This is a genomic window from Micromonospora sp. DT53 (assembly GCF_049841535.1).
Lineage (GTDB): Bacteria > Actinomycetota > Actinomycetes > Mycobacteriales > Micromonosporaceae > Micromonospora.
In genome coordinates, this window is the sequence record NZ_JBNCKM010000011.1 from 1 (window position 1) to 229,114 (window position 229,114).

Annotated in this window: 194 protein-coding genes, 3 pseudogenes and 2 riboswitches (1 of these 199 cut by a window edge); of the genes and pseudogenes, 112 read left to right on the forward strand and 85 right to left on the reverse strand. The window is 70.8% G+C overall.

Annotation, left to right across the window (positions count from 1 at the left end):
* Positions 1-90: 90 nt before the first annotated feature.
* Positions 91-576: pseudogene (locus ACLQ3B_RS28500) on the forward strand (RICIN domain-containing protein); the annotation flags it as partial.
* Between the two features lie 432 nt (positions 577-1,008).
* Positions 1,009-2,403 (forward strand): RICIN domain-containing protein, encoded by a 1,395-nt coding sequence (locus ACLQ3B_RS28505; protein ID WP_425783782.1) that lies wholly within the window; start codon positions 1,009-1,011, stop codon positions 2,401-2,403.
* Positions 2,404-2,476: 73 nt separating this feature from the next.
* Here ACLQ3B_RS28505 and ACLQ3B_RS28510 read toward each other — a convergent pair whose 3' ends face one another.
* Positions 2,477-3,247, reverse strand: coding sequence for a FadR/GntR family transcriptional regulator (locus tag ACLQ3B_RS28510; RefSeq protein WP_425783783.1), 771 nt, complete (start codon positions 3,245-3,247; stop codon positions 2,477-2,479).
* 147 nt (positions 3,248-3,394) lie between these two features.
* Between ACLQ3B_RS28510 and ACLQ3B_RS28515 the strand changes: the two genes are divergently transcribed.
* From ACLQ3B_RS28515 to ACLQ3B_RS28550, 8 genes are all read left to right on the forward strand, one after another.
* A complete protein-coding gene (locus ACLQ3B_RS28515) occupies positions 3,395-4,657 on the forward strand; it encodes an ABC transporter substrate-binding protein (RefSeq protein WP_425783784.1) in 1,263 nt (420 codons plus the stop codon).
* 10 nt (positions 4,658-4,667) lie between these two features.
* Positions 4,668-5,642 carry a carbohydrate ABC transporter permease gene (locus ACLQ3B_RS28520; RefSeq protein WP_425783785.1) on the forward strand — a complete coding sequence of 325 codons (975 nt, stop codon included), beginning with the start codon at positions 4,668-4,670 and terminating at the stop codon, positions 5,640-5,642.
* Positions 5,642-6,469 (forward strand): carbohydrate ABC transporter permease, encoded by an 828-nt coding sequence (locus tag ACLQ3B_RS28525; protein ID WP_425783786.1) that lies wholly within the window; start codon positions 5,642-5,644, stop codon positions 6,467-6,469. The genes ACLQ3B_RS28520 and ACLQ3B_RS28525 overlap by 1 nt, the downstream gene beginning before the upstream one ends.
* 1 nt (position 6,470) lies before the next feature.
* Entirely contained in the window at positions 6,471-7,694 is a 1,224-nt protein-coding gene (locus ACLQ3B_RS28530) for a mandelate racemase/muconate lactonizing enzyme family protein (RefSeq protein ID WP_425783787.1), read from the forward strand.
* 107 nt (positions 7,695-7,801) lie between these two features.
* Positions 7,802-8,827 (forward strand): zinc-dependent alcohol dehydrogenase, encoded by a 1,026-nt coding sequence (locus ACLQ3B_RS28535; protein ID WP_425783788.1) that lies wholly within the window; start codon positions 7,802-7,804, stop codon positions 8,825-8,827.
* Positions 8,824-9,585, forward strand: a complete 762-nt coding sequence (kduD, locus tag ACLQ3B_RS28540; protein WP_425783789.1) for a 2-dehydro-3-deoxy-D-gluconate 5-dehydrogenase KduD — start codon at positions 8,824-8,826, stop codon at positions 9,583-9,585. Before ACLQ3B_RS28535 ends, kduD begins: the two co-directional genes overlap by 4 nt.
* Positions 9,582-10,460: an amidohydrolase family protein gene (locus ACLQ3B_RS28545; protein ID WP_425783790.1), complete on the forward strand. Its 879-nt coding sequence runs from the start codon at positions 9,582-9,584 to the stop codon at positions 10,458-10,460. The genes kduD and ACLQ3B_RS28545 overlap by 4 nt, the downstream gene beginning before the upstream one ends.
* Positions 10,457-11,449, forward strand: coding sequence for an aldo/keto reductase (locus ACLQ3B_RS28550; RefSeq protein ID WP_425783791.1), 993 nt, complete (start codon positions 10,457-10,459; stop codon positions 11,447-11,449). Before ACLQ3B_RS28545 ends, ACLQ3B_RS28550 begins: the two co-directional genes overlap by 4 nt.
* Positions 11,450-11,538: 89 nt before the next feature.
* Here the strand turns inward: ACLQ3B_RS28550 and ACLQ3B_RS28555 are convergent, their stop codons facing one another.
* Positions 11,539-15,087 carry a ThuA domain-containing protein gene (locus tag ACLQ3B_RS28555; RefSeq protein WP_425783792.1) on the reverse strand — a complete coding sequence of 1,183 codons (3,549 nt, stop codon included), beginning with the start codon at positions 15,085-15,087 and terminating at the stop codon, positions 11,539-11,541.
* 525 nt (positions 15,088-15,612) lie between these two features.
* Here ACLQ3B_RS28555 and ACLQ3B_RS28560 point away from each other — a divergent pair.
* The 6 genes from ACLQ3B_RS28560 (at position 15,613) to ACLQ3B_RS28585 (ending at position 23,609) form a co-directional block, all read left to right on the forward strand.
* Entirely contained in the window at positions 15,613-17,124 is a 1,512-nt protein-coding gene (locus tag ACLQ3B_RS28560) for a sugar ABC transporter ATP-binding protein (protein WP_425783793.1), read from the forward strand.
* Entirely contained in the window at positions 17,121-18,092 is a 972-nt protein-coding gene (locus tag ACLQ3B_RS28565; protein WP_425783794.1) for an ABC transporter permease, read from the forward strand. Before ACLQ3B_RS28560 ends, ACLQ3B_RS28565 begins: the two co-directional genes overlap by 4 nt.
* Before the next feature lie 2 nt (positions 18,093-18,094).
* Complete coding sequence (locus tag ACLQ3B_RS28570; RefSeq protein ID WP_425783795.1) at positions 18,095-19,078, forward strand: ABC transporter permease; 984 nt, start codon at positions 18,095-18,097, stop codon at positions 19,076-19,078.
* Positions 19,079-19,091: 13 nt separating this feature from the next.
* Positions 19,092-20,276 (forward strand): substrate-binding domain-containing protein, encoded by a 1,185-nt coding sequence (locus ACLQ3B_RS28575; protein ID WP_425783796.1) that lies wholly within the window; start codon positions 19,092-19,094, stop codon positions 20,274-20,276.
* Positions 20,277-20,283: 7 nt separating this feature from the next.
* Positions 20,284-21,135: a sugar phosphate isomerase/epimerase family protein gene (locus tag ACLQ3B_RS28580; protein WP_425783797.1), complete on the forward strand. Its 852-nt coding sequence runs from the start codon at positions 20,284-20,286 to the stop codon at positions 21,133-21,135.
* A gap of 80 nt (positions 21,136-21,215) precedes the next feature.
* Entirely contained in the window at positions 21,216-23,609 is a 2,394-nt protein-coding gene (locus ACLQ3B_RS28585; protein WP_425783798.1) for an RICIN domain-containing protein, read from the forward strand.
* A 66-nt stretch (positions 23,610-23,675) separates the two neighbouring features.
* Here the strand turns inward: ACLQ3B_RS28585 and ACLQ3B_RS28590 are convergent, their stop codons facing one another.
* Positions 23,676-24,629, reverse strand: a complete 954-nt coding sequence (locus tag ACLQ3B_RS28590; protein ID WP_425783799.1) for a family 43 glycosylhydrolase — start codon at positions 24,627-24,629, stop codon at positions 23,676-23,678.
* Between the two features lie 74 nt (positions 24,630-24,703).
* A complete protein-coding gene (locus tag ACLQ3B_RS28595) occupies positions 24,704-25,729 on the reverse strand; it encodes a LacI family DNA-binding transcriptional regulator (protein ID WP_425783800.1) in 1,026 nt (341 codons plus the stop codon).
* 372 nt (positions 25,730-26,101) lie between these two features.
* Between ACLQ3B_RS28595 and ACLQ3B_RS28600 the strand changes: the two genes are divergently transcribed.
* From ACLQ3B_RS28600 to ACLQ3B_RS28635, 8 genes are all read left to right on the forward strand, one after another.
* Positions 26,102-27,457: an ABC transporter substrate-binding protein gene (locus ACLQ3B_RS28600; RefSeq protein ID WP_425783801.1), complete on the forward strand. Its 1,356-nt coding sequence runs from the start codon at positions 26,102-26,104 to the stop codon at positions 27,455-27,457.
* The gene (locus ACLQ3B_RS28605) at positions 27,454-28,407 is read left to right on the forward strand and encodes a carbohydrate ABC transporter permease (RefSeq protein WP_425783802.1); all 954 of its coding nucleotides are present in this window, start codon (positions 27,454-27,456) and stop codon (positions 28,405-28,407) included. The genes ACLQ3B_RS28600 and ACLQ3B_RS28605 overlap by 4 nt, the downstream gene beginning before the upstream one ends.
* Positions 28,404-29,228 (forward strand): carbohydrate ABC transporter permease, encoded by an 825-nt coding sequence (locus ACLQ3B_RS28610; RefSeq protein ID WP_425783803.1) that lies wholly within the window; start codon positions 28,404-28,406, stop codon positions 29,226-29,228. The genes ACLQ3B_RS28605 and ACLQ3B_RS28610 overlap by 4 nt, the downstream gene beginning before the upstream one ends.
* Before the next feature lie 3 nt (positions 29,229-29,231).
* The gene (locus ACLQ3B_RS28615) at positions 29,232-30,386 is read left to right on the forward strand and encodes a serine hydrolase domain-containing protein (RefSeq protein WP_425783804.1); all 1,155 of its coding nucleotides are present in this window, start codon (positions 29,232-29,234) and stop codon (positions 30,384-30,386) included.
* Between the two features lie 388 nt (positions 30,387-30,774).
* A complete protein-coding gene (locus tag ACLQ3B_RS28620) occupies positions 30,775-33,135 on the forward strand; it encodes a glycoside hydrolase family 43 protein (RefSeq protein WP_425783805.1) in 2,361 nt (786 codons plus the stop codon).
* 203 nt (positions 33,136-33,338) lie between these two features.
* On the forward strand, positions 33,339-35,759 hold the full coding sequence (locus ACLQ3B_RS28625; protein ID WP_425783806.1) for a family 43 glycosylhydrolase: 2,421 nt from the start codon (positions 33,339-33,341) through the stop codon (positions 35,757-35,759).
* A gap of 27 nt (positions 35,760-35,786) precedes the next feature.
* Positions 35,787-36,419 carry a hypothetical protein gene (locus ACLQ3B_RS28630; protein WP_425783807.1) on the forward strand — a complete coding sequence of 211 codons (633 nt, stop codon included), beginning with the start codon at positions 35,787-35,789 and terminating at the stop codon, positions 36,417-36,419.
* 59 nt (positions 36,420-36,478) lie between these two features.
* A complete protein-coding gene (locus ACLQ3B_RS28635) occupies positions 36,479-37,546 on the forward strand; it encodes a hypothetical protein (protein WP_425783808.1) in 1,068 nt (355 codons plus the stop codon).
* 60 nt (positions 37,547-37,606) lie between these two features.
* On the opposite strand, the gene ACLQ3B_RS28640 is transcribed toward ACLQ3B_RS28635, so the two are convergent.
* A complete protein-coding gene (locus tag ACLQ3B_RS28640; protein WP_425783809.1) occupies positions 37,607-38,920 on the reverse strand; it encodes a hypothetical protein in 1,314 nt (437 codons plus the stop codon).
* A 415-nt stretch (positions 38,921-39,335) separates the two neighbouring features.
* Here ACLQ3B_RS28640 and ACLQ3B_RS28645 point away from each other — a divergent pair, with 415 nt between their 5' ends.
* Positions 39,336-40,859 carry a pectate lyase family protein gene (locus ACLQ3B_RS28645; protein ID WP_425783810.1) on the forward strand — a complete coding sequence of 508 codons (1,524 nt, stop codon included), beginning with the start codon at positions 39,336-39,338 and terminating at the stop codon, positions 40,857-40,859.
* A 55-nt stretch (positions 40,860-40,914) separates the two neighbouring features.
* Here the strand turns inward: ACLQ3B_RS28645 and ACLQ3B_RS28650 are convergent, their stop codons facing one another.
* The 3 genes from ACLQ3B_RS28650 to ACLQ3B_RS28660 form a co-directional block, all read right to left on the reverse strand.
* The gene (locus tag ACLQ3B_RS28650; protein WP_425783811.1) at positions 40,915-41,154 is read right to left on the reverse strand and encodes a hypothetical protein; all 240 of its coding nucleotides are present in this window, start codon (positions 41,152-41,154) and stop codon (positions 40,915-40,917) included.
* Positions 41,155-41,231: 77 nt separating this feature from the next.
* A complete protein-coding gene (locus ACLQ3B_RS28655; protein ID WP_425783812.1) occupies positions 41,232-42,029 on the reverse strand; it encodes an inositol monophosphatase family protein in 798 nt (265 codons plus the stop codon).
* A 46-nt stretch (positions 42,030-42,075) separates the two neighbouring features.
* The gene (locus ACLQ3B_RS28660) at positions 42,076-42,522 is read right to left on the reverse strand and encodes an iron chaperone (protein ID WP_425783813.1); all 447 of its coding nucleotides are present in this window, start codon (positions 42,520-42,522) and stop codon (positions 42,076-42,078) included.
* 206 nt (positions 42,523-42,728) lie between these two features.
* Between ACLQ3B_RS28660 and ACLQ3B_RS28665 the strand changes: the two genes are divergently transcribed.
* A complete protein-coding gene (locus ACLQ3B_RS28665) occupies positions 42,729-43,490 on the forward strand; it encodes a GNAT family N-acetyltransferase (protein WP_425783814.1) in 762 nt (253 codons plus the stop codon).
* Between the two features lie 38 nt (positions 43,491-43,528).
* A complete protein-coding gene (locus ACLQ3B_RS28670) occupies positions 43,529-44,257 on the forward strand; it encodes a tetratricopeptide repeat protein (RefSeq protein ID WP_425783815.1) in 729 nt (242 codons plus the stop codon).
* On the opposite strand, the gene ACLQ3B_RS28675 is transcribed toward ACLQ3B_RS28670, so the two are convergent.
* The 3 genes from ACLQ3B_RS28675 to ACLQ3B_RS28685 are packed head-to-tail and all read right to left on the reverse strand — an operon-like array spanning position 44,254 to position 47,067.
* Positions 44,254-44,970 carry an NADPH-dependent F420 reductase gene (locus ACLQ3B_RS28675; protein ID WP_425783816.1) on the reverse strand — a complete coding sequence of 239 codons (717 nt, stop codon included), beginning with the start codon at positions 44,968-44,970 and terminating at the stop codon, positions 44,254-44,256. The two genes, ACLQ3B_RS28670 and ACLQ3B_RS28675, sit on opposite strands and share 4 nt — an antisense overlap.
* 26 nt (positions 44,971-44,996) lie before the next feature.
* Positions 44,997-46,025 (reverse strand): LLM class flavin-dependent oxidoreductase, encoded by a 1,029-nt coding sequence (locus ACLQ3B_RS28680; RefSeq protein WP_425783817.1) that lies wholly within the window; start codon positions 46,023-46,025, stop codon positions 44,997-44,999.
* Entirely contained in the window at positions 46,018-47,067 is a 1,050-nt protein-coding gene (locus tag ACLQ3B_RS28685; protein ID WP_425783818.1) for an LLM class flavin-dependent oxidoreductase, read from the reverse strand. Before ACLQ3B_RS28685 ends, ACLQ3B_RS28680 begins: the two co-directional genes overlap by 8 nt.
* A gap of 108 nt (positions 47,068-47,175) precedes the next feature.
* On the opposite strand from ACLQ3B_RS28685, the gene ACLQ3B_RS28690 reads away from it, so the two are divergent.
* Positions 47,176-47,667 carry a MarR family winged helix-turn-helix transcriptional regulator gene (locus ACLQ3B_RS28690; RefSeq protein WP_425783819.1) on the forward strand — a complete coding sequence of 164 codons (492 nt, stop codon included), beginning with the start codon at positions 47,176-47,178 and terminating at the stop codon, positions 47,665-47,667.
* Between the two features lie 16 nt (positions 47,668-47,683).
* Here the strand turns inward: ACLQ3B_RS28690 and ACLQ3B_RS28695 are convergent, their stop codons facing one another.
* Positions 47,684-50,116 (reverse strand): DUF4132 domain-containing protein, encoded by a 2,433-nt coding sequence (locus ACLQ3B_RS28695; RefSeq protein ID WP_425783820.1) that lies wholly within the window; start codon positions 50,114-50,116, stop codon positions 47,684-47,686.
* A gap of 1 nt (position 50,117) precedes the next feature.
* A complete protein-coding gene (locus ACLQ3B_RS28700; RefSeq protein ID WP_425783821.1) occupies positions 50,118-50,510 on the reverse strand; it encodes a hypothetical protein in 393 nt (130 codons plus the stop codon).
* A 348-nt stretch (positions 50,511-50,858) separates the two neighbouring features.
* Between ACLQ3B_RS28700 and ACLQ3B_RS28705 the strand changes: the two genes are divergently transcribed.
* On the forward strand, positions 50,859-51,242 hold the full coding sequence (locus tag ACLQ3B_RS28705; RefSeq protein WP_425783822.1) for a hypothetical protein: 384 nt from the start codon (positions 50,859-50,861) through the stop codon (positions 51,240-51,242).
* Here ACLQ3B_RS28705 and ACLQ3B_RS28710 read toward each other — a convergent pair.
* Both ACLQ3B_RS28710 and ACLQ3B_RS28715 read right to left on the reverse strand, forming a co-directional pair.
* Positions 51,221-51,730, reverse strand: coding sequence for a nitroreductase/quinone reductase family protein (locus ACLQ3B_RS28710; RefSeq protein ID WP_425783823.1), 510 nt, complete (start codon positions 51,728-51,730; stop codon positions 51,221-51,223). The two genes, ACLQ3B_RS28705 and ACLQ3B_RS28710, sit on opposite strands and share 22 nt — an antisense overlap.
* A 182-nt stretch (positions 51,731-51,912) precedes the next feature.
* A complete protein-coding gene (locus ACLQ3B_RS28715) occupies positions 51,913-52,677 on the reverse strand; it encodes a hypothetical protein (RefSeq protein WP_425783824.1) in 765 nt (254 codons plus the stop codon).
* A 347-nt stretch (positions 52,678-53,024) separates the two neighbouring features.
* Between ACLQ3B_RS28715 and argS the strand changes: the two genes are divergently transcribed.
* A complete protein-coding gene (gene argS / locus ACLQ3B_RS28720) occupies positions 53,025-54,743 on the forward strand; it encodes an arginine--tRNA ligase (protein WP_425783825.1) in 1,719 nt (572 codons plus the stop codon).
* 21 nt (positions 54,744-54,764) lie between these two features.
* On the opposite strand, the gene ACLQ3B_RS28725 is transcribed toward argS, so the two are convergent.
* The 3 genes from ACLQ3B_RS28725 to ACLQ3B_RS28735 all read right to left on the reverse strand — a co-directional run bounded on the left by ACLQ3B_RS28725 (position 54,765) and on the right by ACLQ3B_RS28735 (position 57,691).
* Positions 54,765-55,106, reverse strand: a complete 342-nt coding sequence (locus ACLQ3B_RS28725; RefSeq protein ID WP_030333934.1) for an ArsR/SmtB family transcription factor — start codon at positions 55,104-55,106, stop codon at positions 54,765-54,767.
* Positions 55,107-55,307: 201 nt separating this feature from the next.
* Positions 55,308-56,501: an endo-1,4-beta-xylanase gene (locus ACLQ3B_RS28730; RefSeq protein WP_425783826.1), complete on the reverse strand. Its 1,194-nt coding sequence runs from the start codon at positions 56,499-56,501 to the stop codon at positions 55,308-55,310.
* A gap of 359 nt (positions 56,502-56,860) precedes the next feature.
* Positions 56,861-57,691: a PIG-L family deacetylase gene (locus ACLQ3B_RS28735; RefSeq protein WP_425783827.1), complete on the reverse strand. Its 831-nt coding sequence runs from the start codon at positions 57,689-57,691 to the stop codon at positions 56,861-56,863.
* A gap of 190 nt (positions 57,692-57,881) precedes the next feature.
* Between ACLQ3B_RS28735 and ACLQ3B_RS28740 the strand changes: the two genes are divergently transcribed.
* On the forward strand, positions 57,882-58,787 hold the full coding sequence (locus tag ACLQ3B_RS28740) for an alpha/beta fold hydrolase (RefSeq protein ID WP_425783828.1): 906 nt from the start codon (positions 57,882-57,884) through the stop codon (positions 58,785-58,787).
* Between the two features lie 5 nt (positions 58,788-58,792).
* Here ACLQ3B_RS28740 and prfH read toward each other — a convergent pair whose 3' ends face one another.
* Positions 58,793-59,422, reverse strand: coding sequence for a peptide chain release factor H (gene prfH, locus ACLQ3B_RS28745; protein ID WP_425783829.1), 630 nt, complete (start codon positions 59,420-59,422; stop codon positions 58,793-58,795).
* Positions 59,419-60,606, reverse strand: a complete 1,188-nt coding sequence (locus ACLQ3B_RS28750; RefSeq protein ID WP_425783830.1) for an RNA ligase RtcB family protein — start codon at positions 60,604-60,606, stop codon at positions 59,419-59,421. The genes prfH and ACLQ3B_RS28750 overlap by 4 nt, the downstream gene beginning before the upstream one ends.
* 172 nt (positions 60,607-60,778) lie before the next feature.
* Between ACLQ3B_RS28750 and ACLQ3B_RS28755 the strand changes: the two genes are divergently transcribed.
* Positions 60,779-61,309 carry an adenylate kinase gene (locus ACLQ3B_RS28755; RefSeq protein WP_425783831.1) on the forward strand — a complete coding sequence of 177 codons (531 nt, stop codon included), beginning with the start codon at positions 60,779-60,781 and terminating at the stop codon, positions 61,307-61,309.
* A gap of 81 nt (positions 61,310-61,390) precedes the next feature.
* Here the strand turns inward: ACLQ3B_RS28755 and ACLQ3B_RS28760 are convergent, their stop codons facing one another.
* Complete coding sequence (locus tag ACLQ3B_RS28760) at positions 61,391-62,551, reverse strand: ice-binding family protein (protein ID WP_425783832.1); 1,161 nt, start codon at positions 62,549-62,551, stop codon at positions 61,391-61,393.
* 277 nt (positions 62,552-62,828) lie between these two features.
* The gene (locus tag ACLQ3B_RS28765; protein WP_425783833.1) at positions 62,829-63,482 is read right to left on the reverse strand and encodes a methyltransferase domain-containing protein; all 654 of its coding nucleotides are present in this window, start codon (positions 63,480-63,482) and stop codon (positions 62,829-62,831) included.
* Between the two features lie 119 nt (positions 63,483-63,601).
* On the opposite strand from ACLQ3B_RS28765, the gene ACLQ3B_RS28770 reads away from it, so the two are divergent.
* Positions 63,602-64,357: an SDR family oxidoreductase gene (locus ACLQ3B_RS28770; protein ID WP_425783834.1), complete on the forward strand. Its 756-nt coding sequence runs from the start codon at positions 63,602-63,604 to the stop codon at positions 64,355-64,357.
* Between the two features lie 9 nt (positions 64,358-64,366).
* Here the strand turns inward: ACLQ3B_RS28770 and ACLQ3B_RS28775 are convergent, their stop codons facing one another.
* Positions 64,367-66,589 (reverse strand): hypothetical protein, encoded by a 2,223-nt coding sequence (locus tag ACLQ3B_RS28775; protein WP_425783835.1) that lies wholly within the window; start codon positions 66,587-66,589, stop codon positions 64,367-64,369.
* A gap of 316 nt (positions 66,590-66,905) precedes the next feature.
* Between ACLQ3B_RS28775 and ACLQ3B_RS28780 the strand changes: the two genes are divergently transcribed.
* From ACLQ3B_RS28780 to mmsB (ACLQ3B_RS28865), 18 genes are all read left to right on the forward strand, one after another.
* Positions 66,906-68,051 (forward strand): FUSC family protein, encoded by a 1,146-nt coding sequence (locus ACLQ3B_RS28780; protein ID WP_425783836.1) that lies wholly within the window; start codon positions 66,906-66,908, stop codon positions 68,049-68,051.
* A gap of 91 nt (positions 68,052-68,142) precedes the next feature.
* A complete protein-coding gene (locus tag ACLQ3B_RS28785) occupies positions 68,143-68,667 on the forward strand; it encodes a hypothetical protein (protein ID WP_425783837.1) in 525 nt (174 codons plus the stop codon).
* A gap of 70 nt (positions 68,668-68,737) precedes the next feature.
* Entirely contained in the window at positions 68,738-69,580 is an 843-nt protein-coding gene (locus ACLQ3B_RS28790) for a DUF4097 family beta strand repeat-containing protein (RefSeq protein WP_425783838.1), read from the forward strand.
* A gap of 50 nt (positions 69,581-69,630) precedes the next feature.
* Positions 69,631-70,608 (forward strand): ATP-binding cassette domain-containing protein, encoded by a 978-nt coding sequence (locus ACLQ3B_RS28795; protein WP_425783839.1) that lies wholly within the window; start codon positions 69,631-69,633, stop codon positions 70,606-70,608.
* Positions 70,605-71,393, forward strand: coding sequence for an ABC transporter permease (locus ACLQ3B_RS28800; protein ID WP_425783840.1), 789 nt, complete (start codon positions 70,605-70,607; stop codon positions 71,391-71,393). Before ACLQ3B_RS28795 ends, ACLQ3B_RS28800 begins: the two co-directional genes overlap by 4 nt.
* Before the next feature lie 744 nt (positions 71,394-72,137).
* Positions 72,138-73,820: a ribulokinase gene (gene araB, locus ACLQ3B_RS28805; protein ID WP_425783841.1), complete on the forward strand. Its 1,683-nt coding sequence runs from the start codon at positions 72,138-72,140 to the stop codon at positions 73,818-73,820.
* On the forward strand, positions 73,817-74,509 hold the full coding sequence (locus ACLQ3B_RS28810) for an L-ribulose-5-phosphate 4-epimerase (protein WP_425783842.1): 693 nt from the start codon (positions 73,817-73,819) through the stop codon (positions 74,507-74,509). Before araB ends, ACLQ3B_RS28810 begins: the two co-directional genes overlap by 4 nt.
* Positions 74,510-74,637: 128 nt before the next feature.
* A complete protein-coding gene (locus ACLQ3B_RS28815; protein WP_425783843.1) occupies positions 74,638-75,642 on the forward strand; it encodes an ABC transporter substrate-binding protein in 1,005 nt (334 codons plus the stop codon).
* A gap of 189 nt (positions 75,643-75,831) precedes the next feature.
* Positions 75,832-77,373: a sugar ABC transporter ATP-binding protein gene (locus ACLQ3B_RS28820; RefSeq protein ID WP_425783844.1), complete on the forward strand. Its 1,542-nt coding sequence runs from the start codon at positions 75,832-75,834 to the stop codon at positions 77,371-77,373.
* Positions 77,370-78,440, forward strand: coding sequence for an ABC transporter permease (locus ACLQ3B_RS28825; protein WP_425783845.1), 1,071 nt, complete (start codon positions 77,370-77,372; stop codon positions 78,438-78,440). Before ACLQ3B_RS28820 ends, ACLQ3B_RS28825 begins: the two co-directional genes overlap by 4 nt.
* Positions 78,437-79,426 (forward strand): galactofuranose ABC transporter, permease protein YjfF, encoded by a 990-nt coding sequence (gene yjfF / locus ACLQ3B_RS28830; protein WP_425783846.1) that lies wholly within the window; start codon positions 78,437-78,439, stop codon positions 79,424-79,426. Before ACLQ3B_RS28825 ends, yjfF begins: the two co-directional genes overlap by 4 nt.
* 49 nt (positions 79,427-79,475) lie before the next feature.
* Positions 79,476-80,954, forward strand: coding sequence for an L-arabinose isomerase (gene araA / locus ACLQ3B_RS28835; protein ID WP_425784001.1), 1,479 nt, complete (start codon positions 79,476-79,478; stop codon positions 80,952-80,954).
* A gap of 339 nt (positions 80,955-81,293) precedes the next feature.
* Positions 81,294-83,402, forward strand: a complete 2,109-nt coding sequence (locus tag ACLQ3B_RS28840) for a family 43 glycosylhydrolase (RefSeq protein ID WP_425783847.1) — start codon at positions 81,294-81,296, stop codon at positions 83,400-83,402.
* A 412-nt stretch (positions 83,403-83,814) separates the two neighbouring features.
* A complete protein-coding gene (locus ACLQ3B_RS28845; protein ID WP_425783848.1) occupies positions 83,815-84,801 on the forward strand; it encodes a LacI family DNA-binding transcriptional regulator in 987 nt (328 codons plus the stop codon).
* Between the two features lie 316 nt (positions 84,802-85,117).
* Positions 85,118-86,773, forward strand: coding sequence for a glycoside hydrolase family 27 protein (locus tag ACLQ3B_RS28850; protein WP_425783849.1), 1,656 nt, complete (start codon positions 85,118-85,120; stop codon positions 86,771-86,773).
* Between the two features lie 312 nt (positions 86,774-87,085).
* On the forward strand, positions 87,086-88,228 hold the full coding sequence (gene chvE / locus ACLQ3B_RS28855) for a multiple monosaccharide ABC transporter substrate-binding protein (RefSeq protein WP_425783850.1): 1,143 nt from the start codon (positions 87,086-87,088) through the stop codon (positions 88,226-88,228).
* Between the two features lie 83 nt (positions 88,229-88,311).
* Positions 88,312-89,850: a multiple monosaccharide ABC transporter ATP-binding protein gene (gene mmsA, locus ACLQ3B_RS28860; protein ID WP_425783851.1), complete on the forward strand. Its 1,539-nt coding sequence runs from the start codon at positions 88,312-88,314 to the stop codon at positions 89,848-89,850.
* Positions 89,847-91,097: a multiple monosaccharide ABC transporter permease gene (gene mmsB, locus ACLQ3B_RS28865; RefSeq protein WP_425783852.1), complete on the forward strand. Its 1,251-nt coding sequence runs from the start codon at positions 89,847-89,849 to the stop codon at positions 91,095-91,097. The genes mmsA (ACLQ3B_RS28860) and mmsB (ACLQ3B_RS28865) overlap by 4 nt, the downstream gene beginning before the upstream one ends.
* 463 nt (positions 91,098-91,560) lie before the next feature.
* Here mmsB (ACLQ3B_RS28865) and ACLQ3B_RS28870 read toward each other — a convergent pair whose 3' ends face one another.
* The gene (locus ACLQ3B_RS28870) at positions 91,561-92,940 is read right to left on the reverse strand and encodes a DUF7594 domain-containing protein (protein WP_425783853.1); all 1,380 of its coding nucleotides are present in this window, start codon (positions 92,938-92,940) and stop codon (positions 91,561-91,563) included.
* A gap of 214 nt (positions 92,941-93,154) precedes the next feature.
* Between ACLQ3B_RS28870 and ACLQ3B_RS28875 the strand changes: the two genes are divergently transcribed.
* Both ACLQ3B_RS28875 and ACLQ3B_RS28880 read left to right on the forward strand, forming a co-directional pair.
* A complete protein-coding gene (locus ACLQ3B_RS28875; RefSeq protein ID WP_425783854.1) occupies positions 93,155-94,456 on the forward strand; it encodes an MFS transporter in 1,302 nt (433 codons plus the stop codon).
* On the forward strand, positions 94,453-95,436 hold the full coding sequence (locus ACLQ3B_RS28880) for a TolB family protein (protein WP_425783855.1): 984 nt from the start codon (positions 94,453-94,455) through the stop codon (positions 95,434-95,436). Before ACLQ3B_RS28875 ends, ACLQ3B_RS28880 begins: the two co-directional genes overlap by 4 nt.
* 59 nt (positions 95,437-95,495) lie before the next feature.
* On the opposite strand, the gene ACLQ3B_RS28885 is transcribed toward ACLQ3B_RS28880, so the two are convergent.
* The 4 genes from ACLQ3B_RS28885 to ACLQ3B_RS28900 all read right to left on the reverse strand — a co-directional run bounded on the left by ACLQ3B_RS28885 (position 95,496) and on the right by ACLQ3B_RS28900 (position 99,038).
* Positions 95,496-95,705, reverse strand: coding sequence for a hypothetical protein (locus ACLQ3B_RS28885; protein WP_425784012.1), 210 nt, complete (start codon positions 95,703-95,705; stop codon positions 95,496-95,498).
* Entirely contained in the window at positions 95,651-95,935 is a 285-nt protein-coding gene (locus ACLQ3B_RS28890) for a low temperature requirement protein A (RefSeq protein ID WP_425783856.1), read from the reverse strand. Before ACLQ3B_RS28890 ends, ACLQ3B_RS28885 begins: the two co-directional genes overlap by 55 nt.
* Positions 95,936-96,043: 108 nt before the next feature.
* Positions 96,044-96,610: a TetR/AcrR family transcriptional regulator gene (locus tag ACLQ3B_RS28895; protein ID WP_425783857.1), complete on the reverse strand. Its 567-nt coding sequence runs from the start codon at positions 96,608-96,610 to the stop codon at positions 96,044-96,046.
* Positions 96,611-96,623: 13 nt separating this feature from the next.
* On the reverse strand, positions 96,624-99,038 hold the full coding sequence (locus tag ACLQ3B_RS28900) for a PEP/pyruvate-binding domain-containing protein (protein WP_425783858.1): 2,415 nt from the start codon (positions 99,036-99,038) through the stop codon (positions 96,624-96,626).
* 121 nt (positions 99,039-99,159) lie between these two features.
* On the opposite strand from ACLQ3B_RS28900, the gene ACLQ3B_RS28905 reads away from it, so the two are divergent.
* Together ACLQ3B_RS28905 and ACLQ3B_RS28910 are read left to right on the forward strand one after the other, a co-directional pair.
* Positions 99,160-99,819 (forward strand): M23 family metallopeptidase, encoded by a 660-nt coding sequence (locus ACLQ3B_RS28905; protein WP_425783859.1) that lies wholly within the window; start codon positions 99,160-99,162, stop codon positions 99,817-99,819.
* Between the two features lie 72 nt (positions 99,820-99,891).
* Positions 99,892-100,122, forward strand: a complete 231-nt coding sequence (locus tag ACLQ3B_RS28910; RefSeq protein ID WP_425783860.1) for a DUF2188 domain-containing protein — start codon at positions 99,892-99,894, stop codon at positions 100,120-100,122.
* A 111-nt stretch (positions 100,123-100,233) separates the two neighbouring features.
* Here ACLQ3B_RS28910 and ACLQ3B_RS28915 read toward each other — a convergent pair whose 3' ends face one another.
* Together ACLQ3B_RS28915 and ACLQ3B_RS28920 are read right to left on the reverse strand one after the other, a co-directional pair.
* A complete protein-coding gene (locus tag ACLQ3B_RS28915; RefSeq protein WP_425783861.1) occupies positions 100,234-101,256 on the reverse strand; it encodes a DUF4331 family protein in 1,023 nt (340 codons plus the stop codon).
* A gap of 159 nt (positions 101,257-101,415) precedes the next feature.
* Positions 101,416-102,675 (reverse strand): family 16 glycosylhydrolase, encoded by a 1,260-nt coding sequence (locus ACLQ3B_RS28920; protein WP_425783862.1) that lies wholly within the window; start codon positions 102,673-102,675, stop codon positions 101,416-101,418.
* A 375-nt stretch (positions 102,676-103,050) separates the two neighbouring features.
* On the opposite strand from ACLQ3B_RS28920, the gene ACLQ3B_RS28925 reads away from it, so the two are divergent.
* Positions 103,051-103,449 (forward strand): hypothetical protein, encoded by a 399-nt coding sequence (locus ACLQ3B_RS28925; protein WP_425783863.1) that lies wholly within the window; start codon positions 103,051-103,053, stop codon positions 103,447-103,449.
* Between the two features lie 21 nt (positions 103,450-103,470).
* Here the strand turns inward: ACLQ3B_RS28925 and ACLQ3B_RS28930 are convergent, their stop codons facing one another.
* From ACLQ3B_RS28930 to ACLQ3B_RS28940, 3 genes are all read right to left on the reverse strand, one after another.
* Entirely contained in the window at positions 103,471-104,937 is a 1,467-nt protein-coding gene (locus ACLQ3B_RS28930) for an aminotransferase class V-fold PLP-dependent enzyme (RefSeq protein WP_425783864.1), read from the reverse strand.
* Complete coding sequence (locus ACLQ3B_RS28935; protein WP_425783865.1) at positions 104,927-106,621, reverse strand: ATP-binding cassette domain-containing protein; 1,695 nt, start codon at positions 106,619-106,621, stop codon at positions 104,927-104,929. The genes ACLQ3B_RS28930 and ACLQ3B_RS28935 overlap by 11 nt, the downstream gene beginning before the upstream one ends.
* A 110-nt stretch (positions 106,622-106,731) precedes the next feature.
* Complete coding sequence (locus ACLQ3B_RS28940; protein WP_425783866.1) at positions 106,732-107,352, reverse strand: TetR family transcriptional regulator C-terminal domain-containing protein; 621 nt, start codon at positions 107,350-107,352, stop codon at positions 106,732-106,734.
* A 68-nt stretch (positions 107,353-107,420) separates the two neighbouring features.
* Here ACLQ3B_RS28940 and ACLQ3B_RS28945 point away from each other — a divergent pair, with 68 nt between their 5' ends.
* Positions 107,421-108,137: an SDR family NAD(P)-dependent oxidoreductase gene (locus ACLQ3B_RS28945; RefSeq protein ID WP_425783867.1), complete on the forward strand. Its 717-nt coding sequence runs from the start codon at positions 107,421-107,423 to the stop codon at positions 108,135-108,137.
* 30 nt (positions 108,138-108,167) lie between these two features.
* On the forward strand, positions 108,168-108,398 hold the full coding sequence (locus ACLQ3B_RS28950; protein ID WP_425783868.1) for a tautomerase family protein: 231 nt from the start codon (positions 108,168-108,170) through the stop codon (positions 108,396-108,398).
* 223 nt (positions 108,399-108,621) lie between these two features.
* Here ACLQ3B_RS28950 and ACLQ3B_RS28955 read toward each other — a convergent pair whose 3' ends face one another.
* Both ACLQ3B_RS28955 and ACLQ3B_RS28960 read right to left on the reverse strand, forming a co-directional pair.
* The gene (locus tag ACLQ3B_RS28955) at positions 108,622-109,449 is read right to left on the reverse strand and encodes an alpha/beta fold hydrolase (protein WP_425783869.1); all 828 of its coding nucleotides are present in this window, start codon (positions 109,447-109,449) and stop codon (positions 108,622-108,624) included.
* A complete protein-coding gene (locus ACLQ3B_RS28960; protein ID WP_425783870.1) occupies positions 109,446-110,030 on the reverse strand; it encodes a TetR/AcrR family transcriptional regulator in 585 nt (194 codons plus the stop codon). Before ACLQ3B_RS28960 ends, ACLQ3B_RS28955 begins: the two co-directional genes overlap by 4 nt.
* A gap of 753 nt (positions 110,031-110,783) precedes the next feature.
* Here ACLQ3B_RS28960 and mmsA (ACLQ3B_RS28965) point away from each other — a divergent pair.
* The 7 genes from mmsA (ACLQ3B_RS28965) (at position 110,784) to ACLQ3B_RS28995 (ending at position 119,263) form a co-directional block, all read left to right on the forward strand.
* A complete protein-coding gene (gene mmsA, locus ACLQ3B_RS28965; protein WP_425783871.1) occupies positions 110,784-112,331 on the forward strand; it encodes a multiple monosaccharide ABC transporter ATP-binding protein in 1,548 nt (515 codons plus the stop codon).
* On the forward strand, positions 112,328-113,626 hold the full coding sequence (gene mmsB / locus ACLQ3B_RS28970) for a multiple monosaccharide ABC transporter permease (protein ID WP_425783872.1): 1,299 nt from the start codon (positions 112,328-112,330) through the stop codon (positions 113,624-113,626). The genes mmsA (ACLQ3B_RS28965) and mmsB (ACLQ3B_RS28970) overlap by 4 nt, the downstream gene beginning before the upstream one ends.
* A 52-nt stretch (positions 113,627-113,678) precedes the next feature.
* The gene (locus ACLQ3B_RS28975; protein WP_425783873.1) at positions 113,679-114,782 is read left to right on the forward strand and encodes a substrate-binding domain-containing protein; all 1,104 of its coding nucleotides are present in this window, start codon (positions 113,679-113,681) and stop codon (positions 114,780-114,782) included.
* 112 nt (positions 114,783-114,894) lie between these two features.
* Positions 114,895-116,157 carry an ROK family transcriptional regulator gene (locus ACLQ3B_RS28980; protein ID WP_425783874.1) on the forward strand — a complete coding sequence of 421 codons (1,263 nt, stop codon included), beginning with the start codon at positions 114,895-114,897 and terminating at the stop codon, positions 116,155-116,157.
* A gap of 150 nt (positions 116,158-116,307) precedes the next feature.
* The gene (locus ACLQ3B_RS28985) at positions 116,308-117,276 is read left to right on the forward strand and encodes an ATP-binding cassette domain-containing protein (protein WP_425783875.1); all 969 of its coding nucleotides are present in this window, start codon (positions 116,308-116,310) and stop codon (positions 117,274-117,276) included.
* Between the two features lie 11 nt (positions 117,277-117,287).
* Positions 117,288-118,103: an ABC transporter permease gene (locus ACLQ3B_RS28990; protein WP_425784002.1), complete on the forward strand. Its 816-nt coding sequence runs from the start codon at positions 117,288-117,290 to the stop codon at positions 118,101-118,103.
* 71 nt (positions 118,104-118,174) lie between these two features.
* Positions 118,175-119,263: a DNA glycosylase AlkZ-like family protein gene (locus ACLQ3B_RS28995; protein WP_425783876.1), complete on the forward strand. Its 1,089-nt coding sequence runs from the start codon at positions 118,175-118,177 to the stop codon at positions 119,261-119,263.
* Between the two features lie 48 nt (positions 119,264-119,311).
* Here the strand turns inward: ACLQ3B_RS28995 and ACLQ3B_RS29000 are convergent, their stop codons facing one another.
* From ACLQ3B_RS29000 to ACLQ3B_RS29010, 3 genes are read right to left on the reverse strand one after another with little or no spacing between them, the layout of a single operon-like run.
* Positions 119,312-120,301: an ABC transporter permease gene (locus ACLQ3B_RS29000; protein ID WP_425783877.1), complete on the reverse strand. Its 990-nt coding sequence runs from the start codon at positions 120,299-120,301 to the stop codon at positions 119,312-119,314.
* Positions 120,298-121,188, reverse strand: coding sequence for an ABC transporter ATP-binding protein (locus ACLQ3B_RS29005; RefSeq protein WP_425784003.1), 891 nt, complete (start codon positions 121,186-121,188; stop codon positions 120,298-120,300). Before ACLQ3B_RS29005 ends, ACLQ3B_RS29000 begins: the two co-directional genes overlap by 4 nt.
* Positions 121,189-121,208: 20 nt before the next feature.
* The gene (locus tag ACLQ3B_RS29010) at positions 121,209-121,616 is read right to left on the reverse strand and encodes a GntR family transcriptional regulator (RefSeq protein ID WP_091401257.1); all 408 of its coding nucleotides are present in this window, start codon (positions 121,614-121,616) and stop codon (positions 121,209-121,211) included.
* A gap of 214 nt (positions 121,617-121,830) precedes the next feature.
* Here ACLQ3B_RS29010 and ACLQ3B_RS29015 point away from each other — a divergent pair, with 214 nt between their 5' ends.
* Positions 121,831-123,099 carry an Nramp family divalent metal transporter gene (locus ACLQ3B_RS29015; protein WP_425783878.1) on the forward strand — a complete coding sequence of 423 codons (1,269 nt, stop codon included), beginning with the start codon at positions 121,831-121,833 and terminating at the stop codon, positions 123,097-123,099.
* Between the two features lie 98 nt (positions 123,100-123,197).
* Here ACLQ3B_RS29015 and ACLQ3B_RS29020 read toward each other — a convergent pair whose 3' ends face one another.
* Both ACLQ3B_RS29020 and ACLQ3B_RS29025 read right to left on the reverse strand, forming a co-directional pair.
* Positions 123,198-123,470 carry a hypothetical protein gene (locus ACLQ3B_RS29020; protein WP_124822412.1) on the reverse strand — a complete coding sequence of 91 codons (273 nt, stop codon included), beginning with the start codon at positions 123,468-123,470 and terminating at the stop codon, positions 123,198-123,200.
* Positions 123,471-123,877: 407 nt separating this feature from the next.
* Positions 123,878-124,504 (reverse strand): hypothetical protein, encoded by a 627-nt coding sequence (locus ACLQ3B_RS29025; RefSeq protein WP_425783879.1) that lies wholly within the window; start codon positions 124,502-124,504, stop codon positions 123,878-123,880.
* A gap of 458 nt (positions 124,505-124,962) precedes the next feature.
* On the opposite strand from ACLQ3B_RS29025, the gene ACLQ3B_RS29030 reads away from it, so the two are divergent.
* The 4 genes from ACLQ3B_RS29030 to ACLQ3B_RS29045 all read left to right on the forward strand — a co-directional run bounded on the left by ACLQ3B_RS29030 (position 124,963) and on the right by ACLQ3B_RS29045 (position 128,962).
* On the forward strand, positions 124,963-126,075 hold the full coding sequence (locus tag ACLQ3B_RS29030) for a hypothetical protein (RefSeq protein ID WP_425783880.1): 1,113 nt from the start codon (positions 124,963-124,965) through the stop codon (positions 126,073-126,075).
* A gap of 29 nt (positions 126,076-126,104) precedes the next feature.
* Complete coding sequence (locus ACLQ3B_RS29035; protein WP_425783881.1) at positions 126,105-127,154, forward strand: NAD(P)H-dependent flavin oxidoreductase; 1,050 nt, start codon at positions 126,105-126,107, stop codon at positions 127,152-127,154.
* Positions 127,155-127,221: 67 nt separating this feature from the next.
* Positions 127,222-128,313, forward strand: a complete 1,092-nt coding sequence (locus tag ACLQ3B_RS29040) for an SRPBCC domain-containing protein (RefSeq protein ID WP_425783882.1) — start codon at positions 127,222-127,224, stop codon at positions 128,311-128,313.
* Between the two features lie 13 nt (positions 128,314-128,326).
* Entirely contained in the window at positions 128,327-128,962 is a 636-nt protein-coding gene (locus ACLQ3B_RS29045) for a CG0192-related protein (RefSeq protein WP_425783883.1), read from the forward strand.
* A gap of 45 nt (positions 128,963-129,007) precedes the next feature.
* On the opposite strand, the gene ACLQ3B_RS29050 is transcribed toward ACLQ3B_RS29045, so the two are convergent.
* The gene (locus ACLQ3B_RS29050) at positions 129,008-131,035 is read right to left on the reverse strand and encodes a glycosyl hydrolase family 28-related protein (protein ID WP_425783884.1); all 2,028 of its coding nucleotides are present in this window, start codon (positions 131,033-131,035) and stop codon (positions 129,008-129,010) included.
* Between the two features lie 219 nt (positions 131,036-131,254).
* Here ACLQ3B_RS29050 and ACLQ3B_RS29055 point away from each other — a divergent pair, with 219 nt between their 5' ends.
* The 4 genes from ACLQ3B_RS29055 to ACLQ3B_RS29070 all read left to right on the forward strand — a co-directional run bounded on the left by ACLQ3B_RS29055 (position 131,255) and on the right by ACLQ3B_RS29070 (position 133,668).
* On the forward strand, positions 131,255-132,355 hold the full coding sequence (locus ACLQ3B_RS29055) for an NYN domain-containing protein (protein WP_425783885.1): 1,101 nt from the start codon (positions 131,255-131,257) through the stop codon (positions 132,353-132,355).
* Positions 132,356-132,610: 255 nt separating this feature from the next.
* On the forward strand, positions 132,611-132,832 hold the full coding sequence (locus ACLQ3B_RS29060) for a hypothetical protein (RefSeq protein ID WP_030335934.1): 222 nt from the start codon (positions 132,611-132,613) through the stop codon (positions 132,830-132,832).
* A gap of 272 nt (positions 132,833-133,104) precedes the next feature.
* Complete coding sequence (locus tag ACLQ3B_RS29065; RefSeq protein WP_425783886.1) at positions 133,105-133,329, forward strand: winged helix-turn-helix domain-containing protein; 225 nt, start codon at positions 133,105-133,107, stop codon at positions 133,327-133,329.
* Between the two features lie 180 nt (positions 133,330-133,509).
* Complete coding sequence (locus ACLQ3B_RS29070; RefSeq protein ID WP_425783887.1) at positions 133,510-133,668, forward strand: hypothetical protein; 159 nt, start codon at positions 133,510-133,512, stop codon at positions 133,666-133,668.
* A gap of 41 nt (positions 133,669-133,709) precedes the next feature.
* Here ACLQ3B_RS29070 and ACLQ3B_RS29075 read toward each other — a convergent pair whose 3' ends face one another.
* The 4 genes from ACLQ3B_RS29075 to ACLQ3B_RS29090 all read right to left on the reverse strand — a co-directional run bounded on the left by ACLQ3B_RS29075 (position 133,710) and on the right by ACLQ3B_RS29090 (position 137,597).
* Complete coding sequence (locus ACLQ3B_RS29075) at positions 133,710-134,258, reverse strand: DUF1062 domain-containing protein (protein WP_425783888.1); 549 nt, start codon at positions 134,256-134,258, stop codon at positions 133,710-133,712.
* Between the two features lie 239 nt (positions 134,259-134,497).
* The gene (locus ACLQ3B_RS29080; protein ID WP_425783889.1) at positions 134,498-135,559 is read right to left on the reverse strand and encodes a Gfo/Idh/MocA family oxidoreductase; all 1,062 of its coding nucleotides are present in this window, start codon (positions 135,557-135,559) and stop codon (positions 134,498-134,500) included.
* A gap of 95 nt (positions 135,560-135,654) precedes the next feature.
* On the reverse strand, positions 135,655-136,320 hold the full coding sequence (locus tag ACLQ3B_RS29085; RefSeq protein ID WP_425783890.1) for a response regulator transcription factor: 666 nt from the start codon (positions 136,318-136,320) through the stop codon (positions 135,655-135,657).
* Positions 136,308-137,597, reverse strand: coding sequence for a sensor domain-containing protein (locus ACLQ3B_RS29090; RefSeq protein ID WP_425783891.1), 1,290 nt, complete (start codon positions 137,595-137,597; stop codon positions 136,308-136,310). Before ACLQ3B_RS29090 ends, ACLQ3B_RS29085 begins: the two co-directional genes overlap by 13 nt.
* A gap of 164 nt (positions 137,598-137,761) precedes the next feature.
* Here ACLQ3B_RS29090 and ACLQ3B_RS29095 point away from each other — a divergent pair, with 164 nt between their 5' ends.
* From ACLQ3B_RS29095 to ACLQ3B_RS29105, 3 genes are all read left to right on the forward strand, one after another.
* A complete protein-coding gene (locus ACLQ3B_RS29095; RefSeq protein ID WP_425783892.1) occupies positions 137,762-138,457 on the forward strand; it encodes an SDR family NAD(P)-dependent oxidoreductase in 696 nt (231 codons plus the stop codon).
* Positions 138,451-140,085: an MFS transporter gene (locus tag ACLQ3B_RS29100; protein ID WP_425783893.1), complete on the forward strand. Its 1,635-nt coding sequence runs from the start codon at positions 138,451-138,453 to the stop codon at positions 140,083-140,085. The genes ACLQ3B_RS29095 and ACLQ3B_RS29100 overlap by 7 nt, the downstream gene beginning before the upstream one ends.
* 84 nt (positions 140,086-140,169) lie before the next feature.
* Positions 140,170-140,937 carry a TetR/AcrR family transcriptional regulator gene (locus ACLQ3B_RS29105; protein WP_425783894.1) on the forward strand — a complete coding sequence of 256 codons (768 nt, stop codon included), beginning with the start codon at positions 140,170-140,172 and terminating at the stop codon, positions 140,935-140,937.
* Here ACLQ3B_RS29105 and ACLQ3B_RS29110 read toward each other — a convergent pair.
* Together ACLQ3B_RS29110 and ACLQ3B_RS29115 are read right to left on the reverse strand one after the other, a co-directional pair.
* A complete protein-coding gene (locus ACLQ3B_RS29110) occupies positions 140,934-141,227 on the reverse strand; it encodes a hypothetical protein (RefSeq protein ID WP_425783895.1) in 294 nt (97 codons plus the stop codon). The two genes, ACLQ3B_RS29105 and ACLQ3B_RS29110, sit on opposite strands and share 4 nt — an antisense overlap.
* Entirely contained in the window at positions 141,185-141,568 is a 384-nt protein-coding gene (locus tag ACLQ3B_RS29115) for a helix-turn-helix domain-containing protein (protein WP_425783896.1), read from the reverse strand. Before ACLQ3B_RS29115 ends, ACLQ3B_RS29110 begins: the two co-directional genes overlap by 43 nt.
* A 131-nt stretch (positions 141,569-141,699) precedes the next feature.
* On the opposite strand from ACLQ3B_RS29115, the gene ACLQ3B_RS29120 reads away from it, so the two are divergent.
* From ACLQ3B_RS29120 to ACLQ3B_RS29130, 3 genes are all read left to right on the forward strand, one after another.
* On the forward strand, positions 141,700-142,641 hold the full coding sequence (locus ACLQ3B_RS29120) for an SDR family NAD(P)-dependent oxidoreductase (RefSeq protein ID WP_425783897.1): 942 nt from the start codon (positions 141,700-141,702) through the stop codon (positions 142,639-142,641).
* A gap of 97 nt (positions 142,642-142,738) precedes the next feature.
* Positions 142,739-143,941: a low temperature requirement protein A gene (locus ACLQ3B_RS29125; protein ID WP_425783898.1), complete on the forward strand. Its 1,203-nt coding sequence runs from the start codon at positions 142,739-142,741 to the stop codon at positions 143,939-143,941.
* 8 nt (positions 143,942-143,949) lie between these two features.
* Positions 143,950-146,118 carry a hypothetical protein gene (locus ACLQ3B_RS29130; protein ID WP_425783899.1) on the forward strand — a complete coding sequence of 723 codons (2,169 nt, stop codon included), beginning with the start codon at positions 143,950-143,952 and terminating at the stop codon, positions 146,116-146,118.
* A 14-nt stretch (positions 146,119-146,132) separates the two neighbouring features.
* On the opposite strand, the gene ACLQ3B_RS29135 is transcribed toward ACLQ3B_RS29130, so the two are convergent.
* From ACLQ3B_RS29135 to ACLQ3B_RS29145, 3 genes are all read right to left on the reverse strand, one after another.
* Positions 146,133-146,528, reverse strand: coding sequence for a hypothetical protein (locus tag ACLQ3B_RS29135; RefSeq protein WP_425783900.1), 396 nt, complete (start codon positions 146,526-146,528; stop codon positions 146,133-146,135).
* The gene (locus tag ACLQ3B_RS29140; protein WP_425783901.1) at positions 146,525-146,974 is read right to left on the reverse strand and encodes a hypothetical protein; all 450 of its coding nucleotides are present in this window, start codon (positions 146,972-146,974) and stop codon (positions 146,525-146,527) included. The genes ACLQ3B_RS29135 and ACLQ3B_RS29140 overlap by 4 nt, the downstream gene beginning before the upstream one ends.
* 372 nt (positions 146,975-147,346) lie before the next feature.
* Positions 147,347-148,225, reverse strand: coding sequence for an alpha/beta fold hydrolase (locus ACLQ3B_RS29145; RefSeq protein WP_425783902.1), 879 nt, complete (start codon positions 148,223-148,225; stop codon positions 147,347-147,349).
* Between the two features lie 138 nt (positions 148,226-148,363).
* Here ACLQ3B_RS29145 and ACLQ3B_RS29150 point away from each other — a divergent pair, with 138 nt between their 5' ends.
* Both ACLQ3B_RS29150 and ACLQ3B_RS29155 read left to right on the forward strand, forming a co-directional pair.
* Positions 148,364-151,714 carry a BTAD domain-containing putative transcriptional regulator gene (locus tag ACLQ3B_RS29150; protein WP_425783903.1) on the forward strand — a complete coding sequence of 1,117 codons (3,351 nt, stop codon included), beginning with the start codon at positions 148,364-148,366 and terminating at the stop codon, positions 151,712-151,714.
* 129 nt (positions 151,715-151,843) lie between these two features.
* Entirely contained in the window at positions 151,844-153,418 is a 1,575-nt protein-coding gene (locus ACLQ3B_RS29155) for a Na+/H+ antiporter (protein ID WP_425783904.1), read from the forward strand.
* 59 nt (positions 153,419-153,477) lie between these two features.
* On the opposite strand, the gene ACLQ3B_RS29160 is transcribed toward ACLQ3B_RS29155, so the two are convergent.
* The 4 genes from ACLQ3B_RS29160 to ACLQ3B_RS29175 all read right to left on the reverse strand — a co-directional run bounded on the left by ACLQ3B_RS29160 (position 153,478) and on the right by ACLQ3B_RS29175 (position 158,357).
* Positions 153,478-154,221 (reverse strand): amino acid ABC transporter ATP-binding protein, encoded by a 744-nt coding sequence (locus tag ACLQ3B_RS29160; protein WP_425783905.1) that lies wholly within the window; start codon positions 154,219-154,221, stop codon positions 153,478-153,480.
* Positions 154,218-154,988 carry an amino acid ABC transporter permease gene (locus ACLQ3B_RS29165; RefSeq protein ID WP_425783906.1) on the reverse strand — a complete coding sequence of 257 codons (771 nt, stop codon included), beginning with the start codon at positions 154,986-154,988 and terminating at the stop codon, positions 154,218-154,220. The genes ACLQ3B_RS29160 and ACLQ3B_RS29165 overlap by 4 nt, the downstream gene beginning before the upstream one ends.
* A 39-nt stretch (positions 154,989-155,027) precedes the next feature.
* The gene (locus tag ACLQ3B_RS29170; protein ID WP_425783907.1) at positions 155,028-155,927 is read right to left on the reverse strand and encodes an ABC transporter substrate-binding protein; all 900 of its coding nucleotides are present in this window, start codon (positions 155,925-155,927) and stop codon (positions 155,028-155,030) included.
* Positions 155,928-156,200: 273 nt separating this feature from the next.
* Positions 156,201-156,312, reverse strand: a riboswitch (SAM riboswitch).
* A gap of 86 nt (positions 156,313-156,398) precedes the next feature.
* Complete coding sequence (locus tag ACLQ3B_RS29175) at positions 156,399-158,357, reverse strand: amino acid transporter (RefSeq protein WP_425783908.1); 1,959 nt, start codon at positions 158,355-158,357, stop codon at positions 156,399-156,401.
* Positions 158,358-158,511: 154 nt separating this feature from the next.
* Between ACLQ3B_RS29175 and corA the strand changes: the two genes are divergently transcribed.
* Positions 158,512-159,636: a magnesium/cobalt transporter CorA gene (gene corA / locus ACLQ3B_RS29180; protein WP_425783909.1), complete on the forward strand. Its 1,125-nt coding sequence runs from the start codon at positions 158,512-158,514 to the stop codon at positions 159,634-159,636.
* A gap of 16 nt (positions 159,637-159,652) precedes the next feature.
* On the opposite strand, the gene ACLQ3B_RS29185 is transcribed toward corA, so the two are convergent.
* Positions 159,653-159,838, reverse strand: coding sequence for a hypothetical protein (locus ACLQ3B_RS29185; protein WP_124821494.1), 186 nt, complete (start codon positions 159,836-159,838; stop codon positions 159,653-159,655).
* A 429-nt stretch (positions 159,839-160,267) separates the two neighbouring features.
* Here ACLQ3B_RS29185 and ACLQ3B_RS29190 point away from each other — a divergent pair, with 429 nt between their 5' ends.
* The 3 genes from ACLQ3B_RS29190 to ACLQ3B_RS29200 all read left to right on the forward strand — a co-directional run bounded on the left by ACLQ3B_RS29190 (position 160,268) and on the right by ACLQ3B_RS29200 (position 163,319).
* Entirely contained in the window at positions 160,268-160,777 is a 510-nt protein-coding gene (locus tag ACLQ3B_RS29190; protein WP_425783910.1) for a mycothiol transferase, read from the forward strand.
* An 80-nt stretch (positions 160,778-160,857) separates the two neighbouring features.
* Positions 160,858-161,265, forward strand: a complete 408-nt coding sequence (locus ACLQ3B_RS29195; RefSeq protein ID WP_425783911.1) for an SCP2 sterol-binding domain-containing protein — start codon at positions 160,858-160,860, stop codon at positions 161,263-161,265.
* Positions 161,262-163,319 carry a glycogen debranching N-terminal domain-containing protein gene (locus tag ACLQ3B_RS29200; protein WP_425783912.1) on the forward strand — a complete coding sequence of 686 codons (2,058 nt, stop codon included), beginning with the start codon at positions 161,262-161,264 and terminating at the stop codon, positions 163,317-163,319. Before ACLQ3B_RS29195 ends, ACLQ3B_RS29200 begins: the two co-directional genes overlap by 4 nt.
* A gap of 48 nt (positions 163,320-163,367) precedes the next feature.
* On the opposite strand, the gene ACLQ3B_RS29205 is transcribed toward ACLQ3B_RS29200, so the two are convergent.
* Positions 163,368-163,871 (reverse strand): DinB family protein, encoded by a 504-nt coding sequence (locus ACLQ3B_RS29205; RefSeq protein WP_425783913.1) that lies wholly within the window; start codon positions 163,869-163,871, stop codon positions 163,368-163,370.
* Positions 163,872-164,005: 134 nt separating this feature from the next.
* Here ACLQ3B_RS29205 and ACLQ3B_RS29210 point away from each other — a divergent pair, with 134 nt between their 5' ends.
* Entirely contained in the window at positions 164,006-164,911 is a 906-nt protein-coding gene (locus ACLQ3B_RS29210) for a DUF72 domain-containing protein (RefSeq protein ID WP_425783914.1), read from the forward strand.
* Positions 164,912-164,947: 36 nt separating this feature from the next.
* On the opposite strand, the gene ACLQ3B_RS29215 is transcribed toward ACLQ3B_RS29210, so the two are convergent.
* Positions 164,948-165,319: a hypothetical protein gene (locus ACLQ3B_RS29215; RefSeq protein WP_425783915.1), complete on the reverse strand. Its 372-nt coding sequence runs from the start codon at positions 165,317-165,319 to the stop codon at positions 164,948-164,950.
* 157 nt (positions 165,320-165,476) lie between these two features.
* Positions 165,477-166,106, reverse strand: coding sequence for a hypothetical protein (locus tag ACLQ3B_RS29220; protein WP_425783916.1), 630 nt, complete (start codon positions 166,104-166,106; stop codon positions 165,477-165,479).
* Positions 166,107-166,303: 197 nt separating this feature from the next.
* Between ACLQ3B_RS29220 and ACLQ3B_RS29225 the strand changes: the two genes are divergently transcribed.
* Entirely contained in the window at positions 166,304-166,474 is a 171-nt protein-coding gene (locus ACLQ3B_RS29225; RefSeq protein ID WP_158629581.1) for a hypothetical protein, read from the forward strand.
* A 27-nt stretch (positions 166,475-166,501) separates the two neighbouring features.
* On the opposite strand, the gene ACLQ3B_RS29230 is transcribed toward ACLQ3B_RS29225, so the two are convergent.
* The 3 genes from ACLQ3B_RS29230 to ACLQ3B_RS29240 all read right to left on the reverse strand — a co-directional run bounded on the left by ACLQ3B_RS29230 (position 166,502) and on the right by ACLQ3B_RS29240 (position 169,661).
* Positions 166,502-167,365, reverse strand: a complete 864-nt coding sequence (locus ACLQ3B_RS29230; protein WP_425783917.1) for an alpha/beta fold hydrolase — start codon at positions 167,363-167,365, stop codon at positions 166,502-166,504.
* 142 nt (positions 167,366-167,507) lie between these two features.
* On the reverse strand, positions 167,508-168,764 hold the full coding sequence (locus tag ACLQ3B_RS29235) for a hypothetical protein (protein WP_425783918.1): 1,257 nt from the start codon (positions 168,762-168,764) through the stop codon (positions 167,508-167,510).
* A gap of 198 nt (positions 168,765-168,962) precedes the next feature.
* On the reverse strand, positions 168,963-169,661 hold the full coding sequence (locus ACLQ3B_RS29240) for a hypothetical protein (RefSeq protein WP_425783919.1): 699 nt from the start codon (positions 169,659-169,661) through the stop codon (positions 168,963-168,965).
* A gap of 276 nt (positions 169,662-169,937) precedes the next feature.
* On the opposite strand from ACLQ3B_RS29240, the gene ACLQ3B_RS29245 reads away from it, so the two are divergent.
* The 4 genes and pseudogenes from ACLQ3B_RS29245 to ACLQ3B_RS29260 all read left to right on the forward strand — a co-directional run bounded on the left by ACLQ3B_RS29245 (position 169,938) and on the right by ACLQ3B_RS29260 (position 175,816).
* On the forward strand, positions 169,938-171,995 hold the full coding sequence (locus ACLQ3B_RS29245) for a DNA gyrase/topoisomerase IV subunit B (RefSeq protein WP_425783920.1): 2,058 nt from the start codon (positions 169,938-169,940) through the stop codon (positions 171,993-171,995).
* Between the two features lie 32 nt (positions 171,996-172,027).
* Positions 172,028-172,285, forward strand: a pseudogene (locus ACLQ3B_RS29250) (DNA gyrase subunit A); the annotation flags it as partial.
* Positions 172,274-173,056 (forward strand): annotated as a pseudogene (locus tag ACLQ3B_RS29255) (LAGLIDADG family homing endonuclease); the annotation flags it as partial. The pseudogenes ACLQ3B_RS29250 and ACLQ3B_RS29255, both read left to right, overlap by 12 nt.
* A 276-nt stretch (positions 173,057-173,332) precedes the next feature.
* On the forward strand, positions 173,333-175,816 hold the full coding sequence (locus tag ACLQ3B_RS29260) for a DNA topoisomerase (ATP-hydrolyzing) (protein WP_425784004.1): 2,484 nt from the start codon (positions 173,333-173,335) through the stop codon (positions 175,814-175,816).
* A gap of 326 nt (positions 175,817-176,142) precedes the next feature.
* On the opposite strand, the gene ACLQ3B_RS29265 is transcribed toward ACLQ3B_RS29260, so the two are convergent.
* From ACLQ3B_RS29265 to pseB, 7 genes are read right to left on the reverse strand one after another with little or no spacing between them, the layout of a single operon-like run.
* A complete protein-coding gene (locus ACLQ3B_RS29265; protein WP_425783921.1) occupies positions 176,143-176,778 on the reverse strand; it encodes an alpha-ketoglutarate-dependent dioxygenase AlkB in 636 nt (211 codons plus the stop codon).
* A 41-nt stretch (positions 176,779-176,819) separates the two neighbouring features.
* Positions 176,820-177,905: a PseG/SpsG family protein gene (locus tag ACLQ3B_RS29270; protein WP_425784005.1), complete on the reverse strand. Its 1,086-nt coding sequence runs from the start codon at positions 177,903-177,905 to the stop codon at positions 176,820-176,822.
* The gene (locus ACLQ3B_RS29275) at positions 177,902-178,675 is read right to left on the reverse strand and encodes a cytidylyltransferase domain-containing protein (RefSeq protein WP_425783922.1); all 774 of its coding nucleotides are present in this window, start codon (positions 178,673-178,675) and stop codon (positions 177,902-177,904) included. Before ACLQ3B_RS29275 ends, ACLQ3B_RS29270 begins: the two co-directional genes overlap by 4 nt.
* Complete coding sequence (locus ACLQ3B_RS29280; protein WP_425783923.1) at positions 178,672-180,498, reverse strand: class I SAM-dependent methyltransferase; 1,827 nt, start codon at positions 180,496-180,498, stop codon at positions 178,672-178,674. The genes ACLQ3B_RS29275 and ACLQ3B_RS29280 overlap by 4 nt, the downstream gene beginning before the upstream one ends.
* Positions 180,488-181,336, reverse strand: a complete 849-nt coding sequence (locus ACLQ3B_RS29285; protein WP_425783924.1) for a hypothetical protein — start codon at positions 181,334-181,336, stop codon at positions 180,488-180,490. Before ACLQ3B_RS29285 ends, ACLQ3B_RS29280 begins: the two co-directional genes overlap by 11 nt.
* A gap of 10 nt (positions 181,337-181,346) precedes the next feature.
* On the reverse strand, positions 181,347-182,504 hold the full coding sequence (locus tag ACLQ3B_RS29290) for a DegT/DnrJ/EryC1/StrS family aminotransferase (RefSeq protein WP_425783925.1): 1,158 nt from the start codon (positions 182,502-182,504) through the stop codon (positions 181,347-181,349).
* On the reverse strand, positions 182,501-183,484 hold the full coding sequence (gene pseB, locus ACLQ3B_RS29295) for a UDP-N-acetylglucosamine 4,6-dehydratase (inverting) (protein ID WP_425783926.1): 984 nt from the start codon (positions 183,482-183,484) through the stop codon (positions 182,501-182,503). The genes ACLQ3B_RS29290 and pseB overlap by 4 nt, the downstream gene beginning before the upstream one ends.
* A gap of 365 nt (positions 183,485-183,849) precedes the next feature.
* Between pseB and ACLQ3B_RS29300 the strand changes: the two genes are divergently transcribed.
* Complete coding sequence (locus tag ACLQ3B_RS29300; protein ID WP_425783927.1) at positions 183,850-185,586, forward strand: ArnT family glycosyltransferase; 1,737 nt, start codon at positions 183,850-183,852, stop codon at positions 185,584-185,586.
* A 102-nt stretch (positions 185,587-185,688) separates the two neighbouring features.
* Here the strand turns inward: ACLQ3B_RS29300 and ACLQ3B_RS29305 are convergent, their stop codons facing one another.
* Complete coding sequence (locus tag ACLQ3B_RS29305) at positions 185,689-186,225, reverse strand: GNAT family N-acetyltransferase (protein WP_425783928.1); 537 nt, start codon at positions 186,223-186,225, stop codon at positions 185,689-185,691.
* Positions 186,226-186,298: 73 nt separating this feature from the next.
* On the opposite strand from ACLQ3B_RS29305, the gene ACLQ3B_RS29310 reads away from it, so the two are divergent.
* From ACLQ3B_RS29310 to ACLQ3B_RS29325, 4 genes are read left to right on the forward strand one after another with little or no spacing between them, the layout of a single operon-like run.
* The gene (locus tag ACLQ3B_RS29310; protein WP_091401397.1) at positions 186,299-186,550 is read left to right on the forward strand and encodes an acyl carrier protein; all 252 of its coding nucleotides are present in this window, start codon (positions 186,299-186,301) and stop codon (positions 186,548-186,550) included.
* Positions 186,547-187,827 carry an AMP-binding protein gene (locus ACLQ3B_RS29315; protein WP_425783929.1) on the forward strand — a complete coding sequence of 427 codons (1,281 nt, stop codon included), beginning with the start codon at positions 186,547-186,549 and terminating at the stop codon, positions 187,825-187,827. The genes ACLQ3B_RS29310 and ACLQ3B_RS29315 overlap by 4 nt, the downstream gene beginning before the upstream one ends.
* On the forward strand, positions 187,820-188,575 hold the full coding sequence (locus tag ACLQ3B_RS29320) for an SDR family NAD(P)-dependent oxidoreductase (protein ID WP_425783930.1): 756 nt from the start codon (positions 187,820-187,822) through the stop codon (positions 188,573-188,575). Before ACLQ3B_RS29315 ends, ACLQ3B_RS29320 begins: the two co-directional genes overlap by 8 nt.
* Positions 188,559-189,026, forward strand: coding sequence for a hypothetical protein (locus ACLQ3B_RS29325; RefSeq protein ID WP_425783931.1), 468 nt, complete (start codon positions 188,559-188,561; stop codon positions 189,024-189,026). The genes ACLQ3B_RS29320 and ACLQ3B_RS29325 overlap by 17 nt, the downstream gene beginning before the upstream one ends.
* Positions 189,027-189,378: 352 nt before the next feature.
* On the opposite strand, the gene pseI is transcribed toward ACLQ3B_RS29325, so the two are convergent.
* On the reverse strand, positions 189,379-190,431 hold the full coding sequence (gene pseI / locus ACLQ3B_RS29330; RefSeq protein ID WP_425783932.1) for a pseudaminic acid synthase: 1,053 nt from the start codon (positions 190,429-190,431) through the stop codon (positions 189,379-189,381).
* A 133-nt stretch (positions 190,432-190,564) separates the two neighbouring features.
* Positions 190,565-191,728 (reverse strand): glycosyltransferase family 2 protein, encoded by a 1,164-nt coding sequence (locus tag ACLQ3B_RS29335; RefSeq protein WP_425783933.1) that lies wholly within the window; start codon positions 191,726-191,728, stop codon positions 190,565-190,567.
* 279 nt (positions 191,729-192,007) lie between these two features.
* Between ACLQ3B_RS29335 and ACLQ3B_RS29340 the strand changes: the two genes are divergently transcribed.
* The 5 genes from ACLQ3B_RS29340 to ACLQ3B_RS29360 all read left to right on the forward strand — a co-directional run bounded on the left by ACLQ3B_RS29340 (position 192,008) and on the right by ACLQ3B_RS29360 (position 197,146).
* Complete coding sequence (locus ACLQ3B_RS29340) at positions 192,008-192,772, forward strand: S1 family peptidase (RefSeq protein WP_425783934.1); 765 nt, start codon at positions 192,008-192,010, stop codon at positions 192,770-192,772.
* A gap of 219 nt (positions 192,773-192,991) precedes the next feature.
* Positions 192,992-194,227 carry an acyltransferase family protein gene (locus ACLQ3B_RS29345; protein ID WP_425783935.1) on the forward strand — a complete coding sequence of 412 codons (1,236 nt, stop codon included), beginning with the start codon at positions 192,992-192,994 and terminating at the stop codon, positions 194,225-194,227.
* A 92-nt stretch (positions 194,228-194,319) separates the two neighbouring features.
* A complete protein-coding gene (locus tag ACLQ3B_RS29350) occupies positions 194,320-194,736 on the forward strand; it encodes a hypothetical protein (RefSeq protein WP_425783936.1) in 417 nt (138 codons plus the stop codon).
* 131 nt (positions 194,737-194,867) lie between these two features.
* The gene (locus ACLQ3B_RS29355; protein ID WP_425783937.1) at positions 194,868-195,638 is read left to right on the forward strand and encodes a hypothetical protein; all 771 of its coding nucleotides are present in this window, start codon (positions 194,868-194,870) and stop codon (positions 195,636-195,638) included.
* A 284-nt stretch (positions 195,639-195,922) separates the two neighbouring features.
* Positions 195,923-196,064: riboswitch (cyclic di-AMP (ydaO/yuaA leader) on the forward strand.
* A gap of 233 nt (positions 196,065-196,297) precedes the next feature.
* Positions 196,298-197,146, forward strand: coding sequence for a C39 family peptidase (locus tag ACLQ3B_RS29360; protein WP_425783938.1), 849 nt, complete (start codon positions 196,298-196,300; stop codon positions 197,144-197,146).
* A gap of 73 nt (positions 197,147-197,219) precedes the next feature.
* Here the strand turns inward: ACLQ3B_RS29360 and ACLQ3B_RS29365 are convergent, their stop codons facing one another.
* Complete coding sequence (locus tag ACLQ3B_RS29365) at positions 197,220-198,260, reverse strand: hypothetical protein (protein WP_425783939.1); 1,041 nt, start codon at positions 198,258-198,260, stop codon at positions 197,220-197,222.
* 118 nt (positions 198,261-198,378) lie between these two features.
* On the opposite strand from ACLQ3B_RS29365, the gene ACLQ3B_RS29370 reads away from it, so the two are divergent.
* Positions 198,379-199,125 (forward strand): alpha/beta fold hydrolase, encoded by a 747-nt coding sequence (locus ACLQ3B_RS29370; RefSeq protein WP_425783940.1) that lies wholly within the window; start codon positions 198,379-198,381, stop codon positions 199,123-199,125.
* 62 nt (positions 199,126-199,187) lie between these two features.
* Positions 199,188-200,120, forward strand: coding sequence for a hypothetical protein (locus ACLQ3B_RS29375; protein ID WP_425783941.1), 933 nt, complete (start codon positions 199,188-199,190; stop codon positions 200,118-200,120).
* A 27-nt stretch (positions 200,121-200,147) separates the two neighbouring features.
* Here the strand turns inward: ACLQ3B_RS29375 and ACLQ3B_RS29380 are convergent, their stop codons facing one another.
* The 4 genes from ACLQ3B_RS29380 to ACLQ3B_RS29395 all read right to left on the reverse strand — a co-directional run bounded on the left by ACLQ3B_RS29380 (position 200,148) and on the right by ACLQ3B_RS29395 (position 205,238).
* Complete coding sequence (locus ACLQ3B_RS29380; protein ID WP_425783942.1) at positions 200,148-201,836, reverse strand: CDP-glycerol glycerophosphotransferase family protein; 1,689 nt, start codon at positions 201,834-201,836, stop codon at positions 200,148-200,150.
* Positions 201,837-201,869: 33 nt separating this feature from the next.
* The gene (locus ACLQ3B_RS29385; RefSeq protein ID WP_425783943.1) at positions 201,870-203,387 is read right to left on the reverse strand and encodes a D-ribitol-5-phosphate cytidylyltransferase; all 1,518 of its coding nucleotides are present in this window, start codon (positions 203,385-203,387) and stop codon (positions 201,870-201,872) included.
* 146 nt (positions 203,388-203,533) lie between these two features.
* Positions 203,534-204,310 carry an ABC transporter ATP-binding protein gene (locus ACLQ3B_RS29390; protein WP_238657093.1) on the reverse strand — a complete coding sequence of 259 codons (777 nt, stop codon included), beginning with the start codon at positions 204,308-204,310 and terminating at the stop codon, positions 203,534-203,536.
* Positions 204,311-204,344: 34 nt separating this feature from the next.
* A complete protein-coding gene (locus ACLQ3B_RS29395) occupies positions 204,345-205,238 on the reverse strand; it encodes an ABC transporter permease (protein ID WP_425783944.1) in 894 nt (297 codons plus the stop codon).
* Positions 205,239-205,418: 180 nt separating this feature from the next.
* Here ACLQ3B_RS29395 and ACLQ3B_RS29400 point away from each other — a divergent pair, with 180 nt between their 5' ends.
* The 3 genes from ACLQ3B_RS29400 to ACLQ3B_RS29410 all read left to right on the forward strand — a co-directional run bounded on the left by ACLQ3B_RS29400 (position 205,419) and on the right by ACLQ3B_RS29410 (position 210,285).
* The gene (locus tag ACLQ3B_RS29400; protein ID WP_425783945.1) at positions 205,419-206,057 is read left to right on the forward strand and encodes a TetR/AcrR family transcriptional regulator; all 639 of its coding nucleotides are present in this window, start codon (positions 205,419-205,421) and stop codon (positions 206,055-206,057) included.
* 125 nt (positions 206,058-206,182) lie between these two features.
* On the forward strand, positions 206,183-208,300 hold the full coding sequence (locus ACLQ3B_RS29405; protein ID WP_425783946.1) for a DUF6077 domain-containing protein: 2,118 nt from the start codon (positions 206,183-206,185) through the stop codon (positions 208,298-208,300).
* A 227-nt stretch (positions 208,301-208,527) separates the two neighbouring features.
* Positions 208,528-210,285 (forward strand): CDP-glycerol glycerophosphotransferase family protein, encoded by a 1,758-nt coding sequence (locus tag ACLQ3B_RS29410; protein WP_425783947.1) that lies wholly within the window; start codon positions 208,528-208,530, stop codon positions 210,283-210,285.
* Between the two features lie 82 nt (positions 210,286-210,367).
* Here ACLQ3B_RS29410 and ACLQ3B_RS29415 read toward each other — a convergent pair whose 3' ends face one another.
* The gene (locus ACLQ3B_RS29415; RefSeq protein WP_425783948.1) at positions 210,368-210,706 is read right to left on the reverse strand and encodes a DUF952 domain-containing protein; all 339 of its coding nucleotides are present in this window, start codon (positions 210,704-210,706) and stop codon (positions 210,368-210,370) included.
* A gap of 113 nt (positions 210,707-210,819) precedes the next feature.
* Between ACLQ3B_RS29415 and ACLQ3B_RS29420 the strand changes: the two genes are divergently transcribed.
* From ACLQ3B_RS29420 to ACLQ3B_RS29430, 3 genes are all read left to right on the forward strand, one after another.
* Positions 210,820-211,131, forward strand: coding sequence for a hypothetical protein (locus ACLQ3B_RS29420; RefSeq protein WP_088947217.1), 312 nt, complete (start codon positions 210,820-210,822; stop codon positions 211,129-211,131).
* A gap of 264 nt (positions 211,132-211,395) precedes the next feature.
* A complete protein-coding gene (locus ACLQ3B_RS29425) occupies positions 211,396-212,052 on the forward strand; it encodes a response regulator transcription factor (protein ID WP_124822714.1) in 657 nt (218 codons plus the stop codon).
* 9 nt (positions 212,053-212,061) lie between these two features.
* Positions 212,062-213,495, forward strand: a complete 1,434-nt coding sequence (locus ACLQ3B_RS29430) for a sensor histidine kinase (RefSeq protein ID WP_425783949.1) — start codon at positions 212,062-212,064, stop codon at positions 213,493-213,495.
* A gap of 10 nt (positions 213,496-213,505) precedes the next feature.
* Here ACLQ3B_RS29430 and ACLQ3B_RS29435 read toward each other — a convergent pair whose 3' ends face one another.
* From ACLQ3B_RS29435 to ACLQ3B_RS29450, 4 genes are all read right to left on the reverse strand, one after another.
* Entirely contained in the window at positions 213,506-214,423 is a 918-nt protein-coding gene (locus tag ACLQ3B_RS29435; protein ID WP_425784006.1) for a TAXI family TRAP transporter solute-binding subunit, read from the reverse strand.
* A 103-nt stretch (positions 214,424-214,526) separates the two neighbouring features.
* Entirely contained in the window at positions 214,527-215,279 is a 753-nt protein-coding gene (locus ACLQ3B_RS29440) for a hypothetical protein (protein WP_425783950.1), read from the reverse strand.
* Positions 215,280-215,385: 106 nt separating this feature from the next.
* The gene (yaaA, locus tag ACLQ3B_RS29445) at positions 215,386-216,183 is read right to left on the reverse strand and encodes a peroxide stress protein YaaA (protein WP_425783951.1); all 798 of its coding nucleotides are present in this window, start codon (positions 216,181-216,183) and stop codon (positions 215,386-215,388) included.
* A 65-nt stretch (positions 216,184-216,248) separates the two neighbouring features.
* A complete protein-coding gene (locus ACLQ3B_RS29450; RefSeq protein WP_425783952.1) occupies positions 216,249-217,874 on the reverse strand; it encodes an ArnT family glycosyltransferase in 1,626 nt (541 codons plus the stop codon).
* Positions 217,875-217,993: 119 nt separating this feature from the next.
* Here ACLQ3B_RS29450 and ACLQ3B_RS29455 point away from each other — a divergent pair, with 119 nt between their 5' ends.
* Complete coding sequence (locus tag ACLQ3B_RS29455; protein WP_425783953.1) at positions 217,994-219,034, forward strand: App1 family protein; 1,041 nt, start codon at positions 217,994-217,996, stop codon at positions 219,032-219,034.
* Positions 219,035-219,041: 7 nt separating this feature from the next.
* Here the strand turns inward: ACLQ3B_RS29455 and ACLQ3B_RS29460 are convergent, their stop codons facing one another.
* On the reverse strand, positions 219,042-219,689 hold the full coding sequence (locus ACLQ3B_RS29460; RefSeq protein ID WP_425783954.1) for a TetR/AcrR family transcriptional regulator: 648 nt from the start codon (positions 219,687-219,689) through the stop codon (positions 219,042-219,044).
* Between the two features lie 83 nt (positions 219,690-219,772).
* Here ACLQ3B_RS29460 and ACLQ3B_RS29465 point away from each other — a divergent pair, with 83 nt between their 5' ends.
* Positions 219,773-220,768, forward strand: coding sequence for an alpha/beta fold hydrolase (locus ACLQ3B_RS29465; protein WP_425783955.1), 996 nt, complete (start codon positions 219,773-219,775; stop codon positions 220,766-220,768).
* A 221-nt stretch (positions 220,769-220,989) separates the two neighbouring features.
* On the opposite strand, the gene ACLQ3B_RS29470 is transcribed toward ACLQ3B_RS29465, so the two are convergent.
* From ACLQ3B_RS29470 to ACLQ3B_RS29480, 3 genes are all read right to left on the reverse strand, one after another.
* The gene (locus ACLQ3B_RS29470; RefSeq protein WP_425783956.1) at positions 220,990-225,318 is read right to left on the reverse strand and encodes a LamG-like jellyroll fold domain-containing protein; all 4,329 of its coding nucleotides are present in this window, start codon (positions 225,316-225,318) and stop codon (positions 220,990-220,992) included.
* Positions 225,319-225,422: 104 nt separating this feature from the next.
* Positions 225,423-227,525 carry a 1,4-alpha-glucan branching protein GlgB gene (glgB, locus tag ACLQ3B_RS29475; RefSeq protein WP_425783957.1) on the reverse strand — a complete coding sequence of 701 codons (2,103 nt, stop codon included), beginning with the start codon at positions 227,523-227,525 and terminating at the stop codon, positions 225,423-225,425.
* Positions 227,513-229,114: the 3' portion of a maltotransferase domain-containing protein gene (locus ACLQ3B_RS29480; RefSeq protein ID WP_425783958.1), read on the reverse strand. Its footprint extends 669 nt past the window's final position; only the last 1,602 of its 2,271 coding nucleotides appear in the window; the start codon falls outside the window, past its right edge; it ends in the stop codon at positions 227,513-227,515. The genes glgB and ACLQ3B_RS29480 overlap by 13 nt, the downstream gene beginning before the upstream one ends.

Below are 229,114 nucleotides of genomic sequence, written 5' to 3' on the forward strand. Positions count from 1 at the left end.
GGTGTGCGGGACTGCGACTCGTGGCGTGGGTCCGACAACGCTCTGCTGTTCGACTGCAACGGCAACAAGAAGGCCGCCTACACCGCCGTCCTGGACGCTCTGAACGGTGGCTCGACCCCGCCCACCACGCCCCCTCCGGGCTCCGGTGTGGACACCAGCGCCTGGTACGTGTTGCTGAACCGGAACAGCGGCAAGGCACTGGACGTGTACGCCTCGGCCACCACCGACGGGGCGCGGATCAGCCAGTGGACGCGTAACAACGGCGTCAACCAGCAGTGGCAGTTCGTCGACTCGGGGAGTGGCTACTACCGGGTGAAGGCGCGCAACTCCAGCAAGGTGCTCGACGTCAGCGGCTTCTCCACGGCCGACGGCGGCGCGATCGTGCAGTGGGCCGATCTCAACGGCACGAACCAGCAGTTCCGACTCGCGAATTCGGCTGACGGCTACGTGCGCCTGATCAACCGCAACAGCAACAAGGCCGTCGAGGTGCAGGGCTCGTCCACCGCCGACGGTGGAAACGTCGTGCAGTACGCCGACTGGGGCGGCAACAACCAGCAGTGGCAACTGGTCCGGATCGGCTGACGATCGCCCCCAGCTACCTGGGGGAGAGGGAGCTGCCGGCCGATCGGGATCCGGCCGGCGCCCGCCCCGGCGAGGTCTGACGAACGGTGGTCCGCCCCATCCGGGGCGGGCCGCCGTGACCGTCCGGTTGCCGTCGTCGGGCGACCGCGCGAATCGATACCAGTCGTTTGACGTATGACGTCCTTACCGCTAATTTTCACCCCGCGGGCCACCGGGCTGCCGAAAGCCAGGGTGTCGCACCGCCTGGTTCGGCGCGAGCGTGCTGCGAAGCCCGGATCGTGGCATCGCCATCGACGTGCGCCGCTGACCGCAGGTTGCCCGCACAACACCCCACACGTGCTGACGCCACCACCAGGACGCCGGCACACACGCCAGGGCACGCGCGGGCGTTCCGCTCGTGGGTGACCCCGATCGAAGGAGTGGACCATGAAAGCCCTCGGTGAGGCTCGTCCCGCCTCTCGACAGAGACGTCGCTGGCAGTCAGGGTTGGCCGTGGCTGCGGCCGCGGTCGTGGCCGCCAGCACACTCGTCGCGATCAACGCGGCGCCCGCAGCGGCAGCGACCGTGGACACCAACGCCTCCTACGTGTTGGTGAACCGCAACAGCGGTAAGGCGTTGGATCTGTACGCGTCGGCTACCAATGACGGGGCGCGGATCAGTCAGTGGACGCGTAACAACGGGGTCAACCAGCAGTGGCAGTTCGTGGACTCCGGGGGTGGTTACTACCGGATCAAGTCGCGGCACTCGGGCAAGGTGTTGGATGTCAGTGGCTTCTCGACGGCCGATGGTGGCGCGATCGTGCAGTGGGCTGATCTGAACGGGACGAATCAGCAGTTCCGGTTGGCCGACTCCGATGGTGGTTACGTGCGGTTGATCAACCGCAACAGCAACAAGGCTGTCGAGGTGCAGGGTTCGTCCACCGCTGATGGTGGGAACGTCGTGCAGTACGCCGACTGGGGTGGCACCAACCAGCAGTGGCAGCTCGTCCGAGTGGGCGGCAGCGACCCCACGACGCCACCCCCGACGGGTGGCAGCGGGTGCGGCAAGGCGCCGGCGCTGGCCAGCGGCACGCACACCATCCAGAGCAACGGCAAGACCCGCACCTTCATCCTGCGGGTGCCCGCCAACTACAACAACAGCAACCCCTACCGGTTGATCTTCGCCTTCCACTGGCGCGGCGGCACCATGCAGGAGATCTCGTCCGGCGGCACCAGCGGAACCCCGTGGTCCTACTACGGGCAGCAGGAACAGTCGAACAACAGCGCGATCCTGGTCGCGCCCCAGGGGTTCGGCAACGGCTGGGGCAACTCCGGCGGTGAGGACATCACCTTCGTCGACGACATGATCAGCCGGATCGAGAGCAGCCTCTGCGTCAACCCGAGGCAGCGGTTCGCCCTCGGCTTCAGCTGGGGTGGCGGCATGAGCTACGCAGTCGCCTGTGCGCGGGCCAACGTCTTCCGCGCCGTCGCGGTCATCTCCGGCGGGCAGATCAGCGGTTGCAGTGGCGGAACGCAGCCGATCGCGTACTTCGGTCTGCACGGCATCTCGGACAACGTCCTGAGCATCTCGGGTGGTCGGGCGTTGCGCGACACGTTCGTCCGGAACAACGGCTGCACCGCGCAGAGCCCGCGCGAGCCGGCAGCCGGCAGCCGCACGCACGTGACGACCACGTACTCGGGCTGCCGGTCCGGTTACCCCGTGCAGTGGGCCGCGTACGACAACGGTCACATGCCCGGCCCGGTGGACGGCACCTACGCCGAGAGCGGCATCACCACCTGGACCAAGGGTGAGATCTGGAGGTTCTTCGCCCAGTTCTCGTGACACCTGTCGAGCTCAGCTGGCGGCGCCTGCTCCCGTACCTCGGGGGTGGGCGCCGTTGGTCTGCCCGTGCCGGTCAGCGTTCGAGGCGGACCGGGCTCCCCGAGCCGTTGCGGCGGACCAGCCAGGCCTCGGTGATGTGGGTGAACATCGCCTCGGCGGCGCCGTTGGAGTCGTGGGCGGCGATGCGTTCGTAGATGCGTCGGTGACCCTGGTTGGACGCCACGCACAACGCGCGTTCGGTCCGGCCCATGTACCGGGCGGTGTTGATCACCTGGCTCTCCAGCGCGCGTACGACACCACGGGCGATGCGGTTCCCGGATGCCTGCATGATCGTGTCGTGGAAGGCCCGGTCGTGGTCGTGGTAGGTGACGTGGTCGTCGACGAGTTCGTCCATCCGGTCCACCATGGCCCGCAGTCGATCGACGGTCTCGGTGTCGGCGAGGCGAGCGGCGACGTTCGCCATGTCGGACTCCAGCACCCGCCGGGTGACGACCAGGTCGTCGAGTATGGCGAGGCTGTCGTCCACAGCGATGGTCGCCGCGAGGACGAGCTCGTCGAGCATGTCCCAGTGTGACGGCGGGGTGACCATGGTGCCGGCGCCCTGGCGGACCTGCACCAGCCCCTTCTCCTGCAGGATCTTCACTGCTTCCCGGACGACGGTCCGGCTCACGCCGAAGGTCTCGCAGAGGATCGGCTCGGGAGGCAGGGATGTCCCGGACGGGTGTACGCCGCGGACAACTCGCTCCACCAGTTCGGCGGTGACCGCCCTGGCGAGGTTTGTCGGCCGACGCACCCACGCCGGGGTCGCCGGGCTGTTCAGGGCTGTCTCCTGCGGTGGCGTCATGTCCCCCTCCGAATGGCTCGCCGTGGCACGACGTCCGGGTCAGTGTACGGCCGACTGTTGACGTCACACGTCATACGAGTTACCTTCCGGTCAACATTTGGCTCGCGGGATACCCGCCGGCCACCCCCCATATAGAGGTGACAACTGATGAGACAGCGCGCAATATGGTCGGCCGTCCTCGTTGTGGGCCTGGCCCTGGCCGGTTGTGGAAGTGCTAGCGATTCGGGTAAGTCGACCAGCTCGGACGGCAAGTTGGTCGTCTGGGACTGGAAGTCCGGCGAGCCGTTCGCCAAATCCTATCTGGAGAAGGCCAAGGCCGACTTCAAGAAGAAGCACGCCGACGTCGAGGTCGAGTTCGTCGCGCAGCCCTTCGACCAGTACTACACCCTGCTCGGTGCGGCGATCCAGTCCGGCAAGGGCCCGGACGTCATGCTGTTCAACGGTGGCGGCCAGATCCGCGACCGGGTGGACGCGCTGGTGCCAATCGACGAGTACGTGGCCGAGGACAGGCAGCGGTTGGCCGGCTGGGAGGCGTTCGCCAAGGACGGCAAGACCTACGCCGCCCCGGTGACGCTCCAGGGTTACCCGATCTACTACAACAAGGCGATCTACCAGAAGGCGAACCTCGACCCGGCGAGCCCGGCCACCACGTGGGACAAGTTCGTCGCCGACTGCGCCGCCATCGCTCGGGCCGGCTCCAAGTGCTTCGCCCTCGGCAACAAGGAGGGCGTCGGCATCCAGTTCTGGCTCTCCAGCCTCGGCTCGACGACCCTCACAGCCGCGGAGTACGACGCCTGGATCGCCGGCAAGCGCGACTGGAACTCGGCAAACGTCAAGCGGATCTTCCAGACCTGGAAGGAAGCCGGCGACAAGAAGATGAACAGCGACGGGGCCAACTCGACCGCCATGTTCAACGACTCCTTCGCGCTCTTCCAGTCCGGTAAGGCCGCGCACGTCATGGGTCTGATGTCGGACGTGGGGCACTGGCAGGACTTCAACGAGTTCCTGACCCCGGAGAAGCTCGGCGTCATGAAGGCCCCGGTCGTCACCGCCGGCACCACCCCGAGCCTCCCGTACGACGGTGGCATCGGCTACGCGGTCGCCAAGTGGACGAAGGACCCGAAGGTGGCCGCCGACCTGGTGCGCTCCCTGAGCTCGGCCGACGCGTTGAAGGCCTTCTACGCCGACGCCGGCGCGATCGCCGCCGACACCACCATCGACGTGTCGGCGGCCGGGCCGGCCGTCAGCACGATCGTCGGCGAGCTGAAGACCGGCAAGCCCGCTCTGCACGTGGCGCTCTCCTCGAAGACGCTGGACCTGATGGGGCGCCTCTCCCAGCAGCTGCTCAGCGGTTCGATCAGCGTCGACGAGGTGGTGAAGCAGTTGGCCGCTTCCGACCAGGCGGGCTGACCTCGTGCCAATGGGAAACACGCAACCGTCGGTCCGTCCAGCTTCGGCTGGACGGGCCGGCGGGGCGGCGGTCACCTCCGCCGCGCACCGGAGTGGCGAACGACCCCGTCGCACCCGTGGCGGCCTGCGGGCCGAACGCTACGCCCCCTACATCCTGGTCGCCCCGGCCGTCCTGATCATCGTGGTGCTGCGCCTCTACCCGCTGCTCCTCGGGGTCAACTTCTCCTTCACCGGCGACGGTGCGCAGAACGGGACGGCGGTCGGGTTCGGCAACTACCGCGAGCTCTTCGCTGACCCGCTGTTCCAGACCGCGCTGAAGAACGTCGGGCTGCTGGTGCTTCTGCTGCCGGTGGCGGTGGCGATCCCCGGTCTGCTCGCGACGTTCATCTACCTGCGGGTGCCCGGTCACCGCTTCTACCGCAGCGTCTACTTCTTCCCCGCTGTGCTCTCACCTGTCATCGTCGGTGCGATCTTCAACCTGCTGCTCGCCTTCGACGGCCCCCTCAACGCCATCCTCGGGTCGGTCGGTGTCGAGCCGATCGACTGGCTCGGTGACCCGGGCATCGCGATGTTCATGGTGGTCGGCGTGCACATCTGGGCCACCTTCGGCATGGCCCTTGTGGTGTTCCTCTCCGGGTTCGCCACGCTGGACCCCGCGCTGCTGGACGCTGCCCGGGTGGACGGGGCGTCGCTGCGCCAGGTGGTCTGGCACGTCATCGTCCCGAGCCTCTCGCGCACCATCCAGTTCGTCTTCGTGACCACGATGATCGGCATGCTGACCTCGATGTTCGGGCTGCTCTACGTCATGACCAGCGGCGGGCCGGAGGGGTCGACGTACCTGCCGGAGTTCTACATCTGGAAGCAGCAGGGCCAGATGAACCGTCCGGCTCTCGCGTCGGCCGCGTCGACGATCCTCTTCATGATCATGCTCGTGGTGGGGCTGTTGCAGATCAAGCTGCTCGAACGATCCGGAAAGGAGGACTGATGTCTCGCCTCCGCCTGGGCTTCTGGCTGATCGCCGTCCCCATGTCGCTGCTCGCCCTGGCGACGATCTACCCCCTGCTGTTCACCGCCAACGTCGCGATGAAGACGCGCCGTGACTACATCCTCGACCGGTTCTCCCTGACCGACGCTGTGCGGTGGGAGAACATCAGCGCGGCGTGGAACAGCGTCGGCATGGGCCGCTACTTCGTCAACTCACTGTTCGTGGTGACGGTGTCGGTGCTCCTGCTGCTGCTGTTGGGGTCGATGGCCGGCTTCGCCCTGAGCCAACTGCGGTTCCGTGGCTCGTCGGCGTTGTTCCTGGGCTGCCTCGCGGGGCTCTTCATCCCGTTCCAGGTGATCATGGTGCCGCTCGCTCGGATCATGGCCGACACCGCGCTCATCGACACGTACCCCGGTCTGATCCTCGTCTACGTGGCTCAGTTCCTGCCCTTCACGGTCTTTCTCATGACCAGTTACTACAAGGGCATTCCGTCGGAGATCGTCGACGCCGCGCGCATCGACGGCAACACCGTGTACGGCGTGTATCGCCGGATCATGCTGCCCCTGGGCACCCCGGCACTGCTGTCGGTAGGCATCCTCAACGCCCTGTTCTGCTGGAACGACGTCCTCATGGCGCTGGTGATGATGCCCTCGGCGGATCACCGGACGCTCATGATCGGTGTGACCTCGTTGCGTGGGCAGTACTCCGACAACATCCCCACCTTCGCCTCCGGGGTGCTGATCGCCGCGATACCCGTCCTTCTGGTCTACCTGTTCCTCCAGCGCCAAATTGCCGACGGTGTAGCCGCCGGTTCCACGAAGGGTTGACATGCGGATCACGGGATATCGGACGCTCACCACGGTCCAGGAATGGGGGCGACCCGTCGGCGACGCCAACGGCGTGTTCGCCGACGGGGTGGTCCCGGTCTCGATCGTCATCGTCGACACCGACGAGGGCATCTCGGGAGTCGGCCTCGGGCCGCACGTCGAGATCGAGCGGATCTTCCCGGCCATCGAGGGTGAAGACCCCCGGGCCGTTACGTCCCTGTACGACCGCATGTTGCGGCACACCTTCAAGGCGGGCCACGCCGGGCCGGTGTTCGGCACCATCGGCGCCCTGGACACCGCCCTGTGGGACATCAAGGCGCAGGCCGCCGGCGAACCGCTGTGGCGGCTGCTGGGCGGACGAGACCGGCGGGTCACCGCCTACGCGTCCGGGCTGGACATCGGGCTCACCGACGATGAACTCGTCGCGGAGTACCAGGTCTACGCGAGCCACGGCCTACGAGCGGCCAAGCTCAAGGGCGGTCTCGACATCGAGAGCGACAGGCACCGCCTCAGCCTGGTCAAGGAGGTTCTGACCGAGGCCGGGCGCGGCCGGCGGCCGGGTCTGATGCTCGACGTCAACGAGGCGTGGACCCGCAAGCAGGCCGTCCGGCACGTCTGCGAGCTGGAACGCACCCTCGACCTCATCTGGATCGAGGAGCCGGTCCGGCGCTGGGACGCCGAGGGGCTCGCCGCGGTCAGCCGAGGGGTGTCCGCGTCGGTCGCCACCGGCGAGAACCTCACCGGGCTCGAACAGTACCGTCCGCTGATCGCCGCCGGCGCGGTCGACATCGTCCAGATGGCGGCGGTCTGGGGGGTCACCCACTTCCTGCGGGCGTCCGCCCTGGCTCACGCCCACGACCTGCCGGTCAGCCCGATCGGCAACAGCCCGGTCGGGCTGCTGCACGCCGCGACGTCGGTGCCGAACCACCTGACCAGCGAGTTGCAGGACCTGCACTCTCCGGTTGGTGTCTCCATCGACCTGCACGTCGAGGACGGCGCCTTCATCCTCGGCGACGCACCCGGGCTCGGGATCCGGGTGGACGAGGAGCGGATCCGGGCGGCCAACCGCCGCCCGCAGGCGCAGACGGCCGACAGCCCCAACGTCCGGCCCGAGCGGGCCGGGCGACGGCTGCTGGCCGGGCTCGACGGGGTGGTCCCCACCCGCCAGGTGCCTGCCGTGCCGCTGAACTCCCGCAACGAGGTGTCGCCGACCGTACGGCACTGAGCTGACCACCAGAACGAGCGAAGGCGTGGGTGCATCGCGACGGCGATGCACCCACGACCATGCCTGGTCGGCACGACAGACGTACCGACCGTCGAGACGGAGGAACGATGAAGGCAGTCGTCTACCGGGGGGCGCGCAACCTCGGAATCGAGAACCGCGACCCGGAGTCACCGGGTCGCGGCCAGGTACGGATCGAGGTGGCGTACACCGGGATCTGCGGTACGGATCTGCACATCTACCACGGCGACATGGACGCCCGGGTCGGTGACTCGGCGATCATCGGGCACGAGATGTCCGGGCGCATCGCGGCCGTCGGCGAGGGCGTGACCGGCTGGAACATCGGTCAGCCCGTCACCGTGATGCCGACCCGCCCGTGCGGGCGCTGCGCGGCCTGCCAGCGGGGCAACTCCCACGTCTGCCACGCGATGAACTTCCTCGGCATCGACTCGCCGGGCGCCATGCAGTCCTCCTGGACGGTGCCGGCGGAGCTGGTCCTGCCCCTGCCGGAGGAGTTGCCCCTTGACCACGCGGCGCTCGTCGAGCCGGTCGCTGTCGCGGTGCACGACGTACGGCGGGGGAACGTGACCGCCGACGACCAGGTGGTCGTGGTCGGCGGTGGCCCGGTCGGCGTCCTCATCGCCACCGTCGCGCGGAGTCGCGGCGCGCGTGTTCTCCTCGTCGAGCCGGACCCGTTCCGACGCGAGGTGGCGGAAGGGATCGGGATCGAGGCCGTCGACCCGCGATCGGCGGATGTCGTCGCCTTGGTCAACGACCGTACCGATGGCGCGGGCGCCGACATCGCGTTCGAGGTCTCCGGCTCCGCGGCCGGCGTCACCACGGCGGTCGACGTCCTCACCACCCGGGGCCGGCTGGTGATGGTGGCGATCCACCCCCAGCCTCGGGAGGTCAACCTGCACCGGTTCTTCTGGCGAGAGCTGGAACTTCTCGGCGCCCGGCTCTATCAGCGCGACGACATGGTGGAGGCGATCCAGTTGGTCGCCTCCGGTGCGATCCCGGCACGGCAGCTCATCTCGCGAGTCGAGCCGGTCGAGGCGGCCGGCGCGGCCTTCGCCGCGTTGGAGGGTGGCGGCGTCATGAAGGTGCTGCTCGATGTGCGGGAGGGTAACCAGTGACGGCCCTGTTCGACCTGTCCGGACGTACCGCCGTCGTGACCGGGGCGCGGCGCGGTATCGGCCTCGCCATGGCCGAGGCCCTGGCCCGGGCCGGCGCCGACATCGTGGGTGTCTCCGCCCAGCTCGAAGCGGAGGGCAGCGAGGTCGAACGTCGGGTGCGCGCCACGGGCCGCCGGTTCACCGCGCTGCGGGCGGACCTCGGCGACCGGGCGGCCGTGCACGGACTGGCCCGCGACATCGTCGCGCTCGGGCCGGTCGACATCCTGGTGAACAACGGTGGCACGATCGCACGGACCCCGGCCGCGGAGCACCCGGACGAGATGTGGGACCACGTCATCGAGGTGAACCTCAGCAGCCAGTTCATCCTCAGCCGGGAGATCGGCCGGACGATGGTCGAGCGTGGCCAGGGGAAGATCATTTTCACCGCGTCGCTGTTGAGTTTCCAGGGCGGCATCACCGTCCCCGGTTACGCCGCCTCGAAGTCGGGCGTGGCCGGCCTCACCAAGGCGTTGGCGAACGAGTGGGCGGCGCACGGTGTGAACGTCAACGCCATCGCGCCCGGCTACATCGCGACCGACAACACCCAGGCGTTGCGCGACGACCCCGACCGCAACCAGGCGATCCTCGGCCGGATCCCGGCCGGGCGGTGGGGCCGGGCCGACGACCTCGGCGGTGCCACGGTGTTCCTGGCGTCGAGCGCGTCGGACTACGTCAACGGCGTCGTGCTGCCCGTCGACGGTGGCTGGTTGGGCCGATGACGGGCGCACCGGAGCCCGGGCGTGCCGGCATCGTCGACGCGCACCACCACCTCTGGGTCCGCGCACGGCACCCGCAGCCGTGGATCGACCCGGTGACCATGGCGGCCATCGACGCCGACTTCGAGCCCGCCGATCTCGCGCCGCCGGCCCGGGCAGCCGGGGTCACCGCGACAGTTGTGGTGCAGTCCATCGCCTCCGACACGGAGACGGTGGACCTGCTGGGCCTGGCGGCCGAGGACACCCTGGTCCGTGGGGTCGTCGGCTGGGTGGACCTGACCGCCGACGACGTCGCCGAGCGTCTCGGACGTCTACAGGCCGGCCGAGGCGGGGACCGGCTCGTCGGCATCCGCCACCTCGTGCAGTCCGAGAGCGACCCGGCGTACCTGGACCGTCCCGACGTCCGTCGGGGGATCGCTGCGGTGGGCGCCGCCGGCCTCGTCTTCGACCTGTTGGTACGCCAGCACCAGCTCCCCATGGCCGCGCGCCTCACGCGCGACCTGCCCGAGGTGAGCTTCGCCCTCGACCACCTGGGCAAGCCCGCGCTGGGCCGTCCGGAGATGGCCGAGTGGAGCCGGGACCTGCGGTCGTTGGCGGCCTCGCCCAACACGACGGCGAAGCTCTCCGGGCTGGTGACGGAGGTGCCGCTCCCGGACTGGACGGCGGCTGACCTTCGGCCCGCCGTCGAGGACGCCCTGGACGCGTTCGGGCCGGGCCGACTGATGTTCGGCTCGGACTGGCCGGTCTGCCTGCTCGCCAGCTCGTACCAGCGGTGGGTCGACACCCTGGCGGAGCTGCTGGAGGGCCAGGACACGGCCGACCAGGCGTCGGTCTGGGGCGAGACGGCGCGCCGCGTCTACGGGCTGGCGGCGTCATGATGGCGCGCGCGCTGCCGCGCCGCCCGCAGCTACGGCTCAGCGAGCTGGGCTTCGGCGCGGCCCAGGGCGGCAACCTGTACCGGACGACGACGGACGAGGAGTTCGCCTCGGCTGTCGACGCCGCGTGGGAGGCGGGCGTCCGGTACTTCGACACCGCGCCGCACTACGGTCTCGGGCTGTCCGAGCGCCGCCTCGGCGCCGCGCTGCGCGAACGGCCGCGCGACGAGTACGTGGTGTCGTCGAAGGTGGGGCGACTCCTGGTGCCGTCGCCGCAGGACGCGCACCTGCGGGACTCCGACGGGTTCGACGTGCCCGCGACCCACCGGCGGGTGTGGGACTTCAGCCGCGACGGCGTGCTCCGCTCCATCGAGGCCAGCCTGGACCGGACCGGGCTGGACCGGATCGACATCGTCTACCTGCACGACCCGGACGACCACTGGGAGCAGGCCGCGCACGAGGCCGTACCCGCCCTGATCGACCTGCGGGACCAGGGCGTCGTGGGTGCCATCGGCGCCGGTATGAACCAGTCGGCGATGCTGGCGCGGTTCGTCCGGGAGACCGACGTCGACGTGATGATGTGCGCCGGGCGGTACACCCTGCTCGAACAGGGCGCGGTCGCCGACCTGCTGCCGGCCGCCGAGAACCGGGGGGTGGGCGTGGTCATCGCGGGCGTCTACAACTCGGGGCTGCTGTCGCGGGACCGGCCGCCGGCCGACGCCGTCTACAACTACCAGCAGGCGCCCGCGGAGCTGATCGAGCGGGCACGGCGGATCGCCACGGTCTGCGAGACGTACGGGGTGACCCTGCCGCAGGCGGCCCTCGCCTTCGTCCGCCGGCACCCGGCCGTGGTGTCGACGGTGGTCGGCGTTCGCAACGAGGCGCAGGTGGTCGAGACAGTACGACGGTCGGGGATCGTCGTGCCCGAGGAGCTGTGGGACGACCTGGCGGCGGCCGGGCTGCTCGCCGCGCCGCCCGGCCAGTCTGCCTGATCGACGACGACGTCCCGGCCGGGACCGGCTCCGTTCCTCGGATACCGGTCCCGACCGGGACGTCATCTGTTACCGCGACCGCCGCGGGGTCACACCGCGGTGAACCGCCACTGCTGGTTGGCCGCGCTGTGGCAGGTCCACTGCAACAGTCGGGCGCCGTCGGTGGTGGCTGCGCCGTTGACGTCGACGCAGAGGCCGCTCAGCACACTCTTCACCGTGTACACGCCGGAGGTGCCCGTCGCGGTGGCGGTGAACTTCTGCTGGTTGCCGTTGTTGCAGGTGGCCTGCTGGAGGAAGGCACCCGCCGCGGTCGAACTGCCGACCACCTCGACGCACTTGCCGCTGTGCACCGCCTTGAGGTAGAGCGCGCCGTTGCCGGCGTCGACTGCCTGCCACCTCTGGTTGTTGGCACCGGTGTTCGCCCACTGGGTGATCTGGGCGCCGTCGGCGGTGGAGACACCGCTGACGTCCATCAGCTTGTTGCTGTGCTGCGCCGTGACCGTGTAGGTCTTGCCCGCCAGGCCACCGCCGGTGCCGGTGCCGGGTGTCCCGACGCCGTTTCCGCCGAAGGTGTGCGAGTCCAGATCGAACGAGTTGCTGCTGTTCTTGAACACCATGTAGAGCGTCTGTGTCCCGCTGGAGGCGGCGACGCTCACCGGAGTCGTGGACTGGTAGTTGTCCCAGCCGCCCGTACTGGGCACCGTGGTGGTGGCCAGCAGGGTGCCGGTGGGCGAGCCGGCGCGCAGCTCGATCGAACCGCCGCCGGAGGGCGACGACACCCGGTAGCTGACCGTCGAGATGCCCGACAGGTTCATCGGGCTGAACGCGATCCAGTCGTTCGAGGAGATGTCACCGACGCGCTTGGTGCTCTCCGCCGCCGCCTGGTCGACGACCCGGATGCCGGACTGGCTGCTGAAGTACTCGGACTGCTTGTGCTTCGGTTGCAGGATCGCCTGTGCGGTGCCGGTGAGCGGGGATCCGCCCCCCGAGCCGCCGTTGTCGGTGTACCGGGCGTTCAGCACGTAGAACAGGTTGGCGCCATCGGGGTGCCCACCGAGCAGATCGGTGGAGATGGTGCCCGAGCAGCCCGGGTACTCGGTGGTCTCGTGCGCGTGGTCGTCGTGACCCAGCGCCGGGTTGAGGAACACCTTCGAGCAGTCGACGGTGCCGCCGTCCGGATCGGTCACGGTGATCTGGTACGACACCTTGTCACCGAAGGTCAGCATGCCGCCGTTGCCCGGTGTGGTGATGGTGACCACCGGGGCACTGTTGCCGACGGTGATCGGGACGTTGGCGAAGCCGGTCTTACCGGTGCTGTCGGTGACCTTCAACTGGGCCGTGTAGTTGCCGTTGGCGGTGTACGTCTTCGACGGGTTGGCCGCCGTGGAGGTGGTGCCGTCGCCGAACGTCCACAGGTAGCTCAGCGTGTTGCCGTCCGGGTCGGACGTGCCGGCGCTGCTGAACTGGACGGTCAGCGGCGAGGAGCCGCTGGTGGGGGTGCCGGTGGCCTTGACGATCGGGGACCGACCGCCCTGGATGTAGTCGATCCGGTAGAGCCCGGAGTCGCTGTTGCCGCCACCGAAGTTGGTGCCCCACTCCAGCAGGTAGAGCGAGCCGTCCTTGCCGAACTCCATGTCCATCGGCTTGTTGAAGTTGCCGCCGGGCAGGAACGGGTTGGTGCGGGTCACCGCCGAGGAGGAGTCGAAGTGCACCTCCTTGACGTAGTTGCGCGCCCACTCGTAGAAGAAGTGCACGCCGTCGTAGTAGGGCGGGAACTTCGTCTGGGACGGGTTCGACGCGTCGTAGCGGTAGACCGGGCCGCCCATGGGCGCGGAGCCGCCGGAGCCGAGCTCCGGGAAGGTCGTCGAGGCGGGGTAGCCATACCAGATGTTGGGCATGACGACCGGCTTCAGGTTGACCAGACCGGTGTTGTTCGGCGAGTTGTTGACAGGCGCCGAGCAGTTGAACTTCGCGCCGACCACGCCGGTGTCCGGGTTGTACGGAGCGTAGGGCTGGTTGTTGCCGTGGCAGAACGGCCAGCCGTAGTTGCCGGGCGTCTTGATCACGTTCAGCTCGACCAGGCCCTCCGGGCCACGGTTGGTGGTCGGCGGGTTGCGGTCCGGCCCGTAGTCCGCCAGGTAGACCCAGCCGTTGGCGGGGTCGATCGAGAAGCGGAACGGGTTGCGGAAGCCCATCGCGTAGATTTCCGGCTTGGTCTGCGCGGTGCCCTGGGGGTAGAGGTTGCCGGTCGGGACGGTGTAGCCGCCGCTGGCTCCGGGACGGATGCGCAGCAGCTTGCCGCGCAGGTCGTTGGTGTTGCCCGCGCTGCGGGCGGCGTCCAGGTTGGACTTGCCCGAGCGCCAGTCCAGCGGGGCGTAGCCCTGCCAGTTGGGGTCGAGGTTCGGGGGCGTGTCGTCACCGGTGCCGATGAAGAGGTTCCCGTCCGGACCGAACTCGATGTAACCGCCGGTGTGCCCGGGCTCCGGGAACGTCCGGTCCCGGTACGCCGGGATGTCGATGATCGTCACGCCGCTGGACATGTTCAGCGTGTCACCGCTGAGCGTGTAGCGGGAGACGCGGTTGACGTCGGTCGAGCTGCTCGCCGGTGAGTGGTACAGGTACACGTACCCGTTTGTGGCGAAGTTGGGGTCCAGCGCCATGCCGGTGAGGCCGTCCTCGCCGCCGGTGTAGACGCTCAGCGTCCCGGCGGTCACGGTGCTGTTGGTGGAGGGCTTGAAGATCTTCAGCTGCCCGCCACGCTGGGCGTAGAACACGCGCCCGTCCGGGGCCACGGCCATCGCCATCGGGTCGACGGTGTTGTCGTCCAGGGTGCGCTTCTCGAAGTTGCCCCAGACGGTGCCGCCGCAGTCGCCGGGAGCGTTGCCGGCGGCCCACTTGATGCCACCGAGGACGTGGTTCTGGAAGTTCGTCTCGCTGTAGGAGGCGATCGCGTGGCCCATCGCGGTGGCCCACACCCGCCCGCCGCCGGTGTCCCGACACCAGGAGATCGGGTGGTCCGGGCCCATCGCCCGGGCTCCCGGGTTGTAGGTGCGCTCATCGGCGGTCACCAGGACGTGCACCTTGCCACGCGGGTTGGAGTCGAAGTTGTACCACTCCTCGCTGCGGTTCCACCGGTCCGGCAGAGAGGTCGTCGACGGGTGCTTCTTGTCGGCGACGATGGCGGTGCCGGGCAGCACGCCGGGCGAGTGCTCGGGCATGTGGGCGCCGGCGTTGATGGTGTTGTCCCACCACGGGTACTCGGACTCGATGCCCATGTCGGTGGCGTTGTGGATGGCCACGATGCCCTTGCCGCTGGCGAGGTAGCCCTCGACCGCCTGGCGTTGGGCCGCCGAGGTCCAGACCATGCCGGAGGTCTGGAGCATGACGATGACGTCGAAGGTCGCCAGGTTGGCGGCGGTGAAGACGCTCGAGTCCTCGGTCGCCACCATCTCGAAGTTGTTCGCGGCGGCCTGCTGCTGGAGCATGCTGATCCCGGCGGGGATCGAGTCGTGCCGGTAGCCGGTGGTCTTGCTGAACACGAGGGCGCGGAAGGCCGGGGCCGCCGACGCGGGTGGGGCGAGTCCGAGCGCCAGCAACAGGCCGGCGATCACTGAGATGAGCAATGTGTTGCGACGCATGCCGTCTCCTAGGTTGGGCGGGCAACTTCGTTTGCCACCACGGGCCCCACGGCGCGCCAGGTTGTGCCTGGACGCGCAAGGGTGCACGGGGTGCGGTGGTCGGTCTTCGTGCCGTTCGCCGAAACGGCAGTCAGACCCGCAGGACGTCACACAGCGTGATGGTCGCTGTAAGTCTCGTCCGGTGATCCACGAGGTCAGGATGAGCTAGAGATAGAAGAGTGTCAATTAATGGAGTGACGTCCGACGTCCTGCCCAGGTGACGACGGTCGTGCGCGGCTCCCTCGCTGCGGCGCCGCTGTCGATCGGGTGACGGCCCTGGCAATCAGCCCCGGTCGAGGATTGCGGACCCGCATCCAAACATCTATCTTCATACGTGTGATGTTTCGTTGATGTCAAGGGAATGTTCGCAACACGCGAACATAAGCCTCCATCGATAGCTACGAAAGTTCGCCGTGCGATCCCTCAGACCCGCCGGAGCACGGTGCTGGATCCAGTCGACAACTACTGTCTGTGAGGGCTTTCGGAATGTCAGATCCACCGCCGACGCCGCTTCTCAGCCTTCGGGGCATCGGCAAGTCGTTCCTCGGAGTCCGCGTTCTCGACGGTGTCGACCTCGATGTCGCGCCCGGCGAGGTGCACGCAGTGGTCGGTGAGAACGGTGCCGGGAAGTCGACCCTCATGAAGATCGTCTCGGGTGGGCACGCCCCGGACGGGGGCACTGTCGAGTTCGCCGGCGAGTCGCGTACGTTCCGTGGCCCGCGGGACGCGCAGCGGGCCGGCATCGGCATCATCCACCAGGAGTTCAACCTGCTCCCGGAGCGCACCGTCGCGGAGAACGTCTACCTGGGGCACGAGCCGGTCCGTCGCGGTCTCGTCGACCGTCGGGCAATGCTCGACCGGACCACCCGGCTGCTCGCCTCGATCGGTGAGACCACCTTGCCGGCCGATGCCCGGGTGGGGCAGTTGGGCGTCGCGCAGCAGCAGGTCGTCGAGATCGCCAAGGCGCTGGCCCTGGACGCGCGGCTGCTCATCATGGACGAGCCGACCGCCGCGCTGGCCGACCACGAGGTCGAGCTGCTCTACGGGCTGGTGCGCCGACTCCAGGAGCGGGGCATCGGGCTGCTGTACGTCTCACACCGGCTCGCCGAGGTCTTCGACCTGTCCGGTCGGATCACCGTTCTCAAGGACGGACGCCGGGTCACCACCGTGGACACCGCGGACACCACCGCCGACCAGTTGGTGCGGCACATGGTCGGTCGGGAACTGTCCAGCTACTACCCGGACCGGGCCGTCCCGGAGGACCGGGGTCCGGTGCGGCTCAACCTTCGCGACGTGGGCAACCGCAAGCTACGGGACATCAACCTCCAGTTGCGCGCCGGCGAGGTGCTCGGCATCGGCGGTCTACAGGGCTCCGGGCGGTCCGCGTTGGCCCGTGCGATCTTCGGGGTGTTGCCGTTCACGACCGGCGACGTCACGCTCGACGACCGGCCGGTCCGACTGCGCTCACCCCGCACCGCGATGCGGGCCGGCATCGCCTACGTCACCGAGGACCGCAAGGGCGAGGGGATCGTCCCCCGGCAGTCGGTGCTCGACAACGCGCTGCTCGCCAGCCGGGCCGTCTTCGCCGCTCGGTCCGGCCGGGCGGCAAGGACCGTGCGGGTACGCGAGTTGCTGGCCGCCGTGGAGGTCCGCGGCGCCGGCGACGACCAGGAGATCCGCTTTCTGTCCGGGGGCAACCAGCAGAAGGTCGTGCTGGCCCGATGGCTCGCGCTCAACCCGCGGATCCTGCTCTTCGACGAGCCGACCCGGGGCATCGACGTGGGCGCGAAGTCAGCCATCCACGACCTCGTCCGCCGCCTCGCCCGTGATGGCGCGGCCGTGCTGATGATCTCGTCCGATCTACCGGAGCTGCTGGGGATGAGTGACCGGATCGTCGTCATGCGGGACGGCCACGTCGCGGGCGAGCTGCCCGCCGGCGCGACCGAGGAGGAGGTCGTCGCGTTGGCGGTCGGCACCGTGCGGGAGCCGGCCCAGTGAGCGCTCTGTCGCTGCTGCCGGCCCGGCGTCCGGTACCGGGCGTCTTCGTGGCCCTGACCCTCACCCTGACGATCGGCTGGCTTGTCGTCCTGCTCGACGGCGGTCAGCTCTTCAATCAGTCCACGACGGTGAGTCTGCTGCATGTCGCCGCCGGGCTCGGGCTGGTCGCGGTCGGCCAGACCCTGGTGATCCTGGGGGGCTCGCTGGACCTCTCGGTGGCGTACGTGATCAGCCTCAGCACCCTGGTCGCGGCCGAGACGATGAACGGCAGCGATGGCGCGGTGTTGCCGGCGATCGGTCTGGTGCTCGTCGTCAGCGCCGGCGTCGGGCTGCTCAATGGGCTCCTCGTCACCAGGTTCCGGGTCAACGCGTTCATCGCGACCCTCGGCGTCGGGCTGCTGCTCAAGGGTTACCTCGACAACGGCTACGACGGCCCGGCCGGCACCACCGCGCCCGCACTGGTGCAGGCGCTCGGCTACCAGCGCGTCGGGCCGGTGCCGGTGTCGTTCCTGCTGCTGATAGCCGTCACCGCGGCGGCCTGGTTCGCGCTCTCGCGGACCCGCTTCGGCCACCATCTGGTCGCCGTCGGTGGGGATCCGGAGGTGGCCCGGCTGTCCGGTGTCCGCAACGACCGGGTCCTCGTCACCGCCCACGTCCTGTGCTCGATGTGCGCGGGTCTCGCCGGCATCTACCTCGCCAGTCGGCTCGGCTCGGGCGCCCCGCGCGTCGGCACCGAGGGCCTCTACGACCTGGAGTCGATCGCCGCGGTGGTGATCGGCGGGACCGCCCTCGCCGGTGGGCGCGGCGGCGTCGTCGGCACGGTCGGCGGGGTGCTGCTGCTTGCCAGCATCGACGCCATCTTCAACCAGCTCGAGGTTGACGCCTTCTTCAAGCAGGTGATCCGGGGCGTCATCATCATCGCCGCGGTCGCCGTCTACGCCCGCCGGGCCATGCGAAAGGCGGCGTAGCCATGCAGACCGTCCAGCCCCGTTCCCTGTCGCTGCGTCTGCCGCGGGTGCGTCCCGGTGGTGTCCTGCCGATCCTCGCGATTCTCGCGGTGCTGTTGGTGCTCGTCGGCATTCGGCAGCCCGACTTCCTGGCACCGCCGTCGCTGATGTCCTTCCTCGGCCGCTCGGCGCCGATCATCCTGCTCGCCGCCGGTCAGTACTTCGTGATCGTCTCCGGTGAGTTCGACCTCTCGGTCGGGTCGCTGGTCACCGCCCAGGTGGTGGTCGCCGCCCGGTTGATCGACAGCGACCCGGCGCGTACCTGGCCGGTGGTGCTGCTCCTGCTCGCCTTCGGTGCACTGGTCGGGCTGGTCAACGGCCTGATCACGACGCGGCTGCGGGTGCCGTCGTTCATCACCACCCTCGGCATGTTCCTGATCCTCGTGGGCGCGGTCTACCTGTGGTCCGACGGCGCCCCGAAGGGCGGGCTCTCCGAGGAGTTCCGGCGGTTCGGCCGGCGGGCCTTCGAGGACGTGCCGGTGTTGGGCCGCGTGCCGTACGCGCTTGTGGTCCTGGTGGTCGTCGCGGTGGCGGCTGTGCTGCTGATGCGGTCGGACTTCGGTCGGACGCTTGTCGCCGTCGGCGACAACCCGCGCACCGCCGAGCTGAGTGGGGTGCGCGTGTGGCGTACCCGGACCTTCGCCTTCATCCTCAGCGGGCTCGTGGCGGCGGTGGCGGCGATCCTGTTGGGCGGCTACAGCGGCGTGTCGTTCCAGGCCGGAGCGGGCCTGGAGTTCGGTGCGATCACCGCGGTCGTCCTCGGGGGTGTGGCGCTCGGCGGGGGTCGTGGCGCGGTCGTCGGGGCGATGCTCGGCGCGCTGACCCTCGAACTGCTGTTCGCCCTCATGAATTTCTACGGCGTCTCCGGCGCCCTCAGGTCGACCGTCCAGGGCGCGATCATCCTGCTCGCCGTGGCGGTCTCGGCAACACGTTCCACGTCGAGATAAAGGGGAAACCATAGTGCGACGTTCCATGGCGGCGCTTGCCGCTGTCACCCTGCTGTCCCTCACTGCCTGTTCCACCGACGAACCGGCCGCAGGCCCGTCGGGGAGTGCATCCGCCCCCGCTGGGTCCGGCACCGGAGACCAGTCGAAGTTCTTCGTGCAGGCCGACTACGACGCCGAGCTCGCGCTGCTCGACGCGGCACCGACGGGCCCGGCCGACAAGCCGTGGGAGCAGGTGCTCAACCCGACGATGGTCGACACCGCCAAGTTCAAGAAGAAGGGCCCGCACAAGATCTGCTTCTCGAACGCGGCGCTGAACAACCCGTGGCGGCAGGTCGGGTTCAAGACCATGCAGGCCGAGGTCGAGGCGCAGAAGAGCCGCATCAAGGAGTTCGTGCACGTCGACGCCGAGGGCAAGGACCAGAAGCAGATCGCGGACATCAACGATCTGCTCGGCAAGGGCTGCGACGCGCTCATCGTCTCGCCGAACACCACCGCCACGCTCACCCCGGCGGTCGAGGCGGCCTGCAAGGCCGGGCTGCCGGTCGTCGTCTTCGACCGTGGTGTCAACACGAAGTGCCCGGTGACGTTCATCAACCCCATCGGCGGTTACGGGTTCGGCCACGTCGGGGCCGAGTTCGTCAGCCAGAAGATGAAGCCCGGCGGCAAGGTCCTCGCCCTGCGGATCCTGCCCGGCGTCGACGTCCTGGAGACCCGCTGGTCGGCGGCGAAGGTGGCGTTCGACAAGGCGAAGGTCGACGTGGTCGGTGTCGAGTTCACCGACGGTGACCCGGCCAAGACCAAGAAGATCGTCGACGACTACATCCAGCGGTACGGCACGATCGACGGGGTCTGGATGGACGCCGGCGCGGTGGCCGTCGCGGCGGTCGAGGCGTTCCAGGACGCGGGCAAGCCGGTTCCGCCGATGAACGGTGAGGACCAACTCGACTTCCTGAAGATCTGGAAGGACAAGAAGCTCACCGCGATCGCGCCGACCTACCCGACGTACCAGTGGCGTACGCCGATCATCGCGGCGCTGCAGATCCTCGACGGCCAGCAGGTGTCCAGCCCGTGGAAGCTGCCGCAGCCGACCGTCACCCAGGACAACCTGGACCAGTACCTCGACGCGGGCATGCCGCCGCTGCACTACGCGATGTGCGGCTGCACGGACCTGCCCGGCTACCCGCAGCGCTGGAAGTAGGGACCTGATGTACGCCATCGGCGTCAACCCCTGGGTCTGGGCCTCGCCGGTCGACGACGAGGCCCTGGCCGAGCTGATCCCGCGGATCGCCGCGTTCGGCTTCGACGCGGTCGAGTTGCCGATCGAGCAGCCCGGCGACTGGGACCCGATCCGTACCCGGGACCTGTTGGCGGCGCACGGCCTCGTCGCCGCCGGCGTCTGCGCGGCCCTCTCGCCTGGGCGGGAGCTGGTCGACGCCGCGCCTGCGGTGGTCGAGTCGACGGTGGCGTACCTCAAGGGCTGTGTGGCGAGCGCGGCGGCGGTCGGCGCGCCGTGCGTCGGCGGCCCGGTGTACGCCTCGGTCGGCCGCACCTGGCGGATGTCACCGGCGGCTCGCGCGGCCTGCTACGCGGACTTCCGGCGGGCCCTGGCGCCGGTTGCCGAGCAGGCCGGCGAGTTGGGCGTGAGCATCGGTGTCGAGGCGTTGAACCGCTACGAGACGAGCGTCGTCAACACGATGGAGCAGACGGTCGAGTTGATCGACGGGCTCCCGCCGAACGTCGGCATCATGATCGATACGTATCACATGAACATCGAGGAGGCCGACCCCTACGCGGCTCTCGCTGCCGCTGGCCCGCACATCAAGCATGTGCAGGTCAGCGGCAGCAACCGAGGCGCTCCCGGTGCGGACCACTTCGACTGGCCCCGCTTCTTCGCCGTCCTGCGGGACACCGGTTACCAGGGTGCGATCTGCATCGAGTCGTTCACCGGGGAGAACGAGTCCATCGCGGTCGCCGCGGCGATCTGGCGTCCGCTGGCCCCCTCACAGGACCGTCTCGCCACGGATGGCCTGCGCTATCTCCGGGAAATCCTCGGATGACCGCCGCGACCCGCAACCCCCGTGCTGGTCGAGGCCGTTCCGCCACCCCCAACCCGTTCTCACGTCAGGAGCACCGTCCCGTGTCCTCGTCCCTCTCGGCGCTGCGCCGACTGTTGGCCGGCGCCGCCGCGACAGCGGTGACCGCGTTGGTCGCGGTAACCGCCTCGGCGTCCCCGGCCCTCGCGGCCACCACCACCCTCTACGCCTCCCCCTCCGGCACCGGCACCAGTTGTTCCGCCAGCCAACCGTGTTCGCTGAGTGCCGCGCAGACCGCGGTGCGGGCGATCAACAGCTCGATGTCAGGTGACATCGTGGTGGAGTTGGCCAACGGCGCGTACCGACTCTCGTCGCCGCTGCGGTTCACCGCGGCCGACTCGGGCAACAACGGCTACCAGGTGATCTGGCGGGCGGCCGCAGGCGCGGCGCCGTCGATCACCGGTGCCCGGGCGGTCACCGGCTGGTCTCTCGTCGACTCCGGGAAGAACATCTGGCGGGCCAACGTTCCCGCCGGGCTCGACTCCCGTCAGCTCTACGTCAACGGGGCGATCGCCACGCGGGCGCGTACCGCCGTGAACCGCGGTGACTTCACCTTCACCACGTCCGGTATGCGGTTCACCAACAGCGCGCTCAACTACCTCAACAACCTCGGCAACCAGAACCGGGTCGAGGTGGAGAGCGTCGGGTCGTTCACCGACAGGTACTCGCCGGTGCAGAGTATCAGCGGCAACTTCCTGACGATGCAGCAGCCGGCGTGGAACAACAACACCTTCGGCTTCGACACGCTGTCCCGTCCGCACCGCGCGGGCGCGTTCTACCTGGCCAACGCGTACGAGTTCCTGGACTCGGCGGGGGAGTGGTATCTCAACCCGAGCAACGGCCAGCTCAACTACATCCCGCTCGCCGGACAGAACATGAGCTCGGTCAGTGTGGAGCTGCCGCAGTTGCAGTCCCTGGTGAACGTCGGCGGCACCTACGATGCGCCCGCGCACCACATCTCGTTCAGCGGCATCACCTTCACCGGCACCAGCTGGCTCGGCCCGAGCAGCAGCAACGGCTTCGCCGACCAGCAGACCGGCGCGCACATCGTCGGTTCCTGGGCCCGCCCGTCGGACGCGCTGACCTCCTGCCAGGAGGGTTGCCCGCTGTTCGAGGCCACCCGCCCGAGCTGGGCCCAGATGCCGGCCGCGGTGCAGGTCTCCGCCGCCAACACCATCAGTTTCAGTAACTCCCAGTTCGTCAACCTCGGGCAGACGGCCATCGGCATCGGCAACGACGCCAACGCCCACGCCAGCGGCGTCGGCCTGGGGGCCAACAACATCACAGTCACCCGCTCCGAGATCGCCCGTAACTCCGCCGGTGGCGTCGTGGTCGGCGGCGTGCGCGCCGACGCCCACCACCCCAGTGACCAGCGGATGGTCAACCGTAACGTCACCATCAGCAACAACAAGGTGCACGATCTCGGTCTGGAGTACCGGGGCGTCGTCTCGATCCTGACGACCTACGTGAACACCTCGCTGGTCTCGCACAACGAGGTCTACAACATGCCGTACACCGGTATGTCGATCGGCTACGGCTGGGGCGCCAACGACGCCGGCGGCAGCCAGCACTACGCCAACCGTGGCCTGTACAACTACCAGCCGCGGTACTCCACGGCGACCACCGCCGCCAACAACCAGGTCATCGGCAACTACGTGCACGACGTCATGCAGCAGATGACCGACGGCGGGTGCATCTACTCGTTGTCGGCGAACCCGGGCGGGTTGATCGCCGAGAACTACTGCCTGCGCACCAACGGCTGGTTCGGGCTCTACTTCGACGAGGGCTCGCGCTACTACACCGCGCGCAACAACGTGTTCTCCTCCACCGGCACCTGGGCCACGGCCAACTACTACTACGCCGAGAACATGGGCAACTTCACGGTCACCAACAACTGGTCGACCAGCAGCGGCACGAACGTGACGAACGGTGACCGCGGCAACGTCGTCAACGGCAACGTCACGGTCAGCAACGGTAACTGGCCGTCGGGCGCGCAAACGGTGATCAACACGGCCGGCGTGCAGAGCGGTGGCAGCACCAACCCGACGAACGTGCAGATCGTGGGCGTCCAGTCGGGCCGCTGTGCCGAGATCGGTAACTCCAGCACGACCAACGGCACGCAGGCCCAGATCTGGGACTGCATCAGCAACGTCGCCAACCAGCGGTGGACGCACACCGCGAGCCGGCAGCTCATGGTCTACGGCACCAAGTGCCTGGACGCTTCCGGCCAGGGCACCGTCAACGGCACGAAGGTGGTGATCTGGGACTGCAACGGTGGTGTCAACCAGCAGTGGAACATCAACTCCAACGGCACGATCACTGGCGTGCAGTCGGGTCTCTGCCTCGACGCCAACGGTGCCGCGACGGCGAACGGCACGAAGTTGATCCTCTGGGCCTGCAGCGGCGGCACCAACCAGCAGTGGCAGGTGCGCAGCTGATCCGGTAGCTGGACACCGACAGGTCCGGGTCGGGGCGACACACGCCTCGACCCGGACCTGTCTGGTTTACCGCGCTACGTTCGCCCTCGCCGGGTCCACGGTCAACCCGGTCGCGGCCTGGTAGCGGACCGGGATGGGGTCGGTGAGTTCCCCGACGAACGTCTCGTCGACGTGGTCGAGGAAACCGATGAGGGACCAGTCGTCGGCGGGTCCGGGGACCAGCCGGGGCGCGTACAGGTGCGGGTGCGCGAAGGGCTGGGCGGACGCGATGTCCCACGGTCCGAGGGTGGTCTCGCCGGTCGCCACCCAGATCCGGTGGTCGTCGCGCCGAGCGCTGCCGGTGGCGTCGGTGGAGAACAGCAGCAGCGGCTGCCCGTCGAGGACCGCGACCTGGGGCACCTCCAGGTGACCGAAGCCGGCCGGTGTCGACAGCGGCGGCGCGACGGTCCAGGTGACGAGGTCGGTGGAGGTGGCGTGGCCGACGACGCCTCGGGTGTTCGCCGGACCGGTGTTGGCGCGGGCGGTGACGAGCATGTGCCAACCCTCGCCGTCGGGGTCGGGGAACACCCAGGGGTCACGCCATGCCTGCTCGTACCACAGGTCCTTGTCCAGCAGCTCGTACCAGGTGGGGTCGGCCTGGACGATCGGTTCGGTGCCGTGCCGGTGCCAGGTCATGAGGTCGTCGGAGACGGCCAGTCCGATGCGTTGGACGAGCCCGTCCTCGGCGTGACCGACCCCGGTGTAGAACAGGTACCACAGTCCGTCCGGCCCGCGGACCGTGCAGCCCGTCCAGGTCGCCAGGTCGTCCCAGCTGGGCGCGTCGGCGGGGACCACGGCGTCGGCGACCAGGCGCCACGAGCGCAGGTCCGCCGAGACGGCGTGGCCGATGGTGGCCCGGCGGTGGCGTCGGTGCGGGTCGTGCAGGGCGCGGGAAGCGCGCAGGAAGAACACGTGCCAGAGGCCGTTGTCGTCCCTCGCGTACCAGCTGTCCCACACCCAGTGGTCGGGTAGACGAAGCATTGTCGGAACCTAGCACTAAACCGTTTTAGCGTCGGACAAGGCCAACCCGACGGTACGGGCCGGAGGGCCGGTGGTCAGCCGGCCGGCGGCGCGAGGGACCGGCGTCGGCGCAGTGGCATCGGAATCAGCGACGGCTCGGCGGCACCCCCGTCCAGGAGCAGTTCGACAGCGCGCCTCCCCATCTGCTCGTGCGGCAGCGCCGTGGTGGCCAGGCTGGGCCGCAACCAGGCGGCGATCGGGTCGTCGTCGAACGAGATCACCGAGATGTCCTCCGGGACGGTAAGCCCCGCCTCGCCGAGTGCCTGGTAGGCGCCGAAGGCCAGTCGGTCGTTCATGCAGATGATCGCGCTGGGTCGCTTCGGCTTGCTCAGCAGGCCGCGCATGGCTGCGTAACCGTGCTCGGGCAACCACTCGGTGCAGAAGCACTCGGCCAGGAGGCTGACGTCCGCCTCGTCCAGCGTCTGCCGGATGCCGTGCAGGCGGGCGCGGGCGGCGAGCGAGACCTCCGGGTCGTCCTCCTTGAGGCGGTTGCGGCCGATGAGCGCGATCGCGTCGCGGTGGCCAAGCTCCAGCAGGGCGGCGGCGACGGAGCGGCCGGCCCCCTCGTCGTCCGGGACCACGCTGGGCAGGCCGTCGGGACTGGTGGCGTTGAGCAGCACCACCGGACCGCCGAGGATGGCCGCCGGCACCGTCAGCCGTCGGGTCGCCATCGCCGCGTAGATCACCCCGTCGACCTGCCGGTCCAGGACGGCCTCGATGGCGTACTGCTCGAAGGTGGCATCGCCCTGCGTCTCGGTGATGAGCAGGACGTGGTCGCGTTCGCGGGCCGCGTCGAGGGCGCCGCGGATGAGGTCACCGGCGAACCGGGTGGTGGCCACGATGTCGGAGACGAACGCGATGGTGGCCGTCTTGCGGGTGCGCAGGCTGCGCGCGGCGAGGTTGGGCCGGTAGCCGAGCTCCTCGGCGGCGGCGAACACCCGCTGGTGCGCCTCGGCCGAGAGTCGGGTGCCCTCTCTGCCGTTGAGCACCATCGACGCGGCGGTCTTGGACAGCCCGGCCTTCCGCGCGACGTCGGCGAGTGTTGCTCTGTTGCGGCCCATCAGTCCTCCGAATCAGGCGCGGTGCCACAGGCGCCGCTCCCGCCCATCATGATGCGTCGCCGTCCGGGATTCAGCGCCGGTCACGTCGGCGTGGTGTGAACCCGACGTTTCCGCACCGTTGCCAAGTTGTCCTTGACAGCTTCCCGTGCCGCGCGCATGCTCTGCTAAATCAGTTTAGCGACCACTTCTGGTGCATCCAGAGGCGCCTTCGGTGGCCGTGCCGGGTTCTTTTCTGCTGACGGTACGGGTGCCGCGCCCGGGCGACAGCTCACGGCATACGTGTCGTGGCCGCCACCCGGTCGCGGTGGTCCCGGTGGAGCCGTCGCGCGGCCGTGGGTCGCGGGACGCGTGGAGATGTCAAGGAGTCATGAGATGGCAGAATTGCTGACAAAGTTTCCGCGACGGAGAACTGTGCTCCTCGCGTCGCTGTTGGCGGTCGGGATGACCGCGACGGCCTGTAGCGCCCCGGGCGAGGACCGGTCGTCGTCCCAGAAGTCCGATGCCGCCGTCAAGACGGAGCTGGGCACCGACCCGATCACCCTGGAGATGTACGCGGAGACCGGCTTCCCGCTGGCCAAGGCGCTGGCCGACGAGTTCTCCAAGCAGCACTCGAACGTCAAGTTCAACATCCGCGAGGACCAGTTCACGGTGATCGTGGAGAACGCGCCCCGGGTGATGGCCTCGGACAACTCGCCCGACATCATCCGGCTCCCCACAATGGTCGACCTGGTCAAGGACGACCTGCTCAAGAACCTCGACCCGTACTTCACCGCGTACGGGTGGGACAAGTTCCCCGCCTCGCAGCTCATGCAGTTGCGCGTCGGCGAGAACACCCGGGGCACCGGTTCGCTGTACGGGATGGGGCTCGGCTACAGCGTCACCGGCGTCTTCTACAACAAGAAGCTGGCCGGTCAGATCGGCATGACCCAGCCGCCGGCCACTGTCGCCGAGTTCGAGGAGTTGCTGGCCAAGGCGAAGACCGGCGGGGTTCAGCCGATCATGCAGTTCAACAAGAACACCGCGGGCATCAACTTCCCGCACCAGGCGCTGCAGAACCAGTTCGGCGAGCCGACCCAGGTCGCCGACTGGATCTTCCAGAAGCCGGGGGCCACGTTCGACACCCCGGCCGCCCTGAAGGCCACCCAGACCATCCAAAAGTGGGCGCAGGCCGGCTACTTCACCAAGGACGCCAACGCCCTGGACTACGCGGGCATGGTGGGGGAGTTCCAGAAGGGCAACGGCCTGTTCATGTTCAACGGTGACTGGGAGTCGGCCAACCTCGACAAGTCGATGCCCGGCAACGTGGGCTTCTTCCTCTTCCCCACGGAGTCCGCCGGTGGCAAGCACGTGGCAATGTCCGCCCCCAACACCTTCGGCGTTTCCGCCAAGGCCAAGAACCCGGACGCCGCCGCGTACTTCCTGAACTGGGTCCACACCAACGCCAAGGCCCGCGAGATCTCGGTGACCGTCGGCGGCTCCAGCCCCGGCGGCCCGAGTGACCTGCCGGTGCCGAGCGCCGCCCCGAACACCGTGCTGGCCGAGACCCTGAAGGCGTCCCAGCAGCTCGGTGCGGAGAACGGTGCGGTGGACTTCACCGCGAACGCGACAGGCGGCATCTTCGCCGCCGCGATCACGCCGGAGATGCAGAAGCTGATCGCCGGCCAGCAGACGCCCGAGGGGTACGTGAAGGCGGTCCAGGCCGAGTATCAGAAGGAACTGTCTCGATGACGTCTGCCCTCGGCAGCGCACCAACCGGGCGGGACGATCGTCGCGTTCGTCCCACCCCCACGCGGGCCCACCGGTTTCGGTGGGCCCGCGCGGCCGGGACCGGCTGGTTGTACGTCCTGCCCGCCCTGGTGATGTACGCGGTGTTCGTCCTGCGTCCGCTCGTCCTGACGTTCCAGTACTCGCTCTACGACTGGAACGGGATCGGGGTGGCCCGCTGGGTGGGCCTGGACAACTACCTCACCGTCTTCACCGACAGCGACCTGCTGAAGATCATCGGCAACGCGATAGTCCTGATCGTCTTCTTCAGCTTCATCCCCGTCGCGCTCGGGCTGTTGGTGGCCAGCATGGTTCGCCGGATCACCACCGGCGCGTTCGGCACCGTCGTCCGGACCATCCTGTTCCTGCCGCAGGTCATCCCCCTCGTGGCGGCGGGCATCGCGTGGAGCTGGCTGCTCTCGTCGAACGGCCTGGTCAACCAGGCGCTGCGCGCGGTCGGGCTGGGTGGCGTGGCCCGCGCCTGGCTCGGCGACTTCGACACGGCGCTGCCTGCCGTCGGCGTCATCGGAGCCTGGGTCCTGCTCGGCCTCTGCACGATCCTGCTGGTCACCGGCATGAGCAAGATCGATCCGGCGCTGTACGAGGCCGCCCGCCTGGACGGCGCCGGTCCGGTCCGCGAGTTCCTCGCCGTGACCCTGCCCAGCCTGCGGCAGGAGATCGGCGTCTGCCTCACCGTGACGATCATCGCGGCGCTGGCGAGCTTCGACATCGTCTACATCTCCACCAGCGGCGGACCCGGCCTGCAGACCACCGTGCCGGGCCTGGAGATCTACCGGCTGGCCTTCTCGCAGCGGCAGGTGGGGCTCGCCTCGGCGCTCGCTGTCGTACTCATGCTGCTGGTGCTGGCATGTGTGCTGCCGATCCAGCGCCTGAGCCGAGGAGAGAAGCCGTGAACCTGAGCCGACGCGAACAGGTGACCGGCCGCGTCTTCCTGATCGCCCTGATCGTCGTCACCCTGCTGCCGTTCGTGAGCATGCTGTCGGCGGCGCTACAGCCCCGGGGCACCGTGCCCAGCGGGCTCGAGTGGCCGTCCGACCCGCAGTGGGGGAACTTCGCCGACGCCTTCACCGCCGCGAACATGGGCGCCCTGCTCCGCTCCAGCCTGATCATCGTGGCCGGTGTCGTGCCGGTGTCGGTGCTCATCGCGACAATGGCCGGCTTCGGGCTCGGTCAGCTGCGCGTGCCCGGCGCCCGACTCGTCTTCGGTCTCTTCCTGCTGGGTCTGACCCTGCCGTTCGAGGCCGTCGTCACGCCGCTCTATTACCAGATGCAGGATCTCGGTCTGCTCAACACGCGCTGGGCCATCATCCTGCCGCTGATCGGCCTGTACATGCCGTTCGCGGTGTTCTGGATGCGGGCGCACTTCACAAACGTGCCTGTCGAGTTGTCCGAGGCGGCCCGGGTGGACGGCAGCAGCACGTGGCAGTTGTTCTGGCGGGTCCAGGTGCCGCTCGCCCGGCCGGCGATCGCCTCGCTGACGATCCTGATGTTCCTCTGGACATGGAACCAGTTCCTGCTCGCCATCGTCCTCGTGGACGACGCCAGCAAACGCACGATGGCCGGGGCGCTCGGCGCGTTCCAGGGCCAGTGGGGCACCGACCTGGTGCTGCTGTGTGCCGGGTCGCTGCTGATCCTCACCCCGACCCTCATCGTGTTCCTGATCTTCCAGCGACAGTTCATCAAGGCCCTGATCCAAGGGTCAGTGAAGGGGTAGGCAGTGGTCACACAGCCGCAGATCCACGGCGACGTCGACGATCGCTACGGGCGAGTCGCCGACGTCTTCCGCGACAACTTCACCTCCCGGGGAGAGGTCGGCGCCGCGGTCACCGTCTACGTGCGGGGCCGCAAGGTCGTCGACCTGTACGGCGGGATCGCCGACACCCGTACCGGGCGGCCCTGGGACGCGCACACGCCTGTCGTCGTCTTCTCCTGCACCAAGGGAATCCTGGCGATCTGTGCCTACCTGCTGGTGCAGCAGGGGCGGCTCGACCTCGATGCTCCCGTGACGCGCTACTGGCCGGAGTTCGGACAGCACGGCAAGGCGCACATCCCCGTGCGTTGGCTGCTCACGCACCAGGCCGGTCTGCCCGCGGTGGACCGACCCCTGACCCTCGACGAGGTCCTGGCGTGGGATCCGGTCATCAAGGCGATCGAGGCACAGGCCCCGCTGTGGGAGCCGGGCACCGCACACGGCTACCACTCGATGACCTACGGCTGGCTGGTCGGAGAGGTGATCCACCGCAGCACCGGTCAACTACCCGGCGCGTTCTTCGCCGACACCGTCGCGGATCCGCTCGGCCTGCACACCTGGCTCGGGCTTCCGGCCGCCGAGCGCGACACCGTCGCCTGGGGCCTGGCACCGCCCCCGGATCCCGACCCGTTCGAGGACCCGGTGGCCGAACGAGGCATCACCATGGGGGGCGCTTTCGCCTTTCCCGCCGACGCCAACGGCCTGGTGAGCTTCAACGACGACGCCATCCGGGCCGCCGGTGTCCCCGGCGCGGGCGCGGTGAGCACCGCCGACGGCCTCGCGCGCCTCTACGCCGCCTGTGTGTCGGACCTCCAGGGTGGACCGCTGCTCACTGCCGCCTCGGTGGACGACGCGGTCGTCGTCCGTTCGCGTGGGCAGCAGCGGCACGGCCCGCCGGACACCGGGCAGCGCTGGGGCACCGGCTTTCTGCTGCACTCCCCACCGGCCCGGCCCCTGCTGGGGGAGCGCAGCTTCGGCCACGACGGCGCGGGCGGGAACCTGGCCTTCGCCGACGCCGAGCATCAGGTGGGATTCGGCTACGTGGTCAACCAGATGCGCGGGATGGGCGACGACCGCGCCAACCAGTTAACCGCCGCCCTCAGAGCCTGCCTGAACGCCTAAGGCCGTCCGAGCCGGGCGCGCTCTCGGTGATCATGAAGTTATTGCCGTCAATGACGGCGTGTCATGGCAATAACTTCATGATCATCGGGGTTGGAGGTGTGGTGGGACTGTCCACTGTGGTGGGTTGGTTGGGTTACGGGGATACTTCGGGCGCGTTTCATTGATTGTCTTGACAGGGGTTGTTAGCGATAACACGATGGCTTTCACGCCGCTCTCGCGTTTGGAGCTCGCCTTGGTCTTGTCGGTCCGCTCGCGTGTTTTGAACTCCGGCCGCACGTTCGCTGTGGACAGGCTGAACGTCTTTGCCCGTCGGGCTCGGCGCGTGCCGGCTGGCCTGGTGTCCACAGTGGTCTCGCTACGTGTTCGTCCACTGTGTGCGTTCGCATCGGTGGCGGTTCTCGTCGGTGTGAGCCTGGTTGCCGGCCCCGCTGCCGCGCACGGCGGCGACGGATGGTCGCCCGGGTCGTCGTACACCTCGACCGACACCGGCGCCGGCACCTACTCGGTGCCGCTGCTCAACGCCGACGTGCCGGACATCAGCGTCGAGCGCGTACCGGCCGCCGAGAACGACGAGGGCCGCGACATCTACTACATGATCAGCACGACGATGCACCTGAGCCCGGGCGCGCCGATCATGAAGTCGTACGACCTCGTCAACTGGGAGATCGTCAACTACGTCTTCGACCGGGCGAGCATCGGCGACTCGTTCTCGCTGCGCAACGGCCAGAACTCGTACGGCCAGGGCCAGTGGGCGTCGTCGCTGCGATACCACGACGGCACGTTCTACGCCGTCTTCAACACCAACAACCTCAGCGGGGCCTACCTCTACCGCACCGACGACATCGAGAACGGCCCATGGCAGCGCACCGCCCTCGGCCGTGGCCTGCACGACCCGTCGCTGTTCTTCGACGTCGACGGCACGCCGTACATCTTCTACGGCTCCGGCGGCACCAGCGCGGTACGCCTCAACGCCGGCCTGACGGCCATCGCGCAGGACTACCCGAACATCTTCACGGCGAACAACTACGCCGGGCAGCCGTTCATCGGCGGGCTGTTCGAGGGGGCGCAGGTCTACCACATCGACGGCTGGTACTACGCCGTCATCATCACCTGGCCGTCCGGGCAGGGCCGCCAGGTCGTGATGTTCCGGTCGAAGGACCTGCTCGGGCGCTACACCTCCGCCGGTGGGGTCAACACCTACGAGGCGCGCGGAGTGCTCAACTCCAACGGCTTCGCGCAGGGCAGCCTGGTGCCGATCAGCCGTGCGGGCGGCGGGACCGACTGGCACGGCATGTTCTTCCGGGACACGTTCCCGATCGGCCGGATCCCGGCGCTCATCCCCGCGACCTGGCAGGACGGGTGGCCGACCTTCGGCACCAACGGGGTCGTGCCGGTCAACGGCCTGTTCGACAAGCCGATCCGGCTCAGCCCGGCCGAGGAGGCGTTCGAGCGGCAGAAGAGCATCGTCGCCTCGGACGACTTCGCCAACGACGCGCCGCACCGGGCGTACCAGGACGAGCAGTGGACGGTCCCCGCGCCGCTCGACCCGGCGGAGATCGCTCCGAACGGGTCACGGCTGGACCTGGCATGGGAGTGGAACCACGCCCCGGACAACAGGTACTGGTCACTCACCGACCGCGCAGGCTGGCTGCGGTTGACGGCCGGCAAGGTGGTCACCGGCCAGTACGTCTACACGAAGCTGTCCAACCGGGCCGAGCTCGCGTGGTTCGAAGAGGCCCGCAACACCCTCTCGCAGCGGACGTTCGGGCCGCGGCAGTCGGTCCAGACCCGGATGGACATCTCCGGGATGAAGAACGGCGACGTGGCGGGCCTGGCGGCCTACAACCGCGGATTCTCGTACGTGGCGGTGAAGCGCGTCGGTGGCGTCAACACCCTCGGCGTCGTGAACCGGTCGCAGCCGTTCGCGGTCGACCTGGACCAGTCGACGCTTGAGGACTTCGTGTCGGGCAGCACGGTGTCGCTGGACGCCGCGACCGAGGTGCACGTGAAGGCGGACCTCGACTTCTCCTCGCCGGTCGGCCAACTGTGGACGACGTTCTACTACAGCCTGGACGGGGTCCAGTGGACCCGGCTCGGCAACCGCGTCGGCCCGCAGGCGCTCGACGGCAGCCTGGCGCACTTCATGGGTCACCGGGTGGGCCTGTTCAACTACGCGACCCAGGAGACCGGCGGCCACGTCGACTTCGACGACTACCTGCTCAGCGACGTGCTGACCGCGCAGGCCCGGCCGCTGGACACCACAGCCCTCGACGCGGCCATCGCCCACGCGCAGTCGCTCGACGCGCGCCACTACCCGGCCGAGGCCTGGGCCGCGACGCAGTCCGCGCTCGCGGCGGCGACGTCGGCACGGGCCGGTCAGTTCGGCACCCAGAACCAGATCGACGCACCGGAGCGGGCGCTCAGCTACCAACTGGCCCGACTCGGCGTGCTGGCGGCGCTGCCCGCGACGGCCACCGCCCAGGTGCGCTGCCTGAGCGGCAGGGCGTACGTGGCGGTGCAGGCCCGCAACGACTCGGCCGAGCCGGTCGAGATCACCGTGGAGACCCCGTACGGGAACCGGTCGTTCGCGGCCGTCGCGTCGGGAGCGAACGTCTACCAGTCGTTCAACACGCGTGCGGCGTCGGTGCCGGCCGGCTCGGCGACGGTCCGGGTCACCGGCACGGTCGCCGCCCGGGACGTGACCACCGTCCACTCGGTGCAGCACCCCGCGAACGCCTGCGGCGGATAACCCCACCACGAGCCCTCGGCTCACCGACCAGCACCACCGGCGACCGGCCGGGCGGCGCGGAACAGCGGGTCTGTCCCGCGCCGCCGGCCACTGTCGGACCGGTGGCAGCGGTCGACCCCTGATGTCCGGACCATCCACGGAAGCACACCCACCGATCCCCCGTACACCGATGACCGCACGTCAGAGATGAAGGAGGATGTCTCGTGGAACAACGAATGCGACGGGCGACCCGAGGACGGGTCGCAGCGCTCGCGACAGTCGGCCTGATGCTGGCCACGGGGTTCGTCGCCCCGGCGGCGCCGGTCCAGGCCGCCGACACGAACCTCGTCGTCAACGGCGGGTTCGAGGACGGCCTGGCCAACTGGTTCGTCAACAACGGAAACGCCACCGACGGCGCCCAGTTGTCGGCCACGTCGGACGCCTACGCCGGCGCGAACGCCGCGCTGGTCACCAGCCGGACGACCACCGGATCCGGCCCGATGCAGGACCTCAGCGGCAAGGTACAGGCCGGCCAGGCGTACACCCTGACGGCCCGCATCAAGTACGAGAACGAGAGCGGACCGGCCACGAAGCAGTTCTTCGCCACCATGCACTACGGCGGTGGCACCTACACCAACCTGGTCAGCGTGACGGCGACGAAGGGCCAGTGGGCGCAGTTCAGTGGAACGTTCACGATCCCGACGACGCAGAGCGTGTCGACGGCGCGTCTGTTCTTCGAGACCCCGTGGACGAGCACGCCGTCCACGGACCCGGCCCTGCACCTCATGGACTTCAAGCTCGACGACGTGTCGGTGGTCGGCGCCGCGCCGCCCGCGCCGGCGTCGAAGACCATCGAGGTCGTCGGCAAGCTGCCGGGAGAGCACAACCCGTTGATCGGGCACAAGTTCGGGGCGGACGGCTTCGGCCTCGTGCACGACGGCCGGGTGTACATGTACATGACCAACGACACCCAGGGCTACGCCCCGAACCCGACCACTGGCGTCTCGCCGGGGATCAACTACGGCGACATCAACCAGATCACGGTGATCTCCTCGGAGGACCTCGTGAACTGGACGGACCACGGTGAGATCCAGGTCGCCGGCCCGAACGGGGTGGCCCCGTTCACCGCCAACTCGTGGGCTCCGGGCATCACCAAGAAGGTGGTGAACGGGGTGGAGAAGTTCTTCCTCTACTACGCCAACGGTGGTGGCTCCAGCAACGTGATCACGGGCGCGTCGCCGCTCGGTCCGTGGACCAGCGAGCGCACGAGCACGCTGATCGACGGTCGTACCCCCGGCGCCGAGGCCGTCGCGTGGAAGTTCGATCCGGCCCCGTTCGTCGACGACGACGGCCAGCCGTACCTCTACTTCGGCGGTGGTCCCGCGTCGACGAGCATGCCGCCGGCCGAGCGCTTCAACAACCCGAAGAACATCCGGGCGATCGAACTCGGCGACGACATGGTCTCGACCGAGGGGACGGCAGCGGTGGTCGACGCCCCGGTCGCCTTCGAGGCGGGTCACGTCTTCAAGCGCCAGGGCAAGTACTACTTCTCGTACTCCTCGCACTTCGGCGGGAACGACTTCGGTGGCAACCAGCAGCCGCTTCCGGGCTACCCCGGGGGTGGCCAGATCGGCTACATGATCTCCGACGGGCCGATGTCGTGGCCGAAGGAGACCTACGCCGGGGTGCTCTTCCCGAACCAGTCGCAGTTCTTCGGGTCCGGCACCGGTGGTAACAACCACCAGTCGGTGTTCGAGTTCGGCGGCAAGTACTACTTCACCTACCACGCCCCGACGCTCAACAAGCGCATCAACGGCAACACCACCCAGGGGTACCGCAGCCCGCACATCCAGGAACTGACCTTCAACCCGGACGGCACGATCCAGCAGGTCGTCGGCACCTACGCCGGTGTGGACCAGGTCCGGGACTTCGACCCGTACCGTGTCTTCGAGGCCGAGACCTTCGGCTGGAGCAAGGGCGTCGCGACCGTGAAGGTCGACGGCAGCTCCGCGCAGTTCGGTGGCGCGGCGCCGAACCTGGTGGTCCGTGACATCGACAACGGCGACTGGACGGCGCTGTCCTCGGTGAACTTCGGGGACAACGGCGCGCAGAGCCTGACCGCGCGGGTGCGTGCGCTCGCCGCCGGCGGGCAGGTCCAGGTCCGGCTGGACGACGTCAACGGTCCCGTCGTCGGCACGGTCGCGGTGGACACGCCGGTCGGACAGTGGGCCGAGGTGACCGCCGAGCTTGAGGGCGTCAGCGGCGTGCACGACGTCTACTTCACCTACACCGGCCCGGCCGGCGTCGACCTCGTCGAGATCGACAACTGGGCCTTCGCGGCGGCCAGCGCCGACCTGCCCGTCACGCTCAGCGCGTCGACGCGGTGCGTGGGCGGCAAGGTGTACGTGGCGGTGCAGGCGCGCAACGACCATGACGTGCCGGTGGGCATCACCCTGGAGACGCCGTACGGCGAGCGGTCGTTCACGGCCGTCGCGCCGGGCGGGAACGCCTACCAGTCGTTCAACACCCGTGCCGTGTCGGTGGCGGCGGGTTCGGCGACGGTCCGGGTGACCGGGGCGATCGGCGGACAGGACGTGACGACCGTCCGCACCGTGCAACACCCCGTCGGCACCTGCGGCGGATAACCCCTCATGGCGGAGAACGGAGATCAGATGAACACATACAAACGGCGGCAGATGCTCGCGGCCTGCGCCGTCGGCGCCGTGCTGACCGGGGCGGCGGTGCTGCCGTCGCCCGCACTGGCCGAACCCGGTGACGACGCCAGCGTGCGGGTCACCGTCGACATCGACGAGATCAGGGAGCCGGGCGTGCTCGCCCTGTCGATTGCCGGCGACGCGGTCGCGCTGTCCGAGGACGGCTCGACCCTGCTGGTTCGCCAGTTCGTCGGTACGCTGCCGACGGTGACGGTCACCGACACCCGCGCCGCCGACGAGGTGCCCGACGGCGCCAGCTGGGCGGTGCTCGGCAGCGCGACCGACTTCGCGGGCACCGCCGGTCAGGCGCCGATCACCGCCGACCACCTCGGCTGGAAGCCGCGCCTGCTCGACGGCGGGGAGACCGGCCTGGTCAGCGAGGGCGAGGAGGTGGTGACCAGCTTGGACGAGGCCACCCAGCCGGGTAACAATGTCGGCCTCGTCGACCAGGAGCTGTTGGTCTCTGCCTTCGACTCCAAGACCGTCGTCAGCGACTCGTACTCGGTGAACGCCGACCTGTATCTGCGGACCCCCGCGGAGGTCGCCGCCGGCGAGTACAGCTCCACGCTCACGCTCTCACTGTTCGAGTAGTGGCCTGGGCGGGGGCCCGGATCGGGCCCCCGCCCAGCCCTGTGCCGAAGGGCCGTCCCATGACCGTCACCCCGCTGCGCCGGGCGCTCGTCGTCCTCGCCGTCGCGTCCCTCACGGTCGCGGTCGCGCCGACCGCGGCGGTCGCGGAACCGGACCCGAAGGCCCTGACCTGGACGGTCCAGCCGGCCACCGCGAGTGGCCCGGACCAACGCCGGTGGATCAACGCCAGCCTCGACCCGGGGCAGGCCGTGACCGAGCACCTGGCGGTACGGAACTTCAGCCGCACCGCGGTCGCCTTCTCCCTGAAGGCCGCCGACGGCTACCTCACCGACAAGGGCCGCTTCAACATGCTGTCGTCCGACCGGCCCTCGGTCGACGGCGGCACCTGGATCGACGTGCAGGAGAAGGTCACCGTCGGTCCCAACGAGACGCGGGTGGTGCCGTTCAGGATCACGGTGCCGAAGGGCGCCACACCTGGCGACCACCCGGCCGGCATCGCCGCGACCGTCACCAGCACCGGAGGCACGGTCAACGTCGAGAGCCGCGTCGGGTTCCGGGTCATGCTGCGGGTCAACGGCGACGCACGGGCGGCCCTGGCCGTGCGGGGCCTCGGCGTCACGTACTCCCCGTCGTGGAATCCCTTCACCGGTGGCACGGTGCGGGTCCGCTACACCGTCGAGAACGACGGCAACGTCTGGGTCAGCGGAACGAGTCGGGTGGCGATGTCCGACCTCCTGGGCCGGACCAGCCACGACGCCACAAGCGCCGTCGAGGAGTTGCTTCCCGGCGGCGCTCGGAAGGTGCAGACCCGGGCCGGCGGCGTCTGGGCCCTGGGGCGCCTCCGCACGACCGTCACCACGGCACCGACGCCGCTCGGCGACGGCCAGGCCGGGGTCGACAGCCGACCGGCCTCCGCCACCGTCACCACCTGGGTCGTACCGTGGGCGCAGCTCGCGCTGCTGCTTCTGCTCGCCGGCTTGGTCGTGGGTCTGCGGGCGACGGCCCGGCACCGGCGGCGTCGGCTGGCCGGGCTGCTGGCCCGCGCCCGCCAGGAGGGCCAGGAGTCCGTGCTCGTCGGGGCCGCGCCCGTCGGAGCCGAGCCCGACGCGGGCGACGCCCCCCGGTAACCGTCGACGCGTTCGGATCGCGCCGCCGGACCGCGGCGGGGCGCCGCCCGGTCCGCGACCTTAGGGCTTGGCCTGGTGGAGCAGCCAGCGCAGGATGCTGGCGTCCTCGTAGGTCGGTCCGAAGGCCGCGTGGTAGTCCGGCAACGAGAAGGCGGCATCGGCGTACTCGGTGTAACGCACCAGGTCGGCGGCCTGCTCGGGCGTCTTACCCCGGGTGACGTACGCCTGCCGCAGCACAGCCGTGGAGTTGCGCGCGCCCGAGACGTTGAGCAGGTGGTCGTGCTCGCCGTGCGTGATCCACACCGGTACCTCGGCCGCCGCGATGGCGGTCGCCTGGGTGGCGTTGACGGGGAAACCACCGGTCACCAAACCGCCGGCGAACAGGTCCGGGCGCTTGGCGAACGCTTCCCAGAGCAACTGGGAGCCGTACGAGACGGTGGTCGCGTACACCCGGTGGGTGTCCACCGCGAACTGGCCGACGAACTGGTCGAGCAGCTTGACCAGCAGATCCGCCTCGGCGGGCCCCCCGACCCGTTGGTGCTGGGGCGCCAGGACGATGACGTCCTCGGAGGTGCCGGTCCACCGCGGTTGCAGCCACGCGGTCGCCGGGATGTCGGCGGCGAGTTGGACACCGAGGTTGTCGCCGTCCCAGCCCATCCCGTGACCGGGCAGGACGACCATCAGTGGGTACTTACGCCCCGGCTGGTAGTTCTTCGGCAGGTGGTAGTGGTACGGCAGAACCATCCCGCCACTGAGGAACGAGCCGTAGGTGAACTCGTCGACCAGTTGGTCTACCGGTTTCGCGGTGACCGGTCGGGATTCGCGCGGGGTGGCCCGGGCGAGCACCGGCCCCTTGCCGACCCCGCGACCGGGCTGGCCATGCACGTCCCTGCGTTGTACGACCCGGGTCGGCAGCTCGGGATTGACCTTCACCGTGCAGAGGAAGGTCGGGCACTTGGAGACGATGACCGTCGAGCCGCCGGTGTCGGCGGGGTCCAGCTCGACGATGACGTACCTGCCCGGCGCCGATCGGTGGTCGGCGCGGGTGCCCGGCGACCCGTTGGTGTAGGTGTGGGTGACGGTCCGGTCGGCGAGCTTCGGCAGGTCCTCGATGGGGTTGAAGCGGAAGTTGTAAATGGTGTCGGTCACCGAGAACGTGGCGGTGTCGAGGGTGCGGGGGTTGACCGTGGCGCCGTACTCGATCGCCACCGCCGAGACCTTCTGGCCGTACGTGTAGACGGTGGTGATCGGGGTGATGCTGCGGATTCCGTCCGCGGTGCCACGGCTGTCGCTCGCGCTGCCGTACGCGGTGCCGGAGGCGCCGGCCAGGACGAGGGTGGCGGCGAGTGGGATCAGTCCTTTTCGCAGTCTCATGCGGGTCCTTCCTCGGAGGTGGTGCGCTCAGCCAGCGATCCCGCACCGGACCGGGAGTGGGACGGGGTCGGAGAGAGCCGGCCGCTGAACCGATTTAGCAGAGCATCGACGGTAGCCCGGGCGGTGTCAATGCCGAGGGCTGCAACAAACCTGCAAGCGTCAGCTATTGCCTTCACGGAAACCGCTTTCCTACGATTGCGTCACATCGATGTTTCCGTTATGGATCGCGCGAGCGGCGTCACCGGGCAGGCCCCGCTCGCGCGGCGGATCCCCGCTTCCACCAGGGCGCGAGAGATCTCGATGACATTTTCGCGATTGACTGTCGCCAATTCTTGTATGACGTCTGTCGGCAGGTGCGGTCGCGATGACCGTCGAGGCGAAGCCTGGAACGAGACGAATGCGAAGGTGAGGCGACATGAGACGACCAGTCGTGTGGCGACGTCAGGCGGTACTGGCCGCAGCGGCCATGGTGATCGCGGTCGGGGTGGCCCTGCCGACCCCCCGCGCGTCGGCGGCGGTGAGCAGCGCCACCGGCTACGCCACCCAGAACGGCGGGACCACCGGCGGCGCGGGCGGGCAGACGGTACGGGCCACCACGGGCACGGCGATCCACGCCGCGCTGTGCGGTCGGGCCAGCAGCAGCACCCCGATCACCATCGAGGTCACCGGGACCATCAACCACGGCAACACCAGCAAGGTGTCCGGGTCGAGCTGTAACACCGCGGCGGGCGTGATCGAGCTCAAGCAGATCAGCAACGTCACAATCATCGGGGTCGGCAGCGGTGCCGTCTTCGACCAGCTCGGCATCCACATCCGTGACTCCAGCAACATCATCATCCAGAACGTCACCGTGCGGAACGTCAAGAAGTCGGGCTCGCCCACGTCGAACGGTGGGGACGCCATCGGCATGGAGAGCACGGTCCGCAACGTCTGGGTCGACCACGTCAACCTGGAGGCGTCGGGCGGGGAGTCCGAGGGGTACGACGGCCTCTTCGACATGAAGGACAACACCCAGTACGTGACGCTGTCCTACAGCGTCCTGCGCAACTCCGGTCGCGGCGGCCTCGTCGGATCCAGCGAAAGTGACCTGTCGAACGGCTTCATCACGTACCACCACAACCTCTACGAGAACATCGACTCCCGGACGCCGCTGCTGCGCGGCGGTGTCGCCCACATCTACAACAACCACTACGTGAGCCTGCACGAGTCGGGTATCAACTCCCGGGCGGGAGCCAGGGCCCGGGTGGAGAACAACTACTTCCGCGACTCCAAGGACGTCCTGGGCACCTTCTACACCAACGAGCGCGGCTACTGGCAGGTCGCCGGCAACGTCTTCGACAACGTGACCTGGTCCAGCGCCGGCAGCGAGAACTACCCGGCCGGCCCCAACCCGACCTCCAACACGACGGTCAGCATCCCGTATTCGTACAGCCTCGACGGGGCGAGTTGCGTGCCGGACGTCGTCCGCCAAACCGTCGGCGCCAACACGGGCCTGAAGGTGTCCAACGGCAGTTGCTCGCCGCAGACCCCGCCGCCCTCCACCCCGCCGCCCACCACCCCTCCGCCCACCAGCGGGACCAACCTCAGCCTCGGCGCCGGCGCCGACGGCTCCAGCAAGGCCAGCGGGACCAGCTACGGCGACGTGCGCGACGGCAACCTGGGCACCTACTGGTCACCGGCCGGATCGACAGGCACGATCTCGATCAAGTGGGGCTCGGCGACCCGGGTGTCCCGAGTGGTGATCCGCGAGCCGTCCGGCACCCAGGGCTCCATCGGGTCCTGGCAGCTGATCAACAACGACAACGGAGCTGTCCTGGCCTCCGGCAGCGGGGCCGGTTCGACCACCTTCTCCGCGACCGCGATGAGCAAGATCAATTTTAAGATCAACAGCTCCAGCGGTACGCCCCGGATCGGCGAGTTCGAGACTTACGCCAGCTAGGGCCTGGACACGGGCGGGAGCGACGGGCCGAGCCGCTCCCGCCCGCCGGCGCCCATCACGACTCGGTGGCCGGCAGGGTGTCCATGAAGGAGCTGACCGAGAAGACCGCTCGGCCCGGCCCGGCGGGGCCGTACCCGGGCGGGCTGGACAGGCCGTGGGCCTCCATGGTCGCCCGGTAGACCTCCAGCAGGCGGACGTGGTATTCGAGCGGCGCGCCCTGCGGGTTCGTCCGGCCGAGCGGTGTGGTGGGCTCCGGGCACCAGGTGGTGAACCGGGGCGTGATCCTCCGGGACATGAAGTACTCAAGCCCTTCGGCGGTGGAGTCGATCGCCTCGTCGACGCTCGTGGAACTTCATGTCAAGACCGAGTCGGTCACGAGCTCTGTTTCCGGATGAGGGCCAACAGGGCGGCGTGCGTCCGCTCGTCCGCGGCCGCGACGAGACCGTCCCCACCGGTGTGCGCCGGCCGGCCGTCGAGCCCGGTGACCACGCAACCGGCCGCCTGGCAGAGCGCGATTCCGGCCGCGAAGTGGACGCTGTTGCGCAAGTCGTGGCGGTCCGTCACGTAGGCGGCCCGGCGACCGGCGGCGACCCAGGCCACGGCCAGGCTGGTGGAGACCACCCGAGGGCGGAACCGTTCGAGGAAGCCCTCGTCCGCGAGCATGCGGGCGGCCAGGAAGACGTCCCGGTTGGGGAAGGGTGGGTCGAGATTGACGTCGACAAGCGTCGACTCGGCCGACGGGACGAGGCGCTCGTCCGTCCCCGCACCGCGGACGTACGCGGCGGCGCCGTCGGTCCAGAACACCTCATCGGCGAACGGATCGGCCGAGGCTGCCACGACGACGTCCGACCCGGTGCGCAGGGCGACGTTGACCGAGGCCAGGGTGGTCCGCGCGGCAAAGTTCAACGTCCCGCACAGGGGGTCGACCAACCAGGTGCGTCCGTTGTCGCCAGTACCCGTCCGCCCACTTTCCTCGGCCATCACGGCGTCGTCCGGACGCCCCGCGCGCAGGACGTCGAGGATGGCCTGCTCGGCCTCGACGTCGGCGGAGGTGGCGAAGTCACCGCCGGTCTTCATGACGCGTGTCAGTGCCGAGCCGTACCGGGAGCGGACAACTGCGGCTCCAGCTTCCGCCGCCGCGATGGCCAGCGCATGGTCTGTGATCGACATGCACGAACCATAGGAGTAGTTGGCAACGTCGATGACGGCCGCACGGTCAGGAAATCGCTGCCTTCACCAGCTCGGTGATCTTCTTCTCCACGGCCGGGCTCCACTGCTGCAACGCGTACGCCACCGGCCAGAGGTCGCCGTCATCGAGGTTGGCCGCGTCCTGGAAGCCCACCGTCGAGTACCGGTAGTTGAACTTGCCGGAGTCCTGGAAGAAGACGACGATCTTGCCTTCCTCGTTCGCGTAGGCGGGCATCCCGTACCAGGTCTTCGGCGCCAGGCCCGGGGCGGCGGCGGTCACCGCCACGTGCACGCGCTCGGCGAGCGCGCGGTCCTCCGGCTCCATCTGCGCGATCCGGTCGAGGACGGCTTGCAGTCCGTCGGCCTTCTTGGCGCCCTTCTTGCCCTCGGCGCGCAGTTCGTCGGCGCGCTCCTTCATGGCGGCCCGCTCCTCGGGGCTGAAGCCGTCGGACACGGTCGTGGTCTTCGCGGGCATTCTGGGGCTCCCTCTCGTCGCCGGGTTCGGCGTGCTGCCGTTCACCTGGGGAAAGGCTAGGTCGCTCGGCGGTCTCGGGCTTCTCGATTCCTGACCGGTTCGAAGCCGGACCGCGGCTGGGGTCCTCAGGCCCTGGATTTGCTGGTCAGCGTGCTCGGTGGCTAGGTTTGTCGGCTTGAACAGAACGATCGTTCCAGGGGGCCGTCATGAACAGCACCGCCGATCGGATGGCGGGGGCGTACTTCGACGCCTTCGAGACGCTCTGCAGGGTGACCCCGAAGGGTGGGTACGCCGAGCGAGGCACCGCCCGCGCGGGGGTGACCCAGGCCGGCGTCGCGACGCTCAACGCGGCCTACGACAGGTCCACCGAGCCGGATCTGAGGTCGCTCGACGAGATGGCGACCGAGGTCGGCGGGCAGGCGGCACACTGGTCGATCATCGTTCGGGGTGCGGCGGGCGACCAGGTCGCTGACCTCGCGGCCCGGCACGGCCTCCTCGAACGCGCCGAGCTGCCCCTGCTGGCCTGCGCGGTGGACGACCTCACCTTCCGTGCCGGCTCGGCAGACCAACCGTCGGTGCGCCAGGTCGGCGCCGTCGAGAACGACCTCTACACCGAGGCCCTCACCCGGAGCTTCGAGGTTCCCGGCGGCCTCTTCGGGTCGCTGATGGGTGGTGCCGTGCTCGACGCCGGCCCCATCACCGGCTACCTGGCCGAGGAGTCCGGTCGGCCCGTCGGCACCGGGCTCGGGATGCGTACCTCCGGGGTGGTCGGCGTGTTCAACATCGCCGTCGTGCCGTCCGCCCGGGGTCGTGGCCTGGGCCGGGTGATCACCGAGACCGTTCTGCGGGACGGCATCGCGGCCGGCGCGGACGCTGCCTACCTGCACACCAGCGCGATGGGACGGCCGCTCTACGAGTCGATGGGCTTCACGCTCGTGGAGACCTGGACCATGTTTCACGCAGGCTGACGGTCTGCTGTGCGGTGCCAGTGATGGGGGAGAGGGACATGGCCTTCGGTGCTAACGTGCGCTCGGCCTTTCGCCGAGGCGAGACCGACGCCGTGGTGCGGATGAGCGAAGCCGAGATCGAGCGGGCCCAGGCGGCCGGTGACCCGGCCGGCGAGGTGGAGGCCCGGTACAGCCTGGCCCGGGTCGCGATCCGCGGCGGTGACCTGGCAGGCGGAGAGGTACGGGCCCGGGAGGCCCTCGCGGTGGCGCTGCGCTCCGGCGACCGGGCCCTGGAGGAACGGCCGAGGCACGTCCTCGCCGCCGTGGCGCGCATGTCCGGCGACCTGCTCCGCGCCCGGGACCTGTACCGGGAGAGCATCGCGCTCAACGAGGCGCTCGGCCACCCCGAGACGGTCAACTCCGAGTCCCACAACCTCGCGTTCTGTGAGCTGGGGTTGGGCAACCTCGACGTGGCGAGGACGCTGTTCGCCGAGAACCGCGAGCGGGTGTTCCGCAACGGCTGGGCCGACTTCGTGCCGTACGTCTGCGTCGCGGGCGCCGCGCTCGCGTCGGCCGAGGGAGACCAGCCGCGCGCGGCGCGGATGATCGGTGTCGCGGATGCCGCGTTCGCGGCGCTCGGCCAGGTACCGGACCCGGACGACGCGGCGGACCTCGCCAGGATGCGCGCCGCCGCGATCGAGGCGCTCGGCCAGACCGCCTTCGACGAGGAGTACGTCGTGGGCCAACTCCTCGAACCGAGGGCGGCCTTCGGCGCGCAGACGCCCTAGCCGGCCTCGGGTGAGGTGGAGGCTCGGGCCGCCGTGATGGTCCGTCCCCGCTCCGACTCGCCGAAGCGGTCGAGCATGGCGCGTACCTCGTCGGCGCTCACGTTGGCGCCGAACAACTCGCTGCCCGGTTCGAGTCGTACCCCCTCGGTCAGGGGTCCGGCGACGACCGGATCGAAGCCGAGCGCGTCCACCAGGGTCGCGACCTCGGTGAGGTCGGCGCTGCCGTCGCCGGCGATCGCGATGGCCTTGCGGCCGGTCGCCCCCGCCGGCCGGGCCTCGTCCTCCAGGTCGTGATAGCCCATGTGGTTGAACGCCTTCACGACACGCGAGTCGGACAGGAACGCCTGGACGAGCTCGCTCGACGAGGTACGCGGGTCGGTGAGGTCGTCGCGGATGCCGTCGATCTCCCACCAGTAGTTCATGGCGTCGACGACGAGTTTGCCGCGCAACGCCTCGGCGGGAACGCTGCGGTACTTGCCCAGGGGCAGAGCGAGGATGACGATGTCGGCGTCGGCCGCCGCGTCGGTCGCCGTGGTGGCCTCCGCGCCCGGGGCGAGGACCTCGACGGTGAGGGCGATCTTCGCCGGGTCGCCGGAGCCGGCGACCCGTACCCGGTAGCCGGCGGCGACGGCGAGCCGGGCGAGCACCGTGCCCACCTTGCCGGCCCCGAGGATGCCGAGGGTCGCCGGCCGGCTCCGGTCGTTGTCGTTCATGTCGTCCTTTCGCTGGAGAGTGCTGATCAGGCCAGCAGTTCGCGGACCATGGGGATCACCTTCGAGCCGTAGAGCTCCACGGCGCGCATGCGGGCGCTCACCGGTTGCGCTCCGGCCGAGTAGATGAGGTCGAACCGGCCGACGCCGAGGCTGCGGATCGCGCGGGCCATGCGGCGGGCCACCGTCTCCGGCGAACCGATGTAGAGGGAACCGTTCTCCACCTCGGAGTCGAACTCCTGCCGGCGGATCGGCGGCCAGCCCCGCAGTTTGCCGATCCGGTCGCGCATGATCCGGTAGTGCGGCCAGTAGATCTCCTTGGCCTGCTCGTCGGTGTCGGCGATGAAGCCCGGCGAGTGCATCCCGACCGGGTGTGCAGTCGTACCGAGCTGGTCGGCGGCCCGGCGGTACAGGTCGATGTAGGGCGCGAAACGCTCGGGGGCGCCGCCGATGATGGCGAGCATGAGCGGCAGCCCGTACGTGGCGGTGCGGACGACCGACTGCGGCGAGCCACCCACACCGACCCACGTGTCCAGGTGACCCGACTCGGTCTTCGGGAACACGTCGGCGTTCTCCAGTGGGGCACGCAGGGTGCCGTTCCAGGTGACCGGCTTCTCGTCCAGCAACTTCACGAACAGTTCGATCTTCTCTTCGAACAGCGTGTCGTAGTCGCGCAGGTCGTAACCGAAGAGCGGGAACGACTCGGTGAACGAGCCGCGACCGAGGATGACCTCGGCCCGGCCGTTCGACAGCGCGTCCACGGTGGCGAAACGCTGGAACACCCGCACCGGGTCGTCCGAACTCAGCACCGTCACGCCGGAGGCCAACCGGATCCGCGAGGTGCGGGTGGCGATTCCGGCCAGCACCGTCTCCGGCGTGGAGACCGAGTACTCCGGCCGGTGGTGCTCGCCCAGGGCGATGACGTCGACCCCGAGTTGGTCGGCGAGCACGGCCTCGTCGACGACCTGCCGGATCGCCGCAGCGTGGGAGACGAGCTTGCCGGCGTCGTCCTCCGGTACGTCGCCGAACGTGTCCAGGCCGAACAAGAGATCAGACATTTGTGGGCTCCTTCGCCAGCAGCTCCCGGACCCGCGGCGCGACCTCACTGCCCAGCAGTTCGATGGTGCGCGCGCGTGCCTCGCGGGGCAGGTGCATGATGTCGTACTTCAGGTCGAAGCGGCTCAGCCGCAGGTCGCGAGCGACTTTGGCGATCTTCTGCGCCACCGTCTCGGGTGAACCGACGAAGAGCGCCCCGTTGTCGATTTCGGCCTCGTAGCGCGCGCGGTCCGGTTTGTAGAAGCCGCGTTCGGCGGCCAGGGCCGCCACGACCGGCTGCCAGTATCGCCACCACGTCTCCACCGCCTCCTCGTCGGTGTCTGCGACAAGGCCGAGTGAGTGCTGCCCGATTGGCTGCAGGGTATGCCCGAATTGTTCCAGTGCCCTGGTGTAGAGGTCGACGTGGCCGGCGAAGCGCTGGGGGCGTCCGCCGATGATCGCGAGCAGGAGCGGAAGTCCGTGCCGGGCGGCGCGGATGACCGAGTTCGGGCTTCCTCCGACACCGATCCAGGTCGGGATGCCGCCCGGCTGCATCCGTGGGTGCAGGCGCTGCGCGGTCAGGGGGCTTCGCACCGTGCCGGACCAGGTGACCGGTTCGTCCTGCTGGAGCCGCAGGAAGAGGTCGAGTTTCTCCTCGAACAACCGCTCGTAGTCGGCCAGGTCGTAACCGAACAGCGGAAACGACTCGGTCGCCGACGCGCGTCCGAGGACCATCTGGGCGCGGCCGTCGGAGACGGCGTCGAGGGTGGAGAACTCGTGGTAGAGGCGCACCGGGTCGTTGGTGCTGAGCACGGTGACCGAGGTGCCGAGGCGAATTCGTTCGGTCGCCGTCGCGGCCGCCGCCAGCAACACGGGTGTCGCCGAGTCGTTGTGACCCTCGCGGTAGTGCTCACCGACGCTGAACACGTCGATTCCGGCCGACTCGGCGAGCCGTGCCTCGTCCACGAGCAGCCGTACGGTTTCGGCGTCGCTCAGGACCCGGTCGCCGTCGGTGGCGACCTCACCGAACGAGTTGAGCCCCAGCTCGAAGTCTGCAGCTGCCATCGTCTCCTCCTCGTGCAATCCGCCGGTGGCCTGCGGGAGCGGACCTACCGGTTGACGTGTCAATGATGCTAACTTGGCGATTGACACGTCAATTCCCGGGAGGGTGAGATGACGGAGGCCACAGGCGGCCGGCGGGGCGGACGCCAACTCCCGACCGCCGACGAGCTACGGATCTGGCGGGACTTCATCGAGACGACGGGAGTGCTCGGCTCCCGGCTCGAGTCCCGCCTGCAGAGCGACTCCTCGCTCTCGACGGGGGACTACGCCGTGCTCCTCGCCCTCAGCGAGGCGGAGGGGCAGGCGATGCGGTCGTCCGAACTCGCCGCGCACATCGGGTGGGAACGCAGCCGGCTCTCCCACCACCTCGGGCGGATGGAGCGCCGCGGCCTCATCCGCCGCCAGGAGTGCGCGACTGTTCCCCGGGGAGCGGAGGTGCTGCTCACGACGGCCGGCGCCGAGGCGTTCAAGGGAGCCACCTTTCCGCACCTGCGCGCCATCCGTGAGCTCTTCGTCGACGCCCTCACCCCGGATCAGATCGTCGCGGCGGGCGAGATCGCCGCAGCGCTGCGGGCGCAGCTCGACGTCCTGGGCAAGGACTGATCACCGGACGTCCCGGTCACCTGGCGAGCTGCCCGAGCACCGTGGTGTCGGTGATCGTGTCGTCGGCGGCCAGCATGAACGCCTTGGACAGAATCGTCGACAACATGGGGTCGTCGTCGAAGGGCAGGTGCAGTCGGCCCGTGCGGTCGCGTGCCGCGACGATGCAGAGATAGGCGTCGTCGGGCTCCATCATGATGTTGCCGGACCCGAGGTGGATCCGATAACCGCGGATGGTGCCGCGCACGTGCAGGTACCGCTCGGACAGACGCACCCGATCGGCGATGTTCGTGCGTGGCAGCAGCCGAGCCAACGCGTCCTTACGCACCTGCGCCGACGGGGTCAGCTCCGCGATGGCCGTGCGGTGCCAGTAGGCGTGGAAGCGGTCCTCGCCGCGATCGGCCCACTGCGGGTCACTGGCGATCGAGGTGACGCCGACGAACAGGTCCACGTCCCGCATGGCCTCGCTGAACACCAGCGGTGGCACGTCGACGACCGCCGTCGGTTGCCAGGTCGCGCCGTCGCGGCGGGCGAAGCGAACCTGGTCGGTGGAGCAGAACTCGACGTCGTAGCGGCGTTCATCCGTGTTGGCGACCAGTTGGTGGTGGAACGACGCCCGCCACGTGCCACCGCCGAAGGGCTTGGTGGCTTCGCTCTCGTAGCCGCCGTCCCAGGTGCCGAGGTATCCGGCCTGCCAGCCCCGGGCGCGGATGAGCGCGTTCGCCTGTCGGTAGCGCAGGATGTGGGCGGCGAACCGGTTGGAGTAGGTGTGCGTCCGCTCCTCGGCGGGCGTGAGCAGATAGACCTCTCGGAAGGCCTGCTTGAACGGCTGCGCCAGGCCGGTGGCGAGGACGTGCTCCCGCCAGGCGAGAACCTCGTTCGTCGTCGCGCGGACGGGATGCCAGAGCCGGACCTGGTCTCCGGAGACGGCCCGACCCTCCAGATCGACGATCGTCCAACCGTCGCTGTCGCGTCGCGGCAGGCCCGCCGTCCACCGGTGGCCGTCGGCGCTGGTCTCCCACACCAACCGCCGCCCGTAGGTCGCGGTGACCGGGTGCTCGAGATATCGGGCCGACCAGTCCGAGTACGACCAGGTGCGCTCCTCGGACAGCAGCCCCTCCACCCGCTGACGCTCGCCGGCCAACGTCGCGCCAACGCGCTTGGCGAGGTCACGGAGTTGCTGGAGTTCGTCACCGTACGCCTGCTTCACCGCGGCCGGAACGCCCTTGAGCGGGACGGCGTCACGAGCGAAGGTCAGGCGCGCCTTCTCGCCGATCACCTCGACCGCCGCCTCGTACGGCCCGACCCGTGTGCGCAGTCGACCGTCGGGGGCGAGCCCGTGGTCGTCGACGGCGAGCTCCATCACCTCGTTGAGCGACCACCCGCGCAGCGCCGCGAGGTTGGCCAGCGCGCTCTGGACCCGGCTCTGCACCGCCTTGTTTCGAACCGTGACCGCCAGCCTCGCCAGCGTGCGTACCGGCGCCTCGCCGCCGCGTCCCGCGAGCAGCTGAATGGCCGCCACCGCCGTCCTCTGGGCATGCGGGAAGCCCGGCGCCTGTCGCGGCGCCGCCGCCGCGGCGGCGGTGACACGCGCCAACAGGTCCGTCGGCCGCTCGTCCGGCTGGCGCGACAACGCCCAGACCAGGCCGCGGAGGAGGCGGTCGGTGTCGTCGTGCAGGCGTCGGCCGTAGACGGCGAATGTCTCCAGGATCGACTGCACGGCCGAGTTGCCGCCCGGCGTGGTGGCGAGAAGGTCGTCGACGCGGCGCTGCCACTTCGCTGGTGCCGTCGGCTTCTCCAACGAGACGCAGTGCGCCAGCAACTCCGGCACGCCCGGCGCGGCGAGGACGACACCCAGCTCGGCGCGGACGAGCGGCCCGAACCCGTCTCCGTCGTGGAGCAGCCAGGACGGCACGCTCCGGCCGGTGGCGCGATCGAGGCCCGCACCGATCAGCAGGACGGCGCGTCGTCGAGGCTCCGCCGCGACGAAATGGTCACCGACCAGTTCGCTGAGGAGGGCGTCGAGGGCCGGCACCAGGTCGGCCAACTCGGCCGGCGTCAGACGCGCGGCGACCACGGCCGGTAGCTCCAGGTGCGCCCCGTTGTCGTAGGACTCTCCGCGCGCGCAGACCTCCAGGCACCAGACGAGATCTTCCCGGGTCCAGGGCAGGTCGCCGTCGGCGAGGCTCCGCACCACGTCGTTGAGCGCGGTGGGAGTCGAACTGGTCGCCGACTCCAGGTGCATGGCCAGGGCGGCACTGCGGCGCAGCTCGACGGGCCACGTCTCGACCGCGCTCCACTCGGGCACGTTGGTCACCGAGAACCGCCAGTGGTACGTGCCGGCGGCGTGCAGGACGGCCCTGATGCGAGCGTCGGCGTCGGCGAGACCGACCTCCACCCGCTGTCGGTCCACGTCGGTCAGACTGGGGAGCAGTGTCGCCCAGCCGGCCATGTCAGCCACCCACCAGCGGGACCAGCCGTACGAACGCCACGTCCGGGTCGGCAAGCAGGTCGATCTCCTCGTCGAGGTCCTCGATCTGGTGGTGCCCGACCAGCAGCAGGAAGCCGTTGCGGGTGAAGGCCCTACAGGCGGCATCCGCCTGCTGCTCCCAGTCGAGCCGCCGGCCCGGGGTGACCCGGTAGCCGTTCAGGGTGGCCTCCGTGTCGGTTGGCTGAACCAACCCCCGGAAGTGCTCGGACTGCTGGGCGTTGAACCGGGCGACCTCCTCGCGGACCCGCAGCCGCACCAGCTCCCGAGCGGAGATGCGCTCCGGCAGCCCGGTCAACGGCCAGTGGTCGATGGACTTCCCTGTCGCTGTCTCGTCCCGAACGATCGCCGTGGCCATGCCGCCATGCTCCTTGCTGTGAGGTGAGCGCGATCATGGCATGGACGTCCGACGCGATGGAGTAGCGCCGCAGCTGCTCGACCGGACCTTCGTCCCGCCGCACCGTCCACTGGCCGCCTCGGCGCACGTGAACGGCCTTCTGACCTGCGGTTTTGTCGGATCCGAGCAGTGGCGCTCGGGCCCCACGAGTGGTACGACTGACGCATCGGACCGCGTGTGCGAGCTCAACAGGAGGTGGCGGATGCGTCTCATGAACACCAGGCCCCGGCGGCCCCTCCACCTGACGACGTCGACGGTCCAACCCGAGGGCGGGACCAGAGCCGCGTTCTCGTGGACGAGAGATCGGCGGTGACAAGCCATGAGAACGCGGAGGAGATGGCGGCTGCGTACGCCCGCGGTCTGGACGCGGGCCGGATCGAGCAGCGGCTGCACGGGCATGACGAGCACCTGCGAAGGATCAACGGCTCGATCGACTCGATGACACAGGCGCTCACGTATCTGACCGAGGAGTTACGTGCCAATGCCGCGCTGTTCAGCGCCAACGCGACCGAAGGCCGCCGTGACGCCACTGAGCGGGACAGGATCGCGGCGGCCCGGGTGGAGGAGGCGGGCATCGCCGAGTCCCAGAGGACGGTGCGGTGGACGGTATGGCAGCGCGTGTTCGCGGTCGTCGGCGCGATCGTGCTGGTCGTGAACTTCGGCCTCGGGCTCTACCTCGCGTTCGGTCCTTGACCTGGGGTTGGGGAGTCACCATCGGGTCTCGGCTCCAGCACCACCACAGTGGTTTCGGACGATCGCCGGGCCGCGTGGGCGTCGAAGTTCTTGTCGGCCTCGCGCCAGCGTGGCCACAGTCGCGACCGCTCGTCGCCGGTGGCGGCGCGACCGCGGACCAGCCGTCGCCCGTCGACCATCTCGACGGACGCGTCGGGGTGGGCCCGCAGGTTGAGCCACCAGGCCGGAGCGCCCTCGCCCCAGCCGTTCATCGCCACCGCGGCCAGGTTCGGGCCGTCCTCGAAGTACGCGATGATGACACTGCGCTGCTGACCGGTGCGGCGACCGATCGTGGTCAGCCGTAACGTGCCCCAGCGGTTCTCGCGCGGTCGCCACAGCCCGACCCGGCTGGCGGTGACCCGGTACAGGCCCCGATGCACGAACCAGGCCGTCCGGATGAACCACCGCGGCGGAAGCCACGGCGCTTTCGTCTCCTGACCATCCGACATGACGACCTCCTCCACCGAGCACCGCTGATGGCCCGACAGGCTGCCGCGTTCGGCCGGTGGCCGCCACTGTGGACCGAGATCCCAAGTCTCCCGGTACGAGCGCGGCCAGCGTCCCGCTGTCCATGATCTGACCATGGATCGATCCGATCGGTGCGGGCCCCGCGGGGCGGCAGCTGGGTGAGCTACCGCTGCCAGGCGTCGATGGTGTCTACGCCGTCCCGCACGACCCGATCCAGGATGGCCGGGTTGCCGCTGGTGCCCTCCCACCCCTGGTCGTTGAAGACCGTCACCGCGCTGTCGACGCGGGCCACGGCGATCTGGCTGGACGCGGTGTCGCCGGTGCGTTCGCCGTTCAGGCTCGTCTCGGGCCAGGTCCGGGTCAACAGCACCGCCTCGTCGCCGACGCCGGGCAGGGCCTTGCTCTTGACCGTGACACGGCCCCCCGACTGGTCGTACGAGGGGCAGGCCTGCACGGCGGCGCGGAGACGACTCAGGTAACCCGAGGCGCCGTCGCCGTCGAAGGTGAAGATGGTCTGGTGGATCATCCCCTGCGGCACGTTGCTGGAGGGCGCGCCGGCCGTCTGGTAGGTGACTGTCATCGCGGCGCTCGCGGTGACCTGCCGGCCGCCGGTGCCGAACTCGTTGGCGCACAGCTTCGGCAGGGCGTCCTCGACGGCTGTCGTCCGTCGAGGAGACTTCCGCAGCTCGGCGGGCAGCTCGACGAAGGCGGAGGTCGGGATGGTCACCCGGGTGCTCGCGCTCGGGGATGGTGGGTCCGTGGGGAGCGCCGACGCCGTCGCGGTGGCCGGCGCGGTCGTCGTCGGGGTGGAGTCGGGCGTGTCCTCGGTGGCGGTGCAGGCAGCGCCCAGTGCCATGGTCGCCAGCAGCGGGAGCAGCCCGAGCGCGCGTCGCGTGCGGGCCGCTGGCAGTGGTGCGTATCGGCTCATCTTCACCCCTTGTGTATCCCGAGGCAGTTCCCCGTGCCGGGCCGGCCAAAACGACCAGCGGCGCCTCGGAGATCGCCCGGACCACGGGAATGGATGTGCCGTCGCACCGGCCGGGCCGCTATCATGCCCGCATGACCAGCGTAAGCGCTCCGTGCACCACCGGACTGTCGTGTGACGTCCAGGTCGGTGCGGAGCGACGCCGGCGATCCGTCGCCCGCCCGCGCTGACGTGTTTCCTGCGACCGGCGGATCGAGCCGCCGGTCGTTCGCTGGTCGTCCTCGGTCCGCCCGCATCTCCCCGTCAACGGCTCGCGTGACAGCGCGGGTCCGAGCGAGATCGGCGTACTCATGGATCTTGAAAAGTTGTTGTCCGACCGGCTGGCGCCGGCGTTCGCGACGGTGGCCGGCGGCCCGGTCGACCCGCTCGTGCGGCGGTCTCCGCGTGCCGACTTCCAGTCCGACGCGGCCCTGGCGCTGGCCCGGCGGCTCGGCCGCCCACCCCGGGACATCGCCGCCGCGGTCTTGGCGCACGCGGTGCTCGACGACGTCGGCGTGTCGGCGGAGGTCTCCGGGCCGGGTTTCCTCAACCTGACGGTCACCGACCGCACCCTGGCCGACCTGGTCGCCGGGCTGGCGGGCGACGCCCGGCTCGGCGTGCCGGCGACGGTGACGCCGCAGACAGTTGTGGTCGACTATTCGGCGCCCAACGTGGCGAAGGAGATGCATGTCGGGCATCTCCGCTCCACAGTCATCGGCGACGCGGCGGTGCGGCTGCTGGACTGGCTGGGGCACCGGGTCGTGCGGGTCAACCACCTGGGTGACTGGGGGACACCGTTCGGCATGCTGATCGAGCATCTGGTCGACCTCGGTGAGGCCGAAGCCGCGCAGAACCTGTCGATGGGGGACCTGGACACCTTCTACCGGGAGGCCCGGGCGAAGTTCGACGCGGACGAGGCGTTCCAGGAACGGTCGCGGCTGCGGGTGGTCGCGTTGCAGGGCGGCGACGAGCGGACCCGGCGGTTGTGGCGGCTGCTGGTGACGCAGTCCGAGCGGTACTTCCTGACCGTGTACGACCTGCTCGACGTCACGTTGTCCGCTGACGACTTCCGGGGCGAGAGCGCCTACAACGATCTTCTCGCGGGCGTCGTCGACGACCTGGACCGGCTGGGGCTGCTGCTGCCCAGCGGTGGGGCCGAGTGCGTGTTTCCGCAGGGATTCACCGGCCGGGACGGCGAGCCGTTGCCGCTGATCGTGCGCAAGAGCGACGGTGGGTACGGCTATCCGGCCACCGACCTGGCCGCGCTGCGGCAGCGCGTCGGGGAGTTGGGCGCGACCCGGCTGCTGTACGTCGTGGGCCTACCGCAGCGGCAACACTTCGCGATGGTGTTCGCCGTTGCCCAGGCGGCCGGTTGGCTCCACCCGCCGGCGCACGCCGAGCATCTGGGCTTCGGGTCCATCCTCGGCACCGACGGGCGGATGCTGCGCAGCCGGGCCGGTGCGTCGGTGAAGCTGGTCGGCCTGCTGGAAGAGGCGGTCGCCCGCGCCACCGAGCTGGCCCGGAGCAGGAACCCGGAACTGGACGCCGCGGCCGCCGACGAGATCGGCCGCGCGGTGGGCATCGGCGCGATCAAGTACGCCGACCTGGCCGTCGACCGGACCAAGGACTACGTCCTGGACTGGGAGCGGATGCTGGCGCTGGACGGCAACACCGCGCCCTACCTGCAGTACGCGTACGCCCGCATCCGGTCGGTGCTGCGGCGGGCCGGGACCGCCGCGCGGCCGGACGCGACAATCGTGTTGACGCAGCCGGCGGAGCGGGCGCTCGCGGTCGAGCTGCTCGGCTTCGCCGGGGTGGTCGGCGAGGTGGAGCGGAGTCTCGAGTTCCATCAGCTCGCCGGCTACCTGCACCGACTCGCGACCGCGTTCAACGCGTTCTACGAGCGGTGCCCGGTGTTGCGCGCTGCGGACGAGCTGCGGCAGAGCCGGCTGCTGCTGGCCGAGCTGACCGCCCGGACCCTGCGGCAGGGGCTGCACCTGCTCGGCATCCGCACACTGGAGCGGATGTGACGAGGCAGCCTCCCGGCCCGGTCAGCGGGCCCTCTTCGTCGCCCGCTTTCGGGGCGGCGTCAACAGGTCGGCGATCTGCGCGATCGCGGCCGGCACCAGGCGGTAGTACGCCCAGACGCCGCGCTTGTCGCGTTCGAGTAGGCCGGCCTCGGTGAGGATCCGAAGGTGATGACTCACCGTCGGCTGGGAGAGATTGAGCGCCGAGGTGAGGTCACTCACGGACGCCTCACCTTCCGGCGCGGACTGGATCAGGCTGAGCAACCGGAGTCGCGCCGGATCGGCGAAGGCCTTGAGCACCCCCGCTAGCCGCTCGGCATCGGCCCGCTTGATGGGATCGCCGGTGAGCGGCGAGATCGCAGGCATGGCAGTTTTCGCAGTTCCCACGCCTGCCATAGTGACACCAACACCATCAATAAACCGGCAGAACCGGCACCAGTCCTCCGATGGCGTCCGGATGGCGGAACGGATCCACCGAACGTGAGTCGAACGTCGACGTCCGTGGTGGCACACGGGGCCGTGTGGAGCTTCGGGAAGCTCCACACGGCCCTACGCCGAAAAGGTACGTCAGCGGCGGGGTTTGGGTGCGATGCGGGGCAGGACGTACGGCGGCCCAGCGAAGATCAGGTCGGACTTCAACTCCTGGTAGGCCCGCTTGGGCTGGTAGTTCTCGTCGTAGATGGTGGCCAGCCCCTCCGGCGGGTCGTCGAACCAGCCCGGCACCCATGAATGGTTGTCACTGAAACCCCAGACCGTGTACGACAGGCAGCTGCGCACGGCGAGGCACGCCTTCATCAGCACGCTGAAGTTGGCGGCCGAGGCCTGCAGCCGGGGGTTGATCTCCTCCGAGTTGCCCGCCTGGACACCCTCGGTCAGCCGACTGCGGACGTCGACCTCGGTGAACGCGGTCGCGACGCCGAGCCCGTCGAACTTCTTCAGCGCGGCCGTCACCTGCAGGGTGTCGAAGTTGCCGTACTGGGTGCCCAGGTGCCCCTGGGAGCCGACGCCGTCGATCGGCACACCCTGGGCGCGCAGGCTCCTGGTCATGTCGTACACGAACTGGGTCTTGTCGTCCGCCGGGTTGCCGGAGCCGAACGCCTCGATGTTGTAGTCGTTGTAGAACAGCAGGGCCTTGGGGTCGGCGGCCCGCGCCCAGCGGAATGCGTCGGCGATGTAGCCGGGCCCGAGGTTCTGCGCCCAGAAGCCCTTGTAGTGCAGGGTCGACGGGGTGTCCCACGGGTCGCTCACCGCCTCGTTGACCACGTCCCACTGCCAGATCTTGCCCTTGTAGCGGTTGACGACAGTGGTGATGTGCTTGTGCAGCAGCTCGCGCAACTCCTGCTTGCTGATGGAGCCGTCGGCGACGCCGCTTGTCAACCAGGCGGGCAGCTGGCTGTGCCAGACCAGCACGTGGCCGCGCACGCTCTGCCGGTTGCGCTTGGCGAACTCGACGAACTGGTCGGCGGGCGCCCAGTTGTAGGTGCCGCGGGTGGGCTCCAGGCTCTCCCATTTCATCGCGTTCTCGGCGGTGACCGAGGCGAACTCGGAGGAGGCCAGCTCGCGGTACCGCGGGTCGCTGGCGTCGTTGAGGGCATCCATGCTCACCGCGGTGCCGACGTGCAGGCCGTGGCGCAGGCCGAGGGTGGCGAGGCTCTGGGCTGCGGGGTCGTACGGCCGGCTCGCGGTGGCCGGCACGGTGTTCAGGGTCGCGACGGTCGCGACGGCGACCAGGCCGACGGTCGACCACTGTCTCAACTTCATGGGCCTTCCCTTCCAGACGATCAATAGACAGATGTCGATCTAGGAGGTGAGGGTCCGGCGTTGACCGGACGGAGACGCAAAGCTGGGTTGGGTGACGCCGATAGTTCCGGCCGGAAACCGGAAACCCGCTCGAAACGTTAAGCCGATCTATGTCTGGGCGTCAACGCTGAAAACTTCCGGAAATTCATCACATGACCTGCCCGGCCCTGAGCGGCCGACGGTCGAAACTTTCGGCGGCTGCGGACCAGCGGGCGCGCGCTGCGGCGGCCCGACACGTTCGGCCGGTGACGTCATCGCGGCGCACGCCGCAGGCATCGTCGACGCGATGGCCGACGATGCCTGCCCCAGCGGAAGACCGGTCAGCGCAGACCGGCGAAGAGGTCGTCCTCGGGGGTCGGCGCGCCGGTCCGGTCCCGGACCCGGAGGAAGGTCTCCACGCCCATCAGCTCGGTGAACCGCTCCTGGCCCAGTTGCAGGAAGAAGATGTTCTCGGTCTGACTGGCGTGCGTGGCCAACGCGTCGAACTTCTGCGCGCCGTACTTGCTCGTGTCCACCCAGGTGGTGATCTCGTCGTCGGGAAGGCCGAGCTGCGGCCCCGGCTCCGTCGCCGCGTCCGGCTCGGCCCACTCGACGCCGAGCTCCTTCATGATCCGACCGAACTGCTCGAACGCCGTACGCGGCACAGTGGTCCAGTAGACCTTCGCCGGGACGTCGGTCTGCTCGACGGCGGCCATGGTGATCCGGTGGGCCTGGATGTGGTCCGGGTGGCCGTAGAAACCGTTCTCGTCGTACGTGACGATCACGTCCGGCTGGTACCGGCGAATCAGCTCCGCGAGCCGGGCCGCCGCGTCCGCCACCGGCGTCGTCCAGAACGCGCCGGGCAGGTCGTTGGTCGGCCAGCCCATCATTCCGGAGTCGGCGTAGCCGAGGGTCTCCAGGTGGGTGACGTTCAGAGTCGCGCAGCTGGCCTCCAGCTCGGCCTGGCGCATCGCCACGACGGCGGCCGGGTCGTGCCCCTCCTCGCCCGGCTTGACCCCGCCCGGGCCATCCCCGCATCGCCCGTCGGTGCAGGTCACGAGCACGGTCGTGACCCCCTCGGCGGCATAGCGGGCAAGAACGCCGCCGGTGCTCGTCGCCTCGTCGTCGGGGTGGGCGTGCACCGCCATCAGGGTCAGAGGTCGCTCAGCCATGACATCACCCTACGGTCATCCGGCCACGACCCCACGACCTCCACCCGGAACGTGTGCGGAAGCGCGGATCCTACCCAGTCCGGTGACCGCTGAGCGGTCCTTGTCCGAACGGTGATCGGGCCCCCGGCAGCTCGCTAGATTCAGCCGTGGCCAGCACGTCCGAGCGGGTCCCGAGCGCAGGGAGAAGTCGATGGCAATGGCCGCTGCCGGGTTCACCGACCTGCGACAGGTCGAGGCCGGAGTCCTGAACGTCGGATACGTGGACGCCGGGCCGCCCGACGGGGACCCGGTGATCCTCCTGCACGGGTGGCCCTACGACATCCACAGCTTCGCCGACGTCGTACCGCTGCTCACCGCCGCCGGTCACCGGGTCGTCGTCCCGTACCTGCGGGGCTACGGCACGACGACGTTCCTCTCCGACGACACCATGCGAAACGGCGAACCGGCGGCCATGGGCCTCGATCTCATCGCCCTGATGGACGCCCTGAAGATCGACACCGCGAAGCTCGCCGGGTTCGACTGGGGCGCGCGGACCGCCGACGTCGTCGCCGCGCTGTGGCCCGAACGCTGCCGAGGGTTGGTCTCGGTGAGCGGCTACCTGATCGACGGCCAGAAATCGGGCACGGTGCCGCTGCCGCCGAAGGCGGAGCTGGCCTGGTGGTACCAGTACTACTTCGCCACCGAGCGCGGCCGGGAAGGGTACGACAAGAACCGGCGCGACTTCGCCAAGCTGATCTGGCACACCGCGTCGCCCAGGTGGACGTTCGACGACGCGACGTTCGACCGCAGCGCGGCGGCGTTCGACAACCCCGACCACGTCGACATCGTCGTCCACAACTACCGCTGGCGGCTCGCCCTCACCGACGGTGAGCCGCAGTACGACGAGATCGAGAAGCGCCTGGCCGCGAAGCCGAAGATCACGGTGCCCAGCATCTCCCTGGAGGGAGATGCCAACGGCGCGCCGCACCTGGAGCCCACCGTCTACGGCAAGCAGTTCGCCGGCCGGTACGAGCACCGGACCGTCGGCGGCGGCGTCGGGCACAACCTGCCGCAGGAGGCGCCGCAGGCCTTCGCGGACGCGGTCCTGGAGGTCTGAGGTCCCTAGCCCTCCGGCCGCCGGGGCGTCGGACGTTCCACCCGCACCGGATCGCCGCGAACCAGCCCGTCGTGGATGCGCCACCGGGCGGTGGTGACGGCCCGCCGCGCTGCCTCGTCGCCGTGCTCGATGCGCTGCCGCAGCAGGTCCAGGGCGATCCCGCGGTTGAGACTGAACTGCCGCTCCTCGTCCACCACGACCACCAGGCCCGAGGGGCGGTGCGTTGCGCGTACCGCCGTGCTGGCCTTGTTCCGGTGCTGACCACCCGGCCCGCCGGTGCGGCAGGCGACGATGTCGACGTCCGTCTCGCGGAACGTCGTCGGCCGAGCGTCGCGTTCCGGCGGCTGGGCGGTGACGTACCAGTTCTTGCGGCCGATGCCCGACCGGTACGGGCTGGGGGCCTGCCAGCACAGCGTCCCGGTCCACGAGGCCGCGAAGGCCTCGGCGTCCACACCGGAGATCCGGATCAGCACCGACCGGTAGGTGCCGGTGCGGTCACCTGGCACCGCCTGAACCTGCTGGATCGTCAGACCTCGGCGGGCGGCCTCGCCGCGCAGACGGCGCAGCAGCTGACTCACTGCCCAGGCGCACTCCTGCGGCCCACGCCCGGCCGACAGCAGCAGGGACGCGTTCACGACCGGCCTCGCCGGCCGCGGTGGCCCCGCCGGTCCGCTCGCGCGGCCGACCCGAGATCGGGCGTCTTGTAGGTGACCAGGGGAGCCGTGCTGACCACAGGCGTGGCCAGGTGGTGCTCGACCAGGTCGGCGATCACCTGCTCGATGCGCTTGTACGCCGTGGGCGCCTCCTCGAAGAGCAGCTGCCGGTCGCCGCACACCACGAGCGACCCCAGCGGGGTACGGCGAAGCTCCTCGACCGTGTGCTTGGCCCGACCCCGTCGCAGCGCGTCGGCGCGGGACATCTTGCGGCCAGCGCCATGGGCCACGGAGTGGTTGGCGTCCGGCCCGGAATGCGCGGCCACCAGGTAGGACGCCGTTCCCCGGGTGCCGGCGACCAGGACGTCGCGACCGTCGCCCGGCGCCGCGCCCTTGCGGTGCAGGTAGACCCCGTCCCGGACCTCGACCAGGTTGTGGCACTGGTCGACGATCGGCGCGGTGGGCTCGGCCCCCAACGCGTACGCCACCCGCGCGGCCAGCACCCGGCGGTTGAGCGATCCCCAGCGCACGGCCTCGTCGTGCATGCCCAGGTAGGCGGCGGGGTCGGGAGCCGCCCCGGCGCCGTGGACCTCGGTGTGCGCCCGCAGGATCCGCTCGCCCAGACCACGGGAACCGCTGTGCACGATGAGCACGAGATCGCCCGCGTCGAGCCCGAGCCGACCCGCGTGAGCCACGTCGAGGATGGTGTCGACGCGGGCCAGCTCCACGAAGTGGTTGCCCCGGCCCACCGTGCCGAGACCGTCCAGGTGGCCCGCAGGAACGTCACCGTCCACGGCGGCCCAGGCGGGGTCGTCGGCGTCGCGTACCGGGTCGAGCGCCTGGTCGAGGTCGGGGAACCGGGTGGCGAGCCGTTCCGGTACGGCACGCTTGAGCTTGATCGGAAACACGGCGATGCCGCAGCCGATGTCGGAGCCCACCAGGAACGGGTACAGCACGGTCGACGCCATGGCCGCGCCGATGGGCGCGCCCTTGCCGGGATGCAGATCCGGCATCGCGGCGACGTGCAGCATGCCGTCCAGGGCGGCGACCTGTTGGCACTGCGCGAGCGCTTCGGACTCGATCCAGCTCGCGGGAGAGGCGAACACCGTGACGGTGGCCGAGGCGGACGGGGGCAGGGGCTCCCGAGGGAGATGGTGCTGGGACAAGGAGGCTCACTTTTCGCTGCGAACGTGGGAACGGACGGCGTCACGGCCCCCGGGAGGCAGCACCGGTGGCGCGGAGCAGAAGGTGGTGTCCGTCAGTACGTCATGGACGACACTCTGGCCGAGGCGCGTCGGGCACGACAACCGATTTTCGTTCGCGACGTACGCTGCCGCGATGAGCGCACCGCGTCGCATCCTGGTCTACGGGGTGTACGGCTCCGGCAAGTCCACCCTCGCGGCGCGGCTGGCCGAACACCTCGGGTTGCCCTGGTATCCGGTGGACGATCTGCTCTGGCAACCGGGCTGGGTCGAGGTGCCGGTCGCTCAGCAGCGCAGCCGGATCGAGGAGATCTGCCGACGGGACCGCTGGATCATCGACGGGGCATACCACGGTTGGCGGGACGTCCCGATGGCCCGCGCCGACCTGGTCGTCGGCCTGGACTATCCACGATGGCGCTCGTTCGGACGGTTGCTCCGCCGCACCGTCCGCCGGGTGGTCACGGGCGAGGTGATCTGCAACGGCAACCGTGAGTCGCTGGGCAGCGTACTGTCCCCGGACTCGATTCTGGTGTGGCACGTCACCGCGTTCGGCCGGGCCCGACGACGGATGCGGGCCTGGCAGGCCGATCCGTCCGCGCCGCCGGTGGTGTTACTGCGTTCCCCGGCGGACCTGGACGTCTGGCTGACCGGGCTGACCCGCCGGTGAAACCGTCGTCGGCCCGCCCCGGGTGGGAGCGGGCCGACGACTCGCGTGGCCCGGCCGGCAGTTCGCCGACCGGGCCGCCGATCAGGACTCCTGGCGTCGACGCCGTGCCAGGAAGAACGCGAATGCGCCCAGCACAACCAGCACGCTTCCGACACCGGTCATGGCCGGGACCACACCACCGCCGCCGGTCACCGGCAGGATGGGGTGCTTGCCGCCATCAGGCGCGCCGGGCCTACCGGGCGCTCCGGCGGGTCCGGACGGACCAGGCGCGCCGGGGCTACCAGGTGCTCCCGGACTACCAGGTGCTCCCGGACTACCAGGTGCGCCGGGGCTACCTGGCGCTCCCGGGCTACCAGGGGCTCCAGGTGCGCCGGGTGCGCCAGGGCTGCCGGGCGCTCCGGGGCTGCCGGGCGCTCCGGGGCTGCCGGGCGCTCCGGGGCCGCCAGGGCTACCGGGTGCTCCCGGGCTACCAGGGGCGCCGGGGCTGCCGGGCGGACCGGACGGTCCGGGCGGGCCGGTGGGTCCGGGCGGTCCCGTGGGTCCGGCGCAGATCGGTGCGGTGATGGTGTTGGTGTCCAGGGTGACGGCCTCGGTACGCGCCAGCGCCCGGCCCTGGAGGGTCGCGCCGGTGGCCATCGTGATCGCCGCCTGGGCCATGATGGTGCCCACGAAGGTGGTGTCCGTGCCGATTGTCGCCGAGCTGCCGATCTTCCAGAACACGTTGCAGGCCGAAGCCCCGTTGGTCAGGACGACGCTGCTGTTCGACGCCGTCGTCAGCGAGGAGTCGACCTGGAAGATGAACACGGCCGACGGATCGCCCTGGCCGTTGAGCGTCAACGCGTTGGTCAGCTGGGCGGCCCCGATCCGGTAGACCCCGGCGTTGAGCGTGTTGCCGCCGAGTTCCGCCGGGAGGTTGGTGAACGGGGTCCGGCCTGCGGCGTCGTTGAAGGCGATGGTCAGGTCGCTCTGGGCTTGGAGCGCGACCGCGTCACCGAGGTGCACCTCGCCACCGATGGTTGCCGTCCCGAACCCGGACGCGGTGCTTCCGGGGAACCGCCCGAGGCTCTGGGCCAGGAAGCTGGGGCCGGTGTTGGTGGGCTCCGCTCCGGCCAGGACGGAGGAGTTGGCCGCCGTTCCCAGGTTGACAGGGGCGTCCGCGGCGTTGGCGGCGGTCGAACTGAAGAGCAGCAGGCTGGCTGCCACAGTGGCGGCGGCGCCGGCCGCGAGCGTCGGTAGGACCACCCGCCGCCGTAGCCAGTGTTTGGGTTGAGCTGTCGCAGAACACCCTCCGTGGGTACTACTCGCAGGAGACGTCCAGCGAGTGGCGTCCTGCGTGATACGGCCTGTATGGCGCCGATAAGCGCGCTGACCACCACATCACGACGGGTATTCAAATGAGGGCAAATTGGGACAATCGGCTAAGTTCGACTATCTGAACTGGACTGATCTTCGCGTTCGTGTTCGCCGCTTTCGCGAAAGCGTCCGTGTGCGCGCCCAGGGCGGCCGACCAGATCTCGGCCTACTCCCGGCTCGCCGGGACCGGCCCGATGGCGCGGCCGAGGACGCAGGGGGAGGAGGGACTGTTGCTGGTGACCGGGAACCGGAACCTGCGCAACTCCGCCACCTCGAAGCCGGCCGCTGCGATGGCGGCGACGGTGTCGCGGTTGGTGTGGCAGCCGGCAAACAGCTTCGGCCACAGTGTGGCGTCGACGAGTCGTTGGGCGCGGTGCAGGCCGGTGCCCTCCTCGGCGGCCACGTGCTCGAAGAACCGCACCTGGCCTCCGGGGCGCAGCACCCGGCTGATCTCGGCCAACGCGCTCGCCTGATCGGGCACGGTACACAACACCAACGCGAGCACGGCCGCGTCGAACTCGCCGTCCCCGGCGGGCAGCGCCTGGGCCAGACCGTCCACGACGGTGACCGGGACCGGCGCGTCCGACGCGGCGCGCTCGGCAGCGGCGCGCAGGCGCCGCTCCGGTTCGACCGCGAGGACCTGGGTCACCTCCGGCGGATAGTGGGAGAACATCCGCCCGTTGCCCGCACCGATCTCGATCACCCGGCCGGACAGACCGGCGACCAGGTCGCGTCGGAACGCCGCCGTGCCGGCGCGGTCCATTGCGACGCTGAGTCGCTCGTACACCCGGGCGAACACCGGATGCGACACCGTGGCCACGGCGACCTCCTGATCTTGATGGAACGGTTCTCCGGCGATTGTCCTGCATCCGCGCACGCTTTCCGTCTTACTGATTGGCAGCACGATCCAACCAAGTGCAGACAGGACGTGGTTCGACCATGAAGATCGTCGTCATCGGGGGCAGCGGCCTCATCGGTTCCAAGCTGGTGGACCGCCTCGGCGCCCAGGGCCACGAGGCCGTGCCGGCATCGCCGAAGACCGGCGTGAACACCCTGACCGGCGAGGGCGTGGCCGATGTGCTCACCGGCGCCGAGGTCGTCGTCGACGTGTCGAACTCGCCGTCGTTCGAGGAGGCCGCCGTGCTGGAGTTCTTCGAGACATCCACCCGGACGCTCCTCGCCGCCGCGTCGGACGCCGGGGTGCGGCACTACGTGGCGCTCTCCATCGTGGGGTGCGACCGGATCCCGGACAGCGGGTACATGCGCGCGAAGGTCGCCCAGGAGAAGCTCATCGTCGCGTCCGGACTCCCGTACTCGGTGGTGCACGCCACCCAGTTCTTCGAGTTCCTCCAGGGCATCATCGACGCCGCCACGGACGGTGACACCGTGCACCTCGCGCCGGTGCTCATCCAGCCGATGGCCGCGGACGACGTCGCGGCCGCGGTGGCCGAGGTCGTGCTCAGCGCGCCGACGAACGCCGTGGTAGAGGTCGCTGGTCCGGAACAGTTCCGCCTCGACGAGCTGGGTCGCTCCCTCCTCGCCGACCAGCAGGACCGTCGCTCGGTGGTGGCCGACCCCGACGCTCGGTACTTCGGCGCCAGGCTGGGCGAACGCTCACTCGTCCCCGCCGACGACGCCCGCATTGCCGGCACCAGCCTGGACGACTGGCGTACGCGGGCGAGCCGGGGACGGTGAGCGGGCGGGCTACCTCGGCGTCCCGGGCGGGTCGGCCCGCCCACCGAGACGTCGCACCAACTCCGGTACCACCTCGGTGAACGGCTCGTCGGACTCGCCCGGCCAGTGACCGTGGATGGGTGGGGCGACGCTGTCCCCGGGGGGCGTCACCACGTCACGCGGATCACGCTGTCGGCGATCCACTCCGCTGGCCGGATCGTCGGTGGTGGCCGGCGCGGGTGACGGCTGCGGCGAGAAGATCCAGCCACCGATGGGGTCGGTGTCGCGCCACAGGTTCACCCAGCGCCAACCCACCCGACGGCCGATCTCGCGCAGTGCCGCGTCGTCGACGTAGGCGGGGAAGAGTCGGGCGTAGAGGCGGCGTAGCGGTGATCCATGGGTGAGCAGGGCGACCCGGTCGCTGATCCGCGGCGGCAACTGGAGCACGGTGGCGGCGAGCAGGACCGAGCCGTGGCTGTGCCCGGTGAGCAGCACCATGTCGCCGCGTTCGACGAGATAGGTGATTCGGCGGACCAGTTCCGGCACCGCCCGCTCGGCGTAGCAGGGCGGCGCGAACGGGTGGGCGGCCCGGGGCCAGAACGTGCCCAGGTCCCAGAGCACACCGATGTGCCGGCGGTACGACTCGGTCCGGTACGCGAAGATGCCGCCGATGATCAGTCCGAGGATGATCGCCGCGATCACCCAGCTGGCGAACACGATCGCGAACGTGATCGCCGCCGCCGGCAATCCGATGCTCCGCTCGATGACGTTGCCCGGGAACTGCTCGAGCAGGCCGATCGTGGTGGTGGCCGTGCCGAGTCCGGCGAGGCAGCCGTAGAGCACTGCCAACGGCACCAGTTTCTCGGTGAAACGAGCCCGGGCCATTGCGTCCCGAACCTGCCGCAGCCGGGGCCCTGCCTCGGCCGGCGGGTTCGGAAAGTCGCGCGCGACGATCGCCGCGGCGGCCCGCCGTCGACCGCGACGGGTGATCAGGATGACGAGGCCGGCGACGATCGCGGTGATCAGCACCGCGCGGAAGAAGCCGTAGATCGCCCAGACGTAGGCCCGGGGCGGGCCGGCGGCGATGCCCGCCTCGGTCGACACGTCGCGATCCAGGAAGTCCGCCAGCCGGCCGACCAGTTCGGCCGAGTACGCCACCGCCATGCTGATCCCGGTGGCGGCGACAACGAGAGCGCCCAGCCCGAACAGCGGGGTGGCGCCGCGCTCGCGGGGCAGGAGCAGCACCACGCCCAGCGCGGTCAGCAGCGTCGTCTGGGCCACGAACAGACCGGTAAGCGTCGAGTCGTAGCCGGGGAGTTCCCGCTCCTCAGGCCAGGGTTGCGAGCTGGTCAGCACGTGTGCCACGACGACGACGGTCAGGATGACGGCAGCGGTGCGGAGGGTGCGGGTGACCCGGTCGAGCCGTTTGTCGCCGGCGGCCCGGTCGATCAGGGGCGGCGTGCAGAGCAGCCCCACGCAGCCGGTCAGGATCACCCCCGTGATCACCGCCAGCGCGATCGTGGCCGCCGAGGCGCCACTCGCGCCGCGGGCCAGCAGCAGGACGAGGTCCAGCGTCGCGAAGGCAGCGGCGACGTGGATGGCGCGCAACCGGCCCACCAGCGGCTCGGCGTCCCACTGACCGACGGTGCCGAGTCGGGACGCGGAGACGTCCTGATCGGGTGCGCGAAACGCCTCGAACGTCCGCTCCGGCCGGCAGCTGACCCGCCAGATCAGGCCGATCGCGGCGGCCGGGACCACCGCGAGCACCGCCAGCCGCTGTCCGATCGGCCGTCCGCCCAACCAGGACAACCAACTGCGTCCGGCCAGGCAGTCCGTCGAGGCCAGGCACTTCCAACCGACGAGGTCCAGGGCGACGCCCGCGATGGCGAGCACGTACAACACGGTGAGCGTGAGCGCCAGCACCCGGCACAGCGACTTGACCGTCGCCTCGGAGCCGGGGTTCGCCGGGCGCATCCAGATCGCGACGTTGACCAGCATGAAGGGGAGCAGGAAGACCACCGCCAGGGTGCGGGCCACGGTCCCGGAGGGCAGGTCACCCCAGCGGTACGCCTCCAGCGTCACCCCGTGCACGCCGGTGTCCGAGCGCCGGGGGCGCGGCCGGTAGAACCCGCCACTACGGTCGCCGGCGACCTGCCCGGTCTGTTGCAGGTCCAGCACCTGTGCGGCACTCGCGCCGGAGACCCCGTGCACCCGTAGCTCCACGACCTCACCGGAGCTGTCCGGCCCGCTCAACCGCGCTGACCCATCCGACGTCCCCCCGAGGCGTCTCGCAGCCCTCGTCCCGCGACCCAGCCCCGACGGCACGCGCCGGGGCCGCCGACCGCGGTGGCAGCAGGGCGTGGTCTACCCGAACCGGACCCTCTCAATCGCGGCGGGCTGGGGCGCTACCGCCCAGGCCGGACCGGACCGGCGTGCGCCGTCGGTTCCGATGCGTCGAGCCGCGGCCGACCGGCGCCCGGCGTACGCCGAGAGGGCACTCACCTCGCGCTGAGGGCGGCCGGTCCGTGCCGGCGAGGATTGATCCGGCCGGGGCGGGGTAGGTGCCGCCATGGTCGCTGCCGGTCGGCGCGGAGCGGACGCGGGCCCGTCGACCGTACGGCTCTGGGATCGCGTGGTGGACACCTTGCGCGACCGGGTCCGCCGGTTACGGACCATCGGCGGCCTCGCCCTGCAGGCCGGCCTGGCCGCGGCGCTGTCCTGGTTCGTGGCCCACTCGCTCTTGCAGGTGTCGCAGCCGGTCTTCGCGCCGATCTCCGCCGTCTCGACGCTCGCCGCGTCCGTGGGCCAGCGGTTGCGTCGCACCGTCGAGCTGATCATCGGCGTCACCGTCGGGGTGCTGATCGGCGACCTGCTGCTCCTGGTGATCGGCACGGGGTGGTGGCAGCTGGCCCTGATCGTCGTGCTGGCGATCGTCGTCGCGCTCTTCCTTGCGGGCAGCGCGGCGGTGGTGGTCCAGGCCGGGGCGACGGCGGTGCTCATCGCCACGCTCAGCCCTGCCGTCCGTGATCTGGAGATCCCCCGGTTCGTGGACGCGCTCGTCGGGGGAGGGGTGGCGTTGCTGGTCACCGCCGTGTTGCTGCCGCTGAACCCGCTACGGGTGCTCAACCGGGCCGCGCGGCCGGCGTTGGAGCTCCTGGCGACCCAGCTCGACGGCACCGCCGAGGCGTTGACCGAGCGGGACGCCGACCGGGCCCGTGCCGCCCGGGGTGAGCTGCGGCAGAGCGCGGGCCGGTTGAAGGCGTTCGTCGAGGCGACCCAGGGTGCCCGGGAGGCGAGCACCCTGTCACCGGTGTACTGGCACCAACGGCACGGACCGGTGGGCCGCTACGCGCGGGCGGCGGAGCCGATCGACCGGGCGATGCGCAACAGCGGCACCCTGATCCGACGGTCGGTGACGCTCATCGAGGACGGCGAGCCGGTGCCGGAGTCGTTGCCGACGGCGGTGGCCGACCTCGCCGAGGCCGTCCGCCTGCTCAAGCGGCAGTTCGCCGCCGGCGCTGAGCCGAATCGGGCGCGGGAGCAGGCGCTGCGGGCGGTCCGGACGGCCGGGCACGCCTATCGGGACGGTGTCGGCTTCTCGGGTGCGGTCGTGGTGGCACAGATCCGGACGACCGTCAGTGATCTCCTGGTCGCCTCCGGCCTCACCCAGGAGGACGCGAATCACCTGGTCCGGAGGGTTTTCGGCGACCTCTGAGCGGCCGGTGGCCCGCAGCGGCGCCAGCCGGCGGCACCTTCTTGAGCCATGACTGTTGCACTCTGAGCCAAAGTGGTGCCATGATGGTGCCATGGAGCTGAGGTCATACGTCGAGAACCTGCGTAACGAGTTCGCCGTGGCCGCGGAGGGTGTGGACCCGGAGGCCCGGGTGCTGGCCGAACGGCTCTTCGCACAGTTGGAGGCGGCCACCCGTCTCACCCTGCTCGAAGCGCTCTCCGACGCGGCCGACGAGATCACCCGCGACCTCGCACCGGGTTCGGTGCACGTCCGGTTGCGCGGGCGCGAGCCCGACTTCGTGGTGCTGCCGGCCAGCCCGCCGGTCGAGGTGGTCAGCGAGCCCAGCTGCCCGCCACCGCTGTCGGTGCCGGTGTCCGCGCCCGACGGTGACGAGGGCGGCACCTCACGGATCAACCTGCGGCTCCCCGACCACCTGAAGGCCAGCGTGGAGGACGCCGCCGGCCGCGCCGGGCTCTCGGTCAACGCCTGGCTGGTGCGCGCCGTCGCCGGTGCCATCGGTGCGGGCGAGACGGAGCGTCGCCCACCCCGTCGACCGGAGCCGCGCTCCGGCCAGCACTTCACCGGCTGGGCCCGCTAACTTCCCGTACCCCTTCCACCACGCCGCTGACCAGCGGCGACCTTCGCCGACCACCTTCCGGGAGACCACCATGCCTGTTTTCGAAACGCCAGAACCGATCTCCGTGCAGATCGAGCTGCCGATCGGCGATGCCTGGATCGCCGCGAGTGACCGCACCGACACGGTGGTGACGGTGCGGCCCCGCGACCCGTCGAGCAAGGCCGACGTGAGCGCCGCCGAACAGAGCACCGTCGAGTTCGCCGGCGGGCGACTGGTGATCCGGGTGCCGAAGAGTTGGCGCCGCTACGCGTTCGGCTCCGGGCCGTCGGTCGACGTCCTGATCGAGGTGCCGACCGGGTCACGGGTGTTCGCCGAGGCGGCGTGGGCGGCGTTCCGCTGCGAGGGTCGGCTCGGCGAGTGTCGGATCAAGACCGGCAGCGGCATCCGACTCGACGAGACCGGGCCACTGGAGATCGACAGTAGCCACGGCGAGGTCGCGGTCGAGCGTGTCCTGGGTTCCGCCCGGGTGAAGGTCTCGTCCGGCAAGGTGCGCATCGGCGCGGTCGACGGCACCGCCGAGATCAAGAATTCGTCCGGCGACTGCTGGATCGGCCGCAGCGGTGGCGACGTCCGGATCAACACGGCCTACGGCGACATCACCGTGGACGCGGCGCTGGCCTCGGTGACGGCGCGCACCGCCTACGGCAACCTCCGGCTGGGTGAGGTCACCCGCGGCGCGATCGACGCGCAGACCTCCTACGGCGCGATCGAGGTCGGCATCCGTCGCGGTACCGCCGCCTGGCTCGACGTCAGTTCCAAGCACGGCCGGGTGCACAACGCGCTGGAGTCGACCGACAGCCCGGCGCAGACCGACGAGACGGTCGAGGTCCGGGCGAACACCTCCTACGGCGACGTCATGATCCGCCGCGCCTGACCCACCGCAGCGCCTGACCGATCACCGCGCCGACCGTAAATGAGGAGACCATGACCAGTTCCATGAACCCCGCGATCGTCGCCACCGACCTGCGCAAGTCCTACGGCGACAAGGTCGTGCTGGACGGCATCGACCTGATGATCACCGAGGGCACGATCTTCGCGTTGCTCGGGCCCAACGGCGCCGGCAAGACCACCACCGTGCAGATCCTCTCCACCCTGATCAATGCCGACGGCGGTGCGGCCCGGGTCTTCGGTCACGACCTGACCCGAGACCCCGACGCGGTACGCGCGCTGATCGGCGTCACCGGCCAGTTCTCCGCCGTCGACAACCTGCTCACCGGTCGGGAGAACCTGGCCCTGATGGCCGACCTGTGCCACCTGGACAGGGCCGCCGGTCGGCGGCGGATCGCCGATCTGCTCGACCAGTTCGACCTGGCCGAGGCTGCGGGCAAGCCGGTGTCGACGTACTCCGGTGGCATGCGCCGGCGGCTCGACCTCGCCATGACCCTGGTTGGCGAGCCCCGCGTCATCTTCCTCGACGAGCCGACCACAGGCCTCGACCCGCGCAGCCGCCGGGCCATGTGGCACATCATCCGCGCACTCGCCGCCGAGGGCGTCACGATCCTGCTCACCACGCAGTACCTGGAGGAGGCCGACCAGCTCGCCGACCGGGTGGCGTTCCTCGACCACGGCCGACTGATCGCCGAGGGCACGCCGCGTGAGCTCAAGCGGCTCATCCCGGGCGGCCACGTCGTGTTGCAGTTCGCCGACCAGGAGGGGCTCGACTCGGCGGCCCGAACGTTCGAGGCCGCCACCCGGGACGACGCGGCGCTCACCCTCCAGGTGCCGAGTGACGGCGGGGTCGGGTCGCTGCGATCCCTGCTCGACCAGCTCGACCGCGCCTCGATCAGCGTGGCGGGGCTCTCCGTGCACACCCCCGACCTCGACGACGTCTTCCTCACCCTCACCGGTCAGCCCGACACCCAGGCCGGCCGACCCGACCACGAAAGGGCTCCCGCGCGATGAGCACCCTCTCCCTCGCCGTCCGCGACTCGAGCACCATGCTGCGGCGCAACCTATTGCACATGCGGCGGTACCCGTCGATGACGTTCCTGCTCATCGGCATCCCGATCATCATCCTGCTGCTCTTCGTCTACGTGTTCGGCGGCACGCTCGGCGCCGGCCTCGGCCCGACCGGCGACCGCTCCCAGTACGCCAACTACGTCACCCCCGGCATCCTGCTCATCACGGTGGTCAGCGCCGCGCAGGGCACCGCCATCTCGGTCGCGATGGACATGACCGAGGGCATCATCGCCCGGTTCCGGACGATGTCGATCTTCCGACCGTCGGTCCTGACGGGCCACGTCCTGGGCAGCCTGGTCCAGACCATGCTCAGCCTCGCGGCCGTCACCGTCGTGGCGCTGCTGGTCGGGTTCCGGCCCACGGCCAACGCGGTCGAATGGCTCGCCGCGGTCGGCGTGCTGGCAATGATCACTTTTGCGCTCACCTGGCTGTCCGTCGCCCTCGGTCTGGTCAGCGACAGCGTCGAGACGGCCAGCAACCTGCCCATGCCGCTGATCCTCCTGCCGTTCCTCGGCAGCGGGTTCGTCCCCACCGACTCCATGCCTGCCGCCGTGCGGTGGTTCGCGGACTACCAGCCCTTCACGCCCGTCATGGAGACCCTTCGCGGCCTGCTCCTCGGCACCGGGATCGGCGCCAACGGGATCATCGCGGTCGTCTGGTGCGCCGTCATCAGTGTGGGCTGCTTCCTCTGGGCCAAGGCCCTGTACAACCGCAACCGGACGGCCTGACCCGACCGGCGCGGTCTCGCCATCGCGACAGAGAGCCGGCGGCTCGGCCCAGAGGGGTCGGGGCGCCGGCTCGTGGTGTGGCGCTCGCCGGTGGCGCGAGCGCCACGATCGGGCCGCGGATGATCACATGATCCGGTCGCGGATCGGCGGATGATCGCATGATCGACTCGGTTTTCGTGAAGCCGGCCGGTCGCACCGCCGCGGACCCCACGACGTCAGGAAAGACGAGTGGACCTTGCTCGCCGGCGCCGTCCGCGGCGCGGCCGACCCGGACGCCGGGGGCGCACCAAGACGTTGAATGTTATCGATAACACGGTCGCGTCGTCCGGCTGCGCGCGGCGCGGGTTGCCCCTGCGGAGCGCTCAGCCATCAGCCCGCATGGTCATCGATGGCTCTGGCGCGGTTCCGAGAACGCGGGCGCGACGCCCGGGCGATGTTATCGCTGCCATCATCGCCAAAAGGGAAGTGGTCGCTATCGGACGGTCGTCCCGCAGTGTCCGGCCCGTTGGACCCGTCGCCCCACCTGTCGACAGGTCTCCGGGCGACAGCCGGCTCCCGGGAGAGCCCCTTTCGTCACATGTCTGCCACCGTTGCCGCCGGAATCGCGCGGTTTGCACCGGTCCGCTATTGACCCTCCCGAGTCGGTCCGCCTTCCGCGTTCCGTTACGGAGCTGTTGCGGGTAGATGTCTTGACGAGCCTGGATGTGAGCGTTAACACTATCCCCGTTAACGGTGGAGGTGAACATGAACCGTGTGGACGGAGTTGACGACCGCTACGTCGTCGGTGTCGACTACGGCACCCTGTCCGGGCGAGCTCTGGTGGTCCGTGTCGGCGATGGTGCCGAGTTGGGGACCGCGGTGCACGAGTACGGCGATGCAGTGATCAGCACGACCCTTCCGGGAGGTCGATCCCTACCCCCGGACTGGGCCCTGCAGAACCCGCAGGACTACCGCGACGTGCTGCGGTACGCCGTTCCGGCGGCGGTTGCCGCCGCGGGGGTGGACCCGGCGGCGGTGGTCGGCATCGGCATCGACTTCACCGCCTGCACCGTGCTGCCGACGCTCGCCGACGGCACCCCGCTGTGCGAGACGCCCGAGTTGCGCGACCGACCGCACGCCTGGGTCAAGCTGTGGAAGCACCACGCCGCGCAGCCGCACGCCGACCGGATCAACGCGCTGGCCCACGAGCGGGCCGAGCCGTGGATCGGCAGGTACGGCGGCAAGATCTCCGCCGAGTGGCAGTACGCCAAGGGCCTGCAGATCCTGGAGGAGGACCCGGAGGTCTACGACCGGGCCGAGCGCTTCATCGAGGCGGCCGACTGGATCGTCTGGCAGCTCTGCGGCACCGAGACCCGCAACGTCTGCACCGCCGGATACAAGGGCATCCTGCAGGACGGTCACTATCCCTCCGAGGGCTTCCTGACCGCGCTCAACCCCAGCTTCGGCGACTTCGTGGCCAAGTTGGACGGCCCGTTGCTGCCCCTCGGCGCCCGGGCCGGTGCGCTCACTGCCCAGGCCGCCGCCTGGACCGGTCTGCCGGAGGGGATCGCGGTGGCCGTCGGCAACGTCGACGCGCACGTCACCGCGGCTTCCGCGCAGGCGGTGGAGCCCGGTCGACTGGTCGCCATCATGGGCACCTCGACCTGCCACGTCGTCAACGGCGCGGAGGTCGCCGAGGTGGCCGGCATGTGCGGTGTCGTGGACGGCGGCATCAGCCCCGGCGCGTGGGGATACGAGGCCGGGCAGAGCGGTGTCGGCGACATCTTCGGCTGGTTCGTCGAGCACGCCGCCCCGGCCGGGGTCGACTCGCACGAACGCCTCACCGAGCTGGCCGCGAGCCAGCCCGTCGGCGCGCACGGCCTGGTCGCCCTGGACTGGTGGAACGGCAACCGTTCGCTGCTGGTCAACCACGACCTCAGCGGGATGATCGTCGGCCTGACCCTGGCCACCCGGCCGCAGGACATCTACCGGGCCCTGTTGGAGTCCACCGCGTACGGCACCCGGATGATCATCGAGGCGTTCGTCGACGCCGGCGTTCCGGTGAACGACCTGGTGATCGCCGGTGGTCTGACCAACAACGCGCTGCTGATGCAGATCTACGCCGACGTGACCAGGCGACCGCTGAACATCATCGCCTCGGCGCAGGGGCCGGCGCTGGGCTCGGCGATCCACGCCGCCGTCGCCGCCGGTGAGTTCCCCTCGATCCACGAGGCGTCGCAGGCGATGGGTCGGGTGCACGAGGCCGTCTACCGTCCGGACCCCGAGCGGGCACGCGCCTACGACGCCCTCTACGCCGAGTACCGGGCGCTGCACGACCACTTCGGTCGCGGCGGCAACGACGTCATGCTCCGCCTTCGGGCGATCCGCAACGCGGCGGTCGAGACCGCCGCGGCCCCGCACGAGGCCCCGCTGGAGGTGGTGGCGTGAACCCCGAGGTGACCCGACAGATCGGCGAGCTGCGCGAGACCGTCGCCCGCCTGCACGCCGAGCTGACCCGGTACAACCTGGTCGCCTGGACGTCCGGCAACGTCTCCGCGAGGGTCCCCGGCCAGGATCTGATGCTGATCAAGCCGAGTGGGGTGAGCTACGACGACCTCACTGCGGCCACGATGGTGGTGTGTGACCTCGACGGCGTTCTCGTCGAGGGCGACTTCGCCCCGTCCAGCGACACCGCCGCCCACGCCTACGTCTACCGGGCCATGCCCGAGGTCGGCGGGGTCGTGCACACGCACAGCTCGTACGCGACCGCCTGGGCCGCGTGCGGGGAGTCGATCCCCTGCCACCTCACCGCGCAGGCCGACGAGTTCGGCGGGGAGATCCCGATCGGCCCGTTCGCGCTGATCGGCGGTGACGACATCGGCAAGGGCATCGTCGCCACGCTCGCCGGGCACCGCTCGCCCGCGGTGCTGATGCGCAACCACGGCGTGTTCACCATCGGCCGCGACGCCAAGGCGGCGGTCAAGGCGGCGGTCATGTGCGAGGACGTGGCCCGTACCGCACACCTGGCCCACACCCTCGGGCAGCCGGTCCCGATGGCGCAGGCCGACATCGACTCTCTCTACGACCGCTACCAGAACGTCTACGGCCAACAACCAGTCGCACCGGCGGGTTCCTGACCCTGCACCGATCATCCGGGCCCGTCGGTCTGCACCACGACGCACCAGCACGCACCACCCGCGTTCGCCGCTCTTTCGCACCTCGGCGGTCGGCGCGGTTACCCACCACATCCAGCCAAGGAGATTCGATGGGAAAGATGCGAACGCAGTCCGCTCCGTGGCGCGCTGCCGCGGTCCTCGCCAGCGTGCTGCTGGTCGGCGGCGTGGCGGCCTGCGGCAACAGCGACACGGGCGGCGGCGGCACCAAGGACGACGGCAAGATCACGATGGGCTTCTCCCAGGTCGGCGCGGAGAGCGGATGGCGTACGGCGAACACCATCTCGATCAAGGAGGCCGCCACGGCAGCCGGAATCGAGCTGAAGTTCGACGACGCGCAGCAGAAGCAGGAAAACCAGATCAAGGCGATCCGCAACTACATCCAGCAGAAGGTGGACGTGATCGCCTTCTCGCCGGTGGTGGAGTCCGGGTGGGACACCGTGCTCAAGGAGGCCAAGGACGCCAAGATCCCGGTCATCCTGACCGACCGCTCGGTCGACTCGGCCGACAAGTCGCTGTACAAGACCTTCCTCGGCTCGGACTTCGTCAAGGAGGGCCGGCTCGCCGGTGAGTGGCTGGTCGAGCAGAAGAAGACCGCCTCGGGCCCGGTGAACATCGTCGAGCTGCAGGGCAGCACGGGCGCGGCGCCGGCGAACGACCGCAAGAAGGGCTTCGGTGAGGCGATCGCCGCCAACCCGAACCTGAAGGTCGTCGCCTCCCAGACGGGCGACTTCACCCGGGCCGGCGGTAAGCAGGTCATGGAGCAGTTCCTCAAGGCCAACAAGCAGATCGACGTGCTGTTCGCGCACAACGACGACATGGGTCTGGGCGCGCTCGAGGCGATCACCGCGGCTGGCAAGGTGCCCGGCAAGGACATCACCATCATCACGGTCGACGCCGTCAAGGACGGCATGCAGGCTCTCGCCGACGGGAAGTTCAACTTCATCGCGGAGTGCAGCCCGCTGCTCGGCCCACAGCTGATGGACCTGGCCAAGAAGGTCCACGCGGGCGAGGAGGTGCCTGCTCGGATCGAGACGCAGGAGACCACCTTCACGCCCGAGCAGGCCAAGGAAGCTCTGCCCAACCGTAAGTACTGATCGACGACGGGGTCGCCGCGTTCGCGTGGCGGCCCCGCCGCGTCGCTTTCCTACCCGAAACGGACCGGGCTTGGCCCGCGACGGCCCCCGCACCACGCCCGCCCGAGCGACCCCCAGGGGACGACCGGGCGGGCGTGGCGGGAGCGTAGCGGCCCTTCCGTGTCGACAACCCAGAAGAGGTCTGATGGGATGACGGATAGCCGTCCGGTCCTGACGATGACCGGGATCAGCAAGTCCTTCCCCGGGGTGCGCGCACTCCACGACGTCAACTTCCAGCTCTTCCCCGGCGAGGTGCACGCCCTGATGGGCGAGAACGGCGCCGGCAAGTCCACCCTCATCAAGGTGTTGACAGGCGTCTACGACACCGACGAGGGCGCGATCACCCTCGATGGCGAGCCCGTGTCGTTCACCGGGCCGATGCAGGCGACCGCCGCCGGTGTGAGCACCGTGTTCCAGGAGGTCAACCTCTGCACCAACCTGTCGGTGGCGGAGAACATCTTCATCGGCCGTGAGCCGCGACTCCTCGGCGCCGTCCGTTGGGGTGAGGTTCGCCGCCGCGCCCGAGCGCTGCTGGCCCGCCTCGACCTCGACCTCGACGTCAGCGCGCCGCTCGGCTCATACTCCCTGGCGATCCAGCAGATGGTCGCCATCGCCCGCGCCATCGACATCAAGGCCCGGGTGCTGATTCTGGACGAGCCGACATCCAGCCTCGACGCCAGCGAGGTGGCGCAGCTGTTCCGCATCATGCGGCAACTGCGCGACCAGGGCATCGCCATCCTGTTCGTGACGCACTTCCTCGACCAGGTCTACGATATCGCCGACCGGATCACCGTGCTGCGCAACGGCGGGCTCGTCGGCGAGTACCTCACCACCGAGCTGCCCCAGCTGTCGCTGGTCGAGAAGATGATCGGCAAGGAGCTCGACGTCCTGGAGGGCATCGAGGAGCACTCCCGACGGGACCTGGCCGCGCTGGAGGAGGGCACCCCCCTGGTGGCGGTGTCGAACTTCGGTCGGGCGGGCGCGGTCGCGCCGTTCAGCCTCACCATCCACGCCGGCGAGGTGGTGGGCCTGGCCGGCCTGCTGGGCTCGGGGCGTACCGAGGTCGCGCGGTTGTTGTTCGGCGCCGACCGCACCGACGGTGGTCAGGTCGCGGTCGACGGCACGGCGAGCAGCCTGCGCACCCCCGCCCAGGCCATCGACCAGGGCGTGGGTTTCTGTTCGGAGAACCGCCGCGCGGAGGGCATCGTCGCCGACCTGTCGGTCCGCGAGAACATGATCCTCGCCATGCAGGCGGCCCGCGGCTGGCTGCGGCCCATTCCGCGTCGTCGCCAGGACGAGCTTGTCGAAAAGTACGTCAAGGCCCTCAACATCCGGCCCGCCGACCCGGAGGTTCCGGTACGTAACCTGTCCGGCGGCAACCAGCAGAAGGTGCTGCTGGCCCGGTGGCTGATCACGGAGCCACGCCTGCTGATCCTCGACGAGCCGACCCGGGGCATCGACATCGGCGCGAAGACCGAGATCCAGAAGCTCGTGACGCAGTTGTCCGACGGGGGCATGGCGGTGCTGTTCATCTCCGCCGAGCTGGAGGAGGTGCTGCGCCTCAGCCACAAGGTGGCCGTGATGCGGGACCGCCAGATGGTCGCGCAGCTCGCCAACGACGAGAGCCTCGACGCCGACCGCATCATGCAGACCATCGCCAGCGGATCCCACCGGGAGGAGGCAGACCGATGAACGACACCATGAGCCGCTATCGGACGATGATGGGTCACCGGCTGTTCTGGCCCGCCGCCGTGCTGTTCGCCATGCTCGCCGCGAACACGATCTACCGGCCCGGGTTCCTGTCCGTCGAGCTCAAGGACGGGCACCTGTACGGCACGCCTATCGACATCCTGCGGCTGAGCGCACCGCTGATCCTCGTCGCGTTGGGCATGACCCTGGTCATCTCGACCGGCGGCATCGACCTGTCGGTCGGCTCGCTCTGCGCGATCAGCGGCGCGATCGCCTGCATGTACATCAGCAAGCAGCCCGACCAGAACAGCGTCGGCGTGGTGGTGACCGCCCTCGCGATGGCGCTGGGGGTGTCGCTCGTGCTCGGCGCCTGGAACGGGGTGCTGGTGGCCGTGATCGGCATCCAACCGATCATCGCCACCCTGATCCTGATGGTCGCCGGCCGGGGTCTCGCCCAGCTGATCACCGAGGGTCAGATCATCACCATCAACTCCGAGCCGTACCGGGCGATCGGCCTGGGCCACGCGTTGACCCTGCCGCTGGCCATCTTCATCGCCCTCGCCGCGGCCCTGCTGGTCGCCGCGTTCACCCGTCGCACCGCACTCGGCATGATCATCGAGTCGGTGGGCGGCAACGCGGTGGCCAGCCGGCTCGCCGGCATCCGGTCCGGGCGGGTCATCTTCCTCGCGTACGTGATCAGCGCCGCGTGCGCAGCGGTCGCCGGGTTCATGATGACGGCCAACGTCTCCAGCGCCGACGGCAACGCCGCCGGTCTCTGGGTCGAACTGGACGCGATCCTCGCGGTCGTCATCGGCGGTACGTCCCTCGCGGGCGGCCGGTTCTTCCTCAGCGGCACGATCATCGGCGCGCTGATCATCCAGACCCTCACCACCACGGTGTACGCCATGGACATCTCACCGCAGACCTCGCTGCTGTTCAAAGCGGTAGTCGTCATCGCCGTCTGCCTCATCCAGGCACCGGCCTTCCGGGCCCGGTTCAGCCGCCGTAGGCGCAACGTCCCGCCGGCCGCCAGCATCGCCGACAAGCCGAAGGAGCAGGTGCCGGCATGACCACTGGAACGCTTACCGCCGGTCGTACCCGGTTCCGGCTGCCGAGGAAGCAGATACCGGTCCTGGCGACGCTCGCCCTGCTGCTGGTGATGTACGCCATCGGCGTCTCGCAGTACTCGGCGTTCTCCAACGTCCAGGTCATCTTCAACGTCTTCATCGACAACGGCTTCCTGCTCGTCGTCGCGGTGGGCATGACGTTCGTGATCCTCACCGGTGGCATCGACCTGTCGGTCGGGTCGGTCGTCGCCATGACGGCGATGGTGTCGGCCGCGTTGCTGCAGGACGGCATGCCGGCGGCGCTGGTGCTCGTCATCGCCCTGCTCATCGGCCCGACGCTCGGCCTGTTGATGGGCTGCGTCATCCACTTCTTCGAGATCCAGCCGTTCATCGTCACGCTCGCCGGGATGTTCTTCGCCCGGGGCATGTGCACGTTCATCTCGGGCGCGTCGATCCCGATCACCGACGGGTTCTGGACCTCGATGTCGCAGGAGCGGATCGGTAACCCCCAGGGCAACTTCGTGTCGATCAGCGTGCTGATCGCCTTCGTGGTGGTCGTCATCGCCGCGTACACGCTCGCCTACACCCGACTGGGTCGCAACGTGTACGCCATTGGCGGCAACCCGCAGTCGGCGCTGCTGATGGGTCTGCCGGTGGGACGGACCCGGATCGCCGTCTACACGATCAGTGGCCTGTGCTCGGCCATCGGCGGGATCCTGCTGTCCTTCTACACCCTCTCCGGCGCGCCTCTGATCGCCGTGGGGATGGAGCTGGACGTCATCGCCGCCGTGGTCATCGGTGGCACGGTGCTCACCGGCGGCGCGGGTTACGTCTTCGGCACGGTGCTCGGCGTACTGGTCCTGGGCGTGATCCAGACCCTCATCACCTTCGATGGGAGCCTCAACTCCTGGTGGACGAAGATCGTGATTGGCGGCCTGCTCTTCGCGTTCATCCTCCTGCAGCGCCTCATCGGAATCCGTTACAAGTGACCGCCCCTCTCGCGGAAGGCAACCCCATGGCACACACACAGAACCCGAGATCTGGTTCCTCACCGGCAGCCAAGGCATGTACGGCGAGGAGACGCTCCGCCAGGTGGCCGAGCAGTCCCGCCAGATCGCGGCCGCGCTCGACGACTCGCCGCAGATTCCCGCCCGCGTGGTCTGGAAGCCCGTCCTGACCAACAGCGGTGAGATCCTGCAGGTCTGCCGAGACGCCGCCGCTCAGGGTGCCGTCGGGGTCATCGCCTGGATGCACACGTTCTCGCCGGCCAAGATGTGGATCTCCGGTCTGGACGCGTTGCAGACACCGCTGCTGCACCTGCACACCCAGGCCAACGTTCTGCTGCCGTGGAACGACATCGACATGGACTTCATGAACCTGAACCAGGCCGCCCACGGCGACCGCGAGTTCGGGTACATCCAGACGCGTCTCGGTGTGGCCCGTAAGACGGTGGCCGGGCACGTCAGTGACCCGCGGGTGACCACCAGGGTGGGGGCGTGGGCGCGCGCCGCGCTGGGCTGGTCGGCGATGCGGTCGCTGCGCCTGGCGCGTTTCGGCGACAACATGCGCGACGTCGCGGTGACCGAGGGCGACAAGGTCGAGGCCGAGCTGCGCTTCGGGGTCTCGGTCAACACCTACGGCGTCAACGACCTGGTCGAGGTGGTCGGCGAGGTCACCGACGCGCAGGTGGACGACCTGGTCAAGGAGTACGAGGACACCTACCGCATCGTCGGCGAGCTGCTGCCCGGCGGCGAGCAGCACGACTCGCTGCGGTACGCCGCGCGCCTGGAACTGGGCATGCGCGCCTTCCTGGACGCGGGTGGGTTCCGGGCCTTCACGACGAACTTCGAGGACCTCGGAGGGCTGCGTCAGCTGCCGGGCATCGCCGTGCAGCGGCTGATGGCGGACGGCTACGGCTTCGGCGGCGAGGGCGACTGGAAGACCTCGGTCCTGGTCCGCACCCTCAAGGCGATGTCGGTGGGCGTGAGCGGCGGCACGTCGTTCATGGAGGACTACACCTACGACCTCACCCCGGGCAACGAGCTGGTGCTCGGGGCGCACATGCTGGAGGTCTGCCCGACCATCGCGTCGGACGTGCCCAACGTGGAGATCCATCCGCTGAGCATCGGTGGCCGGGAGGACCCGGTCCGGCTGGTCTTCGACGCCGCACCCGGTCCGGCCGTGGTGCTCGGGCTGGCCGACATGGGCGAGCGCTTCCGGCTCGTGGCCAACGAGATCGACGTCGTGTCCCCGCCGCAACCGCTGCGCCGGTTGCCGGTCGCCCGGGCCGTCTGGCGTCCGCGCCCCGACCTGCCCGTCTCGGCCGAGGCGTGGATCACCGCGGGCGCACCGCACCACACCGTGCTGTCGCAGGCGGTGGGCGTGGAGGAGCTGCACGACCTGGCGGAGATGAGTCGCACCGAGCTCGTCGTCATCGACGCCGAGACGGAGGCCCGCCGCTTCGCCGACGAGCTGCGCTGGAACCAGGCGTACTACCGGCTGGCCCGCGGCTTCTGATTCGCGCGGTCTGATCGTACGAAAAACGGGTGGTCCACCCCTGCCTGCGGGCGGGGGTGGGCCACCCGTTCGTGTGTGCGCCAGCCGTGCCACGAGGCGGTTGTGTTACGCCTTGACTAACAGCATGTTATCGCTCACAGTCTATAGCCAAGATGGTCGATGTCGTTGGCTGGTCCGGCCGCGCTCGCGTCCCACCCCTGCGGTTTCGGCACCTCGTCACCGCGACGGTCGGGTAATCGGTGTTAGCGATCACATGGCCGGGCCTGGTCAGCTCGGTGCCCCGCCCGGCGCCGCGGACGCCGGCCCAGACCGCACGGTTCGCGTCAGCAGAGGAGGATCATGCTTTCCATCGGTCGGGTTCCCCGGGGTGCGCCACGGCGGCGCGGGTGGCTGTCGAGACTCGCCGTCGCCGCGATGGTGCTTGTGGTCGGTGGCGCGGCTGCGGCCGTCGCCTCGTCGCCGGCGTCGGCGGCCACTGTCGACACCAGCGCCTGGTACGTGTTGGTGAACCGCAACAGTGGCAAGGCCGTGGACGTGTACAACATGGCCACGAACGACGGAGCGCGGATCACCCAGTGGACGCGTAACAACGGCAACCAGCAGCAGTGGCAGTTCGTGGACTCCGGAGGCGGCTACTACCGACTCAAGTCGCGGTTGTCGGGCAAGGTGCTGGACGTCTCCGGCCGCTCCACCGCCAACGGCGGTGCGATCGTGCAGTGGGCTGACAACAACGGCACCAACCAGCAGTTCCGGCTGGCCGACTCGGACGGTGGGTACGTCCGGTTGATCAACCGCAACAGCAACAAGGCGATGGAGGTGCAGGGCGCCTCGACCGCCGACGGTGGCAACATCGTGCAGTACGACGACTGGAACGGCACCAACCAGCAGTGGCAGCTCGTCCGCGTCGACGGCGGGACCGACCCCACGACGCCACCGCCCTCGAACGGCACGTACTCGAACCCGACGGTCTGGCAGGACTTCGCCGACGTCGACATCATCCGCGTGGACAACGCCTACTACATGTCGGCGTCCACCATGCACTACTCACCGGGCGCGCCGGTCCTGCGCTCGTACGACCTGGTCAACTGGGAGTTCGCCGGTCACTCCGTGCCCAAGCTCGATTTCGGCTCGAAGTACGACATGAGCGGCGGTAGTAACGCGTACGTCGACGGGATCTGGGCCTCGACGCTGAACTACCGGCCGAGCAACAAGACGTACTACTGGGCCGGGTGCATCGACTTCGCGCAGACCCACATCTACACCGCGTCCGCCGTCGACGGCACCTGGAGCAAGCACACCACCATCCCCAACTGCTACTACGACGCGGGGATGCTGATCGACGACAACGACACCATGTACGTGGCGTACGGCAACGGCACCATCAGCGTCGCGCAGCTGTCCGCGGACGGGAAGTCCCAGGTCCGCGCCCAGCAGGTGTACCAGACGCCGTCCAGCATCGGGACGCTGGAGGGCGCCCGCTTCTACAAGCGCAACGGCGCCTACTACATCTGGCTCACCCGCCCGGCCAACGGCCAGTACGTGCTGAAGTCCACGAACGGCCCGTTCGGCCCGTACGAGCAGCGTCAGGTGCTGCTCAACCTGCCCGGTCCGATCTCTGGCGGCGGCGTGCCGCACCAGGGTGGGCTGGTGCAGACCCAGAACGGCGACTGGTACTACATGTCCTTCGTCGACGCGTACCCCGGTGGTCGGATGCCGGCCATGGCCCCGATCACCTGGACCGGCGACGGCTGGCCCGTGCTGCAGACGGTCAACGGCACGTGGGGCAGCACCTACCCGAAGCCGAACCTGCCCGCGCCGCCCCGGGCGGTCAAGCCGCTCACCGGCACCGACACGTTCGCCGGCACCACCCTCGGCCCGCAGTGGGAGTGGAACCACAACCCCGACAACAGCAAGTGGTCGGTCAACAACGGGCTGAACCTGCAGACCGCCACCGTCACCGGCGACCTGTACAAGGCGCGCAACACGCTGACCCACCGGATCCAGGGCCCCACCTCCACCGCGACCATCGAGCTGGACTACTCCACCATGCGCGACGGTGATCGCACCGGCCTGGCGGTGCTGCGCAACTCGTCGGCCTGGATCGGAGTCCGACGGGACAACGGGTCCACACGTCTGGTCATGCAGAACGGCCTGACGATGGACGGCAGCTGGAACACCACGAGCACCGGCAGCGAGGTGGCGAGCACCGCCGTCTCCGGTGGCCGGATCTGGTTGCGCGCCAACGCGGACATCAGACCCGGCTCCGGGCGGCAGGCCCGTTTCTCGTACAGCACCGACGGGGTCAACTTCACCTCGTTCGGCAACGCCCTGACGTTGGCGAACAACTGGCAGTTCTTCATGGGCTACCGATTCGCCATCTTCAATCACGCGACACAGGCGCTCGGTGGCGCGGTCACCGTGCGACAGTTCAGCCTCACCACCCCGTGACACCTGTCACACGACGATCGGTCTGACCGGTGGCGCTGGCAACGCGTGCCTGGCGGCATGTCGAGTCCGCGCCACCGCGTCAGGTCCTCGCCGGCCTGCTCCATGCTCTGTCCGGGAGCGAGGGCAGGCCGGCGTACCACGTCGCGGCCGTGCCCGCACCGATTGGTCGCGTACTCCGGTGGGGACGCGACGTTGTACGGCTTCACCGCGTCGCACGGTCCACGCGAAGCCGTGCCGTGTTCGGGACCGTCGCTGGCGTAGACTGTCGGCGATCCAGCGCTGGTCACCTGGGATTCAGCACCGGCGTGGTGACTGAGCGAGGGGGACCGGGCCGGGCCGCTCCGGTCGACGTCGACGGGCCGCGGTCCGGAGATGTAGCGGGGGGAGTGAAATGGCCGTCCACGGTCCCGCGATGACGGACGTTGCTCGTCTCGCCGGTGTCTCCCATCAGACGGTGTCGCGGGTGCTCAACGGGCACCCCAACGTCCGTGAGCAGACCCGGCTTCGGGTGCGCGCGGCGATCGCCGAACTCGGCTACCGCCCCAATGGCGCGGCACGCGCCCTGGTGACCGGTCGATCGCAGGTCATCGGTGTGGTCGCGCAGAACACGACGCTCTACGGGCCGGCGTCGCTGCTGGCCGCGTTGGAGCAGACCGCCGCCGAAGAGGGTTTCGCGGTAAGTGTCGGCAGCGTGCGAAACCTCGACCACCGTTCCATCTCGGCGGCCGTCGAGCGGCACCTGTCGCACCGGGTCGCCGGCATCGTGGTCATCGCCCCGGTCGAGTCGGCCGGTGAGGCGCTGGAGCGCCTGCCCAAGGATGTCCCGCTGGTCACGGTCGACGGTGACCCGAGTCGGCCGGTGCCGTTGGTGACCGTCGACCAGGTGGCGGGCGCCCGGGCGGCGACGCAACATCTGCTCGACGCCGGGCACGGCACCGTCTGGCATGTCTCCGGGCCGACCGACTGGTTCGACAGCGTCGGCCGGATCGACGGCTGGCGGCAGGCGCTGCTGGCCGCCGGGCTGGATCCGCCGCCGCCGATGCCGGGGGACTGGTCCGCGGCGTCGGGTTACCGGTGCGGGCAGATGTTGGCGCGGATGCCGGAGGTCACCGCCGTCTTCACCGCCAACGACCATCTGGCGCTGGGCGTGCTGCGGGCGCTGCACGAGTTCGGCCGGCGGGTGCCGGACGAGATCAGCGTGGTCGGCTTCGACGACGTGCCGGAGGCGGCGTACTTCATTCCGCCGCTGACCACCGTCCGACCGGACTTCGACGCGGTGGCGCGGGCGAGCCTGCAGATGCTGCTGTCCCAGATCGAGTCGGGCACCGCTGGGGCGCTGCGGCAGACCGTCGCCCCGGCTCTGGTCGCCCGGGACAGCGTCGCCCCACCTCGTCGCTGACGGCTGGCCCAACCGGAGGTCGCCCCCGCGCGCCGCGGGGGAAGCAGTCCAGCCGCCCCGCTCCCCGCCCGAGTGGTCCACGCGCGCCAGCGTGCGCCGTTTTCGGCTTCCGCCTGGATAAGACGCGACTCGATGGGTCGCAGACTGTAACCAATCGATGTCAAACGATACGGCGGCGGCAAGGTATTGAACCTCGTGAAATGTCGCCGTAACATGATGTGCGTCTCTGTTAACGCTAACAAAAATTGGCGTACAACTATCGGCGCACCGACCAGGGATCGTAGCCACCGGCGGGCGCCACCAACAAGGAGGCTCGATGAACCGCATTACCCGAGGTCGTCGCTGGGGGAGCGCTTTGGCGGCCGGCGTACTGCTCGCCGGCGCCCTGGTCGGCCTTCGCGCCCCGACGGCGCAGGCACTCGACAACGGCGTGGCACGAACTCCCCCCATGGGCTGGAATTCCTGGAACTCGTTCGGCTGCAACATCAACGAGGGGCTGATCCGGCAGAGCGCCGACGCGATCGTCAGCAGCGGCATGCGGGACCTGGGCTACAACTACGTCGTGGTCGACGACTGCTGGTTCAACCCCAACCGGGACAGCTCCGGCAACATCCAGGGCGACCCCAGCCGGTTCCCCAGCGGAATGAAGGCGCTCGGCGACTACCTGCACGCCCGGAACCTGAAGTTCGGCCTCTACCAGGTGCCCGTCGACAAGACCTGCGCGCAGTACTTCGGCGCCTACCCTGGCGCGACCGGCAGCCGTGGCCACGAGGCGCAGGACGCGCGCCAGTTCGCCGCCTGGGGTGTCGACTTCCTCAAGTACGACTGGTGCTCGCCGGAGGGCAGCATCAGCGACCAGGTGACCACCTTCGCCAAGATGCGTGACGCGCTGGCTGCCACCGGCCGACCGATCGTGTACAGCATCAACTCCAACAGCATCCACGCCAAGACCGGCCCGCAGCGCAACTGGGGCGACGTGGCGAACATGTGGCGAACCACCGAGGACATCACCAACGCGTGGGACACCGGCCAGAGCAACGGCTACCCGATGGGCATCCAGAACATCATCAACGTGACCGTTCCGATGGCGTCCTACGCGAGGCCGGGCGGGTTCAACGACCCCGACATGATGGAAATTGGTCGCGGCGGCATGAACGACACGGAGATGCGCAGCCACTTCGCGATGTGGGCGATCATGGCGTCTCCGCTGATCGCCGGGAACGACGTGCGGAACATGAACTCCGCGACGCAGACCATCCTCAAGAACGCCAACCTGATCGCCATCAACCAGGACTCGCTCGGGTTGCAGGGCACGCAGGTGTCGTTCGACGGCACGCGTCGGGTGTTGGCCAAGCGGCTCGCCAACGGTGACGTCGCCGTGGCCCTCTTCAACCAGGGCGGTTCGACGACGACGATCTCGACCACGGCCGGGGCCGTCGGCAAGTCCGGCTCCTCGTTCACGCTCGTGGACGCGTGGACCGGAGGCACCAGCTCCAGCAGTGGGACCATCAGCGCCAGCGTCCCCGCGCACGGCACGGTGGTCTACCGGGTCAGCGGTGGCGGCACGACTCCTCCGACGACGCCGCCGCCGACCACGTCCAGCGCGTACGCCAGCGCCGCGTCCGGCCGCTGTCTCGACGTGCCGAACAGCAACACCAGCAACGGCACGCAGCCGGTCATCTGGGACTGCAACGGCGCCGCCAACCAGCGCTGGACCAGCAGCGGTCAGACCCTGCAGGCCCTCGGCAAGTGCCTGGACGCGCCGGCCAACGCCGCAGCCGGCGCCAAGGTGCAGATCTGGGACTGCAACGGCGGGGCCAACCAGCAATGGGTGGTCAACGCCAACGGCACGATCAGCGGCACGCAGTCGGGACTCTGCCTGGACGTCAACGGCAACGCCACGGCCAACGGCACCACGGTGATCCTGTGGACCTGCACCGGGGCGGCGAACCAGCGGTGGTCGCAACGGTAACCGGTCGGGTCCGCCGACCCCCGAGGTCGCGGCGACCCACCTGATCCGGCGGTAGTGCCGATGCCCGCGGACGACCGATGTCGTCCGCGGGCATCGGTCTGTAGGGTGCTGCGGGTGACCACGCTGAGTCGCCGCGTCCTGCCCTTCCGGCGGATCGGCCACATGGCTACGCTCGCCTGGATGCTCCGTTACGAGACCGTGACACCGGTATTTCGGATCTGGTGTTGACGCAATCTATGTGAGCGCTAACACTACCCGAAAGATGACACTTGGCCCCGGCAGTCGGCGGGGGAGTCCAGAGAGGAGAAGCCGGTGGGCAGGAAATTCCTGGTTGCTCTCGGCGGCGCGGCACTCGCGCTGAGTATGGCGGCGTGCAGCGGCGGGGGTGCGGGCAGCGGTGACAAGACCGGTGACGAGAAGCCCAGCGAGTTGACCATCGGCGTGTCGATGCCGACCCAGACCTCGGAGCGGTGGATCGCCGACGGCAACGCGGTGAAGTCGAAGCTTGAGGCCAAGGGCTACAAGGTCGACCTCCAGTACGCCGGCGACGACATCCCCACGCAGTCGCAGCAGGTCGACCAGATGATTACCCAGGGTGCTGATGTCCTGATCGTCGCGGCGATCGACGGCACCGCGCTCAACAGCCAGCTGCAGGCCGCCGCGGCCGCGAAGATCCCGGTCATCTCCTACGACCGGCTGATCCGCGGCAGCAAGGACGTCGACTTCTACGTCAGCTTCGACAACTACAAGGTTGGCGTCGCCCAGGGCACCGCGCTGCTCGTCGGTCTCGGCCTGCAGAACAAGGACGGCTCGAAGGGCACCGCCAAGGGGCCGTTCAACGTCGAGCTCTTCGCCGGGTCGCTGGACGACAACAACACCCAGTACTTCTTCGGCGGTGCGATGGACACGCTGAAGCCGTTCATCGAGAACGGCACGCTGAAGGTCAAGTCCAAGCAGACCACCCCCGAGCAGGTCGCCATCCTGCGGTGGCAGCAGGAGACCGCGCAGAAGCGGATGGAGAACCTGCTCACCTCGGCCTACAACGACGGCTCGAAGGTCGACGGGGTGCTCTCGCCGTACGACGGCATCTCCCGCGGCATCATCACCGCCCTGCAGAACGCCGGCTACGGCAAGGGCGCGAAGAAGCTCCCCGTGGTCACCGGCCAGGACGCGGAGATCGCCTCGATCAAGCTGATCAACGACGGCGTGCAGAACTCGACGGTCTTCAAGGACACCCGGCTGCTGGCCGAGCAGGCCGTGAACGCCGCCGAGGCGTTCCTGCAGAAGAAGCAGCCGCAGGCCAACGACACCCAGACGTACAACAACGGTGTCAAGGTCGTCCCGGCGTACCTGCTGCCGATCGCGACCGTCTACAAGGACGACATCAAGGCGACGCTGATCGACTCCGGCTACTGGACGGCGGAAGAGGTCGCCGCCGGTCAGGCCAAGAAGTAAGCCACTCGTCGGGCCCGGCGGTCATCCGCCGGGCCCGACGCCTGGGCGTGTACCGCGTCCAGACCTGACGGAGGACAGTGACCATGGACGACACCATCCTCGAGATGCGTCGCATCACCAAGACCTTCCCCGGCGTGACCGCGCTGGAGGACGTCACCCTCTCAGTTCGCCGCGGCGAGATCCACGCCATCTGCGGTGAGAACGGCGCCGGCAAGTCCACCCTGATGAAGGTGCTGTCCGGCGTCCACCCGTCCGGCTCGTACGACGGTGAGATCCTCTTCGACGGCAAGCCGATGCAGTTCCGTGGCATCCGCGACAGCGAGGCCAACGGCATCGTCATCATCCACCAGGAGCTCGCCCTGGTGCCGTACCTGTCGATCGCGGAGAACATCTTCCTCGGCAACGAGCGGCGTGGCCGCAGCGGGCTCATCGACTGGAACTTCGCCAACGCCGAAGCGGCGAAGCTGCTCGCTTCCGTCGGGCTGCACGAGAACCCGGTCACCCCGGTCATCCAGCTCGGCGTCGGCAAGCAGCAGTTGGTGGAGATCGCCAAGGCGCTGTCGAAGAAGGTGCGCCTGCTCATCCTGGACGAGCCGACCGCCGCGCTCAACGACATCGACTCGGCGCACCTGCTCGACCTGTTGCGGGCCCTCAAGGAGCAGGGCATCACCTGCATCATGATCTCGCACAAGCTCAACGAGATCACCGCCATCGCCGACTCGACCACAGTCATCCGGGACGGGCGCGCGGTGGAAACCCTCGACATGAAGTCCGACGACGTCAGCCAGCAGCGGATCATCCGGGGCATGGTCGGGCGCGACCTGGACAGCTTCTACCCCGACCGCGAGTCGTCCCCCGCGGACGAGGTCCTCCGCATCGAGGACTGGACGGTGCGGCACCCGGTCCAGGACCGGATGGTCGTCGAGGGCGTCGGGCTGTCCGTACGCGCCGGTGAGGTCGTCGGCATCGCCGGCCTCATGGGGGCCGGGCGGACCGAGCTGGCCATGAGCGTGTTCGGTCGGTCCTACGGGCGCGACATCCGGGGCCGACTCTTCGTGCACGGGCGGGAGGTGCAGGCGCGTACCGTCGCCGAGGCGATCGACAACGGCATCGCCTACGTCACCGAGGACCGCAAGCGCTACGGCCTCAACCTCATCGACGACGTGCGGCGCAACGTGTCCGCCGCCGCGTTGGACCGGCTGTCCCGCCTGGGCTGGGTGAACGGCAACGAGGAGATCAAGGTTGCCGAGACGAGCCGCAAGGAGATGAACATCCGGACGCCGAGCGTGATGGCGGTGGTCGGCAAGCTCTCCGGCGGCAACCAGCAGAAGGTCGTGCTGTCGAAGTGGCTGTTCACCGATCCGGACGTGCTGATCCTCGACGAACCCACCCGCGGGATCGACGTCGGCGCCAAGTACGAGATCTACACGATCATCAACCGGCTGGTGGCCGCCGGTAAGGCGGTGATCGTCATCTCCTCCGAGCTGCCGGAGCTGCTCGGAATGTGCGACCGCATCTACACCCTCGCCGCCGGCCGGATCACCGGCGAGATGCCGGTGGCCGAGGCGACTCAGGAGAGCCTCATGGAGCTGATGACCAAGGACAAGGAGCTCGTCGGATGACAAGCATCAAGACCCCTTCGACGGAGCGCCCCACGCCGCCGGACAGCACGCCCACCGCCGCCCTGCACAGCGGGACGAGCGACCTGCGGGCGCTGGTGTTGAACAACCTGCGGCAGAGCGGGATCTACGTCGCCCTGGTCGTCATCGTCGCGCTCTTCGCGGTCCTGACCGACGGGGTGTTGCTGAGCCCCGGCAACATCACAAACATCGTCCTCCAGTACTCCTACATCCTGGTCCTCGCGATCGGGATGGTCATCCTGATCATTGGCGGGCACATCGACCTGTCGGTCGGATCGATCGTCGCGCTCACCGGGGCGGTCTCCGCCGTCCTGGTGATCCAGCAGGGCCACCCCTGGTGGATCGGCGTCGTGGCCGCGCTTGTCGTCGGCCTCGCGGTCGGCGCCTGGCACGGGTTCTGGGTGGCGTACGCCGGCATTCCGGCCTTCATCGTGACCCTGGCCGGCATGCTCCTGTTCCGGGGCCTCACCCTGCGGGTGCTCGACAACATCTCGCTGTCGCCGTTCCCGTCCGAGTACCAGCAGGTCGCGGCGGGCTTCCTCAACGGCCTGCTCGGTGGTAACGGCTTCGACGCCTTCACGTTGCTGATCGGCGCCATCGCCGTGGCCGGCTACGCGGTCAGTGGCTTCCGCACCCGCGTGGCGCGTATCCGCTACCAGCAGCCTGTCGAGTCGTTCCCGCTGTTCGTCGCCCGGGTCGTGCTGGTCGGCGCGGTCCTCATGTACTTCGCCTGGCAGCTGGCGCACGCCCGAGGGCTGCCGATCGTGCTGATCATCCTGGCGGTCCTGGTGCTGGTCTACGGCCTGCTCACCCGGCGTACCGTCTTCGGTCGCCAGGTCTACGCGATCGGTGGCAACCTGTCGGCGGCGGCGCTGTCCGGGGTGAAGGTCCGCACCGTCAACTTCTGGATGTTCGTCAACATGGGCTTCCTGGCGGCGGTGGCCGGCGTCATCTACTCGTCCCGGTCGAACGGCGCTCAGCCCGCCGCCGGCAACATGTTCGAGCTGGACGCGATCGCCGCGGCCTTCATCGGCGGCGCGGCGGTCACCGGTGGCGTGGGCACCGTGGTGGGCGCGATGGTCGGTGGTCTGATCATGGCGGTGATGAGCAACGGCATGCAGCTGATGGGCATCGACCAGTCGACGCAGTCGGTGGTGAAGGGTCTCGTCCTGCTCGTCGCGGTCGCCTTCGACGTCTACAACAAGCGTCGGGCCGGCACGGCCCGCTGACGCCTGGACGGTACGCACGTGCCCCCTGCCCGCCTCGCGGACAGGGGGCACGCGTCGCTCGGCGGTGCCGGTCGCCGGAGCCCTGGCCGATGGCCGACTGGCCCGTCGGCGTCGGACCACCTGTTCGCGGTGCTGTAGAGCTGCCCCAGATATGGACCGGCACCGCCCGCACGGGTAGCCGCTCACGGTTCGGTGGGCGCGTGGTCCCGGCGCCGTCGGTGGACGACTCGCCGCCCGGTCGTTCGAGGGACTCGAACGGCGTCGTCAGGTTGGCAATGCGTTGGGGACGTAGCGGGTCCGCGATCGGCCGGCCCTCTACAGGCCGCCGCCGAGGCGCTCGGCCCGCCGCCGCCCCATATCTGGGGCAGCTCTACAGCGGACCGCGCAGGTGCGAACGCTCCCTCCAGGGTGCGGCGGACGACGGTCCCGCCGCGCCGCGAACGGCGCGGCGGGATCCACGCGGTCAGTGGCAGGTGGTGGTGCCGGTGTCTGTGTAGGTCTGGCCGGCCACCGGTAGGAACTGCCAGTCGTAGCTGTTGGAGTGCAGGGTGAACTTCAGCAGGCCCCACGCCGAGCTGTTGCGCGCCTCGCTGTTGGGCTGGATGGTGCCGAAGCCGTAGTGCCCCGCGCCTCCCATGCCGGCGACGAAGCTGCGCAGACCCCGGCTGGAGTCGGCGCCACCGGCCGGGTTCATCGGCGCGAACCGCTCGTACACGTGGTTGTGCCCCCACACCACGACGTCGGCGTTGTAGTCGTAGAGGGCCTGGTACAGCGGACGCGTCGACGTCGACGGCGCGTGGTTGGAGCTGGACGTGAACAGCGGGTGGTGCCAGTACGCGAGGGTGCACGGCTTGCCGCTGGCGGCCAGGTCGGCGCGCAGCCACTGCTCCTGGGTCGAGCCGGCCGACATGCTGATGTTCGAGTTCAGCGACACGATGTGCCAGTTGCCCAGGTCGAACGAGTAGTAGCCACGACCGCTCGGGCCGGCGGACGTACCGAAGTAGGTGTAGTAGCCGGTCGCGCCCGAGGTGTTGTAGTCGTGGTTGCCCGGCGACGGGCGGGTACGGGACTTGTGCCGGCCCCAGGTGGGCTCGTAGTAACTGTTGAACTGCGACGCCGTCCCGCTGTCGTAGACGTTGTCGCCGGTGGTGAAGACCGTTCCCGGGGTGTTGTCGAGCAGCGTCGCGGTGGCGCTGTCGCCGGAGCCCGAGTCGGCGATGTCGCCGGCGCCGACGAACACCGGGTCGCCCGACGTCGGTGGCGTGGTGGTCCCGGTGGTGACCATCAGCTGCGGAGCGTCCGCGCCACTCTCGCGGGTGTCGTAGTAGGCGCCGTCGCCGCTGGTCGAGGTGGCACCGAAGCTGTACGTGCCGTTGCCGGTGACCGCGGCCGTGACGTCGACCTCGTACCAGGTGTTGCCGCTGACCGCGCCGATCGTGCCGAGCGTGGCCCCGTCGATGGCCGGCTGGTTGTTCCAGGTGGTGCCGGTCTCCGACCAGGTCGTGTTGGACATCCGGCGGAACGTGCCACCGGCGTCGCTGCCGCTGTTGCCGCTGATCGTGCGCAGCCGCAGCTTGGCGGCGGTCACGGTGCCGCTGACACCGCTCACGGTGAACCGCAGGAACGAGCGCCGAACGGGCGAGTTGTCGACCACAACCTGCGTGGACGTGCCGTAGTTGGTGGCGGCCGCGTCGCTCTGGACGTAGGTGTCGGCGACCGGCGTGAAGGTCACGCTCGCCGCCGACGCCGCGCCGGCGCCGGTCACGACGACTGCGGCGGTCGCGGCGACGACCACCGCGACCACCCCCAGCGTCACCGACGGGCGGGGGAATCGAATGTCCATCCAGGACTCCTTACCTCGTGGGAAGAGCGCAAGGAATGTAGAAAGGTCGATGAGCCGGTGGGCGACAGGCGGATGAACAGTGCGTCCCGGCAGGCGAACACCTCGATGTTGGCGACCCGTTCATCCGGCCCTCGTCCGGATGCCACGCCTGGTCCGTTGTGCGCTCTCCACTGAGTACGGACGATGGCTGCCCGTCAGCCGTCGATCCGAGGAGATGCTCGTGTACCTGTCGACCGTCTCCCGACCGGTCGCCGACCAGCCCGGACCGAGGCCCCGGCGCCGTCGGTTCGCGATGGTCAGCGGCAACGTCATCGCGCTCGGCACGGTCAGTCTGATCACCGACGTGTCGGCCGAGATGGTGGCCGCGGTCCTGCCGCTCTATCTGGTGCTGGGCCTGCACCTCAGCCCGGTGGCCTTCGGCGTGCTGGACGGTGTCCACACCGGCGCCACCGCGCTGCTGCGTGTCGTCGGTGGTTTCGCCGCCGACCGGTTCCGGCGGCGCAAGCTGATCGCCGGCATCGGGTACGCGCTCTCGGCGGTCGCCAAACTCGGCCTGCTGCTCGCCGGCCGGTCGATACCGGCGATCGGCGCCGTCATCGCCGTCGACCGGCTCGGCAAGGGCGTGCGGAGCGCCCCGCGGGACGCGCTGATCACGCTGTCCACGCCGCCGGAGGCGCTGGGTCGGGCGTTCGGGGTGCACCGGGCGATGGACAGCGTCGGCGCGTTCCTCGGGCCACTCGCCGCGTTCGCGGTCCTGCTGGTCGTCGGGCAGTCGTACGACGCGGTCTTCGTCACCAGCTTCTGCGTCGCGGCCCTGGCCGTCGTGGTGCTGGTGCTCTTCGTCCGGGAACGACCAGCCGGCGAGACGGCCGACGGCGGGCCGGCGGACGGGCCGGACGACCCGAAGGTCTCCGTCCGCGAGGCGTTCGGCCTGCTGCGCGGCGGGCCCGCCCGGCGGCTGGTGCTGGCCGCCACGATGCTCGGGTTGGCCACCATCGGGGACGGCTTCGTCTACCTGCTGCTGCAACGCCGGGAGGACCTCGGTCTGCGCTGGTTCCCGCTGCTCGCGGTGGGGACCAGCCTGGCCTACCTGGTGCTCGCCGCCCCGCTCGGCGTACTCGCCGACCGGATCGGTCGCCTGCCCGTGGTGATCGGCGGCTACACCGCACTCGGTGCGACGTACCTCCTGCTGGCCGGCCCGGTCGACGGTTGGCCACTGATCACCCTGGCGCTGACCCTGTACGGGGCCTTCTACGCGGCCACCGACGGTGTGCTCGTCGCGCTCGCCGGCCCGGTGCTGCCGGCGCGACTGCGGACCACCGGAATCGCGCTGGTGCAGACCGGGCAGGCCCTCGCGTACCTCGTCTCCTCCGTGCTGTTCGGTCTGGCCTGGCAGGCGTGGGGGCCGGAGAGGGCGATCCGCGTGGCGGCCCTGGCCGTCGCCGGCGTGCTGGTCGGCACGCTGCTCCTGCTGGCCTCCCCGTCCCGACTCACCACCCGGAGGGTGCCCCGATGACCGCGATGTCGACCCGAGCGAAGCTCGGCGTGGTGGTCGCCTCGGCCGTGCTGTTGGGCGCCGTGGCGGCCGGCTACGCCGCCACGGCCGCGGAGGCTCCCCGGACCGCGCCGCCCGCCGGCGGCGAGCAGGCGGTCACCCTGACGCCCGGGCCGCGCCTGCTGGCGATCACCGACCGGCACGTCTCCACCGTCGCGGCGACCGACCCCGCCGGGCCGCGCACAGTCGCCGGCCTGGAATGCCTTCGGGTGTACGCCGCAGCCGGCACCGGGGTCTGTCTGAAGCCGGAGACCGCGTGGTCGTACCAGGTTGTCGTGCTCGACGCGACGTTGCGTCAGACCCGGGCGGTCAGTGTGCCGGGCCTGCCGAACCGGGCTCGGGTCTCGGCCTCCGGCCGGATGGTCTCCTGGACGACGTTCGTCGGTGGTGACTCGTACACCTCAGGTGGCTTCTCCACCCGCACCGGGATCCTCGACACCCGCAGCGGCGCCACGGTGGCCTCGCTCGAAGAGTTCACGATCAGCCGGGACGGCCGGGACCACCGCAACCCGGACGTCAACTTCTGGGGCGTCACCTTCACCGCCGACGACAACCGTTTCTACGCGACCATGTCGACCGGGGGCAAGAGGTACCTCGTCCGGGGTGACCTCGCCGCCCGTACGGTCGAGACGCTGAAGGAGAACGTCGAGTGCCCGTCGCTGTCACCGGACGGCGCCCGTCTCGCGTTCAAGGAGGCGATCGACGCCGATCCGGCGAAGGGCTGGCGGCTGTCGGTCCTCGACCTCTCGAGCATGCGGGTCACCGCGACCGCCGAGACCCGCAGCGTCGATGACCAGGCCGCGTGGCTGGACGGCGGGAAACTGGCCTACACGCTGCGCCGGGACGACGGCCAGCCCGACGTGTGGAGCGTTCCGGCGGACGGGTCCGGTACGCCGACGCTGGTGATCCCCGGCGCCGAGTCGCCGTCCCCGCTCACCTGACGGTCTGGCCCCGGTCGGCGGTCCGGACACCTGAACTCCTTGGCGCGGACAGCATTCCGTCAGCCGGCCCGGGCCAGCCGCTCGTAGAGCACCAGCGCGGCGAGGAAGACCGCAAGCAGGCCGAGGGCGGCCAGCGCGGGCAGCATCCGGGCCACCGGCACCAGTAGGAGGACGACGCCGATCGCGACCAGCTGACCCGGCGTGCCGCGTACGGTCAGGTCAGCACCTTCGCGGCGGCCGGGGCGACGCCCACGAAGTAGAGCCACCACAGGCAGACGGTCGCCGCGAAGCCGAACGCCGCGGCCAGCAGCACCGGCCAGGCGATCACCGCCTGGCCCGCGCCGGCCCCGGCCGACAGCAGGGACTCACCGAGCACGATGATCAGCACCAGGCCATGGCGTTCGGCGAAGTGCGCCCCGCTGCGGACCTCCCCGAAGCTGGCAGCGGTGGCGATCCGGCCACCCCCGTAGTCGACGAGGAACGCCACGGTCCACAGCACGGTGTGCCTCCTCGACCAGCACCGGCCGGGACCGCCGCACGCGGCTTATCCGCTCATCCTGGTCTGCCGACCACCCTGGCCGGGGGTCAACGCCCAGCTGGGGCCGGATCAGCCGAAGAGTAGGTCGAGGTGGGCGTCCAGCGCGCCCAGCGCCTGTTCGGCGGTGTACTGCCCGCCCAGCAGGTAGACACCGAGCCCCTCCATCAGCGCCAGCAGGCCGGCCGCGGCGGCGGTGCCGTGGCGGTCCGGCAGGACGCTGGCGATGAACGCGGTGAACTGCGCGGTGTCCTCGTGCAGGCGGGGCGCCGCCGATGGCCGTACCGCCGTGTAGGCGAGGAACGCGAGCGCCACCCGCCCGTCGTCGCGGGTGCGGTCGTCCAGCGGCAACAGCGCGGCGAGCATCGTCCGCAGCAGCAGCCGAGGTGACGGGGTCTCGCCCAGCCGCGCCACCGCCTCGGTGACCCGGAGCTGGCTGCGCTCCCGCACCACGCTCAGCGCGAACGCCATCATCTCGTCCTTGGTCCGGAAGTAGTGCTGGACCATCCCGGCGGACACGCCGGCCGCGGCAGCCACGTGTCGGAGGCTGACTGCCTCCAGGCCCTGGTCCGCGGCGACCCGCATCAGCGCGTCCGCGATGAGGGTGCGTCGCTCCTGGTGATCGACCTTCTTGGGCATGACCTCGATCGTTTCACAGTGGGCGTCGGTGGAGCGTGACGGTTCCGGCGCCGCCGTCCACGGTGACGAGCTGCCCCGTGGTGATGGTCCGGGTGGCGTCCGGCACGCAGATGACGGCGGGAATGCCGTACTCGCGGGCCACCGTCGGGCCGTGCGCCATGATCGCGCCGGTCTCGGTGACCAGCGCCGCCGCGGTGAGGAACAGCGGGGTCCAGCCGGGGTCCGTGGTCGCGGCCACCAGGACGTCGCCGGGTTCGACGTGGGCGGTGCGTGGGTCATGGACGACCCGGGCGGGACCGGTCACCCGGCCGGCCGACGCGCCCACTCCGGCGAGCGTGCCGTCGCCGGACGACACCGCCGGCAGGACTGTCTCGACATCCGTACCGTCGGAGAGCAGCGCCACCGGCACCGTCCGACGCCGCAGCTCCCGGCGGTGCGCCGCCCGTCGGGCGGTGACCGTATCGCGCAGATCAACACCCTGGTGTACGGCGGCGTGCACCTCGTCGAGGGTCAGGAACATGATGTCGTCGGTTTGGTCCAGCAACCCGGAGCCGTGCAGCTCGGCGCCGATGAGCAGCAGTTGCCGGCGGGTCTCGCGCAGCGGGTACAGCCCGGCGAACTTGCCGGCCTCGCGGAGACCGGCCAACGACCGCGCCCGGCGCAAGAGGAAACCGGCCACCCTGCCCCGCACCGGCCGCCGACGGCGAGCGCGCGCGACCAGGTCCCGCAGCGCTGTCTCCGCCGCCGACGCGGCTCGCTCGAAGCGCTGGTCGGGGCCCTGCTGCGGATCGGTGACCCGCAGGTAGTTGGCGACCGCGGCGAAGACCGGCGTGGGGTCCTCCGCCCAGCGCGGCACCCCGAGGTCGACTTCGGCGACGCCGCGGTGACCGTAGACGTCCAGGAAGGCCGCCATGCCGATCTCGGGCAGCGTGCCGCGCAGGTAGCGCGCGGCCAACTCGGTCGCAGGGGTGTCGAGGAGGAGCTGGCGGTGGTCGCCCACGCCCTGGGCCAGCCGCCACAGGGCCAGGTCCATCTCGATGGTGACGTTGTGCGGCATGCCGCCCAGCACGGCGTGGATCTCGTCCGGGCCGGCGACGCCCTTGAGCAGCGCGGTCGGCAGCGCGGCGGCGAGCATGCCGGCGACGATCGGCCACATGATCGCGTCGGCGCTGTCGTCGGCGTCCCGCGCCTGCACGAAGCGCAGCCGGTCGGCGGCGGTACGCAGGTCGGCGGGGGCAGCGGAGCGTACTCTCAGCTGCTCGACCGCCTCGAACATCCGGGTCCGCGCGGCCTCGGGACGGGTCAGCGCCCGCAGGATCCCGACCACCGCGCGGCCGGCCGTCCGCAGCGACGCAGGCCCCGGCACCCCGCCGCGCCTGGCGCCACCGCTGGTCGGGGCGAACCGGGGGTCCGCCAGCACGTGCCGCATCACCGCCTGGGCGCGCGGCCCGAAGTCGACAGCCAGGAGTTTCACAAGTCGCTTGCGGGACGACCGGTCCCGGGCCAGGTCGGTCAGGTCGCCGTAGAGGCGGCCGCCGATGTCGACGATCTCGACCCGCACCCCGAGCGCGGCGAGCATCGCGGCGATCTGCGCCCGCAGGGTCGACATGCCCATCGGGGTGACCGGTTGCAGCATGCCCTGGACGTGCCCGAACTCCAGGTAGACGCGGGGGAGGGGCTTGCCGCTGGGCGGCGGGGCGGGGAACAGGCTGGTGATCGGCCGGGACTGCACGAGCCACAGCACGTCGTGCGCGTCGATCGCCCACTCGACATCCTGCGGGCAGCCGAAGTGCTCCTGCAACCGCTCGCCGGTGGCACGGAGGCGGGCCAACTGCGTGGGGGCCAGGCATCCGGCCTCGGAGCGCGCGACGTCGTCGAGGACGTAGTGGTCGACGGCCGTGGCGCCGTCCACCACTGTCGTGCCGAGGCCCGGAGCGGCGTCGACCACCATCTCGTCGCGGCGCCCGGTCAGCGGGTTCGCGGTGAACAGCACTCCGGCCACCGTGGGTGCGACCATGCGCTGCACGACGACGGCCATCCGCACCGTTTGATGATCGATGCCGCGGGCGTCGCGGTAGGCGGTCGCCCGGTCGCCGTGCAACGAGTCCCAGCACTTCTCGATGGCGGCGATCAGCTCGACGGTGCCGGTGACGTCGAGGACGGTGTCCTGTTGCCCGGCGAAGCTCGCGTCCGGCAGGTCCTCGGCGGTGGCGCTGGAGCGCACCGCCACCGGGCCCGCGCCGAGCCGTTCGTACGCGGCGACGACCTCGGCCGTGGGGATGACGCCGAGCCGGTGCGCCTCGGTGGTGACGCAGAAACCGTCGGGGACCTGCTCGCCGTGTCGGATCAGCTCGCCCAGCCCGGCCGCCTTGCCGCCGACCAGGGCGGTCATGGCGGCGGTCACCTCGGACAATGCGATCACGTGCATGGGAGCCCACTCTCGTTGCAATACAACTGAATTGCATCCGACCGTACCCCGTTTGCGATGCGACTGCAATGTCTCCTTGTTCAGGCGTCGGCCCCCAGCCCGGAGGTTGCCGGGATCTGCCATGCTCGGGCCGGTGACGACCGGTCGCCCCACCACAGCCCGTTCCCACCGCCGCCCCCGAAGCCGTGCCATCCGGGTTCTCCTCGCGCTGGTCGCGGCGGCGGCCGTCCTGGGTATCGCGGTGGTCGCGGTGCCGATGCTGCGACCGGCCGGGCCGCGCCCGCTCTTCCAGATGCCGGTGACCTGTGGCGAGACGTGGCAGCTCAGCACCTACCCCGGTCACGACGACTACGACGTCGACTTCTTTCCGGTCGAGGGCGAGACGTGGGGGCGGCCGGTGCTCGCGTCGTACGCCGGCACGGTCACCGTGGCCGGCATCAACGGGTCGCTGGGCGACCGCACCCCGGAGAACCCGGAAGGCCCACGGGGGCGCGGTGGCGGCTACTGGGTGAAGATCGACCACGGTGGAAAGTGGGAGACGCAGTACCTGCACATGCTCGAACCGCCAGTGGTCACTGTCGGTCAGAAGGTCGCCCAGGGGGACCAGATCGGGCGGCTCGGCAGCACCGGCAACTCCGGCGCGCCGCACCTGCACTACGAGCAGCGCCGCGGCTGGGACAAGGTCGAGACCCACTTCGACGGCACGCCGTCCGGCATCACCACCGACGAACGCGAACAGATCCTCCGGCGGGTGAGCAACAACTGTCCGGCCGTCTCCTGAGGACCTCGGTTTGCCCGGCACGGCTCGGGGCACTGATTCGGGGGACAGTTCAGACGCAGGGAGGAGCCGGCCATGGCCAAGGGTGATGTCGACACGTACCACGAGGATGGGCAGTGGAAGAACAAGCCGGAGGGCCACGAGCGGGCCAGCAGCACGCATGACGTGAAGGCCGACGCGCAGGCCCAGGGCCGCGACATGGCGGCCGACCGCGGCGTCGAACACGTGATCAAGAAGCAGGACGGCACGATCGGCGAGAAGAACACCTACCCCCGCAGCCGTGACCCGCGGGACATCGAGGGCTGACGGCTTCCCGTCTTCGCGGACCGGCCTCCTCGGCGTGACCGAGGGGCCGGTCCGCCGCTGTGTGGTCCGGCGGCCCGGTGCCGTGTCGGCCGCCGAGCCCCGCGAGCGGCTTCAGGCCGGGACCACGTAGGGGAACGTGGCGGAACGGGCGGTCTTCGTGACGTCCGAGGTGAGGCCGGACGTGGTGCCGGTGTTGAGGACCAGGGAGAACATCACCTCGGGCGCGTTGTCGGCCAGGGTGCGCCCGTTGCGGACCGCGAAGCCGAAGTTCGCGGACGTGCCGACCTTGTACGACAGTAGGTCGGGGTAGAGCTGCCGGGCAACGCTCCAGCCGTACGCCTGTGGGTCCGGTGCGGTGCCGTTCGCCTTGACGACCCCGGCGACCGCGTTCGCGATCTCCTCGCCGCCTTCGCTGAGGTCGATGCCGGGGTGCCGGAAGTTGGCGGGGTTCGAGAAGTCGGTGTCGTGCGGCCAGAAGATCGGCCACATCATGGGGTGGCCGGCACGGTTGATCTGACGCCATCCGCCGGCGTCGGTGGCCAGCATGGTGCGACACCACACGCCGATCTCGGTGCCGTCGCGCAGCAGTGGCTCGTCATGGGAGACCTCGAGGACGATCGACTCGACGGTGGTGCCGGCGAAGCTGTTCTTGGCCTGGTCGACCCGCCACGCCGAGCGGTCCACCCGGGACCCGTTCTTGACCGCGCCGTTGATGGTGGCGAGTTCGTCGAGGTCGATGAAGAAGGGGTCGCTGATCCGCCCGGCCCAGATCCGGACGTTGCCGCCGGTCGTCACCTCGCCGGTTCGCCCCTCGGCCATGGGGGTGCCCATCGCGGCGTCGTCGCGGGCGTCCGCTCCGGTGAGCTCGTACACCTGGAGGGCCTGCCGGGCGTCGCCGTCCGGCTCGCCGAAGGCGAACCGGTAGGTCAGGTCCTCCACCTCGGCGCCGTTGATGTGAATCTTGATCTCGTAGCGCGCCTCGGCGTGGAAGCCGCGCTTGATGTCGGCCTTGGTCACCGAGCTGTTGACGTCCATGACGAACACGGTGGCGCGGTCACCGTTGAAGACGAACAGGTCGTCGATGTACAGCTGGCCGCCCTGGGCGGCCAGGGGCGTATCGAGGTGGTGCGACATGAGCTCACTCCCGGAACTGCCGGATCTGGACTAATCCGAACATAGTGGTCGTGAGCCTGGCCTCCTCGCTCATCGCGCCAATCCGGGTCTACGGAGACGAACACGGCGGTGGGCCGCCCGAGGTGTCCTCGGACGGCCCACTCCTTCGTGCCCGCTTCGTCAGATGCGAGACCACTTCTGGTTGGCGGCGCCGAGGCAGTCCCACAGGTGCAGCTTGCCGCCGTTGTTGGGGTTGGCCTCGCGTACGTCCACGCACTTGTTGGCGTTGAGGTTGACCAGGTCGCCGGCGGCGTTGAGGGTGAAGCGTTGCGCGGTGTTGCCGTTGCAACTGACCAGGTTGACCTCGGTGCCGTTGGCGGTGCCGGCCCAGGCCGGGTCCATGCACTTGCCCATCGCGCGGACGGTCCCGTCGGAGGCGAAGGTCCAACTCTGGGCCGCCGTGGTGTTGCAGTCCCAGATCTGGAGTTTGGCGCCCTCGACCGGGTTGGCGCCGGGGATGTCGATGCAGCGACCGCTCTGTGCGCCCCGGATGCGGTTGGTGCCGGGAGCCGGGTCGCCCCCACCCCCCGAGGTGTAGCTGGACACCCGGACGTAGTCGACGAGCATCTGCTGCGGGAACTGGGTCGAGCCGTCCGGGTAGCCGGGCCAGTTACCACCGACCGCCACGTTGAGGATCATGAAGAAGGGGTGGTCGAACACCCAGCGGCTGCCGCCGAGACGGGCGGGATCGACCCGGTGGTACTGCACCCCGTCGACGTACCACGTGATCACGTTCGGCTCCCAGTCCACCCGGTAGGTGTGGAAGGCGTCGGCCAGCGGAGCGCCGAGGGTGCGGCTGCCCGTGATGCCGCCGCCGCCGGAGTAGCCGGGCCCGTGCACGGTGCCGTAGACCGTGTTGGGCTCCCGGCCGATGTTCTCCATGACGTCGATCTCGCCGGCGTCGGGCCATCCGCCACCGGTGCCGAGCATCCAGAAGGCCGGCCAGATGCCCTGACCGCGCGGAATCTTGATCCGGGCCTCGAATCGCCCGTACGTCTGGGTGAAGGTGGCCGCCGTCAGCAACCGCGCCGACGTGTACTCACAGCGCCCGTAGTGGCACTGGTAGTTGGCGGGGTTGTCCCGGCGGGCGGTGATGACCAGGTTGCCCTGGCCGTCGTGGACGGCGTTGCTTGTGCTGTTCGTGTAGTACTGCCGCTCGTTGTTGCCCCAACCGCCCCCGCCGATGTCGAACCGCCACTTGTTCTGGTCGACGGGCGTGCCGGCGGGGGAGTTGAACTCGTCCTGCCAGCTGATGGCGCCGATGGCGGCCTCGGCCCGGTCGGGGTTCGCCGGGAGGACGAGCGCCGTCGTGGTCGCGACGAGGGCGACCGCCAGGAGTACGAGGGGACGGAAGCGGAGGCTGGGCCGGGCTGTGAACACGGGAGGCTCCTCAGCGTGGGGGTGAAGGCGGTTTACCAGGATAGAGAGCGCTCTCTAAAGCGAAGCATGTCGATATCATGTCTTTCTGTCAAGAGTGTTTCCAATATCACGACCGTCCGTTACCGCCCGATGCTGACCAGTGAGCGCCGTGGTGCCGACCCGGGCCGTCACCGTGCGATCGATCGATGCCTCCCGGATGGACGGCACCTGCCCATCGAAGGAGTTCGGCGCGGCCGAGGGTTACTCGATAGCTGTCGAATCGACCCTTCCTATTGCCGTGAGGCGTCCACGCGGGACAGGATGACGAGGCGTGCCGGAAACTTTCCCGTAACCTGCGCGCTGCTGGTCTCTGTCACAAGGAAGTGGGAGTCAGTCATGAGCGAGGCGTCGACGGCGCTGGGTGTGCGCCTCTACCCGGATCTGGTCGAGCGGGGTGGCCTGGCCCCCGCGCTCGTCGAAACCGCTGCCCGCCATGGCCTCGATGTCGGCCGGGTGACCGCGCCGGAGCAGGGGCGAGCCCGGTTCACCTGCGCCGAGCTGCAGTCCGACGAGGGCGTGGTCTGCGTGGGCCTGGGAGCACAGGCCCGATACTTCATGATCGATCTTCGCGTCTCGGGAGAGGTTCTCGCGCGCGGTGACGTCATGGACCTGGTGCAGGTCGCCCAACTGGCCGCAGCCTGGCGGGCCGGCCTGACCTTCGCCGAGCTGACCGCCCGGTTCCCGTTCATGGAGGAGATCAAGCACCGCCCGGCGCCGGTGGCCCAGGTCAGCTAGCCGGCGCGGTCGGGCAGGTCGTCAGCAGCGCAACCGAGGTGGCAGCGGTGTCTCGGCACCGGCCCCCCGGTTGAGGTAGGTCGACTGGGCGAAGGCGACGAAGCGTTCCGCGTCGGTCGCCGTGGAGGCCAGTCCGAACGAGACACGGACCGCGCCGCCCGTCGGCAGACGCAGCGCCATGAGGTACTGGTCGATCGTGTCGACCCCCGCCAACAGCCGCTGCCGGGTCGACCACCGGCTGATCCCGAACGCGCCCTCGCCCGCGCCCGGGTTGCAGAAACAGCCGGTACGCAGGGAGAAACCTGCCGCTGCCGCCTCCCGCGCGACGAGCCGTTCGTCGACAAGCGTGCCGTCCGGGTGGCGGAGGTTGAACGTCACAGTGCCACCGCGCCCCGCGCCCGTCGTCGGCCCGTAGACCTGGACCAGTGGCCCGCCGGTGTCGTGCCGCAGGGTGGCCAGCCGCTCCAGCAGCCATTCGGTGAGCAGGCCGACCCGGGAGTGCACGAGGTCCACGCCGATCGAGTCGAGCCAGCGCAACCCGACCTCCACGTCCGGGATGCTCAGGAAGTTGAGCGTGCCGTCCTCGAACGCCGACTCGTCGTCCATCGGCCGGTGCCAGTCGCCCTGCACGCTGACCGCGCGGATCGTGCCGCCAGCGAACCACGGACGGCGCAGCCGGGCCAGCGCCGTACGGCGGGCCAGCAGCGCGCCGACCCCGGTGGGGTAACCGAAAAGCTTGTACCAGCTCAGGCACACGAAATCCGGCCGGACGACGCTGAGGTCCAGCCGGTTCGTCGGCGCGAAGGCGGCAGCGTCGAGCAACACGTCGTAACCCCGTTGGTGGGCCAGCTCCACCCAGCCCAACGGGTGCTGCACCCCGGAGAAGTTGCTCTGCGCCGGATAGGCGAACAACCCGCGACGACCGGGTCGACCCCACCGGCGGGACAGGCTGCCCCGGCCGGCGTCGAGCGCCGCGACCAGGTCCGACTCGGCGACCCGTAGCTCCGGCCCACTCAGCGGCACGTAGCGGACGGACGCGTGGGCCGACCGGGCGAACTCGCGGATGCCGTTTACCGAGTTGTGGTTGTCCCAGGTCAGCACCAGCGGCGCCGCCCGGCCGAAGTCGTACGCCTCGCCGACCAGCCGGCAGGCGCCGCTGGCGTTCGGGGTGAAGACGACGGCGTACTCGGCCGGGTCGGCGCGGAAGAAGTCGAGCACCGCGCGTCGCGCCGACTCCACAAGCGAGCTCGCCGCCGCACTCGTGGGATTCTCCGAGTGGGGGTTGCTGTACAGGCCGGCGAGCAGCCGATCGTGATGGGCGCGAACCTGGGTCTGGGCCGCCACCCCGGACCCGGCGTAATCGAGGTACACCTGCCCGTCGGTGTCCAGGTGCCGGTACTCGGTGGCGCGCAGCTCGTCGATCCGGCCGGTGGTGGCGTATCCCGGCAGCGCCGCGGGGGAGGCGTGCGGGATCGCGTCAGGACGCACGGCGGGAGTCCCGTCGGACCAGGACCGCCCAGGCCGCGCCCAGGAAGAGCAGCACGAAACCGCCGAGCACCAGCCAGCCGACCCACACCGGCCGGGAGAAGCTGTCGCCGTACGTGGCCAGCAGCGGCGGACCGAGCGGGGAGCCGCCGTCGCGCCAGAGCCCCTCCACCCCGACGGTGTGCCCCAAGCCCTCGAACGCCCACCGATTCGACATCGCGTAGCTGATCCACTGACCGCCGACCGCCATGGCCGGCACCGGCAGGATCGCGCCGACGAACAGCACCTGGGGGAAACACAGCATCGGCAGCATGAGCGTCGCCTGGGCCGTGTCGGACACGGCCGCCGAGCACAGCAGACCGAGGGCGAGCGCCGCCGCCGAGGAGAGCAGCAGGGTCGCGTACAGGGCCGCGAAGTCGGCGCCGCCGAGCGGCGGCAACCTGTCCATGCCGCGCAGCACCCCGAGCAGGGCCAGGTCCACCAGGGCCAGCAGCGGCAGCAGCGCCGCGACCTTCGCCATCAGGTACGGGGCCAGCCGGACGCCGGCCAGCCGCTCCCGGCGCAGGATCGGCAGCTCGGTGCAGATCTGCAGGAGCCCGTAGGTCAGCCCGAAGAAGAAGCCGCCGAACGCGATCCAGAACAGGATCATCACGGTCACCGTCGGGCTGGGTCTGCTCGGCTCGAACGCCCCCGGACGGAACAGCAGCGCGAACATGCCGAGCACCATCAACGGCGAGCCGAGCAGGATCGCCAGGGTCAGCCGGTTGCGGACGACGATCTCGGCGTTGCGCGCGGTGAGGACCGCCCACTGGCGCAGCCGGCCGACACGCCGGGGCGGCGTCGCGGCGAGGTCACCACCGTCGGCGTCACGTTGCTGGACGTCGTGTTGCTGGGTGTCGCGTTGCTCGGCGAAGCGATCGGGCCACTCGGCGGGTCGGGTCGCGTCGTCGAGCCGGAGGTGCACCTCGACGAGGGAGCGCAGGCCGAAGAACTCCCGGGCCGCCGCCGGGGTGCCGGTGAACGCCAGCCGGCCCTGACGGGTCAGTACGACGACCCGGTCGCAATGGTCCACGTCGATGACCTGATGGGTGGTCAGCACGACTGTGGCTCCCGTGTCGGCGAGCGCGCGGAGCACCCGGAGCAGCTCCACGGCGATAGCCGGGTCCAACCCCGAGGTGGGCTCGTCCAGGAAGAACACGCCGGGCCGGGTGAGCAGCTCGACGGCGATGCTGGCGCGCTTGCGTTCACCGCCGCTGAGCAGGCCCACCGGCGTGGCGGCCCGGTCGGTGAGTCGCAGCTCGGCGAGCACCTCGGCGACCCGGTCCCTGATCTCGGCCGGCCCGGTGCTGGAGGGCAGGCGCAGCCGGGCGGCGTACCGCAGGGTGCGGGCCAGGGGCAGCTCGCGGTGGATGATGTCGTCCTGCGGAACGACACCGATGCCGCCGGCCGCGGCCGTGCCGTCGTACGTCACGGTGCCCGCCGCCGGTGGCCGCACCCGGGCGAGGATCTCCAGCAGGGTGGTCTTACCGGCGCCGCTGGCACCGATGATCGCGACCAGCTCGCCCGGCGCGATGCTCAGGGAGATGTCGGTCAGGATCTGGCGACCGCCCCGGACGGTCTGGCCCAGCCCCTGAGCGGCGATGCCGACACCGGCACGCGGGGGAGACGTGGTCTGCTCGGTCGTCATTCGAGTGCTCGATCCGGTCGGTGGGGGTCCGCCTGAATATCGTGCCTCGCCGATGTTACTGAGCGACCGCGCAGTGCGCCCGGAGTGGACGGTCAGCGACCGTCGTCCGTTCAGCCGGTGATGGTCCGTGCCTGCTCCGGCACCTGGAGGAGATCCAGGCAGTTGCGCCAGAGCGTCTCCAGCTGGGTCGGATCATTGAGCAACTTCGCGAGCAGGACCCGCCCCTCGATCTGCGCGACGATCGATCGGGCGGCTTCCCGGCTGTCGACCGCCGAGCCTGCCAGGCCGCGCTCCTTCGCCTCGACGACGACCCGCTCGATGAGGCTGATCTGCTCCTCGAAGATCTCCTGGAGCCGACCGCGGATCTCCTCGGCCTGGTTACTGAGTTCGAGGGCGAGGTTGCCGAACAGGCAGCCCGCGACCACGCCGGCTTTCTGCTGGCCGACGCGCTGGACCTCCTCGGTGGCCTCGAACAGGTCCCGGAGTCGCTGTAGGGGGTCGCGCTCGCTGCCGAGCAACTGCTCCCACTGGCGGCGCTGGGTGACCCAGTGCTCGTCGATGACGGTGCGGGCGAGCGCCTGCTTGGACTCGAAGAAGTAGTAGAAGCTGCCCTTGGGCACGCCCGCCGCCGCGCAGATCTCGGCCACGCCGAGCGCGGTGTAGCCGCGCTGCTCGATCAGTGCGGCGGCCGCGCTGAGGATCTTGTTCTTCGCGTCACTGGTCCGACCCATGACTCGACGATACACGACCGGTCGGCTAGCTTTTAGTAGACCAGTCGTCTAGTGAAGGTGGTTTCCTCATGAACAGCAGTCAGGGACCGAAGGTCGTCGTGATCACTGGCGCCTCCCAGGGCATCGGCGCCAGCCTCGTCGACGCCTACCGCAAGCTCGGGTACGGCGTCGTGGCGACCTCCCGCTCGATCGGCGCGTCCGACGACCCGGAGATCGTCACGGTCCGGGGCGACATCGCCGAGGCCGACACCGCCGAGCGGGTGGTGCGTGCCGCGCTGGACCGTTTCGGGCGGATCGACACCCTGGTGAACAATGCCGGCGTCTTCGTCGCCAAGCCGTTCACCGACTACACCGACGAGGAGTTCGACCTGGTCACCCGAGTCAACCTCGCCGGGTTCTTCCACCTCACCCGCCGTGTCCTGCCGCACCTGCTGGCCGAGGGCTCCGGGCACATCGTGAGCATCACGACCAGCTTCGTCGACCAGCCCAACTCGAACGTTCCGTCGGCGCTCGCGTCCCTCACCAAGGGTGGCCTCAGCTCTGCCACCAAGTCCCTGGCCATCGAGTACGCGGCTCGCGGCGTACGGGTCAACGCCGTCGCGCCCGGCATCATCAAGACCCCGATGCACCCGGTCGAGACGCACCAGACGCTCGCGGGCCTGCACCCGGTCGGCCGGATGGGCGAGACCAGCGACGTGGTCGACGCCGTCCTCTACCTCGAGAACGCCCCGTTCGTCACCGGCGAGATCCTGCACGTCGACGGCGGCCAGAACGCCGGTCACTGACTCCATTCCGCACCGAGAAAGGGGTAGACGATGCCGATCGTGACCATCCAGATCACCCGCGAGGGCAGCACTCCGGGCGCGTCCGCGGCGACCGCCGAGGAGAAGGCCGCCCTCATCAAGGGTGTGAGCGAGTTGTTGCGCGATGTCCTGAACAAGCCGATGACGTCGACCTTCGTGGTGATCGACGAGGTCGAGACCGAGAACTGGGGTCGCGGCGGCCTCCCGGTCGAACAGTTCCGCCAGCAGCAGGTGCCCGAGTAGGCCGGGGTTGCCCGCCGACTGGCTGGCCGTCCGCACCTGTGGTGAGGATGCTGCCCGCCAGTCGGCGTCGCTGATCGTTCCGTGCGACCGGCGGTCACCGGCTCGGCTGGACCGCCGGGGCCCCCGGCCGGCTGGGCTAGGCCGCCGGGGCCTCGGCCGGCTCGGCTAGGCCGCCGGGGCCTCGGCCGGCTCGGCTAGGCCGCCGGGGCCTCGGCCGGCTCGGCTAGGCCACTGGGACTTCGGCGAAGAACTGCCGCAGGGTGTCGGCGACCAGGGTGGGTGCCGTCATGGTCACGAAGTGCGACTGGCCCGCCCAGACGACGTGGCGGGCCGCCGGGATCGTCATCGCGAGGGCGTTCATCGTGGTGGGCATCGGCTCCCAGGTGTCCGCGCCGGCCAGTAGGAGAGTCGGCACAGCGATCGAGGACCACCGGGCGATGTCCGTGCTGTCCTGCGCGAGGGCTTCGAGATCGTGCAGCCAGCCGACCGCCGAGCGGCGCGCCTCGACCGGGTCGGGCACCCGCTGGCCGCCCACGAGCGCGGCGACGATCTCGGCCGGAACCCGCGTCACGTCGTTCAGGGCCGCTGCCATCGCGGCGGCGTCGTCGCGCTCGAAGGCGGCGCGGTACCGGTCGAGCATGGGCGCGATCCCCGCCCCGGCCGCGAAGAGTGGCGGCTCGAAGATGGCCAGGGAACGCACGTCGCGTGGATCAGCCAAGGCGGTGTGCAACGCCAGGGTCGCTCCGTAGGACGCGCCGACGAGGTGGACCGGCGGACCCCCGGGTTTGCGGGCCGCCTCGATGACGGCGACCAGATCGGCTGTCTCGTCCCGGAAGGACTTGGTGCCGGCCGGAATGTCGCTGGGACCGTATCCGCGTCGGGCCGGCAGCCACACCTCGTGGTCATGGGAGAGGTGCTCCGCGACGGCGGCCCAGGAGTGCAGCCCGCCACCCGAGCCGTGCACCAGGACGACGGGGTCTCCGACGCCCAGGCGCCGCACCACCAGGCGGGTGCCGTCGGCCGACTCGACCGACTGATCGTGGCTGCTCACTGCTGCTCCCGTTTCTCGGAGGGCCAGTTGCTCAACGTGGTGTGCACCGCGTCGAGGATCGACTGCCACGACGCGTCGACGGCGCGGGGATGCCCGAAGCCGTCGACCGTTTCGAGGCTTGCGAAGCCGTGGAAGGTGCTGCGGACGAATCGCATCGCGTCGGTCAGGGCCGGCTCGTCGAGCCCGTACCCGCGCAGCATCGCGTAGCTCAACTCGATCATGCGCAGGTGCCCCGCCGAGCGCGTGCCCACCTCGGGTGGCAGCTGAAGCTGGGTCGCCGTGTACTGCCCCGGGTGCGTGACGGCGAACGCGCGCCAGGCGTTGGCGAACCCGACCAGGGCCTGGCGGCCGGCCCGCCCCGCCACCGCGATCGCGAGCGCGTCGGCGAACGAGGCCGCAGCCCGGACCGCGACGTGCTCGATCAACGCGTCGCGGCTGCGGACGTGCACGTACAGGGCGGCGTCCGTCACCCCGAAGTGCCGGGCGACGGCCGCGACGGTCAGCCGTGACAGGCCGACCGAGTCCGCCAGTTCGGCTGCGGCGGCCGAGACGCGCGCGCTGGTCAGACCCTGCCGTGGCATGCCGCACCTTTGCTTCGCTAGGAAATAACTTAGGCATCCTAAGATAGCACCGCCCGGCCGCGGTCGTGCCGGGCAGGTATGAACGGCCCAGTCGGGGGAAGACCGGCCGTTCCGCAGCCGAACGGGAGAGTCGGGATGAGAGCCGTCGTCTACACGGACGTCCGGACTGTCGTGGTGCGGGAGGTGCCCGACGCGACGGCGGTGCTGCGCCCGAGCTGACCGGCCGGCCCCGGTGCGGTGTGCCGCTCCGAACCACACTTAACGGACGTTGGGGCACTGACCTGTCGTCCGGTGCCCGTCGCTGCGCGATGGCGGCTGTCGATGCGCTCGGCCGGCAGAGGCGTGGGTCACATCAGGTGCCCGAGGCTCGCGGTGTGCCCCGCGTACGGCGTCGGGGCCGGTGCCCAATCACCGACGTTCGATGGCGCGACGTGTGCGCTGCGTTACCGGCTTCCTCGTCCCAGGCGTGTCTTGCCTGGTGGGAAAGCTGCGGGAATGGCCGGAGTCGATTGGCACGTTGTCGCAGGTGGGCGTGGGTGCTGCGGCTCGACCGGGGGCGCCGGGAGAGGCTGCGGTGGCTGCTGTGACGGGCGAACACTGTGCGACATCTATATTGCCGGATTGTTACCTTTTCAACAGTCCCTCGCCTTGCGGATGGCCCGGCGGCCGCAATACGTTGCCGTCAACAACAAAACCAAGTGAAGGTTCAACCTTCCGGAGGCAACCGATGACGTTGGCGAGGTGGTACGAGCGATGAGCGACGTGCCCATCCTCCTTGAGATGCGTTCCATCACCAAGGAGTTCCCCGGAGTCAAGGCCCTCTCCGACGTCAACCTGGTGGTTCGCGCCGGCGAGATCCATGCCATCTGCGGCGAGAACGGTGCGGGCAAGTCCACCCTGATGAAGGTGCTCAGCGGGGTGTACCCGCACGGCACCTACGACGGCAAGATCGTCTACCAGGGGTCGGAGAGCAAGTTCTCCGACATCCGGGCCAGCGAGAACGCCGGCATCGTGATCATCCACCAGGAGCTCGCGCTCATTCCAGGAATGTCGATCGCCGAGAACATCTTCCTCGGCAACGAACCGCGCAAGCGGGGCGCGATCGACTGGAAGGCCGCGAACCGGATGGCGCTGGACCTGATGGCCCGGGTCGGTCTGGAAGAGGACCCGGACACCCTGATCAAGGACATCGGAGTCGGCAAGCAGCAGCTCGTCGAGATCGCCAAGGCATTCGCCAAGGACGTGAAGCTGCTCATCCTCGACGAGCCCACCGCGGCTCTCAACGAGGCCGACTCCCGCCACCTGCTGGACCTGCTGCGTGGTTTCCGCTCCCGTGGCATCACCTCGATCATGATCTCGCACAAACTGAACGAGATCGAGGCGATCGCCGACCAGATCACCATCCTGCGCGACGGCCGGACCGTGGAGACCCTCGACGTCAAGGCGGACGGGGTCGACGAGGACCGGATCGTGCGGGGCATGGTCGGCCGCGAGCTGAGCAGCCGGTTCCCGGACCACACGCCGAAGATCGGTGAGGTCTTCTTCGAGGTCCGCAACTGGAACGTCCGGCACCCGATCTCGGCCGAGCGGCAGGTCTGCAAGAACGAGAGTTTCGTGGTGCGCCGCGGCGAGATCGTCGGCTTCGCCGGTCTCATGGGCGCGGGCCGCACCGAACTCGCGATGAGTGTCTTCGGCCGCTCCTACGGGGTGTACGAGTCGGGCACGATCATCAAGGACGGCAAGGAGATCGTGCTGAAGTCGGTCGCCGACGCGATCGACAACGGCCTCGCGTACGTCAGCGAGGACCGCAAGGCGATCGGCCTCAACCTGCTCGACGACATCAAGACGTCGACGGTGGCGGCCAAGCTGTCCAAGATCCGGCACCACGGCGTCCTGAACGAGGTCGAGGAATACCAGGCGGCTGAGGCGTACCGCAAGGAGTTGCGGACCAAGGCCCCGACGGTCGACGAGAGCGTCTCGAAGCTCTCCGGCGGCAACCAGCAGAAGGTCGTCCTGGCCAAGTGGATGTTCACGGACCCGGACCTGCTGATCCTCGACGAACCGACGCGCGGCATCGACGTGGGTGCCAAGTACGAGATCTACGGCATCATCCAGCGGCTCGCCGACCAGGGGAAGGGCGTCATCGTCATCTCCTCGGAGCTGCCTGAGCTGATCGGGCTCTGCGACCGCATCTACACCGTGTTCGAAGGCGCCATCACGGGCGAGATCGCTCGGGCGGACGCGGACCCGGAGACCCTCATGAAGCAGATGACCTCGACGAAGAAGTTGGCCACCCGATGAGCCGTATCAAGGACCTTCAGAAGAACCTGTTTGGAGGCACGACCTCCAACGCCCGCCAGTTCGGGATGATCTTCACCCTGGTGGCGATCGTCTTGATCTTCCAGATCTGGACCAATGGGCTGACGCTGCGGTCGGACAACCTGATCGCGCTGTTCCAGCAGAACTCGTACATTCTGATTCTGGCCATCGGCATGCTCATGGTGATCGTGGCCGGGCACATCGATCTCTCGGTCGGCTCGGTCGCGGCCTTCACCGGCATCCTGGTCGCCAAGTCGATGACCGAGTGGGATCTGCCCTGGCCCGCCGCCATCCTGTTCGGCCTCGTGATCGGCGCGGTCATCGGTGCCTGGCAGGGCTTCTGGGTGGCCTACGTCGGGGTGCCGGCGTTCATCGTCACCCTGGCCGGCATGCTGCTCTTCCGCGGTGGCAACCAGTTCATCGGCAACGCGCAGAGCATCCCGGTGCCGGAGGGCTTCCGGGAGATCGGGTCGGGCTTCCTGCCCGAGTTCGGGCCGGACACCGGCTACAACAACGCCACGCTGCTGCTGGGTCTGGCCGCGGCGTTGGCGGTGGTGTGGCGCGAGATCAGGGCCCGCAACACCCGTCGGGCGATGGACGCCGACCCGGCGCCCATGTGGGTCTCGATCCTGCGGATGGCCATCATGGTCGGGGTCATCGCCTTCGCCTCGCTGCGCTTCGCCAGCGGTCGCGTCGGCACCAGCTTCCCGATCTCCGGCATCATCCTGCTGGTTCTGGTCATCGCGTACTCCTTCTACACCCGCAACACGGCAGGCGGCCGGCACATCTACGCGGTGGGCGGCAACTCCCGGGCGGCTGAGCTGTCCGGCGTGAAGCTCAAGCGGGTCAACTTCTTCGTCATGATGAACATGTCCGTCCTGGCCGCGCTGGCCGGCATGATCTTCGTGGCCCGTTCGGCGGCCTCCGGGCCGCAGGACGGCAACGGCTGGGAGCTCGACGCCATCGCCGCGGTCTTCATCGGTGGCGCGGCCGTCGCCGGTGGTATCGGCACCATCAGCGGCTCGATCGTCGGTGGTCTCGTCATGGCCGTGCTCAACAACGGCCTCCAGCTTCAGGGCGTGGGCACCGACAAGGTCCAGATCATCAAGGGCCTCGTCCTGCTGCTGGCCGTCGCGATCGACGTCTACAACAAGAGCCAGGGGCGGTTCTCCATCATCGGAAGTCTGATGCGGCCGTTCCGCCGCGACGACTCCGCCGCACCCGCCTCACCGCCGGACGCGGAGCGCGAGCCCGCCAAGGCAGCGGTGTCCGGCTGACGGTCACCGACCTCTCCACCCCGTTTTAATTCCAGAAAGGCAAGTCCTCACCATGCGTAAATTCTTCGGCACGTCGGTGGTCGCCATCAGCGCCGCCGCCATGCTGGCCCTCGCCGGTTGCGGCTCCGGCCGTGACGGCGACTCCGGCTCCAAGGGCGAGGCCGCCAAGGGCTTCCCGGCGAACTCGCTGATCGGCGTGGCCCTCCCGGCCAAGACCTCGGAGAACTGGGTCCTCGCCGGTGACCTGTTCACCAATGGCCTGAAGGAGGCCGGCTTCGAGGGCAACGTGCAGTACGCGGGCGCGTCGACCACCGTCGCCGACCAGCAGGCCCAGATCACCTCCATGGTGACCAAGGGCGCCAAGGTCATCGTCATCGGCGCGACCGACGCCGCGCAGCTGTCGACCCAGGTCGCGGCCGCCCACGCGGCCGGCGTGAAGGTGATCGCCTACGACCGGCTGATCACCAACGCCCCGGACCTCGACTACTACGTCGCCTTCGACAACTTCAAGGTCGGCCAGCTCCAGGGCCAGGCCCTGCTGGACGGCATGAAGGCCAAGAAGCCGAACGGCCCGTACAACATCGAGCTGTTCTCCGGCTCGCCGGACGACAACAACGCCGGTGTCTTCTTCAACGGCGCGATGGACGTGCTCAAGCCGGAGATCGACAAGGGCAACGTGGTCGTCGCCTCGGGTCAGAAGGACGTCAAGCAGACCGCCATCCAGGGCTGGAAGGCCGAGGGTGCGCAGGCCCGCATGGACCAGCTGCTGACCTCGACCTACGGCAACAAGGAGCTGGACGGCGTCCTCTCCCCGAACGACACGCTGGCCCGCGCCATCCTGACCTCGGTCAAGGGTGCTGGCAAGCCGACCCCGATCGTCACCGGTCAGGACTCCGAGGTTGAGTCGGTCAAGTCGATCGTCAAGGGCGAGCAGTACATGACGATCAACAAGGACACCCGCAACCTGGTGAAGGAGACCATCAACATGGTCAAGGCTCTCCAGGCCGGCGACAAGCCGCAGGTGAACGACACCAAGTCCTACAACAACGGCAGCAAGGTCGTCGACACGTACCTGCTCCCGCCGGTCGCCGTCACCAAGGCGAACGCGGCTGAGGCGTACGCCACCGACCCGAAGCTCGCGCCGCTCACCAAGTAATCACCGCACGGTAGGTAGTAACGCCGATGGGTCCCGGGTCTCCTCTACCGGGACCCATCGTCGTCCCTGCGCCCCCGCACCAACCGGCCTCGACCCGGAAGGAGGTCTGACCGTGGCGACACCAGTACGGGCCAGGCCAGCCGGCGTCGGCCGCAACGCCGAGTCCCCGCTGCCGTCGGTCCCCGGCGCCAGCCAGGAGGAGATCCGGCGGCAGAACCTCGGCGCTGTGCTGCGCTACGTCCACCTGCACGGACCGACGTCCCGCGCCGAACTGACCAGCCGGCTCGGCCTCAACCGAAGCACCATCGGCGCCCTCGCGGCGGACCTGGTCACCAGCGGCCTGGTCACCGAGGAGGCCCCGACCACCACCCGCCGTGCCGGCCGCCCCTCACTGGTGGTCAGTCCCCGCTCCGACCGGGTCTACGCGCACGCGTTGAGCATCGACGCGGATCGGCTGCGTGCCGCCCGGGTCGGCCTCGGCGGGCAGATCCTCGATCTGCGCGAGATCCCCCGACCCAGCGGCATGTCGGCGCTCGATGCCGTGGGGCCCCTCGCGGACCTGGTCCGCGACATGGAACGCTCCGTGGCCGGCGACGCGCTGCTGGTCGGTGGCGCCGCCGCGGTCACCGACACCACCCGCGACCCGGACGGCAGGATCCGGATCGCCAGCATCGACGAGACGCTCGGCGCCGCCCTGGAGGCGGAGTTCAGCGCCGGCCCCGGTTTCGTGGCCGGTGACCTGGCCGACATCGCCGGCCTGGCCGAGCACGTCCGGGGCGTCGCGGCCGGCATCGACGACGTCATCTACCTGCACGGTGACCTGGGCATCAGCGCCGGCATCATCGTCGGTGGCCGACTGGTGATCGGCCACCGGGGGCACAGCGGCAAGGTCGGCCACATGGTCGTGAACCCCAATGGCCTGCCCTGCGGCTGCGGCTCACGCGGCTGCTGGGAGACCGAGATCTCCGAAGCCGCGCTGTTGCGGCACGCCGGCCGTGACCCGAGCGACCGCGCGGCGGTGGCCGAGGTGCTGCGCGCGGCGGCGGACGACGACCCGACCGCCCGCGCGGCCGTCGAGCAGGTGGCGGACTGGCTCGGCTTCGGGGTGGCGAACCTGGTCAACGTGGTCAACCCGGACGCCGTGGTGTTCGGTGGCTCGCTGCGCGACATTTTCACCGCCGGCGCGGACGTGGTCCGGGACCGGCTGGACACCATGCCACTGCCCAGTTCCCGCGAGCACCTGCGGTTGCGCGCGGCGGCACTCGGCCCCGACGCGGTCCTGATCGGTGCCGCCGAGTTGGCGTTCGACAAGCTCCTGGCCGACCCGCTGAACGTCGGCGTCGCGGGCCAGATCGGGACCGCGGACTCGGCGTAGCCGTCGCGGCCAGCACCCCCGCCCGGGCGATGAACAGCCGCCCGTCCAACGAGACGACAGGTCGACGAATTCGGTCGATCCATCCTTGGCGTATCCACTACCGTACGTTGTACGGTAGTGGTCGTTTGTCGGTCGGACGAGGGGAACGCTGTGGCGACGAGTGGGAACGCGATAGTGGCGGAAGGGCTGCGCAAGCGGTATCGGGACCGGTACGCGCTCGACGGTTTCGACCTGCGGGTGCCGCAGGGAACGGTCTGCGGCCTGCTCGGCCCGAACGGGGCCGGCAAGACCACCTCGGTACGGATCCTGTCCACCCTGCTCCGACTCGACGAGGGTCGTGCCGAGGTGGCCGGCTTCGACGTGACCCGTCGGCCCGACCAGGTGCGCTATCGCATCGGGCTGGTGGGGCAGCATCCCGCGCTGGACGAGGCGCTCAGCGGCCGGCAGAATCTGGTGCTCTTCGGCCGGCTGTTCCACCTGGGCCGCCGCCGGGCCCGGCAGCGGGCGGTCGAGCTGCTGGAACGCTTCGGTCTCGCCGACGCCGCCGAGCAACCGGTCAGCACGTACTCCGGAGGCATGCGCCGGCGGCTCGACCTGGCGGCCGGCATGATCCTGGCCCCGTCGGTCCTCTTCCTCGACGAGCCCACCACCGGGCTGGATCCGCGTGGTCGCAACGAGGTGTGGGAGTCGGTCCGGGAGTTGGTGCGTGCCGGCACCACGGTGCTGCTCACCACCCAGCAGCTGGACGAGGCCGACCAGCTCGCCGACCGGATCTCGGTGGTCGAGGCCGGCCGGGTCATCGCCGAGGGGACCCCGGACAACCTCAAGACCCGACTCGGCGGCGACCGGATCGAGGTCGTCGTCGCCGCACCGACCGACCTTGCCGCCGCCGTCGCCCAGGTACGCCAGGCAGCCGACGACGAACCGACTGTCGACGTGGACCGGCGGATGGTGAGCGTCCGGGTCGGTCACCAGGCCGGTGCGCTCGTCGACGTGCTGCGGGCGCTCGACGCGGTGAACGTCCCGGTTATGGACGTCGCGCTGCGCCGTCCGACCCTGGACGACGTGTTCCTGCACCTCACCGGGCACCGGGCACCGACCGCCGAGGTGGCAGCGTGAGCGCGGTGAGCATGCCGGCCCCGGCGGTGGATCTGACGCCCGGACGGCCCACCCTCCTGGCCGACAGCAGCGCGTTGATCTGGCGCGCGCTGGCCCGGTGGCGACGCGACCCTGGCCCGCTGATCGCCTCGCTCGGCTTCAACATCCTGATCGTGCTGATGTTCGCCTACCTGTTCGGTGGTGCGTTGCGGGTGCCCGGCGGCGGCAGCTACCGGGAGTTCCTGATGCCCGGCATGTTCGTGATGACGATGGTCTTCGGCATCAGCCTCACCACGATCGCCGTTGCCGAGGACCTGGAGCGCGGGGTGACCGACCGGCTCCGATCGATGCCCGTCTCGCCGCTGGCGCCGCTGGTGGCCAGGGCCGTGGCCGACATGCTGTTCGCGCTCGTCACCCTTGGGGTCCTGCTGCTGACCGGCCTCGCGATCGGGTGGCGGGCGCACGGAGGGGCCGGTGCCACGCTGGCGGCGGTGGGGCTGATCCTGCTGCTGCGCTTCGCCCTGATCTGGGTCGGCATCTTCCTCGGGTTGGTCACCCGTGGGCAGACGGCCGTGATGGCCGTGCAGACCCTGGAGTTCCCGCTCGGCTTCCTCTCCAACGCGTTCGTCGCACCGTCCACCATGCCCGCCTGGCTCGGTGCGGTGGCCGCGTGGAACCCGCTGTCGGCGACCGTCGGCGCCGCCCGCGAGCTGTTCGGCAACCCCGGCTGGGGTGGTGACTCCTGGGCGGCGCAGCACTACCCCTGGCTGGCGGTGGTGTGGCCGCTCGTACTGGTAGCGGTCTTCCTGCCGCTCTCGGTCGCCCGCTACCGGCGGCTGGCCGGCTGAGCTCGCGCCCGGATGGCGATCCCACTCTCTGGGTCCGCTCGTTGTCGGTGGTCGCCGTTAGGCTCGCCGGCGTGGATGTGCACCGACTCGATCGGGCCCAGGCGCGGCGGATCGCCATCCGGGCCCAGCTGCTGGCCGCTCCGCGTCCGACCGACCTCCTGACCGTGGTCCGCCAGCTGACCCTCGTGCAGATCGACCCGACCGCCGCCGTCGCCCCCAGCGCCGACCTCGTCTGCTGGAGCCGGCTCGGCTCGTCTTACCAGCCCACGCACTTGCGCGAGGCCCTGGAACGGGACCGGACGCTCTTCGAGCACCAGGCGATGGTGCGACCGATGGACGACCTGGGGCTCTTCCTCGCGGCGGTGGCGGCGTCGCCCGGTCACGAGCGCCACAGCGAGTGGCTGCGCGCCAACGACTCGTTCCGGCGGGACGTGCTCGACCTGCTCGGCCGCTCCGGTCCGCTGCTCTCCCGCGACATCCCGGACACGAGCGCCGTGCCGTGGCCGTCGTCGGGCTGGACCAACAACCGCAACGTCACTCAGATGCTGGAGTTCCTGGTCCTGCGCGGCGAGGTCGCGATCGCCGGCCGTCAGGGCCGACAGCGGCTCTGGGACGTGGCCGAGCGGGTCTACCCGGCCGGCACACCCGTCGTCGAGCTGGAGCAGGCGCGCCGACTCCGCAACGAGCGACGGCTGCGGGCGCTGGGCATCGCTCGGGCGAAGGCGGTGGTCGTGCCCGGCGAGCCCGCCGACGTCGGCGACGCCGGCGAGCCGGCCGTGATCGAGGGCGTCGCGGGGGAGTGGCGGGTGGACCCGGCCGCGCTCGGGCAGCCCTTCACCGGGCGTACGGCGCTGTTGTCGCCGTTCGACCGGCTGGTGCACGACCGGGTCCGCCTCGCGGACCTCTTCGAGTACGAGTACGTGCTGGAGATGTACAAGCCCAGGGCGAGCCGCCGGTGGGGCTATTTCGCGCTGCCGATCCTGCACGGTGATCGGCTGGTCGGAAAGGTGGACGCCACGGCCGAGCGTCGGCGCGGCACGCTCACCGTGCACGCCATTCACGAGGACGTGCCCTTCACCCCGGAGGTGACCCGGGCCGTGCACGAGGAGCTGCACGACCTTGCGTCCTGGCTGTCGCTGACCGTCGAGGGCCTCCGCTGACGGGTGATCGCCGAGGCCCCCGCTCCTCGACGAGCACCCGTCGCCCAGCTAGGCGATCCGGCGGACCCGACGCACAGCCAGGTAGACCAGGAGCAGGGCGAGGGCGACGAAGATGCCCGTCTCGATGCCCTGGAACAGCCAGAACCGGTCCGCCGGCTGGTACAGCTCCCAGTTGTACGCACCCGGCTTGAGGCCCAGTTCGGCGCCGCAGGTCCGGCCGTCCGGCCCCTTGCCGCCCGGCGGGCACTGGATGCGGGTGTCCTCCGCCACCATCGCCCCGTCGGCGTTGCGGATGCCCACGGAGAGGACCCAGTCGCCCCGGTCCCCCTCCGGGATCCCGCCCCCGTCGATCGGGAATGTCTGGGTGCGGGCCGGCTGGTAGTGCGGTCGGGCCAGGACCGCGATCGCCGCCCGCACGCCGATGAACCCGGCGAGGGTGATGCCCATGGCGGGCAGCATCCGTTTCCACACGGTGCCGGCGAAGATGCCGAGCGCCACCGCGAAGAGGGTGTAACCGATCGGGACGACACCCTGCAGGTCGAAGACGATCAGACCGAACCGGCCCTCGGGCGCGGTCTGGGTGAGCGGTTCGACCCACCAGGACATGCCCAGCCCGTAGCCGATCGCGAGGACCAGTGCGCCCGCGCCAACCAGGCCGAACTTCACCAGGGCCCACCGGTTCCGGCCGACACCCTGGGTCCAGACGAACCGGTGCGTGCCCTGCTCGACCTCGCGGGCGACCAGCGGGGCGCCCCAGAACAATCCGACAAGCACCGGCAGGGTGATCAGGAGTACGGCCAGCAGGTTGAGGCTGCCGTACTGGTTGGTGAAGCGGTGGAAGCCCGCGTCGCAGGTCTCGCGGGTCGTCTGCGCCACGTCGGCACGGGCGAGCTGGCTGACGCAGTCCGTCAGCCCGAGGTCGGCGAAGGTGTGCCGCATCGACAGGCCGATCGGCACCAGCACGGCGGCCAGCACCGCAAACCCCAGCAGGGTGTAGAGCGCCTGCTTGCGGTGTTGCCGCCAGGTCAACCAGATCATGCTGCCACTCCCCACTCGCTGTGCTTGGTCTGCGTGGTGCCGTCGGCCAGATAGGCCAGCACGACGTCCTCCAGGCTGACCTCGCGGACCGTCCAGGCCGGATCGGTGACCGGCCCGTCGGTACGGACCAGCAACGTGGACTGCCGATCGGTGTGGCTGTCCCGGACCACTGCGGTGACGCCCCCGATTGCGCCGCCGTCGTGGCGCGGCCCGACGAGCTGCCGGTGCTCGGCGACCAGGTCGTCGACCGCGCCGGTGAGCTGCACCTGGGAGGCGTTGAGCACGATCAGGTAGTCGCAGACCCGTTCCAGGTCGGCCAGCAGGTGCGAGGAGAGCAGGACTGTGGTGCCCGACTCCGCGACGCTGCCCATCAACGACTGGAGGAACTCCCGTCGAGCCAGCGGGTCGAGGCTGGCGACCGGTTCGTCGAGCAGCAGCAGCCGCGGCTGCTTCGCCAGTGCCAGGGCAAGCGCGACCTGGGCCCGTTGACCGCCGGAGAGCTTGCCGACCGGCTTGTCCGGCGGTATGCCGAGCTGCGCCAGCCGCTGGCGGGCCAACGCCGCGTCCCACCGCTTGTTCAGCTTGCCGCCGGCGACGACCAACTCGGACGCCGTGAAGTCCCGGTACAGCGGGGTGTCCTGGGCGACGAAGCCGATGTCGGCCAGGCCCTCCGTGTCACCGTAGGGGGACCGGCCGAACACCCGGACCGTGCCCGCGTCGGGCTTGAGCAGCCCGACGGCCAGGTGCAACAGCGTGCTCTTGCCGGCGCCGTTCGGCCCGACCAACGCGGCGATCCGGCCGGCCGGCAGATGCAGCGAGCAGTCCCGTAACGCCCAGGTGCTGCCGTACCGCTTGCCGAGCCGGTCTGCTTCCAAGACCATGTCCATCCGTTGTCCTCTCGTTCCGCTCATGCGTGCTCCTTGTGCGGGGCGTCGTCGGTGAGGGTGGCGCGCAGCGTCGTCTCCACCAGGGCGATGACGTCCTCGGCCGTGAGGCCGGCAGCTTGCGCCCGGTGCAGCCAGGCGACCAGGTCGTCGCGTAGCTCGGCCTGGTTGGGCAGGGACGCGCCGGCCAGGGTGCGCTGGACGAACGTGCCCACCCCGGGGCGGCCGCCGACCAGACCCTCGATCTCCAACTCCCGGTACGCCTTCAGCACCGTGTTCGGGTTGATCGCCAGGGATTGCGCGACGTCCCGGACCTTCGGCAACTGGTCGCCCGGCGTCAGCAGGCCAACCCGCAGCGCCTGTTTCACCTGCTGCACGAGCTGCATGTAGGTGTTCACCTTCGACCGGCTGTCCAGTACGAACTCGATCACTCCCGATGATCCTTCCTGTTGTCCTACGACAGTAGGACTAATAGACAGCTTCATCGGTGACCCACCGGCTGTCAAGTCCGTCGTGTTCGAAGCGGCGTGCCCTGTCCGGCGCGGCGGGCCGACCCCTGTGGCACCGGCAGGCCAGCGGTTGGCACCGACGGGTCAGCCCGATGGGAAGGGACCGGCAGCGATCCGTGGGACGGGGAGGTGTTCGATGGTCACCAACGAACTGACGACGTCGAGGGCGACTCCGCTGCAGGCCGCTCGCGCCCGGGGCCGCGTACGCGGGCGGTTGATCCTGCTCGGCCCGGCGTTCGTCGCCGCCGTCGCCTACGTCGACCCCGGCAACTTCGCCACCAACTCCGCCGCCGGTGCCCGCTACGGCTACCTGCTGGTCTGGGTCGTGGTGGTGGCCAACCTGATGGCGATGCTGGTGCAGACGCTCACCGCGAAGCTGGGTCTGGCCACCGGGCGCAGCCTGCCCGAGTTGTGCCGGGAGCGCCTACCCCGGCCGGTGAACCGGATGATGTGGGTGCAGGCCGAGTTGGTCGCCATGGCCACCGACCTGGCCGAGGTGATCGGCGGCGCGGTCGCCCTGTACCTGCTCTTCGGCATCCCCCTGCTGCCCGGCGGGATCATCATCGGTGCGGCCGCGTTCGCCGTGCTCGCGTTGCGCTCGCGCGGCTACCGCGCCTTCGAGGTCGCCATCGCCGTGCTGCTCGGTGTGATCGTGCTGGCCTTCGCCGCCAACCTGCTCGCCTCCGGCTCCGACCCCGCCTCGGCCGTGGCCGGTCTGGTGCCGCGCCTGCAGGGCACGGACAGCGTGCTGCTGGCCGCCGGCATCCTCGGCGCGACAGTCATGCCGCACGTCATCTACGTGCACTCCGCGCTCACCCGTGACCGCATTCCCGCCGCCGACGACACCGAGCGCCGGATCCTGTTCCGCGGCCAGCGCACCGACGTACTGCTCGCCCTGAGCGCGGCCGGCGCGGTCAACCTCGCCATGCTGCTGATCGCCGCCGCCAGCTTCCGGGGCGGCGGCCCGAGCGGTGCGGACAGCCTGGAGGGGGTGCACGCCGGGCTCGGCCAGACCATCGGGACCGCCGCCGCGTTCGGGTTCGCCGTCGCCCTGCTGGTGTCGGGGCTCGCCTCCACGAGCGTGGGCACCTACGCCGGAGAAGTGATCATGCAGGGCTTCCTGCGGCGGCGGGTTCCGCTGCTGCTGCGTCGCCTGGTCACCCTGCTGCCCGCGTTGGCCGTGCTCGCCATCGGCCTCGACCCGACCCAGGCGCTCGTACTGTCCCAGGTCATCCTCAGTTTCGGCATCCCGTTCGCGCTGATCCCGGTGGTCGCCTTCACCCGCCGCCGCGACCTGATGGGCAACCTGGTCAACCACCCGCTCACCACCGCCGCCGCGTCCCTGGTGGCCCTGCTGGTGGTCGCGCTCAACGCGTTCCTCCTCTGCCAGGTCGTCGCCGGCTGAGCCGGCTGGTCGGCGTCGCCGGCTGAGCCGGCTGGTCGGCGTCGCCGGCTGAGCCGGCTGGCCAGCGTCGCCGGCCGGGCCTGCGTGGGCGGGCGTGGTCAGGTGCGGCGTCCCTCGTCGCGGGTGGGGATCTCCTGGCGCTGTTCGAGGGCGTCCGCCGGGTTGGCGTCGGCCGGCAGCGATGTCACCTCCTCGAGGGTGCCCGCCGGGAAGGCGCCCTGCTCGGCCAGGTCGGCCTCGGCCGCCTCCGGGTCCACGTCACCAGACATCCGGTCCGGCGGCCCCACGTCGAAGGCGTCCTGTCGTTGCTCAAGGGCATCCGCCTCCGGAGGAGGGATCGTGCCGCCTTGTTCGTCCCGGTACGTGCTCATCGGAGCCTCCCACCCGGCGGGGTCGACATGCCGCCGGTCCGCTGCCTACCCGCCACCGCCGCACTCAGGCCGCCCCGCCGGTCAAGATCTGGGCAGTTTCCGGGTAGGTGCTGCCTCCCGCGCCGCGGAGGCAGCACCTACCCGGTTGTTGCGCGGATCTTGACGGTGGTCTCGCGTCAGGGTGTGCGGCAGCGGCCCGCGGTTGGATTCCGCACCGTGGTGGGTGCTCCCAGATCGACCGGGGCCGGGCCGCCGGAGCAGGTCAGTGCTCCTACCTGGCCGCCGGCGAGGATGGGCGCCGACGCGGTACCGGTCAGCGCCAGCGGCCCGGTCACCCGCGCCCCCACCACCGTGCCGTGGTCGGTCGGACCGTACCGGTCTCCGCACCGACAGGTAACCCTCGGCGGTCAGTCGGCCGGCGCCTCGGGTGTGGTGTTCCGGTGGGTACCGGCGGCCAGTCCCAGCGCCAGCAGCACGCACACCGCGCCGACCAGGAAGAGCAGCGACGCGGCCGGCTGGCCCAGCCACTCCCAGTAGGGGTGCCAGGCGGGGTGTGGCTCGCCGAGGTGGTGGTGCAGCAGTTGCGGTGCGGCCAGGGGCACCGGCAGCCACCACAGCACCACGGCCACCCCGGCCAGCATGTTCACCGTGCCGCGACTACGGCGTCCCTCGGTGCGTCGGCTGACCCAGCCGAAGACCAGCCAGCCGGCCACCGCGCCCAGCACCGTGCCGAGCACTCCGGCGGGGACCACAAGGGGCGGCGGCGCGCGGTGCAGCTCGACCGAGAGGTAACTGGCGTCGACGGCTGTCTGCGAGGAGATCGAGGCGTTCAGGATGGTGTCGCCACGTCGGGCGGTCAGCGCGGTGGCGGTGATCGCCCGCGGGGTGGCGCACATCTTGTCCCCACAGGTTATGCCCTCGGACACCTGTGGGTCGTACACCCGCCAGCCGGCACCGGTCAGGCGCTCCTGGGCCACCGTGACGATCTGCGCGGCCGGCGCCGGTGGCGCTCTCCTGGTACTCGCCGCCGTCACCGAACACCAGGCTCTTGACGGTCCCCAGGCGCAGCGCGTGCCCGTAGACGACGAAGAGCGCCGGTGGGGTGTCGATCTCGCCCAGGTCGTGGCCGGGGAAGACCTCGGTCAGGATGACGGCGGCCTCGGCCCGGTCGGGTTGCGGTCGGGACGTCTCCCAGGCGGCCCGGCTGGCCAGCGCGCCGGTGAAGAGGCCGCAGACGACCGCGGCGAGCGGCACCCACGCGACGGCGGCGCCGCCGGCCGGGCGGCCGAGGCGGCGCAGCAGTCGCCGTCCGAACCGGGCGGCCGGCGCGGTGTCGCTCACGGACATGGCCACCCTCCAGCTTCAAAATCAGGCGGAGCGACAGTACATCGACCAGGGATTCCGGCGCGTCCCCCCGATGACCGTCGACCGTGGCGGCGATCGGTCAGGATGGGCGGGTGGCCGGTCCCGGCCGCGACGAGGAGGGTGGGCGATGCGGGTACGCGGACGGTTGACCTGGGGGCGGCGCGCTCGTGCGGGAGTGGTGCTGACCGCGTTGCTCGCGGGCGTGCTGCCGCCGGCCGTGACGCTGGTACCAGGCGCCGCCACGGCGGGGGCGGCGGCGGGGACGCCGGTCTGCCAGGTGCGCGACGACCGGCTGCGCGAGATCTCCGGGATGGTCGCCACCGACGACGGCTACGTCGTGATCAACGACGGGGCCGACGACGAGGCCCGCCGCCGGATCTTCTTCCTCGACCAGCGCTGCGCGGTGGTGCGAACCGTCTCCTTTCCGTCCCGGCCCCGCGACACCGAGGACCTGGCCATCGGCCCGGACGGCACCCTCTGGGTCGCCGACATCGGCGACAACGACCGTTCCCGGCTGACGGTCGGCGTGTGGCGGCTCGCGCCGGGAGCGGAGAAGCCGGTGCTGCACCGGATGACCTACCCGGACCGTCCGCACGACGCCGAGGCGCTGCTGCTCGACGCGTCCGGTCAGCCGTTGATCGTCACCAAGGGCGGCAGTGGCAGCGTCTTCCTGTACGGCCCAGCCACCGCGCTGCGGCCGGACGCGACGCCGATGCTGACCGCGCTCGGCACGGTGACCCTGCCGACGACCACGACCAGCAACCCGTTCTCGTTCCTGGGGCGCGGCGTGATCACCGGCGCGGCGAGCGCGCCGGACGGACGGCGGGTGGTGCTGCGCAGCTACGCCGACGCCTTCGAGTACGACGTGCCCGACGGCGACGTGGTTCGTGCGTTGACCACCGGCACCCCGCGGGTCACACCGTTGCCGGACGAGCCCCAGGGCGAGTCGATCACCTACAGTCGCGACGGCCGGTCGTTGCTGACGGTCTCCGAGTCCGCCGGTCAGCCAGCCGGCGCCCGCTCGACGATCCTGCGTTACCCGGCCACGGCCACCTCGGCCACCGCCGTGCCCTCCACGGAGTCCGTCGACCCGGTGACGCCCACGGCGTTCAGTCCGGCCGCCGGGGAGGTCGGCGGTGAGGGTGGGCGGACCTGGCCGCTGGTGTTCGGCGCCGGGACACTGCTGGTCCTGCTCGGGCTGGCCGGCTTGCTGTGGTGGAGGCACACCGCGCGCCGGTGAGCGGGCCGGGCCTGCGGCAGGATGGGGGCATGTCCGTCCTGTCCACGCTGCGCCACCCGATCATCGCCGCCCCGATGGCTGGCGGTCCGTCCACGCCCGCGCTGGTGGCCGCCGTTTCCGCAGCGGGTGGGCTGGGCTTCCTCGCCGCCGGGATGATCGACACCGGCCGGCTGGTCGCCGACGTCGCCGAGGTCCGCGCGCGTACCGATCGGCCGTTCGGTGTCAACGTCTTCCTTCCCGACCCCGGTGACGTCGACACGGCCGCCGTCCAGGCGTACGCCGAGCGGCTCGCCCCGCAGGCCGCGCGGCGCGGGGTGCGGCTGGGCGAGCCGGTGGGCGGCGACGACGCGTACCCGGAGAAGCTTGCCGCGCTGCTCGCGGACCCGGTCCCGGTCGTGTCCTTCGTGTTCGGGCTGCCCGACCGGGCGGCGGTGACCGCCCTGCGCGAGCGGGGCACCGAGGTGTGGGCCACCGTCACCCGTCCGGACGCGGCGACCGCCGCCGCCGAGCTGGGTGTGGACGCGGTGGTGGTGCAGGGCACCGAGGCCGGTGGGCATCGCGGCGGCCTGCCGGACGACGACGACTACGGGCTGCTGCCGCTGCTCCGGCTGACCGCCGCCCGCTGTGACCGGCCGCTGGTGGCCGCGGGCGGCCTCGTCGACGGCCCCGCGGTGGCCGCCGTGCTTGCCGCCGGCGCCGCCGCCGCGCAACTCGGCACGGCCTTCCTGCGCTGCCCGGAGGCGGGCAGCTCGCCGATGCACCGGGCGGCGGTGGCCGGTGCCACGCCGACCGCGTTGACCCGGTCGTTCACCGGCAAGCGGGCCCGGGGTGTGGCCAACGACTTCCTGCGCCAGCACGACGCGGTGGCACCGCGCGGTTACCCCCAGGTGCTGCACCTGACGCGCCCCCTGCTCGCCGCCGCCCGGCGCGACGGGGACACGTCGGTGGCCAACCTGTGGGCCGGGCAGGCGCACCCGCTGGCCCGGGACCTGCCGGCGGCGCAGGTGGTCGCCGAGGTGAGCGCCGACGCCCGGGCCGCGCTGGCCACAGTGGTCGAGCGGTCCGGCCGCTGGGGCTGAGCAGGCCGCCGGCAACCGGCTCGGGCGGGCGGGACAGGCCGGACGGGCAACCCGTTAGAGTCTCGCCGTGATCGAGATCGGTGCGCAGGTCGGCCTGTCCCACCCGCCTGAGCGGGTCTGGCTCGCGCTGACCGATCGGGAGTTGCTCGGCCGGTGGTTCGCCGAGGCCGAGACGGTCGAGGGCGTACCGGACCGGCTGCTGCTGCACACGGCCGGCCTGCCCGGCTTCGAGGCCAACGTCGAGGTCGAGGTGACCGAGCGGCAGGAGCCGGACCTCCTCGTGCTGGCCTGCGACGAGGCCGGCCGGCTCAGCGAGCTGACCTGCACGGTCACCACCACGAAGCAGGGCTGCCGGCTGGAGCTGCGGGAGGTCAGCACGCACGGCGCGTGGTCCGCCGAGCAGCACGAGCCCCGCGAGGAACAGCTCCGGCAGGCGCTGACCGTGCGGCTTCCGGCCATCCTCGACTGGCTCGCCTTCCAGCAGGTCGACCTGCGCCGCGCCGACGGTGGGATGACCGCCGAACTGCCGCTGATCCGCGTCCGCCGCGAGGCCGGCCGCAACCCCCGTCGGCGTCGCACGCTGGTCGCCGTGGTCGCCGGGGCCGTGCTGGTCGCGGGGACGGCGGCATGGGTGACGTTGCCGTCCGACCCGAAGCCGACCGCCGCGCCCGCACCGACAACCACCGCGTCGCCGACCGCGACGGCCGGCAGGACCACAGCCGCGCCCACGGCGACCCCCTCGGCACGCCCCACGCGCACCACCGCCTCGGCGACCACCCGCCCGAGCCGGACCCCGTCGGCGAAGCCCTCGCGGACGCCCGCGTCGGCTGCCCCGCCCCCGCCGCCGACACCCATGGTGGCCCGCTACGAGACCGACTCCAGCCGCCTGTTCGGCTACACCGGCGAGATCGTGGTCGACAACCCCGGCGGTGCACCGGTGACAGACTGGGCCGTGGTGGTCACCCTCGCCGAAGGCACCACCGTCGACGACGTCGACGGCGCGAACGGGCGACAGGACGGGCGGGCCATCACCTTCACCGGCGCCGCCGTGGCCGCTGGGGGATCCCTGACGATCAGCTTCGATGTCCGCGACAGCCGGCCGAAGGCCCGGGAACCGGAGAGCTGCGCGATCGGCGGGCAACCCTGCGCGGGCCTCTGACTAGGCTGCCGTCATGGCACTACTGCACAAGGCGACCCTGCGCCCCACGAAACTGGACCTGCTGGCGGCCTGGCTGCCCGACCGACCCTGGTTCGCCGGGCCGGCCGGCGGCGAGGTGGCCAGCCGAGGCGCCTACCGCTTCGACGATCCGGCCGGCGAGGTCGGCATCGAGACGATCCTTGTCCGCGCCGCCGACGGGCCGGTCCACCACGTTCCGCTCACCTACCGGTCCGCTCCCCTCGACGGTGCGGACGGCTGGCTCGTCGGCACCACCGAGCACTCGGTGCTCGGCCGGCGTTGGGTGTACGACGGCTGCGTCGACCCGGTGTACGCCGCCGCGCTCGCCCACGCGATTCTCACCGGCAGCGGCCAGGCGGAGGAGTTCTTCGAGGTCGACGGCCGGCGTGAGGTGCGTGAGCCGACGGTGACGGTCGTCGCCGACGGCGCCGCCGACGCTCCCGTACCGGCGGTCGGCGCGGTGCGACGGGTGGTCGACGAGGACCGCACGCTCATCTACACCGACACCGTGGAGCTGGTCGTCGTGCGCCGGCCGGGGGCCGGGGCCGAGGGGGCGGCCGGGGTGACGTTGAGCGGCCGGTGGGACGGACAGTCGACGACCGTGCCGCTGGCGTACGCCAGGACGCGCTGATCCGTGTGCGGTGGGCGGCCCGAGAACTCGGGCCGCCCACCGCTCTCACCACCGCGCCGGAGGCGGGGGTGGCGACACGGGTGGCCGGTCGTCGCAGGTGATGGTGTTGGGCAGCAGCCACGGCGCGAGCCACCCACCGTCGTTACCGCCGAGGTCGGTCACCGTGAACTCCGAACCGGCCGGGGTGAAGTGGAACGACCCGCAGTTGTTGACGCCGACCGCTCCCACGTTGCGGGCGTCCACGTTGGCGAACGAGGCGGCCCCGGCAGCGCGGGCGCTGACCACCGAGGTGCCGGTGCCGTCCACGCGGACGTCCCGGAACCGCACGTCGGAGATCGAGTAGAGATCCTTCACCGGCCAGTCGCTGACCAGCATGATCGCGTTGTACGTGCTGTCCAGGTATGCGTCGCCGGTCACCTCGATGGGTGCGTCGATGCTGCGGTCCAGGGCGAAGACCCAGATCGCGCCGAGCCCGATGTTCCAGTTCAGCTCGTACGTGCCGGCGCGGGCGGTGGTGTTGTTGGTGAAGCGCAGGTGCCCGGTGAACGGCTCCGCGCCGAAGCGGGACCCGGCGTGCAGACCGCTGCCCTCGCGCACCGGGTCGGCGACCAGGTTGTGCGAGACGATGGTGTCGGTGCCGCCGTAGATGGCGATGCCGTTGGCCAGGGTCGGTGACTGCACGGTGTTGTGGTCGAACGTGTTCCGCGCGTTGGCCGTCTTCTCCGACCACATCGCCAGGCCGTCGTCGCCGGTGTTGCGGACGAAGTTGTGCGACACGAGGGAGTCGGTCACGCCGGTGTGGAAGTTGAGCGCATCGGCGATCTGGTCGACGATGATGTTGTTGGTGACGCGGACGTTGCGCATCGGGCCGTCGAACCACAGGCCCGCCTTGGTGTGGTGCAGGTAGACCCCGTCGATTGTGGAGTCGCTCATCGCCCCGCCGATCGCGTTGACCTGGTCGGTGTCGATGCGCTCCCGCACGTCGCCCTCGATGGCGAAGCCGGCGAGGTGCACGTTGCGGCTGCCGCCGTCGGCGGCGTCCCGACCGTAGAAGCCGACTCCGGTGTGCACCGAGCCGTCCGGCGCGGGAGTCGTCAGGGCGACCTCGCGGCCCTTGATGATGGTGTACCAGTTGCCGGCGCCCTCGATGGTCACGTCGTCGACGATGACGTGCCGGTTGACCTGGTAGGTGCCTGGCGGGATGTACACCTTGAGGTGGGCGCGCCGAGCGAAGGCGATGGCCCGGTCCAGCGCGTCTGCGGAGTCCCGCCGGCCGGTGGGGTCGGCGCCGAAGGCGAGCACGTTCGCCGCGAGCAGCCGGACGTGCGGCGGCGCGACCAACTCGGAGTCGAGCAGGTCGATGACGGTCCAGGCGGCGGCGCTGCCGGGCGGCGCGGTGAGCCGGACCTTGTCGCCGGCCCGGTAGGTACGCCCGAGCAGCAGTCGTTGCTCGTCGTAGAAGTGGGTGGGCCGGAACGGCGTGCTGATGCTCGGGTACGGCGTGGTGGCCGACGGCACGCACTGGCACTCGGTGATCCACCAGTCCGGGTGCAGCAGCCCGGCCTGCGGGTCGTTGGTGAACGGGTACTGGTTGTAGAGCCACGAGTACTGCGACGTGAGCGTCATGGTGCGCAGGTGTTTGCCGTTGACCGCGACCCGCAGCGGAGCGGTGATCCCACCACCCTGCGGCGCGTCCGGGATGCTGTACCGCACGGTGATCCCGTTCGCCGCGCTGGGCAGGACGAACTCCACGTACTCCCCGGGGGTGAGTCGGACCGCCCGGCGACCGGAGGCCTCCGCGGGCAGCGTGTAGGCGGACCGGTCGGGTCCGATGATCTCGCCGTCGGTGCGGGCGTTCTCCGCTTCCTGCTCGAGAAAGTCGACGTCCGCGCCGCGTCCGGCGACCAGCGCCGGATCGAGGGCGGCCCGGGTGACCACCGGCTGCGCGCCGGCGGACGCCTGTGGACTGGCGGCGGCCACGGTGGGCCCGGCGACCAGCACGGCGAGACCGGCCGCGAACGCGACGGCGGTGCCGCCGGGGCGTCCCCGCGCCGGCGTGAGGCTGCGAAACATCGGTGACCCTCCTGGGTGGGTGGTGGTGGAGGTCCGCCCGGCGTTCCCCCGACGCCCGACATTGATCGTCATGATGCAGCACCAGACATGGCACTGCAAGACACCTATCGAACAATGAAAATAAACGACTATCGGGCCGCAAGAAATGGACGGTCGTCGAGTTGAGGTGTCGCGCGTCGCCCGCCCCGACCAGCTCACGCCCGGCGTAGGCTGGTCCGCGTGGATCAAGAAGACCGGATCGCCCTATTCCTCGACTACGAGAACCTCGCGTTGGGCGCGCGCGACCATCGCGGCGGCGCGGCCTTCGACTTCCGGCCGATCGCCGACGCGCTGGCCGAACGAGGGCGGGTGGTGGTCCGCCGGGCGTACGCCGACTGGTCCTATTTCGACGAGGACCGCCGCATGCTCACCCGGTCCCACGTCGAGCTGATCGAGATCCCGCAGCGGATGGGCGCGTCCCGCAAGAACGCCGCGGACATCAAGATGGCCGTCGACGCGATCGAGTTGGCGTTCGAACGCGACTACATCTCCACCTTCGTGATCTGTAGTGGTGACAGTGACTTCACCCCGCTGGTGCACAAGCTGCGCGAGCTGAACAAGCGGGTCATCGGCGTCGGGGTCGAGGGGTCCACATCAGGGCTGCTCCCGCCGGCGTGCGACGAGTTCCTCTACTACGACCGGTTGGAGGGCGTGGACATCCCGCCGGCCCGTGGTCGGCGCGCTCGCCCCACCACCCGACCGGCCGGCGCGGAGCAACGCCAGCCCGAGCCCGAGCCGGAGCGGGAGCAGGAGCCGGAGGTGGACCGCCGGCCGGCGGGGGAGGAGCCCGGCCGCGACGTGGACGCCCTCGCCGTGCTCGTCGCCCAGTCGGTCGCCGGGTTGCAGGGCAGTGCCAACGGTGAGGTCACCGCCTCCCGGCTCAAGCGCACCCTGCTGCGCAAGGACCCGACCTTCAGTGAGTCCGACTACGGCTTCCGCACCTTCGGCGAACTGCTGCGCCACCTCGCCGAGCGCAACGTGATCGAGCTGGGCGAGGGTCCGGCGAAGGGTGATCCCGAGGTCTCGCTGCCCGAACACGGCGACCGGGAGGTGGCGTTCGGCCTGCTTCGGGGCGTCGTGGCGGACCTGGGCAGCGGCGGCAACCCGGTGGCGTTGTCCGGATTGAAGAACCAGGTACGCCGGGCCCGCCCAGACTTCAGCGAGAAGAAACTCGGCTACCGCAGCTTCCTGCAGTTCTGCAAGGCCGCCGCCACCGCCGGCGTCCTGGACCTGCGTTGGAGCCCGGAGGCCGACGACTACCTCCTGACCACCCAACCCTGACCGCCCCTTCCCACGTTGATCAAGAGGTCTGCGTCCTCGGGGACCTCTTGATCAACAAGGGCCGGGGGTGGGAGTTGCGGGGAGGGGGCAGAGTGGGGTGGCCTCCTGATTCGCAAGTCAGGAGCGGGAGAACCGCCCGTTATGGTTTCGAACCGTCAACGGTTGGGCCGAAATGCGCCTGGAATGTCCCCCTTGCCCCGGTCCGGGCATACCTGCGCCGTACCCTCGGCGCGGGAATTGCTATACGGTCGGCGAATGAAGGTGGAGGAACACTGGTGGAACGGAGACACGACCCCGCGCGGGCGCAGGGACGTGTACATCCGTACTGACGGGCAGGGTTGGGAGGTCCGCGCCCAGATCGGTGGGGCGTCGGGTCGTGAGCGGGTGCAGCAGTGCCCCAGCCGGGCCTCGGCGGCCATCCTCGCCGACGCCTGGCGCGGCACCCACCCGTCCTGGCGCGAGCTAAAGCAGCGCTGATCCGGCACCGGGCCGGGTCGGCAACGCTCCCGGGCTCCAGCCCGGCGCGCCCGCCGACCGGCCCGGCGCTCGGTAACGTTCGTCCGCCGCAAGCGCTCCGCGGGTTCACCCGCCGATCGTGCCAACCCACAGGTCACCGCTTCTGAAGCATGACGGAAGCAACGTCTGCCAGAAGGGCCAACGCCCAATCCAGCTGCGAGCAGTTGCCGCGACCTTGGCACTCAAGGCAGCCGCCAGCTCGCCATGGCCGCTCTAGTGCCCGAGTCCTTCACATGCCCATACCTAGCGGCGGATACCGCGAGGTGGCCGGGGACCTTGCCGCTCGGATCAAGAGCGCCGAGTACGCGGCAGGGGAGCGTCTGCCCACCTACAGCGAACTATCGAACCTCTGTGACGTCAGTGTGACCACGGTCCAGCGGGCGATCATCGTTCTTCAGACACGCGGCGTGGTGGTGGGTCTCCAGGGCCGTGGCCTGTGGGTTGCCGAAGACAACTGATTTCAACTGACGGTGGCAGTCTGCCCTCAGCTTTCTTGATCACTTGATGAAGGGCAGTTCCTGGCGGCTCGATTCAACTACTCATCATCAAGTGATCAGGGGATGTGACGGACGTTCGTGTCTCCGTCCTCAGGTCGGGTATACGCAGGGCTGCTGGTCGCGCCCAAATGGAGGTCGCCCATGTCGCAGGACCCTGACGAGGAGAACCCCAGGATCGACGATGAGGCCCGGGAGGCCGAGCGTCGGCTCGCCAACCTGCCGAAGACGGTGGACGACGCGCTGACCGACGACGACGCCCGGACGCCGGACCAGGCCCCCTCCGAGGAGGACGCCGACTAGGGGCCTGCCCGGCGTCGTGCCGGACAGACCCCGAGGGCGGGTCAGCGCTTGAGTGTGAAGGCGAAGTCCCCGGAGAGCTTGCCGGTCAACCGGAACGCCGACACGACCTTCCCCTGCGTGATCAGTCGGTCGACCTCGCCCCGCGACAGACCACAACCCTCCGCGATCAGTCGGGTCGGCCGGACCGGGACCCGCGCCGCGTTGCGGACCGCGACGTCGAGCACGTCGAGGTCCAGGTGCTCCGATCCGTAGGTGTCGAGCCGCCAGGCGCCGGTCCAGTCCAGGACGAACCTGTTTCGGCGCTGAACGTCCGGATCCTGAAGCAGGTCCGCGGTCAGGCCGGGGTCGTTGGCGTGGAGCCGGTCCAGCAGGTCGGGTGGGATGGAGCGCACAGTCATCCGCTCCAGGACTGTGAGTTTTACCGTCTCCCCGCACGCGGTGCAGAGCACGAGAAGCCAGACGTCGAGCAGCTTCTGGTTGGCGTTGACACGGAACTTGCCGCTCGCCCGAAGGCGGTGGGACGCGCACGCGTGGCAACGGCGGTGAACGATGGGCAGGCAGGTGGGCACGACGGCCCAATTTTTGAGCACAGAAGTACACCGGTTTCAGTGAGAAGTCCGCAGCAAAAAGGAGCGCGGCGCAACTGCGCGACGCGCGACAGATCAGCTCTCGGGAGGTCTCACAGGGTGTACAACGGCACGTCCTTGCCTAGACGACCACGTTGCGCAGCACGGTAACGGCGCACGGCAGCGCCGCTCCACCGGTTTTCGGGCACGCCTCGGGAGCCCGGGTGGCGGGAGGCGCCCACCGGTCGGGTGTCAGGCCCGGGTCAGGCGGACGGGACCGGCAGCACCACTCTCTCGGCCGCGGACCGGTGCGCCAGCTCGATCAACTCGACCGTGTGGACCGAGTCCCGTGGGTCCACCGGCATCGGTGCGCCGTCGCGCAGCGCAGCCGCCACCTGTGCGTAGAAGCTCTGGTACGCGCCGGGCTCGGTCGGCACCGGCCGCAGGTCACCGTCGACGCCGAGCAGGCCGTAGCGCTCCGGCGGAACCTCGCCCCAGCCGGGCTGGCCCGGTCGGCCGCCGTCGTGCAGCGCCGCCTCCTGCACGTCCAGCCCGTAGCTGGTGTAGCCGGCCCGGTCGCCCAGCACCCGCAGGCGCGGCCCGAGTTGGGCGGTCACCGCGCCCATCCACAGGTGCGAGTGAACCCCGTTGGCGTGGGTCAACGCCACGAAGGCGTCGTCGTCGACGGCCGCGCCCGCGCGGCGACGGTCCACCTCCGCGTAGACGCGGTCGACCCGGCCGAACAACTGCACCGCCTGGTCGACGAGGTGGGCGCCGAGGTCGAAGAGGGCGCCGCCGGCCTCCTCCGGGCCGGCGAGCTCCCGCCAGCCCGGCTTGATCGTCGGACGGAACCGCTCGAACCGGGACTCGAAGCGCAACACCTGCCCCAACTCGCCCTGCTCGACCAGGCGACGGACGGTCAGGAAGTCGCCGTCCCAGCGCCGGTTCTGGAAGACCGTCAGCGGCACCCCACGCTCGGTCGCCTCGTCGATCAGGACGCGACCCTCCGCGGCGGTCGGGGAGAGGGGCTTGTCGACGACGACCGGGAGGCCGGCGGCGAGGGCCGCGCGCGCCATCGGCACGTGCTGCCGGTTCGGCGTCGCCACCACGACCAGGTCCACAGCGTCGGGGGTACGCCACAGCTCGTCGGCGTCGTCGACCAGGCGGGCGTCCGGGAAGTGCTGTCGCGCCTGCTCGCGCCGCTGCGGATCGCGGGTGACGATGGCGTCGAGCCGCAACCCGGGGGTCGCGGCGATCAGCGGCGCGTGAAACACCCGGCCCGCCAGCCCGTACCCCAGCAGACCAACCCGCAGCGCCTTCGCCATGCCGTGCCCCCGTCTCCCTGGTCCGCGCCCTGACCTGGCGTCGGTACCGCTGAGCTGAATCTACGCGCGGGGCCCTCGGGCCCGATCTCGGCCCGTCAGCTCACCGGGTCGGCGCGCAGGTAGGTGAGGACCGCGAGCACCCGACGGTTGGTGTCGTCGCTGGGTGGTAGGTCGAGTTTCAGCAGGATGTTGCCGACGTGCTTGCCGACCGCCGCCTCGCTGACGTGCAGCCGGCCGGCGATCGACGCGTTGGACCGCCCCTCGGCGAGCAGGGCCAACACCTCGCGTTCCCGGGCGGACAAGGCGGCGAGCGGGTCGCGGGGGCGGTGCAGGAGCTGTCGGACCACGTCCGGGTCGATGGCGGTGCCGCCGCCGGCGACCCGGCGCAGCGTGTCGACGAACTCGGTGACCTCGGCGACCCGGTCCTTGAGCAGGTAGCCCACCCGTTGGCCGTCGCCGCTGTCCAGTAGCGCGGTGGCGTACCCGGTCTGCACGTACTGGCTGAGCACCACGACCGGGAGGTGGGGTCGCTCGGCGCGCAGAGCGACGGCCGCGCGTAGCCCGTCGTCGCGGCCGCCCGGCGGCATCCGGATGTCGGTCAGCACCAGGTCCGGTTGGTGTTCGCGGGCCGCCCGCAGCAGTTCGGGGGCGGAGCCGACGGCCGCGCACACCGCGAAGTCGAAGCGGGTCAGCAGCGCGACCAGGCCCTCCCGCAGCAGCACCTCGTCCTCGGCGAGCACGACCCGGGTCACCGACGACATGGCAGCTCCACCCGGACCAGGGTAGGCCCGCCGGGCGGGCTGGACAGCAGCAGCCGGCCGTCCACGGCGGCGACCCGGTCGGCGAGCCCCGTCAGGCCGGTGCCCCGGGCCGGGTCGGCGCCGCCGTGGCCGTCGTCGGTCACCTCGACGACGAGGTCACCGCCGGCCCGGGTGAGGCGTACGTCGGCGCGGGCCGCCCGCGCGTGCCGGGCCACGTTGCCCAACGCCTCGGAGACCACGAAGTAGGCGGTGGTCTCCACGATCTCCGGCAACTCGTCGTGCAGGTCGGCGTGCACGGTCACCGGGATGGTGGCTGCGTCGGCCAGCTCGCGCACGGCGCCGGCCAGGCCGAGGTCGGTGAGGCTCTGCGGGCGGATGCCGTGCACCAACTGACGCAGCATCACCATCAGGCCCCGGGCCTGGTCGTGCGCCACGGCCAGGGGACGGGCGGCGGGCGAGTCCTCGGGTACGTCCAGCCGGGCCAGCCCCAGCTGGAGGGTGAGGCTGGTCAGCCGGGGCTGTGCGCCGTCGTGCAGGTCGCGCTCGATGCGCCGGCGTTCGGCCTCGTACGCGCCGACCAGTCGGGTGCGGGAGCGGGTGACCTCCCGCAGCGCCGCCGCGTCCACCGGATGGGCCAGTGCCCACCGGGCCACGGCGGCCTGGACGGCGGCGAGCAGACCGGCCGCGTAGCAGAGGACCGGCAGCAGGAGTACAGCCAGGATCGCGTACGGAACAGCTTCGCTGGTGGTCTCGATCGGGCGCCAGATCACGACCGGGTCGGCGTCGCCGGCCAACCAGGGGCTGGAGATCATCCCGAGGTCCAGCAGCACCAGGACCAGAAACACCCAGTACGCGACAGGCGTGAACCCGCCCAGCCAGAACAGGTACGCCACCTCCCGCCAGGTCGCGGGGCTGCGGTAGCGGGCGGCCAGGCCCGGCCACGGCGACGAGGGCAGCGGACGGTTGTCGACGAGCCGGACCCGCCACCGCTCGACGGCGGCCACCGCAAAGCTCAGGAGCGGGGCCAACGCCACCAGGATGACGCTGCCGGTGATCAGGAACAGCATCAGCGCGATGCTCGGCGGTCGGCCGTGCTGCCGGAGCGTGCTGAAGACGGGCAGCATGGGTGCGCCGATGATGAGCAGACCGACGGCGAGGAACCCGGCGATCGGCACGGTGGTCACCAGGTAGGCCAGCGCGCGCCAGGGCCACGCAGAGATCAGCCAGCGGCGGCGGCGCAGCGCCTCGGCCAGGTGCGAAGGGGGTTCCGTGGTCATGCAGCAGACGCTAATCGGGAGCGACAGGTCGCCCCAGCCGTCCAGATCCACTCTTCGGGGTATGCCCAGCACTACCGGCAACGGGTGTGCGGGGTCCGGAAACGGGAAGAACGGGCCAGGTCACGCGGCCCCGCGTGACCTGTGCTGGCGGCGGCTGGAGAGACATGGGTGCCAGAACCTTCGTGGTGGTCGGCGGGACCAGCGGTCTCGGCCTCGCGGTGGCCCGACTGCTCGTCGACGAGCATCAGGTCGTGGTGTTCGGCAACGTGCCGGCCGAGGTCGCCGCCGCGACCGACGAGTTGGGTTGCGACGGCGCCGTCTGCGACATCTCCTCCTACGAGCAGGTCCGCGACGGGTTCGCCGAGGTGGTCGAGCGCTACGGCACGATCGACGGGGTGGCGGCCTGCGCCTCGATGTGGGCGGGCGGCGACCTGGGGGACCTGTCGGTGGAGCACATCCGCCGGGCCGTGGAGATCAACGTTCTGGGCATCACGTACCTGCTGCGGGAGGCGGTGCAGCACCTACACCGGCAGGGCCACGGGAACGTCGTGTACATCGGCGCGCTGGCGTTGGCGGCCCCCCGGCCCGGCATCCCCGTCTACCGGGCCACCAAGAGCTACGGCAGCAGCCTTGTCGACTCGCTGGGGGAGGCCCAGCACAGCAACCGGGTCAAGGTGATGCAGCTGCATCCCGGGCCGATGCCGACGCGGCTACAGGAACGGGTGGGCGCCGAGTTCCTGGACGAGGTGTACGCCATGCCCGAACAGGTCGCCACCGAGGTCGTCCGGCTGCTGCTGCTCGAACCCGACGACCTCTACGTCTCCGGTGAGCGCGTGCTGCGCGCGGACGGGCGGTGGTGACGGCCGCAGCCGGACCCGCCGACCGTCCGGCGTCGGCGTGGGCGCCGCTGCGGACGGCGGTCTACCGCAACCTGTGGTTGGCCCTGCTCGCCGCCAACGTCGGCACCTGGATGCAGACCGTCGGCGCGCAGTGGCTGCTGATCAACCACTCCAACGCCTCCACCCTTGTCGCGTTGGTGCAGACCGCCAGTCTGCTGCCGGTGCTGCTGCTGGCCCTGCCCGCCGGCGTGCTGGCCGACAGCTTCGACCGCCGGCATTTGCTGATCGCCGTGCAGCTGTTCCTGGTGGCGGTGGCGGTGGCGTTGACGCTGCTCACCCTGACCGGCCGGATGCCGCCGGCGTTGCTGCTCACCCTCACCTTCGCGTTCGGGGTCGGGCAGGCGCTGACCCTGCCGGCCTGGGCGGCGGTCATCCCGGAGCTGGTGCCGCAGGACCAGCTGCGGTCGGCGTCCGCACTCGGTTCGATAAGCGTGAACGTGGCGAGGGCGGTCGGGCCCGCGGTGGCCGGCGTGCTCATCGCCCGTACCGGCGTCGCCCCGGTCTTCGGCATCAACGCGGTCGCCTTCGGCATCTTCGCGTACGCGCTGTGGCGTTGGCGGCCCGGCAACGCGCGCGCCGTCGAGGTGCCCGAACGGTTCACCGCGGCGCTGCGCGCCGGCAGCCGCTACGTTCGCCACTCGCCGACCGTACGCCGGCTGTTGCGCCGTGCGCTGGTCTTCGTGGTCCCGGCCAGCGCGCTGTGGGCGTTGCTGCCGTTGGTCGCGAGTCGGCGGCTGGCGCTGGGCTCCGGCGGGTACGGGGTGTTGCTGGCCGCCCTCGGCGTGGGCGCCATCGCGGGTGGCGTGCTGCTGGCCGTGATCCGCACCCGGTTGTCGGCCAACCAGCTCCTGCTGATCGCCGGGGCGCTGTTCACCGTGGCGCTGACCGTGGTCGGCACCGTGCGGGTGGTGCCGTTGGTGCTGCTCGCCCTGCTGCCCGCCGGGATGGCCTGGGTGACGGTGCTGGCCAACGTGAACGCCGAGATGCAGCTCTTCCTGCCCAGCTGGGTACGGGCCCGGGGCCTGGCCGTCTACCAGGTGTGCTTCGCCGGTGGGCAGGCCGCCGGTGCGCTGCTCTGGGGGTTGGTGGCCGAGATGGCCGGGCTGGTCGTCGCGTACCTGGTGGCGGCGGCGCTGATGCTTGTCGGCACCCTGACGAGTCGGATCTGGCCGTTGCCGGACCTGCGGTCGGTGAACCGGGAACCGGCCGCGTACTGGCCGCAACTGCACCTGGCGCACGAGCCGGACCCGGGGGTGGGCCCGGTGCTGGTGACCGTGCAGTACACCGTCCAACCGGAGCGGACCCAGCGGTTCCTGGCGGCGATGGACCTGGTGCGTGGCGCGCGGCAGCGGACCGGCGCGATGCGCTGGGGGCTGTTCCGCCCGGCCGAGACGGTGGATCGGTTCGTGGAGGTGTATCTGGTGCCGTCCTGGGACGAGCACCTGCGTCAGCACGGTGGCCGGTTGACCGGTGAGGACCGCGCGGCCGAGCAACGGGCCCGGGAGCTGACCGACGGGGAACCGCAGGTTCGACACCTGGTGCCCGCCGCCGCCGGCCCCAGCCTGGCCGACGACCGCGAGGCGCTCTGACGCACACCCTGGCCACCGCGTGGGGAGCAGGCCGGAGCAGCGCGGGCGTACGGCGTACGGCCTCGTGGTTAGGATGGTCGCACCATGGCGAGTGAGCGCAAGGCGACCGCAGACCCGGCCCGCAGCCTGGCCCTTCTGTGGCGCACCCGGGAGCCGACCAGCCGCAGCGCCGGTCCTGCGCTCAGCGTCGACCGGATCGTCCGGGCCGCGATCGACATCGCCGACGCCGAGGGGCTCGACGCGTTGACCATGCGCCGGGTCGGTGAGGCGCTGGGGGTCGGCACGATGTCGGTCTACACCTACGTGCCGGGCAAGGCCGAACTCGTCGCTGTCATGATCGACACCGCGTACGGGGAGATGCCACGCCCCACCGTCGAGGGCGACTGGCGCACCCGGCTGGAGCGGATCGCCCGCGACAACCTGGCGCTCTACCAGCGGCATCCCTGGATGCTGCGGGCCGAGACGACGCGGCCGGTGCTCGGCCCGCACCTGATCGCCAAGTACGACTACGAGCTCGGCGCGGTGGTCGACATCGGGCTCACCGACGTCGAGGTCGACGCGGTGCTCACCCTCGTGCTGGGTCACGTGAAGAGCGCCGCGCGGGCCGCCTCCGAGGTGGTCGACCTGGAGCGCGAGACCGGCTTGACCGATGGCCAGTGGTGGCAGTCGCACGCGCCCTGGCTGGAGACCTTCATGACGGCCGGCACCTACCCGACCGCCTCCCGGATCGGCACGGCGGCCGGCCAGCAGCACGGCGCCGCGTACGGCCCGGAGTACGCGTTCGAGTTCGGTCTGCAACGCGTCCTCGACGGGATCTCGGTGGTGGTCGCCGAGCGGGCGGCCACCCACTAGCGCGACGTGCCCTGGCCTGCCGCGTCGACGACCCGGCGGGCCAGCCGGGCGAGTGAGCGCGCCGACGGGCTGCCCGGCTCGGCGTGATAGACCACCAGCGACTGGTTGGTGCCGCTGATCGTGAGCTTCTCGTAGCGCAGCGCCAACTCGCCCAGCTCCGGGTGCTGGAACACTCGCACTCCACCGCCCGCGCGGGCGGCGACGTCATGCCGGGCCCACAGCCGCCGGAACCGTTCGCTGCCGGCCGTCAGCTCCTGGACAAGCTCGACGAGGCGGGCGTCTCGGCCCATGAGCCGACCAGCTGCCGGATGCCCACCGGCACCCGCTCCGATGGTCGCGCCGCCCGGCGGGCCGGCACCGGTCGGGCCAGGCCGTGCAGGTGTGCCGCAGCGTCCGCGTCCAGCATCAGCGCGCGGGCCAGGGCCTCGACCACCTGCGTCGACGGGTGCCGGTCACGCCCCTGCTCCAGCCGCAGGTAGTAGTCGGCGCTGATGCCGGCGAGCAGGGCGGCCTCCTCGCGGCGCAGGCCGGGCACCCGCCGACGGCCGTGCGCGGGCAACCCGACGTCACCCGGCCCGATCAGCTCGCGCCGGGCACGCAGGTATTCGCCGAGCGGGCCGGCCGTGCTCACCCGCCCATCGTCGGAGCCGCCGCCGGCCGCCCAGCCTGGTCCTGTCACTACCAGGAAAAACAGGGAACCGGCTAGCCGCTGCCGCCGGGGTGACAGTGTCGGGGTAAGCGTGATCGAGAGACGGGACAGCAATGACAGAGCGCATCACGACCCCCTTCGGTTTCGCCTCGACCGCCGACGAGGTCATCGCCGGCGTCGACCTGACCGGCAAGCGGGCCGTCATCACCGGAGGCGCCGCCGGTATCGGCGTCGAGACGGCCCGGTCGCTCGCCGCCGCCGGCGCCGAGGTCGTGCTCGGGGTCCGCCGGGTCGCGGCGGGTGAGCAGGCCGCCGCCGACATCGCGGCCAGCATCGGCGCGGAGCGGGTCACCGTCCGCGCGCTGGACCTGGCCGACCAGGATTCGGTACGCCAGTTCGTCGCCGGCTGGGACCAGCCGCTGCACATCCTGGTCAACAACGCGGGGATCATGGCGCTGCCCGAGCTGGAGCGCACCGCCGAGGGCTGGGAGATGCAGTTCGCCACCAACTTCATGGGGCACTTCGCCTTGACCGTCGGCCTGCACGACGCCCTCGCCGCGGCCGGCGGCGCCCGGGTGGTGTCGGTCAGCTCCAGCGGCAACCTCTTCTCACCGGTGATCTTCGACGACCTGCACTTCGCGTTCCGGCCGTACGATCCGCTGCTGGCCTACGGGCAGTCCAAGAGCGCCGAGGCTCTGCTCGCCGTGGAGGCCACCCGCCGGTGGGCCGGCGAGGGCATCTACTCCAACGCGCTGAACCCGGGTGCCATCGCCACCGGCCTGCAGAAGCACACAGGTGGGCTCAAGTCGCCCAAGGAGATGCACAAGACCCCGCAGCAGGGGGCCGCGACCTCGGTGCTGCTCGCGGCGTCCCCGTTGCTGGACGGCGTCGGCGGTCGCTACTTCGAGGACTGCACCGAGGCCCCGGTCGTCACCGAGCGGCCGGCCGACTACAGCGGCGTGGCCGCGTACGCGGTCGACCCGGCCAACGCCGAGCGGCTCTGGACCGTGGCGTCTGACCTGATCTCCCGAAGCGGCGGCATCGCCGGCCGCTGACGACGACGGCCCGGCTCGGCGGAACCGACCCGGGCCCACGCTCCGGGTGGTACGACTGGGGCGACGGTGAGCAGCTGCGGGCCGGGGAAGGATGACGATGGCGGGCAGGCTTCCGGGAGGGCTGCTGCTCCGGCGGGAGAACCCGGGCAAGGCCTCGTTCCTGGAGCTCTTCTTCGACCTGGCGTTCATCTTCGCGCTGACCCGCCTGTCCCGGGCGCTGCTCGACGACCCCAGCATCAACGGCGGTTTCGAGGCCCTGCTGATGCTGGCGGCGCTCTGGTGGGTGTGGTTCGTGACCGCCTGGTCGGCGGACTGGTTCGACCCGCGCGCTCCGCTGATCGTCGTACTGCTGCTCTGGACGATGTTCGGTGGCCTGCTGATGGCCGCAGCCGTACCCACCACGTTCGACGAGCACGCCATGATGTTCGCCGTCGCCTACGTGGCCATTCACCTGGGTCGGGGGGCGATCCTGATCCCCGCCCTGCGGGGGCACCCGCTACAGGTGCGCAGCCTGCGGGTGGCGGTCTGGTTCGCGATCTCCGGGGTGCTCTGGGTGGTCGGGGCGGCCGTCGCACCGGCCCGGGAGGTGCTCTGGGCGCTGGCACTGCTGTTGGACTACTCCCTGGCACGGCTGCGCTGGCCGTTCCCCTGGCTCGGACGCAGTACCTGGCCGGAACTCCAGGTGAACGGAAGGCACCTCTCCGAGCGGTACCAACAGATCTTCATCATCGCCCTGGGTGAGCTGATCCTGATCTCCGGCGTCACCTACAGCGGGTCCAGCCTGGACCGGGACAGCACGCTTGCCTTCGCCCTGGCGTTCGTGACCGCGGTGGCCCTCGCCCGGCTCTATCTGGTGCCCGCGGGCGGGCGGCTGGGCGCCAGAATCGAGGCGGAGGGCCCACCCGGGAGCAAGTTGACGCTGATGGCGGGCTACCTGCACCTCGTCATGATCGCCGGTGTGCTGGCCACCTCGGTGGCGATGGAGATGACGATCGGCCATCCGGAAGAACACAACACGGGGCAGACGACCGTGGGCGTCATCGGCCCCGCGTTGTTCCTGACCGCCCGGATTCTGCTCGCGATGATGGTCGACGGCAGCCGGCCCTGGGCGCGCGTGGTCGGTGTGCCGGCCATCATCGTGGGCGGGCTGGCCACCGTGCGGTCTCCGCAACTGGTCAACAGCGCCGTCGTCGCCGGGGTGCTGCTGCTGATCGTCCTGTTCGACGGGATGCCGGGGCTGTGGCGGTTCATCCGCCAACCCGGGGAGAGCGACGCGTCCGACGCTCGGCAACACGGATAGCCGCCCTGATGTCGGAGAGAAGACCGCAGCACGGCGACCAACCGCGACGACACGACGTGGTGGAGTTGCGGGTGCACGGCGTGTCCGGGGCGGATCCCACGGTCATCCTCGACCAGGCGCAGGTCCGGCAGGTCGCCGGCGACGGCAGCGGGGGCTTCCACCGCGCCGCCAGGTCGGACGGCGTCGGCCCGGACGGGGTGACGCTGGAGGCGTACCGCTGGGGTGATCTGCCCTCGGGCACCGTCGGCCGGACCCTCGCCATGGTCTTCGTGCTGCCGTTCATGCTCAGCAACGTGGCGGTGTGGATGCGCCCCACGGGCCGCCGCCGTGCCGCCTGGGTCACCGTGCTGTGTCGGCTCCTCGCCCTCAACCTCACAGTGCTGTACGTGGTGTCCATCGCCGGAGTCGCCCTCGATCTGCTCGCCTGGCAGTGTCTCGGTGCGGCCCGTTGCCGCGCGCCCTTCGACACCATGGCCGGGCTCGACGGCCGGCACGTCGGGCAGCGGCTGGCCGTGCTGGCGCTGCTGCCGATCGCCGCCATCGTGGTCCTGCGCCTACTCGGCACCCGTCGGTCGGGTCCGGCCGACAATCCACTGTGGGCGGTGGAGCCGCTGGTGCACCGACTGCGCGCGATCCACGTCGCCGCCGCACTCGCCGTACTCGATGTCGTGCTGCTCACGGCCCGTCGCGCCGGCGGCACGACGGTCGGGACGACGTTGCTGCTGGCGCTCAGCGCGGCGGTGTTGCTGGCCTGCGTCGGTCTGCTCGCCGTTCCGGGGATGATCGACCGGGCGGCGACCGCGCGAGGGGCCACCTGGACCGCCCGCACGGCGGGCGTGGTGGCGGCCGGCCTGAGCGTGGCGACCCTCGTTCTGGTGGCGAGCGACCGGCGCGGCTGGTCGTCGGCGGCCGGGCTACCCGGCTACGGCGCGATCGCCGGTGGCGCGCTGTTCGGCCAGATGGTGCTGCTGGTGCTGCTCAGCGCGGTGGTGCTGTGGCACCGTGGCCGGGTGGGCGGCAGGTCCGCGCTGCCGGGCGGCCTGGGCGCGGCGGTCCTCGCCGCAATGGCGGTCGGCCTGGCCGGCGCGCTCTCCGCCGGCCTCGTCTACCAGACGGGAGAGCTGCTCGGTGGCTACCGCGGTGACGGTGGGCCACCACTGCCGTATCGCTGGACGCTGCTGGCCTTCTTCCTGCACGTGGTCGCGGCGGCGCTGCTGTGCGGCGCGATGAGCGTCGTGTCGCGGCGGCGCCGGCGGCGTGCGGCGGCGGCGATCACCGCCCGGGACTTCCCGGTCGTGCCGCCGGAGGCGGTCGGTCGGCTGCGGCTGACGACGAAGACCATCGCCCAGGCGCGGTTCACCGAGTGGTTGGGTCTGCTGGCCGCCACCTACGCGGCGCTCGCGGTGATCGGACTGGCGACGAGCCTGGTGGGACGTACCGGGCGCGACCCGGAGGAGTTGACATGGCAGCTGTTCGGGCTGCCGGCCGCAGCCGTCCGGATGGGGCTCAGCGGCGGCAGCTACCTCCTCGCCGCGTTGCTGCTCACGCTGGTGGCGGGTGGCGTGTTCGCCTACCGGACCGCCTGGTTTCGCCGGCACGTCGGCATCCTGTGGGACCTGGGCACCTTCTGGCCCCGGGCCGCGCACCCGTTCGCGCCGCCGAGTTACGCCGACCGGGCGGTGCCGGAACTGGCCGACCGGATCAGCCAACTGACCGAGCGACACGTCGGGGTGTTGCTCTGCGGGCACAGCCACGGGTCCGCGCTGCTCGCTCTCGCGGTGCTGCGGCTGCCCCCGCGGGTACGTCAACGGGTCGCCCTGCTCACCTACGGGTCACCGCTGGACCGCCTGTACGCCCGACTCTTTCCGGCCTACCTCAACGAGGAGGTGCTGCGTGGGGTGGGGGACCGGGTCGAGTGGCGCTGGCTCAACCTCTGGCGGGACACCGACCCGGTCGGCGGCTGGGTCTTCGCCGCGCACCGCCCGGGCGACCCGCCCCCGGACCCGGCCGATCCGGCGGGCCAGGTCGACAGGCGGTTGCGGGACCCACCGGGCCTGCTGCCGGTACCGGGCGAGCGGTCTGCGCCGCCGCTACGGGGACACCATCCGGGCGAGACCGACCCCGAGTTCCGGGCGGCGGTGCGCGAACTCGCCGAACGCCTGCGTGGCCGGGGCTGAGCCGTCGAAACCGCTCAGCGGTCCTCCGCCAGACGTTCCGACTCCGCGACCACCGAGCGGATCTTGCGCAGCGTGGCGTCGGGAGCGTGCACCGCCGTACGCCACCGGTCGAGCGTGCGGCTCAACACCCGGACGACGAACTGCAACTGGTTGACCTGCTCGCGCAGCAACCCCAGCTCCGATCGAGCGTTCAACGCCTCGCTCTCCAGCTCGGTGATCCGCATCTGTAGCGGTTGGACCAGTGTCAGCGCGGCCTCGGTGAGGGTGTCGGCGGCGTCGGCCTTGAACTTGCCGCGCTGGGCCACGACGGCGGCGATGGCAGCCAGACCGGTGGTGCCGCCGAGCACGCCGAGCAGGCTGAGCAGCACCTGCACCCAGTGTGGTGCCTCGGGCGTCGGTGCGGAGATCACGTGACACCTCCCACGACCCGTCGGTGCGTCGAGCACTGGTGGCCCTTGGCCAGGCAGCGCAGGTCGATGGCGATCTGGGCGGCCCGCCAGAACGACCCGGCCGGCACCGCGGCGATCAGCGACGCGGCGACGATTCCCTGCTGGCCCGCGACCGCCACCAACGCCACCGCGTACATGCCGGTGATGGTGCCGAGCACCAGGACGGACGCGAGTTCGACGCCGAGGCCGGTGGAGAGCTGGCCAGGCCACAGGATGCCCAGCAGGCCGCCCAGGCCGACGACGACCAGGGCGACCTCCCAGCCGACCTGCATGGGTTCCGGCATGGACATCTGGACCGACGGTGGTCGAACGTCCAGCGCGAGCAGCAGGATGCCGCAGATGGGCGTCGTGACCAGCGCGGCCACCTCGAACGGTTGGTGCTTGGCTCGGATACGGAGATTTCCCACGGCAACTCCCTGGTCGAGAACCGGCACGTTCCGCCAGCCGGCGCGAGGGTCGATGCCGCGTTGAGGTTTCCCGACCGAGGGTGCGGTCCTGCGGCGAAGCCCGTGGGTGGCGGTACGTGCGAACAATCGAGGGTCGAGGAGATGAGCGACGTGCCACCGTTGGCTTGCCGATATCTGCCTGTGTATCACCGATGGCCGGTTGTCGTCCACCTGGTGTGACGTCGCATTCCCGCAGGTCAAACGCCCATTACCGACTGGTTCCCGGGCTCCGGGCGGATGAGGCGCGGCGACCCGGCCGCACCGCCACCCGGTGACGACGAGTGTCGGATATCTGGCCGAGGGTGACGGTGGCGTGGCCGGGTCGCCGATCGATCAACGGGCGAGCAGGGCGCGCAGCGCCCGCAGCACCTCGGCCGGGGCCTCCTCCGCCATGAAGTGCCCGCAGCTGACCGTCTGGTGGTCCAGGTCCGGCGCCCAGGCCCGCCACACCGCCGCCGCGTCGTAACCCAGCGCCGCGCCCCAGTCCTGCTGGAGCACCGTCACCGGCATCCGCAGCTGGTTGCCGGCCGTCCGGTCCGCGGTGTCGTGGGCCACATCTATCCCGGCGGACGCCCGGTAGTCGGCGACGATCGAGGGGATGGCGTCGCGGGAGGCGCGCAGGTACGCGGCCCGCACGTCCGCCGGCAGGGCCCCCGGATCACGGGTCCAGACGTCCAGGAAGTGACCGAAGAAGGCGTCCGGGCTGCCGGCGATCAGCTCCTCGGGCAGGCCGGGCGGCTGCGCCATCAGATACAGGTGAAACGCGACAGCGGCGTTGACGCCGTGCAGCACGTCCCACATGTCGAGGGTGGGTAGGACGTCGAGCAGGGCCAGCTGGGTGATCGCCGTCGGATGGTCGACGCCGGCGCGGAACGCGACAAGGGCGCCCCGGTCGTGCCCGGCCAACGCGAACCGGTCGTGACCGAGCGCGCCGGCCAACGCCACGATGTCGGCTGCCATGGTGCGCTTGGCGTACCCGGTGCCGTCGGCGTCGAAGGGCTTGTCGCTGTCGCCGTAGCCGCGAAGGTCGGGGCAGATCACCGTGTGGTCGGCGGCCAGGTCGGCCGCGACGTGCCGCCACATGAGGTGGGTCTGCGGAAAGCCGTGCAACAGCACGATCGCCGGCCCGGAACCGCCCACGGCGGCGTTGAGCGTCACCCCGTCGGCGACGGTGACGCGTCGGTAGTCGAATCCGTTGATCCTGGGGTCCACGGGGAACCTTCCTGGTGAGCAGTGCCGGCGGGGGCGGTGGCCCGCCGCCGTCGTACGTTGACGAGCCTGCCCGCAGGTGATCAGCGACCGGTCAGCGTCGGATCAGTGCCGGCCGGGCCATCGGCCTAGGGTGGTGCCATGACCAGGCAGCTGACGGCGCCCGTCGTGGTGACCTTCGGTGTGCTCGGGCCGGTGACCGCCGCGACCGAGCGCGGCCCGGTTCCCCTGCGGGGCCACCGGCAGCGCCTGGTGCTGGGCCGGCTGTTGATCGCCCACGGTCGGGTGGTGCCTGTGGATCGGCTCGTCGACGACCTGTGGGAGGTCCCACCGGACGGCGCGGTGGGCGCGATCCGGACCTTCGTCGCCGACCTGCGGCGGGCCCTGGAGCCCGATCGACCACCCCGGCAACCGCCAGGGATCCTGGTCACCGAGCCGCCCGGGTACGTGCTGAAGGCCGCCCCGGACGCGGTGGACGCCGGCCAGTTCGAGGCGGCCGTCGGGGAGGCGGCCCGACTGTTGGCGGCCGAACGCCCCGGGCCGGCCCTGGCCACGCTGGAGACGGCACTCGGGCTCTGGCGCGGGCCCGCCTACGCCGACTGCGCCAACGAGTCCTGGGCGGTCGCGGAGATCAACCGGCTGAACGAGTTACGGATGCTCGCCGTCGAGCGACGGGCGGAGGCGCTCCTCGCGGTGGGCCGGCCGGACGAGGCCGCCGCGGACCTGCCGGCACACCTGGCCAGCCATCCGTTGCGCGAGGACGCCTGGCGGCTGCTGGCGCTGGCCCGGTACCGCGCCGGCCGGCAGGGCGACGCGCTGGCCGCGCTGCGGGGGGCCCGCCACGTCCTGGTGACCGAGTTGGGCGTGGACCCGGGGCCCGAGCTGCGACGGCTGGAGGCCGACATCCTGGCCCAGGCGCCGCACCTCACCCCGCCCTTCGAACCGGCCGCCACCCCCGGCCTCGGGGAGGTCGCTCGACCCGTCGAGGTGGGGCAGCACCCGTTCGTCGGCCGCGCCGCCGAGCTGGAGCGGCTGCGGCACGCCGCCGAGGCCGCGTCCCGACGCCAGCAGCCCACGCTCGCCCTGCTCAGCGGCGACCCGGGCGCCGGCAAGACGGCGCTGGCCGAGGCCCTGACCCGGCGCCTCGGCGCCGCCGGTTGGACCACGGCGTGGGGACGCAGCCCCGAGTACGACGGCGCCCCGCCGGCGTGGCCGTGGACCCAGATCACCGACGCGCTCGCCGGGCCGGCTGCCCCCGTCGTCACCACCGGCCCGCAAGACCGCCCGGAAGACGGGTCGGCCGACCCCGCCACGGTGCGGTTTCGGCGACACCGCGCGGTGGCGTCGCTGCTTTCGGCGGTCGCCGACCGAGGGCCGGTCCTCCTGGTCCTCGACGACCTGCACCGCGCCGACGGCGACACCCTGGACCTGTTGACCGCGCTGCTCACCGGCCCGCAGCCGGCCAGCGGGCCGGTCCTGATCCTCGGCACCTACCGGGCCACCGAGATCAGCCCGGAGCTGACCGCCACCCTGGCCCGCGCCGCCGGGCTGGAGCCGGTCCGGGAGTACCTTGCCGGCTTGCCCGCGTCGGCGACCGGTGAGCTGGCCGCCGCCATCGTCGGGGTGGAGCTGGACGCCGCCACCGCCCGGTCGATCCACCGGCGCAGCGGCGGTAACCCGTTCTTCGTCCGCGAACTGGCCCAGCTGTACGCGGATGCGGGGGAGGCGGGTCTGGCCGCCGTGCCGCCCGGGGTACGCGACGTGATCAGGCACCGGTTGGCGCAGCTGCCAGCCTCGACCCGTACCGTGCTGCGGCAGGCGGCCGTGCTCGGCCGGGACCTCGACGCGGCCGTGCTCGGCGCGTTGACCGCTGACCCGACGGCGGTGCTGGACGCCGTGGACGGCGCCCTGGCGGCCGGGTTCCTCACCGAGCGGGAGTCCGACGGGCGGCTGCGTTTCACCCACATCCTGGTCCGCGACACGCTCTACGCCGACCTGTCCGCACCGCGTCGCTCCGCCTGGCACGCGGCCGTCGCCGAGGTGCTGCGACAGCGGGAACCCGTCGAGCCGGCGGCCCTCGCGTACCACCTGCTGCGTGCCGGTGGGCCGGTCGCCGCCGCGCAGGCGTCCACGTACGCCCGGGTGGCGGCCGAGCGGGCCGAACGGGACGGCAGCCCGCACGAGGCGGCCCGGCTGTGGGGTCAGACGGTCGAGGCGTACGACCGCGCCGGCGAGGTCGAGCCGCGCGGGCGGGTGACCGCGCTGCTCGGTCTGGGGCGGGCGCTGGCCGTGACGGGCCGGTTGGCCGAGGCGCGGCGACGGCGAGCCGAGGCGATCACCGCCGCCGAATCCACAGGCGATCCGTTGCTGATCCAGGAGGCGCTGGCGGGCTTCGACGTGCCCGCCAGTTGGACGCGCAACGATGACGACCTGCTCTCCGGGCACATCGTCCGAGCCGCCGAACACGCCCTGACCGCCCTCGGCCCGATCCGCTCGGCGCAGCGCAGCCGGCTGCTGAGCACCCTCGCGCTGGAACTGCGCGGCACCACCACCGATCGTGGCCGCCGCGCCGCGGCCGAGGCCGAGACGATAGCCCGCGACATCGGCGATCCCGGGCTGCTGGCCTTCGCGCTCAACGCCCGCTTCATGCACGCCTTCGAGCGCGTCGGTCTGGCCGACGCGCGGGCCCGGATCGGCGTCGACCTGGTCGAACTGGCCGCCCGGCACCACCTGGTGACCTTCGAGGTGCTCGGCCACCTCGTCCTGGTCCAGGCCAACTGCGCACTGGCCGACCGGCCCCGCGCCGACGCGCACGCACGCGCCGCCGACCGCCTCGCCGAACGGTACGAGCTGCCGTTGGTCGGCGTCTTCACCCGGTGGTACGCCGCACTGCGCCTGGCTCTCGACGGCGACCGGGACGCCGCGGCAACCGCGTACCGTGCCGCCGCTGAACAACTGCCCGCCGACGGTATGCCGGGCCTGGCCCAGGGGTTGCTGCCGCTCGCCCTGCTCGGTCTGCGCCTGGCCGACGCCGTCAGCGACGCCCCGCCGGCAGGTGACCCCCGGCCGAGCCCCGTACGACGACCGATTCCCGGGCCGGACGACGAAGACTGGGCGCGGCTGGACTGGGGCCCGCACGAGCCCTGGGTCCGACCGCTGCTGCTCGCCGCCGCCGGCGACCGCGGTGCCACCCGGGCGGCGCTGCGGGCCCTGCCGGACGGGCCGCACGACCTGCTGCGGGAGGTACGGCTGTGCCTCACCGCGCGGGCGGCGCTGGCCATCGACGACAGGTCCACCATGGCACGCGTCGCCGTCGCGCTCCGCCCGGCCGCCGCCGAACTGGCGGCCGGCAGCGGGGTGGTCACCGTCGGCCCGGTGGCCGGGCACCTCGCCGATCTGGCCGCTGCGCTGGGCCACGACGAGGAAGCCGCCGAGCACCGCCGCACCGCCCGCGCGCTCATCGCACGCGTCCGCGCCGACGCCCCAACCTGAGCGCCACACGGCACCGCCCGCGCGCGGGCTACCCGGCGACTTGCCGGTTTCCGCCGGAACCCAGCGCCGGGTGCGGTCAGATGGAACCGTCGGCGCGTCCGCCGTCGGCCATGGTCCGAGGGGGTACGCGTGGAGGCGCTCATCCTGATCGTGGTGCTGGGCGCCACCGTCCTCCTCGGCACCACCCTCGGCGGTCGGTACCGGGTCGCCCCGCCGGTCCTGCTCATCGCGTTGGGCGTGTTGCTCGGGCTCACGCCGCCGCTGTCCGAGGTCACCCTGGAACCGGACCTGGTCCTGCTGATCTTCCTGCCGGCGATCCTCTACCGGGAGAGCCTCACCATCAGCCTGCGGGAGATCCGGGCCAACCTGCCGGTGATCGGGTTGCTGGCCGTGGTGCTGGTGGTGCTCACCATGGTCACGGTGTCGCTCGCGGCGCAGGCGCTCGGGGTGAACCCCGCCGCCGCCTGGGTGCTCGGCGCGGTCCTCGCGCCGACCGACGCCGCCGCGGTCACCGGCCTGGCCAAACGACTGCCCCGGAAGCTTCTCACCACTCTGCACGCGGAGAGCCTGATCAACGACGGCACCGCGCTTGTGGTCTTCGCGGTGGCCGTGGGTCTGCTCAGCCAGAGCGACAAACCGGGCGTGCTGGGCATCGGCGAGGAGTTCGTCGGGGCCAGCGTCGGCGGGGTGGTCGCCGGTCTGCTGGTGGGCGCCGCCGTGGTGGTGATCCGCAAACGGCTCGACGACCCGCTGCGCGAGGGCGCGCTCAGCGTGCTGACACCGTTCGGCGCCTTCCTGCTCGCCGACTCGGTGCACGCCAGCGGTGTGCTGGCGGTGGTGGTCGCCGGCCTGGTGCTCGCCTACGCCGGCCCACGGGTGATCCGCGCCCGGTCCCGGGTGCTGGCGTACGCGTTCTGGGACCTGTCCACGTTCCTGATCAACGGCGGATTGTTCGTCCTGCTCGGCACGCAGATTCCCCGCGCGGTCCGGGGTATCACCAGCACCTCGCCCGGGCGTGCTCTGGTGATCGTGCTGGTGGTCACCCTTGTCGTGATCGGCACCCGCCTGCTCTTCGTCTACCTGACCGCGCAGTCGGCGCGGGTGCGGAGCCGGCGGGTGGTGGACCCGAGCCAGGGGCCGTCCGCCTGGCGGGTGGGGACGGTCGCGGGCTGGTCCGGCTTCCGGGGCGCCGTGTCGCTCGCCGCCGCGCTGGCTGTCCCGGCGATAACCGTCGACGGCCGTCCGGTGGTCGAACGCGACCTGATCATCTTCGTCACCGCGCTGGTGATCGTGCTGATCATGCTTCTGCAGGGCACCACCCTGCCACTTGTGGTGCGCTGGGCCGGGCTGACCGGCGACCCGGAACGCGTCGACGAGGCCCGCAACGCCCGGCGGCGGGCCACCGAGGTCGGTCTGGCCGCTCTTCCCCAGGTCGCCGCCGAGGTCGGTGCCCAGGACGACTCGGTGCGTCGGTTGCGGGCCGAGTACCAACGGCATCTGACGGACCTCGACGAGGGCGGCGGGAACACCGCGGAGGAGCGTCGGCTGGAACGGCGACTGCGCCTCGGCGTCCTCGCTCACAAGAGGCGGGAGGTCACCCGACTGCGCGACAACCGGGAGATCGACGACCTGGTGCTGCAGGAACTCCAGGCCGCGCTGGACAACGAGGAGATCCGGCTGCTGGGGCGCGGGCCCAACGAGTGATCGCCGGTGGTCGTCCGGCCCGCGCCGGCTCAGAGCACCTGGTTTCGGAGCACCTGGTCTCAGAGCACCTGGTCGAGGAACCGGCGAAGCCGCGGATGCTCGGCCCGCTCGAAGATCGCCTCGGGTGGGCCGGCCTCCAGCACCACGCCCCGGTCCATGAAGGCGACGGTGTCGGCGACCTGCCGGGCGAAGCCCATCTCGTGGGTCACCACCACCATGGTCATCCCGGCGGCGGACAGGTCGGCCATCACCCCGAGGACACCCTTGACCAGCTCCGGGTCGAGCGCCGAGGTCGCCTCGTCGAAGAGCATCACCTCGGGCCGCAGCGCCAACGCGCGGGCGATGGCCACCCGCTGCTGCTGACCACCGGAGAGCTGCGCAGGCCGGGAGTTCGCCTTGCCGGCCAGCCCCACCTGTTCCAACTGGGCCCGGGCGACAGCCTCCGCCTCGTCCGCCCCGAGCTTGCGCAGCCGGCGCAGCGCCAGCGTGATGTTGCGCAGCACGCTCATGTGCGGGAAGAGGTTGAACTGTTGGAACACCATGCCCACCCGCTGCCGCAGCGCGTCCGGGTCGTCGCCCAGCACGCTGCGCCCGTCCAGCAGCACGTCGCCCCGGTCCGGTTCGATGAGCCGGTTGATGGTGCGCAGCAGGGTGGACTTGCCCGACCCGGACGGGCCGATGACGCAGGCCGTCGCCCCACGCGGCACCGAGAGGTCGACGCCGCGCAGTACCCGGTTCGGTCCGAAGGCGAGGTGCACGTCGCGTACGTCGAGGCTGACCGAGGTCGTCGTGGCGGTGGTCATCGCCGATCTCCTTCCGTCGCGTACGACACGGTGTCGTCGTCCTCCTCGGTCGACGCGGTGGCCGGCCGACCGTTGCGCAGCCGCCTGTCGATCCAGTTGACGACGTGCGTCAGCGGAACTGTCAACGCCAGGTAGCAGAGCCCCGCCAGCAGCAGCGCCGACTCGTTGCCGGTGGTGGCCGCGTAGTCCTGCCCGATCCGGAACAGCTCCCGTTGACTCGCCACCAGGCCGAGGAAGTAGACCAGGCTGGAGTCCTTGATCAGCGCGATGAGCTGGTTGACCCAGGCCGGCAGCACTCGCCGGATGCCCTGCGGGATGATCACCAGCCGCATCGCGTCGGCCCAGGAGAAGCCGAGTGCCCGGGCGCCCTCCAACTGGGCTGCCTCCACCGACTGGATGCCCGAGCGGAAGATCTCCCCGATGTACGCGGCGGCGATGAGCGACAGCGCCAGGATGCCCAACGGGTAGGGATCCGGCCCCCAGACCTGCATGCCCAGCGGGGCCAGCCCGACACCGATCAGCAGGATCGTCGCCGCGGCCGGCAGCCCCCGGAACACGTCGGTGTAGACCCGTGCCGGCCAGCGCAACCAGCGGCTGCGGGAGATCCCGGCGACGGCCAGCAGCAGGCCCAGCACCGAGCCGAGCAGGGCGGCGGAGACCGCCAGGATCAGCGTGTTGGGCAACCCGACGGTCAGCATCTCGGGCAGCGCCTCGCGCATGGCGTCCCAGTCGAAGAAGGTCTCCCACAGGGTGCTCAACGGATCCATCGGTTGCCCCTCCTACCGCCCCGCTCGCTCGTCACCGGCTCAGGACGCGGCCGACGCGGACGCCGACGGCGTGACCGACGCGGACGGTGCGGCCGACGCGGACGGGGCTGGCACGGTGCCGCTGCCGGGCTTGAAGTCCGCCGGGATCGGCCGGCCCGGGTAGTACTGCGCCTGCAACCGGCTCCAGGTGCCATCGGCGATGACCTCGTCGAGGGCCTTGTTCAGCGCCTCGCGCAGCTTGTCGCCGCCCTTGGCCACGGCGTACGCCGTCGGTGCCGGGCTGAGCTGCTTGGCCGCCACGGTGATCTTGCCGTTGCTGTCGGTGGCCGACTTCTCGCCGATCTCCGCCGGGGCGATCCAGGCGTCGGCGGTGCCCGCCTTGAGCTGGTTGATCGCGCCGTTGTAGTCCGGCACCCGCACCGGGTTGAGCTGCTTGCCGGTGGCGTAGTCGTCCTGGACGGTGCCCTGCACCACCACGACCCGCTTGCCGGTGAGCTGGTCGAAGCTGGTGATCGAGGAGCCGGCCGGGACGTCCAGACCGAAGTAGCCGAAGTCGTAGCCGTTGCCGAAGTCGACTGTCTTCTTGCGTGCCTCGGTGATGGTGATCGACGAGCTGCCGACGTCGAACTTGCGGTTGTTGACCTGGCTGAGCAGCGCGGAGAAGTCGGTGCCGACGAACTCGACAGTGAGGCCGAGCTTGCCGGCCACCGCGGTCAGCAGGTCGTTGTCGAAGCCTGTGAACTTCCCGTCCTTGAGGTACACGTTCGGCGGGGCGTCGGTAAGCGTGCCGGCGCGCAGCACGCCCGGCTGCGCCAGACCGTACGGGTTGGCGGTGGCGTCGGACGAGCTGTCGTCGCCGCAGGCGGTGAGGGCGGTGGCGGCCAGGATCGTGGCCGCGCCCAGGGCGGCGGCACGGGTCAGGGCAGGAAGGAATCGCACGGGTGTCTCCGAAGGGTGGTGTCTCGGCGCGCACGGGCGTGCGCCACCGACGGCGCGCCCGCTGGGCGTACCGGTGGGAAGGAGCTCGGGAAGGGGTGTGCTAGAGCGTGGTGCCGCGACGACAGGCGGCGCTGCACATTCGCATCATGTCCACGTGCCGTCGCCGGGTGAGGGCGGGCACGGGTCGACCGGTGCGGGAAGCCGCGACGTCGGTCGGTGGTGTGGTGCGGAGGTTGCGCATGGTTCTCCCAGGTCTGTGCTGACCTGGGTGCCAGGCCACGCTTGCACCGACGTCGTGCCGGTGCCTGGTCTTCACCCGGGGCACCCCACCGCGGAGGAGGGTTGCCGGCCAGCGAGCCGGGGCTTCGCGCTGGCGCTCATGACCTGGGCCGAGGCTAGCAGCAGGAGCGGGTGGGTCGTCCAGTCGTTATGACCACGCTCACCGTGCGCCACCGGCTGCCCGTTCGTGCGTCAACCGGCGTGCACGTGCGGTCGACGGTGCGGGTCGGGCTCCTGGCGGCGCAGGATCTCCCGGGTCACCGAGGCGATGGCGCCCTGTCCGAACGCCAGGTAGCGCAGGAAGTTGCGGGTCGGACCGCCCTCGGACCACTCGAAGTAGATGTGCGGGCGTCGCCGGCTGCGGTCGCGGATCTCGAGCAGCAGGGCGGCGAGCGCGGTGGGCACCGACGAGCTGGCCAGGCTGAGCACCGGAAAGCGGCGGTCGACCACGCTGCCGTGGACCAGCAGTTCGGTCTCGAAGTCGGACGGGTCGGTGACCTTGACCTCGACGAAGATGACGTCGCCGTCGTCGGGGAAGTCGTTGTCCGCCATGGTCTGGGCCAACTTGGCGCGGTACTCCGCCTCGTCCCGCCGGTCGGGTTCGTGGGCGATGAGGCGGATCCGCCGCCCGGCCCGTTCGTCGATCATCCGGGCCGCGACCTCGTCCAGCTCGACGTGGTCGACGCGCAGCTCGTAGGCGCGCATCAGTCGGGACAGCACCGACACCAGGATGATCGCGCCGATGAAACAGGCCGCGATCTTGACACCGTCCGGGCGTTCCACCACGTTCGCCAGCGTGGTGTAGACGAAGATCACCGCGATGACTCCGAACGCGATGGTGCGGCCACGCTGACGGCGCCGCAGCGCCGCGAGCGTCACCGCCGTCGCCGCCGAGGTGATCAACACCAGGACCCCTGTGGCGTACGCGCCGCCCTGCGCGTCCACGCTGGCCTCGAAGACGATCGTGATCAGGAACGCCACGGCGGTGAAGACCAGCACCAGCGGCCGGACGGCTCGCGCCCAGGTCGGCGCCATGCCGTAGCGCGGCAGGTAGCGCGGCACGAGATTGAGCAGACCGGCCATCGCCGATGCCCCCGCGAACCAGAGGATCCCGATGGTGGACAGGTCGTAGATGGTGCCGAACACCTCGCCGAGGTGGGCGTGCGCCAGGTAGGCCAGCGCCCGCCCGTTCGCCGGCCCGCCCGGCTGGAAGGCCTCCGGCGGGATGAGCACGGTGGTCGTCACGCTGCTGGTGATCAGGAAGACGCTCATGATCGCCGCCGCGGTGGTGAGCAGCCGGCGCGCGCCACGGATCCGGCCCAGCGGTCGTGCCTCCGAGTCCTGCGGGTCACCCCGCACGCTCGGCATGACCGCCACCCCGGTCTCGAAGCCGGACAGGCCCAACGCCAGCTTCGGAAAGACCAGCAGCGACAGCCCGACCACCAGCAACGGATCGCCGTGCCCGGTGGTCAGCATGGTGGTCCAGTCGCCGACCGCGCTCGGATGAGTCGCCACCCGCCACAACGCGTCGGCCACCACCACCGCGTTCAGCGTCAGATAGACCGCGACCAGGACGACGGCGATCCCGATGGCCTCGGTGAACCCCTTGAGGAACACCACGCCGAGCAGCGACACGAGCAGCAGCGTGACCAGCACCTCGTGCCCCTTGAGCGCGCTCGGCCAGAACGGGTTCTCGTCGATGTGCGCCGTCGCGTCGGCGGCCGAGAGGGTGATGGTGATGATGAAGTCGGTGGCCGCGAAGCCGAGCAGCACCAGCACCAACAACTTGCCCGGCCAGTAGCTCAGCAGGCGTACCAGCATCGCGATGGAGCCCTCACCGTGCGGGCTCTCCACCGCCACCCGCCGGTAGACCGGCAGCGCCCCCAGCAGGGTCACCAGCACCAGCACCAGGGTCGCCACCGGGGAGAGCGCCCCGGCGGCCAGCGCCGCGATACCCGGCTGGTAACCCAGTGTGGAGAAGTAGTCGACACCGGTCAGGCACATCACCTTCCACCACGGGTGGTGCCGGTGCTCCGGCGGGCGCCCGTGCGGCCCCGGGTGCTGCACGGCCTGGTCCGAGCCGGCGTCGAGCAGCCACCTCCGCAACCGGCCGGCGCGTCTGTCGACCTCCACCGGCGCGTCCCCCGTCATCCCGCCCACGGTCACCGTGAGTATCCGCCCGCCGGGCCCTTCCCGTCCGCCGGTGCGCGGAACCCAGCCGACGTCCCGGCGGGTTTCGGGCCCAGGACAGGGGGGAAGCAGCGCCCCGGGCTGGACCGGACGGCACCGGGGGAGGGGACAGGGCATGGTCGGCGGCCGTCGCTTCCGCCCGGGTGGTGGCTTCGGCCGCCAACTCGACGAGTACGAGACGACTGTCGGTGTGCCGCCGTCCACGGAGCCGCCCGCCCCGTCCCACGGCGGTCTGGTGGACAGCGCGGTCTACGTCGGCGGGCACCGGTTCGCCTCTCCCTCCGGCCTCGCCGAGACGTACCGCTGCCTCCAGGAGCAGGACGGCGCGATGGCCTGGATCGGTCTGTACCGACCCGACATCGACCAGATCACCTCGCTGGCCCGGGAGTTCCGGCTGCACGACCTGGCGGTCGAGGACGCCATCAACGCCCACCAGCGGCCCAAGCTGGAGCGGTACGGGCACACCCTGTTCGTGGTGCTGCGTGCCGCCCGCTACGACGACCTCCGGGAGGAGGTCGAGTTCTCCGAGCTGCACCTGTTCATCGGGCCGGGCTTCGTGGTCACCGTCCGACATGGTGAGGCGCCGGATCTGGCCGCGGTGCGGCGGCGGATGGAAACCGACGCGCAGATGCTCGCCCGGGGCTCGGAGGCGATCCTGTACGCGATCCTCGACCAGGTCGTCGACGGGTACGCGCCGGTGGTGGCCGGACTGGAGAACGACATCGACGAGATCGAGACCCAGGTGTTCGGTGGCGACCCGAACGCCAGCCGCCGCATCTACGGCCTCAGCCGCGAGGTCATCCAGTTCCAGCGGGCCGCCCGCCCGCTGCTCAGCGTGCTCGACGCGCTGGCTGTCGGCGCCGGCAGCGCCGACGAGGAACTGCGCCGCTACCTGCGCGACGTGACCGACCACCTGACCCAGGTGGTGGAGCGGGTGGACGGGTTCCGGCACCTGTTGCAGAACATCCTCACCGTCAACGCCACACTCGTCTCGCAGCAGCAGAACGAGGAGATGCGCAGCCTCACCGCGGCCAGCTACAGCCAGAACGAGGAGCTGAAGAAGGTGTCGTCCTGGGCGGCGATCCTCTTCGCTCCCACGCTCATCGGCACCGTGTACGGCATGAACTTCATCCACATGCCGGAGCTGAACTGGCGCCTCGGCTACCTCTTCGCGCTGCTGTTGATGCTGCTGGTCTGCGGCACCCTCTACGTGATCTTCAAGCGGCGCGGCTGGCTCTGAGCCGCGCGGCCGGGGTTCACTCGATGCCGCGCAGGATGTGCCGCTCGTCCTCGACGTCGTCGTCGCCGGCGCTGATCCGGCCGAGCAGCACGGCGGCCGCCCAGATCGTCAGTGGCGTGGCCGCCCCGGTCAGTCCGCCGCCGGTCCGGTCGTCCCGGGTCTGGCTCCGCTCCGTGCGCGGTGGCCTGCGCTGAGCCTGCATGGGCCCTGCCTCTCCTCGTCGAAGCCGCCGTGGGCGGCACGGGGTAGACCCGCGCCACCGGCCGGGCGAACCACCTGCGAGCAGCACACCACCGGTACGACAGCCACCCGAACCTTCCCACGTTCGGCCACATCCGCACCGCTTGTTTTCGGGTTTCCGACTGTCGCCCGCCAAACCGGACATTACGGACCGACGGTCAGGGCGGCGGGTGAGCGATGCCGCGCGCGCGGTCGATGAGCGCCGCGCCGACCACTGTCGCGGCCAGCGGCAACACCTCCAGACAGCGGCGCACCGCCCCGGATCCGGCGGGTGGCGTCCGGGTCCAGGTACAACTCCACCGCGGCGACCATTCGATCACCGTAGCGGCCGAGGTTTGCGCGCCCGGATCCAGCGGTACCTGATCGGAAAGCGACAAGGAAGGCGTACCCCGTGGATGTGAGTGACCTGCTGACCGAGGCGTACGACCGGCTGCCCGACCTCGTTCGCGCGGCCGTCGACGGTCTCAGCCCCGAGCAACTGCGCCACCAGCCCGGTCCGGGCGCCAACACGGTCGGCTGGCTGGTCTGGCACCTCACCCGGGTACAGGACCACCACGTCGCCGACCTGCTCGACGCCGACCAGATCTGGGTCAGCGGCGACTGGGCGGGCCGGTTCGGGCTCGCCGTCGAACCCGACGACACCGGCTACGGGCACTCGGCCGCTCAGGTCGCGGCGGTGCGGCCGGAGAGCGCGCAGGCGCTGATCGACTACTACGAGGCGGTCGCGGCGCGTACCGGAAGCTTCCTGGCCGGCGTGGGCCCGGCGGACCTGGACCGCGTGGTCGACGAGGGGTGGGACCCGCCGGTCACCCTCGGCGTCCGGTTGGTAAGCGTCGCCGAGGACGACCTGCAACACGTGGGCCAGGCCGCCTACGTGCGCGGCCTGATCGAGGCCGGCTGACACGCCCCTCACCCGTTTCGGGTGAACCGGGCTCACCCCGGCGCGGGTGATCCTGCGGGAGACCGTGGGGAGGGGACCTGATGGGCGCGACGGCGGAGCAGTACCTGCGACAGTTGGACACCGGTCGGCGGCCCGACCTGCCGGAGGCCACCGCGGGGACGCTGCGACTGGATGTCCGCGACGACGGCAGCACCGATCACTGGTACCTGACCATCGCCGACCAGCACGTCCGGGTGAGCCGCTCGGCCGACGACGCCGATCTGGTGGTGCGGGCCGACCGGGCGGTCTTCGACCGGATGGCCCGCGGCGAGCTGCACCCGAGCGCGGGTCTGCTGCGCAACGAGCTGACCGTGCAGGGCAACATGCAACTGCTGATGCTGCTGCGGCGGATCTTCTCCGGGCCGGACGGCGCCCGCCATCCGCACGAGCTGGGCCGGGCCGCGCTGGTCGGCCGGGCCGCGACGACCGCTCGGAATGAGCGGTCGTGAAGCAGGAACTGGTGCACGTCATCGCGGGCAACCTGTTCGCGATCAGCGACGCACAGGGCGACATCGAGGCGGATCCGCAGGCCCCGGTCGGACTCTTCGCCTACGACACCCGGTTCCTGTCGCACTGGGTGCTCAGGATCGACGGCGAACGGATCCACGCGCTCTCCCGGGACGACCTCACGTACTTCGAGACCCGCTTCTTCCTGGTGCCCGGTGCGGCGAGCCACTACGTCGACGCCGACGTGTCGATCATCAGGCACCGCTCGGTCCACGACTGTTTCCACGAGAACATCACAGTGCTCAACCACTCGTCGCAGCCGGCCGAATACACCGTCCGGGTGGAGATGGCCAGCGACTTCACCGACATCGTCGAGGTCGGGCAGCTCCGCCGGCGAGCCGTCGAGGTCACCGCCGACCCGGCGGGCCAGCGGCTCGTGCTGCGCTACCAGCGGGACCGGTTCGTGCGCGAGACCACCGTACGCAGCACCGTCCCCGCCGAGGTGGACGAGCGGGGAATGACGTTCCGGGTCCGGGTCGCACCCGAGGGGAAGTGGGAGACCGACCTGCACGTCAGCGTGACCATGGGTGGCGAGCACGGCCGGGACCTCCGCGCCGACCTGCAGTCGCACCAGCAGACCGTGCGCACGGGGATGCGCGAGGACCTGGCGCGGTGGCTGGACCGGGCGCCGCTGCTGGTGGCCGAACGCGGCGGCCTGGAAGAGCTCTACCGGGGCAGCCTCGCGGACCTGGCGGCCCTGCGCTACCAGCCGTTGTCCTACCGCGAGCGGGTGCCGATCGGTGGTCTGCCGTGGGCGATGGGGTTGTGCGGACGGGACGCCATCATCACCTGCCTGCAGACGATGGCGTTCACTCCCGAGTTGGCCCCCGCGACGCTGCGGATGCTGGCGCTCATGCAGGGCGGCCAACTCGACGACACGCTGGACGAGGAGCCCGGCAAGATCCTGGCCCAGCTCCGGTACGGCGAGACGGGGGCGTTCGGCGACCGGGCGAGCGCGCTGTACTACGGCGCGGCCGACACCACCCCGCTGTTCGTCGTCCTGCTCGACGAGTACGAGCGCTGGTCCGGTGACGCGGACCTGGTCCGCGAGTTGCGTCACCCGGCCCGGATGGCGCTGGACTGGATCGACGAGTACGGCGACCTGACCGGGGACGGCTACGTGCGCTACCAGCGCCGCAACGAGCGCGACGGCACGATCAACCAAGTCTGGAAGGACTCCCCGGACGCCATCGTCGACTCCAAGGGTCGGCAACCCGCATTTCCTCGCGCCACCTGCGAGGTGCAGGGCTACGCGTACGACGCGAAGCGGCGAGGCGCCCGGCTGGCCCGGGAGTTCTGGGGCGACCCCGCGTACGCCGACCGGTTGGAACGGGAGGCGGCGGCGCTGAAGGACCGCTTCAACCGGGACTTCTGGCTGCCACGCCGGGAGTACTACGCGTTGGCGCTCGACCCGTACGGCGAACCGGTCGATGCGCTGGCCTCGAACATCGGGCATCTGCTCTGGAGTGGGATCGTCGCCGACGACCGCGCGGAAGCGGTCGCCGAGCACCTGGTCGGGCCGCGACTGTTCAGTGGGTGGGGGGTACGCACCCTCGCCGAGGGGCAGCGCACCTACAACCCGGTCGGCGCGCACCTGGGCGCGGTGTGGCCGTCGGACAACGCGCTGATCGCCGCCGGGTTGCGTCGTTACCGCCTCGACGCGCAGGCGGCCCGGGTAGCGTCCGGCATCTTCGACGCGGCGCAGACGCTCGGTGGCGCGGTGCCGGAGGTGATCGCCGGCTACGAGCGCAGCCTGACGACCTACCCCGTCGAACTGGAGATGAGCTGCCGCCCGCAGGCGTGGTCGTCGGGTGCCCTGCTGATGCTGCTGGGCACCATGCTGGGCCTGCGACCCACCGGCGACAACCTGCTGGTGAACCCGGCGGTGCCGGAGGGGTTCGGTCGGCTGGAACTGCTGGACATCCCGGGCCGTTGGGGTCACTCGGACGCCTACGCCAGAGACCGGACCACCGAACGGCGGCACCGCTCGCGCTGAGTCGACAACCCACCCTCAGCCCGCCACCGGGGTCGACGGGCCCCCGGGTCAGCCCATGGTCTTGGCGCCGTCGATCGACTCCCGCAGGATGTCGGCGTGCCCGGCGTGCTGGGCCGTCTCGGCGATGAGGTGCAGCAGCACCCGGCGGACCGTCCAACTCGCCCCCGGCTCGAACCAGGGCGCCTTCGGCAGCGGATGCGCCGCGTCCAGGTCGAGGGTGGCGACCAACTCGTCGGTCCGGTCGGCCACCTCGTGGAAGCGCGCGACCAGCCCGGCGAGGGTCTCGCCCGGTGCCATCTGGAACTGGCCGACCCAGTCGACCGCCTCACGGCCCATCGCCTCCGCGCCGCCCACGGCGAAGAGCATCCACCGGTGCTCGACGCCGGCCACGTGCTTGATCAGGCCGCCGAGGCAGAGGCCGCTGACGGTGGGGCGGCTGGCCGCCTGCTCGTCGGTGAGCCCGTCGACGGTCTGCAGGAGGAAACCGCGGTGCCCGCGGAGCGCCTGCAGGAGGTCGGTGCGCTCACCGGTGAGCTGCTCGGTGCTGGTCATGCCGCCACCCTTCGTTGATGTCATCCGCTGCCACCGTAGGGCGAGGCACCGACACTTCCCGGGCGCGACACCCAGGTCGACGGATGACCCGCCAGCGGTTGCCGATCCGCCCCGGTGGCGGTCCACTGAATGACATGGGTGTGATTAAGGTGGGCACGTCGTCCTGGGCGGACCAGTCCCTGCTGCGCTCCGGGTGGTACCCACGCTCGGCCGGCACGCCGGCCCGTCGGCTGGGCTTCTACGCCAGCCAGTTCCCGATGGTCGAGGTGGACACGTCCTACTACGCCATTCCGGTGCCGGAGACGACCCAGAGCTGGGTGGACGCCACACCTGACGACTTCACCTTCGACGTCAAGGCGTTCAGCCTCTTCACCGGCCATCCGACGCCGGTCGCCGTGCTGCCCCGGGACCTGCGTCCGGCCGCCGGCCCGAGCCGGATCCGCCGCCGCGACCTGCCGGAGCGGACCTACGACGAGCTGTGGGCCCGGTTCCGCGCGGCCCTCGACCCGATCGCGGCAGCCGGCAAGCTCGGTGTGGTGATGTTGCAGTTCCCCCCGTGGCTGGTGCGCGGCCAGGCGGCCGAACGCCGGATCGTCGAGCTGGCGCAGCGCTGCCGGCCGTGGCGGGTCGGTGTCGAGCTGCGGCACGGCTCCTGGTTCGACGACGACGCCGCGACGGACACTCTGGACCTGCTACGCGCCAACGACCTGTCCCTGGTCTGCGTCGACATGCCACAGGGGCATCCGTCGTCGGTGCCACCGATCCTGACCATGACGGCGGAGCCGGCGATCGTCCGGTTCCACGGTCACAGCGACGCCTGGGGCGAGGGCGACAAGCAGGACAAGTTCCGGTACGCGTACGACGAGGACGAGCTTCGACACTGGGCCGGGCTGCTGGCCGAGTTCGCCGATCTCCCCGACGAGCTGCACGTGCTGTTCAACAACTGCTGCGCCGGGCAGGCCCAGCGCGACGCGACCCGGCTGGCGCAACTGCTCGCCGAGACGATGATCGCCGATCGCGCGGTCCCGGCGACCGGCTGACCGTCGCGGGTGGACCCGGCCGGACACCGGGTCCGCTCAGGACCGCCGTCCCCGGCTGCGTAGTGCGTCCTGGCTCGACTCGCCGATGTCCGCGTCGTCGGGGAAGGTCCGGCCGCTGGGGGCGGGATCGGGTGGGGCGCCCGGTCCGGCCATCGTCGTGCGGGTCGGCTCGACCGAGCCGAAGCCGTGTCGTCCCGCCGGGTCCGACCGGCCCGCCGGGGCGCCCGCTCGCCGCTCGCCGCGCCGCCCCTCGGGCACCGCGGTCTCCTCGCTGCCCTCGTCCATCGGTGAGTCGTCGTCGGCGCCCCAGGGGGCGTCGGCGTCGAAGCCGTCGCCGGTGCCCCACGGCTTGGTCGCCTCCGGCTCCAGCCGGTCGTTGTCACCGTTGCGTCCCTCGTACGCCGTCATGGCCACCCCGCTCGTCGGTCCGCCGCTGCCGGCGGACGATGTGCCGTCCTCGGGCCGGGACTGCCCGCCCGACCTCGTCGCAGCGCTCCGGCGCGTGCGCAGGGCCGGCCAGCGCCCCGCCGTCGAGGTGGCGGCGGGACGCCGGCCGGCCCGACGTTCAGCGTCCGGCCATCGCCATCGGTCGCTTGCCGTTGCTCATTCCCGCCATCTTGATCATGCTCTTCGACGCGCCCTTCATCCCACCGGCGCGACCGAGCATCCCGCGGAACACCTGGCCGGGCTTCTGCTGCTCACCCATGTACGCGGTGACCACGACCAGAGTCCCGGTCAGCGCCGGAATGGCCCACTGGAGCAGCTTCATCTGCCGCTGCGACGAGGCCACACTGGCCGGGGTCTGGTGGTTCGGCTCGGTGGCGCCGCTCACCGACGGACCGCCCGCCTTCTCCAGCCGCATGCCGATCAACCGGCTGTAGCCGGTGACCGCCAGCGCGCCGATCGTCAACGCGGTCTTGATGGCGCTGGCCCGGCCCACGCCGGACTGGGCCGCCACCCGTGGGCTCTCGGTCACCAACTCGCCGACGGCGCCGGCCAGGTGGGCGCCGATCGCGGCCGCGTTGACCGGTGTCCACTTGGACCATCCGGCCGAGGCGACCGGGAGCCGCTGGGTCGAGTCGCTGATTTTCGCAGCCGCGCCGTTGACGCCGAAGGCACCCATGAGGGAGCCGCCAAACCAGGCCGCCAGGCCCAGATCGTGCATCGAGCGCAGTGCGGTATGCCGTTCGGACATGTGATCCCCTTCCGCCGTGTCGGGCGGTGCGGCTTACCCGCCGGTCGGGCGGCTAACCCCGCCCCGGGCGGGCCGATCCGGGCCGTGACCTGCGGCTACCGGACATCCGTGGCGTCGGCGGGTCGACCTGCCCCGGGCAGGAGTCGTTCGCCCGGTGGCGGGTAGATCCCGAGCGACGCCGACGAGAGGGGAACGCGATGTCGCAGCCGGACGAGAGCCGGGAGAAGACCCCCAAAACAGACGCGGTGCTCATGCACCCCGACAACGACCCACACCGGAACACCGCAGAGGTCGCGCCCCGCAAGGAGCACGCCGAGATCCAGGTCGAGCGCGACGGTGAGCTGGTGCCGCTGGACCAGGACGAGTGATCCGAGCGGCGCCCGCGCCGGTGCGGCTCAGCGGGGCGGCAGGTCGCCGACGAAACCGGCGATCCGCCGCGCCAGCGGGGCGCCCGCGCGGACCCAGGTGAAGTGGTCCAACGCCGCCCCGGCCTGCGCCACTGTGTACCGTTCCCGGGTCACCCGCGCGCCGTCGAGCTTCGCGCAGAGGTGGTCCATGGTCTCGTGCGGGGTGAACTGGTCGTCGTCCACACTGACGGCCAGCACCGGGGTCCGCACCGCGTGGACCGCGGCCTCGGTGTCCGTACCGTCGAGCCGGGGGAACCGGCCGGTCCGCGCGGTGTACGCCCAGTCGCGGATCACGCCGCGCGCCTGCCGACCGCCGAAGCCCCAGCCCGGCCAGACCCCGAGCAGGGCCGCCGTGGCGGCGATCCCCTGGGTGTAGGGCAGCACGCCGAGGCCGCGCCGGCCCGGGTAGGTCCGCCAGTACGGGATGCCGACCGCGATCAGTGCCAACCCGTCCACCTCGTCGTCGCCGTGCAGGGCGAGGTGCAGCAGCGCGGCCTGCCCGCCGAGCGAGTGCCCGAGCAGCAGTCGGGTGCGTCCGTCCAGCCGCGGTTTGAGGGCGGCCAGGACGGCGCGGACGTCGTCGGCCAGTTCGGTGTAACCGTGCCGATCCGCCCTGCTCGGCGCGGGCGTGCTCGTGCCGGTGCCGCGCAGGTCGGCCACGACCACGGCCAGTCCGGCGGCGCGCAGCGCGGCGGCGAAGGGCCGGTAGTACCGGGCCCGGACCCCCATCGCGGGCCAGATCACGACCACCGGCGCGGCCGGCATCCCGGCCGGTTCCGGATAGATCTGCACACCCAGCCGGCCACCGTCGACCTCGACGAACTCCTGCGCGTACTCCGGATCCCCGTTCACCGGCCCAGCCTACGGCCTGACGTTACCGGCGGGTAGCAGCAGGTCGCCGGGCGACTGCCGCGCCGTGCGGGCGCGCCCGTGCGCTCGACGGACGCGACGGAGGGCCCCGCCGGGTGGCGGAGCCCTCCGAACTGCGCTGCGGTCAGGAGACCGAGATCGCCCCGTTGCTGGACCGCACGCAGGCGACCGAACGGGCGCTGGTGGAGGCCGCCCCGCTCAGGCACTGGCCGAGCACCTGGTGCCCGGTGACGTTCGGGTGCCACGACTCCTGGCAGGTCTGGAAGTAGCTGACGCAGGTGTTGGCGATCCGCTGAATGGCGATCTTGTCCTTGCCGGCGAGGCTGGTGACGAAGGTGCCGGTCGCGCCGTCCTGAAGCCGGATCGGAGTGGCCAGCGCGCCGCTCGGGCTGTTGGTCTGCTCGCAGAGCCGGGCACCGTTGAAGGCCTGCTGCACGTTCAGGTACACCAGGTCGTCGGCGGGGAACTCGGCGGCCAGAGTGTCCCGGGTGGACTTCACGATGCCGCCCAGCCCCTGGGAGAAGCGGTGCCCCGGCGCCAGGCTGGCCCGGTGGATCGGGCAACCGGCCGCGTACCGCTCGGCGCCCAGGTCACGGAACTTGTCCCGGGTGTCGTCGCGGCTGTCCTCCTCGTGGAACTGCTGGTTCAGGTCCAGCGGCAGCGGGTTCGTGTAGTCCTGGAACACCACACGGTGCTGACCGTCCGCGTCCACCTGGTCGAGGGTGGTCAGGATCTGGCGTACGGCAGCGGTGGTCTCCGCGGTCGCGGCGCTGATCTGCGCGGCGGTGGCCAGGTCGGCGTCGCTGCACGGCTTCTGCTCGACCGGGCCGTTCAGGTACGCCCAGAACTCCCACCAACCGGTCCACGCGTCGGCGATGAACCGGTTGGCGCACTTCTCCGCGACGCTGCCGAAGGTGAACGAGCTGTTGTTGGAACCGAGGCCGATCAGCACCAGGTCGATGTCCTGGGTCTGCGCGACGGCACGCAGTTGGCTCAGCTGCGAGGCCACGGTGCGACCGTTGGTCCGCGCCTGGGAGGCGTTGGCGATGTCGTGTGGCTGGCCACCGGAGCAGGCCAGGTTGAACCGGTTCTGAATGCCCGGCAGGTTGGCCTGGTTGAGCGAGGCGTTCGCTGATCGGTGGCAGAAGAACGCGTTGTTGTTCGCCGCCGTCCAGCCGGGGAAGCCCTGGCTGACGCCGTTGGCGTCGACCACCGGGGTGTACGCCCCGGCGCCCTCGCCACTGATGAAGCTGTCCCCGAGTGCCACCGCGGCGGTGGGCAACGCGGCGGATACGGGTGCGGGCAGCGCGACGGCTGTCGACAACGCGGCTATGGCGATCGTCAGTCCCGCGGCGAGCGCGGTACGCCGGAACCTGGGCATGGGGCCCCCAACCATCGAAAGATGAAAGATTCTCTGAGAGCGCGATCAGATCACCCTGGCGCGACGGGCGTCAATGGCCCGTAACAGATTCGTTCGACGAAAGACACGCGCTCGTAGACATGAGGGCCTACGACGTCGAGAGTGGACCCGCGCTCCGGGTCGCCGGACCGACCGACCCGCGCCGGTGGGCGCGGGGAGTCAGTGACCGGCCGGGCGGTCGCGGCGGTTCAGCACCGCCGCGCCCACGGCGTTCAGGCCGACACCCCAGATCAGGAGTACGCACAGCCACTGCGCCCAGCGCAGCACGCTCATCTCGCCCGAGAGCAGGTTGCGCGCACTGCCGAGCGGGGTGAGCCACGGCAGCGCCGGACGGAGGGCGTCCACGGCGCCCAGCAGCGCGAACAGCCCCAACGGCAGGACGATCGTGGCCAGGAACGCCACCACCACCGAGCGCAGCAACAGGCCCAGCCCGGTGCCCACCAGACCGGCGCCGATCTGCACCAGCACGCTGCCCACCGCCACCGTCCCGGCGAACCGCCACGGCTCGTCGGCCACGTCGTCCGGCGTGAGAGCCAGCGTCGCGGCGCAGATCAGCACACCGACCACGCCGACGACGACCGCCGGCAGCACCACCGCGAGCACTGTGGGCAGGACCGGGACGCGGACCGGCGCCCGGCGCAGGTCGCGCACCAGCAGGACGCCGAAGAGCGGGGTCGCGACCGACATCAGGCTCTGCGCCGCGCCCGAGAGATCGACGAAGGTCCGGTCGGCGGGAGCCGCCGCCGCGGCCAGCGCCACGGCGGTCAGCAGCCCGGCCGCCAGGGTGCCCACCAGCAGCCACCGCCGGGCCCGGGTGCCGAGGGAGCGCCGCAGCGCGTCACGAAACGTTGCGTCCATCACGACCGCCTCTTGATCTTCCTGACCCGGACGGCGTGCACCCCGCGCGCACACCGGCCGCGATCATGGGTGATCGTACCGGCGACGCTGTCTCTGGGTGGTCCCATGATCACTGCCGGCTGTTCGTTGGCTCACGTCCGGAGGGCCGCGCGCGGCGGGTCGCGTAGGTCCTCCGGTAGTTGTCCTAGCCTCGGGCTAGGCTCGCTGCGGCGCGCCACGCCGGCTGATGTCGCCGGTGACCGGCAGCACACCGCCGAGACCGGGGAGTACGACCAGTTGACCGCAGAGCCTGACACCCTGTACGGGGCCGATGACCTCACCCACCTTGAGGGGCTGGACGCTGTCCGCAAGCGGCCCGGCATGTACATCGGTTCCACCGACAGCCGTGGCGTGGGTCACCTCGTCAACGAGATCCTCGACAACTCCACCGACGAGGGGGTCGCCGGCCACGCCACGCACGTCGAGGTGATCCTGCACGCCGACGGCTCGGTGCAGGTCGACGACGACGGTCGGGGCATCCCCACCGACGTGCACGCCAAGTCCGGCATCTCCGGCGTCGAGCTGGTGCTGACCCGGCTGCACGCCGGTGGCAAGTTCGGCGGCTCCGGCTACAAGACCTCCGGCGGTCTGCACGGCGTCGGCGCGTCGGCGGTCAACGCGCTGTCCCGCCGCTTCGACGTGACCGTCCGCCGGGCCGGCAAGGTCCACGCGATGTCGTTCCGACACGGCGTCCCGGGCATCTTCGACGGCGACGGGCCGGACGCCCCCTTCACCGCCGGCCCCGGGCTCCAGGTGATCGGCGCCATGAAGCGTGGCCAGCGCACCGGCACCTCGATCCGCTGGTGGCACGACGCCCGCTACTTCGAGACCGGCGCGGCGCTCGACGTCGACACCGTCCGGATGAAGCTGCGCAACACCGCGTTCCTCGTCCCCGGCGTGACCTACCTGCTCCGTGACCTGACCGGCGAGGCACCCGCCGAGGAGCGGTTCCACTACCCCAACGGGCTCAGCGACATGGTGGAGTTCCTCGCCCCGGCCGGCGACCGGCCGGTCTCCGGCACCCTGCTGGTCAACGGCGAGGGCACCTATCGGGAGAACGCCGCCGACGCCAACGGCGTCATGCAGTCCAACGTGCAGCGGCGCGCCGAGGTCGAGGTGGCGTTCCGGTGGGGCACCGGTTACGAGCGCACCGTCGAGTGCTTCACCAACACGATCCGCAACGCGCACGGCGGCACCCACCGCAAGGGCTTCGAACGGGCCCTCGTCCGCGCGCTCGCCGACGCGATCCGCAACACCCGTGGTCTGCTCAAGGCCAAGGAGGAGCCGCCCACCCTGGACGACGTCCTGGAGGGGATGACCGCGGTGGTGCACGTGCGGATCCCCGAGCCGCAGTTCACCTCGCAGACCAAGGACGAGCTCTCCACCACCGGCATCACCAAGGTTCTCCAGTCGCTGGTCGACGCGCACATCAAGACCTGGCTGGAGGACCGGCGCACCAAGGCCGAGGCGCGCACCGTCCTGCAGAAGATCGTCGACGCGGCCCGGGTGCGACTGACCCAGAAGCAACAGAAGGACGCGGCCCGGCGCAAGACCGCCCTGGAGGGCGCGTCCATGCCGCCGAAGCTTGTCGACTGCCGGGCCACCGGCATCGACCGCAGCGAGTTGTTCATCGTCGAGGGTGACAGCGCGTTGGGCACGAGCCGGATGGCCCGTTCCTCCGAATACCAGGCGCTGTTGCCGATCCGGGGCAAGATCCTCAACGTGCAGAAGGCCAACCTCCAGCAGGTTCTGGACAATGCCGAGTGCGCGGCCATCGTGCAGGTCCTCGGCGCCGGCTCGGGGCGCACCTTCGACCTCTCCGCGCTGCGCTACGGCCGCGTGCTGATCATGGCCGACGCCGACGTGGACGGCGCCCACATCCGTACGCTGCTGATCACCCTGTTCGCCAGGTACATGCGGCCGCTGATCGAGGCCGGCCGGCTCTACGCCGCGATGCCGCCCCTGCACAAGATCACCACCAAGGGGCGCAGCCCGCAGACCGTCTACACCTACACCCAGGCCGAGATGGAGACGACGGTCCGCAAGCTGGAGAAGTCCGGCAAGCAGATCGTCACGCCCATCCCACGGTTCAAGGGTCTCGGTGAGATGGACGCCGACGAGTTGTGGGACACCACGATGAACCCGGCCACCCGCGCCGTCCGCCGGATCACCCTCGACGACGTCGACGCCGCCGAACGCATCCTCGAACTGCTGATGGGGGAGAAGGTCGAGCCGCGCCGCAACTGGCTCATCGACTCCGCCGACCGCGTCGACCGGGATGCGATCGACGCATGAGCGCCCGTTCCGTTCCGATGGAGAGCTGAGTCATGGCACGCCGTAAGGAAAACAAGGTCGACCTCTCCTCGTTCGACCAGGCCGGCGCGCGGGTCTTCGACAACCCGCTGGTCACCGAGGTCTCCGACTCCTACCTGGAGTACGCCTTCTCGGTCATCCACTCCCGCGCCCTGCCCGACGCCCGGGACGGCCTCAAGCCCGTGCACCGGCGCATCCTCTGGTCGATGTACGAGCAGGGCTACCGCCCGGATCGCGGGCACGTAAAGTCTGCCCGAATTGTGGGCGACTGCTTCGTTGCCGGCACACTCGTCTCGACGCCCGACGGGTTGCGGGCCATCGAGGAGGTCGAGGTCGGGGACCTCGTGCTGGACGGCGACGGAGCCTCCGTACCGGTGACTGCTGTTTATCAAAACCCGACCTCCGAGCTCGTGCGCGTGACCTGGAGCAACGGGCACACGATGCTCGTCACGCCGGGCCAGCGCTTCCGCGTGGTCGCCGATGACCTTTCGGTCCAATGGGCGGAGGCCCGGGATCTCCCGGGGCGACTGGCATTGGCGTACGGCAGTCGCCGCAATGCGGTGTCGACGCCTGCCGGTGACGTTTACGACTATGTGCGCGGGCTGCTGGTGGCTGAGGGCTTCCCTGCCCATCGGTCTCGCGAAGCGGACGGCCGGGTCCGGATCCACATGTGTGACGTCGAGCCGCTGGATGTCGCTCACGGCTGGGCCATCGCCGGCGGATTGAACGTCTCCCGAGGTAAGCGCGAGGCGCGCAATCCCCTCCATCGCGACCAGCACATTCTGACCTTCAGCCGTCACGATGGGCTGCTGGAGGCCGCACGTCCGCTCAGCCGGGACAAGCACGTGCCGGGCGACATCGTCGCGAACCGGTCGGCGTGGGCGCCGTTCCTCGCCGGCTTCTTCGACGGGGACGGCTACGTCCGTAAGCGCTTCAGGGAGATCGTCTTCGTCAGCACGAGCGAGGTGCTGGTGCGGCAGATCTACGCCATGCTCGCCGACCTGGGGCTGCACGGGCACCACTGGACCAGGGGGCGCGCCTCCGCGGGTAACCCGCCCTTTGGTCTCTCGGTCAGCGGGCGGGACGCCGCAGACCTTGCCCGATTGTTGCTGCCCTGGGTGCGGATCGGATACAAGCACGACGGCTTGCAGCGGGTTGCCGAGATCGGCTACGAGTACAGCGGCAAGCAGGGCAACGACCGGTTGCCGTACGGTCCGGTCATCGCGGAGTTCACCGCGGCGCATCAGGGCGGCGGGTGGTTCCGGGACCAGGACGGACAGGCGTTCCGTGACTCGCTCTCGGCGAGCGGCGGCCCGAAGGTGCGGTATGGCAAGGACCGCAATGGGGTTCCGCTCGCGGACCGGTCGTTCCAGTTGGAGCGCGCGGTACGCGACGGCTGGATCCGCAAACTCCACCGCCTTGGCTCACCGCTCGCTGCTCGACTCGACGCGTTGGTCGGCAGTTCGTTCCTGCGGGTCACGTCGGTCGAGGCGGTTTCGCCCGACGTCACGTACGACATCCAGGTAGGCAGTGATGAGCACGCGTTCGTCGCCGAGGGCTATGTCGTTCACAACTGCATGGGTAAGTACCACCCACACGGTGACACGGCGATCTATGACGCCATGGTCCGCCTCGCGCAGGACTTCTCCCTCAACGTGCCACTCATCGACGGGCATGGAAATTTTGGGTCCCCGGACGATGGCCCGGCTGCGTCGAGATACACCGAAGCACGCATGTCTCGCGAGGCCATGCTGCTCGTCGGTGAGCTGGGCGAGGACACCGTCGATGTCGAGCCCAACTACGACGGGTCGCTGACCCAGCCGACAGTGCTGCCGGCGGCCTTCCCCAACCTGCTGGTCAACGGCGCGTCCGGGATCGCGGTCGGGATGGCCACCAACATGATCCCGCACAACCTGGCGGAGGTCGTCTCCGCGGCCCGCTGGCTGATCAACCACCCGGACGCCACTCTGGACAAACTCATGGAGTTCGTCCCCGGCCCGGACCTGCCCAGCGGTGGGGTGCTGCTCGGCCTGGACGAGGTGCGCCGGGCGTACGAGACCGGGCGTGGCGTGGTGCGGATGCGCGGCAAGGTGGAGATCGGCCCGATCGAGGGCAGCCGGGGCCGTCAGGCGATCACGGTTGTCGAACTGCCCTACGGCGTCGGCGCCGAGAAGGTCATCGCCGCGATCACCAACGAGGTCACCAAGACCAAGCGGCTGACCGGCATCGCCGACGTCAAGGACCTCACCGACCGGGAGAGCGGCACCCGGCTCGTCGTCGAGTGCAAGGTCGGGGTCAACCCGCAGGCGCTGCTCGCCGACCTCTACCGGCTGACCCCGCTGGAGCAGTCGTTCGGCGTCAACAACCTGGTCCTGGTCGACGGGCAGCCGCGCACGCTGGGCCTCAAGGCGCTGCTGGAGGTCTTCCTGGCCCACCGGTACGAGGTGGTCACCCGGCGCACCTCGTACCGTCGGCGCAAGCGTCAGGAACGGCTGCACCTGGTCGACGGTCTGCTGATCGCTCTGCTGGACATCGACGAGGTGGTCCGGCTGATCCGGGGCAGCGACGACGCGCAGGCCGCGAAGGACGGGCTAATGAGCCGGTTCGGCCTCTCCGACATCCAGGCCACGTACATCCTGGACACTCCGTTGCGCCGGCTGACCAAGTTCGACCGGATCGAGCTGGAGGCCGAGCAGGAGCGGCTGCGCACCGAGATCGCCGAGTTGAGCAAGATCCTCGACGACGAGCGGGTGCTCCGGAAGGTGGTCTCCGACGAGCTGGCCGCCGTGGTCAAGCAGTTCGGCACCGAACGTCGTACGACGCTTGTCGACGGTGACCTGAAGGAGGTGCTGGCCGCGTCCGCGCCGGCCGGCCCGCTGGAGGTCGCCGACGACCCGTGCCAGGTGATCCTCTCCGCTACCGGGCTGGTCGCCCGGACGGCGGCCGAGTCGGAGGAGAGCTCCGAGGGCCGCCGCCGCAACGGCCGGGTCAAGCACGACACGGTACGCGCCGTCGTGCACTCCACCGCCCGTGGTCGGGTGCTGTTGTTGACCAGCGCCGGTCGGGCGTTCAAGGTCGACGTCCTGCCGCTGCCGGTGCTGCCCGAGCAGGCGGGCACGGTGTCACTGCGGGGCGGCATGTCCGCTGCCGAGCTGGTGCCGCTGGCGGCGGGGGAGACCGTCGTCGGCCTGGCCCCGCTCGGCGGGCAGGCGGAGGGCTCACCGGGGCTGGCGTTGGGCACCCGGCAGGGCGCGGTGAAGATCTGCGCACCGGAGTGGCCGGTGCGCTCCGACGAGTTCGAGGTGATCGGTCTGCGTGACGGTGACGAGGTGGTCGGGGCGACTTGGCTGACCGACGGCACCGAGACGCTGACCTTCGTCACCTCGGAGGCGTCGCTGTTGCGCTTCCCCGTCGGGTTGGTCCGGCCACAGGGCCTCAAGGGCGGCGGTATGGCCGGCATCAACCTGCCGGCCGGGGCGCGGGTGGCGTTCTTCGGCGCGGTGCGCACCGACGACCCGGGGCATGGCGAGCCGATGGTGGTCACCTCCACCGGGGCGACGGTCAAGGTGACGCCGTTCAAGGCGTACCCGGCGAAGGGCCGGGCGACCGGCGGCGTGCGCGCGCACCGCTTCCTCAAGGGTGAGACGGACGTGGCCGTTGCGTGGGTTGGCCCGCGACCGGTCGGCGCGACCGCCACCGGCGACCCGGTGGAGTTGCCCGCGGCGGACCCACGCCGTGACGGCAGTGGCTTCGCGGTGATGCTCGGCCCAACGGTGGTGGGCCACCTGATCGAACGCGACTGACCCACCCACCTGCGCTGTCCCCCCGGGCGTGCGCCGGCAGGGCGCCCAGCGTCCGCCCGACCCCAAGATCCGCACAACGTCGGGGAAGGTGCTGCTTCCGGGATGCCGCAGGCAGCACTTTCCCTGACATTGTGCGGATCTTGTCGCTGGAGCCGCCGAAGATCGTGCTCGATCCTGGATGTGGTGGTCTCACCGACGCGGCGATGCCACTCGATCCTGGATCGAGCACGATCATGCGGACCGGGGCCGGGCCGGGCCGGGCCGGGCCGGGCCGGGCCGGGCCGGGCCGGGCCGGGGCCGGGGTCGGGCCGGGGCCGGGGTTTGGGTTAGGCGACGTTGTGGGGGCGGAACTGGACGCTTACCCGGGGGCCTACGGCGCGGGTGGTCTTGGGGATGGCGTGTTCCCAGGTGCGTTGGCAGGAGCCGCCCATGACGATCAGGTCACCGTGGCCCACCGGGAAGCGCAGGCTCTCGCCGCCGCCGCGTGGGCGCAGCAGCAGCGGTCGTGGTGCTCCGAAGGAGACGATCGCGACGATCGTGTCGGTGTGCGCCGAGCGGCCGATGGTGTCGCCGTGCCAGGCCACGCTGTCGCGCCCGGAGCGGTAGAGGCACATGCCGGCGGTGACGAAGGGCTCGCCCAGCTCGGGCGCGTAGTGCTCGGTGAGCGCGGCCCGCGCGGCGGTGAGCACGGGGTGCGGGAGTTGCCTCGCGCCGTCGTACCAGCAGAGCAGCCGGGGAACGTCGACCTCGGTCTCATACATGGTGCGCCGTTCGGCACGCCAGGGCACCTCGGTGAGCAGGGTGTCGAGGACCGTGTCGGAGCCGCGCACCCAGCCGGGGAGGTGGTCGACCCAGGCGCCCCGGCTGATCTGGTGTCGGCGGATCTGACCGGGCAGCGGCCCCAGGGTCGGCCCGGCGTCGGCCAGGTCGAGCATCGACGGCTGGTAGGCGGCAGGCGTCATGCGGCCACCCTAGCAGCACTTTCGTACACCCGTGCTAGCGGTTAGCTGGTGACGGCGGCGGTGCGTACGGCGTCGAACACCGCGTCCACGACCCGTGCCCGGCCCTGCCCGTCGACGGTGGACCAGGCACGCGCGGCGAGCGTCGCGCGCCGCTGCGGTGAGCTGAGCAGCCCGTGCAGGGTCCGCGCCGCCGTCGCGCGGGCGGCGCGTCCGGCGACGCCGCCGGCCGTCAGTTCCGGCAGTTCGCCGAGGCCGGCGGCCAGGCCGTGCCGCACCACCCGGCTGTACGACTCACGTTGGTTGTCGACCACGCAGACCAGTGCGCTGGGCGCGCCGAGGCAGCAGAGTTCCCAGGTGGACGTGCCGGCGGCGCTGACCACCAGGTCGGCTTCGGTGATCAGTGCCGGTAGCGCCGTGGTGGGTGGGACCGGTCGGATGATCTGCCCCCGGCCGGGGGTGACGTCCTCGACCTCGGCTTCGATCTCGGGTCGTCCCACGATGACGGTGAGGTCCATCGGGTGACCGGTGGCCACCAGCACCCGGGTCAGGACCGGGGCCGCGCCGACCGCGTCGGTGCCGCCGAAGAAGGCCAGCACCCGGGGGCGGCCGACCGTCGTGGCGGGCGGGGCGACAGGTGGCCGGAAGCCGATCACGGTGTCGCGCAGCAGGGCGTACCCGCTCCCGGCGAGCAACCGGCCGGGCAGCTCCGCCCCGACACCCACGCCCGCCCCGGCACTCAGCTCCGCTCCGAAGTTCTGGTCGAGGTAGAGGTCCGCGACCTGGCCTCGGCTGTCGCCGTCGATGATGGCGAGGGTGTACACGCCGGCGGCGCGCAGGGCGCCGGCCCCGGCCGGGTCCAGGTCGTAGGAGTCGAGGACCAGCACGTCCAGGTCGTGTCGGCGGGCCGCCTCGACCAGGTCGGCCGCCGAGTCCGGGCCGGGCAGCAGCGGGATGCCCCGGGCGGCCAGCTCCGCGATGGCCCAGTCGAGCCGTTCGACGGTGCCGAACACGGTGACGTCGGCGCCCCGGGCGCGGAACTCCTCGGCGAGCGCCAGGCAGCGGACGAGGTGGCCGACGCCGCGCCATGGCCCGGCGTCGCAGCGCAACCCGACCCTCAGGGTGCTCAGGATTCCTCCAGTTGCTTCTGTCGTACGTCGGCGTTGAGCGAGCGTAGCCGGGGCTGACCGTCGAGCCAGTCGGCGAGCTTGGCCAGCGGCACGCTGACGTCGCCGAAGTGGTCGATGATCGCGCTGACCAGCGCCCAGTCCCGCTCGGTGTCGAGGGTCAGCCGCAGCGCGGAACGGTCCGGCGTGAGCGTCACCCCGAGCACCCGGAACAGCTCCGGGTGGGTGTACGCGTACGAGGTCACGTGCACCCGGTGGTGGTCGGTGGCGAGCCGGCCCAGGGTGCGCAGCGTCTCCGCTCGGATGATCTCGACGTCCAGCCCGCGGGGCAGGGTCCGGGCGATCGACGTGCTCGCGTAGTCCAGCCCGGGGACCGCCCGGTACACCGCCGCGACCACTGTGATGATCTCCGGGTCGAGCAGCGGGCAGTCGGCGGTGAACCGCATGACGGCGTCCCCCGGGTGCGCCGCGAGGGCGCCCACGAAGCGATCCAGCACGTCGTCGACCGGCCCGCGGTGGCACGCCACGCCCAGCCGCGCGCATTCGGCCACCACCGCGTCGTCGACCGAGTCGGTGCTGGTGGCGACCACCAGGTCGGCCAGGACGCCGCTGTCCCGGGCGGCGCGTACGACCCGGCCCAGCACGGAACGTCCGGCGAGCGGGCGGAGCACCTTGCCGGGCAGTCGGGACGAGCCCATCCGCGCCTGCACGATGCCGACGATCCGTGGCCCCGCGTCGTCCCGGGAGGCCGCGGGCACCGGTACGGCGGTCACTGCTGCTCCTCCTGCCTGGGGGCGAATACCGCTGTGGCCCGGCGTTTGGCGGCGCGGGCGCCCCGCTTGGCCAGCCGGGCCGGGGTGATGGCGAGCCGGCCCACCCGGTAGCTGATCGACCCGCTGAGCAGGCCGATCGTCGTCTCGGCCCGGCGCAGCGCCCGTTCCCGCGAGGTGAGCAGTTCCTCGGTCCACGCGGTCAGCGCGGCCAACCGGGTGAGTTCCTCGCGCTGGCGCAGCCACGCCTCGCGCAGCTGCTGGTAGCTGTGCCCGCCGACCGGCGGGTCGGTCGGCGCGACGGCGTGCAGCTCGGCGGCGAGGTCGACCCTGCCGCCGGCGTCCAACCCGTGCAGCGCGGCGGCGATGGCCGCCTCGGCGTCCACCGCCTCGCTGACGGTCGCGCGGTCGAGGTCGTGGCCGGCGAGGCCGCCGAGCACCACGGTCAGGCCCGCGACGTCGAGAGTGGACGACCACGGATGGGCGTAGCCGCCGGTGAGCAGGCCCGCGGCGAAGCGCCACAGCCCGCGGGCGAGCACCACGTCGGTGGGCAGCGCGGCGGTGGCCCGCCAGCTGGGGTCGAGCACCGCGTACCGCTCGCCGTCGACCACGACGTTGTCGGTTCCGGCCAGCGCCGCCGCGCCGGCGATCCGACCCTCGCTGTCGGCCTGGTCGGCGAGCCAGCCCGCGTACCCGTCCAGCAGCGCGCGCAGGGTCGCCAGGTCGCGGCGCAGGGCCGCGTCGAGCAGCAGGGTACGCAGCAGCCGGCCGGACGGCACCGGCCCGGACAGAGCGTCCGCGTCCCGGTACGCGGCCTCGCGGCCGTCGAACGGCGTGCCGGCCGGCGTCCTCGGGTCGGCGGCCGGGATGAGCCCCCAGCGCCAACCGGACGGGCCGTGCAGCACCTCCAGCACGCCGATGCCGGGGCGACCGGTCTGCACGAGAGTCACCGGCAGGTCGCGATCGGTGGTCGGCGTGGTCGGGTCCGTGGGGTCGAGGGGCCGGTGGGCGAGCGTCAGCCAGCCCGGTGCGAGGTCGGCCGCGCGCCCGGCGTGCAGCGCGTCCACCGCCAGTCGGGCCGGGTCCTGGAGCACTGTGGCGCTTGTGAAACCCCCGGCGCAGGCGCCGTGCAGCACCGCGTCGAACAGGCCGGAGCCGGCGTCCCGGTCGAGGTGGTCGGCGTCCAGCAGCGCCGTCGGGGTGCTGACATCGGGGTACGCGGCCCAGCACGCGGCCGGCCGCAGCCCCGCCGCGCGCAGCCGGTCGCGCAACTGGTCCCGGTTGGTCGGGTGGGCGCGGTCCAGCACTCCGCCGATCACCCAGGCGGAGTCGTCCCGGCTTGCGTACCAGGGGGTGGTGTCGACGAGCCGGTGCAGGCCCAGCGGGTTGTCCAGGCGCAGCAGCAACGCGCCACCCGGCCGTACCGCGGCGACGAGTCGGGCCAGCACACCGTCCCAGCCGAGCCGGGCGCCCTCCACCGACTCCACCGGGTCCAGCCCGGCAGCCGCGATCACCACGTCGTACGTCTCGTCGTCGGGCAACCCGGCCGGGCCGCCCACCACCACGCGGGCGGCCCGGTGCGCCAGCGCCACCGCGTCCGGGTGGCTGCGCAGCAGGCAGGTCACCTCGGCGTGGGTGAGCTGGTCGAGCAGCGCCGGGTCGTGTGGACCGGCCACCAGGACCCGGGCGCCGGGCGGCACCAGCCGGGCGGCCAGCGCGGCGACGGGTCCACCGTTGGCCAGCCGCTCCCGCGGCAGGTCCGACCAGGCCAGCATCTCGCCGCCCGGCAGGGTGATCCGGCCGGCGGGTGCCGTCTCAGTCGTCACGGTCTTCCTCTTCCTCCTGGAGGTGCGCCCAACCGAGCAGCTCGCGGAGCTCGGCGGGCGTGCAGCGGTGGTCGGTGCCCAGCTCGGCGCGGGCGATCTCGATCGCGGTGGGCAGGTCGACAGTCGTGCCGTGCAACTGTGGCCACTGCCGCCGGATCCGGGCGGTGCCGCCGAAGGTCGGGTCCTCGTTGGACAGGACCATCGGGTCGCCGTAGACCGCCGGCTCGCACCCCGCGGCGATGCCGTAGAAGATCGCGCTGGTCAGCCGGTTGGAGGCTACCCGGCGGTGCCGGCGCAGCTCGGTGAGCTGTCGGTCGAGGAACTCCGGGTCGGTGTCCTTCCACCAGTGCCCCCGGTAGCCGTGGCAGATCACCCGGAACCCGGCGCGCTCGTAGAGCCGGCGCACGTTGCGCATCCGGTACTCGTGCCAGTAGAGGCAGACCGTGACCGGGCCGGGCTCGGTGTCCTGGATGAGGGCGATCAGCTTGCGGTGGTCGCCCTTGACATGCTGGCCCTCCCAGCCGTGGAACGGGTACCAGATGGTGCCCTCCCGTTCCTCGGCCGGTGGTTCCTCGGGTCGCAGGGCCAGCAGGTAGCTGAACGGCGCGCCGATGACGACCACGTTGCGTCGCCCCACCGACCAGGCCCGGCGGCGGGTCTGCTCGGACCAGAGCAGGCTGGGGGTGCGTTCGGCGTACGGGTGGCCGGGGGCCAGGCCGTCACCGATGTTCCAGCCGTGCTGCACGTACCCGTTGATCCGGGGTGGGTGCCGGTCGCCGAGGCCGGCGTACCGGGCCAGCACGTGCGCGTGGCCGTAGAAGTGGTTGGCGTGGTGCATCAGGTTCCCATCAGGCGGCGGAACGCACCGAGCCGACCCGCACCGCGGCGGTCAGCGCGTCGATGACGCGGTCCTGGTCGGCGTCGCTGAGCCCCGGGTAGAGCGGCAGCGACAGCTGCTGGGAGTAGAACGACTCGGCCACCGGGCAGGACCCGCGCCGGTAACCCAGGTCGGCGAAGGCCGGGTGCCAGTGCACCGGGAGGTAGTTGACCTGGACGCCGATGCCGGCGGCCCGCATCCGGTCGTACACCTCGCGGCGACGACCGTCGAGCACCCGGATCGGGTAGAGGTGCCAGGCCGGGTCGGCCCATGACCTGCGGGTGGGCAGCAGCACGCCGTCCAGGTCGGCAAGCGCCTCGTCGTAGCGGGCGACCAGGGCGCTGCGGCGGGCCGTGAACTCGCCGAGCCGACGGAGTTGGCTGCGACCCAGGGCACAGAGCACGTCCGGCAGTCGGTAGTTCAACCCGAACTCGTGCACCTCCTGGTGCCAGCCGCCCTCGTCCGGGAAACGCAGCTCGTCGCGTTCGCGGACCACCCCGACGCCCCGGAACCGGCGGGCCCGCCTCAGGATCGCCGGGTCCAGCGCCGCGACGGCGCCGCCCTCGGCGGTGGTCAGGTTCTTCGTGGGGAAGAACGAGAACGTGGTCAGGTCGGCGAGCGAACCGATCGGCCGACCGCGGTACGTCCCGCCGATCGAGTGCGCCGCGTCGGCGAGCAGCAGCGCGTCGCTGCCCTCGACCGACGTGCGCAACGCGTCGTAGTCGGCGGGGTGGCCGGCGTAGTCGACAGCGGCCACGACCTTCGTCCGTGCGGTGAGCGCGGCGGCGGCCGCCGCCGGGTCGAGGCAGAACGTCTCGTCGTCGACGTCCGCGAACACGATCTTCGCGCCGAGGGCGACCGCGCTGCTGGCGGTCGCCACGAACGTCATCGGCGGGACGACCACCTCGTCGCCCGGCCCCACCCCGGCCGCCGCGTACGCCACGTGCAGCGCCGCGGTGCCGTTGGAGACGGCGGCGACACCGACCCCGCCGGTCCACCGGGCGAGGTCGGCCTCGAAGGCGTCGACCTGCGGGCCGGTGGTGAGCCAGTCGCCGCGCAGCACGTCGGCGACGGCCGCGACGTCGTCCTCGCTGATCGACTGCCGGCCGTACGGGAGCATCCCCGTCATCCGTTGATGCCGAGCATGTCGCGCAACTGCTCGACGGTGAGCCACTCGTCGTTGGTGTCCGACTGGTAGGCGAAGCCGTCCGGCACCGGGTCGCAGTCGACAGGCGCCTGGTAGCCCCAGGTGGCGATGGTCGGCTGGACGATGAACCGGCCATCGGCGCGCAGCGTCCGCCGGCTGTCGTCGGGCGCGATCATCTCCTCGTGCAGCTTCTCGCCCGGCCGGATCCCGATCTCGTGGGTGGTGGCCTCCGGGGCCACGGCCTCGACCAGGTCGAGGATGCGCATGCTCGGGATACGCGGCACGAACAGCTCGCCGCCCTGCATCTGGTCGAACGAGTCCATGACGAACTGCACGGCCTGGTCGAGCGTGATCCAGAAGCGGGTCATCCGCTTGTCGGTGATCGGCAGGCTCTTGCCCTCGGCGGCCAGCCGACGGAACAGCGGGACGACCGAACCGCGGCTGCCCACCACGTTGCCGTAGCGCACCACCGAGAACCGGGTGGGGTGCTGGGCGGCGTAGTGGTTCGCCGAGACGAACAGCTTGTCGCCGACCAGCTTCGTCGCGCCGTACAGGTTGATCGGGCTGGACGCCTTGTCGGTGGAGAGCGCGATGACCTTCTTGACGCCGGCCTCGATCGCCGCGTCGACGACGTGCTGCGAGCCGGTGATGTTCGTGGCGATGTACTCCGAGGGGTTGTACTCCGCGGTGTCCACCTGCTTCAGCGCGGCGGCGTGCACCACGTGGTCCACGCCGTGCATGGCCCGGGTCAGGCGGTGCCGGTCCCGGATGTCGCCGATGAACCAGCGCAGCCGCGGATCGTCGCCGAGTTGCTGGCGCAGCTCGTACTGCTTGAGCTCGTCACGGGAGAACACCACCACGCGGGCGGGGTCGGCCTCGTTGAGGATGTGCCGGAGGAACGTCCTGCCGAAGGAACCAGTTCCCCCGGTGATCAGAATGGACGATCCATTCAACTCACTCAATGTGGTGCTCCCGTGTTCGTGGATGAACGAGCGGCCCTGGGCCGGCCGACCGGGGTGACACGCTAGCCATGGCGGGTTAACTCCTCGGCGCTCACGGGTGAACCACAACCTCTGCTCCCGTGAATGCCGGACACCGCGTAGGAGAACACTTCCGACCGCCCCAGATGTGGGCTGACCTGGCCGGATCGGGCCGCTACAGTGACCGCGCGAACGACCCGGCGGCCCCGCGCGCAGCCGGGTCCCGCGTTCACCCGACATCCACACCGGCTCGGTGCGAGCGGGCCACCCAGGGCGTCACCGACACCGGCCGGCGGGCCCGTCGGATCGGCGTGGGCCCGGTCCGGCCGGCAATTCTGGAGGCGTTGATGGCACCCGGTAGTGACGTGATCGAACGGCCGGTGGTGGTGGCCGAGACGCCGAACGGCCCGTCCGCCCGGCGTTGGCTGGTACCGCTGCTGCTGGTCGTCGGTTGGGTGCTCAGCGTGGCCTGGCGGATGTGGTTGTCCCGGCACATCGTGCTGCCGATCGCGCACACCGACGAGGACAGCTACCTGAACACCGCCCGCGCGCTCGCGGGCGGCCCGGGGGGCTTCAGCAGCGAGAACGACCTGCTGCGCCGGGTCGGCTACCCGATGCTGATCTCGCCGGCATTCCTCGGGGACCGGGACTTCACCGACAGCTACCGGATCGTCCAGCTGATCAACGCGATGGTGAACTCGACGTTGCTGCCGCTGGCGTACCTCCTCGGTCGCCGCCTGTTCCAACTGCGCCGCTCGTACGCGCTGCTCGGCGCGGTCGCGGCGGCGACGCTGCCGGCCACCGCCTTCTACGCGGGCGTCGCCATGATCGACGCGGTGATGGCGCCGCTCGTGGTCGCCTGGCTGCTCGCCGTGCACCGTTGGATCGCCCGGCCCGGCCCGCTCGCCGCCGCCACCGTCGGCCTGCTGGTCGGCGGGTTCCACCTGCTGCACTCCCGTGGCCTGGTGATCGTGGCCGTACACGCCGGGCTGGTCCTGCTGCTGTTCATCCGCCGACGGATCAGCCCGCCCGTGGTGCTCGCCGCGCTGCTGCCGGTCCTCGCCATGGCGCTCGTCAACGAGGCCGCCATCCGCCACCTCGGCGGCAGGGTCTACCTGCTCGGCAGCACCCCCGGCGGCAGCACGTTCGAGGCGCTCGCCTCGGCCCAGGGTGTGGCCCGGGTGAGCGCGGCGGTCACCACCCAGCTCTGGTACCTCGTGGTGATCACGTTCGGGATGGCCGGGGTGGCCTGGGCCGGCGCCGTGCGCGAGCTGTGGCGCCCACGGCACGGTGACGCGGCCCGCTGGACGATGGGCGTGGCGCTGGTGGTGACCGTCGGGGTGGCCGGCGGCGCGTCGGTGATCCTGTCCGGCATCACCGGCAAGCCACTGGACGCGATCTACGGGCGCTACGTGCAGATGCTCGCCCCGTTCTGGCTGCTGGTCGGGCTGGGGGTGCTGTTCACCGCCGGGTGGCGGGTGGTGTTGCGCCGGGCGGCCGTCGCGGTGGCGTTGCTGGTCGGTGGCGGCGCGCTGGTCGCCGCCCGACTCGCGTACGTGACCAGCCAGGGCCACCGGTTGCGCTACGGCGGCTTCAGCGCGCCGGACCTGATGGCGTTGACCGGGGGCTGGCGGGAGCTGCGACCGGTGCTGGGCTCGCTGGTCGGCATCGCCGGCTGTGCGCTGCTCGTCGCCGCGGTCCGGGTGCCCCGCCTGCGGCTGCCGATCCTCGGCGCCCTCGTGGTGGTCAACCTCGTCACGATGCAGGTGATCGACCAACGGATCGTGCGACCGATCGCCGCGAACACCGCGCCGACGCCCCGGGTGGCCGACGTCGGCGTACGCCCCGGCGAGCGGGTGTGGGCCTCGACCGGCGTGAACTACGTCGTCCGGTTCAACCTCAGCCACCAGGTGACCTGGACCGACGTCCGGTGGTTCGACGACGAGCAGCCGCCGGCCGCGGCGCAGGTCGTGTTCGCCCGCTGGGCGCCCGGGCAGGGCGACGACTGGGACGGCGCGGCGTACGGCTTCGTTCGACTCGGCGGCAACCCGAAACAGCACTGGGCGGCCTGGCGGCGGGTCTGACCCGCCGCGCCCCGGTGGACACCGCTATTCGTGAACGGCGGATGTCCACCGGGAGCACGGTCGGTTAATGGCTCCCGTCCATTGCGGAAAACTGTCCGACAATCAGCGCTGACGGCGATCTGCCCGAGTCAGAGAAATCGGGATGACGGTGATTTCCCGGCCGTCGGACAGCTCCTGTCGCGGAGTGCCCTCGACGAATCGGAAACGCCGGTTCATCTGTCGTACGACCGTATTGTGGCCGAGCACCTCCCCGTCGAGTCGGTCCAGGTGCAGCCCGTCGAAGGCGTACTCGACGGCCTCCCGCATGACGCCCAGCCAGGCCGGCAGGGTCTCGCACCGCACGTCCAGCCCGTCGGCGTCCAGATAGAAGCCCCACGCGCCAGTACGGGGGCCGTCCAACCGCAGGTCAAAGAAGGTGACCACACCGCAGGGACGGTCGTCGCGGACGTACACCAGCACCCGCCGGGACCTGTCGTCGCGGACCGCCGACCACCACCGGGCGTGCTCCTCGGCGGTGATCTCGTGACTGGTCTTGCTGACCTGTCGATTGGTTTCCTGATTACGCCAGGACAACATCAGATGAACGTCGTCCGCCGTCGCTTCGCGCAACACCTGCGTCTCGCTTTCCTCGCCGTTCACGTCGGGTCGAGGCACCTTACCCGGGCCTACCGGGAAATCGGTTATCCATTCGTTGGGTTGTAGACTGCGGCGCATGAACGAATTGAGTCGCGCGCAGATCCGCGACCTCATGGCTCAGGTGCTGAAAAACCAGGACAAGGAGCTGCCCGCGGACGACGCGGCGCAGTTGCGAGAGATCGGGTTCCGGTCGCTCGACTTCTCCGAGCTGGCCCTGCGAGTGGAGGACGAGACGGGGGAGGAGCTCAACTTCGACGCCCCCGGGCTGCGGCGCATCGCCACCGTCGGGGACGTCCTCGACTTCCTCGTCGAGCTTCAACACCAGTGACCGTCGCGACGTCGCGCCACCCCGCGCCCGCGTACCCGGAGCCGGCCGGGGTCGACAACCGGCTCGTCGTCGGCGGCGCCGCGCTGACCTGGCGCTCGCTGCCGACGCCGACACTTCCCGACCCCGCGGCGGTGCTCGCCCGCTCCGCCGTGCACGCGCTCACCGCGGCGCGGCAGCACGCCGTGCACGGCACCGAGCTGCTGCTCAGCACCGCGAGTCGGGTCGACGCCGTGCAGCGCGCCGAGCTGCTGGAGGCCGGGTTCACCGTCGGCGTCCTCGACGACGACGGCGTGCACCCGAGCGCGCCGGCCCGGCCGCGAGCCGCCGAGCACGGCCGGCTCTGGCTGCTGACCTCGGGCTCGACGGGGCGTCCGAAGCGGGTCGGGCACACCCTCGACACGCTGACCACCGTGCGCGCGGGCCAGCCTGAGCGCACCTGGCTCTGCCCGTACGCCCCCGGCACGTACGCCTGGTGGCAGGTGGTCACCCTGTCGCTGACCCAGCCCGGCCAGCATCTGGTGGTGGTCGAGCCCGACGAGTTGGACGACTGGCCCTCGGTCGCGGCCGCGCACGGGGTGGACGCCGCCTCCGGCACCCCGACCTTCTGGCGGCGCACCCTCTACCGCGACGCCGACGCGCTGGCCCGGGTGCCGCTGCGTCAGATCACCCTCGGCGGAGAGCCGGTGGACCAGGCGATCCTGGACCAACTGCGGGAGGTCTTCCCGACGGCCCGGATCTCCTGGATCTACGCGTCCTCCGAGGTGGGGGCGTCCATTGTGGTGCACGACGGGCGGGCCGGGTTCCCGGTCGACTGGCTGGACCGGGAAACACCGGGTAGGCCGACGCTCTCCGTCCGCGCCGACGAACTGGTGGTCACCTCCCCGTACCACGGGGCTGGTCTCGCCGGCCCGGTCCACACCGGCGACCGGGTGCAGGTGCTCGACGGCCGGGTGCTGATCACCGGCCGACTGGACTCCGACGAGATCAACGTCGGCGGTAGCAAGGTCTCCGCCGGCGTGGTCCGCGGCGTGCTGGCCGGTCATCCGGCGGTGGCCTGGGCCCGGGTGACCGGCCGCCGCGCCCCGGTGCTCGGGCGGATGGTGGTCGCCGAGGTGGTTCTCGCCCCCGCCGACGCGTCCTTGGCCGACGCCGCTGTGGCCGACGAGGCGGCGCTGGTCCGCTGGTGCGCCGACCGGCTTCCCGAGCACGCGGTGCCGCGCCGCATTCGCGTCCTGACCGACATTCCCGTCAAGGAGACCCTGAAGAGCGATGTCTGAGCCCGCCGACACCCAGCTCGTCCCGCCCAGCTCCGTGGTCCTCGTCTCCGGCGGTTCCCGTGGCCTGGGCCTGGCCATCGTCACCGACCTGCTCGACGCGGGCGTCAAGGTGGCCGCGTTCGCCCGCACCGTCACCCCGGAGCTGGAGAAGCTCGCCGCCGAGCACCCCGACCGGGTGCACGTCGGCTCGGTGGACGTCACCGACCTGCGCGCCGCGCAGAGCTTCGTCCGCGAGGTGGAGCAGCGTCTCGGCCCGATCGACGGCATCGTCAACAACGCCGCCATGGGGCAGGACTCCCTGCACGCGCACACCGCCACCGACGACATCGCCCGGATCGTCGAGACCAACCTGACGGCCCCACTGCAGCTGACCCGGCTGGTGATCCGGCGGATGCTCGCCAAGGGGCTGCGCGGGCGGATCGTCAACATCACCTCGATCTGCGGGCAACGCGGCTTCCCCGGCCTCGTCGCGTACTCGGCCACCAAGGGCGGCATGGACGCCGCCACCCGCTCGCTCGCCCGCGAACTGGGCGGCCGGATGCTCGTCAACTCGGTGGCGCCCGGCTTCTTCGCCTCGGAGATGTCCGCCGTGCTCGGCCCGACCCAGCTCGACCAGATCGTGCGCCGCACCCCGACCGGTCACCTGACCGAACCGGTGGAGGTCACCCCGGTCGTACGGATGCTGCTCCGGGAGCACACCAACATCAACGGCCAGGTCATCGTGGTGGACGGTGCCGCCGCCATCTGACCTGGAGCGGCTGGTCCGGCCGCGTCTTGTGCCGGGGTTGCTCGTCGCCGCCGAGGGGCATCTGCGCATCGGCGCTCCCGCCGACCTGGCCGACGCGGTGACCCGCAGCCACCTCGACGACGGACGGTGCGTCGGCTGGTACGGCCCGCCGGCGCCCGGTTGGCGGGTGGCCATCGACGCGGAACGCGCGAACGCTCCGGTGCCCCCGGCGCTGGCCCGCCGGTTCGGCGTGCAGGACTTCTGGGCACGGTGGACCCGCGCCGAGTGCTGCTGCAAGCTGGCCGACGTGTCGGTGGCGGCCTGGTGGCGGCGCCATGGTCTGGGTGCGCCGGCCGACGGATCGGCGGTCTGGCGAACGTTCGGGGTGGCCGACCTGGTGGTAACCGTCGGCTTCGCCCCCGCGCCCGCTCCCTTGTCGGTGGCGCGACCGGGTCTTCAGGTGGCTGGGTAGCCGCTGCCGCAGCTGGCCGGTCTGGGCTCGACGCGTGCCTGTAGAGCTGCCCCACAACCGGGGCTTCTGCCACCGGGCTGTGCCGCCTTGGTTGGCCTGTCCGTCTTGGTTGGCCTGTCCGTCTTGGTTGGCCTGTGCCGCCCTGGCCAGGCGGCCCCGTCGCGATCGGCCTGCGCTGCCCCATACTCGGGGCAGCTCTACAGGCGCTCAACCCACCGACCGGCGCCGGCCGGTAAGCGCCCCCTCCCGCCGCGCCCCTCCCGTCCGTCGATCTTGCACTTGCGGACGCCGAATCGCGGCTTACCACGCCTTTCGTCGGGACAGTAAGTGCAAGATCGGTGGGGTGGGGCGGTTAGATCTGGTCCCAGGTCAGGGGGGTGCCGCGGGGGACGTCGGTGGTGAAGGTCCGGCCCAGGACCCGGTCGATCTCCACGGGGGCCAGCCCGCCGGCCGGCCGGATCGAGCGGACGTTGTGCGCGGTCACCGGATCGCCGGCCCGGACGTCCTCGACCACGAAGAGCGACCGGCGAAACCGCAGCCCCTCCCGCTCCGCGGGGGTGGGGCCGATAGCGGTGCCGCCCAGCGCCGCGTACGCGCGGCCGGACTCGGCGACCAGGGCCGTGAGCTCCGCCGGGTTCAGGGAGAAGTCCGAGTCCACGCCGCCGTCGGCCCGGTCCAGCGTCACGTGCTTCTCGATGAAGCAGGCGCCGAGCGCCACCGAGGCGACCGCCACCCCGATGCCGGGGGTGTGGTCGGAGAGCCCGACCGGCACGTCGAACGCACCGGCCAGCACCGGCAGCCGGCGCAGGTTGCTGTCGGCCGGCGGCGCCGGGTAGGACGCGGTGCAGGCCAGCAGGACGACGCCCGCCGCGCCACCGGCCCGGGCGGTGCGTACGGCGGCGTCGATCTCGGCCACCGTCGCCATTCCGGTGGAGATCACCATCGGCTTGCCGGTGCTGGCCACGAGCCGGATCAGCGGCAGGTCCACCAGTTCCGACGAGGCGATCTTGTACGCGGGCGCGTCCAGCGACTCCAGCAGCTCCACGGCTGTCGCGTCGAACGGCGACGAGAACACGGTCAGGCCACGCTCGCGGGCCCGTTCGAAGATCGGGGCGTGCCACTCGTACGGGGTGTGCGCGCGCTCGTAGAGGCGGTACAGGTTCTCCCCGCCCCACAGCTCGTGCCCGTTGGAGATCCGGAACGCCGGGGTGTCGACGTCGATGGTGATCGTGTCCGGCCGGTACGTCTGGAGCTTCAGCGCGTGCGCCCCGCTGTCGGCCACCGCGTCGACGATGGTCAGCGCCCGGTTCAGATCGCCGTTGTGGTTGCCGGACATCTCAGCGACCACGAACGGTCGCTCCCCGGCACCGACCGCGTGCGGTCCGATCTTGATTGTCGCCGTCATTCCGACCTCTGCTCGGGTACGCCCGCACCGGGGTGCGGTGGTGCTGTCGTCGTCCACCCGGCGGGCGGACGACCTGGAAAACGAGGTCGCCGGGAGCCGCCCCGGCCCCCGGCGTGTGGTGTGGTGGAGCCGATCACGGCAGCCGACCAGCGGCCAGCATGTCGCGTCGATCCGGCGCGAGCCGCCCGTCGCGCGTCGGCGCGGCGCCCGCCCCTCGGCCCGGGTCCTCGTCGGCGGCGACCGAACCGTTGTCGGCGCCGCCCTCCGGGCCGGGCCGACGCAGACGACAAGCGACCCGGTGGGCCTGGCGCAGCGCCGAGTACGCCAACCAGTCACCCCGCCCGACGAGGCGGTGCTTGAGCCCGCTCACGCCGGGGGGCAGCGGGTAGCCGCCGGTGGGCAGGTACCGACGGTAGTGCGCGGCGGCCCGGTGGAAGAAGTCGCGCCGCAGGTGTGGGTGCAGCCGGCCGTCGTTACCCACCACCACCAGGTAGTGGTTGATCATCAGCTCGAACAACTCGGCCTGCAACCGCTCGTCCGGGTGCTTGCGCGCGACCCAGTCCAGCAGCCGCTCGTACTGGGCGAAGGCGTCGAAGTGCCGGCCGCTGCGGGTGGAGGTGATCGCACCCTGGCGGCCCTGGCGGTACAGGTAGCAGACCCGGTCCAGCACGGAGACCTTCTCGGCCCCGATCAGCAGGGGATGGCTGAACGGGATGTCCTCGTACCAGCCGGGGAAGAAGCGCAGCTCCAGCTCGTCCATGAAGTCCCGGCGGACCACCTTGTTCCAGGCGGTGTGCTGCACCCGCAGCAGCTGCGGTTGGTCGGCCAGCCGGGTGACGCCTGTGATTCCGCGCAGCAGTGGGCTGCTCGCGTCGACCTCCCGCCGGCCGTCCTCGTGCACCCGCAGGTGGTCGAGCATCAGCACGTCGGGCTGTTGCTGGCGCAGCCGGTCCAGCACCGCCGCGATCGTGCCCGGTGGCAACCAGTCGTCGCTGTCGACGAACCAGACGTATCGGCCGGTGGCCACGTCGAGCCCGGCGTTGCGGGCCAGCCCCAGACCCACGTTGCTGCTCAGGTGCACGACGCGGACGCCGTCACGGCCGACCGCGTACGAGCGGAGCATGTCGCCGCAGCCGTCCGGGGAGGCGTCGTCGACGGCGATCAGCTCGACCGCGTCCGACTCGCCCGCCGGGATGTTGGCCCGGATCGACTCGAGGCACTGGTACAGGTACGCCTCGACGCCGTAGACGGGCACGACGATGCTCAGCAGCGGTGCGTGCGTCGGCTCATTGACCACGTCCGCCACCTTCGACGACCTGGGTGGCCGGCCCCGGAACCTGACGTTGCCGCCGATGGTGGAGTCCCTGAACTCCCGCCCAGCGGAAGGTTAACGACGGCCGACGGGGCTTCCCAGATCCTGGGAGACCGGGAAACTCCGTCCGGTGACCACACGCTGGGCGGCCCGCCCGCCTCTGGGACGCCCGTCATCGGCGGGGCAGCGCGGAGGGCCGACGTCAAGTGAAGATCGTCGACGCCTGTTCCGATTGATGGAGGTCATATGAAAAGGTTGACGGCAGTGTTCCGGGCCACGGGGGGAGCCGGTCACACCAGAGGCGGTCGCATCACACGCGCCGCCGTCCTGCTCGCCGCACTGTTGGTCACCGCCCCGCTGGTCGCTCCCGGGTCGGCCGCCGCCGCACCCGCGCCGATCATCGGGGGTGAGACCCAGACCGACGCCGATGGACTCGCCGCGGTGCTCATCGACGGTCAGTACAACTGCTCCGGCTCGATCGTCGACAACTACTGGGTTCTCACCGCGCGGCATTGCATCTACTCGGGTAGCACCCGGATCGCGGACAGTCGGATCAGCGTCCGGGTCAAGAGCATCTACTACTACACGGGGGGTGGCGTGGTAAACGTCGCCGACTCCCGGGTGCGAACCAACCACGATATCGCGATGCTCAAGCTCAACCGGTCCGCGAACGCCCAGCCGGTCCGGCTGCCCACGGCCACCACCAAGGTCGGTGCCACCACCTACGCCTTCGGGTGGGGTCGGACCTGCGCGACCTGCGCGCCCTCGGCCATCCTGCGCCGGGCCACCCAGCAGGTCAACTCCATCGACGACACCGACTATCACGGCGGTCGGGCGATCCGCACCACCGGCATGAACGGGGACTCGTGCTTCGGTGACTCCGGAGGTCCGTTGTTCAAGCTCGTCGACGGTATGCGCTATCAGGTGGGGGTGCTCTCCATGGTCAGTTCCGGGTGTACCGGCACTGCGTATTGGGGGACTGTGCCGGACAGCAGAGACTGGATCTTGGATGTGATGGCCACCGTCTAGCCAGCACGACGCCGTGTGAGCGGGCTGGGCCGGTCGCGGTCCGGCCCGCTTCGCGTCCGGACACCCGTGGGACGCGTCCGGTTCACCCTGTAGTGACCCGGTAGGGTGCCTCGGTGCGGCCCTGCCGGGTCGTCGTGGGCGTCGCCGTCGCGCCGTCCGACGCCGCGACGAGGAGGCTACGACCGTGCTGGTGACCCTGCCGAGCGCCGGGATCCCGGCATGACGAGTGTCGCCGCGACGTCGGCCGCCCGGCCCGCCCCGGCCCTGCCCCGGTTGCCCTCGCTGACCGGACTGCGTTGGATCGCCGCTCTGCTGGTCTTCGGCTTTCACGCCGGCACCATGCGGATCATCGCCGAGCCGGACTACAAGGCCGTCATCGACGCGCTGTTCACCCTCGGTCTCTCCGGGGTGCAGTTCTTCTTCATCCTCAGCGGTTTCGTACTGGTCTGGTCGGCCCGCGCGGGCGACTCCCGGCGTACGTTCTGGCGGCGGCGGGTCGCCAAGATCTACCCGAACCACCTGGTGCTGTTCGCGGCCACGCTGCTGGTCGCCTGGTGGTTCGCCGACCCGGTCCTGCCGGCGGCCGCCCTGGAGAACCTGCTGCTGCTGCAGGCGTGGGACCCCCGGCCGGGCTGGTTCTACAGCCTCAACACCGTCAGCTGGTCGCTGTCCTGTGAGTTCTTCTTCTACCTCTGTCTGCCGCTGGCGTTGCCGCTGCTGCGCAGGGCCCGGCCGAAGCTGCTGTGGGCGCTGATCGTCGCGCTGCCGCTGCTGATCCTCGCGCTCTGGCCGGCCCAGGAGCTGGTGCCGGAGGTGAGCCGGTGGTGGTTCACCCAGATCTTCCCGCCGGTACGGTCGCTGGAGTTCTGGTTGGGCGCGGTGGCGGCCGAGTTGATGCGCCGAGGGCTCTGGCGCGGTCCCGGCCTGCGGGTGGCCAGCGGGATCTTCCTGGTCACCTGGGTGACGGCCGCGCAGTGGATCCGCGCCGAGCTGTGGACCACGCTGCTCGCTGTCGCCTACCTGTTGGTGATCACCGCCGCCGCGGACGCGGACGTGCGGGGTCGGCGCTCGCCCTGGCGGTCCCGGCCGCTGGTCTGGCTCGGTGAGGTCTCGTTCGCCTTCTACCTGGTGCACGTGCTGGTGATGACGAGCGTGCTGCGCTGGAGCGGAACCTGGGGGATCGGCTTCGCGGGCTGGCGTGGCCCGGCCGTGGTGCTCGGCTTCCTGGCGGCGAACCTGATCCTCGCCGGGCTGCTGCACCGCTACGTCGAAACCCCGATGATGCGCCGGCTCGCGCCGCGCCGTGCGGCCCGTCCGGCGCCCGTCCCCCGACAACGCACGGCCGGCGACGACGACGCACGGGACCCCGGAAGCAGCGCCCGCGGCGAGGTCGACGGACCTGCCGACGAGGTCGGTCAGGCCGGCGGTCGATCACCGTACGTCGACAGGCGCTGACAGCGTCCACCCTGGTCAACGGGGTCGGCGCGGCGTGATCCGACACGCCCGTGGTCGGTGCGCCCGGGTCGGCGCGACGGTAGCGTGGAGGCGTGCTTCCGGTCGCGTTCACCTGTCCGCTGTGGTGGGTGGCGCGCTGGGCGACGCGGGTGCTGACCAGCCTCGCCGTCGTCGCGGCCCTGGCGCTCGGCGCAGGCCCGGCCACGGCCGCCGCGCCAACGTCCAGCCAGGCGCCCGCCCCGGGCGTGGTGCCGGCCCTCGTCGCCGGAGGGCCGCTGGCGGCCTCCTGCCGACAGGTGGGGGCGCACAGTGCGGCGCGCCCGGCGATGCCGCCAGAGGCCGCCGAGGCGTCGGCTCCAGCATGGTCGGTCGACACGCCGGCGACGCTCCCCGCTGATCAGGGCACCGTCGCCGCGAGCGGGCTGTCGATCCGCGCGGCCGAGTCCGACCGGCTGCCCGTCGTCGACACGGCGAGCGGTCGGGCCTCCCGGGCCCCACCCCGGCGCTGAGCCACGGGGCCGACCGTCCCGTCACCGCGCCCTGTCGACCCACCCGCTTCCTACCCCGCCGACCCGTGGCCCTCCGTGCCCGCTGGTTGGCGCGGCTCCCATCGCGCTGTTCTCTCCCCGAGGTGCCGACCATGGAGACCGTCGTCTTCTACCAGTTCGTGACCGAGGTGCCGCAGGCCGCCGCCATCTGGTCCACCCTGTTCCTGTTGACCCTGGGCCTCCTCACCGTGCTGGCCGCCCGCCCCGAACGGGACCAGCCCACGGACGACAGGCCCCCGGCCGTGCCCAGCGCACGGGAGGTGGCCGCCGCCGACGCCGTCGACAGGCGCCGCTACGCCGAGGAGGTGGCCGTCGCCGCGGCCGGCGCGGCCACGACCGCCCGGCGGCGACGCGCCACCTGGCTGACCGCTCAGGAGCAGCTGGAGCGGGCCTGGATCGGGTACGACGAGGCGGACACCGCCGCGCGTCGCTTCGCGGGCGCCGGGGCGCTGCCCACTCCGCAGACGCCGCACACCCCCGCCGAGTACGCGGCCCGGGAGCGCTATCTGCACCGCACGGCGATGACGGCGTACTGGCGGGGCGACCTGACGATGGCCCAGCTCGGCGACGTGTTCGGGCACCGGCGCGGCTGGGATCCCCGACGACACCCGGTCGAGCAGGAGGTGCTGATCAGTCGGGTGGTCCGGGACGCGCGGCTGGCCGACTACCAGGTGGCCGCCGGCCGCGAGCGGGCCGCCTGGCGCGACGCCGAGTTGGCCGCCGAGTCGGCTCGCATCCTCGCCGAGGAGGCGTACGCGGCGGTGGCCCGGTTGTGCCCGACCCCGGTGCCCGCCCGCCGGACGGTGGCCGGGGCGTTGCGTCCCGCCGTCGTGGCACGGTGGCGTCCGGCCCGGGTGGGTTGAGCCCGATCTGTGACGTGAGGCCGGTCACCCGATCACGGAATCGGACGGCCGGCACGATCGGCGCCATTGTTCCCGCGAATGTGGTCGCGTTCTTTACGGCCTGTCCGGTTGTCGCCCGCAGGCGTCGCCGTAACCGGTTGTCCCATCGAGTCACGTCATCGGCAAGACGCGCAGAAATTGGCGCGCCAATTGGGGTTTACGCAGGTGAACCTGGCTTGGCAGGGCGCGGAGTGGCCAGTAGTGTCGTCCCGTCCGGTGCGGTAACCGATCGCAAGACGCGACGCCGCATCGACCCGCTCAATCGTGATCAACGAACCGGGGACCCACCAGTAAGTCCGGGGTGAATCCGCGAGCCACGGCCCGCGGTAGGGCGATCTTCCCGCCCGAATCCGTCAGCTAACCCGGTAGGCGGTGTCGGAAGGAGTCAACTCCTCGTGCAGCACCTTTCCACCCCTCGGTTGTTCCCTCGCCTCCACGGCGCGGCGGTGCGCCCGCTCACTCGTCCAGTGACGGTGAGCTGACCCCCGGGTCATCGCCCTTCCCGCCCGGCCACTCCGGGCGTTCCCCTGAGCGGTTCACCATCCGCGGACCACGGTCCGCGCGCTGGCGCCTGCCCGGATACCGGTCCGGCCCCGGTGTGCCGCTCTCCCCCTCGACCCGTGGAGGACCCCGTGAAGCACACCCTGCAGCGTCAGCTCCGCCGCCTCGCCACCGAGCGTCCGTACCAGATCGTCGCCGCCTCCGCCGCGGCCCTCGCGATCGCCACCACCACCGGCGCCCTGCTCACCACGGCCGACGACGCCCCGGCCGGCCAGCGCACCGCGACCACTGTCGCCGAGATGCGCAGCGACGTCGCCGCCTCCCGTGGCGACGCTCGGGACGCGTCCCCCTCGGCCAGCACCGCGCCGAGCACGGCCGCCCCGGCCACCAGCGCCGCGTCACCCGCCGCGAAGGCCAGCAGCAACCCGGACCTGACCCGGAAGCCGGAGCGGCCGAAGCCGCCCGCGACCAAGGTGCTCGACTACGACTACGAGGCGCAGAACACCTACTACAACTGCGGTCCGGCGGCCACCCGCAACGCGCTCAGCGCCGCCGGCATCGACCGCACCCAGGAGGAGCTCGGCGCCGAGCTGGGCACCACCGAGATGGGCACCAACTCGGCCGAGGACACCACCCGGGCGCTCAACGCCGAGGTGAAGGGCTCCCCGTACCGGACCCGGATGTTCCCCGGCGCGCCCAGCCCGGCACAGATGGACCGGCTCCAGGCCGACGTCGTGAAGGCCATCACCGACGGCCGGGGCGTGGTGGCGAACGTCGTCGGCGATGCCACCGACACCGACGGCGGCTGGCACTCCTACGGCGGCGGGCACTACATCGCCGTCGTGGGTTACAAGGACAACGGCCGCACCGTGCGGATCGCCGACTCGGCGAACCCGGCCGACCCGTCGTACTGGGTCACCACGATCGACCTGGCCAACTGGATCACCAGCCGGGGCTACTCCGCCTGACCCAGGTGTGTGGAAACGCCGCGGGCGCCGGCCCCCACTAGGGGCCGGCGCCCGCGGCGTCTTCGTATCCCGCTCAGTAGTCGATGAAGCCGTACAGCGCGAGGTGGTTCGACTTCGTCCCGCTGACCGTGTGGCCGATGCTGGACGGCCGCACTCCGCCCTTCACGAACAGATAGTCGATCTTGCTGGAACCGCTGGTGGCCGCCGAGCCGTAGCCGGTCATGCCGTACCCGCTCAACGTGCTGGCCGCGATGCCCGTGCGGTTCGCGTCGATGCCCACGATCCGGATCGTGGAGGCGTTCAGCAGGCTCGTCGCGTCGGCACCCAGGTGGATGCCGCTGTTGGCGATGCCCCGGTCACCGTCGCCGGCGCACGCGTTCTGCCGGTTCTCCTGCGGCAGGTGCATGGTCGCCGCGAACACGCTGGTGCCGGTCGCCTTGATGGTGAATCGGGCCGCGATGGCGCTGGTCCGCTTCCACTTGTAGTAGTCGGTGCTGTCCGGGTCGCTGTTCGGCGGCTTGTACAGCGTGCACCCGGCCCCGTCGGCGTACGCGGTGCCCGGCTTGAGCCAGCCCGCGCTCCAGTACTTGGAGATGTCGCCGGCGGCGAGGCTGAGCGTCCTGGTGTTCCAGATGATCCCGTTGGTCTGCTTCTTCTTCAGGTCGCCGAGCGACTGGGAGCTGCACTTGTGGGTGCTGCCCCACGGCTCCGGGTCGCTCCAGGCCACGATCGCCCCGTACGTGCCCGCCGGGTAACCGAACTTGGCCGACAGTTGATCGGCGTACGCCTCGGCCTGGCCGGTGCCGCGCACCTGCTGCACGATGAGGATGTCGGGTGCCACTACACCGCTGGTGCCGGTGCGTCCGGCGTCGTCGACCAGGATCGAGGTCAGGTGGTCCGGTCCGGAGATCCGGGTGCAGCTCCCGTCGGAGTTGTTCACCACCAGGTTCTCGATGTTGTTGTTGTAGACGCGCAGGACGCGATCGGCCGCCGCGACACCCGCGACGCGTACCGGCGTGCTCGCCGGTGTGCCGAGCGCGGGCACTGCCGGCGCGGTGCCGACCGCGACGAGCGCCACCGCCGCCACCAGTGTTGATCGATACCCTCTGAGCACGGGGCTCCTCTCCGTGACGATAATGCCCGTCCAGACGCCGCACTCTACAGTGGATCTTCGTCGGTCGGGTCCGCGCACGACGCTCGTACCTGGCCGCTAACCGTGGGAGACTGCGGCCGTGGTGGATGAATCGGGTGGTCACGCCGGCCGTGGGCCGGTCCTGCTCCTGCTGCACGGCATGGGGGCGACCGGCGACGTGTGGCTGCCCTGGGCGCCACTGCTGGAGCAGCACTGGCCCGGTCGGTGGCTGGCACCGGACCTCGCCGGCCACGGCTTCGCGCCGCCGCTGCCGTCGTACTCCTTTGTGGGCTTCGCCCAGCGGATGGCGCAGGCCCTCGCCCCCGACGACCGGCTGGTCGTGCTCGGGCACTCGCTGGGTGGGGTGGTCGGCCTCGCGTTGGCCGCCCGCGACGCCGGAACGCCTGTGGACGCGGTGGTCGGGCTCGGCATCAAGGCGCTCTGGTCACCCGCGGAGCTGACCCGCGCCGCCGAGGTCGCGGCCCGTCCGGTGAGCTGGTTCGCCAGCCGCACCGAGGCGGCTCGCCGGTACCTGCGCGTCTCCGGACTGGCCGGCCTGCTCCCACCGGATCACCCGGTGGTGGACGCCGGTCTGCGCCAGGTCGACGGCCGGTGGCGCCTCGCCATGGACCCGGCCGCCTTCGCCGTCGGCGAGCCCGACCTGGCCGCACTGCTCGCGGCGACCGACGTGCCGGTGGTCCTGGCGCGCGGGGAGAACGACCCGATGGTCACCGACGAACAGCTCAAGGAGTACGGCGTACCGATCGCCACGCTGCCCGGTCTCGGGCACAACGCGCACGTGGAGGACCCGTCGGCGGTGCTGGCGCTGCTCGACCCGTACCGCTGAGGTCGTTCGTCGGCAGGAAATCGCTCGTGCCGCCCCACCCCGGCCAATACGATCCGGCGTTGATGTCCACCGTCGAGCACACCCTGATCACCACCGTGAGCCTGAACGTCGTCGACGCCCGACTCGACGACGCGGCGCGTCGCTGCCGGCCACTCCTCGCGTCGCTCGGCGCGGTGAGCCTCGAGGCGTCCCGCACCGAGGTCGACGGCCCCCGCAGCGGGGTGAACCTGGACCTCACGCTGACGCCGACCACCTCCTCCGCGTCCGGCGGGGAGGCGGTGCGCCAGGTGGCCGCTCCGCTGCTGAAGCGCTTCCGGTGGGGTCGTGGCGACCTGGACGTGGACGAGTCGGCGGCGGGCTACCCGATGGGCTTCGCCGCCGGTCGGGAGCGGACGACCGACGGGGTGACGCCGATCTGCGTGTCCATCGGGGCGGTCGCCGACGCGGCAGAGGAATGGTGGGACCCGCCCGAAGGGCTGCCCACCGAGGAATCTCCCACCCCCGTCCGGCGACGGGTCAGACGACTGCCGTGGGCGGGGTCCGACGACGACGCCGTGGTGCGGGTGCACGCCCGCCTGCTGGCCCCGGACCTCGACACGGCCCTGGTCCGCTGCCTTCCGCTGCTGGGGCGGCCGGACGCGTGGTCCGTCGACCTCCACCCGTTGACGGTCGACGGGGATGGCGTCTGGGGTCTGGCCCTCATCATGGCGCCCAGTCCGGTCGGCATGTCACCACGGGCTTCCTTCGGGGCCGAGGTGGACGCGCTGGCGGCGGAGTTCGGGTTGCCGGCCGAGCACCTGCGTACCCACACCCTCGGATCGTGGCCGGTGCGGTCGCTGGAGACGAACCGGCCGCCCGCCGAGGCGCCGACTGTCGATGCCCTGTACGGGCGGACCGGCGCCGACCCGTTCGACCCGAGGCCGGCCGACCAGCCGGTGGAGACCCGGGAGATGGTGATCGTGGTCGACGCAGCGCCTCGGCTCGGCCTGGGCTAGCCGACCCGTGGGGCCCGATGGTCCGGATCAGGCCAGCGGGGAGAGCTGCGCGGACCCCTCGCTCACGCGGTCGTCCGGCAGCGCCAACTCCCGGCGGGCGGCGGCCAGGAACGCCTCGGCGTACGACTCGGCCGGGAAGTCACCCAGGTAGCGGCGGCGGGTGGCCCAGCGGGCCTCGGCCAGCGGGTCGGTGTCCAACAACGCGGTCAGCACCTCGTCCACGTTGGACATGTCCCGGCGCAGCACGTAACCCGACCCGGCCAGCGGGAACCGCTCCACGAACCGGTCGCCCTCGTCGCCCATGTCGGTGACCGCGTACGGCTTGCCGGAGTAGAGGAAGTCCGAGATCACGCCGGACACGTCGGAGACCAGCGCGTCGGAGGAGTTGACGCACTCGGTCAGGCTCAGCTCCCGGGCCGCCGCGCCGACCACGTGCTGTCGGCCGGTGCGGGCCCGGTCGGCGAGGAGCAGCTCGGTCAGGCGGCCCAGCTGGCGGGCCGACGCCGGGTTCTGCCCGGTGTACGGGTGGGCCCGCAGGATCACCGTCGCGCCGCGCTCCAGCAGCCGGTGCAGCAGCTCTTCGGCAACCGGCAGCGAGCAGTAGTCGGCGTCGGCGTGGTGCCCGGTCCAGGTGGGCGTGTACAGCACCGTCGGGTGCGCCAGCCCACGCGCGGGCTCCGGGCGTACCTCGATCGACTCGACCTGTGGGCGACCCACCACCACGAACTTGTCCGCAGGGATCTGCACCCCGGCGCGGCCGTACCTGTCGATCGCCGCCTGCCCGGCCACGAAGATCCGGTCGAAGATCCCGGACACCGGGTTGGCGCTCGGCGCCTTGTCGCTGTCGCCGTGGTGCAACTGGATGTGGGTGAGCTGGGTGAAGCGGACGCAGTGGCTGTTCTTCGCCCCGTGGTTGACGTAGAACGCCACGCGCAGGCTCGGCACCAACACCTCGTCCAACGCCCCCAGGGTGGGGCAGTAGACCACCGGCGAGTCGGTGGCCGCCGCGATCGGGGCCAGGAACTCCGGCTCGCGCAGCACGACCAGGAACGGCCGGCCGATCCGTTCCAGGTACGGCAGCCACATGGTGACCTGGTATTCCGACCCGGGAGGCGCGGAGAAGTAGAGCAGGAACTCCGGCTGGTACCGGCGCAGCGCGGCGGCCACCGGCCCGCCGCCGGCCCTCGGCCGGAACCGCCGCCGGGCCAGGTCCAGTGCGACCGCGCCGGCGCCCGCGCCGACCAGCAGGCTGGCGGCGAGCGCCACGCCGGCCGGCAGGGCGAGCGCGGCGGCGAGCGCCAGGGCCGCGAGCAGTCCGAGCAGAGCCGTGCCGAGCCGGTCGGCGATCAGCGGCGTCCACGCGCGTACCGGCAGGTTGACCGCCCGGATCTCCAGACTGCCGGCGGTGCGCAGCGGCCCCACCAGCAGCACCAGCCCCAGCAGGACCAGCCCGGTGGCGACCAGCGCGAGGTTGAGCCCGTCGTCCAGCCGCCGGGAGTAACCGACAAGGATCGCGGCGGCGATCAACGTGGTCTCCGCCACGAGGTCGGCGCTGGGCCGGATCCGCTGCTCGGCGGCCGAGGCGGCCAGCGCGGCGACGGCCAGCGCCAGCCCCCAACCGGTGGCGCCGGTGAGCGCCAGCACGACAAAGGCCAGCACGGCCAACCCGGTGGTCAGGCACCGGGCGGCCAGCTTTCGGACCAGGTCGCCGCGCATGTCGCTCCGTTCGTGGTTCCGCAGCCGTCGGCGTCAGTTCGTGGACGTCGCGCCGGCCGCTGCGTCGACCCGACCCGACCCGGCTTGGGCCGGCACGCTCGGCGTGGGCCCGTCGCCGGGTGCCCGGCGTACGTCGATCACCTGGCCGGTCAGGTCGGAGATCAGCACGTCCAGCGACGACTGGGCGACGGCCTCCGCGGCGAGCAGGGTGTGCTCCGGCTCCTCGCCGAAGGCCCGCGTCCGCATCGGGGTGGCGGTGCGCTCCGGGTTGATGCAGTTGACGCGGACACCGACGTCGGCCCACTCGTCGGCGAGCGCCTGGGTGAGGTTGACCAGGGCGGCCTTGGTGGCCGAGTAGAGCGCGTAGCGGGCCCGGCCCCGGGTGTACGAGCTGGAGGTGTAGAGCAGCAGCTGACCCTTGGTCTGCTGGAGGTACGGGAGGGCCTGGCGGGCGATGGTCACCGGGCCGACGAAGTTGACCTGGAGCAGCCGGTCCATGGTCTCCTCGTCCATCTCGGCGAGGGCGCCCTTCTCCAGGATGCCGGCGGTGACCACCACGTGGTCGATCCGGCCGGTGGCCTCGAAGGCGGTGGTCAGCGCGGCAGCGACGTCCTCGGCCCGCTCCACGTGGGTGCCCGTGCTGGAACGGCTGAACGGGAAGACCTGGGCGCCGTAGCGTCGGGCCAGCTCGGTCAACTCGTGGCCGATGCCGTAGCTGCCGCCGAACACCACGATGGTGCGGCCGGTCAGCTCCTCGCTGTAGCTGCGGTGGTCGGTCAGCCGGGGCGCCTGCGCCGCGGCGAGCTGGAAGAGCTTGTCCGCCAGGTGCACGTCGACCGGGTGGGTGACCTTGATGTTCTCGTCGGAGCCGTCGATCACCTTGATCGGGGTGCCCGGCAGGTAGCGCAGCACCACGCCGCAGTCGTCGGTGGCGGCGAAGTCCGGGTCGTCCTCGGCGATCCGGTACGCCGCGCGGATCGTGGGGGAGCGAAACGCCTGCGGGGTCTGGCCCCGGCGCAGCCGGGAGCGCACCGGGATGTCGGTGATGCAGTCGTTGTCGTCGACCTGGATGATCGTGTCCGCGGAGGGGATGGCCACGTCCACCGCGTCGTAGCTCCAGAGCGCGTTGACGCACTCACGCACGATCCGGCCGCTGAGCAGCGGGCGCACCGCGTCGTGGAAGAGGATGTTGCAGTCTTCCGGGCCGACCGCGTCCAGAGCGATCCGGGTGGTCGCGTTGCGGGTGTCCCCGCCCTCGATCACCTTGGTGACCTTGCGCAGGCCGGCCTTCTCGACGATCTGCTGGGCGTCCTCGACGTGGCCGGTGGCCATCAGCACGATGATCTCGTCGATCTCCGGTGCCGTCTCGAAGACCGCCAGGGTGTGCTCGATGATCGGCTTACCGGCGATCTTCAGCAGTTGCTTCGGGATGCCGAGGCCCAGCCGGGTCCCGGTGCCGCCGGCCAGAACCACCGCCACTGTCCGCGAGGGCCGCCACGGCGTCGGGGTCTCCGCTTCGGCGTCCGGGCCAGTGGTCTGGTCCTGCGTCATTGCCGGATCCTCACTCTCAGGGATGCGTTAACGGAAGGTTCCGCCCGAGCGGCGACGGAATGAACCTTAACGCGCGGACCGCGCCGCCCCCACGCGGGCGACGCGGTCCTCAGGTGCCATGTCGGTGCCGGACGTTCGCCGGAACTCTACTTGCTGTTGGCGTACGCCTCGTACGCCCGGATGACCTCGTCGGTGGGGCCATCCATCCGGATGACGCCCGATTCCAGCCAGATCGTCCGTTCGCAGGTGTCCCGGACGGAGGAGAGTTGGTGGCTGACCAGGAACACCGTCCCCGCGCCCTCCCGCAGCTCCCGCACCCGCTGCTCGCTGCGCTTGCGGAAGCCCTTGTCGCCGGTGGCGAGCGCCTCGTCGATGAGCAGCACGTCGTGCTTCTTGGCGGCGGCGATGGAGAACCGCAGCCGGGCCGCCATGCCGGACGAGTACGTCCGCATCGGCAGGCTGGCGAAGTCACCCCGCTCGTTGATCCCGGAGAAGTCGATGATCCCGGCCGCCTGCTTGGCCACGTCATCGGGGTGCATGCCCATGGCCAGGCAGCCGAGGACGACGTTGCGCTCCCCGGAGAGGTCGTTGAGCAGGGCGGCGTTGACGCCCAGCAGCGACGGTTGCCCCTGGGTGTGGATGGCGCCCCGGTTGACCGGCAGCAGGCCGGCGATGGCCCGCAGGATTGTGGACTTGCCGGAGCCGTTGCTGCCGATCAGCCCGATCGCCTCGCCCCGGTACGCGGTGAAGGAGACGCCCTTGACCGCGTGCACCTCCCGGACGTTCGGCGCGTGGGTGCGCTTGACCAGCCGGCGCAGCGCGGCCACCGGCGTGGTGCCACCGGCGGCGCCCTGGTGCACCCGGTAGATGATGTGCGCGTCGTCCACGACCACTGTCGGGATGCGCTCCTGCGTGCGGGTCATCGTCGCGCTCGCCTCGATGGGGGCGTCGAAGTGCTCAACCACGGCCGTACTCCTGTTCGCCGCGCCAGAAGTAGATGAAACCGCCGATGCCGGCCACCAACGCCCAACCGGCGCCGACCAGCCAGAGCTGGGTCAGCGACTCGTTGAGCAGCGGTGCCTCCTCAAGCAGCGTGTAGCGCGCCAGCTCGATGTAGACCAGCAGGGGGTTGAACTGCACAAGCGTCGTCGCCCAGCCGGGCAGCCGGTCGAAGAGGCTGACGCTGTAGAGGACGCCGGAGCCGTACATCCAGGTCCGCATGATGAACGGCATGACCTGCTTCAGGTCGCTCGACTTGGCGCCCAGCCGGGCCACCAGCAGCACCACACCGGCGTTGAACACCGCCTGCAACAGCAGTGCCGGCACCAGCAGCAACCACTCCCAGGTGAGCGGCTCGCCGGTGACCAGGACGATGCCGATCAGCACCACCATCGAGGCCAGCAGTTGCTGGAACTGGGTGATGGTGGTGGACAGCGGCAGGCTGGCACGGGGGAAGTGCAGCGCCCGGATCAGCCCCAGGTTGCTGCTGATCGACTGGGTGCCGGCCAGGACCGCGCTCTGGGTGAAGTTGAAGATGAACAACCCGGTGGTCAGGTAGGCGATGAAGTTCGGGATGCTGTTCTGTGCGAGCACCACCCCGAAGATCAGGTAGTAGACCGCCGCGTTGGTCAGCGGGGTGAGCACCTGCCAGAGCTGACCCAGCTTGGCGTTGCTGTACGAGGCGACGAGCTTGGCATTGGCGTACGCGGCGATGAAGTGCCGGTAGGCCCATAGTCGGCGGCTGTACTCGACGAGGCTGGGTCGCTCACCGGCGACCCTCAGCCCGTGCCGAGCGGCCAGCTGCGCCTGGGTCAGGCCCGTGGCGGGGTCGACCAGCGCGGTGGTGGCCATGGAAATGGCGCTCCGATCTTTCGTGCAGACGGGGGTTGCTCGCGACGATCGAATCCTAGTGGGAAGTGTGCGCGGGGCGCCGCCTCGTCGCTGCGTGGACAGTAGTCCGAAACACGTCGGGACGCAACCGTACCGTCGTTGCGCTACGCTATCCGGCGTGACCTGCGATAAGAGCCCTCGATGACGACCGAGAAGAGGCGGGCGCCGGCCGGCGCGGCGGTGCTGCGGGACGAGATCACCACGGCGATCCGCCGCGCGCTGATGCAGGAGCTCGCCGCGGTCGGCTACGGCCGGCTCTCCATCGAGGCGGTGGCCCGGCGGGCCGGCGTCAGCAAGACGGCTGTCTACCGACGGTGGAGCTCCAAGCTCGACCTGGTGTTGGAGATGGTCGCCGCCGCGGCGCACGGCAAGCTCCCCGCTCTGGACACCGGCACGCTGCGCGGTGATCTCGCGCTGCTGTTCCAGGCGGTGGCGCACGCGCTCCGGCACCCACTGGCATCGCAGATCATTCCGGACCTGCTGGCCGAGGCCGCCCGCAACCCCAGCATCGACGCGACCCTGCGTCAGGTGCTGCACGCCCGGCAGCAGGAGATCGGCGGTCGCCTGGTGACCCGTGCCGTGCAGCGTGGCGAACTGCCCGCCGACACCGAGCCGGACGCCGCCATCGACCTCATCGTGGGTCCGCTCTACTGGCGGCTCGCCATCGCCCGTCTCCCGCTCACCGACGGTTACCTGGACAACCTGGTCGAATCCGTGGCGGCCGGGCTCGGCGCCGACAGCGTCCTGCCCCGTCCCCGGGAGGCTCCGATCTCGGGTTGACCAGCACCCCGACACTCGGTCGCCGGTAGCGGCGGCACCCCTGCCCGATTCCGCTACGCTGCCCCCTTGACAGCCGGCCGTCACCCTGCCGATGCCTCTCATCCGCCTGACGAGTAAGGACGCCCGTGGCCAACGTCGACAGCATCGCCGTAGCGCCCGCCGAACCGGATCCGACGGCGCGGAACGGGCCGGCATCCCGGCCCGCCGGCGCTCGCGCGGGGCTGTCCCGGGTACGCGCGCTGGTGGCCGTCGCCCCGGCGGTGCTCACCGATGGCGCCGTGATCGCGTTCGCGCTCTTCACCGTGCTCTACCACCTGGCCTTCCTGGGGGACCTGCGTCCGTCGGTGACCTTCCGGATCTGGCTGCTGGCCTGTGTGGTGCTCGCCGTCGTGGCCGTGCTGCGCGCCCGCCGCCGCGCCGGCGCCCCGGCCGACAGCACCCCGCTCGACAGCGCCCCGGCGGTGCAGGACGAGACCGTCCGCGCACGACCCGCCGCCGACCGCCGCCTGCTGATCGGGGTTCTGGTCGCCGCCGCCGTGGCCGCCATCTCCGCCGGTGTGGCCGGCACCGGCGTCAGCCTCTCCTGGTGGATCCCGGCCGTGGCCGGCCTGCTCGCCGCCGTCGGCGGGCTCCTGCTGGTACGCAAGGCCTGGCTGAGCGGCCCGGCGCCCACCCCGGCCGCGCCGGCGCCCACCCCGGCGCAGTCGGCGTACGCGCTTGTCGTCTCGGTCCTGGTCGGCATCTCCTCGTTCTTCCTGGCCCGCAACACCCCGGACGACGTCTACTACGTCGGCAAGTCGGTGTGGATCGCCGAGCGCGACCTGATTCCGCTCAACGACTTCCTGTTCTCCGAGAACGTGTTGCCGGCCATGGGTTCGCAGCCGCCCATCCCGTCGATCGAGGTCTTCGACGGCGCGTTCGCCAATGTCGTCGGCATCCATGCCAGCTCCGCCCTCTGGTACGTGCTGCTGCCGATCATGGCGGTGCTCGCGGCGCTGGCGCTGTGGCGGCTGACGCACCGGTGGGCCCCGCGCCGTCCGCTGCTCGCCTTCACCGTGGCGATCGCGTACCTGTACCTCGTCGCCGGTGACGATGCCGCACTGGGCACGTTCCACCTGCTCCGGCTGCACGAGGGCAAGGGCATGTTCGTCTCGACGGTCATCCCGCTGATGTGGCTCTACCTGACCGAGTGGTTCGACAACCGTTCGCGTCGCAGCCTGCTGCTCATCGTGGCGCTCTCGATCACCGCGATCGGGCTCACCAACACCGCGGCGATCATCCTGCCGATGCTGGTCGGCGCCGCCGGCTTCGCCATGCTGCTGGTCGGCCGCTGGAAGGCGGCCATCGTCGCGGCGGTCGCCGCCCTCGCGTACCCGATCGGCTCGCTGGTGGTCTCCCGCCTGCTGCTCGGCGGGATGACCGCGACCGGCGCGGACGACACCTTCTTCGACGCGGCGTACACCTACAAGCGGACCCTGCTGTTCGGTGTGGTCGGCGTGATCAGCGGCCTCGCGCTGTGGTGCGGCGCGTTGCTCGCCCGTCGGCGTACGCCCGCGCTGCTCGCCGCCGGCGCCACCCTGGCGTTGAGCGTGTTGTTCGTGCCCGGCGTGCTGGAGCTGCTGAGCGCGTTGAGCGGCATCTCGGTGGTGCTCTGGCGCGTGCCGTGGCTGCTCGCCCTGCCGACCCTTATCGGTCTGCTCTGCACCGTGCGCGTGCCGGCGCCGACCCCGGCGCTGCGCCGGGCGGCATCCGGGGGGATCGCGGTGCTGCTGGTCGCCTCGTTCGCGCTGTTCGCCACCCCGATGTGGTCGTCGAACAGCTGGGTCGAGGTGCACCACCGCCCCACCTGGAAGCTCCCGCAGCAGCGCCAGGCGATCGCGTTCTGGATCAAGGGCCTGGACCGCCCGCAGGGCCTGCTGCTCGCCCCGAAGACGATCATGCGCACCACGCCGATCGTCACCAGCGAGGTCCGGGTCGTCCTGCCCCGCGACTTCTATCTCGTCGAGTACGACCTGAACTCCCAGTTCGCCAAGGACCGGCTGCTGCTCTCCGACTTCGCGGACGGCACCGCCAGCCCGACGCCGGCCGAGCTGACGCCGGCACTGGACCGCCTGGACGTGGGCACCATCTGCGTCTACAACGGCAACCGGTACGCCCGCGACACCGCGCCGCGGCTGGGCTACCAGCAGTTCGCCACGCGCCCGGCGCCCGGCGCGATGACCTGCTTCCGGCGGGCCGACTGAACGCTCTCCCCGCCCGGGCGCCCGACCCCCTGGTGGGGCCGGGCGCGCCACCGCACGGAGCTTTGCCCGAAATGGTGCCGGATACCCGAGCGGCGCCGAGCTGTCCCCTCGCGTTAAGGTCGCAGTCACACGCAGCCGGCCACGATTGAGCCGCTGCGTCACGGGGGAGTGACGTCGGTCCATCACGGGCACCGCCCGCAATGAAATCTCGTAGGGAGCGAACTCGTTTGTTCGGCACGTTGACAGGACGCCTCGGAGTGGCCGCTCAGAGTGCGCTACTGGTACTGGCCTACCTGGTCATGCTCGTCGGCGGCGTATTCGGTTGGATCGGCCTGTTCGCCGTCGCCGGGTTGGCCGCCATCATCGGCGAGTTCGCCGTCGCCCGCTGGTCACCGCCCTCGCAGCTGCTGTTGGAGAAGGTGGGCCTGCACTGGTCGTACCGACAGTTGACCCGGGATCTCGCCGCCGTGTTGCTGGTCGTCGCCGAGGTGCGGCTCAGCGGTGGCGAGCTGACCCTGCTACTCGTACTGCCGGCGGCGGTGTGGGTCGTGTCGGTCTTCGCCGGTGCGTTCTCCACCATGATCGAGCGTCGTAACCCGCTCTCCGCCATGGTGCGCAACATCGAGCTGGGTCCACTGTCGAGCGCCCCCCAGCCGCCCGCCTGGGCGGCGGCGGTCGCCGGCGACCGGATGCCCCTGCTCAACCTGCTACTGGTGCCGGCCGGCGTGGCCGCCGCGGTGCAGCACGATCCGACGCCGTTCATCGTGGCCGGCGCGGTGGCGGTCGTGGCGACCGGTCTGGTGGGCGCCATCATCGCGCTGACCTGGCTCCGGGGTCGGGGCGCGGGGCAGGGCCCACTGCTGCCGGCGGTCCAGCGGTGGCTGGACAGCCACCGGCCGGAGGTGGCGCTCTACTTCGCCGGCCCGGCCAAGGACGTCTACCAGGCGAACATGTGGCTCGCCCCGACCGAGGCGCTGCAGCAGCGCGCGGTGGTGCTGATGCGCAGCCGGGAGGCGTTCCTGGAGTTGGCCGACACCCGTCTGCCGGTGATCTGCGTACCGGCCGGCGTCGACTTCATGAACCTCGACCTCGGCGGCGTCCGCGCGGCGCTCTACTCCGCAAACGTCGGCGCGAACATCCACATGCTCCGCGAGCCGGGTACGAAGCACGTCTTCGTCGGGCACGGCGACAGCGACAAGCAGGCAAGCGTCAACCCCTACAGCAAGGTGTACGACGAGGTCTGGGTCGCCGGTCTGGCCGGTCGGGAGCGCTACGCGCGGGCCGGCGTGGGGGTGCTCGACTCGGACATCGTCGAGATCGGTCGGCCGCAGCTCGCCGGGGTGCACACCTTCGGCGCCGAGTCGGTGGATCGGCCGTTCACCGTGCTCTACGCGCCCACCTGGGAGGGCTGGCTCGACGACGACCCGTACCACACCTCGCTGGTGCTGATGGGTGAGCGGATCGTCAAGGGGGTGCTCGCCACGAATCCTCGGGTTCGCCTGATCTACAAGCCGCACCCGCTCACCGGGTCGCGGTCCAGGGCGGCGAAGGCCGTGCACGACCGGGTCGTGTCGGCGATCCGCGCTGCCGGCGGCAACCCGGACGCGTCCTCGCTGGACGGCACCGCGCACCTGGTGGTCACCGGCCGCACGCCGGGGCTGTTCGACTGCTTCAACCAGACCGACCTGTTGATCAGCGACGTGTCCAGTGTGGTGTCCGACTTCGTGCAGAGTCAGCGGCCGTACGTGGTGGCCAACCCGGCCGGCCTGTCCGAGGACGAGTTCCGCCGCGAGTACCCGACGGCGCGGGCCGCGTACCTGCTCTCCAAGGACTGCGGCGAGTTGGAGAAGATCGTGACGGTCACCCGGGCCGGTGACGACCCGATGACCGAGGCCCGCCGGGACCTGAAGACGTACCTGCTCGGCCCCGCCGAGGCGAACCCGATGGACCGGTTCCAGCAGGAGATCGACCGGCTCTGCCACTGAGCCCCGTCCGCACGGCATCGCGCCCGGCCCGACACTGTCGGGTCGGGCGCGTCCGGTTCAGCCCAGCAGGGCGGCCACCTGGTCAGCCGAGCAGGGCGGCCACCGCGTCGGCGGCCGGAAGGTCCGCCGGCAACGCCCGCGCCTCGACCACCGACGCGACCGGCAGCCGGCCGTACACGTGGGGGAAGAGTTGCCCGCCGCGCGACGGCTCCCACCGCAGCGCGTCACCCAGTCGCTCCTCCTCGACGCTGAGCAGGGTCAACCCGGTCACCCCGGTGAAGTGCCGTCGCGCCGTCTCCACCACCTGGTCGCCGCCGGAGAGGTGGATGAACCCGTCCTGCCGGTCCACCGCGGAGCCGGCGAAGGCGCCGGCGGCGAGGGCGTCGTCCCATTCCGCGTTCGACAGCAGTTTGTAGATCACCACAGCAGCGTACGGGGCCGCCGTGGGCGCGCTCGCCCGGTTTTCGCCGGTACCGCCGCGCCCGTCGCCTCCCGCCGGGCATGCTCAGGTCAAGGGCCGCGGAGGGATGGGCGATGCAGAGCTACGACGATGACTGGACCGACAGCCAGCGCGCGCTGTACGACGAGTGCTACCGGGCCGGCGGCGAGTGGGCCGAGGACCCGGACACTCCGTCCGACGACGTACAACATGTGATCAACCTGGCCGAGGCGGACGACGACGCCTTCCAGGATGCCGAGATCGACTACCCGCCTCTGGTCGACGCGGTCACCCAGGCCAGCGGGGTCAACGTCACAAGCGTGCCGGCCAGCCACGAGGACCCGGGTTTCCGCGGGTTCACCGACGGCGTGCGGGACGCCACCGCCGACGACGTCTTCGGTCTTTAGGGCGTGGGTCGAAGCCCCTGGCCGGCCTGCGGCGGGTCCAGACGACGGCCGGCCGCGTTGGAGGTTGGCCCGGATACAACACCGGTATCCGGGCCAACCTCCGCCTTGCCGGACCGCCGCCTGGACTCCGCCTCGGCTCGACCGAGGACTTCGACCCACGCCCTAAGCGGCCGGTAGCCCGCCCAGCGCGGGCGGGTGGCCTCCCGGTCCGCGCGCGCTTCTGCCACCATTCGCAGGACAGCGCTGCGACGGACGGGGGCACGGGTGCGCATCCTGCTGGTGGAGGACGACCGCCGGGTGGCTGCCGCGCTGTCCTCCGCCCTCACCCGCCGGGGGTACGAGGTCGAGCACGCGGCCACCGTCGCCGCCGCGCTCTCCGCCGCCCCGTGCGACCTGGTGCTGCTCGACCTGACCCTGCCCGACGGGGACGGCACCGACCTGTGCCGGGAGCTGCGTCGGCGCAGCAGTCAGCTCGGCATCATCGCGGTGACCGCCCGGGGTGAGGAACGGGACCGGGTGCTGGGTCTGCGCCTGGGCGCGGACGACTACGTGGTCAAGCCGTTCTCGATGGTGGAGTTGCAGGCCCGGATCGAGGCGGTGCTGCGCCGCGCCGCGAACGCCGCGCCGGAGCGGCACCTCATCGAGGCCGGGTCGGTCCGCATCGACGTGGCCGCGCGGACGGTGACCGTCGACGGCCGCGCCGTCACGTTGACCCGCAAGGAGTTCGACGTGCTCCTCTCGCTGGCCCGCCAGCCCGGGGTGGCGGTGCCCCGCGACCGGATCCTGCTCGACGCCTGGGGCACCACCTGGGCCGACCGGCACACCGTCGAGGTGCACGTCGGGTCGCTGCGCGGCAAGCTCGGCGACGCCCGCCTGGTGGAGACCGTGCGCGGTGTCGGCTACCGGCTGCGCGACGCGTGAGGAGCTGACGTGCGCCGTCGCCTGGTGATCAGCTACCTGCTGTTGATGGTCCTCGTCCTCATCGCGTTGGAGACTCCACTGGCCGCCACCATGGCCAGCCGCGAGACCGAACGGGTCCGTGCCGACCGGCTCGCCGACGCCACCCGGTTCGCCTCGCTGGCCGGGCCGGCGTTGCGTGACGGCGGGCCCGGCCCGATCGAGTCCGAGCTGACCAGCTACGACGACCTGTACGCGCTCCGCGCCGCGATCGTCGACCGGGATCGGAACATCTCGGTCTCGTCGCCCAGGTGGCAGCCCAGCCCGGGGACCGCGACGGTGCTGGACGTCGCGCTGTCCGGGCAGCAGACCAGCGCCCCCGAGTCGGTCTGGCCCTGGACGACCGACCCGGTGGTGGTGGCGGTGCCGATCAACGACGGAGGTGAGGTGCTCGGCGCGGTGGTGATCGTGACCCCGGCCGGCGCGATCCGCCGAGCTGTCGTCGCGTGGTGGCTGCTGCTCGCCCTGGCCGGCCTGCTCGCCGTGCTGGCCTGTGTGCTCACCGCGTTCGGGCTGGCCGGTTGGGTGCTGCGCCCGGTCACCGAACTGGACGCGGTCACCCACGAGATCGCCGAGGGCGACCGGGGCGCCCGGGTGCAGCACCGGCTGGGCCCGCCGGAGCTGCGCCGCCTCGCGGCCAGCTTCAACCACATGGCCGACGTGGTGTCCGACGTGATGGACCGGCAGCGCGCCTTCGTCGCGCACGCCAGCCACCAACTGCGCAACCCGCTCACCGCGCTGCGGCTGCGGGTGGAGGAGTTGGGGCCCAGCCTCACCGACCCGGACGGTCGGTCCGAGCACCGGCTGGCCCTGGAGGAGACCGACCGGCTCGCGCTGGTGCTGGACGCGCTGCTCACCCTCGCCCGGGCCGAACGGGAGGAGAACGAGCGCGTCACCGTGGACGCCGCCGCGGTGGCCGCCTCCCGGGTGGCCGCGTGGGCGCCGCTGGCTCGGCACCGGTCGGTCGCGTTGCGGCTGGCCACGACCGACGCCCCGGCGTACGCCCGGACCGTGCCGACCGCCGTCGACCAGGCGCTGGACGCGCTCATCGACAACGCGGTGAAGTTCAGCGGGGCGGGTGGGGCGGTGACGGTGACAGTGGTCCGCCGCGACGGCGGGGTGGCGCTGGAGGTTCGCGACTCCGGCCCCGGCATGACCGAGAGTCAGCTCGGCCAGGCCACCGAGCGGTTCTGGCGGGCCCCGGACGCGCAGAACGTGGACGGCGCGGGGCTCGGCCTGACCATCGCCGCCGTGCTTGTCGACGCGTCGGACGGGCGGCTGACCATGCGTCCGGGGGAGTCACGGGGGCTGGTCGCCGCCCTGTGGTTCCCGACGCCGGCCGTTGCGGTGGAGCCGGCGGAGGAGGAGGAACCGGCCGCCGACAGGCGTCCCAGCCCGGCGCGGTGAGGCCCGGCCGTCACGGTTTGGTGGCGCGGTACCAGGCGGCGGCCCCCGGGTGCAGCGACAGCGGCGCGGTGACGATCGCCGAGCGCGGGCTCATCCGTCCCGCCGCCGGGTGGGCGTCGGCCAGTTCGGCGCGGCGTTCCATCAGCAGCCGGGTCACCTCACGGACCAGCGGCTCCGGCAGGTCGGCCCGGACGATCAGGTAGTTCGGGTCGGCCACCGTGGTCACCGCGTCCACCCCGTACACCGAGCGGGGGATGTCCCGGGAGACGTAGACCTGGCCGAAGCGTGAGCGCAGCGGCTCGGTCCACTCGCTGAGGTCCACGATCCGGATGGCACTGGCCTCGGCCAACTCCTCGATGCCCCGGACCGGCAACCCGCCGGAGAAGAAGAAAGCGTCGATCCGCCCGGAGCGCAGTGCCGTCACCGAATCGTCCAGACCGAGTCGTTCGCGGCGCACCTCGTCACCACCGAGGCGGGCCACCTCCAGCAGCCGGGTCGCGGTGATCTCGGTGCCCGAGCCGGGCGCGCCGACGGAGACCCGCCGGCCGCGCAGGTCGGCGACCGTGCGGACCGGGCCACCGCTCGTGGTGACCAGGTGCAGTTGGTCGTCGTACACCCGGGCGACGGCGTCGACCGTCGGGCTTCCCGCCGTGCTGGTGGGCAGCACGTCGGCCTGGGTGAAGCCCAGCTCGGCCGCTCCGGAGCCGACGAGCTGGACGTTCTCCGCCGAGGCGGCGGTGATCACCACGCTCGCCCGCACGTCGGGGAGTTCCCGGTTGAGGATGGCCGCCAGGGACTGCCCGAACGCGTAGTAGACAGCGGTGGGGCTGCCGGTGGCGATCCGGATCGTCGTCGGCTCGGTCGGGGCGTCCCGGCAGCCGGCGATGGCCAGGTTCGCGATCAGCAGCACCGTCGACAGGGCGACCAGGCCGGCGCGGCCGGACGGGGTACGACTCACGCGGTGCACTGTGCGCCGTCGGACCGGTGCGCGCAAGCCCGGGTCGGCGACGTCCCGGAGGATCGGAACCCGGTCAGCAGGCCGCGCGACCTGCCGGTGCCACCGTCGCGCCCCGCGCCGAGGCCGGGAGCACCCCGCGCGCCGTCGCCGTCCCGGGTGCGACAAGCGGGCCGCGCGCCGGCTCCAACGCCGCGCTGCGCAGGATCCGCTGCCGGTCCGGGCCGTCGGCCACGCTGACCAGGAAGCAGCCCGTACCGGGGCGGAGCCGGGCCGGCACGTCGAGCACGGCCGCGCTGCGGATCAGCACCGCGGCCAGCTCCCGGTCGGTGAGCCGGACGCCGAGGATGTGCCGGCGGACGTGCCGCCCGGCGGCCAGCAGCGCCGAGCGCCAGGCCGCCTCCGCCAGCCGGGTCACCAACCGCCGGCGGGCCGGCGAGGCGCCGGGCAACGGCCCGCCGAGCAGCTCGCGCCGCCCCTGCCACCAACCCGCGTCCAATATCCGGGTGTACGCGCCCCGGTGCTCCCGGGGCACCCACAGCCGGTGCAGCTCGTAGCGGCGGCGCAGGCCGCCGACGGCCACCTCGTGGGTGACCGGGATGTCCAGCCGGCTGAGCAGTTGCCGCATCCGTTGCGCGGCGTCCTCCCGGTTGAACTCCACCCCGGGCGTGTGCTCGGCACGTACCGTGCTCGGCCGGGCGGCGGTCGGCGGCGGTGTGCAACGCAGCAGGCAGGCGGCCTCGAACGCGTCGCCCAGGGTCAACCAGCCCAGCGGGGATGGGGACGTCGGGGAGTGGGGCCGGTCGAGCAGGGCGGGTTCGCGGGTCAACGAAGGCTCCCTTGTCGGAGTCTGGGTTGCCTTACCGTGGCCCCTGCCACGCCGTTACGGAACCGGTCCGGCGCAGCCTTGAGCAAATCTTGCGACTGCGATGCCGCTACAGGTCGCTGACCACCAGATCCACCTGCCGTACGCGGCCCGCGGCGGTGGCCTGCTCCAGCACTGTGTGTTTCAGCTCCCGCAGGGTGCCCACCAGCTCCGCGGCGGTGCGCGGCCGGGCGCCGGCGACGAGCAGATCCCGGACCAGCCGCCCCTTGGTCGCCTTGTTGAAGTGGCTGACCACCGAGCGGACCGGCACGCCGTCAACCTCCCGCTCGTGCAGTACCCGCACGGTGACCGTCCGCTCGGCCAGCTCACCGCGCGGCGTCCAGGTGGCGGCGTACGCGCCGGAGCGCAGGTCGAGCACCGGGCCCCGCCCGGCGGCCTCGTCCACCGTCGGCGTCAGCTCCCCACGCCAGTACGTCGACAGCGCCCCGACGTCGGGCAGGCGAGCGCCGATCGGGCAGCGGTACGGCGGGATCCGGTCGGCCAGCCGGACCACGCCCCACAACCCGGAGCTGATCAGGATCGACCGGCGGGCCGCCCGTTGCGCCGTGGCCGGCAGGGAGACCAGGTCCAATGCCTCGTAGAGCACCCCGGTGTAGAGCCGCTCGGCCGGCGCGGTGGCGGCCTCCCGCAGCCGGGCGTTGCGCCGCAGCTCGCCCCGCTGGCCCTCGCTGAGGCCGAGCGCCGCCCGCGCGGCCTCCTCGTCCGGCCCGGCGCTCAGCGCCACCAGGGCTTCCAGCACCCGCTCGCGGGCCGGGTTCAGCGCGGGCAGCGAGAGCCGGTCCGGTGTCCAGCGCCGTCCGGTGCCGGCGTCGGCCTTCCCCTCCGAGGGCGGCAGCAGGATGAGCATGGGTCTCCTCGACGGGCGAAACGGCGGCGCCCCACGCGCCGGCCCGGCCAGCGTACGACCAGCCCCTAGCGCCAGGGCCGTACCGGGGCGTCGGGGTGGTACACGCGATAGCCGCCGACCTCCCGCACCGGCGCGGCGTCGGCCCGGTCGGCGAGCAACCGGCGCAACCGCCGGTCCATCGGCGAGTCGACAGCCACCACGTAGCCCGGCCGATCGGCCCGTCCCACCTGCCGCCAGTACGGTCGGTAGCGGTTCTGCCCCGGCGACAGGTCCCCGTCGAGCACCCCGCAGACCACCGACTCGTCCGTGTTGAAGATCAACCGGTTGCAGGTCCAGTAGTCCCCGTACACCTCGTGCGGTCCGTCGGCGCGCAGCGCGGCGGCCAACTCCCGGGCCTGGCGCTCCTCGGTCCGCGACGCGGCGGTGCCGGTGGCCGCGAAGAGCACGGTTGCCACCAGCGTGGTCACGGTCAGCGCGGCCAGCACGGCGCTGGACAGCACGCCGGTGAACCGTCCCAGCACGCTGCTGGTGCCCCGCCAGGCGGTCAGCGCCGCCACCCAGAGCGGCCAGAGCACCGCCGGCAGCGACAGTTGCAGCACCGACAGGTAGCGGGCGTTGTCCAGCGGACTGGTCGCGGCGAGCGGGCTGCGCACGTACGACAGCAGGGTCAACGCCGCGCCGGCGACCAGCGCGAGCTGCACGACCGGCCCGACCCGCTCCCCGCGCGACGCCCCGGCCGCCCGGCGGTACGCGAGCACCGCGAGTGCCGCCCCGGCCACCAGCAGCAGCGGGTAGAGCACGCCGAACCACTGTTGCCAGCGTCCGCAGCCGTCCACCGGGCAGAGCCCGTGTGCCAGCGGCACCCCCTCCAGCAGACCGCCCCGGATTCGGTCTGACCACGGCGGCTGCGGCCCGGCCTTGGTGCTGACCTCCCGGAACACCGTCAGCGAGTCGTCACCGGGCCCGGCCCGCAGGTTGTCGACGATCATCGGGGCCACACCGACGACCGCTCCCGCCACCAGCAGCAGGCCGGACCAGCCGAGCAGCTCCCGCCGTACCGCCCACACCAGGGCCAGCCCGGCCACCGCGAGGTACGGGAGGATCAGCCAGTCCGACCAGACGGCCAGCCCGACGAGCAGCCCGAACAGGCCGACCGCGAGCCGGCGGCGGTGGACCGTGCCGGCGGCCAGTCCCACGGTGACCAGCAGCATCAGCAGCACCGCCGGCTTCACCTCCGGCCGCCCACCGACGACGGTGAGCTGGTCGCGCACCACCCGCTCCGGCCCGAGCGCGAGCAGACCCACCACGAAGGCGGCGAACCACGGGGTGCAGAGCCGGCGGGTCAGCCGGTGGATCAGGTAGAGGAAGACCGCGTACAGGGCGAGCATCGGCAGCCGCAGCACCGGCCAGCTCGGCCCGGCCACCGCCAGCAGGGGAGCGGCCAGGTACGACTCCAACATCCCCATGTAGTGCTGGCCGTAGAGGAAGACCGGGTGTTCCCGGCCCCGGGCAATGTGCAGCGCGGCGAGGCCGAAGGTGGCCTCGTCGCTGTTCGACACCGGCACCGTGAAGAGCGTCAGGACCAGCCGGTAGACGACACCGACGAGCCCGAACAGCAGCGCGACGAGCGCCGGCCGGTCGAGTCGCGGACGCCGTCGCCCGCGGTGCTGCTCTGGATGCGACACGACCAACGCCCCCGTCGTCGTCCCGACCCGGAGTGTTTCACGGTCGGCCGGGCCCCCGAGGTGGATCGGCGCAGCCCGGGTTGGCTCGCGTGGCCGTGGCTGTCGACGTGTGGCAGGGTTGGCGCGTGCCACCCACTCCCGCCGGCCAGCTGGCCGTTCCGAACCTGCACCGGGCTGCGCGGATCGAGGACGCCGTACACCAGCTCGTCGAGCGTCGGCTGCGGCGCACCGGCTGGCGGGTCAACATCGTCGCGTACACCGGCTATGGCGCGCCGGGGTGGGTGCGGGTGATGTGTCGGGTGTTGCTGGGCCGTCCGGACACCCGCCAGCGGGGTCGGCTGGACAAGGTCCGCGGCTGGCGCAGCTTCACCACGCTGCCCAACAAGCACGTCACGGTGACCATCGAGGCCGGCGGGGTGCGGCACGAGACGCGGGCCGACCGCAGCGGTTTCGTCGACACCCTGGTCGAGGCGGACCTGCCGCCCGGTTGGGGCACGGTCCGGCTCAGTGTGCCGGACGCCGAGCCGGTCGACGCCCCGGTGCGCATCCTCGACCCGGAGGTCAAGTTCGGCATCATCTCCGACATCGACGACACGGTGATGGTGACCGCGCTGCCCCGACCGCTGCTCGCCGCCTGGAACACGTTCGTGCTCGACGAGCACGCCCGCGCGGCCGTGCCCGGCATGGCGGTGCTCTACGAGCGGCTGGTCACCGCGCACCCCGGCGCGCCGGTCTTCTACCTCTCCACCGGGGCGTGGAACGTGGCGCCCACGTTGACCCGCTTCCTGTCCCGACACCTCTACCCGGCCGGGCCGCTGCTGCTCACCGACTGGGGCCCGACCGCCGACCGCTGGTTCCGCAGCGGAATGGAACACAAGCGGGTCACCCTCGCGCGGCTGGCCCAGGAGTTCCCCGACGTGCGCTGGCTGCTCGTCGGTGACGACGGCCAACACGACCAGGAGATCTACCGGGAGTTCGCCGCCGCCCACCCGGAGAACGTCGCCGCCGTGGCGATCCGCCGGCTCTCCCCGACGCAGTCGGTGCTGGCCGGCACCCTGCCCGCCCCGGCCGGCCGCCCGTCGTCGGGGCCGGTGGGGCAGAAGTGGCTGTCTGCCCCGGACGGCGCCGGCCTGTGGCAGCTCCTGCGCGACGCCGGCCTGGTCTGACGGCCGATCAGGACGACGGGTTCCCGGCGTCCTGCGGTGCGGCGCCGAGGGACCGGCGGAGCATGCTGACCAGTTCTTCGGCGGCGTGGCCGCTGTCGAAGTAGGGGTCGGCGAGGCACTCCGACACGATCGCGTCAATGGCCCCGTTCACGATGACGGCGGTGGCCTGCGGGTCGACGCTGGGCCGGTAGTCGCCTGCCGCCCGCGCCGCGTCGATCAGACCGGCGACCGCTTCTCGCCGACTGCGGGCGTTCGGCGTGTCACTGATGCCGGTCTCCTCGCTCAACGCCTCGACGATCATCCGCGTGTGGTCCGGGTGGTTCCGCAGGTACGCCACCAGGGACCGGACGTAGGCCTCCACCGCGGACGCGCCGGATCGCAACCCGACTTCGGTGCCGACGTACTCGGTGAGGGACTCCAGGACCGAGGCGTAGGCGGTCCGCACGACCGCGTCCTTGGACGGGAAGTGGTAGAGAACGGCGGCCTTGGAGATGCCCGCCGCCTCCGCGATCCGGGCCAGTGAGGTGCCCGGATAGCCGTGTCGGGCAACCAGGTCGATGGTCACGCCGATCAGTTGCGCCCGTCGCGCCTGCTCGGTGATCGTGAGTGGCTTGGCGGCGCGGACCTGCGCTGACGTGGCGTCGTTCGGGTGCACCCGCTTACCGTACCGGCCCCTTCGCCCAGCACTCTCTGACCTGACGGTTGTATTTTCTACCAAGCGGTTAGTAATCTGACCTCATGGTGATGAAGGTGGTGCGGAGGATGGGCGGATTCCTGCGAGCGCATCGACGCCTCCTGATTCGGGCCGCCGCGGTGCTCGCGGTGATCACGGTGGCGATCGCGTACGCGCTGCGCGACCCCGCCCCCGTCGGCTACTTCACGTCGACGGAGTCCCACGACCGTTTCGTCGGTGCGTATCGGGAGGCGATGGCGGACCTGCCGGAGCCCGACCGCACCCTCGACGTCCGGACCGGCTACGGCGTCGTACGCCTCTACCACTTCAGTGGCGGCACCGACCCGGCAGCCGCGCCCCTGCTGCTTCTGCCCGGCCGGGCGTCGGCGTCGCCGGTCTGGGCGGACAACCTGCCGTCGCTGCTGCGGTCGCGCAGCGTCTACACCGTCGACCTGCTCGGTGAACCGGGCATGAGCATCCAGCAGCGCCCCATCAAGGACACGACAGCGCACGCGCAGTGGTTGCACGAGGTCCTGCTGGCGCTACCCGAGCCGACGATCCACCTGGTCGGCGTGTCGTTCGGCGGCTGGACGGCGATGAACCTCGCGGTGCACCGGCCACAGAAGGTCGGGAGTGTCGTCCTGCTCGATCCGGTCCTGGTCTTCGCTGACCTGTCAACGGAGGTGGTGCTGAGGTCCATCCCGGTGAGCGTCCGCTGGGCGCCCCGATCCTGGCGGGACAGCTTCGCCAGTTGGACGGCGAACGGCGCCCCGGTGGAGGACGTACCGGTCGCCCGGATGATCGAGGCCGGCATGCAGGCGTACGTGATGAAACTGTCCGCCCCGACCCGGCCGTCCGAGGACCAACTCGCGGCGGTCGGCGTTCCGGTGCTCGTCCTGATGGCGGGGAAATCCCGGCTGCACGACGCGGGCGAGGCCGCGAAGCTGGCCGAGCGGTCCCTGACCCAGGGCACCGTGAAGACCTACCCGGACGCGTCGCATGCCATCAACGGCGAGTACCCGAACGAGATAGCCGCGGACATCTCCTCGTTCGTCAATTGAGGGGCGAACCCTTGTCGACGTCGGCGGCATGACCCGGCCAGTCAGCCCTGCCGCAGGCGAACCGCGCCCAGCGGCGGCTCCTGGAGGGCCGCCGACGCCACCATCCCGTGCCACGGCCTGTCCTCGCGGTGCACAGCCGCCCCGAGGCCGGAAGCTCGGCCCGCACATGCGAAACCCCCGGACACCGCTTTCGCGGTGCCCGGGGGTTTCGGCCCTTCGGACTACATGAACGAGTGTGAGCCCCAGGTGACGGTGCCGGGGGCGCCGTTGCCCGTGTAGAGGTTCAGGGTGCCGTTGCTCCTGCGACGGACCAGCAGATCCATCTTCCCGTCGTTGGTGACGTCGCCGAGGCTGCTCATGTCGAAGTCCTTGCACTTGCCGCAGACCAGGACACGGGTGGCCCACACCGGGGCTCCGCTGGCGGCGGCGTTGGGGTACACCCACATGTCGCCGGTGCCGGCGTTGCGCATGACCAGGTCCGGCTTGCCGTCGTTGTTGGCGTCCTCGATGTGCACGTTGTCGTACCCACCGCAGGAGCCGCAGAGCAGAATCCGATTACTCCAGGTGATCGCGCCGCCGGTCGGGCCGTTGCCCAGGTACGCGTACATGTCCCCGGTGTTGTTCTCCCTGATGAACAGGTCGGTCTTGCCGTCGCGATTCACATCGGCCAGGTCGGACGTGCCGAAGTTGACGCACTTGCCACAGACCAGCTGGCGGGTGGCCCAGACCGGGTCTCCGCTGGCGACCGTGTTCGGGTAGACGTACATGTCGCCGGTGCTGATCTGGCGCATGAAGAGGTCCAACTTGCCGTCGTTGTTGGCATCGGCGATGTTGAACGAGTCGTAGCCTCCGCACTTGCCGCACACCACCACGCCGGCATCGAACGTGAGCGTGTTGTCCAGGTTCGTTCCGCGGCGCAGCAGCACGTCGCCGTTGGCCTGCCTGACCAGCATGTCGCCCCGGCCATCGCCGGTGACGTCGCGGACGTTGGGTGCGAGGAGCGTCTGGGCGTAGTTGCCCGGCGCGGTGGCCTCGGCCGGGTTCAGGGCCCGGTCCCAGTGCTGCACGTTGCTGATCTGGCCTGAGTAGTAGGAACTCGGGGCGCCCTTGTAGCGGTAGTGGCCGATGACGAACCGACCGGTGCTGGGCCAGGACACAGCGGCGGCGTGCTGTGCCGTGCCGGCAAGGTTGTTGTTGACGTAGAGAGCCATCGTGCTCGTGGTGTGGTTGTAGGTGGCCACCAGGTGCGTCCACACACCGAGCTGCGCGTTGGGTGCGCTGGCGGCCTGGTCGTACGACCAGCCGTCGCCGTCGGACCGGGCCATCCCGAAGCGCCAGGTGTTGTCGCTCTGCTCCTGCCAGAGGATGAACCGGGCGGAACGCGCCCCCTCCTCGGAAAGGATGACCTTGCCGGCGGTGGTGGGCTTCACCCAGGCGGCGACGCTGAACGACTTGGTGGTGTCGATCAGTACCGGGCCGTCGGCGCTGACCAGGCTGCCGGTGCCGTTGGCGTCCACGCCCGTGCCGGTGGCATCGCTGTTCAGCCGCAGGTCCGGGCTGAAGAGGTCACCCTCGTGCCAGTAGGCGTTGCCGGTGCCGGTGAGGGTGCTGCCGCCGGAGGTGTCGGCCGCGGTACCCGCGGCCGCCCCGGCCGTACCGTCGTTGAGCGGCCAGGTGTGCTTGGTGGTGACCAGACCCTGCGCCTGCTGGGTGGCGATGGCGGGCGTGCCGCCGAGGCCAGTCACGAGGTACGCCGTGGTGAGGCCGTTGGCGCCGACGGTCCACAGGTCGGGGGTGTTGTCGGAGTTGATGTCGGCGGCCCGCAGGCTCAGTGCGGCGCTGCGGTTCCAGTTGGTCGAGAGCGTGTGCGGCGTGTACGTGAGCTGGTTGGTGTCCTGGTTGTAGGCCAGGTTGGTCCAGAGGTGCAGGGCCCCCGTGCTGCTGTTCCACAGGAACATCGAGGAGCTGCCGTTGACCTGGGCGGTGGCGATGGTCCAGTTGTTCCAGTCCACGCCGCCGGTCGGCGTTCGCGTCGGGGTGCTGGCGTTGTAGTAGTACAGGCCGGGTGCGAAGGCCATCGGGTAGTAGTTGAGGTAGTAACCGTTCGTGGCGTCGCCGCTGGTGCCGATCAGGTCCGGCAGGAGGGACCCGGTGGCACGGGCGTCGCCGGCGTTGGCCAACTGCAGCGGCGCGTTGCCGTTGCCGTCGCGCAGCAGCTCACCGGAGACGCTTACCTGGTTGTTGTACGGCTGGATGACCGAGCCGTCGCCACTGCCCCGCAGGATGGTTCCATTGCCGGCGCTGGCGCCCGCCGTGTAGTAGACGAGAACGTCCTGCAACCCGGAGCCGAAGAAGTGGCCGGAGATCGCCTGGCCACCGTTGAAGTCGGACGGGTCCTCGTTGCCGGTGACCCCGTTGCCCCGCGCTCCGATGTCGTTCACCGTGGTGCGCACCGCGCCGCTGTTCATGCCCGTTCCGAGCCAGAGGCCGGAGGGCAGCCCATTGCGGGCGCCGACGGTCAGCAGGTCGGCGACACCGTCACCGGTGAGGTCCGCGTCGGCAGCCGTGTCGGCGGGATCCGCGTTGAAGGTGACGGTGGCGGTCTCGCCGAAGTTGCCACCCGCCGAGAGGCTGGTCACCGCGAGCGTGTTGGTGAACCGGGTCGGCGTCGTGATGACGGTGGCCGCGCCGGCCGTGGCGGAGACGGTGACCGGGGGCAGGCCGTTGAGCTGGTAGCTGTAGCTGGTCGGCTGGGTGCCGGTCCGGGGCGGGGTGATGGCGAAGCTGGTCTCATCGCCGATCTTCGGCTGTCCCTGCGGCTGGCTGATCTCCGGCGCGCCGGTCCGGGTGGGGTCGAAGGTGAAGCTGCAGGTCGCGGACCAGTCGCTTGTCGCCTGGAAGTCGGTCGCCTGGACCTTCCAGGAGAAGTTGGTGATCGCGCCGCCGGCTGCGGCGCGCAGCGTGGCGGACGGCACGATCAGCACGCCGGTGCTGCCGGAGGAGTAGGTGAGCAGGTTCGGGTTGGACGACGCCAGGGCGGTCTGCGAGGCGTCGGCGGTCTTCCAGAGCTTGAAGCTCACCCCGAGGGCGCCGCCGTTGGGGTCGGACACCGGGGCGTAGAGGTAGACCGGGTTGTCGCCGACGGCCGACCCGCCGGCGCAAGCGGTCCGTGGCGAGGTGGTCATACCGGTCGGCTTGTTCGGCTTGTGGTTGTAGAGGATCTCCAGCGTGGGGCTGGTCTCGAGGAACTCTTTCCAGCTCTCGGGATCACTGCCCTCGTTCTCGCCGACCAGCTTCAGGGTCCGGGTGGCCGTCCGGTTGTTGGCGAGGTCGGTCGTGATCTGGGTGGTGATGTTGAAAGCAACGCCGGCGGCGGCGCAGCCGCTGTAGCCGTGGGCGAAGCTCGCGCTCGCCGCGAGTCGGGTGTTGCTCTGTCCCGCCCAGTAGTTCCAGGTGGCGTTGGACTTGGTCAGCACCGTGTCCGGGGCGTAGACGTTTACCTGCTTCGCCCTGCAGGACCACGACCGGGTGTTGGTGATCTTGAAGATGGCGGAGCTGATCGTCGCGTTCCTCAAGGCGCTGTAGGGCACCGGGAAGTTGATCAGCGTGTTCGACCGCTGTTCGCCGGAGTTGCCCACCTGCATCCGACCTTCCGGGTCGGGGGTGTTGTTCCAGTAGTTGGAGCCCGGGTGCTGGTAGGAGACGCTGGCCCAGCCGGACATCCGCGGACCGGTGCTGCTCCAGTTGAAGTCGGGGTCGATGTAGACCGGGTAGACGGTCGAGGCATCGGTGAACAGCTTGCGGTCCGGCTTGAGACCGAGCTTGCCGGGGGCGATGGCCACCCCGATGGCGGCGGTACGTGCCGCGCGGCCGGGAGCTTTGCTCGTCGACGTGGCGCCGCTGCGCGCGGTCGGTCCGTTGGTGCCCCCCGCCGAGGAGTCCCACATGAGTGGCGCGGGTGCCGTGATGACCGCGTCGCCGGTCCGGTCCTGCCCGCTGATGTTTCCGACCGAGTCGGCGCTGAGCGTGAAGCCCTTGGCGGCGGTGGCCAGCTCCAGCGTGGCCAGCTTCGGGTTCGCGGCGGCCTTCGCGTCCTTGACCACGAAGACGTGCGAGAAGCCACCCTGGGCGTTGACGGTCGCGGTCAGGTCCACGCCGGGCAGTACGTTGGCGTACGTGGCCGTCGGCCCGTCGAGCGTGGGCTTGGGCAGGGCGACGGGTGCCGTCAGGGCGAGCGAGCGGTCCCCGCTGACCAGGTGTGCCATCGGTCCGGTACCGCCACCGGAGAGCGTGATGTCATGCGTGGTGGTGGTCGCCGTGATGGCACCGTCGGCCCGCCGAACCAGTGTGGGGTCCAGCGCCTTCCAGGTGTCCCCGACGCGCTTGCGGGCCGGCATGGCGCTCTGGCTGAGCAGGAGCTGTCCGTCTGGGCGAGCGGTCAGGGTCTCCGTCGAGGTACCGGCGGCGGTCGCTTCGACCTGCTTGCCGGTCCGCTTGGCCTGGGCCAGCGCCGCATCCACCCCGAGCGGTCCGGCCGGTGGTTGGTCCACGCCGCGTTCGTACGTGGAGCAGGTCACCGATTCGGTGACCTCGGCCGCCTTGAGAGCTGTTAGGGGTGGCAGACAGCCTGCCCTGGGCCGCCGGCTACGTCCGGTCAGCTCTGGCGAAGCCAGACCGCGCCCAGCGGCGGCACCTGGAGGGCCGCCGAGGCGACCATCCCGTGCCACGGCACGTCCTCGGCGTGCACCGCACCCATGTTGCCCACCCCGGACCCGCCGTAGTGGTGGGCGTCGGTGTTGAGCACCTCCTGCCACGTCCCACCGGCCGGCAACCCGACCCGGTAGTCGTGCAGCGGCTGGGCGGAGAAGTTCGCCACGCAGACAAGCGTCGAGCCGTCCGGGGCGATCCGGACGAACGACACCGTGTTGTTGGCGACGTCGTCGCCGGCGATCCAGCGGAACCCGGCCGGTTCGGTGTCCTGGGCCCAGAGTGCCGGGGTGTCCCGGTAGACCCGGTTGAGGTCGCCGACGAGCCGTTGCACGCCGGCGCGGGCCGGGTCGTGCAGCAGGTACCAGTCGAGGCCGCGTTCCTCGCTCCACTCCCGGTCGTCGGCCAGTTCGGAGCCCATGAAGAGCAGTTGCTTGCCGGGGTGCGCCCACATGTACGCCAGCAGCGCCCGCACGTTGGCCAGCCGCTGCCAGGTGTCGCCGGGCATCTTGCCGGCCAGTGAGCCCTTGCCGTGCACGACCTCGTCGTGGCTGATCGGCAGCACGTAGTTCTCGCTCCAGGCGTACGCCAGGGAGAAGGTGAGCTGGTGGTGGTGGTGCTGGCGGTAGATCGGGTCCTTCGAGGTGTAGAGCAGGGTGTCGTGCATCCAGCCCATGTTCCACTTGAAGCCGAAGCCCAGCCCGCCGTCGGCGGTCGGGCGGGTGACGCCCGGCCAGGCGGTGGACTCCTCGGCGATCATGACGACGCCGGCGTGGTGCTTGTAGACGGTCGCGTTCACCTCCTGCATGAACGCGATGGCCTCCAGGTTCTCCCGGCCGCCGTACTTGTTCGGGGCCCACTCGCCGTGGTTGCGGGAGTAGTCCAGGTAGAGCATCGAGGCGACCGCGTCGACCCGCAGCCCGTCGACGTGGAACTGGTCGCACCAGTAGAGCGCGTTGGCGACCAGGAAGTTGCGGACCTCGTTGCGGCCGAAGTCGAAGACGTATGTGCCCCAGTCGGGGTGTTCGCCGCGCCGCGGGTCGGGGTGTTCGTAGAGCGGGGTGCCGTCGAAGCGGGCCAGGGCCCACTCGTCCTTGGGGAAGTGCGCGGGCACCCAGTCCAGGAGTACGCCGATGCCGGCTGCGTGCAGCCGGTCGACGAGGTGGCGGAACTCGTCCGGGTCGCCGAACCGGGAGGTCGGCGCGTAGTAGCCGGTCACCTGGTAGCCCCAGGAACCGCCGAACGGGTGCTCCATCACCGGCAGGAACTCCACGTGCGTGAAGCCCAACTCGGTGACGTACGCGGTGAGCTGCTCGGCCAGTTCGCGGTAGCTCAGGCCGGGTCGCCACGAGCCGAGGTGCACCTCGTAGACGCTCATCGGCTCCTGGTGCGGCTGCCGTTCGGCCCGCCGGGCCAGCCAGTCCGCGTCGTTCCACTGGTACGTCGAGTGGTGCACCACCGAGGCGGTGGCCGGCGGCACCTCGGCGCACGCGGCCAGGGGGTCGGCCTTGTCCCGCCACTGCCCGTCGGCGCCCAGCACCCGGTACTTGTAGCGGGCCCCGGCCCGGGCGTTGGGGACGAACAGTTCCCACACTCCGCTGGAGCCGAGCGACCGCATCGGCCAGCCGTCGTCGGGGCCCCAGCCGGTGAAGTCGCCGACCACCCGCACCCCACGGGCGTTGGGCGCCCAGACGCTGAACGCCACGCCCTCGTCGAAGACCCGGGCGCCGAGCGCCTCCCACAGTCGCTCGTGCCGACCCTCCCGGATCAGGTGCAGGTCCAGCTCTCCGAGGGTGGGCGGGTAGCGGTACGGGTCGTCGTGGGTGGTGCCGTCGACCTCCACCCGGTAGTCGAGCACGGTGCCGTCGACCTGGGCCTCGAAGACGCCCACGTCGTGCACCCGCTTCATCGGGTGCCGCTCGTCGCCGACGAGCAGCGTCACGTCGCCGGCGCCCCGGCGCATCGTGCGGATCGTCGTCGAGGAGTCGGCGGGGTGCGCGCCGAGCAGCGCGTGCGGGTCGTGCGTCGCGCCGGAGATCAGCTGGTCCATCGGGGGTCCTTCGGGGCGGCGTCGGTCGGTGCGGAGGCGGGCGGGCGGGTCGCCGATCGGCGCGGCGGGGTCGGAACCGGGCCCGACCGGCGGGGCGGAGTCGGAACGGGAGCTGCCGGAGCAGGAGCTGCCGATGCAGGAGCAGCAGGAACGGGAGCTGCCGGTGCAGGAGCTGTCGGAGCAGGAGGTGTCGGAGCAGGAGGTGTCGGGACGGGAGTTGTCGGTGCGGTGCCACCGGAGAGGTCGTCCGGCACGTCGGCGACGGTCAGGTCCGCCGGTTCGACGCCGGCGGGCTCCGGCGCGGAGGGCGGGACCGGGCGACGCACGGTCAACACGTGCGCGGGTTGCAGGTACGGGTCGAGCCGTACCGCGTTGCGCTGGCCCCAGTCGTAGCTGGTGCCGGTCAGCTCGTCGTGCACGGTGAACCGTTCGTGCCAGTCGAAGCCGAGCGCCGGCATGTCGAGTGTGGTGTTGCCCCACTGCACGATGCGCGGGTCGAACGAGCAGATCACGATGACCGTGTTGCCGGTTTCCGGGTCGTGCTTGGACCAGCAGAGCAGCGCCGGGTTGTCGATCTCGTGGAAGCGCAGGTTGCGGAGCTGGTGCAGGGCCGGGTTGTCGCGACGTACCCGGTTGAGGGTGGTCAGGAACGGCGCCAGCGAGCGGCCGTGCGCCTCGGCGTCGGCCCAGTCCCGGGGTCGCAGCTCGTACTTCTCGTTGTCCAGGTACTCCTCCGCGCCCGGCCGGGCCACGTGCTCGAACAGCTCGTAACCGGCGTACAGGCCCCAGGAGGGGGAGAGCATCGCGGCCAGCACCGCCCTGATCTTGAACATCGGCGGGCCGCCGTGCTGCAACGACTCGTGCAGGATGTCCGGGGTGTTCGGCCAGAAGTTCGGCCGCATGTAGTCGGCCGCCTCGATCAGCTCCTCGCAGTACGCCCGCATCTCGGCGGCCGTCGTGCGCCAGGTGAAATAGGTGTACGACTGCGTGAAGCCGATCTTGCCGAGGCCGTGCATGATGGCCGGCCGGGTGAACGCCTCGGCCAGGAACAGCACGTCCGGGTCGACAGCCTTCACCTCGGCGATCAGCCAGTGCCAGAAGTCGAACGGCTTGGTATGCGGGTTGTCCACCCGGAAGATCCGGATGCCCTCGCCGACCCAGTGCAGCACCACCCGCAGCACCTCGGCCCGGATGCCCTCCGGATCGTTGTCGAAGTTGACCGGGTAGATGTCCTGGTACTTCTTCGGCGGGTTCTCCGCGTACGCGATGCTGCCGTCGGCCCGGGTGGTGAACCACTCCGGGTGCTCGGTGACCCAGGGGTGGTCCGGGGCGCACTGCAACGCCAGGTCCATCGCCACTTCCAGGCCCTGCGCGGCAGCCGCCTGGATGAACGCCCGGAAGTCCGCCGGCGTACCCAGATCGGGGTGGATGGTGTCGTGGCCGCCCTCGGCGGCGCCGATCGCCCACGGCGAGCCCACGTCGGTCGGCCCGGCGGTGAGCGCGTTGTTGGGGCCCTTGCGGTTGACCCGGCCGATTGGGTGGATCGGCGGCAGGTAGAGCACGTCGAAGCCCATCGCGGCGACACCCGG

Coding starts and splice junctions, on each gene's coding strand:
- ACLQ3B_RS28505 (WP_425783782.1), top strand. CDS start 1,009: ATGAAAGCCCTCGGTGAGGCTCGTCCCGCCTCTCGACAGAGACGTCGC.
- ACLQ3B_RS28510 (WP_425783783.1), bottom strand. CDS start 3,247: ATGACGCCACCGCAGGAGACAGCCCTGAACAGCCCGGCGACCCCGGCG.
- ACLQ3B_RS28515 (WP_425783784.1), top strand. CDS start 3,395: ATGAGACAGCGCGCAATATGGTCGGCCGTCCTCGTTGTGGGCCTGGCC.
- ACLQ3B_RS28520 (WP_425783785.1), top strand. CDS start 4,668: ATGGGAAACACGCAACCGTCGGTCCGTCCAGCTTCGGCTGGACGGGCC.
- ACLQ3B_RS28525 (WP_425783786.1), top strand. CDS start 5,642: ATGTCTCGCCTCCGCCTGGGCTTCTGGCTGATCGCCGTCCCCATGTCG.
- ACLQ3B_RS28530 (WP_425783787.1), top strand. CDS start 6,471: ATGCGGATCACGGGATATCGGACGCTCACCACGGTCCAGGAATGGGGG.
- ACLQ3B_RS28535 (WP_425783788.1), top strand. CDS start 7,802: ATGAAGGCAGTCGTCTACCGGGGGGCGCGCAACCTCGGAATCGAGAAC.
- ACLQ3B_RS28545 (WP_425783790.1), top strand. CDS start 9,582: ATGACGGGCGCACCGGAGCCCGGGCGTGCCGGCATCGTCGACGCGCAC.
- ACLQ3B_RS28550 (WP_425783791.1), top strand. CDS start 10,457: ATGATGGCGCGCGCGCTGCCGCGCCGCCCGCAGCTACGGCTCAGCGAG.
- ACLQ3B_RS28555 (WP_425783792.1), bottom strand. CDS start 15,087: ATGCGTCGCAACACATTGCTCATCTCAGTGATCGCCGGCCTGTTGCTG.
- ACLQ3B_RS28560 (WP_425783793.1), top strand. CDS start 15,613: ATGTCAGATCCACCGCCGACGCCGCTTCTCAGCCTTCGGGGCATCGGC.
- ACLQ3B_RS28570 (WP_425783795.1), top strand. CDS start 18,095: ATGCAGACCGTCCAGCCCCGTTCCCTGTCGCTGCGTCTGCCGCGGGTG.
- ACLQ3B_RS28580 (WP_425783797.1), top strand. CDS start 20,284: ATGTACGCCATCGGCGTCAACCCCTGGGTCTGGGCCTCGCCGGTCGAC.
- ACLQ3B_RS28590 (WP_425783799.1), bottom strand. CDS start 24,629: ATGCTTCGTCTACCCGACCACTGGGTGTGGGACAGCTGGTACGCGAGG.
- ACLQ3B_RS28595 (WP_425783800.1), bottom strand. CDS start 25,729: ATGGGCCGCAACAGAGCAACACTCGCCGACGTCGCGCGGAAGGCCGGG.
- ACLQ3B_RS28600 (WP_425783801.1), top strand. CDS start 26,102: ATGGCAGAATTGCTGACAAAGTTTCCGCGACGGAGAACTGTGCTCCTC.
- ACLQ3B_RS28605 (WP_425783802.1), top strand. CDS start 27,454: ATGACGTCTGCCCTCGGCAGCGCACCAACCGGGCGGGACGATCGTCGC.
- ACLQ3B_RS28630 (WP_425783807.1), top strand. CDS start 35,787: ATGAACACATACAAACGGCGGCAGATGCTCGCGGCCTGCGCCGTCGGC.
- ACLQ3B_RS28635 (WP_425783808.1), top strand. CDS start 36,479: ATGACCGTCACCCCGCTGCGCCGGGCGCTCGTCGTCCTCGCCGTCGCG.
- ACLQ3B_RS28640 (WP_425783809.1), bottom strand. CDS start 38,920: ATGAGACTGCGAAAAGGACTGATCCCACTCGCCGCCACCCTCGTCCTG.
- ACLQ3B_RS28645 (WP_425783810.1), top strand. CDS start 39,336: ATGAGACGACCAGTCGTGTGGCGACGTCAGGCGGTACTGGCCGCAGCG.
- ACLQ3B_RS28650 (WP_425783811.1), bottom strand. CDS start 41,154: ATGTCCCGGAGGATCACGCCCCGGTTCACCACCTGGTGCCCGGAGCCC.
- ACLQ3B_RS28655 (WP_425783812.1), bottom strand. CDS start 42,029: ATGTCGATCACAGACCATGCGCTGGCCATCGCGGCGGCGGAAGCTGGA.
- ACLQ3B_RS28660 (WP_425783813.1), bottom strand. CDS start 42,522: ATGCCCGCGAAGACCACGACCGTGTCCGACGGCTTCAGCCCCGAGGAG.
- ACLQ3B_RS28665 (WP_425783814.1), top strand. CDS start 42,729: ATGAACAGCACCGCCGATCGGATGGCGGGGGCGTACTTCGACGCCTTC.
- ACLQ3B_RS28670 (WP_425783815.1), top strand. CDS start 43,529: ATGGCCTTCGGTGCTAACGTGCGCTCGGCCTTTCGCCGAGGCGAGACC.
- ACLQ3B_RS28675 (WP_425783816.1), bottom strand. CDS start 44,970: ATGAACGACAACGACCGGAGCCGGCCGGCGACCCTCGGCATCCTCGGG.
- ACLQ3B_RS28680 (WP_425783817.1), bottom strand. CDS start 46,025: ATGTCTGATCTCTTGTTCGGCCTGGACACGTTCGGCGACGTACCGGAG.
- ACLQ3B_RS28685 (WP_425783818.1), bottom strand. CDS start 47,067: ATGGCAGCTGCAGACTTCGAGCTGGGGCTCAACTCGTTCGGTGAGGTC.
- ACLQ3B_RS28690 (WP_425783819.1), top strand. CDS start 47,176: ATGACGGAGGCCACAGGCGGCCGGCGGGGCGGACGCCAACTCCCGACC.
- ACLQ3B_RS28695 (WP_425783820.1), bottom strand. CDS start 50,116: ATGGCCGGCTGGGCGACACTGCTCCCCAGTCTGACCGACGTGGACCGA.
- ACLQ3B_RS28700 (WP_425783821.1), bottom strand. CDS start 50,510: ATGGCCACGGCGATCGTTCGGGACGAGACAGCGACAGGGAAGTCCATC.
- ACLQ3B_RS28710 (WP_425783823.1), bottom strand. CDS start 51,730: ATGTCGGATGGTCAGGAGACGAAAGCGCCGTGGCTTCCGCCGCGGTGG.
- ACLQ3B_RS28715 (WP_425783824.1), bottom strand. CDS start 52,677: ATGAGCCGATACGCACCACTGCCAGCGGCCCGCACGCGACGCGCGCTC.
- argS (WP_425783825.1), top strand. CDS start 53,025: ATGGATCTTGAAAAGTTGTTGTCCGACCGGCTGGCGCCGGCGTTCGCG.
- ACLQ3B_RS28725 (WP_030333934.1), bottom strand. CDS start 55,106: ATGCCTGCGATCTCGCCGCTCACCGGCGATCCCATCAAGCGGGCCGAT.
- ACLQ3B_RS28730 (WP_425783826.1), bottom strand. CDS start 56,501: ATGAAGTTGAGACAGTGGTCGACCGTCGGCCTGGTCGCCGTCGCGACC.
- ACLQ3B_RS28735 (WP_425783827.1), bottom strand. CDS start 57,691: ATGGCTGAGCGACCTCTGACCCTGATGGCGGTGCACGCCCACCCCGAC.
- ACLQ3B_RS28740 (WP_425783828.1), top strand. CDS start 57,882: ATGGCAATGGCCGCTGCCGGGTTCACCGACCTGCGACAGGTCGAGGCC.
- ACLQ3B_RS28755 (WP_425783831.1), top strand. CDS start 60,779: ATGAGCGCACCGCGTCGCATCCTGGTCTACGGGGTGTACGGCTCCGGC.
- ACLQ3B_RS28770 (WP_425783834.1), top strand. CDS start 63,602: ATGAAGATCGTCGTCATCGGGGGCAGCGGCCTCATCGGTTCCAAGCTG.
- ACLQ3B_RS28780 (WP_425783836.1), top strand. CDS start 66,906: ATGGTCGCTGCCGGTCGGCGCGGAGCGGACGCGGGCCCGTCGACCGTA.
- ACLQ3B_RS28785 (WP_425783837.1), top strand. CDS start 68,143: ATGGAGCTGAGGTCATACGTCGAGAACCTGCGTAACGAGTTCGCCGTG.
- ACLQ3B_RS28790 (WP_425783838.1), top strand. CDS start 68,738: ATGCCTGTTTTCGAAACGCCAGAACCGATCTCCGTGCAGATCGAGCTG.
- ACLQ3B_RS28795 (WP_425783839.1), top strand. CDS start 69,631: ATGACCAGTTCCATGAACCCCGCGATCGTCGCCACCGACCTGCGCAAG.
- ACLQ3B_RS28800 (WP_425783840.1), top strand. CDS start 70,605: ATGAGCACCCTCTCCCTCGCCGTCCGCGACTCGAGCACCATGCTGCGG.
- araB (WP_425783841.1), top strand. CDS start 72,138: ATGAACCGTGTGGACGGAGTTGACGACCGCTACGTCGTCGGTGTCGAC.
- ACLQ3B_RS28815 (WP_425783843.1), top strand. CDS start 74,638: ATGGGAAAGATGCGAACGCAGTCCGCTCCGTGGCGCGCTGCCGCGGTC.
- ACLQ3B_RS28820 (WP_425783844.1), top strand. CDS start 75,832: ATGACGGATAGCCGTCCGGTCCTGACGATGACCGGGATCAGCAAGTCC.
- ACLQ3B_RS28825 (WP_425783845.1), top strand. CDS start 77,370: ATGAACGACACCATGAGCCGCTATCGGACGATGATGGGTCACCGGCTG.
- yjfF (WP_425783846.1), top strand. CDS start 78,437: ATGACCACTGGAACGCTTACCGCCGGTCGTACCCGGTTCCGGCTGCCG.
- ACLQ3B_RS28840 (WP_425783847.1), top strand. CDS start 81,294: ATGCTTTCCATCGGTCGGGTTCCCCGGGGTGCGCCACGGCGGCGCGGG.
- ACLQ3B_RS28845 (WP_425783848.1), top strand. CDS start 83,815: ATGACGGACGTTGCTCGTCTCGCCGGTGTCTCCCATCAGACGGTGTCG.
- ACLQ3B_RS28850 (WP_425783849.1), top strand. CDS start 85,118: ATGAACCGCATTACCCGAGGTCGTCGCTGGGGGAGCGCTTTGGCGGCC.
- mmsA (WP_425783851.1), top strand. CDS start 88,312: ATGGACGACACCATCCTCGAGATGCGTCGCATCACCAAGACCTTCCCC.
- mmsB (WP_425783852.1), top strand. CDS start 89,847: ATGACAAGCATCAAGACCCCTTCGACGGAGCGCCCCACGCCGCCGGAC.
- ACLQ3B_RS28870 (WP_425783853.1), bottom strand. CDS start 92,940: ATGGACATTCGATTCCCCCGCCCGTCGGTGACGCTGGGGGTGGTCGCG.
- ACLQ3B_RS28875 (WP_425783854.1), top strand. CDS start 93,155: ATGCTCGTGTACCTGTCGACCGTCTCCCGACCGGTCGCCGACCAGCCC.
- ACLQ3B_RS28880 (WP_425783855.1), top strand. CDS start 94,453: ATGACCGCGATGTCGACCCGAGCGAAGCTCGGCGTGGTGGTCGCCTCG.
- ACLQ3B_RS28895 (WP_425783857.1), bottom strand. CDS start 96,610: ATGCCCAAGAAGGTCGATCACCAGGAGCGACGCACCCTCATCGCGGAC.
- ACLQ3B_RS28900 (WP_425783858.1), bottom strand. CDS start 99,038: ATGCACGTGATCGCATTGTCCGAGGTGACCGCCGCCATGACCGCCCTG.
- ACLQ3B_RS28905 (WP_425783859.1), top strand. CDS start 99,160: ATGCTCGGGCCGGTGACGACCGGTCGCCCCACCACAGCCCGTTCCCAC.
- ACLQ3B_RS28910 (WP_425783860.1), top strand. CDS start 99,892: ATGGCCAAGGGTGATGTCGACACGTACCACGAGGATGGGCAGTGGAAG.
- ACLQ3B_RS28915 (WP_425783861.1), bottom strand. CDS start 101,256: ATGTCGCACCACCTCGATACGCCCCTGGCCGCCCAGGGCGGCCAGCTG.
- ACLQ3B_RS28925 (WP_425783863.1), top strand. CDS start 103,051: ATGAGCGAGGCGTCGACGGCGCTGGGTGTGCGCCTCTACCCGGATCTG.
- ACLQ3B_RS28935 (WP_425783865.1), bottom strand. CDS start 106,621: ATGACGACCGAGCAGACCACGTCTCCCCCGCGTGCCGGTGTCGGCATC.
- ACLQ3B_RS28940 (WP_425783866.1), bottom strand. CDS start 107,352: ATGGGTCGGACCAGTGACGCGAAGAACAAGATCCTCAGCGCGGCCGCC.
- ACLQ3B_RS28945 (WP_425783867.1), top strand. CDS start 107,421: ATGAACAGCAGTCAGGGACCGAAGGTCGTCGTGATCACTGGCGCCTCC.
- ACLQ3B_RS28950 (WP_425783868.1), top strand. CDS start 108,168: ATGCCGATCGTGACCATCCAGATCACCCGCGAGGGCAGCACTCCGGGC.
- ACLQ3B_RS28960 (WP_425783870.1), bottom strand. CDS start 110,030: ATGCCACGGCAGGGTCTGACCAGCGCGCGCGTCTCGGCCGCCGCAGCC.
- mmsA (WP_425783871.1), top strand. CDS start 110,784: ATGAGCGACGTGCCCATCCTCCTTGAGATGCGTTCCATCACCAAGGAG.
- mmsB (WP_425783872.1), top strand. CDS start 112,328: ATGAGCCGTATCAAGGACCTTCAGAAGAACCTGTTTGGAGGCACGACC.
- ACLQ3B_RS28975 (WP_425783873.1), top strand. CDS start 113,679: ATGCGTAAATTCTTCGGCACGTCGGTGGTCGCCATCAGCGCCGCCGCC.
- ACLQ3B_RS28990 (WP_425784002.1), top strand. CDS start 117,288: ATGCCGGCCCCGGCGGTGGATCTGACGCCCGGACGGCCCACCCTCCTG.
- ACLQ3B_RS29000 (WP_425783877.1), bottom strand. CDS start 120,301: ATGATCTGGTTGACCTGGCGGCAACACCGCAAGCAGGCGCTCTACACC.
- ACLQ3B_RS29005 (WP_425784003.1), bottom strand. CDS start 121,188: ATGGACATGGTCTTGGAAGCAGACCGGCTCGGCAAGCGGTACGGCAGC.
- ACLQ3B_RS29015 (WP_425783878.1), top strand. CDS start 121,831: ATGGTCACCAACGAACTGACGACGTCGAGGGCGACTCCGCTGCAGGCC.
- ACLQ3B_RS29020 (WP_124822412.1), bottom strand. CDS start 123,470: ATGAGCACGTACCGGGACGAACAAGGCGGCACGATCCCTCCTCCGGAG.
- ACLQ3B_RS29030 (WP_425783880.1), top strand. CDS start 124,963: ATGCGGGTACGCGGACGGTTGACCTGGGGGCGGCGCGCTCGTGCGGGA.
- ACLQ3B_RS29035 (WP_425783881.1), top strand. CDS start 126,105: ATGTCCGTCCTGTCCACGCTGCGCCACCCGATCATCGCCGCCCCGATG.
- ACLQ3B_RS29045 (WP_425783883.1), top strand. CDS start 128,327: ATGGCACTACTGCACAAGGCGACCCTGCGCCCCACGAAACTGGACCTG.
- ACLQ3B_RS29050 (WP_425783884.1), bottom strand. CDS start 131,035: ATGTTTCGCAGCCTCACGCCGGCGCGGGGACGCCCCGGCGGCACCGCC.
- ACLQ3B_RS29060 (WP_030335934.1), top strand. CDS start 132,611: ATGAAGGTGGAGGAACACTGGTGGAACGGAGACACGACCCCGCGCGGG.
- ACLQ3B_RS29065 (WP_425783886.1), top strand. CDS start 133,105: ATGCCCATACCTAGCGGCGGATACCGCGAGGTGGCCGGGGACCTTGCC.
- ACLQ3B_RS29070 (WP_425783887.1), top strand. CDS start 133,510: ATGTCGCAGGACCCTGACGAGGAGAACCCCAGGATCGACGATGAGGCC.
- ACLQ3B_RS29080 (WP_425783889.1), bottom strand. CDS start 135,559: ATGGCGAAGGCGCTGCGGGTTGGTCTGCTGGGGTACGGGCTGGCGGGC.
- ACLQ3B_RS29085 (WP_425783890.1), bottom strand. CDS start 136,320: ATGTCGTCGGTGACCCGGGTCGTGCTCGCCGAGGACGAGGTGCTGCTG.
- ACLQ3B_RS29090 (WP_425783891.1), bottom strand. CDS start 137,597: ATGACCACGGAACCCCCTTCGCACCTGGCCGAGGCGCTGCGCCGCCGC.
- ACLQ3B_RS29095 (WP_425783892.1), top strand. CDS start 137,762: ATGGGTGCCAGAACCTTCGTGGTGGTCGGCGGGACCAGCGGTCTCGGC.
- ACLQ3B_RS29105 (WP_425783894.1), top strand. CDS start 140,170: ATGGCGAGTGAGCGCAAGGCGACCGCAGACCCGGCCCGCAGCCTGGCC.
- ACLQ3B_RS29110 (WP_425783895.1), bottom strand. CDS start 141,227: ATGGGCCGAGACGCCCGCCTCGTCGAGCTTGTCCAGGAGCTGACGGCC.
- ACLQ3B_RS29120 (WP_425783897.1), top strand. CDS start 141,700: ATGACAGAGCGCATCACGACCCCCTTCGGTTTCGCCTCGACCGCCGAC.
- ACLQ3B_RS29125 (WP_425783898.1), top strand. CDS start 142,739: ATGGCGGGCAGGCTTCCGGGAGGGCTGCTGCTCCGGCGGGAGAACCCG.
- ACLQ3B_RS29130 (WP_425783899.1), top strand. CDS start 143,950: ATGTCGGAGAGAAGACCGCAGCACGGCGACCAACCGCGACGACACGAC.
- ACLQ3B_RS29150 (WP_425783903.1), top strand. CDS start 148,364: ATGACCAGGCAGCTGACGGCGCCCGTCGTGGTGACCTTCGGTGTGCTC.
- ACLQ3B_RS29160 (WP_425783905.1), bottom strand. CDS start 154,221: ATGACCACCGCCACGACGACCTCGGTCAGCCTCGACGTACGCGACGTG.
- ACLQ3B_RS29165 (WP_425783906.1), bottom strand. CDS start 154,988: ATGGATCCGTTGAGCACCCTGTGGGAGACCTTCTTCGACTGGGACGCC.
- ACLQ3B_RS29175 (WP_425783908.1), bottom strand. CDS start 158,357: ATGACGGGGGACGCGCCGGTGGAGGTCGACAGACGCGCCGGCCGGTTG.
- corA (WP_425783909.1), top strand. CDS start 158,512: ATGGTCGGCGGCCGTCGCTTCCGCCCGGGTGGTGGCTTCGGCCGCCAA.
- ACLQ3B_RS29185 (WP_124821494.1), bottom strand. CDS start 159,838: ATGCAGGCTCAGCGCAGGCCACCGCGCACGGAGCGGAGCCAGACCCGG.
- ACLQ3B_RS29195 (WP_425783911.1), top strand. CDS start 160,858: ATGGGCGCGACGGCGGAGCAGTACCTGCGACAGTTGGACACCGGTCGG.
- ACLQ3B_RS29205 (WP_425783913.1), bottom strand. CDS start 163,871: ATGACCAGCACCGAGCAGCTCACCGGTGAGCGCACCGACCTCCTGCAG.
- ACLQ3B_RS29210 (WP_425783914.1), top strand. CDS start 164,006: ATGGGTGTGATTAAGGTGGGCACGTCGTCCTGGGCGGACCAGTCCCTG.
- ACLQ3B_RS29215 (WP_425783915.1), bottom strand. CDS start 165,319: ATGACGGCGTACGAGGGACGCAACGGTGACAACGACCGGCTGGAGCCG.
- ACLQ3B_RS29220 (WP_425783916.1), bottom strand. CDS start 166,106: ATGTCCGAACGGCATACCGCACTGCGCTCGATGCACGATCTGGGCCTG.
- ACLQ3B_RS29225 (WP_158629581.1), top strand. CDS start 166,304: ATGTCGCAGCCGGACGAGAGCCGGGAGAAGACCCCCAAAACAGACGCG.
- ACLQ3B_RS29235 (WP_425783918.1), bottom strand. CDS start 168,764: ATGCCCAGGTTCCGGCGTACCGCGCTCGCCGCGGGACTGACGATCGCC.
- ACLQ3B_RS29240 (WP_425783919.1), bottom strand. CDS start 169,661: ATGGACGCAACGTTTCGTGACGCGCTGCGGCGCTCCCTCGGCACCCGG.
- ACLQ3B_RS29265 (WP_425783921.1), bottom strand. CDS start 176,778: ATGACGCCTGCCGCCTACCAGCCGTCGATGCTCGACCTGGCCGACGCC.
- ACLQ3B_RS29285 (WP_425783924.1), bottom strand. CDS start 181,336: ATGCACCACGCCAACCACTTCTACGGCCACGCGCACGTGCTGGCCCGG.
- ACLQ3B_RS29290 (WP_425783925.1), bottom strand. CDS start 182,504: ATGACGGGGATGCTCCCGTACGGCCGGCAGTCGATCAGCGAGGACGAC.
- ACLQ3B_RS29300 (WP_425783927.1), top strand. CDS start 183,850: ATGGCACCCGGTAGTGACGTGATCGAACGGCCGGTGGTGGTGGCCGAG.
- ACLQ3B_RS29310 (WP_091401397.1), top strand. CDS start 186,299: ATGAACGAATTGAGTCGCGCGCAGATCCGCGACCTCATGGCTCAGGTG.
- ACLQ3B_RS29320 (WP_425783930.1), top strand. CDS start 187,820: ATGTCTGAGCCCGCCGACACCCAGCTCGTCCCGCCCAGCTCCGTGGTC.
- pseI (WP_425783932.1), bottom strand. CDS start 190,431: ATGACGGCGACAATCAAGATCGGACCGCACGCGGTCGGTGCCGGGGAG.
- ACLQ3B_RS29345 (WP_425783935.1), top strand. CDS start 192,992: ATGACGAGTGTCGCCGCGACGTCGGCCGCCCGGCCCGCCCCGGCCCTG.
- ACLQ3B_RS29355 (WP_425783937.1), top strand. CDS start 194,868: ATGGAGACCGTCGTCTTCTACCAGTTCGTGACCGAGGTGCCGCAGGCC.
- ACLQ3B_RS29375 (WP_425783941.1), top strand. CDS start 199,188: ATGTCCACCGTCGAGCACACCCTGATCACCACCGTGAGCCTGAACGTC.
- ACLQ3B_RS29380 (WP_425783942.1), bottom strand. CDS start 201,836: ATGCGCGGCGACCTGGTCCGAAAGCTGGCCGCCCGGTGCCTGACCACC.
- ACLQ3B_RS29385 (WP_425783943.1), bottom strand. CDS start 203,387: ATGACGCAGGACCAGACCACTGGCCCGGACGCCGAAGCGGAGACCCCG.
- ACLQ3B_RS29390 (WP_238657093.1), bottom strand. CDS start 204,310: ATGACCCGCACGCAGGAGCGCATCCCGACAGTGGTCGTGGACGACGCG.
- ACLQ3B_RS29395 (WP_425783944.1), bottom strand. CDS start 205,238: ATGGCCACCACCGCGCTGGTCGACCCCGCCACGGGCCTGACCCAGGCG.
- ACLQ3B_RS29400 (WP_425783945.1), top strand. CDS start 205,419: ATGACGACCGAGAAGAGGCGGGCGCCGGCCGGCGCGGCGGTGCTGCGG.
- ACLQ3B_RS29420 (WP_088947217.1), top strand. CDS start 210,820: ATGCAGAGCTACGACGATGACTGGACCGACAGCCAGCGCGCGCTGTAC.
- yaaA (WP_425783951.1), bottom strand. CDS start 216,183: ATGCTCATCCTGCTGCCGCCCTCGGAGGGGAAGGCCGACGCCGGCACC.
- ACLQ3B_RS29465 (WP_425783955.1), top strand. CDS start 219,773: ATGGTGATGAAGGTGGTGCGGAGGATGGGCGGATTCCTGCGAGCGCAT.
- glgB (WP_425783957.1), bottom strand. CDS start 227,525: ATGGACCAGCTGATCTCCGGCGCGACGCACGACCCGCACGCGCTGCTC.